Origin of the sequence: Pragia fontium DSM 5563 = ATCC 49100, assembly GCF_900112475.1 — a bacterium.
In the GTDB taxonomy this organism is placed as follows: Bacteria; Pseudomonadota; Gammaproteobacteria; order Enterobacterales; family Enterobacteriaceae; genus Pragia; species Pragia fontium.
Map to the genome: position 1 here is coordinate 1 of NZ_FOLW01000007.1, position 217,616 is coordinate 217,616.

Annotated in this window: 196 protein-coding genes, 5 tRNA genes, 2 rRNA genes, 1 pseudogene, 1 riboswitch and 1 other annotated feature; of the genes and pseudogenes, 73 read left to right on the plus strand and 131 right to left on the minus strand. The window is 44.2% G+C overall.

Features of this window, described 5'->3' with window-relative positions; translation table 11 throughout:
- Positions 1-268: 268 nt before the first annotated feature.
- On the minus strand, positions 269-1,117 hold the full coding sequence (locus tag BMZ28_RS10945) for a nucleotidyltransferase domain-containing protein (RefSeq protein ID WP_074823163.1): 849 nt from the start codon (positions 1,115-1,117) through the stop codon (positions 269-271).
- 215 nt (positions 1,118-1,332) lie between these two features.
- Between BMZ28_RS10945 and rtcR the strand changes: the two genes are divergently transcribed.
- Positions 1,333-2,931, plus strand: coding sequence for an RNA repair transcriptional activator RtcR (gene rtcR / locus BMZ28_RS10950; protein WP_074823166.1), 1,599 nt, complete (start codon positions 1,333-1,335; stop codon positions 2,929-2,931).
- A gap of 78 nt (positions 2,932-3,009) precedes the next feature.
- On the opposite strand, the gene clpB is transcribed toward rtcR, so the two are convergent.
- The 3 genes from clpB to rluD form a co-directional block, all read right to left on the minus strand.
- Positions 3,010-5,583 carry an ATP-dependent chaperone ClpB gene (gene clpB / locus BMZ28_RS10955; protein WP_074823169.1) on the minus strand — a complete coding sequence of 858 codons (2,574 nt, stop codon included), beginning with the start codon at positions 5,581-5,583 and terminating at the stop codon, positions 3,010-3,012.
- Between the two features lie 134 nt (positions 5,584-5,717).
- The gene (yfiH, locus tag BMZ28_RS10960) at positions 5,718-6,449 is read right to left on the minus strand and encodes a purine nucleoside phosphorylase YfiH (protein WP_074823173.1); all 732 of its coding nucleotides are present in this window, start codon (positions 6,447-6,449) and stop codon (positions 5,718-5,720) included.
- The gene (rluD, locus tag BMZ28_RS10965) at positions 6,449-7,426 is read right to left on the minus strand and encodes a 23S rRNA pseudouridine(1911/1915/1917) synthase RluD (RefSeq protein ID WP_047781578.1); all 978 of its coding nucleotides are present in this window, start codon (positions 7,424-7,426) and stop codon (positions 6,449-6,451) included. Before rluD ends, yfiH begins: the two co-directional genes overlap by 1 nt.
- A gap of 133 nt (positions 7,427-7,559) precedes the next feature.
- Here rluD and bamD point away from each other — a divergent pair, with 133 nt between their 5' ends.
- Together bamD and BMZ28_RS10975 are read left to right on the plus strand one after the other, a co-directional pair.
- A complete protein-coding gene (gene bamD, locus BMZ28_RS10970; protein ID WP_047781579.1) occupies positions 7,560-8,291 on the plus strand; it encodes an outer membrane protein assembly factor BamD in 732 nt (243 codons plus the stop codon).
- Between the two features lie 201 nt (positions 8,292-8,492).
- Positions 8,493-9,674 carry a pyridoxal phosphate-dependent aminotransferase gene (locus tag BMZ28_RS10975; protein ID WP_047781580.1) on the plus strand — a complete coding sequence of 394 codons (1,182 nt, stop codon included), beginning with the start codon at positions 8,493-8,495 and terminating at the stop codon, positions 9,672-9,674.
- Positions 9,675-9,760: 86 nt separating this feature from the next.
- Here the strand turns inward: BMZ28_RS10975 and rplS are convergent, their stop codons facing one another.
- The 4 genes from rplS to rpsP are packed head-to-tail and all read right to left on the minus strand — an operon-like array spanning position 9,761 to position 11,772.
- The gene (gene rplS, locus BMZ28_RS10980) at positions 9,761-10,117 is read right to left on the minus strand and encodes a 50S ribosomal protein L19 (RefSeq protein ID WP_047781582.1); all 357 of its coding nucleotides are present in this window, start codon (positions 10,115-10,117) and stop codon (positions 9,761-9,763) included.
- Between the two features lie 56 nt (positions 10,118-10,173).
- Complete coding sequence (gene trmD, locus BMZ28_RS10985; protein WP_074823175.1) at positions 10,174-10,920, minus strand: tRNA (guanosine(37)-N1)-methyltransferase TrmD; 747 nt, start codon at positions 10,918-10,920, stop codon at positions 10,174-10,176.
- 54 nt (positions 10,921-10,974) lie between these two features.
- Complete coding sequence (gene rimM / locus BMZ28_RS10990) at positions 10,975-11,505, minus strand: ribosome maturation factor RimM (RefSeq protein WP_047781584.1); 531 nt, start codon at positions 11,503-11,505, stop codon at positions 10,975-10,977.
- Positions 11,506-11,523: 18 nt separating this feature from the next.
- Entirely contained in the window at positions 11,524-11,772 is a 249-nt protein-coding gene (gene rpsP, locus BMZ28_RS10995; RefSeq protein WP_047781585.1) for a 30S ribosomal protein S16, read from the minus strand.
- 473 nt (positions 11,773-12,245) lie between these two features.
- On the opposite strand from rpsP, the gene BMZ28_RS11005 reads away from it, so the two are divergent.
- Positions 12,246-13,370, plus strand: coding sequence for a M20 family metallopeptidase (locus BMZ28_RS11005; protein ID WP_074823179.1), 1,125 nt, complete (start codon positions 12,246-12,248; stop codon positions 13,368-13,370).
- Positions 13,371-13,552: 182 nt separating this feature from the next.
- On the opposite strand, the gene BMZ28_RS17245 is transcribed toward BMZ28_RS11005, so the two are convergent.
- Positions 13,553-15,355 carry an MFS transporter gene (locus BMZ28_RS17245; protein WP_083399681.1) on the minus strand — a complete coding sequence of 601 codons (1,803 nt, stop codon included), beginning with the start codon at positions 15,353-15,355 and terminating at the stop codon, positions 13,553-13,555.
- A gap of 163 nt (positions 15,356-15,518) precedes the next feature.
- Here BMZ28_RS17245 and BMZ28_RS11020 point away from each other — a divergent pair, with 163 nt between their 5' ends.
- Positions 15,519-15,842, plus strand: coding sequence for a MerR family transcriptional regulator (locus BMZ28_RS11020; protein ID WP_074823182.1), 324 nt, complete (start codon positions 15,519-15,521; stop codon positions 15,840-15,842).
- Positions 15,843-15,962: 120 nt separating this feature from the next.
- Positions 15,963-16,415 (plus strand): acyltransferase, encoded by a 453-nt coding sequence (locus BMZ28_RS11025; protein WP_074823185.1) that lies wholly within the window; start codon positions 15,963-15,965, stop codon positions 16,413-16,415.
- Positions 16,416-16,446: 31 nt separating this feature from the next.
- Here the strand turns inward: BMZ28_RS11025 and murQ are convergent, their stop codons facing one another.
- Both murQ and ffh read right to left on the minus strand, forming a co-directional pair.
- Positions 16,447-17,352 (minus strand): N-acetylmuramic acid 6-phosphate etherase, encoded by a 906-nt coding sequence (gene murQ / locus BMZ28_RS11030; protein WP_074823188.1) that lies wholly within the window; start codon positions 17,350-17,352, stop codon positions 16,447-16,449.
- Between the two features lie 190 nt (positions 17,353-17,542).
- Positions 17,543-18,901 carry a signal recognition particle protein gene (gene ffh / locus BMZ28_RS11035; protein WP_047781590.1) on the minus strand — a complete coding sequence of 453 codons (1,359 nt, stop codon included), beginning with the start codon at positions 18,899-18,901 and terminating at the stop codon, positions 17,543-17,545.
- 172 nt (positions 18,902-19,073) lie between these two features.
- Here ffh and BMZ28_RS11040 point away from each other — a divergent pair, with 172 nt between their 5' ends.
- Together BMZ28_RS11040 and BMZ28_RS11045 are read left to right on the plus strand one after the other, a co-directional pair.
- Positions 19,074-19,865 carry a cytochrome C assembly family protein gene (locus BMZ28_RS11040; protein WP_074823477.1) on the plus strand — a complete coding sequence of 264 codons (792 nt, stop codon included), beginning with the start codon at positions 19,074-19,076 and terminating at the stop codon, positions 19,863-19,865.
- A 72-nt stretch (positions 19,866-19,937) separates the two neighbouring features.
- Positions 19,938-21,233: a CNNM domain-containing protein gene (locus tag BMZ28_RS11045; RefSeq protein WP_074823193.1), complete on the plus strand. Its 1,296-nt coding sequence runs from the start codon at positions 19,938-19,940 to the stop codon at positions 21,231-21,233.
- A gap of 73 nt (positions 21,234-21,306) precedes the next feature.
- Here the strand turns inward: BMZ28_RS11045 and luxS are convergent, their stop codons facing one another.
- The 4 genes from luxS to yqaB form a co-directional block, all read right to left on the minus strand.
- Positions 21,307-21,822, minus strand: coding sequence for an S-ribosylhomocysteine lyase (gene luxS / locus BMZ28_RS11050; RefSeq protein WP_047781592.1), 516 nt, complete (start codon positions 21,820-21,822; stop codon positions 21,307-21,309).
- Between the two features lie 154 nt (positions 21,823-21,976).
- Positions 21,977-23,539 (minus strand): glutamate--cysteine ligase, encoded by a 1,563-nt coding sequence (gene gshA, locus BMZ28_RS11055; RefSeq protein WP_047781593.1) that lies wholly within the window; start codon positions 23,537-23,539, stop codon positions 21,977-21,979.
- Between the two features lie 73 nt (positions 23,540-23,612).
- Positions 23,613-24,041, minus strand: a complete 429-nt coding sequence (locus BMZ28_RS11060; RefSeq protein WP_074823195.1) for a YqaA family protein — start codon at positions 24,039-24,041, stop codon at positions 23,613-23,615.
- Entirely contained in the window at positions 24,038-24,604 is a 567-nt protein-coding gene (yqaB, locus tag BMZ28_RS11065) for a fructose-1-phosphate/6-phosphogluconate phosphatase (RefSeq protein WP_074823197.1), read from the minus strand. The genes BMZ28_RS11060 and yqaB overlap by 4 nt, the downstream gene beginning before the upstream one ends.
- A 383-nt stretch (positions 24,605-24,987) precedes the next feature.
- On the opposite strand from yqaB, the gene pagP reads away from it, so the two are divergent.
- Both pagP and chaA read left to right on the plus strand, forming a co-directional pair.
- A complete protein-coding gene (gene pagP / locus BMZ28_RS11070) occupies positions 24,988-25,542 on the plus strand; it encodes a lipid IV(A) palmitoyltransferase PagP (protein WP_047781596.1) in 555 nt (184 codons plus the stop codon).
- 173 nt (positions 25,543-25,715) lie between these two features.
- The gene (gene chaA / locus BMZ28_RS11075; protein WP_047781597.1) at positions 25,716-26,825 is read left to right on the plus strand and encodes a sodium-potassium/proton antiporter ChaA; all 1,110 of its coding nucleotides are present in this window, start codon (positions 25,716-25,718) and stop codon (positions 26,823-26,825) included.
- Between the two features lie 149 nt (positions 26,826-26,974).
- Here chaA and BMZ28_RS11080 read toward each other — a convergent pair whose 3' ends face one another.
- Together BMZ28_RS11080 and BMZ28_RS11085 are read right to left on the minus strand one after the other, a co-directional pair.
- Entirely contained in the window at positions 26,975-28,204 is a 1,230-nt protein-coding gene (locus BMZ28_RS11080) for an Nramp family divalent metal transporter (RefSeq protein ID WP_047781598.1), read from the minus strand.
- Positions 28,205-28,468: 264 nt separating this feature from the next.
- Complete coding sequence (locus BMZ28_RS11085; RefSeq protein WP_047781599.1) at positions 28,469-28,972, minus strand: ClbS/DfsB family four-helix bundle protein; 504 nt, start codon at positions 28,970-28,972, stop codon at positions 28,469-28,471.
- A 745-nt stretch (positions 28,973-29,717) separates the two neighbouring features.
- Between BMZ28_RS11085 and BMZ28_RS11090 the strand changes: the two genes are divergently transcribed.
- From BMZ28_RS11090 to BMZ28_RS17370, 3 genes are all read left to right on the plus strand, one after another.
- A complete protein-coding gene (locus BMZ28_RS11090; RefSeq protein ID WP_074823202.1) occupies positions 29,718-30,416 on the plus strand; it encodes an MgtC family protein in 699 nt (232 codons plus the stop codon).
- A 236-nt stretch (positions 30,417-30,652) separates the two neighbouring features.
- Complete coding sequence (gene mgtA, locus BMZ28_RS11095) at positions 30,653-33,373, plus strand: magnesium-translocating P-type ATPase (RefSeq protein WP_074823205.1); 2,721 nt, start codon at positions 30,653-30,655, stop codon at positions 33,371-33,373.
- A 92-nt stretch (positions 33,374-33,465) separates the two neighbouring features.
- Complete coding sequence (locus BMZ28_RS17370; RefSeq protein ID WP_126467873.1) at positions 33,466-33,696, plus strand: hypothetical protein; 231 nt, start codon at positions 33,466-33,468, stop codon at positions 33,694-33,696.
- Positions 33,697-33,746: 50 nt separating this feature from the next.
- On the opposite strand, the gene BMZ28_RS11100 is transcribed toward BMZ28_RS17370, so the two are convergent.
- Both BMZ28_RS11100 and gltX read right to left on the minus strand, forming a co-directional pair.
- A tRNA-Ala gene (locus tag BMZ28_RS11100) sits at positions 33,747-33,822 on the minus strand.
- Between the two features lie 208 nt (positions 33,823-34,030).
- Positions 34,031-35,446, minus strand: coding sequence for a glutamate--tRNA ligase (gltX, locus tag BMZ28_RS11105; RefSeq protein ID WP_047782719.1), 1,416 nt, complete (start codon positions 35,444-35,446; stop codon positions 34,031-34,033).
- A 247-nt stretch (positions 35,447-35,693) separates the two neighbouring features.
- Between gltX and BMZ28_RS11110 the strand changes: the two genes are divergently transcribed.
- The 4 genes from BMZ28_RS11110 (at position 35,694) to BMZ28_RS11125 (ending at position 36,158) form a co-directional block, all read left to right on the plus strand.
- Positions 35,694-35,769: transfer RNA gene (locus BMZ28_RS11110), tRNA-Val, on the plus strand.
- A gap of 38 nt (positions 35,770-35,807) precedes the next feature.
- A tRNA-Val gene (locus BMZ28_RS11115) sits at positions 35,808-35,883 on the plus strand.
- Positions 35,884-35,889: 6 nt separating this feature from the next.
- Positions 35,890-35,965, plus strand: a tRNA-Lys gene (locus BMZ28_RS11120).
- 106 nt (positions 35,966-36,071) lie between these two features.
- Positions 36,072-36,158: transfer RNA gene (locus tag BMZ28_RS11125), tRNA-Leu, on the plus strand.
- A 231-nt stretch (positions 36,159-36,389) separates the two neighbouring features.
- Here BMZ28_RS11125 and BMZ28_RS11130 read toward each other — a convergent pair.
- From BMZ28_RS11130 to zipA, 3 genes are all read right to left on the minus strand, one after another.
- Positions 36,390-36,608 carry a DUF3820 family protein gene (locus BMZ28_RS11130; protein ID WP_047781601.1) on the minus strand — a complete coding sequence of 73 codons (219 nt, stop codon included), beginning with the start codon at positions 36,606-36,608 and terminating at the stop codon, positions 36,390-36,392.
- Positions 36,609-36,611: 3 nt separating this feature from the next.
- Positions 36,612-38,633 (minus strand): NAD-dependent DNA ligase LigA, encoded by a 2,022-nt coding sequence (gene ligA, locus BMZ28_RS11135; protein ID WP_074823207.1) that lies wholly within the window; start codon positions 38,631-38,633, stop codon positions 36,612-36,614.
- An 86-nt stretch (positions 38,634-38,719) separates the two neighbouring features.
- Entirely contained in the window at positions 38,720-39,604 is an 885-nt protein-coding gene (zipA, locus tag BMZ28_RS11140) for a cell division protein ZipA (RefSeq protein WP_074823478.1), read from the minus strand.
- A 218-nt stretch (positions 39,605-39,822) separates the two neighbouring features.
- On the opposite strand from zipA, the gene cysZ reads away from it, so the two are divergent.
- Positions 39,823-40,590 (plus strand): sulfate transporter CysZ, encoded by a 768-nt coding sequence (gene cysZ, locus BMZ28_RS11145; RefSeq protein WP_074823210.1) that lies wholly within the window; start codon positions 39,823-39,825, stop codon positions 40,588-40,590.
- A gap of 44 nt (positions 40,591-40,634) precedes the next feature.
- Here the strand turns inward: cysZ and rfbD are convergent, their stop codons facing one another.
- The 14 genes from rfbD to BMZ28_RS11215 are packed head-to-tail and all read right to left on the minus strand — an operon-like array spanning position 40,635 to position 54,378.
- Positions 40,635-41,495: a dTDP-4-dehydrorhamnose reductase gene (gene rfbD / locus BMZ28_RS11150; protein ID WP_074823215.1), complete on the minus strand. Its 861-nt coding sequence runs from the start codon at positions 41,493-41,495 to the stop codon at positions 40,635-40,637.
- A complete protein-coding gene (rfbC, locus tag BMZ28_RS11155) occupies positions 41,495-42,028 on the minus strand; it encodes a dTDP-4-dehydrorhamnose 3,5-epimerase (RefSeq protein ID WP_074823218.1) in 534 nt (177 codons plus the stop codon). The genes rfbD and rfbC overlap by 1 nt, the downstream gene beginning before the upstream one ends.
- A gap of 28 nt (positions 42,029-42,056) precedes the next feature.
- Positions 42,057-43,136 carry a DUF1972 domain-containing protein gene (locus BMZ28_RS11160; protein WP_074823221.1) on the minus strand — a complete coding sequence of 360 codons (1,080 nt, stop codon included), beginning with the start codon at positions 43,134-43,136 and terminating at the stop codon, positions 42,057-42,059.
- A gap of 17 nt (positions 43,137-43,153) precedes the next feature.
- Entirely contained in the window at positions 43,154-44,296 is a 1,143-nt protein-coding gene (locus BMZ28_RS11165; RefSeq protein ID WP_074823224.1) for a glycosyltransferase family 4 protein, read from the minus strand.
- 2 nt (positions 44,297-44,298) lie between these two features.
- The gene (locus tag BMZ28_RS11170) at positions 44,299-45,336 is read right to left on the minus strand and encodes an EpsG family protein (RefSeq protein ID WP_074823227.1); all 1,038 of its coding nucleotides are present in this window, start codon (positions 45,334-45,336) and stop codon (positions 44,299-44,301) included.
- Positions 45,336-45,998, minus strand: coding sequence for an acyltransferase (locus BMZ28_RS11175; protein WP_074823234.1), 663 nt, complete (start codon positions 45,996-45,998; stop codon positions 45,336-45,338). The genes BMZ28_RS11170 and BMZ28_RS11175 overlap by 1 nt, the downstream gene beginning before the upstream one ends.
- Before the next feature lie 5 nt (positions 45,999-46,003).
- Positions 46,004-46,870, minus strand: coding sequence for a glycosyltransferase family 2 protein (locus BMZ28_RS11180; protein WP_074823236.1), 867 nt, complete (start codon positions 46,868-46,870; stop codon positions 46,004-46,006).
- Positions 46,867-48,159, minus strand: a complete 1,293-nt coding sequence (locus tag BMZ28_RS11185) for an MATE family efflux transporter (protein ID WP_074823239.1) — start codon at positions 48,157-48,159, stop codon at positions 46,867-46,869. Before BMZ28_RS11185 ends, BMZ28_RS11180 begins: the two co-directional genes overlap by 4 nt.
- Positions 48,152-49,027, minus strand: coding sequence for an NAD-dependent epimerase/dehydratase family protein (locus BMZ28_RS11190; protein WP_074823242.1), 876 nt, complete (start codon positions 49,025-49,027; stop codon positions 48,152-48,154). Before BMZ28_RS11190 ends, BMZ28_RS11185 begins: the two co-directional genes overlap by 8 nt.
- Before the next feature lie 42 nt (positions 49,028-49,069).
- Positions 49,070-50,383 carry a lipopolysaccharide biosynthesis protein RfbH gene (gene rfbH / locus BMZ28_RS11195; RefSeq protein ID WP_074823247.1) on the minus strand — a complete coding sequence of 438 codons (1,314 nt, stop codon included), beginning with the start codon at positions 50,381-50,383 and terminating at the stop codon, positions 49,070-49,072.
- A 13-nt stretch (positions 50,384-50,396) separates the two neighbouring features.
- Positions 50,397-51,476: a CDP-glucose 4,6-dehydratase gene (gene rfbG, locus BMZ28_RS11200; RefSeq protein WP_074823251.1), complete on the minus strand. Its 1,080-nt coding sequence runs from the start codon at positions 51,474-51,476 to the stop codon at positions 50,397-50,399.
- A gap of 6 nt (positions 51,477-51,482) precedes the next feature.
- Positions 51,483-52,256 carry a glucose-1-phosphate cytidylyltransferase gene (rfbF, locus tag BMZ28_RS11205; protein WP_074823253.1) on the minus strand — a complete coding sequence of 258 codons (774 nt, stop codon included), beginning with the start codon at positions 52,254-52,256 and terminating at the stop codon, positions 51,483-51,485.
- Positions 52,257-52,276: 20 nt separating this feature from the next.
- Positions 52,277-53,260, minus strand: coding sequence for a CDP-6-deoxy-delta-3,4-glucoseen reductase (locus BMZ28_RS11210; RefSeq protein ID WP_074823256.1), 984 nt, complete (start codon positions 53,258-53,260; stop codon positions 52,277-52,279).
- Positions 53,261-53,286: 26 nt separating this feature from the next.
- The gene (locus BMZ28_RS11215) at positions 53,287-54,378 is read right to left on the minus strand and encodes an LPS O-antigen chain length determinant protein WzzB (RefSeq protein ID WP_074823259.1); all 1,092 of its coding nucleotides are present in this window, start codon (positions 54,376-54,378) and stop codon (positions 53,287-53,289) included.
- Positions 54,379-54,961: 583 nt separating this feature from the next.
- Here BMZ28_RS11215 and cysK point away from each other — a divergent pair.
- The 4 genes from cysK to crr all read left to right on the plus strand — a co-directional run bounded on the left by cysK (position 54,962) and on the right by crr (position 59,190).
- On the plus strand, positions 54,962-55,930 hold the full coding sequence (gene cysK, locus BMZ28_RS11220; RefSeq protein ID WP_074823264.1) for a cysteine synthase A: 969 nt from the start codon (positions 54,962-54,964) through the stop codon (positions 55,928-55,930).
- 515 nt (positions 55,931-56,445) lie between these two features.
- On the plus strand, positions 56,446-56,703 hold the full coding sequence (gene ptsH, locus BMZ28_RS11225) for a phosphocarrier protein Hpr (RefSeq protein ID WP_047781613.1): 258 nt from the start codon (positions 56,446-56,448) through the stop codon (positions 56,701-56,703).
- A gap of 45 nt (positions 56,704-56,748) precedes the next feature.
- Entirely contained in the window at positions 56,749-58,476 is a 1,728-nt protein-coding gene (ptsI, locus tag BMZ28_RS11230) for a phosphoenolpyruvate-protein phosphotransferase PtsI (protein WP_074823267.1), read from the plus strand.
- A gap of 204 nt (positions 58,477-58,680) precedes the next feature.
- The gene (gene crr, locus BMZ28_RS11235; RefSeq protein WP_047782723.1) at positions 58,681-59,190 is read left to right on the plus strand and encodes a PTS glucose transporter subunit IIA; all 510 of its coding nucleotides are present in this window, start codon (positions 58,681-58,683) and stop codon (positions 59,188-59,190) included.
- 64 nt (positions 59,191-59,254) lie between these two features.
- On the opposite strand, the gene BMZ28_RS11240 is transcribed toward crr, so the two are convergent.
- Together BMZ28_RS11240 and BMZ28_RS11245 are read right to left on the minus strand one after the other, a co-directional pair.
- Positions 59,255-60,601 (minus strand): ATP-binding protein, encoded by a 1,347-nt coding sequence (locus tag BMZ28_RS11240; RefSeq protein ID WP_047781615.1) that lies wholly within the window; start codon positions 60,599-60,601, stop codon positions 59,255-59,257.
- A gap of 7 nt (positions 60,602-60,608) precedes the next feature.
- Positions 60,609-61,286, minus strand: coding sequence for a response regulator transcription factor (locus tag BMZ28_RS11245; RefSeq protein ID WP_074823270.1), 678 nt, complete (start codon positions 61,284-61,286; stop codon positions 60,609-60,611).
- A 211-nt stretch (positions 61,287-61,497) separates the two neighbouring features.
- On the opposite strand from BMZ28_RS11245, the gene BMZ28_RS11250 reads away from it, so the two are divergent.
- Both BMZ28_RS11250 and BMZ28_RS11255 read left to right on the plus strand, forming a co-directional pair.
- The gene (locus BMZ28_RS11250; RefSeq protein ID WP_047781617.1) at positions 61,498-62,688 is read left to right on the plus strand and encodes an efflux RND transporter periplasmic adaptor subunit; all 1,191 of its coding nucleotides are present in this window, start codon (positions 61,498-61,500) and stop codon (positions 62,686-62,688) included.
- 4 nt (positions 62,689-62,692) lie between these two features.
- A complete protein-coding gene (locus tag BMZ28_RS11255; RefSeq protein ID WP_074823273.1) occupies positions 62,693-64,654 on the plus strand; it encodes a MacB family efflux pump subunit in 1,962 nt (653 codons plus the stop codon).
- A gap of 102 nt (positions 64,655-64,756) precedes the next feature.
- Here BMZ28_RS11255 and cysM read toward each other — a convergent pair whose 3' ends face one another.
- From cysM to BMZ28_RS11295, 8 genes are all read right to left on the minus strand, one after another.
- Entirely contained in the window at positions 64,757-65,641 is an 885-nt protein-coding gene (gene cysM, locus BMZ28_RS11260) for a cysteine synthase CysM (RefSeq protein ID WP_047781619.1), read from the minus strand.
- A 43-nt stretch (positions 65,642-65,684) separates the two neighbouring features.
- Positions 65,685-66,779 (minus strand): sulfate/thiosulfate ABC transporter ATP-binding protein CysA, encoded by a 1,095-nt coding sequence (gene cysA, locus BMZ28_RS11265; RefSeq protein WP_047781620.1) that lies wholly within the window; start codon positions 66,777-66,779, stop codon positions 65,685-65,687.
- The gene (gene cysW, locus BMZ28_RS11270; protein ID WP_074823276.1) at positions 66,769-67,644 is read right to left on the minus strand and encodes a sulfate/thiosulfate ABC transporter permease CysW; all 876 of its coding nucleotides are present in this window, start codon (positions 67,642-67,644) and stop codon (positions 66,769-66,771) included. The genes cysA and cysW overlap by 11 nt, the downstream gene beginning before the upstream one ends.
- Positions 67,644-68,477: a sulfate/thiosulfate ABC transporter permease CysT gene (gene cysT / locus BMZ28_RS11275; protein ID WP_074823480.1), complete on the minus strand. Its 834-nt coding sequence runs from the start codon at positions 68,475-68,477 to the stop codon at positions 67,644-67,646. The genes cysW and cysT overlap by 1 nt, the downstream gene beginning before the upstream one ends.
- Positions 68,478-68,479: 2 nt before the next feature.
- Positions 68,480-69,487: a thiosulfate ABC transporter substrate-binding protein CysP gene (gene cysP / locus BMZ28_RS11280; RefSeq protein ID WP_074823282.1), complete on the minus strand. Its 1,008-nt coding sequence runs from the start codon at positions 69,485-69,487 to the stop codon at positions 68,480-68,482.
- Positions 69,488-69,724: 237 nt separating this feature from the next.
- Entirely contained in the window at positions 69,725-70,636 is a 912-nt protein-coding gene (locus BMZ28_RS11285) for a Dyp-type peroxidase (RefSeq protein ID WP_074823286.1), read from the minus strand.
- 132 nt (positions 70,637-70,768) lie between these two features.
- Entirely contained in the window at positions 70,769-71,347 is a 579-nt protein-coding gene (locus tag BMZ28_RS11290) for an RpoE-regulated lipoprotein (RefSeq protein WP_047781624.1), read from the minus strand.
- A 42-nt stretch (positions 71,348-71,389) separates the two neighbouring features.
- Positions 71,390-71,815, minus strand: coding sequence for a GNAT family acetyltransferase (locus BMZ28_RS11295; protein WP_047781625.1), 426 nt, complete (start codon positions 71,813-71,815; stop codon positions 71,390-71,392).
- 161 nt (positions 71,816-71,976) lie between these two features.
- On the opposite strand from BMZ28_RS11295, the gene BMZ28_RS11300 reads away from it, so the two are divergent.
- On the plus strand, positions 71,977-72,432 hold the full coding sequence (locus tag BMZ28_RS11300) for a YaiI/YqxD family protein (RefSeq protein ID WP_047781626.1): 456 nt from the start codon (positions 71,977-71,979) through the stop codon (positions 72,430-72,432).
- Positions 72,433-72,624: 192 nt separating this feature from the next.
- Here the strand turns inward: BMZ28_RS11300 and napC are convergent, their stop codons facing one another.
- The 7 genes from napC to napF are packed head-to-tail and all read right to left on the minus strand — an operon-like array spanning position 72,625 to position 78,649.
- Positions 72,625-73,224 carry a cytochrome c-type protein NapC gene (gene napC, locus BMZ28_RS11305; RefSeq protein ID WP_047781627.1) on the minus strand — a complete coding sequence of 200 codons (600 nt, stop codon included), beginning with the start codon at positions 73,222-73,224 and terminating at the stop codon, positions 72,625-72,627.
- 13 nt (positions 73,225-73,237) lie between these two features.
- Positions 73,238-73,690 carry a nitrate reductase cytochrome c-type subunit gene (napB, locus tag BMZ28_RS11310; protein ID WP_074823290.1) on the minus strand — a complete coding sequence of 151 codons (453 nt, stop codon included), beginning with the start codon at positions 73,688-73,690 and terminating at the stop codon, positions 73,238-73,240.
- Positions 73,687-74,637, minus strand: a complete 951-nt coding sequence (locus tag BMZ28_RS11315; RefSeq protein WP_074823292.1) for a quinol dehydrogenase ferredoxin subunit NapH — start codon at positions 74,635-74,637, stop codon at positions 73,687-73,689. Before BMZ28_RS11315 ends, napB begins: the two co-directional genes overlap by 4 nt.
- Positions 74,637-75,389, minus strand: a complete 753-nt coding sequence (gene napG / locus BMZ28_RS11320) for a ferredoxin-type protein NapG (RefSeq protein WP_047781630.1) — start codon at positions 75,387-75,389, stop codon at positions 74,637-74,639. Before napG ends, BMZ28_RS11315 begins: the two co-directional genes overlap by 1 nt.
- 20 nt (positions 75,390-75,409) lie before the next feature.
- On the minus strand, positions 75,410-77,893 hold the full coding sequence (gene napA, locus BMZ28_RS11325; RefSeq protein ID WP_074823294.1) for a nitrate reductase catalytic subunit NapA: 2,484 nt from the start codon (positions 77,891-77,893) through the stop codon (positions 75,410-75,412).
- Complete coding sequence (napD, locus tag BMZ28_RS11330; protein WP_074823299.1) at positions 77,890-78,159, minus strand: chaperone NapD; 270 nt, start codon at positions 78,157-78,159, stop codon at positions 77,890-77,892. The genes napA and napD overlap by 4 nt, the downstream gene beginning before the upstream one ends.
- Entirely contained in the window at positions 78,143-78,649 is a 507-nt protein-coding gene (gene napF / locus BMZ28_RS11335; protein ID WP_047781633.1) for a ferredoxin-type protein NapF, read from the minus strand. Before napF ends, napD begins: the two co-directional genes overlap by 17 nt.
- Before the next feature lie 325 nt (positions 78,650-78,974).
- Between napF and narQ the strand changes: the two genes are divergently transcribed.
- On the plus strand, positions 78,975-80,669 hold the full coding sequence (gene narQ, locus BMZ28_RS11340) for a nitrate/nitrite two-component system sensor histidine kinase NarQ (protein WP_047781634.1): 1,695 nt from the start codon (positions 78,975-78,977) through the stop codon (positions 80,667-80,669).
- 77 nt (positions 80,670-80,746) lie between these two features.
- Positions 80,747-81,376: a two-component system response regulator NarL gene (narL, locus tag BMZ28_RS11345; protein ID WP_074823301.1), complete on the plus strand. Its 630-nt coding sequence runs from the start codon at positions 80,747-80,749 to the stop codon at positions 81,374-81,376.
- A 141-nt stretch (positions 81,377-81,517) separates the two neighbouring features.
- Here narL and BMZ28_RS11350 read toward each other — a convergent pair whose 3' ends face one another.
- The 10 genes from BMZ28_RS11350 to BMZ28_RS11395 all read right to left on the minus strand — a co-directional run bounded on the left by BMZ28_RS11350 (position 81,518) and on the right by BMZ28_RS11395 (position 94,871).
- Positions 81,518-82,399 (minus strand): tetratricopeptide repeat protein, encoded by an 882-nt coding sequence (locus BMZ28_RS11350; RefSeq protein ID WP_074823305.1) that lies wholly within the window; start codon positions 82,397-82,399, stop codon positions 81,518-81,520.
- 166 nt (positions 82,400-82,565) lie between these two features.
- Positions 82,566-82,898 (minus strand): hypothetical protein, encoded by a 333-nt coding sequence (locus BMZ28_RS11355; RefSeq protein ID WP_126467887.1) that lies wholly within the window; start codon positions 82,896-82,898, stop codon positions 82,566-82,568.
- A 150-nt stretch (positions 82,899-83,048) separates the two neighbouring features.
- Positions 83,049-83,669, minus strand: coding sequence for a hypothetical protein (locus tag BMZ28_RS11360; protein WP_047781638.1), 621 nt, complete (start codon positions 83,667-83,669; stop codon positions 83,049-83,051).
- A gap of 359 nt (positions 83,670-84,028) precedes the next feature.
- Complete coding sequence (locus BMZ28_RS11365; protein ID WP_074823310.1) at positions 84,029-84,895, minus strand: XAC2610-related protein; 867 nt, start codon at positions 84,893-84,895, stop codon at positions 84,029-84,031.
- 274 nt (positions 84,896-85,169) lie between these two features.
- A complete protein-coding gene (locus BMZ28_RS11370; RefSeq protein ID WP_074823313.1) occupies positions 85,170-86,063 on the minus strand; it encodes a hypothetical protein in 894 nt (297 codons plus the stop codon).
- A gap of 53 nt (positions 86,064-86,116) precedes the next feature.
- Positions 86,117-86,770 (minus strand): hypothetical protein, encoded by a 654-nt coding sequence (locus BMZ28_RS11375; RefSeq protein WP_074823316.1) that lies wholly within the window; start codon positions 86,768-86,770, stop codon positions 86,117-86,119.
- Between the two features lie 20 nt (positions 86,771-86,790).
- The gene (locus BMZ28_RS11380; RefSeq protein ID WP_136655893.1) at positions 86,791-87,135 is read right to left on the minus strand and encodes a hypothetical protein; all 345 of its coding nucleotides are present in this window, start codon (positions 87,133-87,135) and stop codon (positions 86,791-86,793) included.
- 483 nt (positions 87,136-87,618) lie between these two features.
- Positions 87,619-88,569 carry a hypothetical protein gene (locus BMZ28_RS11385; RefSeq protein ID WP_074823322.1) on the minus strand — a complete coding sequence of 317 codons (951 nt, stop codon included), beginning with the start codon at positions 88,567-88,569 and terminating at the stop codon, positions 87,619-87,621.
- 1 nt (position 88,570) lies between these two features.
- Entirely contained in the window at positions 88,571-91,888 is a 3,318-nt protein-coding gene (locus tag BMZ28_RS11390) for a hypothetical protein (RefSeq protein ID WP_074823326.1), read from the minus strand.
- A 31-nt stretch (positions 91,889-91,919) separates the two neighbouring features.
- Positions 91,920-94,871: a type VI secretion system Vgr family protein gene (locus BMZ28_RS11395; protein WP_074823328.1), complete on the minus strand. Its 2,952-nt coding sequence runs from the start codon at positions 94,869-94,871 to the stop codon at positions 91,920-91,922.
- A 406-nt stretch (positions 94,872-95,277) separates the two neighbouring features.
- On the opposite strand from BMZ28_RS11395, the gene BMZ28_RS11400 reads away from it, so the two are divergent.
- Genes BMZ28_RS11400 through BMZ28_RS11415 form a run of 4 tightly spaced genes read left to right on the plus strand, consistent with a single transcriptional unit; the run spans position 95,278 to position 97,650 of the window.
- Positions 95,278-95,643 carry an ArsC family reductase gene (locus tag BMZ28_RS11400; RefSeq protein WP_047781644.1) on the plus strand — a complete coding sequence of 122 codons (366 nt, stop codon included), beginning with the start codon at positions 95,278-95,280 and terminating at the stop codon, positions 95,641-95,643.
- The gene (gene dapE / locus BMZ28_RS11405) at positions 95,643-96,779 is read left to right on the plus strand and encodes a succinyl-diaminopimelate desuccinylase (protein WP_074823330.1); all 1,137 of its coding nucleotides are present in this window, start codon (positions 95,643-95,645) and stop codon (positions 96,777-96,779) included. Before BMZ28_RS11400 ends, dapE begins: the two co-directional genes overlap by 1 nt.
- Positions 96,776-97,453 (plus strand): M15 family metallopeptidase, encoded by a 678-nt coding sequence (locus BMZ28_RS11410; protein ID WP_074823333.1) that lies wholly within the window; start codon positions 96,776-96,778, stop codon positions 97,451-97,453. Before dapE ends, BMZ28_RS11410 begins: the two co-directional genes overlap by 4 nt.
- Entirely contained in the window at positions 97,453-97,650 is a 198-nt protein-coding gene (locus BMZ28_RS11415; RefSeq protein WP_047781647.1) for a YpfN family protein, read from the plus strand. The genes BMZ28_RS11410 and BMZ28_RS11415 overlap by 1 nt, the downstream gene beginning before the upstream one ends.
- Here BMZ28_RS11415 and BMZ28_RS11420 read toward each other — a convergent pair whose 3' ends face one another.
- The 6 genes from BMZ28_RS11420 to dapA all read right to left on the minus strand — a co-directional run bounded on the left by BMZ28_RS11420 (position 97,651) and on the right by dapA (position 104,210).
- A complete protein-coding gene (locus BMZ28_RS11420; protein WP_248296101.1) occupies positions 97,651-99,705 on the minus strand; it encodes a tRNA(Met) cytidine acetyltransferase TmcA in 2,055 nt (684 codons plus the stop codon).
- A gap of 128 nt (positions 99,706-99,833) precedes the next feature.
- The gene (locus BMZ28_RS11425) at positions 99,834-100,286 is read right to left on the minus strand and encodes a DUF441 domain-containing protein (protein WP_047781648.1); all 453 of its coding nucleotides are present in this window, start codon (positions 100,284-100,286) and stop codon (positions 99,834-99,836) included.
- A 95-nt stretch (positions 100,287-100,381) separates the two neighbouring features.
- The gene (gene ypfJ, locus BMZ28_RS11430; protein ID WP_047781649.1) at positions 100,382-101,257 is read right to left on the minus strand and encodes a KPN_02809 family neutral zinc metallopeptidase; all 876 of its coding nucleotides are present in this window, start codon (positions 101,255-101,257) and stop codon (positions 100,382-100,384) included.
- A 219-nt stretch (positions 101,258-101,476) separates the two neighbouring features.
- Positions 101,477-102,190 (minus strand): phosphoribosylaminoimidazolesuccinocarboxamide synthase, encoded by a 714-nt coding sequence (gene purC, locus BMZ28_RS11435; protein WP_074823335.1) that lies wholly within the window; start codon positions 102,188-102,190, stop codon positions 101,477-101,479.
- An 84-nt stretch (positions 102,191-102,274) separates the two neighbouring features.
- Entirely contained in the window at positions 102,275-103,315 is a 1,041-nt protein-coding gene (gene bamC / locus BMZ28_RS11440; protein WP_047781651.1) for an outer membrane protein assembly factor BamC, read from the minus strand.
- Positions 103,316-103,331: 16 nt separating this feature from the next.
- Positions 103,332-104,210: a 4-hydroxy-tetrahydrodipicolinate synthase gene (dapA, locus tag BMZ28_RS11445; protein WP_047781652.1), complete on the minus strand. Its 879-nt coding sequence runs from the start codon at positions 104,208-104,210 to the stop codon at positions 103,332-103,334.
- Between the two features lie 144 nt (positions 104,211-104,354).
- Here dapA and BMZ28_RS11450 point away from each other — a divergent pair, with 144 nt between their 5' ends.
- Both BMZ28_RS11450 and bcp read left to right on the plus strand, forming a co-directional pair.
- On the plus strand, positions 104,355-104,924 hold the full coding sequence (locus BMZ28_RS11450; RefSeq protein ID WP_047781653.1) for a glycine cleavage system transcriptional repressor: 570 nt from the start codon (positions 104,355-104,357) through the stop codon (positions 104,922-104,924).
- Between the two features lie 2 nt (positions 104,925-104,926).
- Positions 104,927-105,397, plus strand: a complete 471-nt coding sequence (gene bcp, locus BMZ28_RS11455) for a thioredoxin-dependent thiol peroxidase (RefSeq protein ID WP_047782730.1) — start codon at positions 104,927-104,929, stop codon at positions 105,395-105,397.
- 62 nt (positions 105,398-105,459) lie between these two features.
- Here bcp and BMZ28_RS11460 read toward each other — a convergent pair whose 3' ends face one another.
- Positions 105,460-106,527 (minus strand): AI-2E family transporter, encoded by a 1,068-nt coding sequence (locus BMZ28_RS11460; RefSeq protein WP_047781654.1) that lies wholly within the window; start codon positions 106,525-106,527, stop codon positions 105,460-105,462.
- A 408-nt stretch (positions 106,528-106,935) separates the two neighbouring features.
- Here BMZ28_RS11460 and bepA point away from each other — a divergent pair, with 408 nt between their 5' ends.
- Together bepA and arsC are read left to right on the plus strand one after the other, a co-directional pair.
- Positions 106,936-108,399 carry a beta-barrel assembly-enhancing protease gene (gene bepA, locus BMZ28_RS11465; protein ID WP_047781655.1) on the plus strand — a complete coding sequence of 488 codons (1,464 nt, stop codon included), beginning with the start codon at positions 106,936-106,938 and terminating at the stop codon, positions 108,397-108,399.
- A gap of 28 nt (positions 108,400-108,427) precedes the next feature.
- Positions 108,428-108,778, plus strand: a complete 351-nt coding sequence (arsC, locus tag BMZ28_RS11470; protein ID WP_074823338.1) for an arsenate reductase (glutaredoxin) — start codon at positions 108,428-108,430, stop codon at positions 108,776-108,778.
- A 280-nt stretch (positions 108,779-109,058) separates the two neighbouring features.
- Here the strand turns inward: arsC and hda are convergent, their stop codons facing one another.
- From hda to upp, 4 genes are all read right to left on the minus strand, one after another.
- A complete protein-coding gene (gene hda, locus BMZ28_RS11475; protein WP_047781657.1) occupies positions 109,059-109,766 on the minus strand; it encodes a DnaA inactivator Hda in 708 nt (235 codons plus the stop codon).
- Positions 109,767-109,856: 90 nt separating this feature from the next.
- Entirely contained in the window at positions 109,857-111,131 is a 1,275-nt protein-coding gene (locus BMZ28_RS11480) for a uracil-xanthine permease family protein (protein ID WP_083399683.1), read from the minus strand.
- A gap of 207 nt (positions 111,132-111,338) precedes the next feature.
- Entirely contained in the window at positions 111,339-112,238 is a 900-nt protein-coding gene (locus BMZ28_RS11485; RefSeq protein WP_074823341.1) for an endonuclease/exonuclease/phosphatase family protein, read from the minus strand.
- Positions 112,239-112,387: 149 nt separating this feature from the next.
- Entirely contained in the window at positions 112,388-113,014 is a 627-nt protein-coding gene (gene upp / locus BMZ28_RS11490; RefSeq protein WP_047781660.1) for a uracil phosphoribosyltransferase, read from the minus strand.
- 430 nt (positions 113,015-113,444) lie between these two features.
- On the opposite strand from upp, the gene purM reads away from it, so the two are divergent.
- From purM to epd, 6 genes are all read left to right on the plus strand, one after another.
- The gene (gene purM / locus BMZ28_RS11495) at positions 113,445-114,482 is read left to right on the plus strand and encodes a phosphoribosylformylglycinamidine cyclo-ligase (protein WP_047781661.1); all 1,038 of its coding nucleotides are present in this window, start codon (positions 113,445-113,447) and stop codon (positions 114,480-114,482) included.
- A complete protein-coding gene (gene purN, locus BMZ28_RS11500; protein ID WP_074823345.1) occupies positions 114,482-115,120 on the plus strand; it encodes a phosphoribosylglycinamide formyltransferase in 639 nt (212 codons plus the stop codon). Before purM ends, purN begins: the two co-directional genes overlap by 1 nt.
- A 159-nt stretch (positions 115,121-115,279) precedes the next feature.
- On the plus strand, positions 115,280-115,813 hold the full coding sequence (gene speG, locus BMZ28_RS11505) for a spermidine N1-acetyltransferase (RefSeq protein ID WP_047781663.1): 534 nt from the start codon (positions 115,280-115,282) through the stop codon (positions 115,811-115,813).
- 218 nt (positions 115,814-116,031) lie between these two features.
- Entirely contained in the window at positions 116,032-116,631 is a 600-nt protein-coding gene (locus tag BMZ28_RS11510; RefSeq protein ID WP_047781664.1) for a TetR/AcrR family transcriptional regulator, read from the plus strand.
- Positions 116,632-116,660: 29 nt separating this feature from the next.
- Positions 116,661-117,560, plus strand: coding sequence for a YxiH-YxzG fusion protein (locus BMZ28_RS11515; RefSeq protein WP_074823348.1), 900 nt, complete (start codon positions 116,661-116,663; stop codon positions 117,558-117,560).
- A gap of 254 nt (positions 117,561-117,814) precedes the next feature.
- On the plus strand, positions 117,815-118,876 hold the full coding sequence (epd, locus tag BMZ28_RS11520) for an erythrose-4-phosphate dehydrogenase (protein ID WP_074823351.1): 1,062 nt from the start codon (positions 117,815-117,817) through the stop codon (positions 118,874-118,876).
- A 59-nt stretch (positions 118,877-118,935) separates the two neighbouring features.
- On the opposite strand, the gene thiD is transcribed toward epd, so the two are convergent.
- Positions 118,936-119,733, minus strand: coding sequence for a bifunctional hydroxymethylpyrimidine kinase/phosphomethylpyrimidine kinase (thiD, locus tag BMZ28_RS11525; protein WP_074823354.1), 798 nt, complete (start codon positions 119,731-119,733; stop codon positions 118,936-118,938).
- Entirely contained in the window at positions 119,730-120,545 is an 816-nt protein-coding gene (gene thiM, locus BMZ28_RS11530; protein WP_074823355.1) for a hydroxyethylthiazole kinase, read from the minus strand. The genes thiD and thiM overlap by 4 nt, the downstream gene beginning before the upstream one ends.
- Positions 120,546-120,579: 34 nt before the next feature.
- A riboswitch (TPP riboswitch) is annotated at positions 120,580-120,688 on the minus strand.
- A gap of 401 nt (positions 120,689-121,089) precedes the next feature.
- On the opposite strand from thiM, the gene raiA reads away from it, so the two are divergent.
- Positions 121,090-121,428 (plus strand): ribosome-associated translation inhibitor RaiA, encoded by a 339-nt coding sequence (gene raiA / locus BMZ28_RS11535; RefSeq protein WP_047781669.1) that lies wholly within the window; start codon positions 121,090-121,092, stop codon positions 121,426-121,428.
- Positions 121,429-121,585: 157 nt separating this feature from the next.
- Positions 121,586-121,722: a sequence feature (Phe leader region), on the plus strand.
- Between the two features lie 31 nt (positions 121,723-121,753).
- Positions 121,754-122,911 (plus strand): bifunctional chorismate mutase/prephenate dehydratase, encoded by a 1,158-nt coding sequence (pheA, locus tag BMZ28_RS11540; protein WP_074823361.1) that lies wholly within the window; start codon positions 121,754-121,756, stop codon positions 122,909-122,911.
- A 327-nt stretch (positions 122,912-123,238) separates the two neighbouring features.
- On the opposite strand, the pseudogene mrcB reads toward pheA, so the two are convergent.
- Positions 123,239-125,566, minus strand: a pseudogene (mrcB, locus tag BMZ28_RS11545) (bifunctional glycosyl transferase/transpeptidase); the annotation flags it as partial.
- A 152-nt stretch (positions 125,567-125,718) separates the two neighbouring features.
- Complete coding sequence (gene hrpB, locus BMZ28_RS11550; protein WP_074823488.1) at positions 125,719-128,154, minus strand: ATP-dependent helicase HrpB; 2,436 nt, start codon at positions 128,152-128,154, stop codon at positions 125,719-125,721.
- A gap of 210 nt (positions 128,155-128,364) precedes the next feature.
- Between hrpB and sfsA the strand changes: the two genes are divergently transcribed.
- From sfsA to BMZ28_RS11580, 6 genes are all read left to right on the plus strand, one after another.
- A complete protein-coding gene (gene sfsA / locus BMZ28_RS11555) occupies positions 128,365-129,069 on the plus strand; it encodes a DNA/RNA nuclease SfsA (protein WP_074823363.1) in 705 nt (234 codons plus the stop codon).
- Positions 129,070-129,269: 200 nt separating this feature from the next.
- Complete coding sequence (dksA, locus tag BMZ28_RS11560) at positions 129,270-129,725, plus strand: RNA polymerase-binding protein DksA (protein WP_047781673.1); 456 nt, start codon at positions 129,270-129,272, stop codon at positions 129,723-129,725.
- Positions 129,726-129,854: 129 nt separating this feature from the next.
- Complete coding sequence (gluQRS, locus tag BMZ28_RS11565) at positions 129,855-130,754, plus strand: tRNA glutamyl-Q(34) synthetase GluQRS (RefSeq protein ID WP_074823366.1); 900 nt, start codon at positions 129,855-129,857, stop codon at positions 130,752-130,754.
- 119 nt (positions 130,755-130,873) lie between these two features.
- On the plus strand, positions 130,874-132,265 hold the full coding sequence (gene pcnB / locus BMZ28_RS11570; protein WP_074823369.1) for a polynucleotide adenylyltransferase PcnB: 1,392 nt from the start codon (positions 130,874-130,876) through the stop codon (positions 132,263-132,265).
- An 89-nt stretch (positions 132,266-132,354) separates the two neighbouring features.
- Positions 132,355-132,843, plus strand: a complete 489-nt coding sequence (gene folK / locus BMZ28_RS11575; protein WP_074823372.1) for a 2-amino-4-hydroxy-6-hydroxymethyldihydropteridine diphosphokinase — start codon at positions 132,355-132,357, stop codon at positions 132,841-132,843.
- A 196-nt stretch (positions 132,844-133,039) separates the two neighbouring features.
- Complete coding sequence (locus BMZ28_RS11580; RefSeq protein WP_047781677.1) at positions 133,040-134,140, plus strand: GGDEF domain-containing protein; 1,101 nt, start codon at positions 133,040-133,042, stop codon at positions 134,138-134,140.
- 8 nt (positions 134,141-134,148) lie between these two features.
- On the opposite strand, the gene BMZ28_RS11585 is transcribed toward BMZ28_RS11580, so the two are convergent.
- The 4 genes from BMZ28_RS11585 to BMZ28_RS11600 all read right to left on the minus strand — a co-directional run bounded on the left by BMZ28_RS11585 (position 134,149) and on the right by BMZ28_RS11600 (position 137,917).
- Positions 134,149-135,450, minus strand: coding sequence for a polysaccharide deacetylase family protein (locus tag BMZ28_RS11585; RefSeq protein ID WP_074823376.1), 1,302 nt, complete (start codon positions 135,448-135,450; stop codon positions 134,149-134,151).
- 117 nt (positions 135,451-135,567) lie between these two features.
- Complete coding sequence (locus tag BMZ28_RS11590) at positions 135,568-136,179, minus strand: DUF1287 domain-containing protein (protein WP_248296104.1); 612 nt, start codon at positions 136,177-136,179, stop codon at positions 135,568-135,570.
- Positions 136,180-136,223: 44 nt separating this feature from the next.
- On the minus strand, positions 136,224-136,994 hold the full coding sequence (locus BMZ28_RS11595) for an ABC transporter permease (RefSeq protein WP_047781679.1): 771 nt from the start codon (positions 136,992-136,994) through the stop codon (positions 136,224-136,226).
- On the minus strand, positions 136,991-137,917 hold the full coding sequence (locus tag BMZ28_RS11600) for an ABC transporter ATP-binding protein (RefSeq protein ID WP_047781680.1): 927 nt from the start codon (positions 137,915-137,917) through the stop codon (positions 136,991-136,993). Before BMZ28_RS11600 ends, BMZ28_RS11595 begins: the two co-directional genes overlap by 4 nt.
- A 313-nt stretch (positions 137,918-138,230) precedes the next feature.
- On the opposite strand from BMZ28_RS11600, the gene can reads away from it, so the two are divergent.
- A complete protein-coding gene (can, locus tag BMZ28_RS11605; RefSeq protein WP_047781681.1) occupies positions 138,231-138,884 on the plus strand; it encodes a carbonate dehydratase in 654 nt (217 codons plus the stop codon).
- A 73-nt stretch (positions 138,885-138,957) separates the two neighbouring features.
- Here the strand turns inward: can and hpt are convergent, their stop codons facing one another.
- Entirely contained in the window at positions 138,958-139,494 is a 537-nt protein-coding gene (gene hpt / locus BMZ28_RS11610) for a hypoxanthine phosphoribosyltransferase (RefSeq protein WP_047781682.1), read from the minus strand.
- A 180-nt stretch (positions 139,495-139,674) separates the two neighbouring features.
- The gene (locus tag BMZ28_RS11615; protein WP_047781683.1) at positions 139,675-140,343 is read right to left on the minus strand and encodes a TetR/AcrR family transcriptional regulator; all 669 of its coding nucleotides are present in this window, start codon (positions 140,341-140,343) and stop codon (positions 139,675-139,677) included.
- 117 nt (positions 140,344-140,460) lie between these two features.
- Here BMZ28_RS11615 and BMZ28_RS11620 point away from each other — a divergent pair, with 117 nt between their 5' ends.
- A complete protein-coding gene (locus BMZ28_RS11620; RefSeq protein WP_074823383.1) occupies positions 140,461-141,672 on the plus strand; it encodes a Tm-1-like ATP-binding domain-containing protein in 1,212 nt (403 codons plus the stop codon).
- Positions 141,673-141,829: 157 nt separating this feature from the next.
- On the plus strand, positions 141,830-142,150 hold the full coding sequence (locus BMZ28_RS11625) for a Dabb family protein (protein WP_047781685.1): 321 nt from the start codon (positions 141,830-141,832) through the stop codon (positions 142,148-142,150).
- 94 nt (positions 142,151-142,244) lie between these two features.
- Here the strand turns inward: BMZ28_RS11625 and BMZ28_RS11630 are convergent, their stop codons facing one another.
- On the minus strand, positions 142,245-142,526 hold the full coding sequence (locus BMZ28_RS11630) for a YdgH/BhsA/McbA family protein (protein ID WP_074823386.1): 282 nt from the start codon (positions 142,524-142,526) through the stop codon (positions 142,245-142,247).
- Between the two features lie 129 nt (positions 142,527-142,655).
- Positions 142,656-142,925 carry a YdgH/BhsA/McbA-like domain containing protein gene (locus BMZ28_RS11635; protein ID WP_047781687.1) on the minus strand — a complete coding sequence of 90 codons (270 nt, stop codon included), beginning with the start codon at positions 142,923-142,925 and terminating at the stop codon, positions 142,656-142,658.
- Between the two features lie 474 nt (positions 142,926-143,399).
- Here BMZ28_RS11635 and BMZ28_RS11640 point away from each other — a divergent pair, with 474 nt between their 5' ends.
- The 4 genes from BMZ28_RS11640 (at position 143,400) to speD (ending at position 146,157) form a co-directional block, all read left to right on the plus strand.
- Entirely contained in the window at positions 143,400-143,723 is a 324-nt protein-coding gene (locus BMZ28_RS11640) for a helix-turn-helix domain-containing protein (protein WP_053007640.1), read from the plus strand.
- Positions 143,724-143,937: 214 nt separating this feature from the next.
- Complete coding sequence (locus BMZ28_RS11645) at positions 143,938-144,288, plus strand: YacC family pilotin-like protein (protein ID WP_047781688.1); 351 nt, start codon at positions 143,938-143,940, stop codon at positions 144,286-144,288.
- A gap of 166 nt (positions 144,289-144,454) precedes the next feature.
- A complete protein-coding gene (gene speE, locus BMZ28_RS11650) occupies positions 144,455-145,312 on the plus strand; it encodes a polyamine aminopropyltransferase (RefSeq protein ID WP_047781689.1) in 858 nt (285 codons plus the stop codon).
- A 44-nt stretch (positions 145,313-145,356) separates the two neighbouring features.
- Positions 145,357-146,157, plus strand: a complete 801-nt coding sequence (gene speD, locus BMZ28_RS11655; RefSeq protein WP_047781690.1) for an adenosylmethionine decarboxylase — start codon at positions 145,357-145,359, stop codon at positions 146,155-146,157.
- Between the two features lie 46 nt (positions 146,158-146,203).
- On the opposite strand, the gene tyrA is transcribed toward speD, so the two are convergent.
- Both tyrA and BMZ28_RS11665 read right to left on the minus strand, forming a co-directional pair.
- Positions 146,204-147,325 carry a bifunctional chorismate mutase/prephenate dehydrogenase gene (gene tyrA, locus BMZ28_RS11660; protein ID WP_074823389.1) on the minus strand — a complete coding sequence of 374 codons (1,122 nt, stop codon included), beginning with the start codon at positions 147,323-147,325 and terminating at the stop codon, positions 146,204-146,206.
- A 113-nt stretch (positions 147,326-147,438) separates the two neighbouring features.
- A complete protein-coding gene (locus BMZ28_RS11665) occupies positions 147,439-148,506 on the minus strand; it encodes a 3-deoxy-7-phosphoheptulonate synthase (protein WP_047782733.1) in 1,068 nt (355 codons plus the stop codon).
- Positions 148,507-148,758: 252 nt separating this feature from the next.
- Between BMZ28_RS11665 and btsR the strand changes: the two genes are divergently transcribed.
- Both btsR and BMZ28_RS11675 read left to right on the plus strand, forming a co-directional pair.
- Positions 148,759-149,475: a two-component system response regulator BtsR gene (gene btsR, locus BMZ28_RS11670; RefSeq protein ID WP_047781692.1), complete on the plus strand. Its 717-nt coding sequence runs from the start codon at positions 148,759-148,761 to the stop codon at positions 149,473-149,475.
- Positions 149,476-149,535: 60 nt separating this feature from the next.
- Positions 149,536-149,895, plus strand: coding sequence for a DUF2799 domain-containing protein (locus BMZ28_RS11675; RefSeq protein ID WP_047781693.1), 360 nt, complete (start codon positions 149,536-149,538; stop codon positions 149,893-149,895).
- A gap of 50 nt (positions 149,896-149,945) precedes the next feature.
- Here BMZ28_RS11675 and pspE read toward each other — a convergent pair whose 3' ends face one another.
- Positions 149,946-150,260, minus strand: coding sequence for a thiosulfate sulfurtransferase PspE (gene pspE / locus BMZ28_RS11680; RefSeq protein WP_047781694.1), 315 nt, complete (start codon positions 150,258-150,260; stop codon positions 149,946-149,948).
- Positions 150,261-150,807: 547 nt separating this feature from the next.
- Here pspE and BMZ28_RS11685 point away from each other — a divergent pair.
- From BMZ28_RS11685 to BMZ28_RS11695, 3 genes are all read left to right on the plus strand, one after another.
- A complete protein-coding gene (locus BMZ28_RS11685; protein WP_074823392.1) occupies positions 150,808-152,034 on the plus strand; it encodes an MFS transporter in 1,227 nt (408 codons plus the stop codon).
- Between the two features lie 242 nt (positions 152,035-152,276).
- Complete coding sequence (locus BMZ28_RS11690) at positions 152,277-152,618, plus strand: hypothetical protein (RefSeq protein ID WP_047781696.1); 342 nt, start codon at positions 152,277-152,279, stop codon at positions 152,616-152,618.
- 900 nt (positions 152,619-153,518) lie between these two features.
- A complete protein-coding gene (locus BMZ28_RS11695; protein ID WP_074823394.1) occupies positions 153,519-154,631 on the plus strand; it encodes a fimbrial protein in 1,113 nt (370 codons plus the stop codon).
- A 130-nt stretch (positions 154,632-154,761) separates the two neighbouring features.
- On the opposite strand, the gene guaA is transcribed toward BMZ28_RS11695, so the two are convergent.
- Entirely contained in the window at positions 154,762-156,339 is a 1,578-nt protein-coding gene (gene guaA / locus BMZ28_RS11700) for a glutamine-hydrolyzing GMP synthase (protein WP_047781697.1), read from the minus strand.
- A gap of 158 nt (positions 156,340-156,497) precedes the next feature.
- Positions 156,498-157,967 carry an IMP dehydrogenase gene (gene guaB / locus BMZ28_RS11705; RefSeq protein ID WP_074823397.1) on the minus strand — a complete coding sequence of 490 codons (1,470 nt, stop codon included), beginning with the start codon at positions 157,965-157,967 and terminating at the stop codon, positions 156,498-156,500.
- Positions 157,968-158,138: 171 nt separating this feature from the next.
- Here guaB and xseA point away from each other — a divergent pair, with 171 nt between their 5' ends.
- Positions 158,139-159,494, plus strand: coding sequence for an exodeoxyribonuclease VII large subunit (gene xseA, locus BMZ28_RS11710; RefSeq protein WP_074823400.1), 1,356 nt, complete (start codon positions 158,139-158,141; stop codon positions 159,492-159,494).
- Between the two features lie 23 nt (positions 159,495-159,517).
- On the opposite strand, the gene BMZ28_RS11715 is transcribed toward xseA, so the two are convergent.
- The 3 genes from BMZ28_RS11715 to BMZ28_RS11725 are packed head-to-tail and all read right to left on the minus strand — an operon-like array spanning position 159,518 to position 161,517.
- Positions 159,518-160,324 carry an aminoglycoside phosphotransferase family protein gene (locus BMZ28_RS11715; RefSeq protein ID WP_083399684.1) on the minus strand — a complete coding sequence of 269 codons (807 nt, stop codon included), beginning with the start codon at positions 160,322-160,324 and terminating at the stop codon, positions 159,518-159,520.
- Complete coding sequence (locus BMZ28_RS11720; RefSeq protein ID WP_047781701.1) at positions 160,321-160,548, minus strand: zinc ribbon domain-containing protein; 228 nt, start codon at positions 160,546-160,548, stop codon at positions 160,321-160,323. Before BMZ28_RS11720 ends, BMZ28_RS11715 begins: the two co-directional genes overlap by 4 nt.
- Positions 160,549-160,560: 12 nt before the next feature.
- Positions 160,561-161,517: an AEC family transporter gene (locus tag BMZ28_RS11725; RefSeq protein WP_074823404.1), complete on the minus strand. Its 957-nt coding sequence runs from the start codon at positions 161,515-161,517 to the stop codon at positions 160,561-160,563.
- Between the two features lie 405 nt (positions 161,518-161,922).
- Between BMZ28_RS11725 and BMZ28_RS11730 the strand changes: the two genes are divergently transcribed.
- Complete coding sequence (locus BMZ28_RS11730) at positions 161,923-163,731, plus strand: monovalent cation:proton antiporter-2 (CPA2) family protein (protein ID WP_074823406.1); 1,809 nt, start codon at positions 161,923-161,925, stop codon at positions 163,729-163,731.
- A 301-nt stretch (positions 163,732-164,032) separates the two neighbouring features.
- Here the strand turns inward: BMZ28_RS11730 and der are convergent, their stop codons facing one another.
- The 11 genes from der to BMZ28_RS11785 all read right to left on the minus strand — a co-directional run bounded on the left by der (position 164,033) and on the right by BMZ28_RS11785 (position 181,625).
- Positions 164,033-165,520, minus strand: a complete 1,488-nt coding sequence (der, locus tag BMZ28_RS11735; protein WP_074823410.1) for a ribosome biogenesis GTPase Der — start codon at positions 165,518-165,520, stop codon at positions 164,033-164,035.
- Positions 165,521-165,672: 152 nt separating this feature from the next.
- Positions 165,673-166,854, minus strand: a complete 1,182-nt coding sequence (bamB, locus tag BMZ28_RS11740) for an outer membrane protein assembly factor BamB (RefSeq protein WP_047781704.1) — start codon at positions 166,852-166,854, stop codon at positions 165,673-165,675.
- A 10-nt stretch (positions 166,855-166,864) separates the two neighbouring features.
- Positions 166,865-167,470 carry a YfgM family protein gene (locus tag BMZ28_RS11745; protein WP_047781705.1) on the minus strand — a complete coding sequence of 202 codons (606 nt, stop codon included), beginning with the start codon at positions 167,468-167,470 and terminating at the stop codon, positions 166,865-166,867.
- A gap of 14 nt (positions 167,471-167,484) precedes the next feature.
- A complete protein-coding gene (hisS, locus tag BMZ28_RS11750) occupies positions 167,485-168,759 on the minus strand; it encodes a histidine--tRNA ligase (RefSeq protein ID WP_047781706.1) in 1,275 nt (424 codons plus the stop codon).
- A gap of 146 nt (positions 168,760-168,905) precedes the next feature.
- Positions 168,906-170,021: a flavodoxin-dependent (E)-4-hydroxy-3-methylbut-2-enyl-diphosphate synthase gene (ispG, locus tag BMZ28_RS11755; RefSeq protein ID WP_047781707.1), complete on the minus strand. Its 1,116-nt coding sequence runs from the start codon at positions 170,019-170,021 to the stop codon at positions 168,906-168,908.
- 46 nt (positions 170,022-170,067) lie between these two features.
- Complete coding sequence (rodZ, locus tag BMZ28_RS11760; protein WP_074823413.1) at positions 170,068-171,018, minus strand: cytoskeleton protein RodZ; 951 nt, start codon at positions 171,016-171,018, stop codon at positions 170,068-170,070.
- Complete coding sequence (pilW, locus tag BMZ28_RS11765) at positions 171,008-171,760, minus strand: type IV pilus biogenesis/stability protein PilW (protein ID WP_248296102.1); 753 nt, start codon at positions 171,758-171,760, stop codon at positions 171,008-171,010. Before pilW ends, rodZ begins: the two co-directional genes overlap by 11 nt.
- A gap of 80 nt (positions 171,761-171,840) precedes the next feature.
- On the minus strand, positions 171,841-173,007 hold the full coding sequence (gene rlmN, locus BMZ28_RS11770; protein ID WP_074823416.1) for a dual-specificity RNA methyltransferase RlmN: 1,167 nt from the start codon (positions 173,005-173,007) through the stop codon (positions 171,841-171,843).
- A 320-nt stretch (positions 173,008-173,327) separates the two neighbouring features.
- A complete protein-coding gene (ndk, locus tag BMZ28_RS11775) occupies positions 173,328-173,759 on the minus strand; it encodes a nucleoside-diphosphate kinase (RefSeq protein ID WP_047782737.1) in 432 nt (143 codons plus the stop codon).
- Between the two features lie 301 nt (positions 173,760-174,060).
- Positions 174,061-176,412 carry a peptidoglycan glycosyltransferase PbpC gene (gene pbpC, locus BMZ28_RS11780; protein WP_074823419.1) on the minus strand — a complete coding sequence of 784 codons (2,352 nt, stop codon included), beginning with the start codon at positions 176,410-176,412 and terminating at the stop codon, positions 174,061-174,063.
- A gap of 260 nt (positions 176,413-176,672) precedes the next feature.
- Entirely contained in the window at positions 176,673-181,625 is a 4,953-nt protein-coding gene (locus BMZ28_RS11785) for an alpha-2-macroglobulin family protein (RefSeq protein ID WP_074823421.1), read from the minus strand.
- A 487-nt stretch (positions 181,626-182,112) separates the two neighbouring features.
- Here BMZ28_RS11785 and BMZ28_RS11790 point away from each other — a divergent pair, with 487 nt between their 5' ends.
- Positions 182,113-182,550 (plus strand): DcrB-related protein, encoded by a 438-nt coding sequence (locus BMZ28_RS11790; RefSeq protein WP_074823426.1) that lies wholly within the window; start codon positions 182,113-182,115, stop codon positions 182,548-182,550.
- 194 nt (positions 182,551-182,744) lie between these two features.
- Here the strand turns inward: BMZ28_RS11790 and pepB are convergent, their stop codons facing one another.
- From pepB to trmJ, 10 genes are all read right to left on the minus strand, one after another.
- A complete protein-coding gene (pepB, locus tag BMZ28_RS11795; protein WP_074823429.1) occupies positions 182,745-184,040 on the minus strand; it encodes an aminopeptidase PepB in 1,296 nt (431 codons plus the stop codon).
- A gap of 103 nt (positions 184,041-184,143) precedes the next feature.
- The gene (iscX, locus tag BMZ28_RS11800) at positions 184,144-184,344 is read right to left on the minus strand and encodes a Fe-S cluster assembly protein IscX (RefSeq protein WP_074823432.1); all 201 of its coding nucleotides are present in this window, start codon (positions 184,342-184,344) and stop codon (positions 184,144-184,146) included.
- Between the two features lie 21 nt (positions 184,345-184,365).
- Positions 184,366-184,701 (minus strand): ISC system 2Fe-2S type ferredoxin, encoded by a 336-nt coding sequence (fdx, locus tag BMZ28_RS11805; RefSeq protein WP_047781715.1) that lies wholly within the window; start codon positions 184,699-184,701, stop codon positions 184,366-184,368.
- A gap of 2 nt (positions 184,702-184,703) precedes the next feature.
- Positions 184,704-186,554 carry a Fe-S protein assembly chaperone HscA gene (gene hscA / locus BMZ28_RS11810; RefSeq protein WP_074823435.1) on the minus strand — a complete coding sequence of 617 codons (1,851 nt, stop codon included), beginning with the start codon at positions 186,552-186,554 and terminating at the stop codon, positions 184,704-184,706.
- Between the two features lie 12 nt (positions 186,555-186,566).
- Complete coding sequence (gene hscB, locus BMZ28_RS11815) at positions 186,567-187,085, minus strand: co-chaperone HscB (protein ID WP_074823437.1); 519 nt, start codon at positions 187,083-187,085, stop codon at positions 186,567-186,569.
- Between the two features lie 126 nt (positions 187,086-187,211).
- Positions 187,212-187,535 (minus strand): iron-sulfur cluster assembly protein IscA, encoded by a 324-nt coding sequence (gene iscA, locus BMZ28_RS11820; RefSeq protein ID WP_047781718.1) that lies wholly within the window; start codon positions 187,533-187,535, stop codon positions 187,212-187,214.
- 25 nt (positions 187,536-187,560) lie between these two features.
- Positions 187,561-187,947, minus strand: a complete 387-nt coding sequence (iscU, locus tag BMZ28_RS11825; RefSeq protein WP_047781719.1) for a Fe-S cluster assembly scaffold IscU — start codon at positions 187,945-187,947, stop codon at positions 187,561-187,563.
- A gap of 54 nt (positions 187,948-188,001) precedes the next feature.
- Positions 188,002-189,216 carry an IscS subfamily cysteine desulfurase gene (locus tag BMZ28_RS11830; protein ID WP_047781720.1) on the minus strand — a complete coding sequence of 405 codons (1,215 nt, stop codon included), beginning with the start codon at positions 189,214-189,216 and terminating at the stop codon, positions 188,002-188,004.
- Positions 189,217-189,263: 47 nt separating this feature from the next.
- On the minus strand, positions 189,264-189,767 hold the full coding sequence (gene iscR / locus BMZ28_RS11835; RefSeq protein ID WP_047781721.1) for a Fe-S cluster assembly transcriptional regulator IscR: 504 nt from the start codon (positions 189,765-189,767) through the stop codon (positions 189,264-189,266).
- A 203-nt stretch (positions 189,768-189,970) separates the two neighbouring features.
- Positions 189,971-190,747 carry a tRNA (cytosine(32)/uridine(32)-2'-O)-methyltransferase TrmJ gene (trmJ, locus tag BMZ28_RS11840; protein ID WP_074823440.1) on the minus strand — a complete coding sequence of 259 codons (777 nt, stop codon included), beginning with the start codon at positions 190,745-190,747 and terminating at the stop codon, positions 189,971-189,973.
- A gap of 169 nt (positions 190,748-190,916) precedes the next feature.
- Here trmJ and suhB point away from each other — a divergent pair, with 169 nt between their 5' ends.
- Positions 190,917-191,720 carry an inositol-1-monophosphatase gene (gene suhB / locus BMZ28_RS11845; RefSeq protein ID WP_074823443.1) on the plus strand — a complete coding sequence of 268 codons (804 nt, stop codon included), beginning with the start codon at positions 190,917-190,919 and terminating at the stop codon, positions 191,718-191,720.
- A gap of 136 nt (positions 191,721-191,856) precedes the next feature.
- Here the strand turns inward: suhB and BMZ28_RS11850 are convergent, their stop codons facing one another.
- From BMZ28_RS11850 to glyA, 5 genes are all read right to left on the minus strand, one after another.
- Positions 191,857-192,615, minus strand: a complete 759-nt coding sequence (locus tag BMZ28_RS11850; protein ID WP_074823445.1) for a glycerophosphodiester phosphodiesterase family protein — start codon at positions 192,613-192,615, stop codon at positions 191,857-191,859.
- Positions 192,616-192,640: 25 nt separating this feature from the next.
- The gene (locus tag BMZ28_RS11855; protein ID WP_248296103.1) at positions 192,641-193,639 is read right to left on the minus strand and encodes a nickel/cobalt transporter; all 999 of its coding nucleotides are present in this window, start codon (positions 193,637-193,639) and stop codon (positions 192,641-192,643) included.
- Positions 193,640-193,650: 11 nt separating this feature from the next.
- A complete protein-coding gene (locus BMZ28_RS11860) occupies positions 193,651-194,286 on the minus strand; it encodes a DUF1007 family protein (RefSeq protein WP_074823452.1) in 636 nt (211 codons plus the stop codon).
- A gap of 20 nt (positions 194,287-194,306) precedes the next feature.
- Positions 194,307-194,681: a rhodanese-like domain-containing protein gene (locus BMZ28_RS11865; RefSeq protein WP_047781727.1), complete on the minus strand. Its 375-nt coding sequence runs from the start codon at positions 194,679-194,681 to the stop codon at positions 194,307-194,309.
- 152 nt (positions 194,682-194,833) lie between these two features.
- Positions 194,834-196,087, minus strand: coding sequence for a serine hydroxymethyltransferase (glyA, locus tag BMZ28_RS11870; protein WP_074823456.1), 1,254 nt, complete (start codon positions 196,085-196,087; stop codon positions 194,834-194,836).
- A 364-nt stretch (positions 196,088-196,451) separates the two neighbouring features.
- Here glyA and BMZ28_RS11875 point away from each other — a divergent pair, with 364 nt between their 5' ends.
- Positions 196,452-196,991 (plus strand): DUF2058 domain-containing protein, encoded by a 540-nt coding sequence (locus BMZ28_RS11875; RefSeq protein ID WP_047781729.1) that lies wholly within the window; start codon positions 196,452-196,454, stop codon positions 196,989-196,991.
- Positions 196,992-197,231: 240 nt separating this feature from the next.
- Here BMZ28_RS11875 and glnB read toward each other — a convergent pair whose 3' ends face one another.
- The 6 genes from glnB to purL form a co-directional block, all read right to left on the minus strand.
- Positions 197,232-197,570, minus strand: a complete 339-nt coding sequence (glnB, locus tag BMZ28_RS11880; RefSeq protein ID WP_047781730.1) for a nitrogen regulatory protein P-II — start codon at positions 197,568-197,570, stop codon at positions 197,232-197,234.
- 12 nt (positions 197,571-197,582) lie between these two features.
- Positions 197,583-199,202, minus strand: a complete 1,620-nt coding sequence (locus tag BMZ28_RS11885) for an NAD+ synthase (RefSeq protein WP_047781731.1) — start codon at positions 199,200-199,202, stop codon at positions 197,583-197,585.
- A 75-nt stretch (positions 199,203-199,277) separates the two neighbouring features.
- On the minus strand, positions 199,278-200,615 hold the full coding sequence (gene glrR, locus BMZ28_RS11890) for a two-component system response regulator GlrR (protein WP_047781732.1): 1,338 nt from the start codon (positions 200,613-200,615) through the stop codon (positions 199,278-199,280).
- A gap of 24 nt (positions 200,616-200,639) precedes the next feature.
- Positions 200,640-201,644, minus strand: a complete 1,005-nt coding sequence (locus BMZ28_RS11895) for a hypothetical protein (protein WP_074823459.1) — start codon at positions 201,642-201,644, stop codon at positions 200,640-200,642.
- Between the two features lie 6 nt (positions 201,645-201,650).
- Positions 201,651-203,099 (minus strand): HAMP domain-containing sensor histidine kinase, encoded by a 1,449-nt coding sequence (locus BMZ28_RS11900; protein ID WP_071845501.1) that lies wholly within the window; start codon positions 203,097-203,099, stop codon positions 201,651-201,653.
- Positions 203,100-204,007: 908 nt separating this feature from the next.
- Positions 204,008-207,898 (minus strand): phosphoribosylformylglycinamidine synthase, encoded by a 3,891-nt coding sequence (purL, locus tag BMZ28_RS11905; RefSeq protein WP_074823460.1) that lies wholly within the window; start codon positions 207,896-207,898, stop codon positions 204,008-204,010.
- 326 nt (positions 207,899-208,224) lie between these two features.
- On the opposite strand from purL, the gene mltF reads away from it, so the two are divergent.
- A complete protein-coding gene (gene mltF / locus BMZ28_RS11910) occupies positions 208,225-209,715 on the plus strand; it encodes a membrane-bound lytic murein transglycosylase MltF (protein WP_074823464.1) in 1,491 nt (496 codons plus the stop codon).
- Between the two features lie 6 nt (positions 209,716-209,721).
- Here mltF and tadA read toward each other — a convergent pair whose 3' ends face one another.
- Together tadA and yfhb are read right to left on the minus strand one after the other, a co-directional pair.
- Positions 209,722-210,222, minus strand: a complete 501-nt coding sequence (gene tadA, locus BMZ28_RS11915; protein ID WP_047782740.1) for a tRNA adenosine(34) deaminase TadA — start codon at positions 210,220-210,222, stop codon at positions 209,722-209,724.
- 56 nt (positions 210,223-210,278) lie between these two features.
- Entirely contained in the window at positions 210,279-210,923 is a 645-nt protein-coding gene (gene yfhb, locus BMZ28_RS11920) for a phosphatidylglycerophosphatase C (RefSeq protein WP_047781735.1), read from the minus strand.
- Here yfhb and BMZ28_RS17690 point away from each other — a divergent pair.
- On the plus strand, positions 210,912-211,205 hold the full coding sequence (locus BMZ28_RS17690; protein ID WP_367889030.1) for a hypothetical protein: 294 nt from the start codon (positions 210,912-210,914) through the stop codon (positions 211,203-211,205). The genes yfhb and BMZ28_RS17690 overlap by 12 nt on opposite strands.
- 94 nt (positions 211,206-211,299) lie before the next feature.
- Positions 211,300-211,560 carry a YfhL family 4Fe-4S dicluster ferredoxin gene (locus BMZ28_RS11930; protein ID WP_047781737.1) on the plus strand — a complete coding sequence of 87 codons (261 nt, stop codon included), beginning with the start codon at positions 211,300-211,302 and terminating at the stop codon, positions 211,558-211,560.
- 78 nt (positions 211,561-211,638) lie between these two features.
- Here BMZ28_RS11930 and BMZ28_RS11935 read toward each other — a convergent pair whose 3' ends face one another.
- Entirely contained in the window at positions 211,639-212,682 is a 1,044-nt protein-coding gene (locus BMZ28_RS11935; RefSeq protein ID WP_047781738.1) for a tRNA/rRNA methyltransferase, read from the minus strand.
- A 180-nt stretch (positions 212,683-212,862) separates the two neighbouring features.
- On the opposite strand from BMZ28_RS11935, the gene trxC reads away from it, so the two are divergent.
- From trxC to BMZ28_RS11955, 4 genes are all read left to right on the plus strand, one after another.
- The gene (gene trxC, locus BMZ28_RS11940; RefSeq protein ID WP_047781739.1) at positions 212,863-213,294 is read left to right on the plus strand and encodes a thioredoxin TrxC; all 432 of its coding nucleotides are present in this window, start codon (positions 212,863-212,865) and stop codon (positions 213,292-213,294) included.
- Positions 213,295-213,416: 122 nt separating this feature from the next.
- A complete protein-coding gene (locus tag BMZ28_RS11945) occupies positions 213,417-214,157 on the plus strand; it encodes a tRNA-uridine aminocarboxypropyltransferase (RefSeq protein ID WP_074823470.1) in 741 nt (246 codons plus the stop codon).
- A gap of 205 nt (positions 214,158-214,362) precedes the next feature.
- Positions 214,363-215,718, plus strand: a complete 1,356-nt coding sequence (gene pssA / locus BMZ28_RS11950) for a CDP-diacylglycerol--serine O-phosphatidyltransferase (protein WP_074823472.1) — start codon at positions 214,363-214,365, stop codon at positions 215,716-215,718.
- Positions 215,719-215,931: 213 nt separating this feature from the next.
- Positions 215,932-216,693 (plus strand): transporter substrate-binding domain-containing protein, encoded by a 762-nt coding sequence (locus tag BMZ28_RS11955; RefSeq protein ID WP_047781742.1) that lies wholly within the window; start codon positions 215,932-215,934, stop codon positions 216,691-216,693.
- Positions 216,694-217,291: 598 nt separating this feature from the next.
- On the opposite strand, the gene rrf is transcribed toward BMZ28_RS11955, so the two are convergent.
- Both rrf and BMZ28_RS11965 read right to left on the minus strand, forming a co-directional pair.
- Positions 217,292-217,407 (minus strand): 5S ribosomal RNA (gene rrf / locus BMZ28_RS11960).
- A gap of 107 nt (positions 217,408-217,514) precedes the next feature.
- Positions 217,515-217,616 (minus strand): 23S ribosomal RNA (locus BMZ28_RS11965); the annotation flags it as partial.

Here is a 217,616-nt window from a genome sequence, read left to right on the forward strand (position 1 = left end):
ATTTATCTGGCAAGTGCTAATTGCAAAAAAATTACTGACTGCTGATTGTTTAAACAAAAACATCTTAAATTGACTATTACGACAACAATTTCAATCAGTGAACGTTCTTTCTACAGAGATCTTTCCATTTTTATCAACTTCATTTTACCCTTATATCTCTGTCATAGACTTTTACTCTATCCTGATAACATGCTCTATCCAGCATTTTCCTATTGGATATATATTCTGCTCGCCATTGATAGCGAGCAGAATATTCACTAAACCTCATTTAAAAAGCTTTGTTATCATGCTCAAACATAACGACTCGATACAAAAGTGTATCCAGCGCACTCGTATCTTGCTTTGACTCCTCAGCACATTCATCAAATGCTTTTAACCCATACCGGTCCAACTCTTGTTCAATAAAATGATGAATACATGCCAGCCGGCTACCATACTGAGATTCTGTATGGCTCCTCTTTATCTCAAGCAGATAATCTATTTCGGACAGTAATGCTTTATCATGAACAATATCCAGCAATAGTGAGAATGGCATAGGCGGAACCGTTGATCGTTCTTCTATCCATTTAACCGCTAATAATGGACGCAATACATAAAGGTATTTTTTCAGCCTGACGCTTTCTCCCTGTAGATAGCCGCGAAAATTCTTTTTGGCCATCGACAGATAGTGATATTTCGCCCTTAATCCAGAAAAGAACTCAACGGCCAGCTCGCGTAAAACCGTCATAAACGCTTCATCCTGCCGATACACAATGGGAGAGTCCAACCATTCCAGTAGTGTTGGGTTAGCCCGTTTTAGTAACCCCAGCGTTTTACGCAATTCCCAACCACTGATATCTAACTCATCATCCAACGGTCTTTCAATCACATCACGACCAGGTTCCACCGTTAAATACCACCCAGGCTTATGAACATAGATAAACCGTACGTCATAATCGCTGTCTGTGGATGCAAATCCCCATCCACGACTTCCTGACTCACAGGCGTAAAGAATTTTAACGTCGAACTTCCGTTCAATTTCCGTCAGTTCTTCCAGTACGCGTTTTTTCATTTCCACAGAAACAGGATGTTCATCAGCCGACAACGATCTTTTTGTTATCAGTAAACCGTTTTCCATATTATCGACTCCTTATATTTTCAATAATTCTCATCTATTCACCGACAAGATATAGCTAATTGCGTGCCAACTTTCTGCAACCTTGAAAAAAACCACGTAATCCATTGTTTTAAAATACCTTAATAAAAATCCGTCAAATCATTTGCTTTATAGCCGCAGAAAGAAAAGTAAGATATCTTATTCTTGCAGATAATATTTATATTCAGGGATAAGGAATGAAGCGAGTAGCAATTGGCGTATTAGGGACGGTACTGGATAAACGTGGCAAACGTGAAAATCGCTGGAATAAGTGGCGCCCAACTATCGGTTTATGTCAGCAAGCAGATTTGCCTCTGGACAGATTAGAACTGCTCCACCAGCCTAGAGATCGTGGTATGGCTGAGCAAGTCGCCGAAGATATTCAACAAACCTCACCACAAACCGAAGTTAAGCTAACGCCAATCACGCTACACAATCCTTGGGATATTGAAGAGGTCTATACCACTCTGTTGGATTTTGCCGAGCACTATCCCTTCGATCCAGACAATGAAGAATATTTGGTGCATATCACCACCGGTACTCACGTTGTCCAGATATGCTGGTTCTTGCTAACGGAGGCGCGCTATCTTCCGGCTAAACTGGTGCAAACAATGCCGGATAGAGAGTCCGGCAGAGGAGAAAATCCGGTCAATCCTGCCGGAGGATATTCCATCATCGATCTGGATTTGAGCCGCTACGATCAGATTTCAACCCGGTTTCAACAAATAAAAGAACAGTCTCTGTCGTACCTGAAGGCGGGAATTGCGACTCGAAATGCCACTTTTAATAAATTAATTGAAGAGATAGAACGCGTAGCCGTTCGTTCTACTGCACCAATTCTGATGATTGGCCCAACGGGAGCAGGTAAATCTTTTCTGGCTCGTCGGATTTATGAACTAAAGCTGGAAAGACACCAAATCAATGGCCGATTTGTTGAAGTTAACTGCGCTACTTTGCGCGGCGATAGCGCTATGTCCACTCTGTTTGGTCATGTTAAGGGCTCATTTACCGGAGCACAAACCGATCGTTCTGGTCTGCTACGAACCGCCGATGGAGGAATGCTATTTCTGGATGAAATAGGCGAATTAGGATTGGATGAGCAAGCGATGCTATTGAAAGCCATTGAAGAGAAAAAATTCTTTCCATTCGGTAGTGACAAAGAAGTACAGAGCCACTTCCAACTTATCGCTGGTACTCATCGGGACTTGCGTAAACAGGTAAGTGAAGGTTTATTTCGTGAAGACCTGTATGCTCGAATCAATTTGTGGACTTATAAATTACCGGGGCTTGCCCAACGTAGTGAAGATATTGAACCCAATCTGGATTATGAATTAGCACGCTTTGCCCGAGAACATGGGGAACAAACCCGTTTTAATACCGAGTCGCGTCGTAAATATCTGACGTTTGCCACCTCAAGCGACGCTCTCTGGTCAGGCAACTTTCGCGAACTAGGTGCATCAATAACTCGCATGGCAACGCTGGCAGAATCAGGAAGAATTACTGACACCGTGGTGTGCGATGAAATAAAACGTCTACAAGATGGCTGGGGATATACCACAAAAGAAATAGCCTTACCTGAGATAGAACAGCCAATAGACTTATTTGATTACTACCAACTAAAAGCAGTCATTGAAGTATGTAAAACTAGCGTTAGCTTATCAGAAGCCGGCAGAAAACTGTTTGCGGTTTCCCGCCAACAGAAACAAAATCCCAACGATGCCGATAGATTAAGAAAATATCTGGCACGTTTTGATTTAAATTGGGAACAGCTAAAGCAAATGATGGCGGAAAAATAGCGCGTTTAGGCCAATTTCTTCGTATAAAAAAGGGCGACATCTGTCGCCCTTTTCGATTGATTATCACTACATTATGAATTACTGCTTAGCCACAATCTTATCATTTTCAACATCCAACTCTACCGGCACGCCAGGTAATAGCTGACCAGATAAAATTTGCTGTGCCAATGGATTTTCGATTTCCTGTTGGATCGCCCGTTTCAATGGACGTGCCCCATACACAGGATCGTAACCCTCTTTTGCCAGTAAATCTAACGCGGCTTCAGACATGGTAATCATATAACCACGATCTTCCAGACGCTGATACAAACGCTGTAGCTGGATGCGTGCAATGGATTTAATCATGCTCTCACCCAACGGATGGAAGACCACCGTTTCATCAATACGGTTGATGAATTCCGGACGGAAGTGATGGCTTACCACGCTCATCACTAACTCTTTCATTTCACCATAATCTAACTCACCAAAACGCTCCTGAATCATATCGGAACCTAAGTTAGAGGTCATAATGACAACCGTATTACGGAAATCAACGGTACGCCCTTGCCCATCAGTCAAGCGGCCATCATCCAACACTTGCAATAGAATGTTAAAGACATCCGGATGCGCCTTCTCTACTTCATCCAGCAAAATAACGGAATATGGCCGACGGCGCACGGCTTCGGTCAAGTATCCACCTTCTTCATAACCGACGTATCCCGGAGGTGCCCCGACTAAACGAGAAACGCTGTGTTTCTCCATAAATTCGGACATATCGATCCGCACCATCGCATCATCACTATCAAACATAAAATTAGCCAATGCCTTAGCTAACTCAGTTTTACCTACCCCTGTCGGCCCAAGGAACAGGAAAGAACCGATTGGTCTATTCGGATCTGATAAACCGGCACGGCTACGGCGAATCGCATTAGATACCGCTTCAACCGCTTCATTCTGGCCAATCACTCGGGCATGGAGTTGTTGCTCCATACGCAACAGTTTGTCACGCTCCCCTTCCAGCATCCGATCAACAGGAATACCTGTCGCCTTCGCCAGAACCTCAGCAATCTCTGCATCCGTCACTTTATTACGCAGCAGCTTCATAGTCTTGCCTTCAGACTGCATCGCTAATGCCAACTGTTTTTCCAGTTCAGGAATTTTACCGTACTGCAATTCAGACATACGCGCTAAATCGCCAACTCGACGAGCCTGTTCCAGAGAGGTTTTCGCCTGTTCCAGTTCAGTCTTAATGGTTTGCGTTCCTGACAATGCCGCTTTTTCAGATTTCCACTCTTCATCTAATTCAGAGTATTCGCGCTCTTTTTGCTCTAACTCTTCGTTCAGCATATCCAGACGTTTCTTACTGGCATCATCAGACTCTTTCATCAGCGCCTGCTGCTCCAGTTTTAACTGAATAATCCGGCGATCCAAACGATCTAATGACTCAGGTTTAGAGTCCATCTGCATACGAATGCTGGATGCAGCTTCATCGATCAAGTCAATGGCTTTATCCGGTAATTGACGATCGGAAACATAACGATGCGACAACGTTGCCGCCGCGACAATGGCCGGGTCAGTAATTTGCACATGGTGGTGCAGTTCATAACGTTCTTTCAGACCACGCAGAATCGCGATGGTATCTTCTACCGTTGGTTCAGCCACATAAACTTTCTGGAAACGACGTTCCAGCGCCGCATCTTTTTCAATGTACTGGCGATATTCATCCAATGTAGTTGCACCAACGCAGTGTAACTCACCGCGTGCCAACGCAGGCTTCAGCATATTCCCGGCATCCATCGCACCGTCGCCTTTACCCGCCCCCACCATGGTGTGCAATTCATCAATAAACAGAATGACGCTGCCTTCCTGTTTAGCTAAATCACTGAGTACACCTTTCAGACGCTCTTCAAACTCTCCGCGATATTTAGCTCCAGCGATCAAAGCCCCCATATCCAGAGAAAGTACCCGTTTATTTTTCAGACCTTCCGGAACTTCACCATTAACAATACGCTGGGCCAAACCTTCGACGATGGCGGTTTTACCTACGCCAGGCTCACCAATTAATACCGGATTATTTTTGGTTCGACGTTGTAATACCTGAATAGTACGACGAATTTCTTCATCACGACCGATAACCGGGTCTAGCTTGCCTTGTTCAGCCCGCTCAGTCAGGTCAATAGTATATTTTTTCAGCGCCTGACGTTGATCTTCCGCATTGGCATCATCCACGCTTTCACCACCTCTTAATTGGTCGACGGCTTTCGTCATCTGATCTTCAGTTGCACCGGCTTTCTTAAGCAGATCGGCTAACTGGCCTCGCTCCTGCAACGCAGCAAGAATAAACAGTTCAGAAGAAATAAACTTATCGCTACGTTTTTGAGCCAGTTTGTCACACAGGTTTAAAATACGGACTAATTCATTAGACGGCTGAACATCACCGCCAGCACCTTCCACCTGTGGAGCACGACTCAATGCATCATTCAGGTCACCGCGCAGGCGATTAACATTAACGCCAGCTGAAGTCAGCAGTGGAGCAATGCTTCCACCTTCCTGAGTTAACAAGGCACTCATTAAGTGAATAGGTTCTATAAATTGATTATCTCGACCCAGCGCCAATGATTGTGCATCAGCCAGAGCGAGCTGAAATTTGCTGGTAAGACGATCCAAACGCATAACACCTCCAGGAATAGGACTAGTATGTTGCTATGCAGTATAGATGAAGGTTGCCATTGCTTTTTTCAAGGCTAAAGTCAATATAAATTATTAAAGCTAGTTCACAGAATTAGGAACTCATTAGCTTTAATAGGCTAGTCAAGCCAAATTAAACTGGCCATTCTGCCGGTTTGTTGCTCTCGGCGATAAGAGAAAAATAACTCCGGTTGGCTTACCGTGCAGTAATCTCCACCATATATATGTTGCACACCTAATGCATTCAAGCGTTGGGTAGCCAACAAATAAATATCAGCTAAATATTTATCGCCCCTGGCTTTAAAGGCCAATTTGGCCTGAGGATCAACACTAATAAAAGCATCCCGAACTTCTGAACCAACTTCAAACTGTTCTGGACCAATAGCTGGCCCCAGCCATGCCATAATGTTTTCTGGTTCAGCGCTAAAATGTCCGACAGTTTGTTCGAGAATACCGGCTTGAAGTCCACGCCATCCGGCATGAGCCGCAGCAACTTCGTTACCCGCAACGGAACAAAACAGTACCGGTAAACAGTCAGCGGTCATAACCGCGCACACCTTACCCGGCGTACTGGTGTAGCTGGCATCAGCCTGCTGAGAGGTGGGCAAAGTCGAATTCAGCGTTAATACATCAATACCATGAACCTGTTCAAGCCATATAATATCGCCGGATACCCCCACCTCTTGAACCAAACGATGGCGATTAGATGCGACCGCATCAGCATCGTCACCAACATGATCCCCTAAATTAAAGGTATTAAAAGGTGCGGCACTAACACCACCATGGCGTGTCGTACTCGCTGACTTGACCCCAACGGGCAAATCCCATTCCGGCGTTATTAATGATGTCATTACCAGTTCATCTCATCTTTAAAGATTTCAGTATCTGCTCGTAGTGCCGCAATTAGCTGTACCATATCATCAGGTAATGGCGCATGCCATTCCATGAGCTCTCCAGATATCGGATGATGTAAGCGCAACATGATGGCATGTAATGCCTGGCGGTCAAAACTGCGTAATGTTTTGATAAATTCTTCAGATGCGCCTTTTGGAGGACGAGGTCGACCACCGTATAACTGATCGCCAACTAATGGGTGGCTAATATGTGCCATATGCACACGAATTTGGTGAGTCCGCCCAGTTTCCAAACGTAAACGTAAACGGGTATGGGCGCGGAAGTGCTCCATAATACGATAATGGGTTACCGCTGGTTTGCCCATCGGATAAACCGACATATGCGTCCGCTTGGTTGGATGACGAGCAATCGCTGCGTCAACGGTTCCCCCACCGGCCATCGTACCAATGGCTACCGCTTCATATTCCCGAGTTATTTCCCTTGCCTGAAGCGCTTCCACTAAACGTGTTTGGGCTGGAACGGTCTTCGCAGCCACCATTAATCCAGTGGTATCTTTATCCAATCGGTGAACAATACCCGCACGTGGCACATCGGCAATCTGTGGATAATGATGTAGCAACGCATTCAATACCGTACCGTCTGGATTACCAGCACCGGGATGCACCACAAAGTCTCTGGGCTTATTAATAACGATAATGTCGTCATCTTCATAAACAATATTTAATGCAATATCTTGAGCTTCCCAGCGTAGTTCTTCTTCGATCAGTGCATCAATTGATATACACTCACCCCCTAGCACCTTTTCTTTAGGTTTGGAGATTATTTGACCGTTTACCGACACGCGCTCCTCTAATATCCATTCTTTTATACGAGAACGTGAATAATCAGGGAACATTTCGGCCAAAGCCTGATCTAATCGTTGACCGAGTTGCGACTCGGCAACCGTTGCTGTGAGTTGTACTTGCTGTGACATAAAATAACTTCTTAAGTTTTAAGTTGGGTTTTAGCGGCAATGCCGTTTAAAATACTATGCTATTGTAACTGGTACTCATCGGAAGCTGAATGGATAGCTTCCCGAACAACACTCTGAGGATAAGCAAAACGTCATGATGCGTATGAAATATTTAGTAGCCTCTGCCATATTAAGCCTGACGTTGGCAGGTTGCTCATCGGACACTATCCCCGATAATCCGCCATCGGAAATGTATGCAACCGCGCAAGAAAAACTTCAAAGCGGTAACTTCCGCGCAGCAATTACCCAACTGGAAGCGCTGGATAACCGATATCCGTTCGGCCCTTATTCGCAACAAGTGCAACTGGATCTCATCTACGCTTACTATAAAGCTGATGATCTACCATTGGCACAGGCAACTATCGATCGTTTCTCTCGTTTAAATCCAACGCATCCTAACATCGATTACGTGATGTATATGCGTGGCATAACCGATATGGCCTTTGATGGTAATACCATACAAAACTTTTTTGGTATTGACCGTTCTGACCGCGATCCACAGCATGCCCGCGTAGCATTCCGCGACTTTACTCAGTTAGTGCAAAACTTTCCACAAAGCGCATATGCCGCAGACGCCCAAAAACGTTTAGTGTTCTTACACAATCGTTTGGCTGACTATGAACTTTCCGTAGCGCAATATTACACTAAGCGCGGCGCTTTTGTTGCAGTAGTTAATCGCGTAGAGCAAATGCTGCGTGATTATCCTGACTCACGAGCAACTCGTAAAGCATTACCGTTAATGGAAAACGCTTATCGTCAGTTACAACTGCCAGCGCAGGCTGATAAGGTCAAAAAGATTATCGAAACCAACGATATTAAAGCATAGTTGCTTTTCCTGTATCACTCACAATCGCTATGCATAAGCATAGCGATTGTTCTCTTCACTTCTGCTCTCCCTTTTCATGTTATCTCTTCTTCACCTCTAATAAATTTAATCTGCCAATATTTACATTATTCATGAAACTCGCTAATTTATTCAATTGAGCCATTTCAATTGAATAAAAATTCATTATAAAGAGAGATACTTATGGATCGGCGGACACTTTTAAAATCATCAGGTTGGCTTTTGGGCGGTCTGACACTTGGTAATCTGGCTTCTGGTGTAGCCAGAGCTAGCCAAAATACTCAAACGGCTAACAGCATTGCCAGCGTTTTACCTATTCCAACCAAGCAACAGCCGTTATTGCTTAACTTCAATGAAAACTCCCTCGGCATGTCGTCTAAAGCACAGCAGGCCATCGTTCATGCATTGCCACAAGCTTTTCGCTATCCGGATGCAGCCAGAGAACAACTTATTGAGAAGATAGCCGAAAGTCATAAGCTAAAAGCGCAAAATATCTCATTAGGTAATGGTTCTTCAGAATCTATTCAGGCTGTAGTTCAGATGGCCATTTATCAGGCTCAGAAAGCCGGCCAGAAAATTCAGGTTATTGTACCGGATCCAACGTTTAACTATGCCGAACTCTACGCCAAAGCACTGGGCGTAGCCGTCATCAAAGTCCCGCTAAACGACAAGCTGGCTTTCGATATTGATGCGATGAAAAAGTGTGCTGACGAATTCCCTGGGGTATCCATCATTTATTTATGCAACCCAAATAACCCAACCGCGACAATTACGCCAGCTGAAAAAATTGAGCCATGGATCAAAGCCGCTTCTGAACGCACGCTTTTCTTGCTGGATGAAGCCTATGCCGAGTTTGTTACCGATTCTCACTTCCGCAGCGGCATTGAACTGATCAAGCAAGAATTTAAAAACGTTGTGGTCACCCGCACTTTCTCCAAAATTTATGCCTTGGCCGGACTGCGCATTGGCTATGCGGTTGCCCATCCCGATATTATTTCTCAAGTCGAAGCATTTGTTTCTTTGGATAATACCAATACTGCAAGTGCAGTAGCTGCATTGGCATCACTGGAAGATAAAACCTTCCTGACCATCAGTCGCACATCGGTTGAGACATCGCGCAAAATTGTGACCAACGCGCTGGATAAGCTGGGATTGGAGTACTTACCTTCACAGGCAAACTTTATATTCCATAAAGTGCCGGGCGAGGTAAAAGTCTATCAAGATAGAATGAAAGAATATCATGTGTTTGTCGGTCGAGAATTCCCTCCAGCAGTAGGCTGGAATCGCCTGACGCTGGGTACGCCGGAAGAGATGACCACTTTCGTTAGCGTACTGAATGAATTCCGTGCCAAAGGCTGGGTGTAATACAACATAAACAATGAAATCCAGCTATAAAAAAAGGGCTTAGCATTGCTAAGCCCTTCGTATAACTAATCGCTTTCGGATGTTGCTTAAGCTTTGCTGCCAAGACGCTCTTTGATACGAGCAGACTTACCGGCACGCTCACGCAGATAGTACAGTTTAGCTTGACGAACGGCACCACGACGCTTAACAGAAATGCTGTCAATGACCGGTGAGTGAGTTTGGAATACACGCTCTACGCCTTCGCCGTTAGAAATCTTACGAACAGTGAATGCTGAGTGCAGACCGCGGTTACGAATCGCGATAACCACGCCCTCGAATGCCTGCAGACGCTTTTTAGTACCTTCAACAACCCATACTTTCACTTCCAGAGTATCACCTGGACGGAATGATGGGACGTCTTTCTTCATCTGTTCTTGTTCAATTTGCTTAATAATGTTGCTCATAATTTCTCTCTTACCCTAGGTAAACTGAAACTGCGGGAACGGTTACCCTTCCCTTATTAGTCTTGCTGCTTATGTTCCTGTTGGAACTGTTTAAGCAACATTGCTTGCTCATCAGTCAGAGCTAGGCTTTTTAGAAGCTCAGGTCTTCTAAGCCAGGTGCGACCCAACGACTGTTTCATGCGCCAAAGACGAATATGCTCATGGTTGCCCGAAAGTAATACTGCCGGTACATCCATGCCATCTAACACCTCAGGGCGAGTATAGTGCGGACAGTCCAACAGACCGTCAGCAAACGAGTCTTCCTCAGCCGACATTTGATGTCCCAATACCCCCGGAATAAAACGAGAGACGGAATCAATCAACGTCATTGCGGGAAGTTCGCCGCCGCTAAGCACATAATCACCGATAGACCATTCTTCATCGACTTCGGTTTGGATTACGCGCTCATCCACGCCTTCATACCGACCACAAATCAGAATCAACTTCTGACTGGTTGCCAGTTCGCAAACCCCTTGTTGGTCTAGTTTGCGTCCCTGTGGCGAGAGATAAATCACCTTCGCCCCTTCGCCTGCCGCTGCTTTTGCTGCGTGTATTGCATCCCGTAAGGGCTGAACCATCATCAACATACCAGGTCCACCGCCATATGGGCGATCGTCTACGGTACGGTGTCGATCGTATGTGAAGTCACGAGGACTCCAACAATTTACACTCAGCAGGCCATTTTTTACTGCTCGGCCGGTTACCCCATGATCAGTAATCGCGCGGAACATTTCGGGGAACAGGCTAATGACACCAATCCACATACTTCACGTTCCATTTGCTACTACCGCCCGACGCTTAATACGCCGAATACGGAGTTAGAAACCAGGATCCCAATCAACCTCAATCGATTGAGCAGCGAGATCTACTTTCTTGATAACTTGTCCATCCAGGAACGGGATTAAACGCTCCTTCGCACCAAAAGCATCTTTCAGGTTAGCCCTAACCACCAGAACATCGTTAGAACCGGTCTCCATCATATCGGTGACTTTACCCAGTTCATAACCTGAAGTGGTTACCACTTTACAACCCATAAGGTCTTTCCAGTAGTAATCCCCTTCTTCCAGGGTCGGCAGTTGTTGTGAATCAACGGCAATTTCGCAATTGGTTAATCCATTGGCAACGTCCCGATCGTCAACGCCTTTCAGCTTGATGATCAGATCCTGATTGTGGCGTTTCCAGCTTTCTAACTCGATAACGCGCCATTCACCAGCCCGCTGGATATACCACGGCTGATAATCGAAAATACTTTCAGACTGCTCGGTGGATGAGAACACTCTGAGCCAACCCCGAATGCCATATGTAGAACCCAGTTTCCCAAGAACTATCGGATTTAGTAGCTTGCTCATAGCAGACACCCAGACAAATTATGCAGCTTTGTTTGCGTCTTTGATCAGCGCAGCAACGCGATCAGAAACGGTTGCACCCAGACCAGTCCAATGATTGATACGGTCCAGATCTAAACGCAGACGCTCAGCCTGACCAGAAGCGATCGGGTTGAAGAAGCCTACGCGTTCGATGAAGCGACCGTCACGTGCATTACGACTGTCGGTCACAACAACTTGATAAAACGGACGCTTTTTTGCGCCGCCACGAGCTAAACGAATTGTTACCATAACATCCTCATTAGTTAATAAAACACGCAGACCCCATCGAGGAACGGGGTCTGGTGCAATATAAAAAGCCCGAAAAGTTTACTCATTTTGGCGCAAAAAGCAACCTAAAGCGCCTGATATTAATGATTCAATCCCAAAAGAGAACCAAAATAAACTTGGCATGGCTAATAACCCAGCTAACTTACCATATAAATTCAATTGATAGCGTCGCTATATTACTTTTTGGCACATTTAGTTTTTTTATTAAATAAAATCTAATAGCCGTTTACCCGACCTGACTCACCGTTTCGTTTAAAAAACAACCGGAATTTTGAAATTCACCCTTTCTATTGTCGACTGCTAACCCGTTCAAGAAACATAACCTGATGTAAAAACGCTATCGAACTCGGGCTCAAAGGGTGGTTAAAAGGATTTTATTTCGCTCTGAAACTAACGTTATACTCGGACTCCATGATAAAAATAAGGTTATCATTATGTCAGCTATCCTTTCTTACCTATCCCAACATCAGAACAGTATCTTGTCCGATCTGGAACAACTGGCCAACGCAGAATCGCCTTCCCATAACAAAAATGCAGTTGATGCCTGCGGTCAGGTGTTACAAAAGCTGTTTATAGCGCATTTAGGCGTTACCGCAGAAACCTTTCCACAAACCCAATATGGCAACCATTTGGCATTTCATATCGGTAACGGCTCGCAAAAGATTCTGATTTTAGGGCACTTCGATACGGTTTGGGATATCGGGCGCTTAACCTTACGTCAGGAAGACGGAAAACTGTTTGGCCCGGGCGTTCTGGATATGAAAGGTGGACTGATTCAAGCTATCTGGGCAGTGAAAGCATTAAAAAAACTAAACCAGCTTGGCGATCGCCAAATTGACTTCTTATGTAATGCCGATGAGGAGTTGGGTAGTCCAAGCTCACGCGCCATCATTGAACAACAGGCTCCAAATTATCAACAGGTTTTGGTGGTAGAGCCGGCAACCGCCGGAAACGGTGCCTTAAAAACTGGTCGCAAGGGTACCGGACGTTTTTATGTTCATATCAAAGGTAAAGCTGCCCACGCGGGCAATAATCCGGAAGACGGTATTAGCGCGATTCAAGAGATGTCTTATCAGATTCAATATCTACATTCTCTCAATGCGCCACATAATGGCACCACGGTTAACGTCGACGTTGCCAGCGGAGGCAGCGTAATTAACGTTGTGGCAGAAGAGGCTAACCTCTGTATCGACGTGCGGGTTACTCGTTTGGATGAAGCAGAAAGAATTCATCATGCTATCTATGGCTCTGTTGCCAAACTTGACGGTATCCAACTGACCGTCACCGGAGGAATGGTTCGTCCACCGATGGAACGTAATCAAGCTTCTGGAGAACTGTTCGCCAAAGCGCAAGAAGCAGCAAAAGCCCTTGGCTTTGATATTAGTGAAGCCTCTGTTGGAGGCGGTAGTGACGGGAACTTTACCGCAGCCTTGGGCATTCCAACGCTGGATGGCTTAGGCAGTACTGGCGCAGGTCCACACGCAGAATATGAACATATTATCATTGACGACTTAGCCAAACGTTCTGCGCTACTGGCAGAGTTAATCGTTAGGTTATGATCCTCGTCATATTTGAAGTCTCAAACTAAGTAAAAACTGCACATAAAAATAGCCTAAGGCTTCTAATATTTTATGTGCAGTTTTTCTATATAACATTTAAATCATAAGCAACGTTAACAGCACAATAAACCCATTAAAAACTTTACCGTTTAATTAAAGCTGCTCAATATTACCTTCCTGTTTTACCATTTTTGCTTTTTTAACCAGCTATCGTGTAACCACTTTTCCGTTTGACGTCCAGCTCTAATGAAATCCCAGTTAATGTCTCGTTCAAATACCATAACGCTACTATCTGGCGCTACAATTACCCAAAAATAGAGGCCGTTATCCCGATTTCTGGATTTCACTTTCATGCCCGTTAAGGTTATTTTCTTGCCATCCGTATCTAACACTACTTCATCGTGAGGCGCTACCCATTGAACATCCATGACAGGAAGCAAGTCTGCGGCATATTCAGCCAAAAAATCTCTGGCGATAGTTTCGGCATTCTCCTTGCTTACTTGCTGCCCCACCGCCAATTGTGGACTCATACGAGCAAAACCTTTAAGGCGCCCTTCTGTATCAAGAACAAAAGAAACCTGAGCATAACCATAGCGAATAGAGTCACTCGTTTGAGGCTGATATCTACTTAAAGTAATCGGTTGTTTATCCATTAACCCATCAATGGTGAACAATATTTGGTAATCCAGCTCAGATAGAGCCAAGCGCTGTTTATAACTGTCAACATTCATCATCATCACTTCAACCTTACTTAATCCATTTGCTTTAACCGGTGAAACTGAATACATAACCAACGAAAACAATGCCAGTAGTGAAACTGATATGCTCTTTTTAGCGGTCATGCCATATATCCAGAGACCTAATCCAGTGAGTGTAAAACTTAAAACAGGCACCATAATCTCTCCTCCATATTGTAAAGAAAGCGAATTTCCCAGGCTTACGCCAAAAAATAAAATGAATGTATATAAAGAAACCGCAAGCCCGCGAACTTCAGGCAGAGAGCGTTGACTTATTAAGCCAATCACTCCGGGAATAGCGGTGCTAATCGCAGCCACAAATATCAAATGAAAAACCACTACGAACCAAATCGGAATCAGGGCAAAAAGATACTGGCCAAATAACGATATTCCCGCAGCTATTAATGCATAAGCTATGGTTCTTTCTGGCCCATACTTTGTGATAAACCTTGTCACCAACAAAGGCATCAACATACAGGGAATTGCCATCAACCTTAGACCCGCTGGATCCAAGTTAATGGTTGCTAAAGAAGTCGCAAAAGCGGGTTCTTGAGTTAAATAAATATAAAAACTAACTAGACTGGCCAATATGAAAAATGATGCCGCATAAGCTTTACGTAACGCATGAGAAAATAGAGTGGGAAGTACTGAAGAGATAATCGTTAAAACGCCCGTATGCTGACTAATCGTATGCCGATCTTTTAGCAATGAAATAGCCAAGAATGACAGCCCATAGCAAATACCAAGTATTAACATTGGCCAAAATAATCCATCAATAATCGTCGCTTCACCAAACCACTGACCGATAATGCCGGATAATAAAAAAGCACTGCTCATCAATGCAATACCACGCAGCTTATTTCTAATCTGAAGATTCTCACTCATCCAAGCTAATGCGACCGGAGGAAAAGCCGCTGCAAAGAAACCCTGAAATGCCCGCATTATGAGCACAGAAAGAAAATGGTCATTCAGAGCAATGGCAAAAGTTAGTGAGGTTAATACTACCATGGTAATCAACATGATTCGTTTGCGCCCAAAACGATCTGAAATGGGGCCCCAAATCAACATGCCAACGGCATAGAACAAAATAAAAGCTGAAGTAAGCAGCCCAATCTGCTGCTCGTTAACCCCCATAATACGACTAAGCAGTAATGTTACGGGCAACAAGAGATATAGCTGAGTGACGATACATAAAGCAGCTATTGGAAAAAAACATAGTGAACATAAGTCACGAGACAACCTTATCATTCCCTTACACTCCCCAAAATGAATTAACACAACAATAATTGTCGTTAAACTACAATTATTGAAGAAATAAAGCAATGATATTGTTTATCTATCTTTCTTTGATGGATAACGACTTTAGCGATAAGATGAAATGAGTCAGGATTCATACAGGTAATAAATAGCCATGAACAACAAAAAATCTGAAGACTTAGAACAGGCTTACTGTGATTTTTTAAGCAATGTGATTGTTGGTATTAGTGAAGTGTCCGAAATGACTGGGGTTCCAACCAGGAAATTAAGATATTGGCAAGAAAAGGGGATTATCCAGTCGGTTGATCCTGAAGCAAGTTCACGTCAATTTGATTTAGCTAATGTAAAAAAAATTCTGTTAATTCAGGAGTTAATTGAAGATGGCTACTCATTAGATGGAGCTGCGGCTAAAGTCGAGAAACGACTACAAAAGATTGGCAACTTACTCAATGTTATCAGCCTGTCTAAAATTATATAATTAAAAACATAGCGGTTTATAAATTATCAGTTATGTGGAAAGCCATTGATACTCTTTTGAATAACCAGAGTAATCCATCAAGTTTATCCTCTGTCTATACAACAGACCGGAGCATAATGAATGAAACTTAAAGAATCCGGCATCACTGATACACAGGTTGGCAAAAACGTCGTTATTTATTCACCCGTTAATATCTACGGATGTACTTTAGGGGACGACGTTTTTATCGGCCCCTTTGTTGAAATTCAAAAAAACTGCGTAGTCGGTCGCCAATCCCGCGTTCAATCACACACCTTCATCTGTGAGAATGTCAACATTGGTGAAAACTGCTTTATTGGCCATAACGTGACTTTCGCTAACGATCTTTTCACTCAGGGAGCGCCTAATCCCGACGCTTCAGACTGGCTACACATTATTATTGAAGATAATGTTTCCATTGGCAGCGGATCTACCATTCTTGCCGAAAAAATATGTAGTGGGACAGTGATTGGTGCCGGTAGTGTGGTAGTTAAATCCATTACTGAAAAAGGCATCTATGCCGGTAATCCAGCCCGATTATTAAGGAAGCTATGACGACTACCAGAAGATTCCCAATAACGTTAACTTAATTGTTGGACGCTATCGCTTCTCTAATAAATCCTTTACTGCTCTGTAAAGCCTGCTTTGCTTGTTCTGCACTCATGCCAGTTAATACCATTACAATGGCAGTTTTACAGTGGCGCTGGCATTGGGAAAGCGCATTTTCTGCCTCTTCTCGACTACATTCAGTAGCCTGCATCACTATATTCTTTTGTCTTTCCACCAGCTTGGCATTCGTCGCTTCTACATCAACCATCAAATTGCCATACACTTTGCCAATTTTAATCATTGAGCCAGTAGTCAGCATATTGAGCACCAGCTTTTGTGCCGTTCCCGCTTTCATCCGGGATGAGCCGGTAATCACTTCGCTACCGACGATAGGCGTAATGGCAATATCGGCCAACTGAGCGATCGGACTTTGTGGATTACAACTCACACTCATAACCTTGGCACCCAGCGATTTAGCATATTCCATCGCCGAAATAACGTAAGGTGTTCTACCACTGGCTGCGATACCCACTAAAACGTCTCGCTCGCTGAAACCAATCATCTTTAAATCCTGAATGCCCAACTCCAGACTATCCTCTGCATTTTCTACCGCTTTAAAAATAGCCTGATGACCACCAGCAATCAGGCCAATGACCTGCTCCGGCGGAGTACCATACGTTGGTGGGCATTCACTGGCGTCTAAAATGCCTAAACGCCCGGATGTTCCAGCACCACAGTAGATTAAACGCCCGCCGTGGATAAAAGCCTGACTGATAACATCAACCGCCTCTGCAATAGCGTTAATTTCTTTCTCTACCGCTAAGGCTACTTTTTTATCTTCATCATTAATAACCCTAAGCATGTCAACCGTAGAGAGCCGATCAATATCTTCACTGGCCTGATTACGGCTTTCAGTTACCATTTTGCTCAAATCAATTTTCATCGGTGTCACTCTGCGCTCAAGGTTATTAATATCTGCTTTTTAATTAAAGCAGATATCACAGCATGTCTAAATAGGGATTATGGAATGTTAGGAAGCAATGACCACGGTACAGTTAAACTAAAGGAAGATGTGACAGGCCAAGAACAGCTATCAACATCTTCCTTATTTAACAGACAACAATAATGGATAATTAACGCATCATACCCGGAGGCATCATACCTTTCATACCGCGCAACATTTTCGCCATGCCGCCCTTTTTCATTTTCTTCATCATACGCTGCATATCGTCAAACTGTTTTAGCAGGCGGTTAACATCTTGCACCTGCATACCAGAGCCCGCAGCAATACGGCGTTTACGTGAACCTTTGATGATTTCTGGGTTAGCACGTTCTTTGAAACTCATGGAGTTGATAATCGCCTCCATACGCACCAGCACCTTATCATCCATCTGTGCCTTGACGTTATCAGGGATCTGCCCAGCACCAGGTAACTTACTCATCATACTGGCCATTCCGCCCATATTACGCATCTGCTTTAACTGGTCGAGGAAGTCGGTCAGGTCAAAGCCATCACCCTTCTTCAGCTTGTTAGCCAGCTTTTCCGCTTGGGCGCGATCGACCTTGCTCTCAATATCTTCAATCAGGGAGAGCATATCTCCCATACCGAGAATACGCGAAGCAATACGATCCGGATGGAAAGGTTCTAACGCTTCAGTCTTTTCACCAATACCTAAGAATTTAATCGGCTTACCGGTAATATGACGAATGGATAATGCAGCACCACCACGAGCATCACCGTCAACTTTGGTTAGTACAACCCCCGTCAATGGTAACGCCTCGTTAAAGGCTTTAGCGGTATTTGCCGCATCCTGACCGGTCATGGCATCAACAACAAACAGGGTCTCCACCGGATTTAATGCGGCATGCACCTGCTTAATCTCGTCCATCATCGCTTCGTCAACGTGCAAACGACCAGCGGTATCGACAATCAGAACGTCATAAAACTTCAGTTTAGCCTGTTGCAATGCACGGTTAACGATATCAACCGGTTTTTCCTGTGCATCTGATGGACAGAAATCAACAGAAATGGCTTCCGCCAGCGTTTCTAATTGCCTAATCGCCGCCGGGCGATAGACGTCAGCAGAAACAACCAAGACTTTTTTCTTCTGTTTTTCTTTTAAGAATTTGGCCAGTTTCGCAACGCTGGTGGTTTTACCCGCCCCTTGTAAACCCGCCATCAAAATAATCGCTGGTGGCTGAGCGGCCAGGTTGAGACTGTTATTCTCTTCCCCCATTGCCGCTACCAACTCATCGCGAACAATTTTGACGAACTCTTGTCCCGGCGTCAGACTTTTATTAACTTCATGCCCTACCGCACTCTCTTTGACACGATTAATAAAGTCACGAACAACCGGTAAAGCAACGTCAGCTTCCAGCAATGCCATGCGCACTTCACGCAAGGTATCTTTAATATTATCTTCAGTCAGTCGCCCACGACCACTGATGTTGCGCAGCGTGCGCGATAGTCTATCGGTTAAGTTTTCAAACATCGTCTTATGCCCAACGTTATGATGATCCGCGATAGCGGTAAAAATTTTAGCGAGTATAACACGAACAATACTCAGGTTAGTTATCGATAGTTAGTGAGAATTGTTGGAGGGAAACGCCACTAACGCTATACTGAGGAAACTTTTTCCATGGTTTATGTCAACATTAATGATTATGCCTGTTTTTGCCATATTATCACTGATAGCGTACCTGACCAGTCTTGGCTTAATTATTCCCAGCCTGCTCAGAAAAAAAGGTCTTCATCGTCACTGGACGTTGATCTCGGCTTTATTCGCGCTTGTTTTTCATGGAATCTCGCTGCAACAGCGTATTTTTGACGTCGACAATGGTCAAAACCTGAGTTTATTGAATATCGCTTCCGGTACCAGTTTGCTGATTAGCGCGATCATGACGTTTGTTGCCTCAAAAGATCGCGGTTGGATTCTGTTACCTATCGTTTACAGTTTCTCAATCATTAATCTTGCGTTATCTAGCTTTAGCCCGTGGGAATTTATTACCCATCTGGAAGACAGCCCTACTCTGCTGATTCATATTGTGTTGGCATTATTCTCCTACGCCACGCTGATTATCGCTGCTCTTTATGCTATTCAGATTGCCTGGATTGATTATCAACTAAAAAATAAAAAATTACGCTTCAGTCCGGATATGCCACCACTGCTATCCATTGAGCGAAAAATGTTCCATATTACTCAGGTTGGTGTCATTCTTTTAACGCTAACGTTGACGACCGGCATATTTTATCTGGATAACCTACTGGACAAAGATAATCTGCATAAAACAACGCTGTCGGTCATGGCCTGGCTAATTTATTTAGTTTTGCTATGGGGCCATCATAGTAAAGGCTGGCGGGGACGCAAAGTCGTTTGGTTCAGCTTGAGTGGGGCATTTTTACTGACGATGGGCTATTTCGGCAGTCGATTAATACAAGCGCTGTTAGCACATTAAGCGACATTTTGTCCCACCTCTTCATATAATGAATATGGATATTAATACATAATTGTTGGAGGATAGACATCGGTGGACGACGTATCAACCGGTACGCTTATTATCATTTTAGTCATTATGGTTCTGATTTCAGCGTATTTCTCTGCATCAGAAACAGGAATGATGACGCTAAACCGTTATCGACTACGCCACCTTGCCAGTAAGGGCAATCGACAGGCGCGTCGGGTAGAAAAGCTGCTTCAGCGTCCCGATCTCTTAATCAGTCTGGTTCTTATTGGTAATAATCTGGTCAATATTCTCGCCTCCTCTCTGGCAACCATTATCGGTATTCGTCTGTATGGTAATGTGGGCGTTGCTATTGCCACCGGTATATTAACCTTCATTATTTTGGTGTTTGCAGAAGTCCTACCGAAAACCATTGCCGCCCTTTATCCTGAACGTGTCGCTTTTCCCAGCAGCGTATTACTCAAGCCACTACAAACCCTGATGGCGCCGTTAGTGTGGCTGCTTAATGGTATAACCCGCATTATTATGCATCTGTTTGGGCTACGTTCTGACATTAAAGGCAGTGATGCCGTCAGCAAAGATGAACTAAGAACTATCGTTAACGCTTCAAACCCGCTGATTTCACATCGTTACCAGAGTATGTTGTTATCCGTTCTGGATCTGGAAATTGTTAACGTTGATGACATTATGGTACCGCGTCAGGAAATTATCGGTATTAACGTCAATGATGAATGGAAAGACATTCTCAAGCAGCTGACGCATTCCCCTCATGGACGTATCGTTTTGTATCGCGACTCACTGGATGACGCTATTGGCATGCTGCGCGTACGAGAAGCGTACCGATTGATGATGGAAAAAAGTGAATTTACCAAAGAAATGATGTTGCGCTCGGCGGATAAAATTTACTTTATTCCAGAGGGTACTCCGCTAAATGTGCAATTAGTTAAATTTCAGCGTAATCGCGAAAAGGTCGGCATCATCGTTGATGAATATGGCGATATCCAGGGGTTACTCAGCGTAGAGGATATTCTGGAAGAGATCGTCGGTGACTTCACCACCTCAATGTCCCCTTCTTTGGCTGAAGAAGTCATTCCGCAAACTGATGGCTCTGTTTATATTGATGGCAGCGCCAGTATCCGCGAGCTCAACAAAGCCTTTGGTTGGCATTTGCCTACTTCAACAGCAAAAACCATCAATGGCTTGCTACTGGAGTACTTTGAAGATATTCCCGAAGTTGGCACGCACGTAGAATTTAAAAATTATTCGGTCGATATTATAGAAGTGAATAACAATATGATTAAGCAAGTATTGGTTCGGCCACTTAATGACGAACCTCCAGCCAAAAAGCTTAAGAGAAGATAACTTATTTACGTTAATCGCTAAAAAACCGCAAAAATGCGGTTTTTTAGCAAGTGCATCGGCCAATAGATAGCGCCTATATATGTAACTCTTTAAGCTTATCCGCTGGCAACGCTAACTCATCGTTCTTGTTAACCCGAATACCACTATCAATAATATGACGAGCGATCTCATGGGCTTCTTTCAAAGAATGCATTTCATAGGTACCACACTGGAATTCATTCAGTTCAGGGATCTTTTTCTGATCCTGCACTTTAAGAATATCCTCCATTGCCGCTTCCCATGCTTTCGCCACTCGACCTTCCTCAGGCGTACCGATCAAGCTCATATAAAACCCGGTACGACATCCCATAGGGGAAATATCAATAATCTCTACGCCGTTACCGTTCAAATGATCGCGCATAAATCCGGCAAACAAATGTTCAAGGGTATGGATGCCCTTCTCCGGCAGAATTTCCATATTCGGGCGACAAAAGCGTAAATCGAACACGGTAATTGTATCATCGTGTGGTGTTTTCATTGTTTTAGCAACCCGGACAGCCGGAGCTGACATACGGGTATGGTCAACGGTAAAACTATCTAACAATGGCATTTTCGTCACCTTTAAAAAAAAATAACTTTTTTTACTCTAACAGGAAACCTTTCAGAAAATAGCGAGTCTTACTAAATACAAGAACACTCGTTATCATCTTCCCTCAAAAGAGATGTTTATAGGCCACTAGATATGTGGCCTTTCTTTTATCCAATTAACGTTGGTTTTGCTCAGCTAAAAACGCATCAAAACTCAGCGTATCCTGTTGTTCCATCTCTTTCTGACGCTGAATAGAAGCAATACGTTCAGCTTCCAGCACCGTTTCAGTTAACACGCTCAGCGGTTCAGACTGCAGCATCTGACGATATTGCTCAGCTAATGCCAGACCAAAACTACCGACACCAACATCTTTAATCGCCTGTAGCATTCTACCGGAGAAGGTTAATTCAGGATTCTCAAAGGCTGAAACCAATTTATTGCAAACATCCTGATACTGAGAGTTTTTATTTGATCCATCTAAAACTTCCGCCACTCGCAATAAATCAACGAACAGTGATTTTCCAACGATTTCCAGCGGTTGACGTGCGGTATCACAGCCCATTCCGATAGTCTGGCCTGGTTTGCGTCCCTCAAGGATCACGCGATCCCAGTTATGGCGCGTACATTGAAGTTCTTCACTGCTCATTTCAGGCGCATCAGCCAAGGTACACCAAATTAAGAACAAATCGAGGAAGCGCGCCTGATCGGCATCGATACCAATAGGAGAGAATGGATTAATATCCAGCGCCCTAACTTCAATATATTCTACGCCACCGCGCAACAGAGCATCAGATGGCGATTCATCTTTACGGGTTACTCGTTTAGGACGAATCGGTGCATAAAACTCATTTTCAATCTGTAAAACGTGACTGTTGAGCTGCTGATAATGGCCATTTTTCTTCTCATCCAGATACTTAAACTGCTCTGCTGGAATAGAAATGGCTTTTTTCAGACCTTCTACATAAGTGGCTAAGTTATTGAAGGTAATACCCAGATTACTTTGAGCCGTATTGGTATACCCTAAATCACTCATTCGCAGTGATGTAGCATAAGGTAAATAGCAGGCACCGCTTTTCAGCTTCTCAAAAGGTAATTTGGTTGCTCGACCTTTGATAAAAGAAGAGCAAATCGCCGGAGAAGCACCAAACAGATAAGGTATCACCCAACCAAAGCGATAATAGTTACGAATCAGACGGAAGTAACCCTGCGAAATTTTATCTTTACCACTTTCAGCATCAGTAATGCCTTCTCGCGCCTGCCAGAATTCCAATGGTAATGAGAAATTGTAGTGAACGCCGGATATGGTTTGCATCAATGCGCCGTAGCGGTTTTTTAACCCCTCACGATATAGCGTTTTAAAACGACCTGCATTAGAAGTACCGTATTGAGCCAACTCGATTTTATCTTCAGAATTGATAAAGCACGGCATACTCAATGGCCACATTAATTCGCTACCCAGTTCACGGCTCACATGACGATGTATATCACGCAAGAAATCCAATGAATGATCCACACTGCGATCGACCGGGGTAATAAATTCTAATAATGCTTCGGCAAAATCGGTGGTTATCCATCGATGCGTTAACGCTGAACCTAAAGATTCAGGATGAGGCGTTGTTGCCAGATGACCATTCGGCGTAATACGCAGCGTTTCTCGCTCGATACCACGTTGAATACCATTTAAAGCTTGAGGATGCGCTTCCAGCCAGGATAGCGCTTTAGATACGTCCGGGATCAATTCGACCTCCCGTAATCAATATTCATACAACCTGCCAAAATAATTGGTTCATACACCGTTACCTTTCTCTTTATTAACTAAAAAAAGAGAGACCTTTCAGGGTTATCAACATCACGGCAATATAGCGTAGCGATTTCCCTATCAACATAAAAAAAGTGACTGACCACCAGGGTAAACGTAGCCACCCCGCTAACAAACATAATAAGTCACCCATAATAGGCAACCAACTTAATAACAGCGCAGGCGCACCAAAACGCTGTAGCCACTTCATGGCTAATGCTAAACGTGGATGATGTTTTGGTATCGGCGCTAAACGCCCAATAACAACATTCGTCAAACCACCCAACGTATTTCCAACTATTGCTACCGCCAGTAATAACAGCGGATCGGTTTCAACCGTCGTCAATAATGCCGCAAAAACGACTTCTGAATTACCCGGCAATAGCGTGGCGCTTAAAAAACTACTGCTGAACAATCCCAGTAGGGGTAAAGTATCACTCACAAATGACGCACATCCACGGCATCCATTCCCGCCGCTTTAGCTGCCTGAAGACCAAACGGCGCATCTTCAAATACCACGCAGGAAGCTGGAGCAACCTGCATAAGTTGAGCACAGCGTAAAAACGTATCCGGGGCCGGTTTATGGTTCTGAACATCATCAGCCCCCACAATCGCGGAAAAATAATCCCTCAATCCAACGTGCTGCAATAATCTTTCAGCAAAACCATGCATACTCCCCGTTCCCACCGCCATTGGCCGTTTATTACGGTAAGATTTTACCACTTCAACAATAGGTAAAGGTTTAACCATGTCCAACACTATCGACTCAACAATCTCAAACTTTTCCTGAGCCAATTTAAAAGGGTCCAAGTCTACCTGATAACTGTCGATCACAAACTCGGCAATCTTCCATGAAGGAGATCCGTTTAAGCCGATGACCGCTTGTAAATCCAATTCCATACCATACTTGGCCAGCACTTCACTCCAGGCTTGACGGTGCCCTTCTTCCGTATCCAATAATGTGCCATCCATGTCAAAAATCAGGCCCTGATAGCGGTCATACATGATAGCCCCCACAACGTTAAGTTAGATAGAGAACAAGCTATTTGGTTACTTTATCGTAAAACTAAATTAATGTCGCTTACTGAGTTAAATCTCGACCTCTCAGTATGAGCACTTAGCATTAACCCATATTTTCATAGGGTTAATGCTTAATCTACCTCATCAGGAAAATCATAATTAATTCAAAAAATATAGTTTTTATAACAATAAGTTGTAACAATGACGCGCTATAAATAGCGTGTTTGTGATGGATATGGCCTGAAGTTTCACTATAATGGCTACAGATTCGAAATATAAACTCACAATGTAAATAGTATTTATGCATCTTTATTTTCATTGGGATAGATGCGATATATGGACATGAAAACTGGAATACAAAAAATAAAATGAAAGGCGTTATTATCACAACTACAGCTCTTTTGCTGACCTTATCATTCAATACCGTCGCTGAAGAGGCGGCAGATGATGGTATTTGGGCAAGCATTAAGAATAACGTTAAAGAAACATGGAATTCCCCAACCAGAGATCTGTACGTTCCTTTAAATACGTGGCACAACCGTGCAACGTACGATAAAGAGAAAACGGACTCCTATAACGAGAGACCGTGGGGAATCGGCTATGGCGTTTCACGTTTTGACAGTGATGGTAACTGGCATTCTATTTACGCGATGGAATTTCAGGACTCCCACAATCAGATAGAACCCATTATTGGCTATGGCTACCAAAAGAACTGGTATCTGGGGAGCAATAATGACTGGCGACTGGGATTAGGCTTTACCGCAGCGGTTACCGCTCGACATGAATATAACTATATTCCAATACCTCTACCGCTGCCCTTATTTTCAATTGAATATAAGAAATTTGCGATACAAAACACGTATATCCCCGGTACCTATAATAACGGCAACGTATTGTTTACCTGGGCTCGCTGGCAGTTCTAGCTAAAATATCCTCAGGCAGGTCACGTTAACCCCCTTTCTTCAGGTAGATTAACGTGACCTGCCTGATTTTTTTCAATCCTGTTACTGAAATTCTATTATTATTAGTCATAGATGGAATATTAATAGCGCTTAACGCTATTGCCTGATGGCTTTATTAGCTATAGAGAGAATTTATGGATCAAGCTCAACCACATCCTTCCTTGAAAACGCGTCACAAAGAATATTCACTTATTCTGACGATGTTCACTATTCCAGTACTGTTATATTTACAGCACAGCACCAGCCTTCTGATTACTGTTTTAATCAATCTTCTGGCACTGGTCACTATTTTAGGCAGTGCATTCAGCGTTGTTCGCCATGCGGATGTTCTGGCTCACCGACTAGGAGAACCTTTCGGTTCATTAATTCTAAGTCTCGCGGTCGTTATTCTCGAAGTCAGCCTGATCTCAGCGCTGATGGTAACCGGTGATACCGGACCTACCCTAATGAGAGATACACTCTACTCCGTCATTATGATTGTGATGGGTGGATTAGTCGGCATATCATTGTTGCTGGGTGGCCGAAAATTTGCCACCCAGCATGTTAATCTGGCAGGCATTAAACAATACCTCACCGCACTATTACCCTTAGCAATTATCATTCTGGTGCTCCCTGCTACTCTGGCTAGCAGTACTTTCACATCAGGCCAGCTAATCGTCATTGCGCTCTTATCTGCTGCTATGTACCTGGTATTTTTGACGATTCAGACCAGAACTCACCAAAATCTCTTTATTTATGAGCATGAAGATGAAGGAGATGGCCCTGATGGCCACCACGGTAAACCATCAATCCATAGCAACGCATGGCATGCGGTCTGGTTAGTCATTCACCTCATTTCAGTCATTGCCATTACTAAGATTAATGCTGGTTCATTAGAGTATTTATTAACCGAGTTGCATGCTCCACCGCAATTTACCGGTTTTCTGATTGCATTATTGATTCTCTCCCCAGAAGGGCTTGGCGCACTGAGAGCGGTAATGGCGAACCAAGTCCAACGAGCAATGAATCTGTTTTTCGGCTCAGTATTAGCCACTATTTCCCTAACCGTTCCAGCTGTTGTAGTTATTTCTCTTATAACCGGTAAAAGTCTGGTATTTGGTCTATCAACACCGAATATCGTTTTGTTAGTGAGTATATTGCTGTTATGCCAAAGCTCATTTGCCACAGGCAGAACCAATGTATTAAACGGCGCTGCTCATTTAGCAATATTTGTTGCTTATCTGTTGGTTTTAATGATGGGATAACGCGTTAAATTGCAAACAAAACGCCACTCAAAAGTGGCGTTTTTACTTCACTCTGATTTTTCTCAGTCTCTAGACATGAATAGCAATGAACCTAAAATAACTCAATGCTCTTATGCTATTTCAGCACCGTTAAGCCCACAAAAATCAATTTATATCAAAAAACTCACAATCAGATATAGATTCAGACTTACTACCAGCACCACAATAATCCGACCAATATTCTGCATAATAAAACTGTTCACCATATCACCCATCAACTGGCGGTTGCCGGTGAAACTCAGCAGTGGAATTAGCGCCAACGCGATGCCAAAGCTTAAAAAAACCTGGCTGACAATCAGAATACGCGTTGCATCCATGCCACACAGAATGACAACAAACGAAGGGAGCATGGTTACACTACGACGTACCCACAACGGAATACGCACGTGGATAAAGCCTTGCATCACTACCTGACCCGCCATCGTCCCCACCACAGTAGAAGAAAGTCCGGCAGCAATTAAACTGAGACCAAAAGTGACAGTAGCAAACTTCCCTAGCAATGGTTCTAACGTAACGTATGCCTGATCTAACTCTGAAATACCAGTTTGGCCATTAAAATGGAACACCGCGGCGGCCATCGCCATCATGGATAAATTCACAAAACCAGCAATGGTCATGGCGATAGCGACATCCCATTTAGTCGCAGAATAGCGTTCCGCACGGCTCCCTTTGGAGTTTTGTGTCAAAGCGGAATGAAGATAAATAACGTGAGGCATAATGGTTGCCCCTAATACGCCCGCAGCCAGAAAAACGGCCTCTTTATTAGGTAAACCAGGCAATAACATCCCGGTGGAAAGTTCAGCAATATCAGGAGAAGAGAAAACCAGTTCAATAATATAAGCGCCAGCAACAAACAGCAAAAATGCGCCAATCACACGCTCCAGCGGCTTATCTCCACGGCTTTGCAGCATTAAAATAAGGAAAGTAATGATACCGGTGATAATGGCACCATTTAATAAACTTATGCCCAATAAGAGCTTAAAGCCAATGGCGGCACCAATAAACTCAGCCAAGTCGGTAGCAATAGCAATCAGTTCGGCCTGAACCCAATAAAACCAAACAACCGGGCGAGGAAAGCGATCGCGAATATGCTCTGCCAAGTTTTTGTTGGTAGCAATCCCCAGCTTGGCGGAAAATAACTGAACCACCATCGCCATAATATTGGCCCAAACCACAACCCAAAGCAGCTGATAACCAAACGCCGAGCCGGCTTGGATATTGGTAGCAAAGTTACCGGGATCAATATAACCAATCGCAGCAATAAAGGCTGGCCCCATCAATGAAAGCTTTATTTTTCTTGATAATTTGCTTGAGCGCACTGCGACACCTGAATCCGACATTATTATCCCTCCCGAATAATCACCACACCTTAATGATAATGATTCTTATTTAAATAACAAGATCATTAAACTGATTGCTAAGATAGGCGCAACTAAACAGCCGGGTAACATGTCACGTCAGGAAATAGAAGAAGACGTTACCTTATCAACGCAAGTTCTAGGGATATTATAATACAGCACGATAAAACCCACATCATCTATATAACAAAAAACCAATGAGCTGTAACAATAAATAATGAAAAAATTAACAATAGCCGGTTTTAATTAGAAACTTTTCTGAAAGCGTTTGAGCTTCTTTAGTGCCCAATCATAATGGCTGGACGTGGCCGAAATGAAGTAGGAACCTAAAGAAGCGCTTCCAGTCCATGGGTAATACTTTTTAGTAAATAACTGCTGATCATTATGGGACATAATCAGCGATTGTAATTCCCGATGAGAGGCATTCAGCTTCAGGCGCGCAGTTTCCAGACTCATCGCCTGATACTTCTGCCAGATGGCCTGATTTAATTCAGGGGTCGTACGCCAGGTATACCCTTCCGCTGGCATAATCGGCTTTTTACCTGCCATCCCTTCCCCATACCAGCGTAACATCATCAAATGCCATTCATACAAATGAACCATAACATCACGAATATTGCGATCCCTATCCTCAAATGGAAACACCATCTCCAGCACACTCTCGGGCAAGGAATCAATTAACACCACAATTTTAAAATAGTTTTCATCACTCAAGCTTAATAACTGTTGTTTATTCGTTGGCCGAGGCATAACGTCTTCTCTCTCAGATAACCGATATCCTCATCATATCTAAAGGTATTACCGTATCGTATTGATTTGGTGCAATGACGCAGCAAATTGACGAAAAAACAAACGAAAATGAGAGGTAGGCAGGGATCCACATCTCATACCACCAAAAGTCCCTTAACATGTTGATAAAACGCTAGTCGCCTCATATTTAGGCTAAATACTTTTTTACCCTCTCCTCCTCTAGAGAAATTCCATAATAGTTTTCACCACTATATAAAAACACCTATAAAAGTGTGTGTTAATTATTACCATACCACTAACTCTACAATTGATTTGAATAAGCTAATCCCGGTTTATCACTTAAATTAAATATTTTAACGCCAGAAGATAATTCAATACTTTACTTCCCAAATTTTCACTGTTATATTTCGGGAAATTTTTCGTGGAGATAAAAAATAATTGGACAGTATTAACTATAGCGACATAATTAAGGCAAGCTGACCAATCTCTTCGATGTTTAGTCGCTTGCCGAAACGGCGGGCGACATCACTTCTCATTTCTGACGTGCTGTATCCCCGAAATAAAAAATATTCCCTGACAGATATCAACTGTTATGGATTTTTTCGGATAATGAATATGTTAACTTACAGCTACGCACTCTTTCCTCCAGGCTCAACTGCACATTGATACTCAGTGTTAACTGAGGATATTTTTCTGTGTGCTAAATAGCACATGATTATTCTTCCTGTATTTATCGGAGGGAATCATGGCATTGACTCCTCTTGTTTTAAATTTACTGTTCGCTATGGGTTTCGGCGCACTTATCGGTGCCGAGCGCCAATGGCGTCAGCGTATGGCTGGTTTACGTACTAACGCATTAGTTGCAACCGGTGCAGCGGTATTTATTCTCAGCGCAGCAACAACATCACCGGATAGCCCTGGTCGGATTGCGGCACAGATTGTTTCCGGCATCGGCTTTCTCGGCGCTGGCGTGATTATGCGTGAAGGGCTGAACATCCGCGGCCTGAATACCGCCGCAACCCTATGGTGTTCCGCTGGCATTGGTGTGTTATGTGGTTTAAGCCAGTATTGGACGGCAGCCGTCGCTACGCTCGTCATTCTTTGCGCCAATATCCTACTGCGCGAAGCTGCTCAGCGTATCAATTTACAGCCGCAGCAACATGCAACCGAGTTGGATGTACGTTATAGAGTTCAAATTACCTGTAGCCCGGCAGATGAAATCATGGTCAGAACCCTGATTTTACAGGCGGTTAACTCTATGAGCATTCGTCTATGCTCGCTTTACAGCGCCGATGTCATTGAGTCCGGCTTATTAAATGTTTGTGCAGAAATATCGGGCACTCCGGCAGAACAAAAAGATATTGAGAATATCGTTTGCCGTGTCAGCTTAGAGAAAAGCGTTAGTGCGGTTCAATGGCAAATTGTTTCTGAACAACCTGCTTAACCATAATTAAAATCCGATCTTATCGTTAATAGTAAATATAAGATCGGATATAACTCGTTGAATAAGGAGTATCTATGTCAGAACCACCGGAGAAACCTCCACCTTAATTTATCTGGGCTATATCCACGTATTTCCCTGATAAAAAAATAACTCATCGCAACGAATTTTCACCTTATTTATTAAGGCGGGATTCCTACGCTTAAAATATAGAAAAGTTGTATATAGAGATACGTGCTATGAAATATATAAACAACAATAATAACCATAAAAAAATGCGCCTTAATGAAAAAAATAAGGCCCCTTTTATTATTGAAAGAGAAGCTAAAAATAATCTGGAAAGAACCCTGTCAAACCTGATGACTAACCGACAAGGGCTGGACGAAGATGAAGTCAAAGACCGTCAGGAACTTCATGGTAAAAATCAGGTCGTTCATGAAAAAGCGCCAGCCGCTATCATTCAACTGATTCAGGCATTTAATAACCCGTTTATTTTTATCCTGCTGATTCTGGCCGCCATCAGTTTCTATACTGACTATTGGATGCCCATGAAACAGGGTGAAGAAACAGAACTGACCGGTGTGACTATCATTGTTGTGATGGTATTACTCAGTGCTCTTCTGCGCTTTTGGCAGGAATTCCGTACTAACAAAGCGGCGGAATCCCTGAAATCGATGGTTCGCACCACCGCGACAGTTTTACGACGCAAACAAGATTTCTCTCAGCCAGAGAAACACGAAATTGATATTCAGCAGCTGGTGCCAGGCGATATCATTTTTCTCTCTGCGGGCGATATGGTGCCTGCTGACGTCAAAATTATTGAATCCAGAGATCTCTATATTAGCCAAGCGGTGTTAACCGGTGAATCATTACCGATTGAAAAGTATGACACCCTTGGTGACGTGATTCTGAAATCCAATGACACCGTTAAGCCTAATACGAATACCGATGATTTACTGGCAATGCAGAATATCTGTCTGATGGGGACTAACGTTACCAGCGGAACAGCGACTGCAGTGGTGGTGGCTACGGGTGCTCAAACCTATTTTGGTTCACTGGCTAAATCTATCGTGGGTAGCCGAACTCAAACCTCTTTTGACCGTGGAGTAAATAGCGTTAGCTGGCTATTAATTCGTTTTATGCTGGTTATGGTACCGATTGTATTGTTAATCAATGGGTTTACCAAAGGTGATTGGGGTGAAGCCGCACTATTTGCGCTAGCCGTTGCCGTTGGCCTAACGCCAGAAATGTTGCCGATGATTGTCAGCGCTAATCTGGCTAAAGGCGCTATCGCCATGTCTCGCCGTAAAGTTGTGGTTAAAAGACTAAACGCAATTCAGAACTTTGGCGCGATGAATATCCTGTGTACGGATAAAACCGGTACCTTGACGCAGGATCGCATTATTCTGGAACAGCATCTTGATGTTAACGGACAGAATAAGAGTGAAATCCTTAATCTGGCATGGTTAAACAGTTTTCATCAGGATGGTATGAAAAACCTGATGGATCGGGCGATTATTCATTTCGCTGAGGGAAAACCGGAAATTGACGCCATGCGGCGCTACAGAAAAGTGGACGAAATCCCTTTTGATTTCGTACGCCGTCGTTTATCTATTGTGGTGCAAGATGAAAAACAGCACCAACTGCTGATTTGCAAAGGCGCGGTTGAAGAAATGCTCTCCGTCTGTAGCCATATAGAAAAGAACGGCGCTATCCTCCCTTTAGATTCGGCTGGCCGTCAGGCCTTACTGGAACAGGCCAATGGTTATAATCTGCAGGGATTTCGCGTACTGATTCTCGCCGTGCGTGAACTTTCCACCGCAGAACATCGTACCCAGTTCAGCGCGAGTGATGAACACGATCTGATCCTCAAAGGATTTCTGACCTTCCTTGATCCACCGAAAGAGAGTGCCGCTAAAGCCATTGCCGCATTACGTGAAAACGGCGTAGTGGTTAAAGTTTTGACTGGTGATAACCCAATAATTACCAGTAAAATTTGCCGAGATGTTGGGCTTGAGCCAGGTATCCCGCTATTGGGTAACGAAGTTGAACTATTCAGCGATGAAGCCTTAGCAACCGAGGCCGAACAACGCACAATATTTGCCAAACTGTCCCCATTACAAAAGTCACGTATTCTGCGAGTCTTACAGTCCAAAGGACACACCGTTGGCTTCCTCGGTGATGGTATTAACGACGCGCCAGCGTTAAGAGATGCAGACGTAGGTATTTCTGTTGATACCGGAACCGACATTGCTAAAGAGTCATCAGATATTATTCTATTAGAAAAAGATCTGATGGTATTGGAGGCCGGCGTTATTAAAGGACGTGAAACTTTCGGTAATATCATTAAATACCTGAGCATGACCGCCAGTTCCAACTTCGGCAATGTATTCTCCGTGTTGGTTGCCAGCGCATTTATTCCATTTTTACCGATGTTAGCGATTCATTTGCTGATTCAAAACCTGATGTATGACATTTCTCAACTGTCATTACCATGGGACAAGATGGACAAAGAGTTCTTACGCCAACCGCGTAAATGGGATGCTAAAAACATCGGCCGCTTTATGATCTGGGTTGGGCCAACGTCATCCATCTTTGATATTACAACCTTTGCTTTGATGTGGTTCGTATTCTCAGCGAATAGCGTAGACCAGCAATCCTTATTCCAGTCAGGCTGGTTTATTGAAGGATTGCTATCACAAACGCTGGTGGTACATATGCTACGCACCCAGAAGATTCCATTTATTCAAAGCCGGGCAGCGCTCCCGGTTATGCTAATGACCGGTTTGGTTATGGCTATTGGTATCTATATCCCCTTCTCTCCACTTGGTCATGTCGTCGGACTGCAACCGCTACCGTGGTCATATTTCCCATGGTTGGTAGGGACATTGTTTAGCTACTGCGTTGTGGCACAAATGATGAAACGCTTCTATATCCGCCGCTTTGGTCGCTGGTTCTGATAGTAACCACTCATATCCCGCCACTGCGCGGGATATAACGCCAGATAAAAGAAAGAACACCGGCGCCATTCCAAATAGGCGGGAGGCAGAAAATGAGAAATATCGATTATTCTTTCATTGAGGCACTGCGCATGCGTTTAACAATATGGTCTGCGCATATTCTGATGCGCTGTACCCTCTATGGTTATCATCTACGATTACTTAGCTCGAAGCAGGCAATCAATAACGTCGCTTACTCGACCCATTTGGTTAGACAGGCGCTGATTCAACTAAAATTAAGAAGAGAAAAGAGAAAGTTAAAGGGCAAGCGAACTTCACAATAGCAAGTTCCCAGACGCAAAAAAGCCGACGATTAAGTCGGCTTTCTTTAATTTGGTGGAGCTAGACGGGATCGAACCGTCGACCTCTTGCATGCCATGCAAGCGCTCTCCCAGCTGAGCTATAACCCCAAAATCACACGATGTATATCTGGTAACAACATCGTTAAGACGGGCGCATAATATGAAATATAGGCGAGGTCTGTCAATCAGTAATTCACATAAATAAACTGAATGCTGAAAAAGAGAACAAACCGGTAGATTTATACGCCACAAAACATAAAAACCGGGCTTTTTACCACCCGGTTTTTATTAAGTACTTCTCAACGAGCTGTCATTATTATTGTTGGGCTTCACGCTCAGCAATAAAAGCTAATGCACGATCGATACGAGTCAAACTACGCGTTTGACCAATTGCGTGTACCGTTGCATCGACTCCTGGAGATTGACCACAGCCAGTCACGGCAACGCGAAGTGGCATACCCACTTTACCCATCCCGACTTCCAGCTCTGTCGCCGTATTCTCAATGGCCTGATGAACGTTTTCCAGCGTCCAATCACTGATAGCACTTAATTTAGTACGAACCAGCTCCAACGGCTCTTTAGCAACCGGACGTAAATGTTTTTTCGCCGCATCTGCATCGAACTCATCGAACTCTTCATAAAAATAACGGCAAGACTGCGCCATCTCTTTTAACGTCTTACAGCGCTCGCCCAGCAGTTTCACAATTTCAACCAGCTGAGGACCATTCTGAGTGTTAAAACCCTGCTCATGAATATGCCACGACAAATGAACAGCAACATACTCTGGCGGTAAATGATTAATATAATGATGGTTCAGCCACTGTAACTTTTCGGTATTAAAAGCACTGGCCGACTTGCTCACCGCATCCAGAGTGAAAAGTTGCTTCATGTCATCAATGCTGAAAATTTCCTGATCGCCATGAGACCAACCCAAGCGAACCAGATAGTTCAATAAAGCTTCAGGTAAATAACCGGCATCGCGATATTGCATAACGCTGGCTGCGCCATTGCGTTTGGATAATTTCTGTCCATCATCCCCGAGAATCATCGAAACGTGAGCATATTCAGGAACCGGCGCGCCCAAAGCTTTCAGGATATTAATCTGACGTGGGGTATTATTGATATGATCTTCACCGCGTATTACATGGGTAATTTCCATATCCCAATCATCAATCACTACGCAGAAGTTATAGGTCGGTGAACCATCAGTACGACGAATAATCAAATCATCCAGTTCCTGATTAGCAATTTCAATCGGGCCACGGATTTGATCGTTAAAAATAACTGAACCGTCTAATGGATTGCGGAAACGCACTACGTGTGGCTCATCAGCACTATGTGAACATTGACTATCGCGGCAATGGCCGTCATAACGCGCTTTTTCACCCCGCGCCATTTGCTCTTCACGTAACGTTTCCAAACGCTCTTTGGAACAATAACATTTATACGCCGTTCCAGCCGTTAGCATTTCATCAATCACAGAGTTATAACGATCAAAACGCTTAGTCTGAAAATATGGACCTTCATCCCAGTCAATATTCAACCAGTTCATACCATCCATAATGGCATCAATCGCTTTCTGGGTTGAACGTTCAAGATCGGTGTCTTCAATACGTAAAACAAACTCACCGCCAAAGTGACGGGCAAAAAGCCAGGAATAAAGCGCTGTACGAGCACCACCTACATGTAGATCGCCCGTTGGACTTGGAGCAAAACGTGTTTTTATTTTCATGGACATTGAGCGTTAGCCTTGTTGCAGGATTTAGTCAGCAAATATCAATTTCATATCTGTCTTTCGCAATTAGTGGCGCACATTCTATCATCCCGGACTGAATCCTCAATGTTCTGAGCGCTATCAAAAGCGATATAATATGAAAAAATCGATGCCGACTGTCTAAATTTACGACGAACAGTACGTTTCATTGAAAAAATCATTGACTCAATTAGTCTGTTCCCTATAATGCACCTCCACACGAGAAGGGTGATTAGCTCAGTTGGTAGAGCACCTCCTTTACACGGAGGGGGTCGGCGGTTCGAGCCCGTCATCACCCACCATTTCTTGTGATGTGCAGTAAAAGTAGAGTATAAAGTTTGGGTGATTAGCTCAGTTGGTAGAGCACCTCCTTTACACGGAGGGGGTCGGCGGTTCGAGCCCGTCATCACCCACCATATATTGGGTCGTTAGCTCAGTCGGTAGAGCAGTTGACTTTTAATCAATTGGTCGCAGGTTCGAATCCTGCACGACCCACCAATTTAAAGCGTAGTTTGAAAGATTAAATTATGCTGGATGAGAACCTAAAGGTTCAAGTCGAATATTAAGAGCGCATAAGGCGCTTTTTTTATAGCAGTATCGTCATGCCCGGGTGGTGGAATCGGTAGACACAAGGGATTTAAAATCCCTCGGCGGCAACGCCGTGCGAGTTCAAGTCTCGCCCCGGGCACCATTTCTAATTATTCTTATCTTCCTCAGTTCCCTTTAATACCAATTCCTGTACTTTCTCTCTATAGACAATTTTCTATTGTTTCTATGACGCCTTGCTCTGACTAAAGCAAAAACACGTTAATGACAAAAAAACACGACAACATCTGTAACGCATACGTCTGAAAGCAGCTAAATGAGCAGCAGCCTCTTCCTTGTACTCATTTTCTCGGGAGTACAGAAAAGAGGCTTCAACTTATCTGGTACCTTTTAGAGGCCTAATCACACTATCCAATCCCTCTATCTTAAGGGCTAAAGTCAACTCCATAAGTTGCCCCAAAGCACCCGCAGGAAATCCCTTTTTCGCAAACCAGAGCAAATACTCATCAGGTAAATCTACCAACATTCGCCCTTTGTATTTACCAAAGGGCATTGGCGTATTGGCAATTTGAATCAAATGTTCTTTTTCTAGCATCCGCTATTCATCCAGCAAACGTATCATTTCAGCTTCATCAATCACCGGAACGCCCAGTTCCTGAGCTTTCGCTAACTTGGAACCCGCCGCTTCGCCAGCAATCACTATATCGGTCTTTTTAGATACGCTGCCGCTCACTTTAGCCCCAAGCGCTATCAATCTGGCTTTAGCATCATCACGGGACATTAGGCTTAACGATCCGGTGAGCACAACAGTTTTACCGGCAAAATGACTATCAATCTCTTCCGCAACGATAACTACTGGTGCCGGCCAGCGAATGGCAATCTCCGGCCCCGTCAGTTCACTAATAATCTTCTGATTATGCTCTTCTCGAAAGAAATTAAACGTGTGTTTAGCCACAACTTCACCGACATCCTGCACCTCTTTCAATGCATCTATATCCGCCGCCTGAAGCGAATCTAAATCACCAAAATGGCTGGCCAGACTGGATGCCGTAGTTTCACCAACTTCACGAATACCTAAACCAAACAGGAAGCGAGCAAATGTGGTATTTTTTGATTTATCTAATGCCGCAATGAGATTCTGTGCCGATTTAGGCCCCATGCGTTCCAAACGCGTCAGAACACCAATAGATAAACGATATAGATCCGCTGGTGTATGGACATATTCTTTATCCACCAGTTGCTCAATAATTTTGTCCCCCATCCCTTCCACATCCATTGCTCGGCGGGAAACAAAATGCTTCAGCGCCTCTTTTCGCTGAGCACCACAAACCAAACCACCAGTGCAGCGAGCAACCGCTTCACCTTCAATTTTCTCAATGTTGGAGCCACAAACCGGACAGTGAGTCGGGAACACGATTTCTTTAGCGTCTATAGGCCGCTCTGAGGCGATAACCCCAACAACCTGAGGGATAACATCCCCTGCCCTGCGAATCACCACAGTATCGCCAATACATAGCCCTAACCGAGCGATTTCATCGGCATTGTGTAAAGTAGCATTACTGACGGTAACACCCGCGACAGTAACCGGCTCCAAACGAGCCACTGGAGTAATGGCACCGGTACGTCCCACTTGGAACTCTACGTCACGAACAACCGTCATTTGCTCCTGAGCCGGAAATTTAAACGCAGTTGCCCAACGGGGAGCCTTCGCTACAAACCCCAATCTTTCCTGAAGAGCCAAATCATCGACTTTAATCACTACGCCATCAATATCAAAACCCAGATTAGCGCGCTGCTCCTGTACCTGCTGATAAAACTCCAGTACCTGCTGACTACTCTTACACAAACGGATGCGATCGCTAACCGGCAATCCCCATTGCTTAAACTGCATCAACCGCTGCCAATGGCTGTTTGGCAGCTCCCCACCTTCAATCAAACCAACACCGTAACAGAAAAAGGTTAACGGTCTTTTAGCAGTAATTCGGGGATCCAACTGACGTAAAGAACCAGCGGCCGCATTACGTGGGTTGGCAAAGATTTTTTCATGATTACGACGAGCGTGTTCGTTCAGCTTTTCAAAACCGGCTTGAGGCATGAATACCTCTCCGCGCACTTCGAGACGCTGTGGAATATTATCGCCATTCAAACGAAGTGGAATTGCCCCGATAGTTCGCACATTGGAGGTAATATTTTCCCCCGTAGTGCCATCACCACGCGTCGCCGCCTGCACTAACTTGCCATTCTCATAAAGCAGGCTGACGGCTAAACCATCCAGCTTTAGCTCACAACAGAATGTAATCTCTTCATCACTCTTCAGGCGGTCGTGCAGACGCTTATCGAATGCCAAATAACTTTGCTCATCAAAGACGTTATCCAGGGACAGCATCGGTACTTCATGGGTGACCTGATCAAATGCAGAAAGAGGAGCAGCCCCTACCCGTTGGGTTGGAGAGTCATCAGTAATCCATTCAGGATGCTCAGCCTCAATATCCCGTAATTCACGCATTAAACGATCGTATTCTGCATCAGGAATCTCCGGCGCATCGAGTACGTGATACAAGTACTCGTGATGACGAAGTTCATTGCAAAGCTGAATTAAGCGTTGTTTAAGAGATTCCATAACTCACCGATAATGATAAAAAACCCCCGACAAGCGGAGGTTTTATTGAATAAATAGGTAATTAAATTACACCTTGGCTAATACAGCTACTTGGCCGTATTTTCGATAACTTCTCTGATTTGAGCCTTATAGGTCTCTAACTTCTGTGGCGTAATCATATGACGCGCTTCATCAAGTACCACACCACCGACATCATCAGCAATACGCTGGGCTGATTGCAGCATCAGTTTAAAGTTCTGATGTGCATCACCGTAGGACGGCACCATCATAAACATTGATACGCCTGGCGTAGAGAAATCAGCCATATGTTCCGGATCAAAGTAACCCGGCTTGACCATATTTGCCAGACTAAATAACACCGGACCGCTACCTGCTGGATCGACATGGCGGTGAAATATTCCCATCGCGCCAAATTTAAATCCTGCATGAAGAATACTTTGCAGTAGCGGCTCACCTGCAATACTGCCGCCGTTAAGCGCTGAAACGTGCAGAACAATCACCAACTCTTTTAACTTATCCGTTACCTGAGCTTTGGTTTCCTGCTGTACATTTTCAGGAACAGGAATAATTTCAGATTCAACTGGGGCAGACTTAACCGGTTCTTCAACTAAAACATCGTCGAAAGACATCTGGACGGGAGAAACCTCCTCCTGATGGTCATTAACTAACGGTTGCTTCTCCATTTCATCATGAACAATCAAAGGATCAACTGTCGGCTCGACTTCCGGCATAGATAAAGGATCGGATGCCTGAGTTTGTGCGGAGATATGACGTACTCGTACCTCACCAACACCTTCGTCAAGTGACTCAAATGATTGTTCAACTTTCTGCGTTATACTCCGTTTCTTCAACGGCTTATCACGAAAAATTGACGAGCGCTCTTTACGACTTGTCCATAAGCCGTGTATTAACAACGCTAAAATGGCTATTGCTCCAACTACTATCAATACTAGACGCAAATTCTGCATCATTGCTATCTCTGCTTTTCTAATACATGCCACCGCGGCAAACATTTACTCTACTAATCTATTTGTCCGCGTATCCAAGTGCAAGCCTAGGCTTGTTTTTATTAATAATAAATACAACTTCTTTACTTTTTTGCTTACTTTTTCATCTTCACAAAGTTCGTAATATATTTATCATAGATTATGATAACCTGATTTGCGCTTATAACTGGAACTTTTAATGCATGACCATACATTCTGACAAACTTAATCAAACATCCAAAAGTGGCTTTCACTATATCACACAAGGGTTTAAGCTGGTTACCCTTCCCGGCATTAAACGTTTTGTTTTGATACCGCTATTAATCAATATTACCTTAATTGGCGGTGCATTCTGGTGGTTATACAACCAATTAGGTGTATGGATCCCCGCTATTATGAGCTATGTACCCAATTGGTTGCAATGGTTAAGCTATCTATTATGGCCAGTGGCTGTTATCACTATTTTACTCATCTTTGGCTACTTCTTTAGTACGTTAGCCAACTGGATAGCCGCACCGTTTAACGGCTTATTGGCCGAAAAACTGGAAGCCAAGCTCTGCGGGAAACCTTCAGCAGATACCGGCATGGTCGATCTGATCAAAGATTTACCCCGAATCATGAAAAGAGAGTGGTTGAAATTAGTTTACTATCTGCCACGTGCTTTATTACTGCTCTTACTCTACTTTATCCCAGGAATAGGCCAGATCGTGTTCCCTGTTTTATGGTTTCTCTTTAGTGCCTGGATGCTTTCAATCCAATACAGTGACTATCCATTCGATAATCATAAGGTCAGCTTTGGAGAGATGAAACGAACATTAGGTCAGGACAAACTCCGCAACCTACAATTCGGTGCCGTCGTTAGCTTATTCACCATGGTGCCGTTTCTGAATTTATTCATCATGCCGGTGGCAGTATGTGGAGCTACGGCGATGTGGGTGGATAGGTATAGGGCTGGATTGATTGGGGAATAATTAGAATTAATATGGCCCATTATATATTGGGCCATATACTAAAATTAAATCAATTTACGACATATATTTGACAGAGCAGCTTGCCAGTCAGATTCAGATATATTGGGATACTGCCTAATTTTTTGGCAATCTAAAACGGAGTAAGTTGGTCGGGCAGCTGGCGTTGGATACTCATCAGTTGTAATTTCTTTAACTTCAGGATTTCCTGCATAGCCGGCATTTCTGGCCTGCTCAAATATAGCCTTAGCAAACTCAAACCAGCTAACCTCTTTATCACCACAATAATGGTAAACTCCACCTTTAACGTCGCCATATTCTATTAATTGAACAATAGTCCTAGCAATATCTCCAGCATACGTCGGACACCCTCGTTGATCCGCAACGATAGATAAGCTTTGGCGATCGGCTCCTAATCTCAGCATCGTTTTTACAAAGTTATTACCATATTCGCTAAACACCCAAGCTGTGCGAATAATAATAGCTGAATGATTTACCTCTAAGACTGATTGTTCACCATTGAGTTTTGTTAAGCCATATACTCCAAGAGGATTCGTTATATCCTCTTCCTTATAAGGTGTAACTGCTCGGCCATCAAAAACATAATCTGTCGAAACATGTATAAGCTTAGCATTTGATATAAGTGCTGCTTCTGCAAGATTTTGTGGACCAATAACGTTCACTAACGTTGCTATGTCGGAGTCTGATTCAGCTTTATCTACAGCAGTATAAGCAGCAGCATTGACAATAATATTGGGTTTAAAAGAATCGATTACATCAAATACAGCCACACGATCGGTTATATCTAAAGATTTTGCATCAGTCTGCAGAATAATCCAATCTTTCGGTACCCGATCTTGAAAACATCGTCCCAATTGCCCATCAGCACCTGTAAGCAATACTCGCATTAAAAAAGATCCTTAAATGTTTTACCTAATTTATCTTTTTCTGACAGTATCGGATTATCAATAGGCCAATCCACAGCAACATTTGGATCGTTCCAAATTAAACAACCTTCACTTGCCGGATTATAATAATCCGTACATTTATACTCAAAATCAGCAAGATCGGATAAGACCACAAAACCATGAGCTAAGCCAGGAGGAATCCAAAACTGAGTCTTATTTTCTTCTGAAAGAATAGCCCCTTCCCATTGACCAAATGTAGGAGAGTCAGGACGAATATCAACCGCGACATCGAACACCTCCCCTCGAACAACGCGAACTAACTTACCCTGAGGATTAGAATGTTGGAAATGGAGACCTCTCAACACCCCCTTCTGAGAACGAGAATAATTATCCTGAACAAATTCAAGATCAATATCTAGCATTTCCTGATAACGTTTTTTTTCGTAAGTCTCAAGAAAGAAACCTCGGGCATCACCGAAAATTTTAGGTTGGATAATTTTTACACCGAGGATTTTTGTGTTTAATACAATCATATTTATACTCTAATAATAGATAATATATTTAATTATTCATTAAAATCTTCACATATTCATTAGATATTACTGACCAAGTGTATTTTTTTTCTGCTATTTTTTTCATTCTATCTCCACAAAAATAACGTTCTGAATCAGAAATATCATTCAATATATTGATTAATTCATCACTCGTTGAAAAATAATAACAATTATTTTCTGTAGTATATCGATTGTAATTACAATCGAAGGCTAATATTAATTTTGAAAAGTGCATTATCTCAACCAGAGAAGGATTTGTACCTCCTGCTGAGTGTCCGTGGACATAGTATTTACACTTACTTCTATATAGAGAAAGAATAGAAACATCATATATTGGATCTAACATAGTTATATTTTTATTATTTCTATACTTTGATAGCAGATTAATACCGTATTCACTATTTTTCCAATTACCTATAAAAACAAGATTCTCTGAAGTTTTACTAAATGCATCAAGCACAATGTGAACATTATTTTCTGGCTCTATACGGCATAAAGATAAAGCAAACTGCTCGTTATAGGGTAAAACATGAGATACATCTATATCATTAATTATATTTGCATGATCACCACCATATGCAATAGTTACAGAATCTTTTTTATATTCCTTAGTAACATAATCTGATATACCTTGATTATCCGAAACTATAACATCAGAAAATTTAACAGCTATACGTTCTGACATTTTTAAAAAAAATTTCGCCCCTTTCCCCCATTTATCTCTACGCCACTCCAATCCATCTATATTTGTTATAATTTTTGCTTTAGAAAACAGTCTAAAAACAGGAAGGGCAATGGCACCAGATACCCCCAAAAGAAGAATAGAATCAGGTTTATATTTTATTGAAGTGAAAAGAGAGATAATGTCATAAAAAATACTAGAAATACCATTAGCATTAATATTAATATAGACAGTTGAAGCATCCTTATATGATGTAAGTTTTTCACTATAGGATTTTGAAGAGCAAAAAACTATATAATCAAGCTCTTTATTATCTATTAAATTATCAACAAGTGTTTCAAATCCGCCATAACATGCAGGAACACCAACAGTGCCTATAACTGCTACTTTACATTTTGATTTCATCGAAGTTATATTTTCCATTATTTTATACAAGTAGCAATAATCTTGACAATCGATTTTGAAAAATTATCTAGCGAAAAATTTCTTTCATAACTCAGTCTTGCAAAAACTGAAACTTTAAGTAGGTCCATATTATCATCTAAAATTTTCGTAATAATATCACCAAATTCATTTATATTACCGGGTTCAATAAGAAAGCCATTAACACCATTCTCTATAATCTCTGCCGCACCACCGTTATTAGTTGTAATAACAGGGATACCAGCTCTTAGTCCTTCTAAAACAGTAGTTGGAAACGGATCAGCCATGATGGATGGAACGAGTAAAACATCACAACAAGTTGATAAATTTTCTGAAATATCCTGAATAAAACCATGAAACACAAAACATTCATTTAAATTATTCTTATTTACTTCATTCTTAAATTCATCAAACAATCCCTTTCTATTTGGAGGACTATCACCAACAATATGAAACTTAACACCTTTAAGTAATGAAGAGGGCAATTTTTTTATTGTATCTAGCAAAAACCAATGCCCTTTTTCTGGCATAACCCTTCCTACCAAATAAAAATTATATACGTTATTTTTATCGAGCCTGGAGAATGTTTCTCTCTGTTTATAACATTCAACATCGGGAATACCATTATATATTAGTAAGACATTCTTACTGTTATCAATACCACTTACATAATTTTTTACTCTATTTGATACACATACAACAACATCTGAAAACTTCTTAGAACAATAAGAAATAAATTTTCCATGAGGTGAGTTATCTAACACTTCATGACAATGAGTTAGCACAGATAAAGAAGATAACTTAGATAAAAATGAAACAGAAAAACATGCAAAGGTATTAACATAAACAAGCTTTATAGACCCCTTATTCTTTCTCAAAAAACTATAAAACTTAAAATTATTAATTACCCACTTTAATACTCCCAATGGAGTAAACATTTTTCGGTGTATAATAGGTAAACAGGGCATTTCTACAAATTTAACTGATGGATTCTTAATTATTGACTGTAAATCCCCTGAAATACGAGGCACAATAATGTCACAATCATATTCCTCAGAATCTAAAGAGTTTATAACATAAGCAAGAATTCTACTTGCACCATAAAGATCATCAACTGGGTGTACAAATATTATTTTTTTCATTTTCAAAACATATAAAATAAATAATCTGGAAGAAAGTTTCTTGGCCCCCAAATAAGGACAGTAATCAGTACTTGAACTGAGGCCAGTGAAACATACAATACTTTATTTTTACTAGGAAAAATATTTTTTAATATAAAAAACAAAACGTAAGGAAATAAGATTTGTGAATATAGGAGAACTCTATCATAAATAATAACATTCCCTTTAAATATAGAAGCAAATATTACCCCCCAAACATAAACAATAAAAATATTTTCTTGTAATTTATTTATTTTTACTTTTGAAAAATAAATAAATAAAAGAGAAATTATGATTGGGATATTTTTTTGATCTAATGATGCTGCACCAATAACTCCTACCCTGACTACTCTAATATACTCGGTTAATGATTGTTTAAGTATTGGTATATATTCTCCCACGACCTCAGCAAGAAAAATATATATGTTATCAGGAATAGGAATCAATGAGATAAAAAGACCAATCAGACAATAATAACGTCTAAATTTTATAAAGGACAGTATAAAAAAAACTAACGTTAAAATTGCAGCCTTGTGGAAAAGAATAGCGACAAACAATAATAATAAAAATAACCGATTCTTTGAATAAAGTAATAAACCTAACAAGGATATAATAATAGCTAACCCTTGCCTATAAATATTAAAATTAAGTTGATAAAAAATGAAATAGCTAGTAAAAAAAATAAATAACAATATATAATTTTCTCTATCACATAACTTTAATAGATAAAGTAGTAAAAAATTAATGATTACAGCATAAACAATAGAAAAAAAGAAAAAATCATTACTAAAGAATGAAATGAAGTCATTTAGGTAATTTAACCCTAACTCATCTAATTTATAATAATTAGAGTCTAAAAAGATATGGTAATACATCACCATATCTTGCCCATAAAAAATATCTCTTGATGCTATCAATAAACACCATAATAATACTATTAAGAATCCCGACAAGACCGTTTTTTGAATACAGTTTAGCCCATAGAGAAATAAAGAAATAAAATATAAACTAATAAAATACATTATTCCCTTACTCGCTTAATTACGGCAGGTACTCCAGCAACAACTGCATATGGAGGAACACTCCTAATAACAACAGCTCCAGCAGCAATAATAGCCCCACGACTTACAGTTACCCCATCTAAAATAGTAACATTAGCCCCAATCCAAACATTATCCTCAATAATAATTCCCTGTTGACTAACTCCCTGATCTTTTATATCGATATTGGCACTGTCAAATAAATGATTTTCAGCTATTAATGTCAATCTTGGCCCTGCCAATACATTATTTCCAATAATAATATTTCCTGCGCAGCCAATATAAGAATAAACACCTATTGCCGAACCATTTCCCATAGAAAAACCTTCACCTTGAGTACCACGATATAGACTTGAAGGCCTTATCATTGTCCCTTGACCAATAGTACAGAAAGAGCCTAAAGTTATTCCATAGTTAGCTATAGTCTGTACTATGCAATCTTGTTCAATTTTAGTTCCATGCCCTACATTTAAATGTTTGGCTCTTCCAATAATACTGACTCTTCTACCAATTAAAACCACCCCAGAGAAATTTGCTCTTCTAACAAATCGAATAAAATACCCTCTGAAAACTTTGATTAAAATCATTATATATATACTAATAGTAACAAATATATCATTATTATCTTCATATCCTATTTTCATATATATTATCTCTTCTTTTTGTTTATAGTCCTACTTAACTTTTCAATTATTGACTCATGAAAAAATATTCGTAAAAAGCATCCAGCTAAAAATCGTCTATTCAACAAATAATAATTAAAAATAATATTAATAATTTTAGTTTTTTTAATTCCTAGAGAATGCAACCTGAAAATCTCATAAGGAACCTCCCATAATCGTACAGATATATATCTTTTCTTCCAGCTAATACCTGAAACTTGATCATCAATATAATTATCTTCTATTAATTTTACTCTATATTTGATATCAGTATAAAGTGCAGCATAAAGAGGAAAAGTAATTCTTTGATTATCAGGACAAGAAAAAGCCACCACTTCTTTAAGTATATTAGTCTTATATATCATAGAAGTAATGAACATCATCGTTGCATCACATTCTTTAAAAATATCAATTAAAGTTTTATCATTATAATTAATAGGGAACGCTCTGGTTTTAACAATATTCCCTTCAGAATCTATACACTTATAATTCAAAAAAAGCCCACCATAATCATTTATATCCATTAATTCCTTTTTAACTAAATCAAATACTTCAGGATGTAAAACATCATCATCACCAACAAACCAAACAAACTTGGTATTTACATCTTCTAACATTCTTAATATATTACCAACCAACCCTAAATTAGTTAAATTCTTCGAAAGTGTAATCTGTTTTCGCTCGCTTAAACTAATTATTTCAGATAAAGATTCATAAGTATTATCATCAGAAGCATTATCTCTTATCATTATTTCTACATCATTATTTGGCACATTCTCTAAAATAGACCTTAATTGATTGCATACTATCTTCTCTCGATTATAGGTAGGAATACAAATAGTTAAATTTTTCATATTTTCAAACGAGTTCTTATAATGAAATTGCGAATAATTACTATCGAAAGCAATAAAAAAATAACGTGAGCTAATGCAATATAAATGAGTAAACCATCTAACCCGATAAACTTAGTATATAAAAGTGTAATAACAGGAATAATAACATTCATTATAATGCTTAACTTGAACAATGCTTCTATACCAAAACAACGCGTAAATGTTGCATAGTTACATATTGCTGTTGTACAAAAAAACATGATACTTAAAAGAATCATGCTATTAGTTTCTAATATTCGATTAAATATAAAAAAGTGTGGAAGAATAAACTTTAACAAAAATAGAAATGTTATACATATCAGAAAAACAACTATAGATACATATTGTAAACATTTAAAACTTCTTAATGCATTATCTATTCCATTAGATGTTATTGCGTTACTAATTTTAGCTCTATTAACTAAAACAATATTTTGAGCAATAACACTAAATGCGTTAAATAACGCAAAAGTCATACCAAAGACCCCAGCGTATACTGGACTTACCAATTTAAAAAATATTAAATTATAACTATTCCAATAAAAATAGCCAGTAGCCCAAACAAGAGCCAATTTTAGCTGAAAACCAGAAGCTTTTTTAAACTCAATAAATCCTATATAAAGGATATCTCTTTTTTTAAAAATATTTATACATGAATTATAAATATATTTTCTTATTGAAATAAACTGTGATAACACAAGCACAGCTTGTGATATCACTAAAGCAATTAGACCATAATTAAAAAACAACAAAGTCCATAATATAGAGGAAGATAGAGCTATCGATATAAATCTTGATTTGTATACATTTCTTACAAGCAATCCACCTTCCATATGAGAATAAAACGGAATAACTAATAGACTTATAGCAATAAAAAACAAATACCATCGCCAACAAATCAAAGTCAAATGATCAAATTCAGGAACATCCTTAAAAATATAAATGCCATAATTATAAGCACATATATAAAAAACCAGAGCAATAAGAAAATACGTTACAATAGAAAATACATGCAATCCTTTAACATTTATATCATTAGAGAAGTCAGAGTATTTCCTTGAATTATTTTGACTTGCGTAAGTCTGAACCAATACAACACTAAAACCCAATTCAAATACTTGTTGTATTGCAGCAATGGAAATAAATGTGAAATATATACCTTGCTCTACGGGAGCTAATCCAGAGGCAATAAATAAGAGTGTTATAGGCCCTGATAATATTTTCCACATTGCACCAGCGTTAGCAAATAAGATGGCTTTAACATCAATCATTTAATTTTATACTTTTATTGATATAGTCAAATAATCCAATTTGTTGTCTCCATTCAGGAACAAGCCCATATGGATATTGTGGAAAAAATATTTCTCTATCCCTATAAGATTTTGCTCCAAAGTCAACATCAAACTCTCTTCCTAGTGACTTATTTACTTCTGATACAATATCTTTTAATGTACATGAACACTTGGAATAAACACCATAACGCTCCACATCATCCATATTAAATTCTAATAATCTTTTTATTGATAACATATACGCATTACATACATCATCAACATGTACAAGATTTAAAACTTGTTCACCTTTAGATAATTCACATTTAATATCACTCTTTGCACAATCTAAAATATAATCTAAAACTTTACCCCTACCATCACTGGTACCATAAGTACCATAAATAAATAATTCTACAATATCAACATTACTATAATATGAATATTGTTTCAAAAATGAATACAATGCATCCTTAGATGATGCATAGTTATCCAAAGGTATATTCGGTGTATTTTTATCGCCTAATTGCCAATAAGATGCTGTAGAAATAAACTTTCTTTTTTTTGCATCTTGTTTAGAGATTTCATCAAGTAATTTAATTGGTAATAATATATTGCTATCTATTAACTGATTAACATCATTTTTATATGAAGTAGCTAAATGAATAGTTATATCAGGTTTAAACTCTTCATATGTAGAAGAAAAAACATTACTCTCGTGATAACTTCTTATATAGTCGATAAATTTAGATTTATAATTCTTATCTCTAACAAAAGCCCCAACAATATATCCTGACTCTTTAAGTTTTTTCGTTAAATTATATCCAATAAAACCAGTTGCACCGGTCAAAATAACTTTTTTTTTCATAAAAAGTTTGGGCGAAAATAATTCGCCCCCTCATTATCAAAATTAAAAATTCAAACCAAAAAACTCTTCAAATTTAGAAATAACATAATCTAAATGGTCATGAGTTAATCCCGGATAAATACCAATCCAGAATGTTTGATTCATAATTCTGTCAGTATTGGTTAATTCGCCAACCACTCTATAATTTACCTTCTCAAAATACGGTTGACGCGTTAAGTTACCCGCAAAAAGGAGACGAGTACCTATTTTTGCCTCGTCTAGAAACTTAACTAACTCTACGCGACTCACTCCACTATCTTCTTTCAGAGTAATAGGAAAACCAAACCAAGACGGCTCCGAATTTTCTGTAGCTTCAGGCAGTTCAAGGAATTGTTCGCAAGATGCCAAACCGGCTTTTAAATATTTAAAGTTAGCTTTACGAGCCTCAACGAACTCCTCAACACGCTCCAATTGAGCTAAACCACATGCAGCCTGCATATCTGTAATCTTGAGATTATAGCCTAAATGAGAATAGGTATATTTATGGTCATAACCAGCAGGTAAAGATCCAAATTGTTGGCTAAAACGTTTACCACAGGTATTATCGCAGCCAGGAGCACAATAGCAGTCACGTCCCCAGTCACGGAACGACTCAATAATCTTTTTCAACTCATGAGACTTTGTGAAAACCGCCCCACCTTCACCCATGGTGATGTGGTGTGCTGGATAGAAGCTAACTGTTGCAATATCACCGAAAGTACCTGCCATTTGGCCATTATATTTAGAGCCTAAGGCATCGCAGCAGTCTTCAATCAACCATAAATTATATTTATCTGCTACACGGCGAACTTCAGATAGATCAAATAAATTGCCTAGAGTATGGGCAATCATAATAGCTTTAGTCTTATCAGTAACCGCTGATTCAATTAAAGCAGCATTAACATTATAGGTAGGAATATCAACGTCAATAAATACCGGTATTAAACCATTTTGAATTGTTGGGTTAACCGTTGTAGGGAAACCTGCTGCAACGGTAATCACTTCATCCCCAACTTTAAGCGCTCTTTCACCCAGTTTGGGTGAAGTTAATGCGGTTAATGCTAGCAAGTTAGCTGAAGAACCAGATGTGGTTGTTAATACATAAGGAACCCCTAAATACTCACCCAATTTTTTTTCAAAAGCATCATTAAAGCGGCCTGTGGTTAACCACCCATCCAATGACGCCTCAACCATCAGCTGTAATTCTTTAGTACCAATAACTTTACCAGATGGAGGGACAACGCTTTTGCCGGCTTCAAATTGCTTTGGTGCCATTGCTGTTTCAGCGTACTGTGCAACCAACTCAGCAATTTGTTGACGTAACATTTCTTGATTCATTTTCTCTCCAATCCTAATTTTTACTTGTATTCATATAATCATTAATTTCACGGATACAATAATCAAACATATCCGCGGTGTTTAGCCATGTTTTGTGCCAGGCCACAATACGAGTTAATGCTTCTTCTAAATCCCAACGTGGGGACCAATTCAAACGCATTTTAGCTTTAGAACAATCCAGCTTTAAATAGTGCGCCTCATGGGGATGATTTTGACCATCCAGTATCCATCGCGCATTTTCACCCCATAAATTAACCATCTGCTCAACAATTTCACCAACTGTAGTAGCATCCGAGTCATTCGGACCAAAATTCCAGCCCTCTGAGTATTCAGCACCATTAGAATAAAGATATTGAGCTAAAAGCAAATAGCCTGATAATGGCTCTAAAACATGCTGCCAAGGGCGTATTGCGTTTGGGTTGCGTACGGTTACTGCTTCTGATTTTTCAAAAGCTTTCAAGATATCAGGAACCAAACGGTCCGCAGCCCAATCACCACCACCAATAACGTTACCAGCCCTAACCGTTGCCAATCCGATACCATGCTGCTGATATTGGGCAGGATTAAAATATGAATCACGGTAAGCTGAGGTAACTAACTCTGCACAACCTTTGCTATTTGAATAAGGATCATACCCTCCCATGGGTTCATTCTCTCGATATCCCCATAGCCACTCTTTATTCTCATAACATTTATCGCTGGTAATATTGACAACAGCCTTGATCCCTTCGATATGTCTAACTACCTCAAGTAAATGTACCGTACCCATTACATTGGTCGAATAAGTATCTACGGGCTCATCATAAGACAAACGGACCAAAGGCTGCGCGGCCATATGAAAAATAATCTCTGGCTTAAATTCGTTTATCGCTTTATGTAGCGCTTTATAATCACGAATGTCTCCTTCAATAGAGATCATATGAGATGCTACACTAGCACACTCAAACAAACTTGGAGTAGTCGGAGCTGGGAGCGAATAACCACAGACAGTAGCTCCCATGTTTTGAAGCCAAAGACTCATCCAACTCCCTTTGAACCCTGTATGCCCGGTAACAAAAACACGTTTACCTTGCCAAAATGTCTGTTCAATCATTGATAATCACTCCCACACTTTCCACGGAGCCTTACCACTATCCCAGAGTTCCTGTAAATGTACTTTATCTCTTAAGGTATCCATTGGTTGCCAAAAACCGGTATGCTCATAAGCCATTAACTCCCCCTTTTCTGCAAGGGTCATTAACGGTTCCTGTTCCCAAATAGATTTATCATCCGAAATTAATTCAATAACCTTTGGTGATAAGACAAAAAAACCGCCATTAATCATGGCTCCATCACCTTTTGGTTTTTCTTGGAAAGAACATACTTGTTTATTTTGTATATCCAATGCGCCAAAACGACCAGGAGGATAAGTTGCAGTTAATGTCGCTAGCTTGCCATGATTACGATGAAATTCAATAGATTGGCTAATATCCATATCTCCAACTCCATCACCATAAGTAAAACAAAAAGCATCTTCATTTTTAAGATATTCAGAAACACGCTTTAAACGCCCACCAGTCATAGAATGTTCTCCAGTATCAACTAAAGTAACATTCCACGGTTCAACGCGTTTATGGTGCACTTTCATCTCATTTTCACGCATACAAAATGTGACATCAGACATATGTAAAAAATAATTTGCGAAATATTCTTTAATGACATAGCCCTTATAGCCACAGCAAATAATGAAGTCATTAATGCCATGGGATGAATACATCTTCATGATATGCCATAAAATAGGCATACCACCAATATCCACCATTGGTTTTGGTTTAACAACGGTTTCTTCACTTAGTCTGGTGCCTAAACCTCCGGCAAGAATTACTGCTTTCACATATTACTCCGTTATCATTATTAATTCGATTGCACAAAGGCATCAGAAAAGAATTGTTTCTCTGGCAAGCCACTCTTCACAAAGTCTTTGCGGGCAGCTTCAATCATAATGGGACTACCACAAGCGTAAACATTAAACGCCGACAAATTTGCAAAATCAGCTAAAACGGCTTGATGTACAAAACCTGTTCGACCATTCCATTCATCATCTATATCAGAAACAACCGGAATATATTCAATATGACTATATTGTTTACTCCAGTCTTCAGCTACATCCGAGTAAAAATATTGCTGGCTAGCCATGCCCCAGTAAATATATATACATCGGGAATCATTTTTACTTAGCAGCTCTTCAACCATCGCTTTTACCGGGGCAAATCCTGTACCACCAGCTAAAAATATAATTGGCCTATCATCATCACGAATAAAAAATGTTCCTAGTGGCCCTTCCGCTCGTAGAAGAGCATTCTCTTTTAATTCATTAAAAATAAAACCACTAAAAATACCATCTTCAACTTTACGAATATGAAGCTCAATAGTTTCACCTTTCATATTTGCAATTGAATAACTTCTTCTCACTCCATTCAAACTAAGATCGATATATTGCCCAGGTAAATAATCAAATTTAATAGTAGGTGGTATACGTAAATGAACAATGGCTATTTCATCACACCGAAACTGTAATGAATGAACTTTACATGGAAAACTTTTTTTTACAATATTACTCAATTGCGGGTAGTATTCAGCCTGAATAACCACATCACTTTTCGGCTTGGCACAACAAGTCAGAATATAGCCATCAGCGACTTCATCTGCGGATAATGTTGAACTATTTACGCTATTAACACTGCCTTGAAGCAAGCGTGCTTTACATGTACCACAGCTGCCATCTTTACAACTGTATTCTATGTTAATATTTTTTTCTAAGGCAGAATCAAGAATAGATAGATCTTCACTTGCATCAAAAATAATACCTGATGGCTGCAGTTCAATTTTAATTGACATATTTAACAATACTCATCTAAATACTATTAATTATTTTCGTTTCTTCGATAATTAATTAAGGTATTATTAGCCAGAACAATAGCAGCTCCAACAATTACACCTAATAAAGCACCTAATACTAATATTATCGCTATCTTTGGCTTATCCTTAATAATTGGCGCCATAGGATTTTTCAAATAACTAAACGCTTGGGCAGTATTCCCATCAACTTTAAATTTATCTAAATTAATATACTGAAACTGGAGATCATAATAATTTTTATCAAATACTAATGGCTGGGCTGAAATACCGTCAGACATCGCACTAAGTGCTTCTTTACCTAATAAAAATAAGTTAGTTCCATCTAATTTGGTTAAACCGCTGATCTGAGGTTTTTGAATACCCGATTTTTCAGCTATCACCAATGCCCTGACGATCTGACTAATCTCTTCCAAACGTTTTTCTTCAGCAATTTTCTTCAAAGCATCCATCTGATTTTTAATATTGTTTTTTCTACCTTCAATTTGAGATGCTAATTGTTCGTATTGCATCTGACTAACATTACTATTGACTTTCTGCATATAACTTTCCAGCAGTAGCTTTGCTTGCAGAGCAGTACTAGCAGGGAAACTGACGGTATAAATATTGCTATCTTTCTCTTTGATAAAGCTGACTTTATCAATAACATCACCAAGTAATTTAGCCGTTTCAGACTCATTCTTATTTTCAGCTAAGGCTTTAAAATAATCGCTCTGACTAATGAACTTACTTAATTCGTTATAGGAACCCGCCTGACTAATAAATTGCTTGAATAGCTTTTCAGAAACATCTTCCGGTGTGGAAGATTTTTCTGTATTGCCTTCAATCAACCGAACACCTTGATAATAATTACTTGTGGCATCAAAACCCGGCACATCCACCACCGCAGTCGCCGTCCACTGCTCTTTTGCAGTAAAGGCATAAATACCCCCTATCAAAGTACCCGCTACCATACAGCCCACGATCCACCACTTTTTCCGCCATAACTGAGCAATCAGCTCAAACAGATCAATCTCATCCTTTTTAGGCGTGGGATACATAGGATAATAACCCGCCAGCATAGGTTGTGGCTGAGATTGAGGTTGTTCTTTATCGCTCATCGACATTTCCAATTAATTGAAATTAAAGAGTATTATTTGAAAGAAAACCGAAGTTTCTATTTTTGAAGTAAGCTACCGCCCTTGGGTTACAGCTCCCAAAGGCACAAATGATATTTGCATAGTTTGCGTAGGTTCACTTTAGGCATAGATTTTAACGTTTTTTCTTATGCCGGCAGACAAAAAATCTGCTTATCCGTTAAGCAACGCGTGTTAAGTACGGTATGTGAACCGATTGATTATACTCACTTAGCCCTCAATCGCAAGTAAAGTGCAACACAAATCGAACCAAAAAATAAAAATAACCATTTGATTTTAATAAAGAATAATTATTATCACGTACGGTTTTGATTCGGATTTTTAGAATTTAATCAGTAAAATCAACAATCTCTCTAAATCAAAACGCAAGCGCATTTACAAGCACCTCTTAGTATAGTGAGTTATCGCTAATCTCAATTAAGATAATAAAAACATATTCCTTAATTACATATCGATATATCTATTCCTTCCTTCACTCCTGTGATTTTGGCGCTATGCTGTACACAGGTTCCCTAAATAATTCATAAATAATATTAAAGGATAGGCCATGACGAAGATTTATGAAGACAATTCTCAAACTATTGGTCATACACCATTAGTTCGCTTAAACCGTATTGGTAATGGCAAAATTTTAGCGAAGGTTGAGTCACGTAATCCCAGCTTTAGTGTAAAATGCCGAATTGGCGCCAATATGATTTGGGATGCTGAAAAACGTGGGGTATTAAAAAAAGGGGTTCAGATAGTTGAACCAACCAGCGGAAACACCGGCATTGCTCTGGCCTTCGTCGCTGCGGCTCGAGGATATAAGTTAACGCTCACTATGCCAGAATCAATGAGTCTGGAACGACGTAAACTGCTAAAAGCGCTGGGTGCTAATTTGGTATTGACCGAAGCGGCCAAAGGCATGAAAGGTGCGATTGCCAAAGCAGAAGAAATTGTGGCTGCTGACCCTCAGCGTAATTTACTGCTTCAGCAATTTAATAATCCAGCTAACCCAGAAATTCATGAAAAAACAACCGGTCCTGAAATTTGGCAAGATACTGACGGTGAAATCGATGTATTTATTGCCGGTGTCGGTACCGGAGGCACCCTAACGGGTGTAAGCCGCTATATCAAAAACACCAAAGGCAAAAAAATTATTTCTGTCGCGGTAGAGCCTACGGATTCTCCGGTTATCAGCCAGGCATTGGCTGGCGAAGAATTAAAACCAGGCCCACATAAAATTCAAGGCATCGGCGCTGGCTTTATTCCTGGTAATCTGGATTTAAGTCTGATTGATAGAGTTGAGAAAATCACCAATGAAGAGGCGATTTCAACCGCTCGCCGTTTAATGGAAGAAGAAGGCATTTTGGCTGGAATTTCTTCTGGCGCCGCCGTTGCCGCCGCGCTGAAACTTATTGAGTTACCTGAGTTTGCGGATAAGAATATCGTCGTGATTCTGCCTTCATCAGGAGAGCGTTATTTGAGTACCCCACTGTTTGCCGATCTATTTACTGAAAAAGAACTGCAACAGTAAGTTAGTCCTCACTTAACTAACTTTGATGAAAGAGATAAAAGCTGCGAAATTCTACGCAGCTTTTTACTTTGCTCTCACTTATCCACCTCTCCCCACTCAACAAAATTTCGATCCTCAGAGTCCATACAAAGATAGGCATCGCTACGAAGATTGAATAAGCACATTTTCACCCAAATTTTGTGTTCTACCTCTCGATTTTCATCAAAAAAATTTGCTTTATTTACCAACTGCTAGTATCAAGCTAATACTTTTTTTGATGCGCGAATTAAATCACTTCATTCCCTCTTTCGCTTCTTGCCAAAAGGGGTCATATATAATAGCGTAAGTGATGTAATCATAGTTCGGAGCGAAGAATGAACGCTGCTGAGCGCACATTCTTACCAATACCGACTGTCCCGCGCATTCCACATTAACATGGCTCTTTTTGCTTCAACGCCAGCGCTATGTTAATAAAATTTAGGCTAAACTTAACGGTTAACGCCAAAAGCATTAATTCAACTAAGTTGAGGATCACTATGTTTCAGCAAGATGTCACAGTAACCGCACCAAATGGCCTTCACACTCGTCCTGCAGCGCAGTTTGTTAAAGAAGCAAAAGCATTTACTTCTGACATTACTGTCACTTCCAACGGTAAGAGCTCCAGTGCAAAAAGCCTGTTCAAACTGCAAACTTTAGGTTTGACTCAAGGAACTGTCGTGACCATTTCTGCCGAAGGTGAAGATGAGCAACAAGCCGTTGAGCATCTGGTCAAATTAATGGCAGAACTTGAATAAGCCTTGTATTGCATTTCAACACCCGTTTTAAATTAAGGTAGGCTTATGATTTCAGGTATCTTAGTATCTCCCGGCATCGCATTTGGTAAGGCTTTGATATTAAAAGACGACCCTATCGTCGTTAATAACAAAAAAATTTCCAGCGATAATATCGAGCAGGAAATTGCCCGTTTCAAAGCTGGTCGCGATAAGTCCAGTGAACAACTCAACGCCATTATGGCTAAAGCGAGTGAGACGTTCGGCGAAGAAAAGGCGGCCATATTTGAAGGCCATATCATGCTGTTGGAGGACGAAGACCTCGAGCAGGAAGTCGAAAGCCGGATTAAAACGAAATTAGAAAGCGCTGATGCTGCCGCTTATGGCGTATTTGAAGCTCAGGCCATCGAGCTCGAAAGCCTTGAAGACGAATATTTAAAAGAGCGCGCTACTGATATCCGTGATATTGGTAAGCGCCTGCTGAAGAATATTCTTGGCTTAAGCATTGTCGATCTCGGCGCTATTCAGGATGAAGTTATCCTGGTGGCAACCGATCTCACCCCTTCAGAAACTGCCCAGTTAAATCTGGATAAAGTCCTTGGTTTTATTACCGATTTAGGCGGACGTACTTCCCATACCTCAATTATGGCACGTTCATTGGAAATCCCTGCCATTGTAGGTACCAATGACGTTACTAAGCAGGTTAATAATGGGGATTATCTGATTCTGGACTGTGTGAATAACAAAGTTTACGTTAATCCACCGACAGAAAAGATTGAACAGTTAAAAGTTGCCCAAGCGCAATATCTTAGCGATAAAAATGAATTAGCTAAGCTGAAAGATTTACCAGCGATTACCTTAGATGGCCATCAGGTTGAAGTGTGCGCTAACATCGGTACCGTACGCGATGTTCCCGGTGCAGAACGCAATGGTGCTGAGGGCGTCGGACTTTACCGTACTGAATTCTTGTTTATGGATCGCGACGCTTTCCCTACTGAAGAAGAGCAGTTTCAGGCCTATAAAGCCGTTGTTGACTCCATGGGTGATCAGGCCGTTATTTTACGCACCATGGATATCGGCGGTGACAAAGATCTGCCTTATATGAACCTGCCAAAAGAAGAAAACCCATTCCTCGGCTGGCGAGCAATTCGTATCTGTTTAGATCGCAAAGAAATTCTTCATGCTCAGCTACGTGCCGTATTGCGCGCATCCGCTTTTGGTAAACTACGCATTATGTTCCCAATGATTATTTCAGTAGAAGAAGTTCGCCTACTGAAAGCTGAGTTGGAAATGTTGAAAGAACAGCTAAGAAAAGAAGATATTGCTTTTGATGAAGCGATTGAAGTGGGTGTTATGGTAGAAACACCTGCCGCAGCCACGATTGCCCATCATCTGGCAAAAGAAGTCGATTTCTTTAGTATTGGGACAAATGACTTAACCCAGTATACTCTAGCAGTAGATCGCGGCAATGAGCTGATTTCTCATCTCTATAATCCGCTATCGCCGTCCGTATTAACCCTGATTAAGCAGGTTATTGATGCCTCGCATAAAGAAGGAAAATGGACTGGTATGTGTGGTGAATTAGCCGGTGATGAGAGAGCAACGCTGTTGCTACTTGGCATGGGTCTGGATGAATTTAGTATGAGTGCAATCTCAATCCCTCGCATCAAGAAAATTATTCGTAACGCGAATTTCTCTGATGTGAAAACGCTGGCAGAAAATGCGTTAGCACAGCCAACGGCGAAGGATGTTTTAGCGATTGTTGACAAATTCATCAAAGAAAAAACGCTCTGCTAAGTCATCTTTATAATAAGAGCCGATCCCGATAACGCTTATTGTTACGGTTCATTTGGGTCTGGATAGTACTCAATAATCTGAGGCTACCAATAGGTAGATAAGGTTTTGAGTACTACTCAGGCCCCAAAAACATGTAGAATAGCGATAACGATGGATTGGTATAAGGCAATGCCGATTAAAAATATTATTGCTGAGGAGAAAACCATGGGTCTGTTCGATAAGCTGAAACAACTTGTTTCTGATGATAAGAAAGACGCTGGCAGCATAGAAATTGTTGCTCCGCTGTCCGGTGAAATAGTCAATATTGAAGATGTTCCAGACGTTGTATTTGCTGAAAAAATTGTGGGTGATGGTATTGCAATCAAACCTACTGGCAACAAAATGGTCGCTCCGGTAGATGGCACAATTGGTAAAATTTTTGAAACTAACCATGCCTTTTCTATCGAATCTGATAGTGGTATTGAACTGTTTGTTCACTTTGGTATTGATACTGTTGAACTGAAAGGCGAAGGCTTTAAGCGTATTGCTGAAGAAGGCCAACACGTGAAGAAAGGCGATTTAGTCATTGAATTTGATCTGGCCTTGCTGGAAGAAAAAGCTAAATCCACTCTGACGCCTGTAGTTATTTCTAATATGGATGAAATTAAAGAGCTGACTAAACTCAGCGGCACCGTTGTTGTGGGAGAAACACCGGTTATCCGTATTAAAAAATAAGATTACCCTCATTCAATAAAAATGGCGCCTTTTGGCGCCATTTTTATGATCTGATTAACCCGCTTTATATCACGGCACTACTTTGCCAAGACGGCAAATGAATACTAATTTCCAAACCGTGCGGGCTAATATTTTTCGCTTCAATGCCACCACCGTGCGCTTTAACCACTTTGCGTGCAATCGCCAGCCCCAGACCATAACCTTTTCCTGCTGAAGCCGATTTCACACGTACAAAAGGGTCAAAAATACTGGATAATTTATCCTCATCAACTCCAGGCCCTTGATCCCTCACCTGAATAACCAAATCATTTTCTGCTTTGGTGAGTTCAACCCATATGGTTTGACCTTTACTGGAGAAGCGTAATGCATTGCGTACAATATTTTCAACCGCTCGGCGCATCAGTTCCGAATTACCTTTCACCGTAGCGTCTTCCTGAATATCGCTTTCCGCCTGTAGGATAATTTTAACCCCAGGAATTTGAGCCTCATAGTTCACATCGCTAACAACCGCTTCTAACAAACCGTACAGGTCAAAGTATTCCTCATCGGATATGCCAGTCGCATCAGTACGCGAAAGTGTTAACAGCTCGCCAATCATCTTATCCAGCCGTACTGATTCATGTTCAATACGCTGCAAAGAATTTTCCACATTCTGCGGATTCTGACGGGCTAAACCAATCGCCAACTGTAGGCGAGCCAATGGTGTACGTAGCTCATGCGAGACATCATGTAACAAGGCTTCTCTGGCACCCACTAACAGTTTCAATCGTTCAACCATGGAGTCAAAATCACGAGCCATATCACTGAGTTCATCCCGACGTTGGCTCATAATCGGATAGAGACGAACTTCAAGATCTCCTTGGGCTACGCGATCAAAACCAGAACGCAACTGGCGCATAGGTTTGGTTAAATGCCATGCTAATATTGCGCTAAATAGAAAGCCACCGATTCCTCCCAAGATTAACAAAGGGTTAGGTAAATTGAAAAAAGGTATTCTGCTGGATCGCTTTGGTCGATACTCTTTGCGCAGCGCTTCTACATCATATTTTAGCAGGTAGTTTTTCCCATCCCCTCCCCTAACGTGTTCCACCTTTACGTCATCCGTTAATGGGATTAATGAAGTACGTTCTGTACGCTCGGTAAGGGGGATTTTCAGATAGATTACTGCGATATGACGCTGATCGTTTACTGGCCATCCATCAGTCATCCGGTTTAATCCATCAATCCCTTCCGCCTCTAAAACCGACACCGCCGCAGTAAACTGCAGCGAAACGATACGGTTAGCAATACGATTCTCGAAGGGTTCTTTTTGACTGGCATAATAATAGAACACCAGCCAAACGGCCTGAGTGATCACAATAAAGGTGATCCAGAAACCAATCAGAATTTTCCAAAAAAGACTTCGGCGCATAATCTTGTTACCTAATGCGATAGCCAATACTGCGCACGGTTTCAATAGACAAGGCATCACCGGCAATCACACTCAGCTTCTGACGAATATTACTAATATGTACATCAACGCTGCGGTCATAAGCTTCTCGAGGACGCCCTAGCCCGGTTTCTGACAATTCATCCTTGGAAACCACCCGATCTTTGCCTTTCATCAATAGCATCAACAGATTGAATTCAGACGCGGTTAATTCAAAGAGTTCACCTTGCCATTCACTTGTACGCTGTAAAGAATCCAATCGTAAATGGCCTAAATGAATAATCGAGTCATCCTGAGGTTCAATATGCTCTTCAAAACGCCTTAACACAGCACGTAAGCGAGCGACCAGCTCTCGTGGATAACACGGTTTTGGTACATAATCATCCGCGCCCATTTCTAGCCCGATGACCCGATCGATATTATCCCCTTTCGCGGTCAACATAATAATCGGTATACGGCTCTTTTTACGCACTTTATTCAATACATCAATACCGCTCATATCCGGCAGCATAATATCCAAGATCATCGCGGCATATTCACCTGACATCGCGCCATCAATACCGGCCTGGCCGGTTAAAACCACGCTTGCTGAGAATCCTTCAGCCTGTAGGTACTCTTGCAGCATATTGCCAAGTTCAACATCATCATCGACCAAAAGAATTCGCATATTGTCTCCCGATTATTATTCGCTTTATATTACCTATTTTTACGCCTTCAATTGCAATATGCAGCCAGTTTTACTGAAACCTTACATTTTCTTGATACGCAGTTTACGCCATTACGAGTAAACTCGTTGTACATGACAACATATTAAAGAATAGACTCATCAACTTACCGTCTCTTTTTCTGCTGTTCTATTTTTAAGGTTACTCAAATTTATGCAACTACCAACATTTAAACTACGATATATACTGTTGTTAGCGGGTATTCTTCTCGTCGGTTGGTTGATAAAAGCATACTTTTTCACTGAAACAGTGAAACCCAATTACATCACTGTTCCTGCAACCAAGGCCAACATAGAACGAACCGTTCTGGCTGATGGTTCCATTAAAGCTCTTAAGCAAGTCAATGTTGGTGCCCAAGTCTCCGGTCAAATTAAAGCGTTGTTCGTTGAGCTGGGAGATAAGGTCAGCAAGGGCCAGGCTCTGGCGGAAATCGATGATTTACCACAAAAGAACGAACTACAAAATGCCGAAGCCGGTTTAAAAAGCGTACTGGCACGTCGTCAGGCTCAGTTGGCTACTCTAAAAAACAATCAGCAATCCTTCGAACGCCAGCGTCAAATTCTGGCTAAGGGCGTCGGCGCACAGGCCGATTATGACAGCGCTAAAGCTCAACTGGATGCGACGAAAGCAGAAATAGAATCACTTGACGCACAGATTGTTCAAGCGCAAATTGCCATGGATACCGCAAAACTGAATCTGGGCTATGCCAAAATCAGTTCTCCCATTGATGGTGTGGTTGTGGCCATCCCTGTAGAGGAAGGGCAGACCGTTAACGCCGTACAAAGCGCCCCCACCATCCTGAAAGTAGCCCAATTAGATACGATGACCATCAAGGCACAAATTTCTGAAGCAGATGTGCCAAAAGTTAAAGTGGGTATGCCGGTCTATTTCACTATCTTGGGTGAGTCTGGTAAGCGCTATAACGCCAAACTACGAGCAATAGAGCCAGCTCCCGACTCCATTAATACCAGCGATAGTTCAACATCCGGTTCATCCAATACCACCACCAACGCTATCTATTATAATGGGCTGTTTGACGTAGAGAATCCTGATGGCAAGCTGCGTATTTCTATGACCGCTCAAGTGTATATTATTCTGGATCAAGCGAAGGATGCCATCGTCATCCCTGCCACTGCGCTAAATCAGGTAGACCATGATGGCAACGCAACGATACAAGTGGTCGATGCGTCAGGAAAAATCTTACAGAAAAAAGTTAAAACCGGCATTAACAACAATGTCGATGTACAGATTATCTCCGGCCTGAATGAAGGTGAAAACGTCATTATTAGCGAAGGTAGCTGGGGAGATTCAGCTCAATCCAAACATATGCAGATTGGGATGTAATCTAATGCCTCAACCATTACTGCAGCTAGATAACATCACCCGACAGTTTCCTGCAGGTGAGCAAACCGTTACCGTTTTAAAAGATATTCATCTAACCATTCACTCCGGCGAAATGGTGGCTATCGTGGGTGCCTCCGGTTCGGGCAAATCAACGTTAATGAATATTCTTGGCTGTCTGGATAAACCCAGTAGCGGAACCTATCGCATCGCTGGCCGAGCAACTAACCAACTGGCACCGGACGATCTCGCCGAACTACGTCGGGAACATTTTGGCTTTATCTTTCAGCGCTATCATTTACTCGGTGATTTAACCGCGGCGAGTAATGTGGAAGTTCCCGCCATCTATGCTGGCACCGAACGTCAAAAACGCAAAGAACGCGCCATTGCCCTACTCACCAGACTTGGGTTGGAAGAGAGAACCAGCTATCGCCCAAGCCAACTATCCGGTGGCCAACAACAGCGGGTCAGTATCGCGCGGGCGTTAATGAACGGTGGTCAGATTATTTTGGCGGATGAACCAACCGGCGCGCTGGATAAGCACAGCGGTCAGGAAGTGCTTAAAATCCTCAAAGACTTGCATCAACAAGGCCATACCGTGGTTATTGTTACCCATGATATGCAAATCGCTGAACATGCTGAACGGATTATTGAAATCAGCGATGGCAGTATTATTGCTGACCGCGTTAATCACCAACAACAGAATGTCACTACAGCCAAACGTGATTCTTCCTCCCATTCGACTAAAACCAACAACGGCTGGCTGGCCCTACGCGATCGTTTTGTCGATGCCTTTAAAATGGCCTTATTGGCCATGTTTTCCCAGCGCCTACGCACGTTTCTCACCATGCTGGGCATTATTATCGGTATTGCCTCCGTGGTTTCGGTGGTCGCCCTTGGCGAAGGTTCACGGCAGAAAATTCTGGCTGATATCAGTTCAATGGGCACCAGCACACTCGAGGTATTTCCCGGCAGTGATTTTGGCGATCAAAAAGCCGGTAGCATTCATACGCTCAGAGCCAGTGATGCCGATGCCCTCAGTCAACAAAGCTATGTGCACAGCGTGACGCCCAGCATATCTACTTCTACCATCTTTCGGGTTAATAACCAGTCTGTTAGCGGTACGGTGAACGGTGTAGGTCAACAGTTTTTCGATGTGCGCGGCTATAAAATGGAATTAGGTATGTCCTTCAACCAGAGCAGTGTCGATTCGCTGGCTCAGGATGTAGTGATTGATGCCAATACCAGAGAGAAACTGTTTGGCAAAAACAGTAATCCACTCGGTCAGGTTATTTTACTGGGTAACCTTCCGGCGCGAATTATTGGCGTAGCCAAAGAGCAGCAAGGTGGTTTCGGTAGCAGCGAAAGCCTGAACGTTTGGCTACCTTACACCACCGTCATGAATCGTATGCTAGGTCAATCTTATCTCAGAAGTATTACCGTGCGGATTAAAGATAATATTGATATGGATGTCGCCGAACAAGGCGTCACTAAGCTGTTAACCCAGCGCCATGGCACGCAAGACTTCTTTATTTTCAATACCGATAATATCCGTCAAACTATTGAAAAAACCACGGCCACCATGACTCTACTCGTTTCGATGATTGCGGTTATTTCTCTTATTGTTGGCGGTATCGGCGTGATGAATATCATGCTGGTATCAGTCACAGAACGGACTCGAGAAATTGGCGTTCGTATGGCGGTTGGAGCGCGATCCAGCGACATCATGCAGCAGTTCTTAATCGAAGCTATATTGGTCTGTCTGCTTGGCGGTACATTGGGTGTTGGACTAGCGCTGGGGATTGGCGCTATTTTTGATAGTTTGGTCAGTAGCTTTTCGATGATTTATTCCATCACCTCGATTGTGGCCGCATTTATCTGCTCGACCTTAATCGGTGTGATATTTGGTTTCTTCCCGGCGCGTCGCGCGGCACAAATGGATCCCATACATGCGTTAGAGCGGGAATAAATCGAGAATGGTCGACCCGACGCCAGTTAGCGCCGGGAACTATTTCAGCCTGATTGCGCTCGGTGATTATGTTTTTCAATCAATGAATCAATCACCATCTCATCAGCCATTAAAAACGCCGGTTGATAAATAGCGATCGCCTCGATCGCAAATCACCGTAACAATTAACGCATTTTTATGCTGTGCAGCGATACGTAATGCCCCGGCAACCGCGCCACCAGAACTCACACCACAGAAGATACCTTCACGGGTTGCCAGCTGTTTCATGGTCTGCTCTGCTTCTGCCTGAGTAATATCCAGTACCTGATCAACTAACTCGGGGCGAAAAATCCCCGGCAGATACCCCGGCGACCAGCGGCGAATACCTGGAATACTGCTTCCTTCCGCTGGCTGTAAGCCAATAACCTGAATGTGCTCATTTTGTGATTTTAGATAGCGACTAACGCCGGTAATCGTCCCGGTAGTGCCCATGCTAGAAACAAAGTGGCTGACCTTTCCGCTCGTCTGCTGCCAAATTTCCGGCCCCGTAGTGGTGAAATGAGCATAAGGATTATCATTGTTATTAAACTGATCCAGAATCGTTCCCTCTCCGGCATCGGCCATTTGCTGAGCTAAATCCCGAGCCCCTTCCATCCCTTGCTCTCGGCTAACCAGCACCAACTCTGCGCCATAAGCGCGCATGGAGGCTTGTCGTTCAAGACTCATGTTTTCCGGCATAATCAGCCGTAAAGCATACCCCTTTAGCGCAGCAATCATTGCCAACGCAATGCCGGTGTTACCGCTAGTTGCCTCTATCAGTCTATCTCCGGGGCGAATCTCACCGCGCAGTTCTGCATTTTGAATCATTGCCAGCGCTGCACGATCTTTTACCGAACCCGCCGGATTATTTCCTTCCAACTTAACCCAAATGTCACTCTGCAAATCTTGCGTTAAACGCTGTAATTTCACTAACGGGGTATTACCGATATAGTCTTCTAAAGTTGACACAATGATTCCCTGACAAATACCAATAGTTATTCAGTTTAGTACCTTAGGCACTTTTAGCATAAGGAAAAGTCTGCTGTAGCAAACGCTCCCCGGCATACAAACGAGCACGCTCACCACCGATAAAATAGTGTTCACCTTTCTTCGGCGGCATACCATGCTCATGGCTAAACGTGACGTTAAGTGGTTCACCTTGCCAACCCACCGGTTGTAACGTTAGTTGCCAATAATGCCCTTTAGGAATGCTATCGGCGACCACAACCGGTAATACGCAATGTTGAGTCACACTAGTGCTGAGCTCCACTTCCCACGGACGCAGATAAAGCTCTACCACTCCCTGATCAAGTGGGGACACTTCTAACGGCCAGTGATGCTGACCAATCAATAAGCGGTTGCCTTTAATCTCACCCTGAATTCGATTGACCTCACCCAGAAACTCCAACACAAAGCGACTCTCAGGCTCACGCATCACTTCATCCGGTGTACCAACCTGTTCAATATGTCCCTGACTCATCACCACTACCCGATCGGCAATTTCCATCGCTTCTTCTTGGTCGTGAGTCACAAACACGCTGGTAAATTTCAGTTCCTGATGTAACTGACGTAACCAACTACGTAATTCTTTACGTACCTGAGCATCCAACGCACCGAAGGGTTCATCCAGCAATAATATTTGGGGATCGACCGCTAACGCTCTGGCTAAGGCGACCCGTTGACGTTGACCACCGGATAGCTGAGATGGAAAACGATTACCAAGGTGTCCAAGCTGCACCATTTCCAGCAAATTATCGACTTTCTGCTTAATCGCGGCTGGCGTTGGACGTCGATGACCCGGTAATACGCTCAATCCAAAAGCGACATTGTCAAACACCGACATATGGCGGAATAAAGCGTAGTGCTGGAAAACAAAGCCAACCTGACGATCGCGAGCGTGAACTCGGCTGACGTCTTTACCATTAAAGCTCAGCTGGCCAGAATTTTGATACTCCAGCCCAGCAATAATTCTTAGCAACGTCGTTTTACCAGAGCCCGATGGGCCTAATAGCGCCAACATCTCGCCAGAATTGATATCCAGAGAGATATCCTGCAATACCTTAGTACGGTCAAAGTATTTATTAATGCCTTTAATCTCAATGCTCATGATTCATCTCCACAATATCGTTTTTCTTCTGACGAGCGATACGCCACTGAAGCGTACTTTTTAAAAACAGCGTCACAATCGCCATTAAGGTCAACAGTCCCGCGGCGGTAAAAGCGGCGGCAGTGTTATAATCCTGATGCAAGAGCTCAACCTGTAACGGCAAAGTATAGGTTTCACCACGTACAGAGCCCGAAACGACGGATACCGCCCCAAATTCACCAATTGCTCGGGCGTTAGTCAGTACCACACCATACAACAGCGCCCAACGAATATTCGGTAGCGTTACCCGATAGAACATCTGCCAACCGGATGCCCCCAACAATACTGCGGCCTCATCCTCCTGACTGCCTTGACTCATCATCACTGGCACCAGCTCACGGACTACAAATGGACAGGTAACAAAAATAGTCACCAGCGCCATCCCCTGCCATGAGAACATCAGTTGAATATTATGGGATTCCAGCCAACCACCTACTACGCCGTTAGAACCGTATAACAGGAGATACAATAAACCAGCGACCACTGGCGACACGGCAAAGGGAATATCAATGAGCGTTAACAGCAGTTGACGACCGCGAAACTGAAAACGTGTCACCAACCATGCCAGAAGCGTACCGAACACCAGATTAATCGGCACGGTAATCAGCGCGATCAACACCGTTAACCACAAAGCATGCAACATATCCGGATCGATTAAGTTATTCCATAGCGCTGCAACACCGGCAGAAAAAGCGGTGATAAAAATCGCTATCATCGGTATCACCAACAGCAGTATAGAAATGGTGACGCCAACGATAATCAGCGCCCACTTTCCCCAGTTGATCTGGCTTATTCCTGAATCTTGAGAATAAGAAAAATCCGTCATCAATGGCCTCCAACACGTTTACCGTAGCGGCTTTGCAATACGTTAGCAAAAAACAGCAGAACCAGAGACGCCGCCAGAATCACTGAAGCAATCGCGCTGGCCGCCGCATAGTTAAACTCCTGCAAACGGATAAAAATCATCAGTGAAGTCACTTCAGTTTTCCAGGCCATGTTGCCAGCAATAAAAATCACTGCGCCAAACTCACCCAGACTGCGAGTAAACGACAAAACGGTACCGGTCATTAATGCTGGTGCCACTTCAGGTAATACCACCCGACGAAAACTCTGCCAGCGGCTGGCGCCTAACGTTTCAGCCGCCTCTTCATATTCCGGCCCCAGTTCTTCCAATACTGGCTGTACCGTTCTAACCACAAAAGGAATACTGGTAAATGCCATGGCTAACGCGATGCCTAACCAAGTAAAAGAAACTTTAATGCCTAATTCCGCTAACCATGTACCGTACCATCCGGTCGTAGAAAACAGACTGGCCAGCGTTAAACCCGCCACCGCCGTCGGCAATGCAAAAGGTAAATCCATCAACCCATCCAACAAGGTGCGCCCCGGGAAGCGATAACGAGTTAGAATCCAAGCCATTAGCATGCCAAATAGGGCATTGAAAATGCTGGCAACCGCCGCCGCCAACAAGGTCACTTTATAAGCGGCCACGACCTGTGGATGAGTCACTACCTGCCAGTACTCCTGCCAGCTCATATTTCCAAGCTGCATTACTAATGCACTTATGGGCAACAGAAGAATTAAGCAGGTAAACAACAGACTACTCCCTAAACTCAGGGAGAATCCGGGTAATACACGCTTAGCAGGTATCGATAGCAACATTAGTTTTTATGTCCCACAGCCAGTAACTGATCCAGAACACCGTCGGTACTAAAATGAACTTTCATTACTTGTTCCCAACTACCGAATTGGTCTTCAATTTTAAACAGCTTCACCTCAGGGAACTGGTTCTTCGCGGTCTTCATCGTTGCTTGGTCATAAACCCGATAGTTATAACGAGTAAAAACCTGCTGAGCTTGTGGGCTATATAAGAAATTCAGATAGGCTTTAGCCTGCTTTTCAGTCCCATTACGCTGCGTGTTCTTGTCTACCCAGGCTACTGGGAATTCCGCCAAAATATCTACCGCCGGCACCACCACATCGTAGTTATCTGCGCCGTACTGTTTCTGAATATTATTCACTTCAGACTCAAAGCTAATCAGCACATCACCTAAACCACGTTCAACGAACGATGTCGTTGCCCCACGGCCACCCACATCGAATACCGCTACGTTTTTCAGAAAACGCGTCATCCATTCACGGGTTTTAGACTCATTTCCACCATCAGCAAGGTTGGTCGCTCCCCAAGCGGCTAAATAGGTATAACGACCATTGCCGGACGTTTTAGGATTGGGAAAGACCAGCTTTACATCATCACGTACCAGATCATCCCAGCCTTTAATATTTTTGGGATTACCTTTACGCACCAGAAAAGCCATCGTGGAGTAGTAAGGAGAACTATTATTTGGTAAACGAGCCTGCCAATCGGCAGGAATCAGATTCCCTTTGTCATGCAGGATCTGCACATCCGTCACCTGATTGTAGGTAACCACATCGGCCTTTAAACCTTGTAAAATAGCTAAAGCCTGTTTTGATGAACCGGCATGAGACTGCTTGATGGTCAAGTCCTCACCGCTTTGCTGCTTCCACTGTTGGACAAACAGCGGATTAATTTCAGCAAACAGTTCACGGGAAATGTCATAAGAACTGTTTAACAGTTCTGCGGCAGAAACCGAACCCGTAGCAACCAACGTTGCCAGAACCCAACCTTTTAGCCATACCTTTTTCATTTCACACTCCCACTTATCGTCGAAACAGCGTGATTAAACAACGCTCTGATAAGTCATAGTGTATGGTTAGATTTCAGTTATATATAACGTTTTCATATACCGTTTAGCACTGATTTAGAGCTAAAAAGCATATGCTGAATTGAAGCGGGATCGGGGAAAGAATTAAGCGGGGTAACCGTCAGTAAAAGATAAAGCGACAGAATATCCATCTCGATATTCTGCCAGAATAACGAAAAATTACAGTGAGAGGAGCTTATCCAGCGACGGTGCAAAATAGTAGCTGCCGGTAACTGGCTTACTGAATCTTAAGAGTTGGTCGGTTTTACCATCGGCTTCACCAAACATACTTAACAGTTGCTGCTCAATATTGTGTAAACGGGCACAGTAAGCGATAAAGAACAGGCCATGATCGCCGCTTGCGGTACCATACGGCAGGCTTTGACGGATAATTTTTAAACCAGCACCGTCTTCTTTCAGGTCTACTCGACCAAGGTGAGAGGTTGGTTGGCGTTTATCCGAGGGTAGCTCCTCATTATCAACTTTGGTGCGGCCCATCGCATTTTCCTGCGCTTTAACCGGCATAGTGTTCCAAACGTCAAGATTATGCACATAGCGCTGAACCATCACATAACTGCCGCCGGCATCTTGACCGGTAGGAATAATTCCCACGCCAGGGCGAGCATCACCCGTCGGGTTTTCTGTTCCATCAACGAAACCACTCAGATCGCGTTCTTCCGTCCAACGGAAACCATGAGTCTCTTCATCAACGCTAATGGCATCACCGAATGCCTTCAACGCAGCCTGAGCCAGAGTAAAGTTAATATCGTGACGCTGGGAAAGAATATGGATCAACATATCGCGCTGTGTCGCCGGTGCCAAGCCATTGCCTAACGGTTTAAACGGCTTTAGCTCTTCAGCACCCTGACCAGCAGACAAGCTTTTCCATAGGTCAGAACCAAATGAAACCACCGCGCCTAATGCTGCTTCCGGGAATTTTTGTTGTAGGTCATTTAACGCGCTAACGAATTGCTTACAACCGTTACGAATCTGTTCTAAATCACGCCCAGCTTTTGCTTCAATAACTTTTGCTTCGATAAATATGCCAAAACGACAGTGTTCCGGCAGAATTCCACTCTGTGCCTGAGCCATTATTCAGTCCTCATATCGGTGAAAAAGCGGCTCTATATTCAGAGCCGCTTCAATAGAAATAATGAGACTATAATAACCAAATTAGAGTGTACTATCATGCGTTAACTCAAATCTGACTAAAGATTTAAGCGATTATTTCGATTGCCAAATCATTTTGCTAATCGTCCAGTGTTGGAGTTTATCATCCGATGGCATGATCGTGACGGGTCCCATCCACTCACCGCTGAAGACATAAGTAATCAGGCGACTTTCTCGAGAACGACAGACTACTTTACCGCTATTATCATCAGATCCGACTTCACAAACACCAAACGCTTTTTCATATAAATCGCTAAACTCGGTTCCTACGTGGATACCGGTACTTGTTTGGATGCTCTTATCCATAACCTCAATACGATTAACCCGATTATTAGCGTTACCATGAAAAACTAACGCGACTTTATCACCGTCCATCGCTTCATAATATGAAACCATTTGGCCGCCGGACATTGACATCCCTTTACGCAGACGATAATCACCATCCAGGGTTTTATTCAAAATACGTTCATCCAGAGGCGTCGTAGCAGAGATACCGCTTAAACCGTTATTGCTCAGTTCCAGACTGCTACCAAACCAATTAGTTGGCGATAACTTAGACCAAGAAAAACTACTAATCGTTGAACATCCACTCAGCAATAAAGGGGCCAACAATAAAACAACTCTTATATTCATCTATCATCCTATCGGGTAAATGGAGCAACGGGGCTACGCAACTTAATATTCCTGATCTTCTATCAGACGCTTACCGATGCAAACCGTATCCTGAATTTCATAACCCAACTTCTCATACATACCGATAACCGCCTCATTATCATCACGTACCAAAAGCTGTAACTTCGGGCAGCCACGAGCAATCAGTTTCTTCTCCAGCCGGCTAATAAGGGCGTTAGCGATCCCTCTACCGCGGTAATCAGGATGTACACCAAGGTAATACGCTGAGCCACGATGACCATCGTATCCGCCCATAATCGTACCAACTACCTCTCCTCCGACCTCGGCAACTAAAAACAGTTCAGGATTGTTATACTGTTTACGTTCAATATCTGTTTCAGGATCGTTCCACGGGCGCAGCAAATCACAACGTTCCCATAACGTTACAACATCTTCAAAGTCATCTTGTTTATAGATACGGATTTCCATCATATTCACCGTTTAACCCTGCAATATTCCACGATTATGGTAAGTTTAGCGTTAAGTGCAATAGATAAGTAAATATTCCCATCAAGATAGGGTAAATTACCCCACAGAATTGGCACTAAAAATCGTATTTATTACTCCGCTATACAAATTAAGGATTGTTCATGCAAATCTGGGTCGATGCAGATGCCTGCCCCAATGTGATTAAAGAGGTTCTATTCCGGGCGGCTGAGCGTACGCATATCACCGTCACATTGGTCGCCAACCAATATATCAAAACGCCACCATCACCCTATATTCGCAGCTTGCAGGTACCTTCCGGCTTTGATGTGGCGGACAACGAAATCGTCAAGCGTACCGAGCCCGGCGATCTGGTGATCACTGCCGACATTCCTCTGGCAGCAGAAGTACTGGAAAAAGGAGGAAACGCCATTAACCCTCGCGGAGAGCGTTACTCACCGGCGACCATTCGCGAACGACTCACCATGCGCGATTTTATGGATACCATGCGATCCAGCGGCATACAAACCGGCGGCCCAAACAGCATGACCCAACGTGACCGCCAACAGTTTGCTAATGAACTGGATAAATGGCTGCTTAGCGCGAAACAAGCCAAATAAAAAAAGCCTGCAATATTCATTGCAGGCTCAGATTGCTGACAAAGTGCTAATATACGTAATCGTCGTGAGAGACGGGCTACGCTCGCTGAAGCTGAGTACTGATGCCCTTCCGGCCAAGCACAACACCTAATATCAGCACTATGCTCTTACGGCCGGAATATCCCCGATGACTGATTTACCTTATCGGCAACATCAGAACCCATTCGGTATATCTGTCATATCAGGCAGCTTATGCGCAATTCCCTTATGACAATCAATACAGGTTTTTCCTTCTTTAATCGCCATACTGTGCATTTTGGTCGCTACCGTTTTCTGCTCGGTAAAGTCCATATAATCAAAGTTGTGGCAATTACGGCACTCTTGCGAATTATTCGCTTCCATACGCGACCACTCATTTTTCGCCATCGCTAAACGGTGAGCGTCAAATTTCTGCGGCGTATCGATAAGTCCCATCGCTTTACCATACAGCTCTTTAGAGGCTTTGATTTTACGCACCATCTTAGGAATAAACTCTTTCGGCACGTGGCAATCAGAACATACCGCACGTACACCAGTACGGTTACTGTAGTGCACCGTATCCATATATTCCTGATAGACGTTATCACGCATCTCATGGCAGCTAATACAGAATTTCTCGCTGTTCATCACTTCCATACCGGTGTTAAAACCACCCCAGAAAACGATGCCAGCAACAAAGCCCATAACCAATAACGTACCAATTGCTAAACGACTAGGCGTACGAAACCAAGTCCATACCCGGCGGATTACTCCTGGTTTTTTCTCTTTACTCATTGTAATCCCCCGATTACTTACCGTATCCCGGCGCTGGTTCAAACGTATTACCAATAATCGGTGCAGCGTCAGCCTGTGGTACGTGACAGGTTTGGCAGAAATAGCGGCGCGGCGCCACATTACTGCTTACGTGTCCATCACTATCAACAAAGTGAGTTGGGCTAATACGCGGTGCACCGGTCGTACGGTAACTCTGTACCCCGTGACATTTCAGACAGGTATTCACCTTTGAAGTCACCTGATAGCCTTCTACGCTATGCGGAATCATCGGCGGTTGATTAACATAATCCAGAGCAATACGAGATTGCTCTTTAGGCATAATGACCGAACCTTCAGGCGTGCCGGACACTTCCGGTGACTGACTCAAATCAACGCCGTTATTTGCAGCAAACGCTACGCTGCCGGAAACTAATGCTATTAGCATAGCCCATAAGGTAACCTGCTTTTTCAAGACGTTACTCTTCATTCCTCTACTCCCGAACGATGGAATCGTGTTTTTATTTGAAATACTTTCTCAGAACAGACATCAATACAGCGACCACAGGAAATACATTCCTTACTCAGCACCAGCGGGCTCTCCTGTTTACCAAACAGTGGACCACGAAGTATCTGAGGCTCTGGACACACATGGATGCAATCCATACAGCGGGTACAATCCTGACGATTTTCAGCGCTCACTCGCAGCACGCTTTTACAGCTAATCGCACCATACAGCGCCCCAATCGGACACAGGTGACCGCACCAGCCATGCTCAACCACCAGCAGATCAAACAGGAATACCGCCACAATCAGCCAGATGCTGGCACCAAAACCAAACACCAGACCGGTGATAATCCCGGCAGACGCCGAATGACCAAACCCACTGATTAAACCGCGGCCAAATGCCGATACCGGATTAACCCACTCCCACAGTAGCGTTCCGCTAACTGCACTACCCAAAATAATAGCAATCATTATTCCGTAGCGAAGTGAAGCAGGAATGGACGCGCTGTTACGAATGCCCAACTTACGCCGTAACCAAGCGGCAAAGTCAGTCACCAAGCTCAATGGGCAGACCCAACCACAAAATACTCGGCTGGCAAACAAAGCATAAAACAGTGCGATAATGACACCGCCTATCAAGGCATACCATTCAGACCAAGCAGCCCATCCTAACTCAACCGGAATCTCCGGTATGTGTCCCCCAGCCAAGCTTTGCAGCACGATTAATGGATCGCTTAACGGAATAACGTCCAGCAACATACTGCCACTGAAGTTACCGCGTAATATCCACATGCCAAGCAAAGGCCCGGTCAGGAACATCATCAGAATAAGTAATTGGCTGATACGGCGTAAAACCAGAAAGCGATGACTGTACCACCAGCCATACTTCACCTGTGCTTCATAGCCTGCTTGCTTAGGTGCATTTGCCATTACTGCCCCCCATCCGGTTTACGGGTTGGTAGCGTTAAGGCTTCAGGAATTAACGAATGCCCGGCCTTATCTTTCTCTACCCATCCTAACCGATAGTGTTGCCCCAGCTTGCCCAACGCCAACGACAGAGGCAGCACTTTAATCGCCGCTTCCTCCAATACACAGGCTTCTTCGCATTTACCACAGCCGGTACAGTAATCACTGTGCACCGTCGGTAAAAACTTGGCGTGCATATCGGTACGCTCATTACGATGCAGTTCCAACGTAATGGCTTTGTTGATTAATGGACAAACACGATGGCAAACATCGCAGCGTAATCCCTGCCAGTTCAGGCAGTTTTCGTGATCCAGTAGTACCGCCAGTCCCATACGAGACCGATCAATATCTGTTAAAGATGAATCGAGGGCGCCACTTGGACAGGCTTTCACGCAAGGAATATCCTCGCACATCTCACAAGGGATCTGACGCGCCACAAAATACGGTGTACCCGACGAAACCGGCGACAATAATGTAGCCAGCTTCAGCGTGTCGTAAGGACAGTCCTGCACACATTGCCCGCAGCGAATACAGGCGCGGTTAAACGCCTCTTCCGGTAGTGCACCAGGAGGACGCAAAGCCACGCCCTCTCGTGCCTGAGACTGTTTTTGTGGTATCCCCAGCAGCAGCGTCAGGCCAGCTAAGCCGCCTGCGCTACGTGCTACATCGCGTAAAAAGCGGCGACGTGCGGGGCCTTTATCCCGTTGATTAGCCATAGTGATACGCCCTACCTACCCTAGGCCTTAACGACTCTGACTGCACATTTCTTGTAGTCAGTCTCTTTTGACAATGGATCGGTTGCATCCAACGTCAATACGTTAACTAACTGTGCAGCATCAAAGAACGCCATATACACCAAACCTTGAGGTACGCGGTTACGACCACGGGTTTCGACAATGGTCACCACTTCACCGCGACGAGACTGGACCTTCACCTTGTCACCACGGCGCATACCGCGCTTTTGGGCATCCTGAGGGTGAATAAACAGTACCGATTCAGGGAATGCACGATGAAGTTCCGGCACGCGACGGGTCATCGAACCGGTATGCCAGTGCTCCAGAACTCGGCCGGTAGATAACCACAGGTCGAACTCTTCATCCGGGCTCTCTGCTGCCGGTTCGTATGGCAGGGCAAAAATAACCGCTTTACCATCTGGCTTACCGTAGAACCGAACGCCTTCGCCAGCCTTAACATACGGGTCATAACCTTCACGATAGCGCCACAGCGTCTCTTTACCATCAACCACTGGCCAACGCAGACCGCGCGCCTTATGATAATCATCAAAGTTTGCCAGGTCATGAGCATGACCGCGACCAAACGCTGCATACTCTTCAAACAGACCTTTTTGTAGGTAGTAACCTAATTCACGGGATTCATCATTAAGCTGACCTTCAGCCAATTCATCCAGTTTGAATTTATTCACCTGACCGTTAGCGAACAGCACTTCGTACAGTGTTTTACCACGGTACTCTGGGTTCTTGTCTAATAGCTCTGCCGGCCACATTTCGTCAGTTTTAAAGTATTTTGAAAACTCAACGATTTGCCACAGGTCAGACTTAGATTCACCCGGAGCTTGCACCTGTTGACGCCAAAACTGACTACGACGCTCGGCGTTACCATAAGCGCCCTCTTTTTCCACCCACATCGCGGTCGGTAAAATCAGGTCGGCAGCCAATGCACTGATGGTTGGATACGGATCGGAAACCACCACGAAGTTGCGTGGATCGCGCCAGCCCGGCATACGGTCTTCATTAATATTTGGACCAGCCTGCATATTGTTGGTACACAGGGTCCAGTAGGCGTTCAACGTACCGTCTTTCAGAGCACGGTCCTGAGCAACGGCGTGTAAACCAAGGGAGCCAAGAATGGTACCTTCCGGCAGTTTCCATTTTTCTTCAGCAATTTTACGGTGGGCTTCATTTGTCACCACCATATCTGCTGGCAGACGGTGGGCAAAGGTACCTACTTCACGTGCGGTACCACAGGCAGATGGTTGACCGGTTAGTGAGAATGGGCCGCAGCCTGGCGTTGAAATTTTACCGGTCAGCAAATGGATGTTGTAGCACAGGTTATTTGCCCACACACCACGAGTGTGCTGGTTAAAGCCCATGGTCCAGTAGGAAACCACTTTCACATTTGGATCGGCATACAGCTTCGCCAGCGCAACCAGTGAATCTGCCGGTACACCGGTCATTTCAACGGTTTTCTCTAGCGTATACTCAGCAACGAAATCTTTATATTCGTCAAACGTCATTGGCGTTGATTTGTCGCTGTTAGGGTTTTTCGCTGCTTTTTCTAGCGGGTGATTTGGACGCAGGCCATAACCGATATCCGTTTCACCACGGCGAATATTAACGTGTTTATCAAGGAAGTCCTGATTAACCCCATTATTCTGAATAATATAGTTAGCGATATAGTTCAGAATCACCAGATCGGTTTGCGGTTTGAAAATAATCGGGTTATCTGCCAATTCAAAGCTACGGTTTTCATAAGTAGACATCACCGCAACTTTGACATTTGGATTAGACAAACGGCGATCGGTAATGCGAGACCAAAGGATCGGGTGCATTTCCGCCATGTTTGAGCCCCATAACACGAAGGCATCCGCATGTTCGATATCGTCATAGCAGCCCATCGGTTCATCCATACCAAAGGTACGCATAAAACCAACAACCGCTGTTGCCATACAGTGACGAGCATTAGGGTCGATATTATTTGAGCGGAAACCGGCTTTAAACAGTTTCGCTGCAGCATAACCTTCCCAAATGGTGAACTGACCGGAAGCAAACATACCGCCACCGTTCGGCCCTTGTTCTTTAAAGGCTTTCTTATACTTTTCACTCATCACAGTGAAAGCTTTATCCCAACTTACCGGGGTAAACTCACCGTCTTTACTGTACTCGCCATTTTTCATGCGCAGTAATGGTTGGGTCAAACGGTCTTTTCCGTACATGATTTTAGGCAGGAAATACCCTTTGATACAGTTTAAACCGCGGTTAACCGGCGCATCTGGGTCACCCTGAGAAGCAACCACTCGGCCATTTTGAGTACCGACCAGAACGCTACATCCGGTACCACAGAAACGGCACGGGGCTTTATCCCACTTAATTGATGAATCCCCTTCAGCTGCAACCGCAACCGTTGGGATAGTCATTCCTGCAGCGACCGCGGCCGCGGTAACTGCATTTGCTTTCATGAAGTCTCGACGACTGAGTTTCATGGCGTATCCTCACCTTGCTCATCTTGCTGGTGATAAACCAGCGACACCGCCAACACACCGGCTATATCTCGTGCTGACTCAATTTGGGCAAACAGCACATCTGAATTGTCTGCCTGCATAACTACAATTAACTTGCCTTCTTTCTCGTTCACTCCGGGAATCTCTGTTCCCGGTAATGCACACAATGCTTCACTTACTGTGGAAATATCCTCAGGCTTAACCTGAACAATCAAACTACAAACGTGCCAGTCACTCTTTTCCGTCATTATCTTTATCACTCTCACGGGTGGTTATTGCTTGAACCGGACAGCTTCGGACACAGCTCCCACAGCCAGTACAACTCTGCTGATCTAACTCCGGTTGGGCAGTTCCTCCCAAACGAAGCCGAAACTTAATTGCGTTGGGTTCACAAACGTCCTGACAACTTCGGCAGGTTACCCCCTGATAAGTTAAGCAAGTTTGATTAATCACCGCGATACGCTGCCAGGGTTGAGTCTCCAGCGGCCTAAACAGCGGCTCAGGACAAACTTCCGCACAACGGCCGCAAAACGTACATTCCGCACGTTGAAAATCAATCTCTGGAAAAGCCCGAGCGTTACTGACGATAATAACCCCGGTTTCACACGCTTCAACACAGGCATGGCAACGGGTACAGCCATCAACAAACCGCTGTTCTTCTATCGACCACGGCGGTCTGATGGCAGAGCTACGACGCCACTGACCACGTAACAGATTCCGTCTCGATAAAATTGACATGCTGGCTAACTCCACTCACTCAGGAGGAACATCTTAAACACTTATCTTTTGTCTCAGGCTAATTATACGACCAATTTGCCTAAAACTTCGGCCAGAGTAAGTTAATCGTTGAGGGGTAGGTATATAATTACCCTTAAGGGGTAAATCGATAGGTTAATTGATCTAGCTCAATTGATTTACGCTATTTTTAGATAAATAGTCTAATCGATCGCTGCTTTATTCGGGTATTTTTTAATGAAACACGGCAAAATAATCATTTCAACCCGTTTGTTAAACACAAAAGTTCAGAGGCACAAATTAATGCAGTTTAGTATTCTGAGGTATTATGCTCTTCGTTAAACGTTCCGTCACCAGCAGCATTGCCCGTATGCTCATTGCTATTGTGATTCTGTCTATTTTATCTACTGGACTGGCATTGGTGACGCTGGCAGCCAGCCGCACGGATGCAGAAGCCATCAATATATCTGGCTCACTGCGCATGCAAAGCTATCGTTTAGCCTACGACTTAACCACCAATTCACCCTATCTGAACTCTCATATTCGCCAATATGATATGTCGCTTAATGCTCCGGCATTAAAAGAGATCGATTCATTCTATTTTCCCCATGATATCCAGCTAAAATATCAAACCCTGTTAGATCGTTGGAAAATACTGGAATATGAGCTCAATCAGGGTAACGGTGATATGTATATCAGCCAATTGGCTGAATATGTAAACCAAATCAATGAATTTGTTCTGGCGATTCAGATTTTTTCCGAGTTAAAGCTAAAAACAGCCGGAACCATCAGTATTGCCAGTTTTCTGCTGACTATTGGATTAGTTTTTTTCGTTATTCACTTTAGTCGACGTAAAATCGTCGCTCCGCTCAATCAAATGGTTGCCGCCAGCCACTATATTCAAACTGGACATTTTGACCATCAGCCCCTTGATACCACTCAGCCCAATGAGCTTGGGGTATTAGCCAACGCCTTTACCTCCATGTCTTCCGATTTGGCCAAACTTTATCAGTCGCTGGCAGAAAAGGTGGAAGAAAAAACCGTTAAGCTCACACAGGCTAACCGCTCGTTAGGCGTATTATATGACTGTCTGCAAGCTCTGAGCGTCAGTCAGGTTGACCGACAGTGCTTTGAGCAAGTGCTGCATATCGTGTGTAATAGTGAAAATCTGGTCATTATTCGTTTGGAAGTTCAGGACAGCGGTGAAGGTCGCTGGGTCTTGGAAGAAGGTAAAGAAGATAACAGCAGGGATTGGCATCATCTGGTCCTCCAGCAAGATGAGCAGATCTTGGGTAAGCTTAGCTGGCAATGTGCCGATGAAGATGCGGTTCATCCACAATTAATCGGTAACGTTGGCAATATTCTGAGCCGCGGTATCTATTTTAATCGGGCACAAAAACGCTACTTACAAGTACTGCTGATGGAAGAGCGAGCAACTATTGCACGTGAATTACACGATTCACTGGCCCAGTCCCTCTCTTTCCTGAGAATTCAACTTACCTTGCTAAAAAGGGTTGTTCCCAGTAATAATGATAGAGCGATGGTAGTTATTGCCGATTTTGATCAGGCTCTATCCAGCGCCTATCGACAGCTGCGAGAACTGTTAGCGACATTTCGGCTAACAATACAAGAGGCAGACCTGCATGAAGCGCTTAATCAATTAATTACGCCTTTACAGGCGCAGACTGAAGTGCCAATTCATATACATTGCGCACTATCATCTCAGGCTCTAAATGCACAGCAACAGGTACACGCGCTACAGATCGTCAGGGAAGCGACGCTTAATGCAATTAAGCACGCTAAGGCAAAAAACATTTATGTAAATTGTGAATCGACTAAGGATGGCTATAACTTAATTACCATTATTGATGATGGCATGGGTATCAAAAGTCTTGATGAACCGGAAGGTCATTATGGACTTAATATTATGAGTGAACGGGCTTGCCGTTTAGGCGGAACCCTGGCGATTAGCCGGCAGGAGGAAGGTGGCACTTGTGTGCGTCTTATCTTCCCTCAGCAATGAAAAGTAAATAAAAACAATAATAATCGAGCTTATTTGAGCCAACATTCTCTAGCAAATTTTAAAGTGGGGTAATATCAGTGCAAGAACTATGTAATATTTTGATCGTGGACGATCATCCATTAATGCGCCGTGGAGTGCGCCAGTTACTTGAGCTGGAACCTTCACTAAATATTGTGGCCGAAGCCAGCAATGGTAATGAAGCGGTAACGTTCGCTTGTCAGTTGCTGCCAGATTTAATTTTACTCGATCTGAATATGAAAGGTCTGTCGGGTCTGGATACGCTGAAAGCACTGCGTAATGAAGGTATTGCCGCCCGAATTATTGTGCTTACCGTGTCGGATTCTCGCAGCGATATCTATGCGCTGTTGGATGCCGGCGCTGACGGTTATCTGTTAAAGGACAGTGAACCAGAACTGCTGCTGGAAAAAATCCTTCAGGCGGCTAATGGTGAAAACGTATTCAGCGATATTATCCTGGAATATCTGGCGACCCGTGATGACCAAAGCGATCCATTTGAATCACTGACCGAACGTGAACTCGATGTATTACAGGAAGTCGCTCGGGGTATGTCGAACAAACAGGTTGCCTCGCACTTACATATCTCCGAAGAAACGGTAAAAGTGCATATCCGTAATATGCTGCGTAAGTTAAATGTACGTTCACGCGTTGCGGCAACGGTGATGTATTTGGAGCGGAAGAGTCAGTAAATTGGATTTACGGTGAAGTGAAGAGATAAATCGAACCGCTTGCGAGAGGGGTTCGATTTATTATGGTCGGGTGTTGTTGGTTAATTAAATGAAGAAGACAATATATAACTAAGATTTGTCAGATTAAAATCATAGCTAATATTAATTCTCACGTAAAAAAACTCTCTTAGGAATGTTTTTATTTAAACCTTTTTCTATCATTTCATTTTTATATTCTTTATATAAAGTACGAGCTTTATCATAATGGTTATAATCCTTCCCTAATTCCCAATATACATCAGCAAGATTCAGCTTAGCCACAACTCTTGATGGATATTGATCAACTATATCTTTAAGTATAATTGCACTTGCAATATTATCTTTTTTAGCTAAAAAGAAAGCCAAGTCATTAAGTAACACCACATTGCTATCATTAATAGTCGTTACATATTCAGCAGCACTGTATATATTAATACTCTTAATTGCATGTTCACTTTTATTTTCTTTTAATAAATCAGATATTTTCTTGAGTTCATTATTAATTTCATTTTTTACATCCGATTTAGATTTATAACTAATAGAATGCTGGTTTTCACCAATTTTTCTGCAACATGATACCCGCTCAATTTCTAATGACGGGGTAAATATTCCTGAGATAGGATCTGACCTCTCTCCAGTAATAACGCTGACCAATAGCCATTGTTTTTTATCCGGTACCCATTTATAAACCTGTGAATAAACTTGCCCTTGACGACTATAATAAGTGCTATCAACTTCAATCTCATCAAATTTATAACTACTATGAACTACAGGAAAATTGTTATCATCTGGAGGTGTTATCTCATAAGTTAGATTCTTATTTATAGATGACATATAAATTGATAGGTGTAATACATTATTGACTCTACTTTGGATAATGCTGTCATTAATGCCATCGCCATCAAAATCGTAAAACTCTTTACTTTGCTCATCGGCATATACAGCAGATAACGTTACCATTAATAAAGCAAATATAATTGAAATTCCATTAAATACATACATCATGTAGTTAAGTCCTAATTCTATATTTAGTATATTTTTCCAGTATAGATTAAATCAAATGGCTGCTCTGTTAAATATCTTTATCACCATTACGGTTTGTGTAACACCTTCAATAATTCATTTTATTCTATAACTAATTACTTATGGCACATACTTCTTAATGCTTTCCTTATTGATTCAGCATCTTTATATGGGCATAAGTTCCTGTCTCATTAACTCCGTCAAAACAATAGTTAAATATATCGACTTGTGGTTCTCTTGGAAAAAAGTCGATATAAACACCCTTTTTACTTTCTATCACCTCAAATCGCAGGGCTCTATAATAATATCTACTTACTTGCTGAATATCAGATTTATATCTAGACAATACGTACATCGACTGCTCTGGAATATTGACTGAAAATACAGAAGTAATTTTCCATTGACCTAAATTCAAAACGAAATTTAATTTGTTATTTTTTAAGTTTAGGCTATATAAGCTAACGCAATCCTGTTTAGCCATATCTTCACATGAGGATGGAATAAATAACATCAGCGCTTTTCCACCAGGTCTTTCCACCATAACCGGGGAATGAGGAATATTGCTACTCTTTGCACTAATATCACTATATACAGATAGCAAGAAAAAAACACAAAAGACTTAAGTTTCATCCTATAGCCCCAGACTTTCTTTAGAAGATAAACACCCCATTGCCTCATCCTTAGTCCGATTACAGGATAAGTATTTTGCAATTTGAGATAGCTCATTCACTTTAACTTTTTTACATGGGAAATAATATTCTTTACCACTATCAGAAGATATAACATTTAAATATAGTGATTCCTTTCCTTTTTCCCACTCATATCCTAATGTATATAAGAATGACTGATTTCTAAAAAGAATAAAAAGATATGATGTAAAAGGCCGAGTATAATATCTATGTTCAAAGGGAATTTTCTTATCTTGATAATCTAAAGATGGATAGATTAGTTCAGGATTATTTTTTCCACCATAAACATAAAAAAGGGATATTGGCTTACTTTCTTTATCTACATTGCCATATAAAGCAACATACTTATTATTTTTTGTTTCGCATAGCAAATAAACCTTATCAAAAGCAGGTAGAGAATCGAAATACTCGCCAAGTTGAGTAGCTTGTCCGTAACAAGACAAAACGAACAACATCAACCCACAGAGATATCGATTACAGCCTGTTTTAAGTATTTTATTATTACGTTCCAATGTTTGAATATATCTTACCGATAGATGACAAGAAATTATTTTAAAGAACATTTTTCGCCTCTGCTTTCAATGGCAAATTTATTATATAAATATTGCTTAATTAAAGATGCATTCTTATATGTGAATATATTCCCTAAATCGGAGTAACCATGTATCCTTTCAAACTTTTATCATTACCAATATAGGTATTGAATGTAATTCCACCATTATTATATACAAAAGCTTTATAATGAATAGAATTTATATTATTCTCAATCCACGAAATAATATTAACAACATTTTTCTTATCATTAATTTATTTTCACCGTAAAATCACACTCTTCATTAATATATTTATTTTATATAAATTTAAACTGCCATTAACTAACAAAAAGCACAACAAAAAATCAGCAAAACCATTTAATATCTATTTATAACTTACTATTTGTAATTTCTAAGAAATCAGCTTCGAAAACCTTTCTATCAATGCCAATGGTTTTAACAACCTTACCATTAATATTAATTATTTCTAACTTCCCCTTTCCTCGTTGATAATCATAACTAGCTTTCTGTAATTTATTATTTTTTAATATGGATACAATATAATTACAACATCCGTCACGAGAAAAACCAGTAACAGCTCTATCAACATATAAAACTGTAGGGTTAACTACATACGAAGATAGAATATCTGACTTTTCATATTTATTACTCTTTTTATTATATAAATAATAAAAATAACTTTCATTGGCAGCCCCTTTGTTATCTGAAATTCTTACATCTGGGTAACCATCAAAATTCACATCTTCTATAACAACTTGAAAATCATCATCTATGATATTTATATTCAAAGTCTGCCTAGTATTATCTAAAAAAACAAAATCAATTGATATAGCATTATTCAGATCATTAGATGTTGAAATATTATAATGACTAACTATCTCATCTATCTTTTTGGAACTTCTCTCTACATTAAACTTATACTTTCTACTCCCAATCCACTCCCCATCAAAACTATGCCCCCCTGAGCTTACTGCATCTATTTTCCCTGTTATTTGCCCATTGTAACTTTCAGATAAATTTAATACTCCATCAGAATAGCTACCCTTCAATGAAATGTTCTTATTATTTTTATTATATATATATGAACCTGTTACAGAACTCCCATCCACTGCTAAAACCATAGTGATATCATAACTCTTAATTTTTCCTTTTAACTCATAACGTTCAATAACATTATATGAGCAAGCAGAAAAAGATATAAATAATGATAAAACCGATAAAAATTTATATTTCATTCAATTACTCCAAACCAAACTCTTTTTTTGCTCTTAATAAAATTTCAGCTCTATGATGAGTGAGTTTTGGAATTCCTCCCTTATAATAAGTAAAATTTTGATTAATCTCCTTTTGCTCAACCTAACTTTCAATAACATTTCCTTTATTAACATTATTATAGTTTAAATGAACCCAACCTGAATTAACCCCAATCACTTTAACAACATCAGCCATTATTAAATAACTTTTTATTTTAGCACTAATCCATCAGTCGTTAGACTTATAGATTGACATCTACAGACTAAAATCGCTTAAATAATTTTTACCAACCCATGCTAATATAGGATTGCTTTCATTAGATACATAAGAAATAAAAACCCACTGATTATCATCAGATAAACTAATAACTTTCACCTTATCACTTTTTAGTAAATACATCTTACTCTTTTTATTTTCTTTTGGTTCAATATAAAGGTAAGTTTTATCTAATACCGTTGCCTCATTAACTAAATCGTTAGTCCAGTCTACAATTGTATTTTTAATTATTTTTTGCTGATCCGAACCCTTTTTAAATTTTGATATTAATAAATAATAAGCACCGATATTAGAGCGATTAGGTGAATCACATAGCGTTAAATTTTTAATATCTTGAGCCGACCAATCACTATCGACACCACTCTTATTTACCGCCATTTTAGAAGACAAAAAATCAAAACTATCATGATATGAAGATACAATTAAGTCTTTATTCCTATCCCAACTATAACCGCAAACTTCCCCATCGCGATCGCTAACCACACAACCAGTATTCATATCAATAATACTACAATATGCTCTATCGACATATTTTTCCCCACCACTTTGTGTTGGATACATACTCCCATAGATACTATTAATAATGATATAATTTCCTGTGGGAGAAATAACGTTATCGTTAGAATAAGTATAATATCGCCCCCCTTGTGATTTAGTGAAGATATGCTTATCAAGAGATATATCTATTTTACGATTACCTTTAGCAAAAAAAATCCGCCCCCAAGCATCTTTATCTATATTCTTACCTGAAAGTGATTCAGAAAAGATAATTTCATTACCATTGGGAGCGACTAATGTTTTATCTGCCAATAATTCACAAGAAAAAGGAAAAAGTATTATTATCCAGAAAAAAATATTTATTTTATTAATCATAAAGATATTAGTCCATACTTTTAAAATATTATAGCCAGAACTATTTTTATAGTCTAATCGTCACCTAAACAGACAAATGGACCATCTCCTTTTTTATTACAAGGTAACCGATCAGCAATCGCATACAGCTCATCAACAATAATTTTCTTACATAAAATACTATGTTCTTTATCTCTATCAATAGATTTAACACCTAAACTTACTGATTTAATATCATTTTCCAATGAATCTTTTAATGTATATTTATATCCTTTATTGTTAAAAGATATAAATAAATATGATGTAAATGGTCGACTATAGTATTGATATTCAAATGCCAAAAAGTTATTATGCAAAGTTGATGACGGATAAATTATCTCAGGTTTATTCTTATAGCCATAGGTATAAAATAACGAAATAGGCTTTTTCTCTGCATTTAAACCTCCATACAATGAGATGTATTTCCCTTTATCTGTTTCACATAAAAAATAAACTTTATCAAAAACAGGTAGAGAATCGAAATACTCGCCAAGTTGAGTAGCTTGTCCGTAACAAGACAAAACGAACAACATCAATCCACAGAGATATCGATTGCAGCCCGCATTACCAGCCAATTCGCGCATAAAGCTTATTAATGAATGATGAGATGACCGAGTAATTAAGTCGACACGCTTTTGGAGATAGCAGGATTTATCAAATCTCATAATATAGAGTCTATCTTTATCCATTTTCTTATGTTTACACCATTCTACCGTTTATAATCAATCAATAACCAACTGGATCTATACTCTATGATAGAGACAAGATCACCAGCAATTAAATACATTTTTGTTTTATTTTTTTCATTCGGATTATGATATAAAAAAGCTTTATCAATATTTATAACAGCTTTCCCCTCCTCACCTTCCGATAAGTTTAAATTAATATTTTTAAATAAACTATTAACTGAAACATTACTAAAATTTAAATTAGCTAGTAGAGCTGAATTTACAGATAAATTCAATGTATTTGCCGCTTCATCTCCATATGTTCTAGGTAAAATTATTGTTTCTGATGCTTCTTTTAAATAAAGATTATTTTTATCTTTTATCAAAGTTACAAGATAAGTGATATTGGGATACGAATATGCAACCTCGAAAGAAGTACCACCAGTGCTAGATATATCATAGAAAACACTATTCGAGCGTACATCATTAATCTTTAAAAATGATGTATTTGATGCAAAAACACGATAGCTATCATTAACCTTATGTAAAAAAGATATGATTGCAAACTCGTTTTTAATTAATTTATTGCTATAAATACAGATTACCCACCTTTATAAGATATAGTTTTAAATGTAACTATATCGTCTGTTATTATACTTTTACACAATAATACTTCTCTATCATTAGCAAAAACTGAAAAAGAAAACAAAAGAATCAAGCATGATAAATACTTTTTCATTATATTAGTTAATCCAACAACATCAAGAGGATATAATTTTAAGCATGATAAACTTTGAATAAATTTATAGCACTACCATAAATTCATTCCTACCTAAGTTTTTTCTGATTAAAGCCATCTTGCTCAATAATTATTGTGTAATCATTCGATAAAATGAAAATGGGTATTTTTTCTTGGTCTTCATATCAATCCAATAACCACTATATTTTCCATCAGATAAAATCCCATTAAAAACCTCTAACAATTCACCATTTTCTTTATAGGCATTTAATATCAACTCGCCATTATTTAGACGACCTGAGAGATTGATATTCTGTTTAAACTTATCATAGTAATAATAACCATAAGTATCACTAGCTTTAAAATCGAGATGAAGTTTCACTCTTATTTTTTTATTTATTTTCCCTATAAAATTACCTGACTTACTTATGTCAGAACAGTTTTCTATACACCCTACGTCCTCAACATCAATATTATTAGAATCTTTTGAATCGAGCGCAATCAATTTTATCAAGTTCGTCTTATTATTATCAGATAAATGTGATATGAAAAAAATCACATCGTTATTTATATAATCATTATTTATTAAATTAAACTTATTTTTTTTCTTACAGTTAGCTAAAAAAATAGAATGAAGTGGTGGCAATGAATTATCAAATGAAGTACCTGATGAATAATCGCAATAATACCCACCCCAGTTTCTTTTCTTTAAATAAACATCAATCTGACTTTCAATGTTAAATACTACTGCATCATCTAAACTATGATCTTTAAATTTAAATCTAATAAAGTTAACACCTCTTCCTGCACCCCAATACTCTTTTAAAAGAAGATATGAATTATCAATTCGATATAAAGACACCCCTTCCATTGTAGTATTTTGTTCTGGTGATAAAAATATTTTATTTCCCGTCACTCTTTCCTTTAAATAAACAGGGTAATCATTTACTTCTGATTCAGCACCTTTTTCTAATATCACCTCACAAGATGAGTTGTACTCTTCATAGCATGATACATACTCGAGATTATCCTCAGAAAAAACTAAAAACGGAAGAAAAAATAATGATATAAAATACTTCACTCTACATTACCTCTTTTATTATTTTTTCAAAAAGCATAGCATAATCTTCAAAGTGATTAGCGCGATCAGGAATTCCATCCCTATATCCATTAATAATTAATCTTGCATTAAAATAATCACTTTTTCCCTCACCTAAATATCGCTCAAGTGTATGATCCTCTCTAAAACTCCCATCACGCATTCCTTTCATCATTATTGAAACAGCGGTGTTTATTTCAAGACAAAGATCAGGATTAGTTACAATATCTATGCCAGTCAACCTCATGAACTTTTTATAATTAATTTTCCATGTTAATTGAACTAAACCTCTCCCTCTATATTTATATCCATCACCTACATTAGTATTGTGATTTAATATTGCTCTTCTACGCTTCTTATCAGTTGCTGTTGAACCAGAACCATATTCTCTCTCTGCTTTTTCATATGAAATAATTTCATTAATTGGTTTAAAATAAACCCCATTAGTGAAATCATATGACTCTATTCTTATCGTAGATAACATATATGAAATAAATTTTTCATTAAAAATATCAAAGTAATTATAATATTGATTCTTCATCTCATTTAGAAGTGTTCTTAATGAGTCCTCTGATTTTTTATTTAATGAGGAAATCTTAATTTTCGTATCTCCATCATAGAATCCAAATATTACAGAATGCATTTCTTTATATTTGGTGATAAATTCTTCTATGTCAAACCAATCTCCTATTCTCCCCATTGCCCCCACCAACCCAACCGGATGAAAATGCCACACCTTCCCATCCTCCGGCAAACCAACCTTACCCGCCACATCCTTATACCAAATCAACGCCTTAATCTTATTGCGCATTACATCCCAATGCTGGCTTTGCTGATCTTGCGGGTCGATAACCTTAAACAGTTCTTCCCACTTACTTAACCCTTCATCCGCGTACCATTCGCTTTCATACTTCACCACCAGTCTGGACATTTGCTCTGCCAGCCACGGTTTTGCCAGCGCTTTTTGATATTCATCTACCGTCAATTGACCGTCTTTAGTTCCCTGGCTATCAATAATCTCATGCAGCTTTTGCAGTAGTTCGCCTCTGTCTGCCTGATCGGCACGGATACGCAAATTTCCAATTCTCTGAGGATCGGCATCAGCAGATGATTCGCCCTCTGCCTGATTAACCTCTTTAGCCGCAGCCTGATCGGCGGGCTTACTCTGTTCTTCAATAAATTCAAAGCCCGGCCAGTGCCACGGGGAACAACGAACGACGGTTCCGCCTTCTTTTACCCATCCCTGAATATCTTCCCCCTGCTCGTTACCAGCAGAAACAGACCACCAAACCGTTTGCCCATCGGTGGCTTTATCCTCTTTCTTTATTTGGGATAACGGTAATAAACGCATAAAAGCAACGGTTGGGCTATCAGTCGCCGCCTCTTTTAACGGGAACGCTTTCCAGGCAGGTAAAGCGGCTTCAGTGCTGCTTCTACGCCCCTCTTCATTCAGTTGGTCTCGAGGTATCCAGCAAGCCTCCGCATCTGACAGTGAGAAACTGACGACACGTTGTTCTCCATCTAATTTCTTAACAAAAAAAACGGAACTTGGCATTTTAGCTTTAGCCGCTTCACTCAATCCTGCCTTTGTTGCAAGCCCGTTTTTCTGTGTCGCATCCAGTGCATATTGCCCACTGTTGTATTTCCCTAAGTCCTTTTTATCCACTTCAATAACATATCCAGCTTTCGCCTTAGCCCAACGTCCATCCTTAGGCGAATCTGCTTCCAGCGCCACATCAGCTCCCGCCGGGATCTCGGTATCAGTCGCGGACGGTTGCGCAAGCTGAGTACCCACATCCACTTTTAACAGCGTTTTCTGGTTATCCGCCAGCTTGTCGGCCAGATTCCTACTTTGCGCCACGAATGCAGGTACATCATCAGCGCTGAACACTTCCAAATGAAGAACCGGCTCGCCGGTATACTGATTTTCACCACTCTTCACTATATTCTGTGTTCCCGGATAACCCACGATCTCACCGGCCTTTATTACAGCAGGTGGCTCCTGAAACTGAATCTCATCCAGTTTTTCCGGTTCGGTTGAGACAATAGACATATTGGAACTGGCAACCCAACCCGGTAAATTACCGTCTGCATCGGCCTGCAGTGGCGGTATCGTCGAATCCGCCGACTCCAGCGCTGTTATCTTACTGCGAATACCGCTGACTTCCCCCAGCTTAACTTTTTTATCCGGCAACAATAACGCCAGTATTTTCGAGCCATTAGCCGCCGTTTCCCGAATATATTGACCTTTAATCGCTTTGGCCGTGGTATCTTCCGGCGCATCTTTTGCCTTTTCACCAACAAACCAATGGTTGGTTTGTCCCTCAACGGCAATCAGCTCAGGAACATACGAATATCCTTCCGTTGTTCCATCCCATTCAGGGTAGGCTTTACCGCTAATAATTTCTTCCACCTTACGGTACTTCTTGTTAGAGGCTAATTCCTCCCCCAAGCGAAGCACGCTTCCTCTGACAACGACACTGAGCACTTTTTTACTATCAATTTTATTCGTCGTACCCGCCGTTGGTCGTATACGAACCCCAAGCAACTTGTCCGTTTTCTTATCCGCTTTGATCTGATACTGCGACGCACCCCAAAACTGTGGCAGCGTGACCCCTTGCTGTGAATGAGCTTTCCACGGCAGCATATGCATATATAAACTATAGAACGTCAGTGCCGGTCTGGGTGGTGGCGGTGCAGTCTGCTCGCTACTGGCGGGTGCAGTCGCCGGTTCTGTCGATGGCGTTTCTGAAGGGGGTTGCGCCGGAGGCGTAGCAGGCCCCCCCGCCGGAGGCCGTGTTTCTCCCTGAGGCGTTGGGGCTGTGTCAGGTGGCGTTGCCGACATATCCGGCGTGGCTGCCGCGTCAGGTGCAGCCTCAGAAGCTGGAACCTCCTTTGCCGCTGGAGGTTCTGGTGGAAGCTCCAAACGATGACGTATTAATGCAAAACCTGAAGAGAGACAAACCGGTGATTCATCCTGACTAACCTTCACATAGCTATCATTAATCCGCGTCGCCACAACCTCACCATCCGCAAGGTTGTATATCGACATCGTCCACTTCAAGCCAGACGACTGGTCAAAATGAATGCCACCATGCCACACACCATGTAAGCTGATGGGATAAAAACCGCTAGATGCCGCCGCTAATCGCTGATAATAAACCTCAGGCTCTTGAATGATCTTACCGGGATCCGCATCCCCTTCCGCGCTCTCTTCCGTTGGCGTACCGTTCACATTCGCTTTGTCCGGACGTTCTTTAAAAATCAGAGACCACTTTTTTAACGGGGTAAGCTCACTCATAACATATCCTTATCAACAAATTCCTGAGGTTCTAAACTGAAAAGTCAAACTTACTGGATGACGGCGGAGCATAGCGATATTCAACAATAGGCATCGGCTGTCCATCTTTATCCAGCTGCGCCGCCCCCATTTTCTGCAAAGCGATCGCTTTAACTGTCACATTGTTCGGGCACCCTAACTCAATACCCCCACCCGATATTTTGATGTAAGCGCCACCACACACTAATATCAGCTCTTGCCGGGCAGACATAGATACCTTGCTATCAACGCTGGTAATCTCCATATCCTGCTTGGCCGCCAGCTGCATGGCATCATTCTGCGCCTGCACTTCGACTTTGCCCTGATTGGCAAACAGCTTCATCCCTGACTGCTGGGCAAATAAACTAATGGCATCACCCGTCGCTATCGTCAACTTTTTGCCCACACCGATATCCATATGACTGCCAGCAGTAAGATAGACATTATGTGCTGCCGCCAGTTGCATATCCTCACCGCTGGCAATACCAATACCGTCCGGTGCGCTGGCCAGTATCACTCTGGCAGTTAAATCCTTTAGCCGCTGCTCTATCAGCGATTTTTGCGCCTCAATTTCGGCTACCAGCGCTTGAGCCTGCTCCGCTGCGTGGCTCAACCCCTGCATTCGGGCATGGGCGGCGGCCAGTTGATCCATCGCCTGCGCCATTTCTCTCACTGCACCCTGTGCCGTTGGCTGTCCATCAGCGCTGATAAACAGTCCTTTATCCGCCCGAATCGCCCCCCACTCATCGGTGCGCAGCTCAAATCCTTCTCCCCGCTGTTTACGCTCGCCATCCACCACATGACCGAGATTAAGCTGGGTTTTACCGTACTCAGTGGCAACTTTGATATGTTCTTTGCCGCGCTCATCATCCATCCGCAGCTTATTATTGGCCGGGGTGCGAATAACGTTGCGTTTATGGTTGGCGGCAGTGACTAAATCTGGGTGGCGTGAGTCGTGCATACCGTGAGCGATATACGGCCGATCAGGATTACCTTCGGTAAAGGCGATGGCGACTTCAGTCCCATCGAGCAGCGGGAAGTGCATGCCATAAGTTTCACCGGCGTACGGCTTAGCCAGACGCATCCACAGGCTTTCTTCCCCTTTACGCCATGACTCGTTCAGGTCAAAGTCCATCTTCACCCGATAACGTCCCTGCACATCCAGATAGCCGTAAGCGTCATTATCCGGGCTGGTCACCCGAGCCGGCAAGGTGCCGCTAATGATTGGCCAAACTAAACGTTCAGGACGATAAGGGCGTAACACATCATAAGGAATACCGGTAAAACTGATAACATAAGCCTGCTGACGGTCACCGGTGCTTTCCACTGAAACAATCAGAATACCGCTGCCCGCTTCATTAATCGGGGAGCCGGTCACGGTTAATATCTGCCCCGGAGCCAGATGAGATAAGGTGGTTTTACCGCGAATAGTGATCTGTTCGGTCATAAAGCGCTGATGGCGCAAGCGAGCATACCAAGCCCCTTGCCCCACCGCATCCGGCTCTGCAGAACTGGAGCCACTACTGTCTTCACCTGAGCCGGCCAAACCATTAAGCAGTTCGCCGCCTTTATCCGCTAGTCCTCCCAGCGAACCGCTAACGTTATCTATCGTACCTTTGGCCTGACCCGCGATATTTTGCGTTACTCCGCTAACGCTGGGCATCTCTGCCAAACCATCGGGTAACATATTGCTGAACTGACCCAGCAGTTCATCTTGCGTATTACCGCGGGTAATGACTTCGCCTTTATCTCGATAGTGCTCACCGTAAAGGTATTGGCGACCGCGGGTAGTGTTATCTTTCTGAGCACCGTTAACCTCAGACTTCATACCGGTCTGGGCATTGCGATAGTTATAATCCTGAGTTAATACGCTTTGCGGCACGGTCTTGTGGGAAATCGACATATCCCACACCGATTCGACACCGTTATCGTTATTGCCCGAGGGCTGACGATAGGCGGTGGTCGGGCCGTCTTGATATTGTTGTTCTGAATCGCCAAACGCCACCACATCGCAACTATGTTTAGCATGGGTTTCAAAACGGAACCAGATACCGCTGTCCGCCAGCAGACGGCGAATAAAGGCTAAGTCGCTCTCCTGCCATTGGGTGATATATTCTTTAATGGGATAGGTATCGCTGAGCTCAAAGCGGAAATCGACGCCGGTCAGTTCATGATTACGCAGTACCGCCTCCACCACTTGAGGTACGGTCTGGTTCTGGTAGATAGCGCTATTCAGGGTATTGTCTAACAGCACCAGTCGTGGAGATAAAGTAATTTCATAGCGGGCTTCATCGGCAGAGGTGGACAGTTGGCTAAAGGCGGTAACCACACCGTACAACACTCGGGGTTCACCTTCACCACCGGTCAGGGAACTGACCATGCCGCCGACAGAAGAGAGCGAGGTCAAACTGGAACCCACTTTACCGGCAATACCGCCAATAGAATTCGCCATATTGCCCAGCTTACCTGCCGCCGAACTGACCTGATTGGCGATACCCAGTCCCTGATTAGCTATCTGACTAACGCTATTAATCGAGAAACCACCCGTTGGCGCATTAAACGCACCACCGATTTTATCGCTGAACATACCGCCAAAGGCGTTAAAGGCTGACATCAGTTGATTACTAAGCTGACCCGCTACACCACCCAGACTGCTAACGCCCCCCGGCGCCAAAGCAAATACTGCTTTTTCGCTCAGCACCTGCTCCATGGTTAATCCGTGCTGGGCGGTAAACTGAATGACATACTGCCACGGTTCACTCAGGTGCTCTCGACCCTGTACGCTTAATACCGACAGAGAGCTCGATAGCCCATCAATGGCCAGTTGGTAACGGTTCATGCCATTATTCAGCTGTGAGAAACCGCTGGAAACCGCATCTGAACGACCATAGCTACCGCTCAGGCCGTAAGCCTGAAGTTGTTCATCCAGCAGGTCTTTACCTTTTTTTATCAGTTGATCCTTCACTCTATGTCCTTATAGATCATTTGCGATCAATGCAAATTAGGGAACTACAGTTCCTAACGAGTATAACGTGAAGAAATGTTGATTGAGCAATTTGTTGTCAAAAATAAGTTTAATATTTTCATATTAGCGAGACAGAGGAAATAATACATCCTGTTATAACTACCAGTTTTTTCTAAAATAATTAGGAAACAAATGAATTAAACTTATTGACCAATGTTACTTAGTGGGTAAACCGCTCTGTAACCTTGGCTTCATATCTTATTCATTCGTTAATTTAAAATTGTTTTCTCCCTACAGCACAAATTAATGATAGATTTACTCTCTATCCTCCCTGCTTTTGTCAGCAGTTTGCTGAATGCACCGATTTGCGGCAGGTTGACCGATTTTATTGACGAGGGAATCTCTTTTGACAACGACGTATAGCCTCTACGGCATTAAAAACTGCGATACCATTAAAAAAGCCCGCCGCTGGCTGGAAGAACATCAAATAACATACCGTTTTCACGATTATCGCGCCGATGGTTTAGATGATGCATTACTACAACGATTAATTGATGGGCTCGGATGGGAAGCGTTATTAAATACCAGAGGCACCACTTGGCGTAAGCTGAGTGATGAACAAAAAGCCGCCGCATCCAATGAAGCTGGTGCTAAAGCGCTAATGCTAGAACAACCGTCAATTATTAAACGTCCGGTTCTGGAGCAAGGCTCAAATATGCTGCTGGGCTTCTCTACCGATACCTATCAGCAGTTTACCGGCGGAGATAAATAATGTTCTGTCCGGTCATTACCTTAGCCCAACAGTTAATCAAGCGCCCGTCCATTAGCCCACATGATGAAGGCTGCCAACAAATCATGATCGACCGGTTAAAAGCCATCGGCTTTACCGTGGAAGAGATCAACGTTGGCGATACCCTGAATTTTTGGGCCTGGCGCGGTGAGCGCAGCGGTGGTCCAACGTTGGCCTTCGCCGGTCATACCGATGTTGTTCCAACCGGTGATGAGAGCCATTGGCATCAACCACCGTTTGAACCCACCATTCAGGATGGTTTTCTGTATGGCCGTGGCGCCGCAGACATGAAAGGTTCGCTGGCCGCCATGCTGGTGGCCGCAGAACGCTTTGTCGCCGCGAATCCACACCATAGTGGACGCTTGGCATTCCTTATCACTTCTGATGAAGAGGCCAGCGCCGTTAACGGTACGGTTAAAGTTGTTGAAATGCTGGTCGCTCGTAAAGAAAAAGTGGACTATTGTTTGGTTGGCGAGCCTTCCAGTACCGAGCGCGTCGGTGATGTGGTGAAAAATGGCCGCCGTGGGTCGATTACCGCTAATCTAACTATTCACGGTACTCAAGGTCATGTTGCCTATCCTCATTTAGCCGATAACCCGGTTCATCGGGCTACCCCATTTATTAATGAGCTGATCGGCACCGAATGGGATCGCGGTAATGAGTTCTTCCCGGCAACCAGCATGCAAATTGCCAACATCCATGCAGGAACCGGCAGTAACAATATTATTCCTGGCGAATTGTTTATTCAGTTCAACTTCCGCTACAGCACTGAGCTTACCCATGAACAAATCATGCATAAAGTACAGGCTATGCTGGAGCGCCATCAGTTGCGTTATACCATTGAGTGGAACCTTTCGGGTAAACCGTTCTTAACACCGCGCGGTAAGCTGGTCGACGCCGTCAGCCATGCCGTGGAGTATTACGCTGCGGCTACGCCACAGCTGTTAACCACTGGTGGCACGTCTGACGGGCGTTTTATTGCCCAGATGGGCACTCAGGTTGTGGAATTAGGCCCGGTTAATGCCACCATTCATAAAGTTAACGAATGCGTTAAAGCCTCTGACTTGCAGTTACTCAGCCGTATGTATCAAAAAATCATGGAGCAGCTGTTGGTATGATCACCACCGCCATGTTAACGGGTCAAAGCGATGCACACCTGACTCCGCTGTCGGGTAATCATCGACTTCAAGCAGAAGCCGTTCAGGCTTTTCTTGCCATGCAAGCTGCGGCAAAAACCGCAGGATTTAACCTGCAACCGGCCAGTACCTTTCGTGACTTTGCCAGACAGCAAACGATCTGGAATGAAAAATTCAACGGATTGCGCCCGGTGATGGATGCCATGAGCCAACCGCTGGATATCACTGATTTTGACGACCAACAGCGCTGCTGCGCGATTTTACGTTGGTCGGCCATGCCCGGGGCAAGCCGGCACCATTGGGGAACCGATCTGGATATTTACGATCCTGACCTGTTACCCATTGGTCAAAAACTCCAGCTCGAACCTTGGGAATATGAAGAAAACGGCTACTTTTATCCGCTAACTCGCTGGTTAACGGCTAATATGAATACATATGGCTTTTATCGTCCTTTTACCGATGACAAAGGCGGTGTTGCTGCGGAACCCTGGCATCTTAGCTATTATCCGCTGGCACAACAGGCTGAACACATGCTGACACCAGAATTACTGTTATCAGTCTGGAAAGATAAAGACATTGCAGGCTACGCGTGGCTCTCCAGCCACCTTGAGCAAATATTTGAACGCTATATTAGCAACATTGACGGAGTATCATGATGCAATGGCTCGCAGACTACTGGTGGGTAATCCTGATTATTCTGGCAGGCATGATTATTAATGGCATCAAAGCCCTGTATAAAGTGAATTACAATCGCTCACTGCAAGATAATTCTAAACTTCCGCCTCACCGAGATAACAATGCGGCCTGGGACAAAGAGGAAGACGAAGAATGGGATCGCAATAAGAAGAAATAGTTACTCGATACGATCGCTTACTGGTATTTGCGCGTTAACCCAGCGCTGCCAGTAAGTGAATTGTTCAGCATTTAGCGTGAACAGCGCCGTTGAAACTTCACTACGCCACAGCTGAACCAAAGCTTTTCGCCCACTCAATCGTAACTGCTTAACCAACACTTCCGGCATGATTTGCTGTTCCAGCAACTGACGCAAACTGCCACATTCTGCCTGCGGGTGCCGTAACAAGCGATAAAGGGAAACCTGACTGGCTTCCAGCGAACGATGGGCAAAAGCAAAACCGGCTAACTCACGCCAATCCTCAAGGGCTAGCGCTGTCGGCACAATATCATTAACGTGGTGCAACTTAACGCAAGAGAGCAATTGATTGAGCAGAAATTGCCGTTTGGCTCTTTTAGCTAATCGAATTGCTCGCTGGCTAAAAGGCACTATCGCCATGGCTGAATAACAACCGCTGCTGGCTTCTTTATGACTGCCCATATGAATCAACTCAAAACCGCACGCCTGCCAAAATAGCCACAGTTGTTCGGTATAGCCAAAACTGACGGACAGATAGTCCAGCCCACGCCCTTTAGCCTGCTCTATCTGTTGCATAATCATTGAGCGGGCAATGCCCTGCCGACGTAATGAACGGCTAACGGCAATGCGGGTAATTCGGCTTGAGCGCATTTGAGGGGCTAAATATTCCGCAGCATGCGCCGCCAAAGATTGTGCCACTAAATTTCCTCGAGGCCGCCGCCGTCCTGCCCATACTTCTCGGCAAAGTTCTGGCGACAATCCTCCTTCATCCACCAGCCAAAGTGCAGCAATGACCGATTGCTTACCGTCCAGAGCAGCGCTAAAAGAGAGCCCAGGCGCATCAAATAGCCGACGTAAGTCTAACGGACTGGTTCGATAATGCGCGCCGGTGAGTAAACCGTAGAACTGTTTAAGTAGAGCTGGATTCTCTGTTAACGACTGCTGAGTCACATTGACGATCTGTTGTAACTGAGTTGGCCGTTCGCTCAGGCTATTCTCAGCATCCATTAACAATAATTGGCTGATGATTCTTTCCAGCGGATCGTTATCCGCCCAACGAATGGGTTGCTGCAAAGTCAGTAAATTAAGATCAGGTAAATCGGCACAAAACTTTAATAAAAACCCTCGACCACTGCCTTCATAACCTTGAACGGTGGTTGTCATTAATACACGAGGAAAAAACGCCATCAGGCACTCAAGCTGCGGTGTGGGTATCGCTGCGGCTTCATCGATAATTAACCAGTCAACCTGAGTTGGTTTTTCCATTTGGCAGCGGGCAAGCAATTCATCGGGCGCAAAAAACGTCACCCGTCCGGTTGCCCAACGCTGTAAAGTATCAGTGGCAGTTTGAGTCGGTGCCGTTAGCCAGCATTGACCGTCTCCTGACCATCGTGCAGCTAACATCCCCGCCAGGGCAGACTTACCCCGGCCACGATCGGCAATCAAAGCATAGTAGCCGGATTCAACCTGCAACAAACTATCCAGTAAAGCTTGCTGCTGTTTAACCGGAGCACCATCCGGTGGAGCCCATACCTCCTGTCTGTCGAGCAGCTTGCCGCTGAATGCCTTACCCTGTTGCCAAAACAGCACGTCATTATCCACCGCTATCTGTTGCTGAAAATGGTGGATAAAATTCGGTGTACTAATAGGGTCGGGCGTTTCACACCAGCGTAGACTATCGTTATCCGCGATCTGAGGCCATCGTTGCCAGTCGGGCAATAACATAACCAACAGGCTACCCGCAGCCAAAGTACCGGACACCGCAGCCAGTGCTTCCGTATTCAGACCTTCTGTCGCATCAAACACCAAATGGCGAAACTCAGCACCCAATAAGGTATTAACCGCACTGAATTTACGCTGTTGATAAGGGTAATCAGATAACACACTGTCAGATACCCAGAGCCAATCGCCGTCATATTGACCGGTCATATGCAGCGCCTGTTGCCGACACCATTCCGGCTGCCCACTCAAAATAAACAGTCGACGAACGCCACACTGCTGCATCTGGTTTAAGTAAGGAGCCAAATCAATATTCATGACATGATTGCCGCATTCTAAGCTTCGGAGTTATTAGAAGGCTGATTATAGGCAGGTTGTTCATCAATACCTATAGCGTAAATGTGATAGTAAAATAGCGATTAAATGAGTTCGCTCTTCATCAATACTCAAGTTTTACCAATAATCAGCGATACCACACCCGCAGCAATAAGCGGCCCAACTGGAATACCGCGGAAGAATGCCACACCGATAATGGTGCCAATTAATAAACCCGCAACGATGGTCGGCTGGCTGGTCATCAACGTTACGCCTCGCCCACCCAGCCAAGCCACCGCAATACCGATAACGATCGCCACCAGAGATTGCCAGTTAACAAATACCTGCATCAGCACCGAAGGAGTCATTTTTCCGCTGGCCAGTGGCGACATAACGGCAACCGTTAGGATGGTGATCCCAACCGTTAAGCCATATTTCTGTACCATAGGGAAAGCGGCTTCCAAAGGCGTCAAACGTAGGATCAATAAGACAAGGATCGCAATCGTAACGGTATTGTTATGACTGAGAATCCCTAACCCTGCCAGAACCAGCAGGACAATAAGCGTAGGATCAATACTGGGCATGTGCGAACATTCTCTTGGTTGGAGGAGCGCCGTTATTTTGATAAGTGCCGGATTGAAGCGTTCCGGCGTTTATCATAACGTAAATGACTGAGGGATTATAACTTATCCACGGAGAAGGTATCACACTGCCGGAAGTCACCGCTGTCAAAACCACGCTTAAACCAAGAATAGCGCTGCTCTGACGTTCCATGGGTAAAGCTGTCTGGGATCACTCGACCAGAATTTTGCTTTTGTAGACGATCGTCACCGATGGCGCGAGCGGCATTCAGTGCTTCTTCCATATCACCCATCTCCAGCACATTTTGCTTATTCATGCTGTAGCCCCACACGCCGGCAAAACAATCCGCCTGTAGCTCTTGTTTTACTGACAGTTGATTGACTTCAGCCTGGCTACGCGCTTTCTGCTGCATGGCCCGTACTTTATCGCCAATTCCCATCAAATTCTGCACGTGATGCCCGACTTCATGGGCAACTACATAAGCTTCAGCAAAGTCACCACCGGCTTTTAATTTGGTTTCCATATCCTGATAAAACGATAAATCAATATAAACGGTTTTATCTAACGGGCAGTAAAAAGGCCCCATCACTGATTGGCCAGTACCACATCCGGTACGGGTTGCACCACGATACAACACCAGCTTGGGATCTTGGTAAACGCTGCCCTCTTTCTTAAAAATAGCTGACCAAGTATCTTCTGTTGAAGCCAATATTACAGAAGTGAACTTCGCCATTTCATTATCTTTAGGGGAAACCGGCTGAGCCTGTTGCGTTACCGGCGCTCCGCCCCCCGTTAGCAAAGGTGTTAAATCTACCCCGTAATAACCCGCAACCAGCACCACCACCAGTAGTACTAATCCGCCTTTTCCTCTGGGTAGACGAAAACCGCCCCCACCCAGCCCGCGAGGAACACCACCGGACTCTTCACGGCGATCCTCAACGTTATTACTTTCCCGACGACCTTGCCAACGCATAATCTTGTCTCTCATCATCAACGGCCCATCATTCAGGCCAGTTTTCGCATTATATAACTTGAGTATATGCAGCAAAACAGAAAACGCTCGTCAGATTACATAGCCATCAGCGATTTGAGCCAATCTAATCATGTTATACAACTGATTCAACATAATAGAAAAAGCCGGATTAACCGGCTTTGTATCAAAGACATTCACTAAACGTAATCGATTGCGTCATCAGTCCAAATTAATACCCAGACGGTGTGCGACCTCTTCATACGCTTCAATCAAACCACCGAGACTTTGGCGAAAACGGTCTTTGTCCATTTTGTTAAGGGTGGTTTTATCCCACAGGCGGCTGCCGTCCGGAGAGAACTCATCCCCCAGAACCACTTCACCTTTAAACAAACCAAACTCAAGTTTAAAGTCCACCAGAATTAATCCCGCCTCATCAAACAGCTTGCTCAGTACCTGATTAGCTTGATAGCTAAGGGCTTTCATGCGCGCTAAATTAGACTCATTCACCCAACCAAACGTTTGGCAGTAGGATTCATTGATCATCGGGTCATGCATGGCATCATTCTTCAGGAATAGATCAAACACTGGCGGATTCAGTTCCAAACCCTCTTTAATCCCTAAGCGACGGACCAGCGAACCGGCAGCCCGATTACGAATAACGCATTCCACCGGTACCATATCTAATTTTTTAACCAGCACTTCGGTATCGGAAAGAAGACGTACCATCTGCGTTGGAATACCGGCTTCTTCCAGCTTGCTCATAATAAAATAGTTAAACTTATTGTTTACCATTCCCTTACGGTCAAATTGTTCAATACGTTCGCCATCAAGGGCTGAGGTGTCATTACGAAATTCCAGAACCAGAAGATCTGCATCCTCAGTGGTATAAACGGTTTTTGCCTTACCACGATAAAGTTCGGCGACCTTTTGCATCGTCAGTTTTCTCCGTCGATTTAAAGTGTGATAGTTTTTGTTGAAGCTGAAATAAAAAAGGGGCGCTAAGCCCCTTTTTACTATTTATTTACTCTCTACTGCGCTCCGGTTAAATGCGGATTGCAGTATGATTACCAAGGCATTGTTTTCATTTTCTTTCAATACCTGGCCTTTTTCAGTACTGAACTGCAGGCTACTGCGGTTATCTAAGTCACCAACCTGTAATTTGTACTCACCGTTTTTCAAATCTGGATTTGGCACATTCAGCGCCGCCCAGTTAGCATTAGACGATTTGAACTTCACCGTGATGAGACCCTGAGGCTTATTACGGTCAGTGATTTCCATCCCCATACTTTCCAGTACCGCTGGTAGGCGATCCCAGACATTGGTATATGGAGCACGTACGATCACCACCGGTAAACCGGTGTCATCTTTGGCTGACTGCAGAACAATACTACCGCTGGCCAAGCCGGCTTTCTTGCTGTCTAAATCATGCTGGGTCTTATCCAGAACGCTGGTAATGCTATTTAGCATGCTAATGCTGTAACGCTGCATGCTAGCCGCATCAGTCACCGCTTTATCACCGGCTTTTAGCTCAATCACTTTTACAGAAAGCTGATTTTGGTAGCCCTGAGACTGTACCGCGATTTGATAACGGGCATCATAGGCAACATTTTCATCGCCACGCTGCCAGTTAATCCAATCAGTAGTCAGCGTTTGGTTAGCGTCTTGACGGTCAGCAATCTTGTAATTTTTCTGACCAAGAGCAGCAATCAATTTTGACCAAAGAGCCTGGTTTTGTGCACTGTTCTCTAATGAAAGCGTTGCTGTATTGCCGCTGAACTGTACCCGTGAACCGGTCATCAGAGCCAAAGGCTGAGATGGCGGACGAATATCCAGCGCCAAACCAAGATTCCCCGTAGATACCGCCCGATTATTCACCGCATACTGCGCGTTCTGAACCGGTAATATCATTCCTGCTGGGGCGCGTAATTCCTTTAACGCTGGGGCTTTCAAATAGTCTTCATTGCCATTAACCTGCTGTTTGTACGCTTGATCGTTAGAACACGCTGCCAACAGTACAACAAGTGAGACACCAACTATTTTCTGTAATGAATGAACCATTAATTTTTCCTAAAATTTATAGCAAACCAGCAGACTTCAATGCCTGCTCAACGACCGGCCGGGCAGTTTCTGCCAGCGGAGTCATTGGCAACCGCATAGTATCATCAGCAATTAAGCCTAAACGATAACATGCCCACTTAACCGGGATAGGGTTTGATTCAACAAACAATTTAAAATGCAAAGGCATTATCCGCTGATTAAGACAACGCGCTTCCGTAAAGTTTCCTTGCGCGGCTAATTCACATAGCTGTGCAATTTCACGCGCCGCAATATTGGCCGTCACCGAGATCACGCCATGACCACCTAACTGCATAAACTCTAACGATGTAACATCATCACCGCTAAGCAGTTTAAAATCATTGCCGACCAGTGCCTGTAATTGGCTTACCCGACTTAAGTTACCGGTTGCCTCTTTCAAGGCCACAATATTAGGCACTTCCGCTAAACGGGCAACCGTCTCGGGTAACATATCACAGCCGGTACGACCCGGTACATTATAAAGGATTTGTGGCAAATCGGTATGCTCGGCAATCGCTTTAAAATGTTGGAATAAACCTTCCTGAGTCGGTTTATTATAATATGGCGTGACCGACAAACAACCGATGACACCCGTCCCATGTAAATCCTGGGTTAATGAAATCGCCTCAGCCGTCGCATTCGCGCCGGTTCCGGCAATAATCGGCATACGACCGTCGGCTAAATCCAGCGTTAACTTCACCACATCAACATGTTCATGATGATTTAATGTAGCCGATTCCCCAGTAGTGCCTACGGAAACTATCGCGGCAGTGCCGCTAGCAACATGATAATCAATCAGTTTTTTCAAACTGGCGCGGTCCACAGAACCCGTTGAGTCCATTGGCGTAACCAGTGCAACCATACTTCCCGTAAACATAAGCGATTCCCCTTAATAGACATAACAAACATGGTACTTTTGACTAATAGCTAAAAGCAAGCAACAACATCACTCTAACTGCTTGTCTAGGTGATTTTTTTATGTTTACCATAGTATCACCATTTTCAGGCAGGAAATTATAACGTGCCACAACAATCTGAATATTACCTTGTCATTACCGCATTGGGTACCGACCGTCCAGGTATTGTTAATACCATTACCCGACATGTGAGTAGCTGCGGCTGTAATATTGAGGATAGCCGTCTGGCACTACTCGGTGAAGAATTTACTTTTATTATGCTGCTTTCCGGTGGTTGGAGTGCCATGATGCTTCTTGAGTCCACCTTGCCACAAAAAGGCGCAGAATTAGAGCTGCTTATTGTGATGAAACGCACAACTCAGCATCCACGGCCTCCCATGCCGGTGACGATGTGGGTAAAAGTAGAAGTAAAAGATTCACCGCATTTAATTGAACGCTTTACCAACTTATTCGACGCAGCCGAAACCAGTATTGCAGAATTAACGTCAAAAACCAGCGTTTGTGACATAACCAAAGAAGCCAAACTATATATTGAGATTACGCTGCATAGTGCCTTAACCGGTACAGATAAAATTGTTGAACAAGATTTCTATCGCCTCTGTACAGAATTGAATGCACAAGGCAGTATTAATATCGTTATTAATCCACAGCATGAACAAAAGGACGGAAACTAGTGATAAACCCATTAAAAGCCGGTGATACCGCCCCTGAATTTACACTCCCGGATCAAGATGGTGAAGATATCAGCCTTAGTGATTTTCAAGGGCAGAGAGTTCTTATCTATTTTTATCCTAAAGCAATGACACCGGGCTGCACCGTGCAGGCCTGTGGACTTCGGGATAATATGGATGACCTGAAGAAATTGGGAGTGGATGTTCTGGGTATCAGTACCGATAAACCCGAAAAGTTATCTCGCTTTGTCGAGAGAGATTTGCTGAATTTTACGCTGCTCTCCGATGAAGAACATAAAGTCTGCGAACTGTTTGGCGTTTGGGGTGAAAAAACCTTTATGGGCAAAACCTATGATGGTATTCACCGCATCAGCTTTTTAGTTGGCACCGATGGAAAAGTTGAAAAAGTCTTTGATGATTTTAAAACCAGTAACCACCACGATATCGTTCTGAACTATCTTAACGGTACAGAGTAGCGGTTAATTTATCCAACAACGGCTATTCCACCAGGGGAAATAGCCGTTGTTTAGTTTATTCTCTAATCCAGATTCTCAGCAATCAAATCATCCGGCCACACATGGATAACCGCCTTGACCAAGGTTGCCAGAGGTATAGCAAAAAAGACGCCCCAAAAACCCCACAGCCCACCAAAAATCACTACCGATAAAATAATCACCAGCGGATGGAGATTCACCGCTTCAGAGAATAAAAACGGCACCAGCAGATTACTGTCCAGCCCTTGAACCACCAGATAGGCAATAATTAACGACCAGAAGTCCGGCCCTACTCCCCATTGAAATAACGCCACCATAAATACCGGTACGGTAACCAATACGGCGCCGATATAGGGAATCAAAACCGAAATGCCCACCAACACGGCCAGCAGCAAGGAGTAGCGCATATCCATAAACCAAAACACCAAATAGGTTGCGACACCCACGATCACTATCTCCAACACTTTGCCACGAATATAGTTGGTAATTTGTTGATTCATTTCCAGCCAAACTTTGCCAGCTAAACCGCGGTTTCGCGGTAAAACACGGCGCACCGCATAAATCATCTGCTTTTTATCTTTCAGCAGGAAAAATACCATCAGCGGAACCAAAATCAGGTAAATCGCCAACGTTAATAGCCCCATGAGTGACGCCATGGAATACTTCACTACCGAATCCGCCAGCCCTACCAATTTGAGACGTAGATTCTCAGCGATCAAATCAATAATTCCGGCATCCATTAATTCCGGATAGCGAGCAGGTAAACCGGCGGCAAAATCATGAAAACGATTCAACATATTCGGTAAATCAGTGAGTAAATTGACGCCCTGCTGCCAGGCTGCGGGCATGACAATCAGGAACGTGACGCACATAACGCCGCCAAACAAAATAATCACACCGCTGGCAGCCAATCCTCTGGATAGCCCCATCTGTTGTAATTTATTGGTAGGCCACTCCAGCAAATAAGCCAACACAATCGCCACCAAAAGCGGTGCAAGAATGCCATTAAAAAAATAGATAATGCCAAAACCGCCCACTAATATAATGAGTAGCGCGACGGCCTGAGGATCGGTGAAACGCCGACGATACCAGCGTACCAACATATCCAGCATAGCAACCTCCAAAAGTAAAAAACGGTTGTGCATCAAGATTCAGCAGTTGATATAAGCCCAGTTAAAGCAATATCAAGTACAACATCAATGGCACAAAATACAACATCTGTTGTCTATAAACTGTAGCGATTACGCCGATCGATGATGGTCTGAATTTATTCAGCTTCAGTTACCTGATGCAAGCGCAACTTAACAATGCTAATTTATCGTTAATCTTGATGATTAGCGGCAGTTAAGATAAAACAGCGGCTATAATAGCAATAAAACAAATGCTTTAACGATAAGATTTAACACCCATCAGCGGCGTTGAGAAAACGGGCTAATGCAGGAATAGGGAAGCCATTCTGGTACCCATAACGTACCGAATGAGTTCAACAGACTAAAATAACTTCTGGAATAAATATCAATATGTCCACCAGTCTACGCAAATCCTTACTCGTTACGCTTTTAGGTAGCACATTACTCTGTGCTCCGGTGGTGACTACTGTCGCAGATACAATCAGCGATCTACCGGATATTGGTACCACGGCTGGCGGCACCTTGACCATTAATCAGGAACTGTTAATGGGGGACTTTTATGTCCGACAGTTACGCTCCGGTGCCCCACTGGTCTACGATCCGCTCTTGACCCATTACATTGGTGATCTGGGACAGAAACTGGTATCAAGAGCCGACTCTGTCCGTACCCCTTTCCACTTTTATCTAATTCAAAATGATGACATTAACGCCTTCGCCTTTTTTGGCGGTAATGTGGTCCTTCACTCATCCTTGTTCCGCGAAACGGATAACGAAAGCCAATTAGCATCGGTTATGGCGCACGAAATTTCCCACGTGACCCAGCGCCACTTGGCGCGAGCCATGGAAGAACAGCAGCGTAACGCACCGTTAACCTGGGTTGGGGCATTAGGTTCAATTCTGTTAACCATGGCGAACCCACAGGCGGGTATGGCGGCACTGAGCACCACGATTGCCGGTACCCAACAAGGCATGATCAGCTTTACGCAATCTAATGAGCAGGAAGCTGACCGCATTGGCATCCGGGTACTACAGCGAGCAGGCTTTGACCCAATGGGCATGCCAGATTTTATGTTAAAACTGGCGGATAAATATCGCTATGCCAGCAAGCCACCAGAAATGCTGCTGACTCACCCCATGCCGGATAGCCGGATGTCCGATACCCGTAGTCGAGCCTCCCAACTAGGTCATAGGGATGTACAATCGTCTCAGGATTATCTGTTCGCTAAATTCCGAGTTCTGGGTATGTACAACAACGCGGATGGATTGAATCAATATATGTTGGATGACTATAAAAAAGGCAATGCTCGCGAACAGCTGGCGGCGAAATATGGTCAGGCGATTCTTTATTACAAAGCCAAACAATATGATTCAGCGAGTAATATCATCCAGCCATTGCTAACACAGCAACCAAACAACGTTTGGTTTATCGATCTGGCAACGGATATTGACCTTGAACAAAACCGTGCTCCACAGGCCATCAGCCGTCTGGAACAAGCCATCAAGAGTCAGCCATCTAATTCAGTGCTACAGCTTAATCTGGCCAATGCTTATGTAGAGTCCAGACAATCGGCAAAAGCCACCGCATTACTAAACCGCTACACCTACGCCAATCCTGACGATCCTAACGGTTGGGATTTACTGGCTAAAGCCAGCGCCGATCAGGGACTGCGCGATGAAGAGTTGGCAGCCAGAGCAGAAAGTATGGCCTTGGCTGGGCGTCTGGATCAGGCAATTAGTATGCTATCAAGTGCCAGTTCATCGGTTCAAACCGGTAGCCTGAAGCAGGCTCGCTACGATGCTCGCATCGATCAGCTACGCCAGTTACAGCAGAGATTTAAACAATTTGAGCGTTAATAAAACGATAAAAATGGGAGAATATATAATGTCTAATACGGTGACTATGTTTCATAATCCACGCTGCAGTACCAGCCGAACGACGCTAGCGTTACTGGAAGAACGCGGAGTACAGCCTAACATCGTACTGTATCTGGATACCCCTCCGGACAGCGCCCAAATTAAAACATTGCTGAAGCAGCTAGGTTTCAGCTCTGCCCGTCAGCTTATCCGCACTAAAGAAGATGTCTATAAAGAGCTGAATTTAGCCGAAGCATCAGAACAACAGTTAATTGACGCGATGGTTAAAAATCCAAAGCTAATAGAACGCCCCATTGTCATTTCAGGTGACCATGCTCGTCTGGGCCGACCACCAGAACAAGTGTTAGACATTCTGTAACTACACGTTTTGGCTGCCGGTCTACCCTTTGACCGGCAGATTTATCTCAATTTCGCTAACGCTGAAATGTCCCCGCCGGTTTACCTAATTAGCCTATCACTACCATCGTATTGCTCTGAAAACATGACACACGCAGTCATCTCTATTCGCTGATTTCAGATACTGATGGGGGATGATAAATATTACTTACGGATTGTGCGAAGAATAAAGAACGAATAATCGGCACAATATCAGCGTCGATAACTGAGGATTAGAAAAGAGTAACAGATAACCTTATCGACTAAAGATCGAGGGCTTCTTTTACAAAAGGAATCGTCAGCTTGCGCTGAGCGGTAATCGAAGCGCTATCCAAATGATCCAACGTTGCAAACAACGTTCTCATATCACGATCTAAGCGTTTCAGTAGAAAACGCCCGACATCTTCCGGAAGCTCAAAACCGCGTAGCTTAGCCCGTAGAATCAGCGCTTGCAGTTTATCATCGTCGGATAACGGATGGAGACGATAAATTTGCCCCCAATCAAGGCGTGATGCCAAATCGGGTAAAGAGAGGTTGAGCTGGCGGGGAGGAGTCTCACCGCTAATCAGCAATCGGGTAAATCCGGTTTCAAGAATACGATTATACAGATTAAAAATCGCCATCTCCCACTCAGCATCGCCGGCAATGCACTCGATATTATCGATGCATACCAGCGCCAGCTGTTCCATGCCATCTAATACTTCTGGCACAAAATAGGTTCGCTTATCTAAAGGCACATAGCCAACGGCGATCCCTTGTTGTGAAAGCTCAGCGCAGGCGGCTCGCAGTAAATGGCTCTTACCACCAGCATCACCCGACCAAAAATAGATATAGGTACTGTGTTCCTGATGCAAGGCCGAATGGATAGCCGCAAGCAACGACGCATTTTCGCCGGGATAAAAACTGGCAAAAGTCTCATCATCAGAGAGATAAAGAGGAAAAGATAGCTGCGTTGATGTATTCAGAAACACCTCAAACCTAAAAGATCGTTCAACCGGATCAGTTTACCACAGAGGGATCCAACGGAGAACCAGCAACGTTCCATGTCGCCGATCATCAGATTAATGCCCTTGCTTATCTGACTCAGCATGAGGCTGAGCCTTCGGCAGAATCAGGTTTAACACAATGGCAATCACACCACACAGGCTAATGCCCTGTAATGAATATTGACCAAAGTTAAACACCATACCGCCAATACCGAATACCAATACAATAGAGACAATGCACAGGTTACGGGCAATCGAAAGATCCACTTTATTCTTCACCAGAATATTGATCCCGACGGCAGCTATCGATCCAAACAATAGCACCATAATTCCGCCCATGACCACCGAAGGAATAGTATTCAGGAAAGCACCAATTTTACCGATAAATGACATAAAAATGGCCCAACAGGCGGCAAAGGTCATAATTAACGGGTTAAAGTTGCGCGTCAGTGTGACAGCACCAATAACTTCAGCATAGGTGATACAGGGTGGTCCACCAAAACAAGCTGCCGCAGACGTCGCAATTCCATCACCGGCGAGAGTGCGATGTAGTCCTGGGTTCTTGGCATAATCTTTACCAGATACCGAGCTAATCGCCATAATATCACCAACGTGTTCAATCGTTGGGGCGATGACCACCGGTAACATAAACAGAATCGCCTGCCAGTGGAACTCAGGTGCCGTAAAGTGAGGAATAGCAAACCACGGCGCATCTAATACCGGCTGGAAATTTACCACGCCCATAAACAGCGCAGTAACATAGCCAACTACGATCCCCGACAGAATGGGAATCAGACGGAAAATCCCTTTAGCCCAAACGGCCACCAACAGCGTTGTTAACAATGACAACATAGAGATAAACAGCGCGGTACGATAATCAGCCAACAGAACTGAGCCACCATCACCGCTCTTACCTAATGCCATATTCACCGCAGCAGGTGCCAACGTCAGACCAATAATGGCAATCATCGGCCCGGTCACCACCGGTGGCAGTAACACTTCAATGATCCGTGAACCACGTAGCTTAATCAGACCGCCGAAGATCATATACATGACACCGGCAGCAAATAACCCACCCATGGTGGCAGGAATACCCCAAGTCTGAACGCCATAGCTAATTGGCACGATAAAGGCAAAAGAAGAGGCTAAAAATACCGGTACTTTGCCTTTAGTACAAAGCTGAAACAGCAAAGTACCCAAGCCAGCGGTAAACAGTGCCACATTGGTATCTAACCCAGTGATCAGCGGTACCAATACTAATGCACCAAATGCCACAAATAGCATTTGTGCACCTACCAATACATTCTGCCAGGCAGGTGGCTGCGCGCCGGTCATTGACGGCTGTTGCATAGCATAAACCTCTAATTTGAAATGATGATATATTTTTCGGTACCGGATAACGGTGCCGAAATACTTTACCTACTACCCTGTCTTCACACTTATCAACAACGGCGGGCTGATCCTACCCTCCGACACTCACGACCTTACTCTAATTAACACGCTTCGGCTAATTAGCGGCCATAAATATGGGCGATCCCGTCGCCCATATTTATATTCTTATTGCTCAGTCATTCTGAGCTCCGCCACGATGGGGAGGTGGTCACTGACCAACGGCCAATTAACCCCAGACCACTCACCATTGGCGTTAGGAATCGTTAAACTATCTAAATGCCAGCGCTGAGCATTACCGGTAAAAATATAGTCTACTTTTATCTCAGCGTTTTCAGCAGGCCAACTACGACCATCTCTATTTTCCGGCTGAATATCATTCCAGTAACGATCAAGCTCTTGCCAGGTTACGCTGCGGGGCACATCGTTCATATCACCAAACAGCAATTTGATACCGCGTATTTCAATGGTACGGTCATTTAACTCTCTGACCTGTTCCAAACGCATGGTTGGATCTTCTTTGGTATCCAAGTGGGCATTTACAACGGTAATCGGTGCGGCAAAGTTGGGAACTTCTACTTTAGCCACAAAAGCAATGCGCTGTTCACGCTGACCGGAAGGTAATGGATAAATCACCTGATCTTTAATCGGGTATTTTGACAGATAAGCTAATCCGTATTGGCCGCCGTCAAAATCAATCGCCCGGCCAAAAACGCCATACATGCCGGTTAATTTCATCAACTCAGCAAGCTGATCGACCTTACCGCTACGCGCCGTGAGCTTATCAACTTCTTGCAGCGCAACAATATCCACGTTCATCGCCTTAATGGCTTTCGCGATGGCCGTCATATCACTGACTTTGCCAGCAGCAATATTAAATGTAGCCACTTTTAAGATCGGTGCTTCTTTCAGGGAAAAGGTTTTATTGGTAATTCCACCCAGCGCACTGGCGACTTCGCGACTGTTGGCATTGCTGTTAGCGTGATTAACTGGCGCCTCACTACTCCAGACAGGAGCGGCGAATGACAAGGAAAAAACTGCGGCTAAAAAATAATTGTAAGCTGACATACGGAACACCTTATTATTTTATTAAGACCCGATAACTCATGCTTATCACGAATAGGCCGCTATTATTATTAAAGGGTTAAGTACGCAGCAAATTCAGAGACTTACATGATTAGTAACATCCTTGTTACTCAAAACATTATGTTAATGCTTTATTTGGTACCAAAGATTTTGTCACCGGCATCACCCAAACCAGGAATGATATAACCTTTATCATTAAGACCCTGATCGATAGAAGCGGTATATAACTCAACGTCTGGATGGGCTTTTTCTAATGCCTCAACGCCTTCTGGCGCAGCAACTAATACCAGAACTTTAATGGACTGGCAGCCTGCCTTTTTCAGTAAGTCGATAGTCGCAATCATTGAGCCGCCAGTTGCCAACATTGGGTCAACTACCAGAGCCATACGCTCTTCAATATTGGAAACTAACTTTTGGAAGTAAGGAACAGGTTGCAGTGTCTCTTCATCACGGTACACACCGACTACGCTAATACGGGCGCTCGGTACGTGCTCAAGCACCCCTTCCATCATGCCTAAACCGGCACGTAAAATAGGTACTACGGTAATTTTCTTGCCTTTAATTTGCTCGATTTCAACGGGGCCGTTCCAACCGTTAATCGTCACTTTTTCCGTTTCTAAGTCTGCGGTGGCTTCATAAGTCAGTAAACTGCCAACTTCTGATGCTAATTCACGAAAACGTTTAGTGCTAATGTCTTCTTCACGCATTAAACCCAATTTATGTTTAACCAACGGATGCTTAACTACAACGATCTTCATCTCTTCTCTCCCCATTTCGCAGATGGTGCACTGTCTTTCTCAAAAAAATCGGCGAATTATACCTGATAATGCGCCTACCGTACCAAAGAAATGCATGATTCAGATCATAATAGGTTATAGATTGCGCTAATAATGTTAACGGCGCGCCATTTCTACCCTTATTATCGGTATTATTCATACCAACATCGGTATTTTCAGGTTAATGGCGTTATTTGGAACAATCTCAACAATAAACCTATAGCGAAAGTTGTGCTGGGGTTTACGCAACGATTCAGCCAGTTAATTCGCGCTTCTACTATCTGACGGCAATAATATAATCATAGAACGCTTTGCCACTATCAATAGAAATAACCATAGGCAAACGTTTGCTTTAACTGTTAGAATTACGCCGTTTCTGGTTAATATCACCTATCTCCATGGGGACTCCGCAGTGACCGATAAAACTTCTTTAAGCTACAAAGACGCCGGTGTAGACATTGATGCTGGTAATGCTTTAGTCGATCGAATCAAAGGTGTAGTAAAACAAACTCGTCGTCCTGAAGTGATGGGCGGACTGGGTGGTTTTGGCGCACTTTGCGCACTGCCGCAAAAATACCGTGAGCCGATTTTGGTATCTGGAACCGACGGCGTAGGAACTAAACTCCGTTTAGCGATGGATTTAAAACGCCACGATACCATCGGTATTGATTTAGTGGCGATGTGCGTAAATGACCTTATCGTCCAAGGGGCAGAACCGCTATTTTTCCTGGATTACTACGCCACCGGTAAGCTGGATGTCGATACCGCAGCGCGCGTCGTTACCGGTATTGGAGAAGGTTGTAAGCAGTCAGGCTGCGCATTAGTCGGTGGTGAAACCGCTGAAATGCCGGGAATGTACCACGGTGATGATTACGATGTGGCAGGCTTTTGCGTTGGGGTAGTAGAAAAATCAGACATTATCGACGGCAGTAAAGTTGCAGAAGGAGATGTGCTGATCGCGCTGGCTTCCAGCGGCCCCCATTCCAATGGCTACTCGCTGGTACGAAAAATTCTGGAAGTCAGTAAAACCGATGCACAAGCCACGCAATTAGCGGGCAAACCGCTGGCCGATCATTTACTGGAACCCACCAAAATCTATGTGAAATCGATCCTCAACCTGTTAGAAAATATCGATGTTCACGCTATTGCTCATATCACTGGCGGCGGCTTCTGGGAGAATATCCCACGCGTGTTACCAGAAGGCACTCAGGCAATGATCGATGAGTCCAGTTGGCAATGGCCAGACGTATTTAACTGGCTACAACAAGCAGGTAACGTCACCCGTCACGAAATGTACCGTACCTTTAACTGTGGCGTCGGCATGATTATTGCCCTACCGGCGGATCGTGCAGCTCAAGCCATTGAACTGTTGCAGTCAACGGGGGAAACCGCGTGGCTAATCGGTACCATTAAAGCCTCCTCTTCAGACGAGCAAGTGGTTATTGGCTAATGAAAAATATTGTGGTGCTGATTTCTGGCAGTGGTTCCAATCTTCAGGCAATCATCGACGCCTGTCGCAACGGTCAGATTAACGGAAACATTAAAGCAGTATTTAGCAATGTACCAGAGGCATATGGTCTGGTACGCGCCCAACAGGCAGGTATTGCAACTGAGCTGGTAGAATCCAAGTATTTTGCCAGCCGCACCGATTACGAACTGGTACTGGCGGATACTATCGATCGTTACACGCCCGATCTGATCGTGCTGGCTGGCTATATGCGTATTCTCAGCCCAACATTCGTTAACCGCTATACCGGCAAGCTGCTGAATATTCATCCTTCCCTGTTACCCAAATATCCCGGTTTGCATACCCATCGTCAGGCATTGGATAACGGTGATAGTGAACACGGTGCAACGATCCACTTTGTTACTGAAGAGCTGGATGGCGGGCCGATTATCTTACAGGCCGCTATCCCTATCACGCCGCAGGATAGCGAAGCTGAAGTGATCAAGAAAGTACAGCAGCAGGAACATCGTATCTATCCGCTGGTGGTGGGTTGGTTTATGCAGGGCAGACTGGCAATGCGTGATGGCAAAGCCTGGATGGATAATCATCCGTTGCCACCGCAAGGTTATATCGAGAACTGATTAACGGTATGGTATGACACAAATACGGATTGTCGCTATCACAATGGTTCGCCAATAAATAAAACTTGCCCAGCACGCCTTAACCTTACTAAGCTATATTCATTACTGCTAACCGGCAGTAATGAATACTATTGCAAACATCAGCCCCAGGAGTTCCTAATGTCGGCCAAAGTCAGCGTTAAGCTGCGCCCACTCGAACGCGAAGATCTTAGATTTGTCCATCAGCTTGATAACAATGCCAGCGTCATGCGCTATTGGTTTGAAGAACCGTATGAAGCCTTTGTTGAACTTACAGATCTCTACGATAAACATATTCACGACCAGAGCGAACGCCGCTTCATTATTGAAGGGGAAGGTAATCGTGTTGGTTTGGTTGAGCTGGTAGAAATTAACCATGTACACCGCCGTGCTGAATTCCAGATCATTATCGATCCAGCCTGGCAAGGTCACGGCTATGCCGGCGCCGCCGCAAGATCGGCGATGGAATATGGTTTTTCTGTCCTTAATTTGTATAAACTCTATCTGATTGTCGATCGGGAAAACGAAAAGGCTATTCATATTTACACCAAGCTGGGCTTTGAAACCGAAGGAATTCTCAAGCATGAGTTTTTCATTAACGGTGAATACCGCGATACCATCCGTATGTGTATTTTCCAGCATCAATATCTGGCTAAATTCAAAGACCATAACTAGTGCATACAGCAGGGAAGCCACTTAAAGCGACCCTGCTTTTACCTCAATTTCATCGAATATCCGCTTTATTGCCCTTACTCTTTGTACTGCTAAGTACATAAAATCATTAAGTTATCATAAGAAATTCAATTTAATGGTTACTTATCAATCAAGTAACAGGAATTGCATGCCTGATATATACCTGTTTTAATGGTGTCAAATCCGCTTGAGGTATCGCTATGCGCCCATCGACAAAATTAAAACAGCAAAAAATCATTGAGGTAGCAACCCAACTGTTTCTTGAGCAAGGATATAACCAAACTAACCTTGATCAGGTCATAGAACAATGCGGTGGTTCTAAACAAACAATTTACAATTACTTTGGCGATAAACGCGGCCTGCTGATGGCGGTGATTGGTCGCTGTATTGAAAACGTTGAAGCTATTTTTAATTTTAACAATGATGAAAATAGCGATCTGGAGCAGCAATTACTCCAGTTTGGCACCAATTATCTTAATACCATCCTGACACCAACGATGGTTAATACCTATCGCATTATGATTACTGAATCCCAACACGATAGCAGTCTGGCAGATTTCTATCTCTCTCACGGCCCACAAAGAATTACCAACTACCTGGCGCAATTTCTGCAATCCCATATGGATAAAGGGAATCTAATCCAAAGCGATTCCACCATGGCCTGCCAGCACTTACTGAATCTACTCAAAGGGGATATTCATCACGACGCCCTATTTGGTATCGCCCTGCCAAACAAGAAAAACATCGAGAACAACGTGCGGTTAGCGGTGAACTGTTTTCTGAATGGGTACGCTCGGTAACATAAAAATCATCAGGAACTTCGATAACCATGCTAAAAATCCCCCTGACGTCCCTAGCCCATCAACCCAGAGGTGAGCGAGTTTCCTGTTCCTGGAACTATGGTCACCAACTCACCGTACTGGAAACCGAAAGTATTCCTGAACGTATCAATGATCAATTTGTGGCTAGTCAGGCAGATAAACGTAGTTGGTTTGTTTCGGTGTATCTCAACGGTGAATTAATCCTTGAGCTACCGCCGATTGAATCCAGAATCAACTTTCACTATGTCCAAATGCTGGATAATGAGCACATTTTGTTAGTTGGCGCGCGCTGCCATTACAACGATGGTCAGCCGGAAAAAAATGCCGCCGTTTACGATAGTCATGGACAATTGGTGCGGAGCTTTACCTTGGGTGATGGAATTGAAGATATCAACGTCACCTCTGATGGTGCCATCTGGGCTAGCTATTTTGATGAAGGTGTTTTTGGCAACTATGGCTGGGCGCAACCGATAGGCCAATATGGGCTGGTTAAATTTGATGCCACAGGGCAAATTCTCTGGCAGGCGGATAAATTTCAAATTTTCGACTGTTACGCCGTCAATGCCGAAAATGAGCACTCATTTTGGTTCTACTACTATTCTGACTTTAAGCTGGTTCACCTGAAAGATGGCGAAGCAACCAGCTACAATGTGCCGATTCAGGGTGCCCATGCTTTTGCCCTGTGCCATCCTTATATCGTGATGGGCGGCGGCTACGGTAATAATGATAAATTTAGCGTATTCAAGCAGCATCCACAGCATCTGAAAAAAACCGATGAGCTAAGATTCACTGACCCACAGGGGAAAAATCTACATCAGTGTATTTATAGTATTCGGGGAAATCAGGTGGTGGCCTATGAACAACACCGTATTTACTTTACTCATCTAGCCCTTGAAAATAAAAAGTAGGACGAAAAAATCGATTAACCATCGAATGGCTTCTGACTAACAGAAGCCCAATTTCGCTTGCTTGAAAAACCGTTCACCACTTCCCCCGCGTTTAATAAAAATGTTATTGCTAATATTTAAGCCAAACGCTAAATATCGGTTATTGTCTTATTCACCATCTACACATATTTTAATATCGTAACCGTGAAACAATCACGGCAAGTAACATCAGATTATTCTAGTATTGGCATAATAACGAACGAGTAAGGAAAATCATGACCATCAGAATAGCAATAAATGGCTTTGGTCGAATTGGCCGCAGCGTGTTACGCGCTTTATACGAATCTCATCGAGATAAGCAAATCCGCGTTGTCGCCATTAATGAACTTGCCGAACCGAAAGCCATGGCTCATCTGCTGCAATATGACTCTACCCACGGACGTTTTTGCCGAAAAATTCGTCAGGAAGGCCAAATGCTGTGGGTTGATGATGACGCTATTCAGCTATTTCATCAGCCAGAAATTGTTAATCTGCCCTGGAAATCCCTGAATGTCGACATCGTGCTGGAGTGCAGCGGTGTATACGGTAGTCGAGCCGACGCAGAAGCGCATATTGCTGCCGGAGCGAAAAAAGTTCTGTTCTCCCATCCGGGCGATCATGATTTGGATGCCACCATTGTTTACGGCGTTAATCATCACACCCTACGTTCTGAACACCGTATGGTGTCTAATGCCTCCTGTACCACTAACTGTATTATCCCGATCATCAAACTACTGGATGATGCCTTTGAAATTCGTTCCGGTACCGTTACCACGATTCACGCGGCCATGAATGACCAACCGGTGATTGATGCTTATCATAAAGATTTACGCCGTACCCGCGCTGCTAATCAGTCGATTATTCCAGTTGATACTAAACTCGCCGCCGGTATTACCCGCTTCTTTCCCAAATTCAACGACCGATTTGAAGCTATCTCGGTGCGGGTGCCGACGATCAACGTCACAGCCATTGATTTAAGCGTTACGCTGGAAGTTCCGGTCAGCGTCAACGATGTTAACCGGTTGCTTGAACAGGCTGCCTATAACGATTTTCGCGGCATTGTCGACTACACCGAGCTACCGCTGGTCTCTACCGATTTTAATCACGATCCGCACAGCGCCATCATCGACGGCACACAGACCCGCGTCAGCGGTCAGCATTTAGTTAAAATGCTGGTCTGGTGTGACAATGAATGGGGATTCGCTAACCGTATGTTAGATACCACGCTGGCGATGGCTGCCAGTGATGAATATCAGAGAGACAATATAGAAAACCAATCTATCGCCGAGCAAATATAGCCCAGCGATCGTCATCAATCCCTGATAAAACTATCAGGGATTTTTATTTATCGGGCTTATCACCACCAGCGATGAAAATGGTGTACCGGACCGATACCGTGACCCACTTCCAATGAATCCGCCATCACCAACGCCTGCTGCAAATAATCCTTCGCAGCCTGCACCGTTTGCGCCCAATCACTATAGCGTGGGCGCAATGCCGCCAGCGCCGCAGACAGTGTACATCCGGTGCCATGGGTATGCTTAGTAGCAATACGCAGGGCAGAAAAACGCTCTACCCGCTCCGGTAAAATTAACCAGTCAGGGCTTTCCGCTTCAGTTAAATGGCCGCCCTTCATCAGTACCGCTGAACATCCCATTGCCAATAGCGCCTGTCCTTGTTCCACCATCTGCTGTTCACTGATTGCTACAGGACAATTCAGCAGGGCCGCAGCTTCAGGTAGATTCGGGGTAATCAACGAAACCATCGGTAATAAACGCGTACGAATGGCCTCCACCGCCTCAGGTGCCAACAGCGGATCGCCGCTTTTTGCCACCATTACCGTATCCAGCACTACATAGGGAATTTGATAGCGTATCAAGGCATCTGCAACAACGTTAACGATATCTGACCCTGCCAACATACCAATTTTTGCGCTATCGATACGTACATCATCCAGTACAGAGCAAAGTTGGGCTGCCACAAACTCGGGTTCAATTCGATAAACCGACTGCACACCGCGGGTATTTTGCGCAACTAACGCGGTTATCACGCTAGTTCCGTAGGCTTCTAATGCAGAGAAAGTTTTTAAATCTGCCTGAATACCTGCACCACCGCTTGGATCGGTGCCAGCAATAGTTAATGCATTTATTCTCATGCTGTTTTCCCCATTAGATGATGCGGTTGCAGGTTATAAAGGCCATCGAGAAAGCGAGGAGAGAAACTTCCTGGCCCGGTAGATTCTGCGGCAACCAAACCGCCGCAGTAAGCCATCACTTGGCAGGCAGTTGCTACTTGCTCAAGGCGCTTTTCCCGCCCTAAAGCAGTGAATGCGGCGACCACTGCGGATAGTGCACAGCCGGTACCGACAACTCGCGTCATTAACGCATCACCAAATGGCAACGCGTAACTGATTTGCCCATCGGTGACATAGTCTATTGCGCCAGTAACGGCGACAATGGCGCCGGTTTCCGCAGCCAATTTTATTGCTGACGGCAAAGCGCTCAATGAATCATCGGTGCTATCAACGCCACGCCCGATGGCTGCGGATCCGGCCAACGCCATGATTTCGGAGGCATTACCACGAATGGCTGCGGGTTTCAGAGTCAGTAAACGACGGCAAAATTCGGTGCGATAGCCCAGTCCGCCGACGGCTACTGGGTCAAGAACCCATGGTACTTCATGGTGATTCGCTGACGTTACGGCACAGAGCATGGCTTCCGCTTGGCTATCGTTAAGGGTACCAACGTTAACCAATAGCGCACCGGCAATCGCACTAAAGTCGGCTACTTCCTGTGGAGCAACGACCATCGCCGGTGAGGCACCAAGCGCGAATAAAACGTTAGCGGTAAAATTCTGAACCACCTGATTCGTCAGGCAGTGAACCAAAGGCGGGTTTTCCTTAAGCTGTGCAAGCCAATGTGCGGCGACAGAGCCAGGGAAATTGATAGGGTTGTGAGATAAATTCATAAAGCTCCCAACCGGCGTTAAAGAAGGCAGTAGCGGTGGGATACTGTGACTTCCCTACGCTGGCATAATCCAGATCAGGTAATACGGGTGATGTCTCAGCCACGGATAGCGTTAATCACTATCGGGCACCCCGAGTCGAAGGTTCAATATTAGACCATTGGACAAAAGGATCAAGTGGATACTTTGCGATAAATTCAACGCAAAAAATAACCAAATAGAAAAGGTAAAAAAAGCGGAAAAACGACGTCAACGCTTGCTGAAAAAATGAAAGTTGAACAAAAAGCGGGCTAACTGGAACTCATTGATAAAAATAAAATACTTTGCTGATCTTTTGTACAGATTTTACCAATTGACACAACCAGTAATATTGCTTGAGCTATACTGATTATACAAGTGCAGAGTCACAAACTATTAGGGCAATCACACTTCTGTCATCTTTGTTTTAAGGTACCCGTAAATGTGACAGACATCACATAATTGTCTGGCAACATCGGTATTCTAAAATCATATTCGACGGCAATTGACTGACAAAGAGGTAGGTTATATGACATTAAATATTACTAGCAAACAAATGGACATTACACCGGCAATCCGTTCACACGTCGAGGACCGTCTTAAAAAGCTAGATAAATGGCAAGCTCAGTTAATTAATCCGCATATTGTGTTATCCAAAGAACCAAAAGGTTTTGTGGCTGACGCCAGCATCACCACGCCAAATGGCCCTCTGGTTGCAAGTGCTAAACATGAAGATATGTATGTCGCTATCAATGAATTACTACTGAAACTTGAACGGCAACTGAATAAAGTACAGCACAAGAGTGAAGCCCGGCGCGCTGAAAGCAGCGTGAAGGATGCCAATTTGCAACAACTGCAAGAAGATTAATCTTTAGTTCCTTTATTCACGCGCCTTCGGGCGCGTTTTTTTATTGCCACAGTTAGCGTATTTCCCGTCCTTTCTCCCTCAAAAAATAATAACGGTTGACAGAATCAAAACCGGGCGGTTAAGTTAGAGGTCATTTTTAACAGGAACCCAATGACTTTATGAGATATATACCGTTTTTCTTCGCTTTCTTTTTTAGCGTCCCCTGATTGGGAGGCAATTCGTCCGTGGCTCAGTAATGAGTAAAGAGAAAGCGAAGACGAACATTAAAGCCTCCCAACGGGGGGCTTTTTTATTGGATTAAATAAAAATAAGGTAAGACAACATCATGAGTGATAATCCATTATTAGGGCTGAGAGAACGCATTAGCGCACTCGATCTCAAACTACTGGAACTGCTGGCAGAACGTCGCGATCTGGCCCTTGACGTCGCCAGAACCAAGCAATCTTCCCACCTACCCATTCGCGATAAAGAGCGTGAGCGGGATCTGTTGAAAAGATTAGTTGAAGAAGGCAAGAAACAGCGTCTGGATGGTCATTACATCACTCGAGTATTCCAACTGATTATCGAAGACTCGGTGTTAACCCAGCAAGCACTGTTACAGCAGCATATTAATCAGGATAAGCTCAGTACCGCCAGAATCGCTTTCCTTGGCCCCAAAGGCTCCTATTCGCATCTTGCTGCCAGACAATATGCCGCCCGTCACTTCGATGGTCTGGTGGAGTGTGGCTGCAATAAATTTGACGATATCTTTAAGCAAGTTGAAATCGGTCAGGCCGACTTCGGTATTCTGCCGATTGAGAACACCAGTTCAGGCTCAATCAATGAAGTTTATGACCTGTTACAGTCCACCAATTTATTCATTGTTGGTGAACTGACTAACCCAATTAATCACTGTTTGCTTGCAGCGGTTGATACTGACCTAAGCCAAATTGAGGTGGTATACAGCCATCCTCAACCCTTCCAACAGTGCAGCCAATATCTGAACGGCTTCCCAAACTGGAAAATTGAGTATTGTGAAAGTACCTCAGCCGCCATGGAAAAAGTGGCCAGCCTGAAGTCACCAAAAGCCGTTGCGCTGGGCAGTGAACCTGGCGGTTCGCTATACCATTTACAGGTACTGGAACATAGCTTGGCCAACCAGAAAGAGAACATTACTCGCTTTATCGTAGTGGCACGTAAGCAGATCGATGTTGCCCCACAAATTCCGGCGAAAACCACCATTATTGTCGCTACCGGTCAACAGTCCGGTGCACTGGTCGAAGCGTTACTGGTGCTGCGTCAGCACAATATCATCATGACCAAGCTGGAGTCGCGGCCAATCAACGGCAACCCTTGGGAAGAGATGTTTTATATCGATATGCAGGTTAATCTTGATTCGATCGAAATGCAGAGTGCGCTGGACGATTTAATCCCGATTACCCGTTCGGTAAAAGTGCTGGGATGTTATCCGAGTGAAACCGTTGTACCGGTGAAGTTGAGTTAATTAACGGGGAAATTACGTCGTTATTGATAATGAAAAGCCGGTTTCTAACGAAACCGGCTTAGGGATATTTTAAATCAACAAATGTAAATGTTCCGGCTGTAAAAACAAGCAAGAATATCACTATCATGAACAGCCGGAAGACCATCAGTACTCAATTATATCGAGCGACAGGCCTACGTTTCCTACGGGCACTTCGTTGGCTTACGCCAAGTCGACCCGAACGGAAACCTCTCCTGTCGTTTAACCATCCCTTTCTCTATCATCAGCCTAAAACCGGCCTCTAATGAAACCGGCTTTTTTATAGCTTCAATCACCCCAACAGAAACCTTAACCGCCAAACATATCCTGAATCCAGCCGGGAACGCTGCTTTCATCTTGTTGTGACTGCGATGGTTGGCTAACCGGCTGCTGTTGTGGAGCTTGACATAGTCCCTGAGGATCGTTGGTCCAGACCGGTAAACTACGCCAGCTTCCTTCACAAACAAAGCTGCCATCGGTATTCACGCCCATCGTGACAATGTGCTCCGGCGGCGTCAGGTTGAGCGCTAGCGGAGTTTGGTTTTCAAGATAGCGACGATACAAGGTCAATGCACCATTAGCACCGGTTAACTTAGCCGGGCCGTTATTATCGCGCCCCACCCAAGCAATAAAGACTTCTTTGCCATCGATACCAACGAACCAGCTATCGCGTAAATCGTTAGTGGTACCGGTTTTAGCCGCCAGATGATACTGACCAAACTTAGCCGATAGTGAACGAGAGGTGCCGGCTGCAACACCTTGCTGCATAGCGTACAGCGTCAAATAAGCCGCCTGAGGTTCAACCACTCGCTGAGCCTGTGGCAAACTTTGGTATAGCACGGTATTGTCTTCGGCAATCACTGAGCGTAATACCGACAATGAAGCCTTTTGCCCACCGCTACCGATTGTCTGATACATCTGTGCCGCTTCCATTGGCGTTAGGCTGGTTGAGCCTAGCAACATCGCCGGTACTTTCTGAATCGAACTTTGTGGTACGCCTAACCGCTGTAACATTTCGCTGACTTTATCCAGCCCCAAGTCCAGTCCCAGATTTACCGTTGGAATATTGAGGGAGTTAGCCAACGCATCAACCAACAGAACTCGCCCACGGAACTGGCGATCGTAGTTTTGCGGCTGCCAAGATTTGCTACCAGGAATATTCACCGACAGAGGTTCATCTTTCAGCCAGGTATTCAGGCGGTAGCGATCCGGTTCACTCAAGGCGGTTAAATAAGTTGGTGGCTTCGCCAAAGAACCGATGGAGCGACGAGCCTGCACTGCACGGTTAAACCCGGCATATTGCGGCTGGGAGCCCCCTACCACAGCGCGAACTTCTCCGCTGAAACGGTCAACAATTACCGTTGCCGCTTCCAGATCTTTCACGTTTCGCGCCGCACGTAAAGCAGGAATACCTTCTTCAATCGCTTTCTCTGCTGCACTCTGCGATACCGGATCCAGTGTGGTGAAAATCTTCACCCCGGACAGATCGTTAACTTTATCCCCTAACTTATCATTCAGCTCTTGATGAACTAACTGCATAAAGGCAGGCTGAGGGGTAATCACGCCACCGCGAGGCTGAACACCCAGCGGGCGAGCGCTCAATACATTATATAATTCGCTATCGATCACATTCTGCTGTTGAGCCAAACGCAATACCAAATTACGTCGTTCCAGAACGATATTCTGATTTTTCCACGGATTATATAACGAGGCGCCCTTCACCATACCGACCAGCATCGCCTGCTGGTCAACGCTGAGTTCATTGATCGGACGACCAAAGAAATAGAGGCTGGCCAGCGGGAAACCGCGAATCTGATCGGCGCCGCTCTGCCCCAGATAGATTTCGTTCATATACAGTTCAAGGATACGTTCTTTACTGTAGCGAGCATCCAGAATGATTGCCATGTAGGCTTCACGCAGCTTACGTGACAGAGAACGCTCATTAGTTAAAAACAGGTTTTTAACTAACTGCTGAGTCAGGGTACTTCCCCCCTGTACCGCTCGCCCAGCGGACAGGTTAGCTACGACCGCTCGCCCAATCGAGAACAAGCTAATACCGTCATGACTGTAAAAATTACGGTCTTCGGTGGCAATCAGCATATCCGCCATGGGATAAGGGAAATTCTTACCGGAAACAAACAGACGCTGCTCACCATTCGGAGCCTGTAGCATAGTGATCAGTTTAGGATCGAGGCGGAAGAAACCGAACTCGCGACCGGTATCAAGATTAAGAATACGTGCTAAACCATTGCTGTTAAATTCAAGACGCGCCCGAATCTGATCTTCTTTTACATCAGGAAACTCAAACGGCCGACGCAACATATCAATGTTATCACCCTGAACCGTATATTCTCCGGGACGAGTAATCTTAGTGACATTGCGGTATTGCATACCGTTCAATAAATCGATCATCTCTTTTTTGCTATAGGACATGCCAGGTTCAAGATTAACCATACGCCCATAGACCGCAGCCGGTAGATTCCAGACTTTCCCATCAATACGATTACGGATTTGCGAATCAAGATAGATGCCATAAAACGCCAGCAAGGCAATAACCACAATCATCAGCTTAATCATTAAGCCAATAAAGCGACGTAACCGACTCGGCTTACGGGATTTTTTTACTTTACGAGGCATAAATCACTCCCGCCATTACTCTTTCCTCTTGATTCCAGTGTGGATTAAAAAAATAGGGATTGAATACATTGATTCAGTCTTAATTGTGGCGCATTGTACCCTAATTAGCCTATTAATAGGCTAGCCGTTTTTTACACTCCGTAACGATCCTTTTATCCATTATAGAAGCGTTTTGTTTTACGGGTAGCAACAGCATTTGCCGGGTCATCGGGCCAAACGTGTTTTGGATAACGCCCCTTCATCTCTTTCTGTACCTCTTTATAAGCGCCCTGCCAAAAAGCAGCCAGATCCTGAGTAATCTGTAATGGCCGGTGCGCCGGTGAAAGTAGTTCAACCACCAGCGAAATTCGGCCATCGGCAATTAGCGGAGTGCTCTTTTCACCGAACATTTCCTGCAATCTGACGGCCAGCACCGGTGGCCGTTCGCTATCGTAACGAATCGGTAAACGAGAACCGGTTGGTACGCAATAGCTGGTCGGCAGTGCACTATCCAGACGTTGGCGCTGTTGCCAGTCCAGCTTACGAGTCAAAGCGTCCGACAGGTTAATCAGCTTTAATCCTTTAATATCACTGACGTTATTCAAAGAAGGTAATAGCCATTGCTCCAATGTATCAAGCAACCCGTCATCGCTCATATCAGGCCATGATTCCTGCGGTAACCATTGCTGAGCCCGCAAAATACGAGTTCTGAGCTGAATAGCTGGTTCATCCCAACCCAATGCGGCAATCCCCTGAGCTCTAACCCAGTTAAGCAATGCCGAGTGCAATTGCTGCTGCGAGGGTTTGGTTAACCGCGTCGCTTTCAACACTAATCGACCAATTTGCTGGCGCTGCCATGCCCGTAACGTGCCTTTTTCTTCATCCCATTCGATGGCGCTTTGTTGCCTCACTAACTGCGGCAGACGAGCGATCAATTGCTCTGGCTCAACTTTTGCCGCCAATAAAATACGCGCATCAGGACTATTCGCCCCCTGCAACAACGATGCACTCACCAGCCAATCCGAACGGCACAACCCGTCGTCGGTATCAAGCTGAGCCCCCATGCCGTTAGCCAGCAAATAACGCCCTTCTTCACCGCGTTTTTGGGCGATTCGATCGGCAAAACCTACCGCCAGTAGAAAAGGCACCTCATTACTATCAACCGAGGCAATTGGCCGATTGATACGTTGAGCCAATTGTTTAGCCCGTTTAGTCCACTGAGCTTGCGGATGACTAAGCCAATAACCGATATCCCTCGCGCCATTACGCGGCGGTTCTTCAATAATTGCGGTTAATAATAGTGCTGTAGCCAGTGCATGCCCGTTCAGCGTTTCAGCATAAGTGATCATCGCCGCCAAGCGGGGTTCACACCCCATTTCAGACATTCGACGGCCAGCACGGGTTAACAGACCTTCACCGTCCAATGCCCCCAACTGTACCAATAGCGTTCGCGCCGCGGTCAGTGCAGCCAAAGGCGGTTGATCCAACCAGCGCACTTGCTGAATATCCCGACATCCCCACTGCAATAATTCGATCAGCAAGGTGGATAAATCAGCCTGCATAATTTCCGGCTCACTCTGCTCGGCGGCTCGCTCAGCCTGCTCTTTCGCCAACAGATGCCAGCAGGAACCTGCCATCAAGCGCCCGGCTCGTCCGGCACGCTGGGTCATTGAGGCTTTGGAAATACGTTGGGTAATCAACCGAGTTAATCCGGTTCGGGCATCAAAACGAGCGACGCGTTCCAGACCGCTATCGACCACCAGACTAATGCCGTCAATGGTCAAACTGGTTTCGGCAATATTAGTAGCCAATACCACTTTACGTCGACCAGCTACCGAAGTCGAAATCGCCTTTTGCTGTTCAGCCAGCGATAACGCCCCGTAGAGTGGACACAGATCGATATCGGACGTTAAGGAGCCAGCAAGAGAGTCATGTACCCGTTTAATTTCGGCCACGCCGGGTAAAAATAGCAGCATAGAACCTGAATGCTGATTAAGGATCTGTCGGACAACCACCGCGACTTTTTCCTCAAAATAACCTAATGCGGGCAACGAGACATAGTATCGCTCGACAGGAAAGCTTCGCCCTTCGGCGCTGATAACTGGCGCCTGAGGCAAAAACTGCTGTAATTTATGATTGTCCAAGGTGGCCGACATGATCAGTAGTTTTAGATCGTCACGTAAACCGCTCTGCACATCGAGTAATAAACTCAATGACAAATCGGCCTGCAGGCTACGCTCATGGAATTCATCCAGAATGACCAGTGAAACCCCGTCCAACATGGGATCTTGTTGAAGCATACGGATCAGTACGCCTTCCGTTACTACTTCCAGACGGGTTGCGGGTCCAGTGAGGCTTTCAGAGCGCATACGATAGCCAATGCGCTCGCCTGCTGATTCATTTAATTGCTGAGCCAAACGCTGTGCCACGCTGCGCGCCGCTAATCGGCGAGGCTCTAGCATGATAATTCTCCCGGCAATCCACGGCTGCTCAAGCAGCTTCAGCGGCAGCCAGGTAGACTTACCGGCTCCCGGCGGTGCCTGCAATAAGACAGTGCTGCTCTGCTTTAAGGCATCAAGCAGGGGCTGAAGAACTTCACTAATCGGCAAAGACACATGTCACTCCACTCTGATAATAAGCCGCGATAATAACGTTTATCTGCCCGTTAGTGTAACAATCCGATAATCTTCCAGCAGGAGAACTTTCATTCATTTACCAAAGCAGACACATCATGAATAATGTAGCCCCCTTAAGTATAGGTTACCCAATTTATCGGTATACCATGACTTTCAGGACTAAGACTGACCACAGGAAGCCTTATGAAATTCCCAACGCCACTACAGTCAGCAATATTGATTAAACGCTATAAGCGTTTTCTTGCCGATGTGACGACCCCACAGGGTGAATTACTGACTCTGCACTGTGCCAATACCGGAGCTATGACCGGCTGTGCCGAACCTGGCGATACCGTCTGGTACTCAACCTCTACCAATCCTAAACGGAAATACGCTCACTCATGGGAGCTAACCCAGACTCAATCCGGTGATTTTATCTGCGTGAATACGCTTCAGGCTAATGCCTTAGTTAAAGAAGCGCTGGCAAATAAAACAATAAAGGAATTAACCATCTATAATACGATACGCAGCGAAGTTCGTTATGGTGAAGAAAACAGCCGTATCGACTTTCTGCTACAGGAGCCTGACCTTGCCGATTGCTATATTGAGGTGAAGTCGGTCACGCTATTACAACAGTCCTGCGGCTATTTCCCTGATGCGGTCACCCTACGCGGTCAGAAGCATCTTAGGGAATTACAAAGCATGGTAGAGCAAGGCCATCGGGCAGTTTTATTGTTTGCAGTACTACATTCTGGTATTAATCATGTTGCAGTGGCACAACATATAGATCCAACGTACGCTAAGCTTTTTGAACAAGTTCAAAAACTCGGTGTCGAAGTCATCTGCTGTAAGGCAGACCTCTCGCCAACAGAGATTGTTTTGCGAGAACCAGTATCTGTCACACGTTAAATTTTTGGACGTAAAGTAATCAGAAAAGGGTGTTTTGGTTAAATAAGCAACGGTTGTACCTACAAGAACATGCTTTTTTGCACAGTATTGTCATACTTAACGTAGGAAAAATTGCTAACTTCATCTTCATCTGTTATTTATAGCGGCCTGATTTTTTCTCTAGTGTAAAACTACAACGCGTATTTTGTAGGAGAAGCAAAATGCAAGAAGGGCAAAAGCGTAAAACATCGTCCTTAAGTATCCTGGCTATCGCAGGCTTAGAGCCTTATAAAGAGAAGCCTGGAGAAGAGTATATGAACGAAGCCCAGCTTACACATTTCAAGCTGATTCTTGAAGCATGGCGGGGCCAACTGAGAGACGAAGTCGATCGTACGGTCAGCCACATGCAAGACGAAGCGGCTAACTTCCCCGACCCTGCTGACCGCGCGACGCAGGAAGAAGAGTTTAGTCTGGAATTACGGAATCGTGACCGTGAACGTAAGCTGATTAAGAAAATTGATAAGACTCTGCAGAAAATCGCAGAAGAGGATTTTGGCTATTGTGAATCCTGCGGCGTCGAAATTGGTATTCGCCGTTTAGAAGCTCGTCCTACTGCCGATCTGTGTATCGACTGTAAGACTCTGGCTGAAATTCGCGAAAAGCAAATGGCAGGCTAATTCGCTCATCACATCTGAAACCCTCATCGGCTTTGTCGGTGAGGATAACTATCTCACCCAGTATTTGGTGGATAGCGTGACAGAAAATGATGTTCATATTAGTCCTCCCCGTATCACTCAGTCTCTTTAATGACTAATCATTATGTGGGGCGTTTCGCCCCTTCTCCTTCTGGAGATTTACATTTTGGTTCCCTGATTGCCGCTTTGGGTAGTTTTTTACAGGCTAGATCAAACCATGGTAATTGGTTGGTGCGCATTGAAGATATTGATCCCCCCAGAGAAGTCGCTGGTGCAGCGGCACGTATCCTGAATACCCTTGAATATTACGGCTTACATTGGGATGGTGAAGTGTTATACCAGTCTCAGCGTAGCGATGCTTACAAGCAGGTATTACACGATCTCTATCAACGAGATCTCTGCTATTACTGCCACTGTAGCCGGACGCAGATTCAACACTCCGGAGGCATTTACGATCGCCACTGTCGCAACTTAAATTTACCCCCGGAAGAAGCCTCTACGCGCCTGCGTTTATTACAGCCGGTATACAGCTTTGAAGATCGTCATTTGGGTAAACTGTGCGCCGATAGCGCTTTTGCCAGCGAAGATTTTATTATTCATCGCAAAGATGGACTATTTGCCTATAATCTTGCAGTGGTCATTGACGACCACTTTCAGGGGATGACTGAAATTGTCCGTGGCGCAGATTTAATCGAGCCAACCGTTAGGCAAATTGCATTTTATCGCCTATTGGGTTGGCATGAGCCGGACTATTTCCATCTTCCTCTGGCCTTGAGTCCGGATGGCAACAAACTATCCAAACAGAATCATGCTCGTCCTTTGCCGCTTGATAATCCTTTACCTATTTTAGCAAAAGCGATTGCATTTTTAGGTCAATCCTTACCTGAAAGTTGGCAGGATGCTTCCCTTGAAGCCTTGTTAACATGGGCGGTTAAGCACTGGGATAGCACGCGGGTACCAAAACAACCCGCATTAACCTTACACTTTCCATTCTCAAATGGTGCGGTGTGAGCTATGATAGGGCGCCATTTTTACAGCAGGCTATATACTAACGTTATCGTTACCTATTTTATCCGTCTGCTAAATGGTATGACTTATCGCAAACAGATACACAATGACCGAGGTGTCCTATTTTTACCCGCGTAGCTAACTTTTGCCGCAAGGTACTCACTCGAGAGTCTGATTCAGACACGCCACAAGAAAACCACGATTGTCAGGATGTGGTGATTATTCCGCGTGCACAGCACACTATTTCACGTCAGGACATTAGCGATAATGCCCTGAAGGTACTTTATCGTCTCAATAAATCCGGCTATGAAGCCTATCTGGTTGGCGGCGGTGTCCGCGATCTACTGTTGAATAAAAAGCCGAAAGACTTCGATATCACCACCAATGCCACGCCGGAGCAAATACGTAAGCTGTTTCGCAACTGCCGTCTGATCGGTAGGCGTTTTCGTCTGGCTCATATTATGTTTGGCCCAGAAATTATTGAAGTCGCCACATTCCGCGGCGGCCACAGCGATAATAACGATAAAGACGCTTCTCAGCAGGCCAATAATGGCATGCTATTACGCGATAACGTTTATGGTTCAATTACCGAAGATGCTAATCGTCGGGACTTTACCATCAATAGCTTATATTACAGCGCCAGCGACTTTACCTTACGCGACTTTACCGGTGGCCTGCAAGATTTACAGCAGGGCGTTATCCGCTTAATCGGCGATCCTGAAGTTCGCTATCGCGAAGACCCGGTTAGAATGCTCCGCGCTGTTCGCTTTGCCGCCAAACTGGATATGAAGATTGAACCTGCCACCGCAGCGCCGATTGTTCATCTGGCGCATCTACTCAACGAAATTCCGCCAGCAAGACTGTTTGAAGAAGCCTTAAAACTGCTACAGTCAGGATATGGCTATGCGACCTATCAACAACTGCGCGAACATCACCTGTTTGAGTCATTGTTCCCGATTATTCACCGGAACTTTACCCCTCAGGGTGACGGCAACATGGAGAAGATCCTCAACCAGGTACTGAAGAATACCGATAACCGTCTGCAAAACGGTAAGCGAGTTAATCCAGCTTTCCTGTTTGCCGCTATGTTATGGTATCCGCTGGTAGAACACGCTCAGAAGCTGGCTCAAGAGAGCGGCTTAGTCTATTACGATGCCTTTGCTCTGGCGATGAATGATATTCTGGACGAACAGTGCCGTACGCTGTCTATCCCTAAACGAATTACCGCATTAGTTCGTGATATCTGGCAGCTGCAGTTACGCCTACCTCGCCGTCAAGGTAAGAAGGCTTATAAGCTGATGGAGCATCCTAAGTTCCGGGCGGCCTTCGATCTGTTACAACTACGGGCTGATATCGAAAAAGGCGAATTACAGAAGCTGAGCCACTGGTGGGATGAGTTCCAACAGGCCGATATGCAGCGTCAAAAATCCATGCTGAACTCGCTGGATGATGAACCGAGCCGCCACCGTAGAACCCGTCGGCCAAGAAAGCATACGCCGAAACCACAGCAATAGTTCTGACTTAAGCCTCCAATCGGAGGCTTAATACATAACAGGCAAAGCCATCGCTGGATACCAGTACGAAGCACAAGGGGAAATACATTATGGCTCAGGTATTTATCGCATTAGGAAGTAATCTGAATCAACCGCTGGCGCAGATCGACGCGGCCTTAGATGCGATTAAACACATTCCCCAAACGCAATTAGTTAACTGTTCTCGTTTCTACCGAACCAAACCTCTGGGCCCGCAAGATCAGCCCAACTATCTGAATGCCGTGGTTGAAATCACGACACAGTTGCAGCCAGAGCAACTGCTGGACGCCACCCAATTGATAGAGTTAAATCAGGGACGCGTCAGAAAGGATGAGCGCTGGGGGCCACGTACTCTGGATTTAGACATTCTGTTGTTTGATAACCAAACGATTAACACACTGCGCCTGACTGTTCCCCACTACGATATGCATAATCGGGCATTTATGCTCTATCCGCTCGCGGATATCGCACCAGATCTGGTATTGCCTAATGGCATAAGCCTGGCGGAAATGCTCCAACGTATACCTGCCGATGGTCTGGAACCTTGGTTTCTGGAATAATATACTCTTCAGATTAAAGCGCGAATATCGCTAGTCCCCCCATCGTCACTAGGCGGATGACGTGATATACACGGTTTTAATTTTATCTATCTGCAGATTAATTAAGGATTATTTTTTACAAAGTTAAGCGCGTTATCTATGCTTAAATAATGAAATAGGGATATTACCATCCATTTAAAGCCTTCGGAGTTGTGCCATGTTTTTTGAAGGTATTATTATTAATATCAGCGTATTAATTGCTGGCTTTTACTTTATCTCCAAACTGTCCAGACTACCTTTAGATTCTCGAATCCCCGTAGGGAAAAAAATACAGATCGGTTTTTTTAATGGTCTACTCTGTTTTTTATTAATGAAATTCTCGATTTCAACCATTGATTACCCTCCGATAGACCTGAGGCATATTCCGCTGCTGATTGCCGCATGCTATGTTGGACCACTTGCTGCATTAATTACAGCAATCATCATTTCTATTTCCTGCATAATTATTAGCTTCACCGAAACCGGCACGATCGTTGCTATTAACTATTGCATTATTGGTCTGGTATTAACCGTTTGTTCATATTACATCCGTCGTTCAATACGCTATCGAGCCATATTATTTAGCATTATTACCCTTAGTTTTATCGTTATCGGCTACGCCTACAGCACTGGTCCAAACTTAGTCAAATTTGGCGAGTTTACCCTATTGATAACCTTATTCACTGCAGTGAGTATGTATCTGGCAATGATGTTGCTTAAAGATTTAAAACGCAAAAAACTAGAGATACTCACCTATCAAGGGCAAGCTCAACACGATTTTTTAACCAGTTTATTAAACAAACGGATGTTTGATCGGGCAATACGACACATTAATCAATATAAAGAAAATACCGTATTGATGCTGATAGATATTGATTACTTTAAAAAAGTTAACGATATATACGGTCATGACGCCGGAGATCTGGTGCTAAAAGAGATTGCTTCTATTCTGAACGCTCACACCGCCTACGGACAGAAGGTGTTTCGCATTGGTGGCGAGGAGTTTTCAGTCATCCTGATTGACTGTCCTGCTCCTCTGGCTAAAAAAATTGGCGAAGATATTTGCCGAGAAGTCGCGAACCATCCCTTTATACTCTCTAATGGCACCCGGATCCGCATTACGATATCCATTGGCATAAGTAGCAGCGGTCAAGACGGTGATAAAAATAGCCTTTCACTTTTCCGCCTCGCCGACCGCGCCTTATATCAGGCAAAGTCAGATGGTAGAAACCGCGTTTTTTACGCATCTGACGAGACTGTTCATCATCAAACAGTGTAATGAAACAGCTACTGTTTAGGCTGTATTGGTTTAACATCAGAACGTGTATTAGCAATACGTTCAGCCATCGCAGTAATTGAGTCTGTTTTTAAAATATAGAGTCGCTTAAGCGCAAATGGGTTATCACCCGGCTTCACTTTTCCTCTGACCGTGGTTACTGCTAAATGGTAGCCTGCCAGCCTCGCCGCCTGAATAGCGTCAGCGTTATAACCACCAAAAGGATAGGAAAGATAAATCACTTTTGGATTAAACTGGGTCAATGCCCGGCGAGAATGCTCAAAATCCAGTTCGATGTTATGTTCCGTACGGCTTAACAACACCGGCAGTTTATCATCGGAATAACGATGCAAAAAATGAGTATGGGACTGAATATCAAATACTTCCTGAATTTGTTTTAACTCACTAATACTCATAAACTGCAGATCATTAGGATCCCACGCCTGAGGGTGGCGCTTAATACGTGAAGAAATAATAAATGCGGTCGCCTGCAGATCATATTTCTTTAATACTGGATAAGCGTAGCGATATACCGACTTCAGCCCATCATCAAACGTCAGTACCAGCGCTTTAGCCGGAATATTAACGCTATTATTCAAATAACCTTCCAACTGATACAGCGAAATCGTTTCATATCCCGCTTCTTTCAAATACGCCATTTGACTATCAAACGCAGTATCCGATGTCGTGGTTGAGGTATGCCGAAAATACTTATTCTCGCTGTCTTTCAAAATATGGTGATAGGTTAGAATTGGAACGCCGTTATCCAGCTCACACTCATCAGCGCGGATGTATTTCGCATCATCACCAATATTAATTTCATACCAAAGTGAATCATCACTTTCTCTTAGCCGCCCTATAATCGGGTAGCGCAGGTTCTCTTCCAACACACCAAACACAGAGCTATTGTCCTTAGGATGATTATAAATAGTGGTTGGACGAACGGTAATTAAGTTCTGATTGATTTTCTGTAAATTAGTGAGCGCTAATCCGAGGATATTTTTTGATTTTCTCATCGGTAACACATCATCTCTGGAAATCAATCCATGCGCATTACCAAAAGTAAACTCGTAATAGTCTGAACTTAATGGGTAGACCATCATTTCTTCATCTTTATTCAGACGACCTACTTTAATAATGTTGTTACCAACCTGAGCTAAAATCTCACTGTCTTCAACAATACGAACCTGAACCGGAATCATCTCTTCATCGTTATATTCATTCTCGGTCTCAGAGTAAGCGTTGCTTGCTACAAACAATACAATCAATAAAGATAAAATAATCTGTGTGATAGAAAAACGTTTAAGGCTCATAAGCGATATATTTCTTATAGAAATAAAAATGATTGGCGGCAATGGGATTGAATATAACACATTGTTTTTATTCACACATAAAGCTAAACATGACTAAAATCCTATTGTCATGCCCGATTATTTCTTGAAGTAACGGTAATGTCCGCTAATCGACCATAGAAATAAAATATCTTCAGCCCGCACACCAGAACCTATATTGTGAACGACTAAAGGCCGCCCTTCTCGGGTATAACGGTCAGTCACAATACCTATATGTGGTAATCCATTATTTAGACGCCAGGAAACAATATCACCGGGTAAATAGTCCGAAGCGTTGCTTGTTACCTGCCGCTCCATTCTATGCCGTTTAAAATAAGTTTCAAGATTTGGCACGCGTCGATGATCAATATTTGTATCCGGCTTTTTCAGGCCCCAGATACGCGGATAAGCCGCAAAGTTAACTTTCATATCCTGATGTACCAAACGCTGTAAATCAGCCCCTTGAGCCCGTAGAGCTCGAATAACAACATCAGAACATACTCCGCGCGCTATCGGCACATCACCATCTGGATACGCTATCGATACATAGGCGGGATCGTAATACAGCGTCTTACCAATCTGCTGCTCAGCGCTAAGAGCCAACACTCGGTTATTGGGTTTTTCAATCAATCGCTCCGAGCGCTGGCCTTCCGCTTTTAAGGATGGATTAAACATCATTAACGGTGCAATCAGTAATATCAGCACCGTTATTATCCTGAAAGCATTCATCCTTGAATCCTTTAATCGTTACAAAATTAACTACGCAGCCCGCGTCCACGGGAAATTAACCACCAACTTAACAGATAAAAAACTGCAGTAAACGCCGTTAATACGCCAAAAGTTAACGCCAGCGAGACATCGGAGATCCCCAGAAAACCGTAACGGAAACCGCTGATCATATAAACGATCGGGTTAATTTTTGAAATAGCCTGCCAAACTGGTGGCAACAGGGTTAACGAGTAAAATACGCCCCCCAGATAAGTCAGTGGTGTTAACACAAAGGTTGGCACAATACTGATGTCATCGAAAGTTTCAGCAAAAATGGCATTAACCAGCCCACCCAAAGAGAACAGCACCGACGTCAACAATAACGTCACGGCAATCACCCACCATGAGTGCACTTCCAGCGAAACGAAGAACAACGAAACCAAAGTTACCAAGACACCAACACAAACTCCCCTTGCCACCCCACCACCGACAAAGCCGAGAATGATAATGTGGGTCGGCACCGGCGCTACCAGCAATTCTTCAATACTATGCTGGTATTTAGCACCAAAGAATGACGACGCCACATTAGAGTAGGAATTGGTAATCACCGACATCATAATCAAACCAGGAACAATGAACTGCATATAGTCCACGCCCTGCATGTCACCAATACGAGATCCAATCAGATTACCGAAGATAATAAAATAAAGCGTCATGGTAATCACTGGCGGTACCAGCGTCTGAACCCAGATACGACCGAAACGGGTGACCTCTTTGACCCAGATACTTTTTAGCGCAACCCAGTACAAATGAATCATTCCGTCTCTTCCTTATAATCATTAACCAAATGAACGAACAGTTCTTCGAGTCGGTTGGCTTTATTACGCATACTCAGAACGGATACACCCTGGGCACTAAGCTGAGCAAATACACTATTTAACCCCTGCTCTCTTTCTACATCGACTTCCAGCGTCGCCGTGTCAATCAGGCGGCTAACGTAGCCATCCAGCTGAGGAATAGGGCTTTTAGGCGCTAAATCAAGAATAAAGGTTTCTGACTTCAGCTTAGACAGCAGTTCGCGCATTGAGGTATTTTCTACCAGCTCACCCTGACGAATAATGCCAATATTACGGCACAGCATCTCTGCTTCTTCTAAATAGTGAGTGGTCAGGATAATGGTAATCCCTTGCTGATTCAGCTCTTTCAGGAATTGCCACATCGAACGACGCAGTTCAATATCTACGCCTGCCGTCGGTTCATCAAGAATCAGCAATTTTGGCTGATGCATTAAAGCTCTGGCGATCATCAAACGGCGTTTCATACCGCCGGAAAGACGCATCGCTTTCTCGTTGCGCTTTTCCCAAAGCTCCAGTCGCTGCAGATAAGTTTTCGCTCGATTAAGCGCTTCCTGACGAGGAACGCCGTAGTAACCGGCCTGCGTCACCACAATCTGCATGACGGTTTCAAATGGATTAAAGTTGAATTCCTGTGGAACCAGACCGAGCTGGCGCTTGGCATTCACCAAATCATTATCAATATCATAGCCAAACACCCGAACCTGGCCGGACGTTTTGTTGACCAAAGAGCTGATAATACCGATGGTTGTGGACTTTCCTGCTCCGTTAGGACCAAGCAGCGCATAAAAATCGCCGGCTTCCACGTTCAGATTTATGCCTCGCAACGCTTTCACACCACCGGCGTAAACCTTACTCAATTGCGATAATTCCAACGCGTATGTCATAAATTAGGGATTACCTTGTGTCAGATACTAAAAAAGACGATGAACTGAAATCTCTCTGACTTATATCGTAGTTCATCCGGTACATCTATACTTAATAGATTACAATTAGCACTATAGAAACATTTTTTTCAGGTATAAAATAAACTGATTATCGTTATCCCTCAACACCATAAAGGGACAACATCAGGTCCGCTTTCGAGCAAACAATCATCCGCAACTAACATCAGACTATAGTTAATCAGTGGTTCGGTTTTGAAAAACATGACCGTTACCTTATATTAACGCCATTGCAAACTGTGAGCTATTAAACTGTATGAAAGAAATTGAACGACTAATGCATAACAATGAGGTCTGGTCAGCCAGTATCAGTAACGATGATCCAGAGTTTTTTGAGCGTCTGGCATTGGCACAAAAACCACGTTTTCTATGGATTGGCTGCTCTGACAGCCGAGTGCCCGCCGAACGCTTAACCGGTCTGGAGCCGGGAGAACTGTTTGTTCATCGTAACGTTGCCAACCTGGTGATTCATACCGATCTTAACTGCCTGTCCGTTGTGCAATATGCCGTCGAAGTGCTGGAAGTAGAACACATTATTATTTGTGGGCACTATGATTGTGGCGGGGTTACCGCAGCAATTAATAATCCAGAACTAGGACTGATTAACAACTGGCTACTGCACATTCGCGACCTCTGGTACAAACACAGCTCATTAATTGGCGAATTTCCACCAGAAAAACGTGCCGATTTGCTCAGTGAAATTAACGTAGTTGAGCAAGTCTATAACCTGGGCCATTCCACTATTGTTCAGTCTGCCTGGAAAAGAGGTCAGAAAGTTCTGGTTCATGGTTGGGTATACGGTATGCAGGATGGAAAATTACGCGATTTGGAAGTCAGCGCTTCCAGCCGTGAATCACTTGAACTGTTATATCGCAAGGCTATTTCCACTCTGCTGGCAACAGATAAATAACCCACACTATCGTTAGTGGCTAAAATGGAACGTGATTAACATGCACGTTCCATTTTAATTATCTCAAGCGATCTTATTCGTCCAGCAATACCACTTTTCCGACATAAGGAAGATGGCGATAGCGTTGTGCATAGTCAATGCCGTAGCCCACAACAAACTCATCTTCAATAGAAAAACCGATATAATCAATCGGTACCTGAATTTCACGTCGGGAAGGTTTATCCAACAGAGTACATAGCGCGACTGAATTCGGCTCTCTCAGTTCCAGAATTTCCCGCACTTTAGTCAGCGTATAGCCGGTATCGATAATGTCTTCGACAATCAAGACATCTTTACCGCGGATATCTTCATCCAAATCTTTCAGAATTTTAACGTCACGGTTGCTACTCATGCTGCTGCCATAGCTGGATGCCGTAATAAAATCGACTTCATGATTAACCGTAATCATACGGCACAAATCGGCCATAAAAATAAAAGAACCACGCAGCAGACCGACCAAAACCAGCTCTCGACCGCTGTCACCATAACGTTCATTAATCTCTGAGGCGAGTTCAGCAATACGCGTTTTTACGTCTTGCTCGGTAAGCATAACTTCAACAATGTGTTTCATAGTGAAAAACCGATCAGGCGCACCGATCGTATTATCCTTTTGGACGGAAGAATAGAAAGCGCATGAGTTTAACACAACTCTGCTATTGGTGCGATGTGTTGCTTCAACAACAAATGGGGTAGGAGAATATCTGTACTAACAATCAAGATGGCCGGTTAGCGTGATTAACCGGCCATAAAATCAATTTTTAATTCCGGCATCTTCTTCAACCTGACGGACAATTGCTTTGCCCATCCATTGAACAACATCCTGAATTTGATCGGAATCCAGATTCCAAATGTCTTTAAACACCAGAAACACTTCGGAACCATAAATCAGAGAAAACGCGTGCTTCATACGTTCTAAATCATCTGAAGCCACTTTGTCTTTCATCGGTTCTGCGGCAAGCTCAACCAAGCGCTTGCGATTACCCCGAACAAATAACGTACTCTGGTCTTTCTCTTTATCCAGCTTCTGTGAGCGCAGGTCGGCCCACTGTTGTAAAGAAACCTGAAGCGCCGCGCGTAATGCCCCTTCATGTTTTTCCAACTGAGGATAAGCAAACTCCAACAGCGCTGAAATACGCTCACCAACGGTATTCTCTTGGGGAGCCCATTCCTGAATTGGCCCTAAACTTTCATCAACAATCGATGAAACCAAAACACTCTGGGTTGGAAAGTAGCGATAGGCCGTTGCACGTGAAACACCAGCTGCATTTGCCAATTCCGTGATCGAAGGAAACCACCCTTGTTCAAGCATATCCATCGCAGTGGAAATTAGCTTGTTAAGTGTACGAGCACGGGCACGCGTTAAAACCGGCTGCTGTTCATTTGAAGCGACTTTTTGTCCGTTCTGTAAGTCATTTCTCATTTTTTATACGATACCCCAGTCTCATTTTGGCTATTATGCATACATGCGTTAAAGTATGTAGCGTTCACTAGTTTTACACCCTCGTCTAAATAATTTCAGAGCCAAGGAAGTGTTACGATGAAAAAGAAATCGATTTATATTGCCACCACTTTTGATACAAAAAGTGAAGAGGCTTTGTACATTCGGGACCTGATTAATGCAACTGACCTTTTGGTCACTACCGTTGATTTATCTACAAAATCTGCAGAAAATGACTTTGACTCCACTATTTCAGCTCAAGAAGTGGCACGCTTTCATCCACTGGGTGAAAAAAGTGTGTTCTGCGGTGACCGCGGAAAATCAATGGTTGCCATGGCTCTAGCGTTCCAACACTTCCTGCTATCACGCGACGATGTTGCAGGTTTAATTGGTCTAGGGGGCTCCGGCGGTACCGCTTTAATTACCCCGGCAATGCAGGCTTTGCCTATTGGCATTCCCAAATTAATGGTTTCTACCATGGCTTCCGGTGACGTGGCTAACTATGTTGGTGCCAGCGATATCGCGATGCTCTATTCCGTTACCGATATTGCCGGATTAAACCGAATTTCTCGTCAAGTATTGGCTAATGCCGCTCATAGCATGGCTGGCGCGGTTAAATACTCAGTTCCTGAAGTCAAAAACGAAAAACCAGCGTTAGGATTAACCATGTTTGGCGTAACGACGCCTTGTATGCAAGCTATTTCGACACATCTGGCAGATAAATTTGACTGTCTAACCTTCCATGCCACCGGAACCGGCGGTATGGCAATGGAAAAACTGGCGGCCAGTCATCTACTCGACGGCATGCTGGACATCACCACCACCGAAATTTGTGATCACCTGTTCGGTGGCGTGTTGGCCTGTGGCCCAGATCGTCTGGATGTCGTAGCAGCCACTAAAATTCCTTATGTTGGCTCCTGCGGTGCACTGGACATGGTCAATTTCGGCAATCCTGAGACCATTCCCACCCACTATAAAGATCGCCTGTTTTATTCCCATAATGCACAGGTCACCCTGATGCGTACTACCAAAGAAGAGAATCAAAAGCTGGGCGAATGGATCGGTCATAAGCTGAACGCTTGTGAAGGTGAAGTGCGCTTTTTAATCCCTGAAGGTGGCGTATCAGCCTTGGATGCCCCAGGGCAGCTATTCTGGTCGCCGGAAAATGATGCCGCATTGTTTGAAGCATTGGAGAAAACGGTTATTCAAACCGAGCGTCGTCGCTTGATCCGCGTCCCTTACAATATTAACGAACCACAGTTTGCAGAAGCCGCCGTGGCCCAATTTAACGAAATTTGGCATAAGAAATAAGGTATTTTTAGAGTGCGAGTTCAATCGGGCGTTTACCAATAGAAATCGCACTGATAGCTCGCCGTCAATTCAGACGTATTGCACATTAATTTTACCAGGCTAAGCACCCGCGACCTGTTTGCGGGTTATAAATATTTAAGATCAAGGAATCGAGATTATGATGAAGCATATTGTGTTACTACAGTTCAAAGAAAGTCATACGCCAGAAGAAATCAAACATGCCTTTGCTCTGCTTGAAGGATTAGGCAAAACCATTCCTCAAATTAAGTCATTTAAATATGGTAAATACGACAGCAATGAAGGCATGAATCACGGTTTCGATTATGGCTTTGAAATTGAGTTTGATAATGCAGCAGACCGGGATATCTACCTATTCCACCCCGATCACGTTGCAGTGGCGGGCCAAGTCATCCCAATGTTAAGACATGGTACTGATTCACTGGTAGCCTTTGACTACGATCCTGCTAAAGGCCTGTAATAGCCGTTTGGCAAACGATAAAAATCCCCTCCGGTATTATCCGGTGGGGATTCAGATAGACTCATATAACTTGTTATATGTAACGTTTTATCTATTACTTTTTATATAGCTGTGCTGAAATCCGCCAATAGGGAGAGGTGTCGTAAGATCTTGCACCAATAATCCGATAATATAGCGCCCCCTGCTTTTCCGCTTTAGTCTCAATAGCCTTTACCGCTTCATCCAGCGTATCGGCCCTTACCGTCTCAGCAATCACTCCCATACTCTGGAGATTCATCTTTTCAACCTGATCGGTATTGATAACTTCGGTAATGGCATAAGCAGTATTGATGCAGAAAGTAAGAAACATGGCATACAGAATCGCGAACGCTTTCATTTTTCTGCCCCTTCAAGGATTCAAATACTGCTTATCATACGCCGGAAAAATCAACGGATAAAAATATTATTCCTCAGTGCTAGTTCTCATCTCCCCTGCGAACCTTATCTCTGGATTTCACTAAAAATATTAACGATAGATTTCTGCTGATACATGCCAGCTATTCGAGTTATCAGGAGATTCTGCAGCAATAACGCGATAGTAAGAGGCATTTTCGCTTTCAGCCTGTTTAGCCAAGGCATTGACTGCATCATCAAGATCGATAGCCTGAACCGATTTTGAAATAGACCCCATACTTTGTAATTGGCTGGCCTGCTGGCTGGTAACCTGAGTTGCTGCATAAGCTGAACCGACGCTAAAGGTTAATAACAGAGCGGCTAGAGTTGTTGAAACTTTCATGATGTTTACCTTCGTTGCTTATTTAAAATATTTGAATATCATAATAAAAATAACTTAAATTACGATAGAAGAATAAATCAATGCATTGATTAAATTGATAAATTAATAAAAATCTAAGTCAATTTAATTCAATCTATGCAAGGATAATAAAACTAAAAATGTGATCCAGATTAGCTTTTAATGCTCATTTTTTTTAACATATGTACAAATAACCAACAAAAAAACCACGCTTTTCAGCCCTGCTGCCCCTCGGTATTCCTTTGACTTTTAATGCTGTTTAATTTGACTCTTTTCCTTGCTTAAAATACTGTACCGTACAGTACTAAATGTGAGAGTGATAATAGAAGATTGGTAATAAATTAGGCTGCAACTGCCATCTGTATATGTTGAGTTATAGCCATCAGATGCTGCTACAAGCTGAAATAATCTTAGCCAATCGACGCCGGTTCTAAAATCAACAAAAGGTAATGAGTTATGCTTCAAACCACCATTATTAAAGAGTTAGTCAATTGGATTGAAGGTCATCTGGAGGAGCCATTAACCGTTAAGCGGGTTGCAACTAAATCAGGTTATTCCCAATGGCATTTACAGCGGTTATTTAAAGACACTACCGGTGATTCTCTGGCTTACTATATTCGTAAAAAACGCTTACAAAATGCCGCTTCAGAGTTAAAACAAAGCAAAAGAACCATCGCTGATATTGCCTACCAATACCAGTTTGATTCTCAACAGAGTTTTACCCGAGCCTTTAAGAAAATGTTCTCTACAACGCCATCAGATTACCGTTATCACAGTTAAAGATAAACGAGGAAAAAATGATCGGTAAAATAGGAAAAGTCATGGTTCATCAGCATCCGAAAAGATGAATCTGACTTTCCCAAGCTGACACATCTAATATCATCAGCCAAAGTAGACTAAAACTCCACCATTGGTAGATAGCCGAACAAAAAAGTTTTCTCAATGCATTACAATATGCTAACGTCATAACATTAATAAAATTAATGTCGATATAATGAATAATAAATCTATTTTTACCCTCCCATTACTACTGCTGTCACTTGTCGGGTTTTCATCAACCTGCCAAGCGCTAACAGAATCGGAAGCTGAAGAATTAGCCGACCTTACCGCGGTATTCTTCTATCTGAAAAGAGAGTGCGGGTACCAAGACCTGCCTATCCCCGAGATCAAACGAGCGTTGATCTATTTTGCACAACAAAACCGTTGGGATTTAAGCAACTACAATCAAATCAATATGGAAGCCCTGGGGCAGTCCAGCTATAACGATTTAAAAAAAATCCCGATTCCTCAAGAGATTAAGTGTAAAGCCCTATCCAAAGATTCATTCGGTATCATGGCCCACTAACGGCCGACAGCGCTTTACTCTTTTGCCCTTACTCCGCCGTGATCCTAAAAACCAGCCGATTAATTATCTGAGAAAACAAATGAATAGCCATTAATCGTGCATAACGACAGTGAGTCCGTTATTATAACGCGCTCACTTTTTTGTCCGATACAAAGGATTCGCGGTAATGTCTGATAAAGAGATCTGGTTTGAAACGCTACATAGCGGCTTTGGGCAGTTTTTTTCCATTAAGAAAACCTTATATCACAATAAAACCGACCATCAGGATCTGATCATTTTTGAAAATGATGTTATGGGTCGCGTTATGGCTCTGGATGGCGTCGTGCAAACGACAGAGCGCGATGAATTTATTTATCATGAAATGATGGCCCATATCCCCATTTTCGCTCACGGTAAAGCCAAGCGAATCCTGATTATTGGCGGTGGTGATGGAGGAATGCTACGCGAAGTCTGTCGTCACCAAGGCGTAGAGCACATCACCATGGTGGAAATCGATGCCAACGTGGTTGAATTCTGCCGTGAATACTTGCCACACCACAGCGCGGGTTCCTATGAAGATCCTCGTTTTAATCTGGTAATTGAAGACGGCGTTAACTTCGTTAACCAAACCGAGCTGAAATTCGACGTGATCATCTCCGACTGTACCGACCCTATCGGCCCGGGAGAAAGCCTGTTTACCTCTGATTTCTATCAGGGATGTGCCCGCTGCCTCAATGAAAATGGCATCTTTGTTGCCCAAAATGGTGTGTGCTTTTTACAACAGGATGAAGCCGTTAATAGTCACCAAAAGCTCGCCAATTACTTTGAAGACGTCAGTTTTTATCAGGCAGCCATTCCAACCTATTACGGTGGAATCATGACTTTTGCTTGGGCAAGCCAGAACCCTCAATTACGTCACCATCAGTTAACAACTATAGAATCCCGATTTACAGCATCAGGCATGCACTGTCGCTATTACAATCCGGCGATACACCTTGGTAGTTTTGCCTTACCGCAATATTTACAAGATGCATTATCCCAATAATAATATCTCTTTCTATCAACCTGAACATAAGGCGGTGACCCAAATTGCATAAGCTAAAACTGCACGGCTTCAATAACTTAACCAAAAGCCTGAGTTTTTGTATTTATGATATCTGTTATGCCAAAACGGCCCATGACAGAGAGCAATACATTGCTTACATCGATGAACAATATAACGCGAATCGGCTAACTGAAATCCTGAGCGAAACCTGTTCAATTATTGGCGCAAATATTCTCAATATTGCCCGTCAGGATTACGATCCTCAGGGTGCCAGCGTCACTATTTTGATTAGCGAAGAACCGATAGATCCCAGCCTGGTAGACCAGTCTGAACATCCCGGTCCGCTGCCTGATTCAGTCGTTGCCCACTTGGATAAAAGCCATATCTGTGTTCATACTTATCCTGAAAGCCATCCCCAAGGCGGGCTCTGTACTTTCCGGGCAGATATCGAAGTGTCGACCTGTGGTGTGATTTCTCCGTTAAAAGCGCTCAATTATCTGATTCATCAGCTTGAGTCCGATATTGTCACTCTGGACTACCGAGTACGCGGTTTTACTCGCGATATCAGTGGCGTAAAACACTATATCGACCATCAAATTAACTCCATCCAGAATTTTATGACGGCAGACATTACGTCGCTTTACCATATGGTGGACGTAAATGTTTATCAGGAGAATATCTTTCATACCAAGATGATGCTGAAAGAGTTCGACCTCGATCATTACCTGTTTAATGCTAAGCCGGAAGATTTGGATAAGAATGAACGCCAATATATCACGCGTTTGTTGCGTAAAGAGATGCAGGAAATTTACTACGGTAGAAACATGCCTGAAGTGACGATCTGACGCTACGCAGCGCCACGCCCGACGGGCGTGGCAACGTTAACATCGTTTATTGTCGACTATCATTAGCCTGACGCAACAGCGTACGACTTTCGTTTAAGAAGTGCGTTGCATAGTCACCAAACCACGCTTTTACCTGATTAAAGTTATCGATAAACTCCGCTTTATCGCCATTCTCCAACCAACCAATAGCATCACCAAAGCAGGCATAATAGCGTTTAATCAATGCCAGGTTATCTTTGGACGACATAATGATATCCGCATACAGCTCAGCATCTTGAGCAAACAGGCGGCCAATCATCGCCAGTTCCAAACGATAAATCGGTGAAGACAGCGCTAACAGCTGTTCAAGCTGCACCTTCTCATGGGAGAGGTTTAGCCCATAGGTAAAGGTAGCAAAGTGACGTAATGCCTGAATAAATGCCATATTTTTATCGTGTTCTACAGCATTGATCGCCTGTAGCTTGGCACCCCACACCTGAAGCTGCTGTAAAAACCACTGATACGCATCTGGCTGACGTCCATCACAATAAGCAATAACCTGCTTAGCCAAACTACCTACATCAGGGCCAAACATCGGGTGCAAACCGAGTACTGGTCCGCTATGGACGTCCAACATCGCCTGCAATGGCGGACTCTTCACCGATGCTAAATCCACCAGAATACACGCCTCTGGTAGCTTAGGCAGTCGCTGAATAACCTGTTCAGTAATATGAATCGGTACGCTGACCATCACCATTCCTGCTCCAGATAGAATGCTTTCAGCATCAGGCCAGTCATTCTGCTCCAGCACGCGAACCTGATAGCCGGAGAGCTTAAGCAATTTACTGAACAGCTGTCCCATTTTGCCCTGACCACCAACAATCACGATCGGCCCCATCTCCGGCTTTAATGTCTTAAAGCCTTTATCGTTTTCACTGGTGTAGGATTCACGCATAATGCGACGCAGCACATCTTCGATTAAATCAGGCGGCACACCAAGTTGCTGCGCTTCTTCACGTCGAGAAGCCAGCATACTGATTTCACGTTCAGGAACATAAATAGGTAAACCATATTGGCTCTTTACCTCTCCGACTTCTGCAACCAGATCCAACCGTTTTGCCAGCAGTTTTAATAACGCTTTATCAACTTCGTCAATCTGATCGCGCAGGGTCGTCAGCTCAGCCACCATTTGTCTTATATCTCCTAAAACAGAACGCTATATGCTCTTATTCTAATAAGCACTTCGTCGCCCAATGGCGACGAAGTTCGATAAGTTAATATATCAATAAATGTTGATAAAAATCACTGACAAACTAGCTCTCGCTGTTTTAACTCCTGATGTACACGACGCAGCAAAGTATCGGTGGTTTCCCAGTTGATACAGGCATCCGTCACGGAAACACCGTAACGCATATCGCTGCGCGGCTGTTCTGATGATTGATTACCTTCATGAATATTACTTTCTAACATCAGACCAATGATGGAGCGATTACCCGCTTTAATCTGTTCCAAACAGGAATAAACCACCTCTGACTGGCGACGGAAGTCTTTATTCGAATTACCGTGGCTACAGTCAATCATCAGTGCAGGGTTCAAGCCCGCCTTTTTCATCTGCTCTTCACAGGCCTGAACATGTTCGGCCTCATAGTTAGGGGTTTTACCACCGCGCAGAATAACATGACCGTTTGGGTTACCCTGCGTTTGTAGCAGACAGACCTGACCGGACTGATTAATCCCCACAAAACGGTGAGGCATTGCAGCCGCTTTCATCGCATTAATGGCTGTACCCAAGCTGCCATCGGTGCCATTTTTAAAACCAACCGGCATAGAAAGACCTGATGCCATTTCACGGTGGGTCTGAGACTCGGTAGTACGTGCACCAATCGCTGACCAGCTAAACAGATCGCCCAAATATTGTGGACTGTTAGGATCCAGCGCCTCGGTGGCTAACGGTAATCCCATTGAAACCAGTTCAAGCAGTAATTTGCGAGCCAAATGCAAACCATGTTCAACATCAAAAGAACCATCCATATGTGGATCGTTAATCAGCCCTTTCCAACCAACGGTAGTTCTTGGCTTCTCAAAATAGACGCGCATAACAATAAATAGTTGGTCTTTAGTTTCATCGGCTAATTTCTTTAATCGGTGAGCATACTCAATCGCCGCATCCGGGTCGTGAACCGAGCAAGGGCCACAAACCACCAACAAGCGCTTGTCACGCCCGTGTAAAATATCCGAAATAGTCTGACGAGAAGCAGAAATACTCCCTTCATCGATAGCGCTGAGTGGATACTTAGCTTTTAGCTCTTCTGGCGTAATCAAAACCTGCTCGTCACTAATATTGACGTTATTTAATTTATCTTTTTGCATGATCATTTTTTATTCCTTAAAACCATCCAACCCAACAAGGTTAAAACACCAGATATTGAAGAGAATATAACACTACCAGCCAAGTGTAAACTTTATAATCCATTAATGTAAACATATTTTTACTATCAATTTTACAGTAGGATAAAAATGAGAAAAAATCGCTAAACAAGCGGAGACAACATTTATCTTAACTGGCTGAAATGCACAGATAGAGACTCTCATGTTAAACTAGCCAAAATCGGTGGAGGAAATATGTTTAGAGCGCTTATTGTTGATGATGAACAACCGGCCAGAGAAGAATTGGCTGAATTACTTGCTGAAGTAGACGACCTCACTGTCGTAGGCGAGTGCAGCAATGCTCTGGAAGCTATTCAGGCGATTCACCGCCTACAGCCGGATGTGGTTTTTTTAGATATTCAAATGCCAAGAATTAGCGGATTAGAGATGACCGCAATGCTCGATCCCGCCACCATGCCGCATATTGTGTTCACGACCGCTTATGATGAATATGCCATCAAAGCTTTCGAGCAAGATGCTTTTGATTACCTGCTGAAACCCATCGATTATCAAAGGCTATCTAAAACCATTGAGCGGTTAAAAAACGCCAAATCTGTAAACAATAGTTTACACATCATGAGTGATATAGCACTAAAACATATTCCTTGTTATGGGCACAATCGTATTTTTTTACTTCGTCTGGAAGAAGTTGAATATCTCAGTTCAGAAATCAGTGGGGTACATGTCGTTGGTATTCACCAAAGCGGCTATACTCAGCTCACATTGAAAATACTGGAAGAAAAAACGCCCTTTGCTCGTTGCCATCGTCAACATCTGGTTAATCTCGATCGAGTCAGCGAAATTCAACTATTGGATAATGGTGCTGCCGAAGTCATTACCCGGGCAGGTAAACATATTCCTGTCAGCCGGCGTTACTTAAAACCGCTAAAAGAACAGTTGGGCATTGTGTAAAATATGACGACCTGCTGCGCTGAATAGTTTTGCAAATAAAGGCTCACCAAAGGCTATAAGATGAAAGACATTATCGCATTGATCCTTACCCTAACCCTGACCGGTTGTTCTTCTGAAGGCACCATGCCTGGCGATCTAGAGACTCATGCCCCGACCTCTAAATGGTTTGATATTGGCTATCAGGAAGCCGCATCGGGCAACGATATAAAAGAGGATACGGTTCTGTCCGAATGGTATGGCGAAGAAGATATCAATCGCCAAGCCTATCTACAAGGCTATGCCAAAGGCCAGACAGTGTTGTGCAAATCAGAAAATATCATTGAACTGGCTAAAGCCGGAAAAGAATATCCTGCGAGTTGCAATAGCGTTTCTAACGCTGAACAGCTTAAGCAGGGCTGGCGGCAACTCGTAGAAAAATAATCGATATTAGTTACCGCAGCTCCCTATTAGGGCCACACCGAAAATCAGTATTATTGACTGATTTTCGGCTGCGCTATCTGGTTAATGCCGCCTTCATTAAGCACGTTGGTATAACCCATCTCTAACAACGCCTGTTGAGCCAATCCCGATTGGCGCCCGGAATTACAATAAAGATGAACCGTATCGTCTTTGTTTTTAACCTGACTAGCCACTTCAGCAGTTAACTGTTTGAGTGGAATATTAATCGCACCCTGAATATGTTCAGATTGATATTGTTCCGGTATACGAACATCAATCCAATACTCTGCGGCTAAAACAGAAGTGCTACACAAGAACACGATCAACAGTAAACCTTGTCTGAACATAAAATATCTCCCTGAAAAACAAACCCAAAACAAAAAAGTAATATAACGTCACCGATAGATTAAATAATATCATGACAAAAAAATGTGATCGGCGGCAGCCTCTATGACTGGCTTATTCCTTTATCGATTTACCCTGCCAATAAGGGAGGTAGGAAATGTTGTCTCTGCGATATAACCTTCTAAATACCAAAAAATTAATTTAATTCTGTATCGTTGATAAAATTTTTTGATAATTAAAAATTATTTTATTGATGAAGCAATATCAAATAAAATTAAAAAATCATTTAAATACATAAAGCTATAGAAAAACCAGCCATATAAGTCAATTATATTTAAAAATAGAGCGCTGACTGTCAAATTAAACTAACCAATAATCAGCAATTGATCCCCATCACACACGATCCGTGCTAAAAACATTACTTTCTCTATATACGCAATACTTTCCTCTCCCTTGAGTTTAGGAGAAATATGAAAAGGTTACATTTAGAACAATAAATATAATTCCATTAATTCCTACCTATTAAAACCTGCTATAAAGGAATGCCTTATGAATAATAATAGTAAAAATACATTGATGCCCTACTGGATTAGAATGGTCATTATATTCTTCCTCGGTTGGGTCGCCATCTACGCGGGAAGAACCGTTCTTAGCCCCATAATGCCGATGATCCAGACTGATTTCGGACTATCAAAAACAGAACTCGGCATGATCAGCAGTTTGTTCTTTCTGGCCTATACTGCACTACAAATTCCAGCGGGTATTCTTGGGGATAAAGTCGGCCGTAAGAAAATTATGGTTCAGGGCTTTGTACTATTTGCCATTTTCATCGCTTCTATCAGTATTTCTCCATCGTTTCTTATTTTTATCGTCTTATGGATGCTGACCGGTGCTTCACAGGGTGCCTATTATGGTCCACAGTATGCCCTGTCATCTGAAGCTATTCCGAAAAAATGGATTACGCTGGGTAGCGCCATTATCGGTAGTGGTATGTCCTTTGGTATCGCCATCGGTTACTACTTATCCAGCACCATGATTCAGACGTTTAATACTTCATGGAAAATGCCGTTTTTGGTGATTGCCGTTCCTATTTTTGCTATCGCCATGCTGATGCTGTTTTTCATTAAAGAAAAAGCACCGGTGACCGAGCCCGTCGTCAATACAGCAAAAGCACAAGAACCCGCAGAAGCCTTCAGCTTCTGGGATCTGTTTAAAAACCGCAACCTGCTGTTAGCCTACATCACCATATTCTGCTCGATCTACGGCTTCTTTGTAATTATTACCTGGCTACCCTACTACCTACAGCAAGAACGCGGTATGGATATCGTTAAAGCCGCTGGTATTGCTTCCATTGTTCCATGGATTTCTGTAATAGGGACGTTAATCTGTAGTTATGCCTCCGATAAGATGGGTAGAAGAAAGCCGGTTGTTCTGTTTATGCTACCGTTATCATTAGTCGCTATTTTTGGCATTGTTTATTCAACCTCAGAAGCTACATTGATTGCCGTTCTGATTCTGTATGGCTTTATCGGTAAAATCAGTCTGAACCCAGTATTGGTCGCACTGGTGGCCGATAATGCGCCAAAAGCCTCACTGAGTACCGCTTTCGGGCTGTATAACTTCTTCGGTATGGCATCGTCAATCGTCGCCCCAATTATGACGGGTTTTCTGGCGGACAAAACCGGCAGCCTAAACACCGGTTTCTATTGCGCTGCGGTCATAACCGTTGTGGGTATTGTTGCTATGTTGTTTGTGACAGAAAAACAAAAACAGTAAGCGCGATGACATGAATAACACAGCCAGTCAGCTAAACCAGCGACTGGCTGTTTTTTTAAGCTCAGCGATTCGAGCAATACTCTTTTCAGCCTCCCCCCTCTTTAATTAACAGCACAACACAAATCCCCAAATCTACAAATGGATAGTTAGACCTCAATAAAATCATCCTCACAAATCAATTGACTGACCGTCAGTCTAGTTAGTACTATCAATGCCAAGATATCAATCATATGGGGAGATTGATGTCACCACTTAAAGCGCTCAGGCATACGCCAAACGGCGGTAAATCAATCACCAACCTAATGGATAGCTCAAAGGTAAACAGAAGGAATAACAAAATGAGAAAATTAAAAGTTGAGAAGTATATTCACGATAAACTTGATGAATCCTTTATGGTTCCTGTGGCATTTATTCAGTTTTTAAATATAGCGGCACCCAATGCCGCGCTCTCTGAGCTCAAACAGGTTGGTTTTGATTTTCAACAAATCATAACGGCAAGTAAGCAAAATGAGCCGTATCAAACGTCGGTCGAAGTGGAAGAGAAAGGGATCATGAAAAGAATTGATATTAGCCTTGTTCAATAATATCTGCTGATAAAATGCAGCATCAAAAATGATGTGGGCAGTTGTTCATTTTTAGATTGCTCAAGATAAGAAGAACAAGGTTGTTATAATCAATCCCTGTTAATTTTACCTACTCCCCACATATATAAGGCCCAGTAATTAATATAGCTGTGCCTTATATATTTATATAGAAATACGTGAAGGGAAACGCTATTCACAATCAATTAGTTAAATTTATCTTTACATTAATATGGCTTAAAATAATATTTACACCACTAAACTCAACGCATGATGAAAAATTAAAATAACAAATAAAATCATATGGATAATCTAAAATTAAAACAATTTTTCAGCTTCTCTACACTATAAATAAAAATAAAGATTATTTGATTTTAAGTAGTTTCCATCATAATGATTTCAATAGAAATTCATACTCAATTACGCCCCAAATGACGACTTCAATATTTCAGCCAACCTTTCATCTCCGATAAGTACCATAATTATTTATTCATCGCTAATTGAATATAGTAGCATTCAGGTTTATGATATTATCAAACATGGAACATCACTGAATACAGACATTATATTTACCTCAACGAAACGCTCTAAACAGCCAGTTTCGGCGGTGATCTTATGCTTGTTTCTTGAAATACCCTACTTGTAAATGGCAATAGCCAATTTAAAAATAATTGAAGCTTAAACATGTTGCTATTTAATTGGTTAGCAAAAGTCATGCTGGTGTCGCTACGAGTTATTGTCTGGTATCAATAACGTTTACCTTGATAACCAACTAAACTGTAAAGTGCTAAATCATATACGAATAGCCTACCGTTTAATCATGTCATGTTGGCGTATTACCTTAATCAAGCACAAAGAAAACCCAGCTAACATAAATAGCTGTTCGACTCATTAGGATAGAGTATGATTTTTTTTAAATTAATAGATAAAGCAATGGATTATATTAATCCCATAACAAAATGGAAAGCAGCATTCTGTCTGCTAATGGCAATGTATACGCCTGTAACACTGTCTGCGACCATCATTCAGAATGGACGAGGATTAGTGGGCATTCTTGATTCAAACATTTCGGCGACGCTAACAGGAACATCAAATTACTGGGCAACTCAGCCATCTAGTTACGTCCTGTTAGCCTTTTTCCAAGATGGGGCCAGCTGTAATCAGTCACTAATGATGGAAATTGACGGCGTTAAAGGAATTAAATTTAATACCGCAGGTACGCTGATGTTAGTTCCTGAAATCACCTATGTTGATAAGCGAACCTGGGGGGGGAACTCCGATACAGTGACCGGTATTTTTACTGGTTACGGTTCATCTACCAGTGATAATTTAGGTGAATATACCTCATGTATATTGCAACCCTACCAATCCTCGCCAAGTTCATCTGTTGATGTCATTATGACTCATAATGTAACCGCAACTGGCCGGATTTTGATTTATGGAACAGGTCAGCAAGTCACGTCCTCAACTGCTGGTTTGAGTTATCCTTTAAAAATGGTTATTCAAAATCCCAGAATTGCACCGGCACAATATGCAAAAAATATTTTAGTCAGTACCGGATCTTGGTCCACTGTCGTTAGCGATTTAGCATGTACCTTAACCACTCCCACATTGATTGATTTCGGTCCGCAACCTGCTAATGCCGCAGCAAACCAATTACTGGCGGCCAAAACCGTTAATTTATCCGTTGGTTGTCAACAATCACAAAATAAAATTGCAGCCACACTCTCATTAATGGCTCGTACAAATCTGGCGTATTACTCTGGTAATGACAATCAGGTCAATCTAAATAACAGCGCGGGGACTGCCGGAGCCTATGTAACAATGGATATCAATGTTAATGGCACATCCAAACCAGTCTCATTTAACCGTCAGTATATTGATATTGGTAGTATTGACAGTACGCAATCCGCAGCTAACTTTAATTATCCAGTAACCTATACACTGTATTCAAAAGGGACAGGCATGACAGGAAAAGTCAGCGGTAGTGCTGAATTGTCGATCGTCATGCGCTGAGTGAATAGCATAGAAAACATACTATTCCGTGTGACTAAACATGCCTATTTTACCAAACAAAAAACCCAGCCATCATAATGATAAAGCTGGGTTTTTTAGTCTTCCTGAGACTTAGTGGAACGCTATAAGCTTATTCCCATTCAATCGTCGCTGGCGGTTTCCCGGAAATATCATAAACCACACGAGAAATACCATTTACTTCATTGATAATGCGGTTAGATACCCGCCCCAAGAAGTCATATGGCAAATGCGCCCAGTGCGCGGTCATAAAGTCGATAGTCTCAACTGCACGCAGTGAAACCACCCAATCATATTTACGACCATCGCCCATCACGCCAACCGAACGCACAGGTAAGAACACGGTAAATGCCTGGCTCACCTTATTGTACAGATCCGCTTTATGCAGCTCTTCAATAAAGATAGCGTCAGCGCGACGCAACAGATCACAGTACTCTTTCTTCACTTCACCCAGAACACGAACGCCCAAGCCTGGGCCCGGGAATGGATGACGGAACAGCATGTCGTGAGGTAGACCCAGTTCTAAACCAATCTTACGAACTTCATCTTTGAACAGCTCTTTCAGCGGTTCTACCAGCCCCATCTTCATCTCTTCCGGTAAGCCACCGACGTTATGGTGAGACTTAATCACGTGAGCTTTACCGGTAGCCGATGCAGCAGACTCAATAACATCAGGATAGATCGTGCCCTGAGCCAGCCATTTTACGTTGGTCTGTTTAGAAGCTTCTTCATCAAAGACTTCAACGAATACTCGACCGATGGTTTTACGTTTAGCTTCTGGCTCGTCAATTCCCGCTAATGCGCTCAAGAAGCGCTGTTCAGCCGGAACATGCACAATATTCAGGCCAAAACGGTCACCAAACATTTCCATGACCTGCTCTGCTTCATTCAGACGCAGCAGGCCGTTATCCACAAATACGCAGGTTAAACGCTTGCCAATGGCACGGTGTAACAGCATCGCGGTAACGGAAGAGTCAACGCCACCAGACAGGCCAAGAATAACTTCATCCTCGCCCACTTGCTGGCGAATACGTTCAACCGCATCATCAATAATTGTCGCAGGAGTCCATAACGCCTCACAGCCACAAATATCCAGCACAAAGCGTTTTAACAGGCTTAAACCCTGATGGGTATGCGTCACTTCAGGATGGAATTGTAAACCGTAAAAGTGCTTCTCTTCGTTCGCCATAATGGCAAACGGGCAGGTATTAGTACTGGCAACGGCTTTAAAGCCGGCTGGAATCGCCGTCACTTTATCACCATGGCTCATCCACACATCAAGCTGTGGTTTACCGTCCGCAGAGAGAGCATCGCAGATATCGCGAACAAATTCGCTGTCATTGATAATATCAACTTTGGCATAACCAAATTCACGTTCGTCAGAACCCTGAACCTGACCACCAAGCTGCATTGCCATCGTCTGCATACCATAGCAAATGCCTAATACAGGAATACCTGCATTAAACACATACTCCGGAGCTCGCGGGCTACCGGCTTCAGTGGTGCTCTCCGGGCTACCGGACAGAATAATGCCTGTTGGATTGAATTCACGAATTTGCGCTTCGCTAACGTCCCACGCCCAAAGTTCACAATAAACGCCGATTTCACGTACGCGGCGGGCAATTAACTGGGTATATTGAGAACCAAAATCCAGAATCAGAATGCGGTGCTGATGAATGTTTTTTGACATGTATCGCTTTCCAAAAACGGTAATGTGAGGCCTGATAGCAGGCCGGACAAGAAGAAATTTCCCGGTATTATAGCCGTGTTGGCAGGGAGAATACGAGAGGTGAATTTTGCTAACTCACCCTCTCGTTTTACTTCATTGGGGTTCAGAATTTATCTGAATCAACCCATACGGTAGTTCGGCGACTCTTTAGTGATCGTCACATCATGTACGTGGCTTTCCTGAATACCGGCACCGGTAATACGCACAAACTCCGCTTTAGTACGCAGTTCATCAATCGTGCCACAGCCAGTCAGGCCCATACAAGAACGCAGTCCGCCCATTTGCTGATGAATAATCGCTTTCAGATAACCTTTGTAAGCTACGCGACCTTCAATACCTTCCGGTACCAGCTTATCAGCAGCATTATCCGTCTGGAAGTAACGATCTGAAGAGCCTTTGGACATCGCACCTAATGAGCCCATACCACGGTATGATTTAAATGAACGCCCTTGATACAGTTCAATCTCACCCGGAGATTCTTCAGTACCGGCTAACATTGAACCCACCATGACACAGGAAGCACCAGCAGCAATCGCTTTCGCAATATCACCGGAGAAGCGGATACCGCCGTCGGCAATAACTGGAATACCTAAGTGGCCAACGGCTTCAACCGCATCGGCAATCGCAGTAATTTGTGGCACACCAACACCGGTTACGATACGTGTGGTACAGATAGAGCCAGGACCAATACCGACTTTCACCGCGTTAACACCGGCCTGCGCCAGAGCCAATGCGCCTGCCGCCGTCGCCACGTTACCGCCAATGATTTGTAGATCAGGATAAGCTGCGCGGGTTTCACGAATACGCTGTAATACCCCTTCAGAATGACCATGGGACGAGTCGATAAGTAAAACGTCTACACCTGCTTCAACTAGCGCAGCTACACGTTCTTCGTTACCAGCACCGGCGCCTACCGCAGCACCGACGCGTAAGCGACCATGCTCATCTTTACACGCGTTAGGCTTACGCTCTGCTTTCTGGAAATCCTTAACCGTAATCATGCCGCGCAGGTGGAATTTGCTGTCAACAACCAACGCTTTCTCCACACGCTTTTCATGCATCTTTTGAAAAACCACATCGCGATCTTTAGCTTCGGTTTCATTGACCGTTACCAAACGCTCTTTTGGCGTCATCAGTCCGCTGACGGGTTGATCAAGGTCAGTTACAAAGCGCACATCACGCCCGGTAATAATACCAACCAGTTCATTATTTTTTGCCACCACCGGATAACCGGCAAATCCGTTAACCAGCGCCATTTCTTTCACTTCACGAACGGTGGTCTCAGGGCTAACGGCAATTGGATCGGTAACAATACCGCTTTCATGTCTTTTCACCCGGCGGACTTCTTCCGCTTGGCGTTCAATAGACATATTTTTATGAATAAATCCGATACCGCCTTCCTGGGCTAAAGCGATAGCCAGATTAGCTTCAGTCACGGTATCCATAGCGGCTGAAAGCATAGGAACATTCAAACGAATTGTTGAGGTCAACATCGTTGATAGTTCAGCAGTGTTAGGTAATACGGTCGAATGGGCAGGGACGAGTAGAACGTCGTCGAATGTTAGGGCTTCTTTAGCAATGCGTAGCATGGGCAATATCTCACCGGGTTAGGGGTTTAGAAACAGATAAAATATTGCCGTGGCATTATACAGAGCTATGTTGCTTGATACCACATTTTTTTCAAAAAATACTTGATTAGCCACGATAGCTATGTAGTATCGATAGATTAAGTCTTTGTTTTAGGGTTTGATCTCCATCACATGTTATTACCCTCTTCACCACCTATTTTTACCGTCAGCCGTTTAAACCAAACGGTCCGTCAGCTATTGGAAATGGAGATGGGGCAAATCTGGCTGTCTGCGGAAATATCCAACTTTTCCCAGCCTTCTTCCGGGCACTGGTATTTTACACTAAAAGACGATCGTGCTCAGGTACGCTGTGCCATGTTCCGCACCGCTAACCGTAAAACCACGTTCCAGCCACAAAACGGCCAACAGGTTTTAGTTCGCGCCTCAATCACCCTGTATGAACCGCGCGGTGACTATCAGCTGATTGCAGAAAGCATGCAGCCTGCCGGAGATGGTCTATTACAGCAAAGGTTTGAACAGCTTAAACAGCGGCTGTCTGATGAAGGCCTGTTTGAACAGAGCCGTAAACGGCCGCTCCCTTCACCGGCAACCTGCATTGGTATTATTACGTCTAAATCCGGTGCCGCGCTGCACGATATTTTGCATATCCTACAGCGACGCGATCCCTCACTACCGGTGATTATCTATCCCACCATGGTTCAGGGTGCCGATGCGACATTACAGATTGCCCGTACCATTGAGTTGGCTAACCAGCGTAATGAATGCGACGTGCTAATCGTCGGTCGAGGCGGCGGTTCGCTGGAAGACTTGTGGTGTTTTAACGAAGAACTCGTGGCACGCGCCATTGCCAACAGTAACATTCCGGTGGTTAGCGCCGTTGGCCATGAAACGGACGTCACCATTGCTGACTTTGTCGCCGACCTGAGGGCACCCACGCCTTCCGCTGCCGCAGAAATGGTGAGCCGTAATCAACTTGAATTAGTTCGACAACTACAATCCCAGCAACAGCGGCTGGAAATGGCGATGGACTACTATTTTTCTCGCTTACGCCAACGCTTGGCTCGTCAGGATAGTCGGTTACAGCAACAGCATCCTCAGCTTAGGCTCTCCCGCCAACAGACGACGCTCTTGAAGTTACAAAATCGTCTGGAAGACGGCATCCAACTGCGGCTACGCCGACATTCGCGCCAAACCGAATTGTTGCAGCAACGTCTGATGCAAACTCAGCCACAAATGCGAGTACAGCGCAGCCAGCAGCAGCTACAGCAATTTAGCTATCAGTTGCAGCAGGTGATGGAAAGGCAACTGAATCAGGCTAAACAGCGTTTCAGCGTTGGCTATTCTCAATTGGAAGCCGTTAGCCCTCTGGCAACCCTCGCGCGCGGCTATAGCGTTACCAGCACCAATGACGGTGCTACGCTGAAAAAAACCAGACAGGTAAAAGTAGGCGATAAATTAAAAACCCGCCTTAGCGATGGCTGGGTGGAAAGCAGCGTTAGCGAAATCAACAAGCTCGGAAAACAGTAGCCAGAGATGTCCCACAGCCCCCGCTATGCTTGAGTCAATTTAGCCTGAGCCAATCGGGCAACCGCTAACGGTATTTTAGGATCTTCACCATCCTCAAGAAACCAACTGGCTGACAAACCACACCAGGCAAGAATCCACATCAGTAAGCGTCTCGGCTCCAGTCTGGCATAACGACTTATCAGCGCCAAGCGCTGGTGGAATTGTTCTGCTGAAGGCTCACAGCCCAACGGGTTGCAAAAGACATTGGCATAATCAAAACCGCGTTCTCCGATTAATCCCTTGGGATCAATCGCCCGCCATCCCAACTCACCAAAATCGAGAATATTCTCATGATGAATATCCCCGTGTAGTACCACTTCCCCTTGCGGAGTTGTCAGCAGTTGATTGGCAACGCTCAGCGCATCAATCAATATTCCACCGTGTTGCTTCGCCGCAGGGGCTAATCCAGCAAACCATTGAGATAATGGCATCAATTCAGGTAACACTGCGGCTTGTGGATAGTGAAGTTCATCGATAACCGCACAAATAATTTGGCAGGCTCGATCATCATCGTCGTTCCGGGACATTTCACTAAGAGAAATCGGGTTCAGTGCCCGAAGCAACAAAATAGCCTGTCGATCATAAGCTAATACCGGAGCGGCCCCCTTACCATTCCACCACGACATCAAACCATTACCCCGAATCTCCTCCGCTGAAACAGCCACTTTCAACATGGCTGGAATAGCACCAAAACGCACCGGCATTAAATAGCTACTCTCCGTGATTCGCGGGACACCATCCGGCTTAAGCCCCCAGCCTTTTAGGTAACGCTCAAACATCACGTCGTTCAAGCTTGCTCCGTATAGCGTAATGAGATGCGCTTTTTAGAGATAAGGCCATGACCGTGCTGGCAGAAATAATCAACGGCACCACAGGCCTGCATTTTTTCTAGTGGCTTATTACAGTCCGGGCAAAGAGCAACTTGTTGGTAGGTCTTATGACATGCTTCACAATGATAAAGATTACCCTGCTGCCAAAGCAGAGCCTGGTGACAATGGGGACAATAAGCTTCCATATGACATCCTCTCTAAATCAGTCCGCTTCCTCTCAGGAACAGCAAACCGAGTGCCGTAGTAAAAAACGATCCTAACGTTGTCATCGCAATAATATTGGCGGCTAGCGTTGCATTACCGCCCATAGCACGGGTCATCACATAACTGGCGGCAGCGGTTGGCGTTGCCGACAATAAAAATATAACCCCTAATGAAACACCCCGAAAGCCAATTAGCCATCCGCCTAAAAACAGCAGCCCGGGGATGACCACAATGCGCGCAATACAGGCTAATACCGCAACGTTAGATGCCCTAAACATAGCGCGAAAATCCAGACTTGCACCGGTACACAACAACGCCAACGGTAAAGCCAGACCTGAAATATACTGCCCGGTATGTACCAACACTTCTGGTAATGAAACTGAAAACAGGGAAAAAGGTAATCCCAATAGAATACCAATAATCAGAGGGTTAGTGATAACGCCGCGCATCACGCTGAGGAAATCAGGTCGACCATTGCTCCCAGTGGATAAACTGCGCGTTAGCGTGACCACCGATAACACATTAAAAAGTATTACCGTTATCACAATATAAAATGAAGCAATAGCCACACCTTCACTACCAAAGGCCATTGAACAATAGGCAACGCCTAAAATCGCCGCATTTCCCCGAAATCCTCCCTGAACAAAAATACCTCGCTCACGTGGGTTTTTTACCAAAAATGGCGCGGCAAACTCCAGCAACAAATATGTCGCAATGGTGCTCAATGCACCATAAAGCATTAACGGGGCGTATTGCTGAAAGCTGCTATGGTTAGTGGCGATACTAAAAAACAGCAGGCAGGGTAAGGCTAGATTGAACACCAGTCGGCTGGCGGCATCGCAGAAATTATCATCGACAAGGCGAAAACCACGCATTAAGATGCCAATAATCAGCATGAGTAAATTAGGTACGGTGACGCTGAAAGCAAAACTCCATGTTTCCCACGACATTATTTACAACTACACCTTTAGACCCCAACCGTTGAATATGAATAGTATGCTGATATATCCGTAAAAGTCACGCAATCACCCGCTATCTGGTGGAATTTGACGTTTTTTTTAGTCATTCTGAATTAAGCATCAAAACGGCAAACCCGCGTGAATAAAACGCTTACCGGCACCTGTTAGCGATCCAATGAATAATTTATAAAGTTTTTCTAAAAATCGCCTGCACGAAACAGCCACATTTGAGTATAATATCCAACACAAAGTCAGTAACCATGCCCGTTATTAACCTGAGGCTGAACACTGTAACTCATCAATTTCCATCATCACGCGATAAGGAACATTACGCCATGGATAGCTATTCCCTGAAAACAGGAACTACCCTTTCAGTAACCAAAGGAAGACCTCCATATGAATGATCTTCTTCTGTTACTTGCCATTATTTTATTTGTTGCTGCTGTCACGGTTACATTATCAAAAAAGATCGGTCTGGGTTCCATTCTCGGCCTACTGATTACCGGCGTTATCATTGGCCCTTACACGCCAGGTAAGATTATTGTTAAAGAACACGTCGATAATATTCTGCACGTTTCCGAATTTGGTATTGTTTTGCTCCTGTTTATCATTGGACTGGAAATGCAGCCAAAACGGTTATGGGCCATGCGCCGCGTGGTATTCGGCTTAGGTTCGCTACAAATTTTGCTTTGCGGTGCCGGAATTGGCGCTTATTTCTATTTACTGGGTAACCCGATCAATGCTGCCGTTATTATCGGCTTAACGTTGGCCCTTTCCTCAACGGCATTTGTTATTCAGATATTACAAGAACACAATGAATTCTCCAGTGAGCACGGCAGGATTGGTTTTGCTATTCTGTTGATGCAGGATTTAGCCATCGTCCCCTTGTTGGCTTTGGTACCACTACTTTCGGATAAAATCGCCGTACTGCCTGATGACTCGCCGATGTGGATGCAGACCATCTCGGTTATCGGCGCCCTGTTAGTGGTTATCGTGTTTGGCCGCTGGGTTGTGCCGTGGATTTTGAATCGGATGGCCAGAAAAGGCTATCGCGAGAGTTTTTCACTGTTTGTGATGTTCGCCGTAGTACTGGCTTCCTATGTAATGGATCACTTCGGTTTATCCATGGCGCTGGGTGCATTTATCATGGGTATGATGCTCTCCACCTCGAAATATGGCTTCCAGATCCATGCCAGCGTAGAGTCAGCTAAAAGCCTGCTGATGAGCATCTTCTTTATCTCGGTTGGTATGTCGATCGATTTCGCCACGCTGGCTCAAACGCCGTTCCTGTTCGTCAGTAATGTTGCGGTGATCCTGCTGGTCAAAATCATTATTCTATTCCTGCTATCTATGTTGTTTGGTACCTCCAAAGAGGCTTCTACCAAAGTGGCCTTCCTGCTATGTCAGGGTGGCGAGTTCGGTTTTGTCCTGTTCGGTGTAGCTAAAGCCTTTGGCGTCATTGATGACACCATGTTTATCATGGGCATCGGCGTTATTTCGGTCAGTATGGCATTTACCCCAAGCCTCTATGCCTTTGGCTGTCGTCTAACCAGAAGAAATGTGCAGGCCGAAATTGATAATGCGCTAACGCCACAAGAGGCCGCTAATAATGCCAAAGTGGTGGTGGCAGGCTACGGAGATACCGGTCATGTATTAGCGCAAATGCTGCTGGATTCATCTATCCCGCATATCGTGATTGATAAAAATCCGGAAGTAGTGAAAAAAGCGCAGAAAGAGAATATTCCAGCCTACTTTGGCGATATTACCGATCCTAAGCTGCTAAACGTCATTGGCGTGGAACAGGCGCAAATGGTGATTGTATCTATCGACCATAACGCCAGCGCGCTAAAAGCAGTATCTACCCTGCGCTCTCTTTATCCAATGCTGAAGATACTGGCTCGGGTACTGGATAGGGATCTCAAAGATAAACTGCTGGAAGCCGGTGCTAACTGGGTTGTGGTTGAAACCCTGGAAAGCAGCCTGCATATCGGTGCGGAAGCCCTGAAAGTTCTTGGCGTAGCGGATGAGGAAGTGTCTGAACTGGTCGATTCTCTACGTAAAGATGAGATGATGACAATAACCGAAGAAACCGACACCGAGTCAGAACTGACGGATGATCCGATTCAAACCGATACGGATTTTGAATTATCGCCGACTGATACTGACAACAACCTCACGCCACATCATCGGCCTGAAGCCAGTTAATCGGTAACATTGAAATTAAGTCAGTAATTAAAAAAGGCGCCATTGGCGCCTTTTAACTAACTGATTCTTTTAAATTAACTTCAATGGACATTCCGGCTGTAAAAACAATGCACGAATATCACTATTGTGCTTAGCCGGCAGACCATTAGTACTCAGCTATAGAGAGCGACAGGCCTACATTTCCTACGGGCACTCCGGCAGCTTTCGCTGCTACGACCCCCACGGAAATCTCTCCTGTCGTTTGACTATTTATATTTCTGTTATCAATCTAGCTAAAAATATTTTTTTACTCTCTTAAACCTTATTTACCACGACTCTTAATATGCTGCATCAAACGACGGCGTTTACGCTGTTGGGTGGCTGTTAGCTTATTACGGCGTCCGGCAAACGGGTTATCACCCTCTTTAAACTGGATACGAATTGGCGTGCCCATCACTTCCAGCGAACGGCGGAAGTAGTTCATCAAATAGCGTTTATAGGAATCCGGCAGATCTTTCACCTGATTACCATGAATCACCACAATTGGTGGGTTATAACCACCGGCGTGAGCATATTTCAGCTTCACACGACGTCCGCCCACTAGAGGTGGCTGATGGTCATCCTGAGCCATTTGCATAATACGCGTAAGTAAGGAGGTACTCACTCGGCGTGTTGCACAGCGATAAGCTTCCTGCACCGATTCAAACAGATTACCCACGCCGCTACCGTGTAGGGCAGAGATAAAATGAACCCGGGCGAAATCAACAAAGCCAAGACGCAGATCCAAGACTTCTTTTACCTGTTCTTTAACTTCTTGTGACAAACCATCCCACTTATTGACCGCAATCACCAACGAACGACCACTATTGATAATAAAGCCCAACAGGGACAGGTCCTGATCGGAAATGCCTTCACGCGCATCAATAACCAGTAAAACAACGTTGGCATCTTCAATCGCCTTCAGGGTTTTAATCACGGAAAACTTCTCAACGGTTTCCGTGACCTTCGCCCGCTTACGCACCCCGGCAGTATCGATAAGTATGTACTCACGCTCATCACGCACCATCGGAATATAGATACTATCGCGAGTAGTACCCGGCATATCGTATACAACGACTCGCTCTTCACCCAGAATCCGGTTGGTCAGCGTTGATTTACCCACGTTTGGTCGACCAACAATTGCCAGTTTGATTGGCAGGTTTTCCAAATAAGAGGAATCTGACTCCTCTTCTTGCCCTTCTTCATCAAACTCTTCATCCCAAACGTCATCACCGATATCGGCAAACTCAGGGTCTTCATCTTCAGCAGGGACGACTTCCTCAACGCTTGGGCCTAATACCTGCTCAATCAGTGAAGTTACGCCTCGGCCATGAGAAGCGGCAATCGGATAAATCTCACCTAAACCCAATGCATAGAAATCGCCTACTGCGCTATCAGGATCCAGACCATCTGTTTTATTGGCGACCAAAAATGTGGCTTTTTCACGCATACGCAGATGCTGAGCAATCCCCTGATCCGCCGGCATTAATCCAGCACGGGCATCAACCATAAACAGAACAACATCCGCCTCTTCTATCGCCAGCAAGGATTGTTCTGCCATATGGGTTTCAACCCCATCCTCGGTGCCATCAATACCACCGGTATCAATAACGATAAACTCATGTCCGGCAGCCTCAGCCTTACCGTATTTACGGTCGCGGGTTAAGCCTGGGAAATCAGCGACCAATGCATCACGAGTACGCGTTAAGCGGTTAAATAGCGTGGACTTACCCACGTTGGGACGCCCGACCAGCGCGATAACAGGGATCATGATTAAAGCCTCTTTCTTTATAACTCTATGATTCTTAGCTAATAACTTTAAATTCGCCATTAGCTTTATATAAGACGAAACGGCCCCTGATGTCAGGAGCCGTTTGCTACGGGCATGATATAAACTGTCTCATGCCGATCGATAAATAATACTCAGCGGCTAAATGAGTAAACGTCACCACCGCGAGCCTGAATCACTAACCGATCGCCGGCAGCAAGTGGCGCGGAGAGGAAACCGTCACTATCAACTTTATTCTGAGCCACAAACTGTCCGTTATTGCTGTCCATCCAGTGTAAGTAACCTTCTGAATCACCAACCACAACATAACCGTTAAACAGCGCAGCAGGAGTAAGTCCACGGTGCAGTAAATCATTCTGCTTCCACAGAATAGTTCCGCCGTTCAAGCTCAGGGCAGCAACACGGTCATCTTGATCGACCAGATAAACCCGATCGCCCTCGATAACAAAATCATTCACTGAACCCATCTCTCTCTGCCACATCAGTTGGCCTGAGCGCAGATCCAGAGCAACAAAGCTACCGTTATAACTCTGAGCATAAACCGCATTGCCGACAATAACCGGAGAACTATCAACATCGGCTAAACGGTCAATTTCCGTTGCACCACTTGGCTGAGAAATACTTTGTTGCCAAATCAGTTGCCCTTGTTCCAACAGTACCGCATTCACTCGGCCATTGTCGCCACCAACCAGTGCTGCGCCATGAGCGACAGCCGGAGAAGACTCACCGCGTAAAGAAAGCAGTGGCATACCCAAGTTAGCCGTCCACTTGATGCTACCATCAGCTTCATTCAGCGCCTGCAACAAACCGTTAGTGGTATGAATTAATACCACGCCATTGCTAACTACCGGACGGGACATCGCTTCCCCACCGACGATCGTTCTCCATGCAACAGCACCATCTTCGCTATTCAGAGAATATACAACCGCATTTTCGCTACCAATAAACAGGTGGCCATTCGCTGCCGTGACCCCGCCGGATAACATCGGAGACTTGGACGAAGAGAAAAAGCCGGTTTTATCGGTCAAATCTGTCTTCCAAATCTGCTTGCCGCTATCGGCATCCATAGCTTTAACCACGCCATCGCGCGCAGCCGCATAAATACGACCGTCTTGCCATGTTGGACGCAAATGAGAATAGTATTCGCCAATACCATTACCGACAGAGGAACTCCACATTTTCTTCGGAGAGAATTGATTTTCCACTTTTGGTAATGGAGACATTTTTACTGCATCATCATCGCCACCAAACAGTGAACAACCACTCAGCATGGTTACAGACAGCAATCCTACGCAAAAAATTCTACGTAACTTCATTCACATCCCCTTACGCGGCCAGATTGTTCAGTTTAATACGCAGCAGTTCTTTCAGTACCGGCGAAGGATTAGATTCTAATGCTTGGCTATACGCCTCACGAGCAGTTTTCTCATCACCTTTTTCGACTAAAACATCACCACGAATTGCCTGAGCCTGTGCAAACCATCCACCTTTTTGTACGGTGCCCAGCGTTTTCAGTGCATCGTCAAACTGCTTATCCTGCAGTTGAATACGCGCTAAACGCAGATTGATGGCTGACAATAAATTATCGTCTTTAGTATGACCTTGTGCCCACAGCAATTGTTGCTTGGCTTTGGCAAAATCACCTTTATCAACCAAATCCTGAACCAGTTTCATGGCGGCAAAAACACCATAGGTGTTATCATTTGCCTGAATAAATGACTCCAGATTGGCAATATTATCACTGTGCAACATCGCCTGATCGAAAGAGATCGAGGCCGTGGTTAAGCTTTGATGCTGATGAGATTGCCAGTAACGCCATCCCAACAGACCACCGATACCCAAAACGACACCAACAACGATCGCTTTTCCGTTTTCACGGAAGAAGTTGCGTACCGCATCTAGCTGTTCATCTTCATTGTTATAGATTTCCACGGTGTCCCTCTTGATTAACCGATCAATGTTGCTAAATATGCTGCGACTTCAGTTTGCGCCAGCGTTTGTTGTTCACCATTACGCAGATCTTTCACTACCACCTGCCCAGCCGCAACTTCATTCTCACCCAATACCAGAGCAACCTGTGCGCCCCACTTATCAGCACGAGCAAACTGCTTCTTGAAGTTACCGCCGCCGTAATTGGTCATCAGACGCAGCTGCGGAGCAGTATCGCGCACAACCTCAGCCAAACTCATGGCGGCCATTTGCGTACCTTCGCCAGATGAAATCAGATAAACGTCTACGGCTTTATCTGCCTTAAAGTCAGGATTCACCGCCTGAACCAGCAGCACTAAGCGCTCCATGCCCATAGCGAAACCGACACCCGGCGTCGCATGACCACCCATCTGTTCAACCAGACCATCGTAGCGACCACCACCACACACTGTACCTTGAGCACCTAGACTGCTGGTTACCCATTCAAATACGGTGCGATTATAGTAATCCAGACCACGAACCAAACGCGGATTGATTTTATAGCCAATCCCAGCGTTATCTAAAAATGCACACAAACCGCTGAAGTGCTGTTTTGACTCTTCATCCAAATAATCGTGCAACGCAGGAGCATCATTCAACAGCGCCTGAACATCAGGATTTTTAGAGTCCAGAACGCGCATAGGATTGGTATACATACGTCTCTGGCAATCTTCATCCAGCTTATCTTTAAACTGTTCCAGATAGGCCGTTAAGGCTTCTTTATAGCGGCTACGCGCTTCCAGTGAACCGATAGAGTTTAGCTCCAGCGTGACATGCTCGGAGATACCCAATTCGCGCCACCAACGGGCGGTAAGCATAATCAGCTCAGCATCAATATCCGGACCCTGTAGACCAAAAACCTCAGCACCTATCTGATGAAACTGACGATAGCGTCCTTTCTGTGGACGCTCATGGCGGAACATTGGCCCAATATACCAAACACGCTGTTCCTGATTATAAAGCAGACCATGCTCAATACCGGCACGTACGCAACTTGCGGTATTTTCAGGCCGCAACGTCAAAGAGTCCCCATTACGATCGTCAAAGGTATACATCTCTTTTTCAACGACATCGGTCACTTCACCAATTGCGCGTTGAAATAAATGGGTTTGCTCTACAATCGGAGTACGGATCTCACCGTAGCCATAGCTCGCAAGAACCTGCTTAAGAATACGCTCGATAGGATGCCAGAGCGCCGTTTCTTCAGGCAGATAGTCGTTCATTCCGCGGATGGCTTGAATTTTCTTGGCCACGTCAGTTTCTCTATATCTTTAAAATTTTGATGATTATAGGAGGTATACCCACTCCACATCAATGCAAACAGGCGGTTATTACACAGTAATACCGCCCTCTAAGTCTATCTTTTTACTGATTACCGCTCATATCGTGTTGAATCTTTTTAATCCTCACGAATGTCTATACGCTTGGATTTATCCAGCACGCTGGCTCTGGCGCGGATTTTCGCTTCCAGTTGGTCGATCATATTATCGTTATCAAAACGTTCTTTCTGACGTTCACCATTTTCATAGTAACCGCTCTTATTATGACCACCGGTGACACCGATATCCGATACCAGCGCTTCGCCAGGACCGTTAACCACACAGCCAATAATTGACACATCCATCGGCGTCAAAATATCTTCCAGACGCTGTTCCAGCGCGTTTACCGTGCCGATAACATCAAACTCTTGACGGGAACAGGTGGGGCAAGCAATAAAATTGATGCCACGAGAACGAATACGCAGCGCCTTTAAGATATCAAAGCCAACCTTCACTTCTTCGATTGGATCGGCAGCCAATGAAATACGCAGCGTATCACCAATACCTTCAGCCAACAGCATACCAAGGCCAATGGCTGATTTAACTGAACCGCTTCGCGCACCACCAGCTTCGGTAATCCCTAAATGCAAAGGCTGCACAATCTGTTTAGCCAGCAGTCGGTATGATTGAACCGCCAAAAAAACATCCGAGGCTTTAACGCTGACTTTGAAGTTGTCGAAATTCATGCGATCCAGAATTTCAACGTGGCGTAATGCGGATTCAACCAACGCTTCAGCCGTTGGTTCACCATATTTTTCCTGAATATCTTTTTCCAGCGACCCGCCGTTAATACCGATGCGAATAGGAATATTTTTATCGCGAGCACAGTCAACTACCGCACGAATGCGGTCTTCACGACCAATATTTCCGGGATTAATACGCAAACAGTCAACGCCGTATTCTGCTACCTGTAGCGCAATACGATAGTCAAAGTGGATATCAGCCACCAAAGGAACGGATACCCGCTGCTTAATAAGTTTAAACGCTTCTGCCGCGTCCATAGTTGGAACAGAAACTCTGACAATATCTACGCCAACACGCTGAAGTGACTCGATTTGTTGAACCGTCGCATCAACATCCGTTGTGCGCGTGTTCGTCATTGACTGCACCGCAATCGGAGCCCCATCACCGATAGGAACATTACCAACATAAATACGTTTTGACTGACGACGAACTATCGGCGTTTCATTATGCATTATAAGCTCTCCACGAAAACAACCACGGCTGTGTGAACATTGTTGATTATTCAGCCGCTAACGTTAGGCGAGCAGTACGATTAGAATTTCTGTATTGACTCAAATCTACTTGTTTGCCTTTGTATATAATATCGATTCCAGCCGGTGCTCCCAGCTTCACGCGATAAGGAGCCTGACCCGTCAGCGATAGTTTTCCACCTTTACGCTGCAAACCGCTGTACAAATTCTTACCGCGGCTATCAATCACTTCAACCCAACAATCGGCGGTGAAGGTCATATAAATATCATTACCATCCTGCACTTGAGGTGCCATGACTCCAGTCGCTGCCTGAGACTCAGCAACCTGCGCCGCTACCGCCTGTTCTAATGTTGGCGTTACGCTTTGATTGGCAGTCTGGTTGGAATTAACCGTAGAAGGCGTAGCCGTCGCGTCTGGTGCCGCGGTAGTACTCGTTTGAGTTTGGCTAGCGCTGTTAGCGGTCGGTGTCGGCACCGGAGCTGGGGTGGTTTCCGGCTGCGTAGTAGGGATTAAAATTTGATTTACTGACCCATTGCTGGACGCAGTGATATCACTCTGCTGTGCCTTGTGACTCTCCCACCACCAGGCCCCGGTCAGTCCAAGCACCACAAAAATAATCAACCAGGTAAATAGCGTGAGCCAACGATCCAGCTTTTTACGCCCCTTACTCAGGGTAAAACCTTTAATGCGGTTTGACTCAACAATATTCTTTTCTACCTGGGCCTTAGGTAGCAATGCAATCAACTCATCTTCCGGGATGTGAACCAGCCTGGCATAAGAACGAATATACCCCCGGATAAACGTAGGGGCGAGATCGAGAGGATTTAACCCCGCTTCCAGCTCCCGAACCGTGGTCACTTTCAAACGTAGTTGCTCAGCCACAACTTGTTGGCTGAGGTTCAACGCATTTCTGGCTTCACTGAGTCGGAGACCGATTTCAGCTAGCGGAGTCTGTTCTTTTGGTGCATCAGTATTCATGAGCTAAGAATAATTGGTATTGTTTTGACTGTGAAAAATCTCGCGCCAGTTGCTTGCCATAACGTTGTACGTCATCCAAGCGGTTATCTGACGCCGCAAATTGAATCTGTATCCATATACTTTCAGCACTGGCGGGCAAAGCCTGCCGATAAACGCTTAACAAAGCTAACGATTCTGCTCGCTTTTTTAGCTGAAAGTATTGTTCTGATACTTTTAATAAACGTTCACCCTTCTTTGAATCCTGTTTTAATGCACGGCTCAGCTTTTTTTGGGCTTCATCAATCTGACCGGCCTGTAATAAACAATAGCCTGATTGTTCCAGACTCGCGACATTACCAGCCAAACCATCTACCCTTTCTGCACGTTCAAAATACTGCTGAGCTGCATCATACTGCCCTAAACCACAGAGAAACGCACCGTAATTATTCAGTACTTCGCCATTATCAGGGGCCAATTGTAGCGCCTGTTGATAACGTAACTCTGCCAGTTCAGTCTCACCTGCGCTCTGCAAGTAGAGCGCCATTCCTAACTGGGGACGATAGTCCTGTGGAGCATACTGCATGGCTCGTTCAATATTTGTTCGAGCCGCGGGTAAATCACCCATTTCCAAATAAGCCATACCTAAAGTTAGTCGACTATGCGCCGCCTGTTGTTTATCTATTCCATTTTTATCTAAATCTTTGGGACTACAGCCCCCTAATAATCCGATAAAAAGCCATGTAGATAACAACATTTTCCGCATTGTAATCACTCTCCCTGTTCTTACAGCCTTAGTATGACTTCAACACTTCAATGACATATATATATGTAAGATATCACATTTTAGACAGTTTTTACCGAAATTGGTTCGCCGTTCATTCGCTTTTTTAACGTACGCTTGGTGCGATCAATCACATCGCCGGCTAATTGACCACAGGCAGCATCAATATCCTCACCACGAGTTTTACGCACAATCACGGTAAAACCGTATTCCATCAATACCTTAGAGAATCTATCTACTCGACTATTGGAGCTGCGACCATAAGGCGCCCCCGGGAACGGGTTCCACGGAATCAGGTTAATTTTCGACGGCGTATCTTTTAAACACTCGGCTAATTGATGCGCATGCTCTGTACCATCATTAATATGATCCAGCATCACGTACTCAACGGTCACCCTGCCCTGATTAGCATTGGATTTATCTAAGTACCGACGAACGGCAGCTAAAAAGGTCTCAATATTATATTTGCGATTGATCGGTACAATATCATCACGAATTTGATCGTTCGGCGCATGCAAAGAAATCGCCAATGCCACATCAATCATTTCACCCAGCTTATCAAGCGCCGGAACCACACCGGAGGTTGATAACGTCACCCGACGTTTAGATAAACCAAAGCCAAAGTCATCCAGCATAATGTCCATCGCTGGCACCACATTCGTCAAATTCAGCAGGGGTTCGCCCATGCCCATCATCACCACATTGGTAATCGGGCGCTGGCCAGCTACTCTGGCCGGACCAATGATTTTAGCCGCACGCCATACTTGACCAATAATTTCAGAAACCCGAAGGTTACGGTTAAATCCCTGTTGAGCCGTTGAACAGAATTTACACTCCAGAGCACACCCAACCTGAGATGACACACAAAGCGTTGCTCTATCTTCCTCTGGGATATATACCGTTTCAACCTGTTGATCGCCGACAGCAATAGCCCACTTAATCGTACCATCAGATGAGCGTTGTTCTGTTACCACTTCTGGGGCGCGAATTTCTGCGATTTGTTGCAGCTTGGCACGTAAGACTTTATTAATATCCGTCATCTGCTCAAAATCGTCATAACCAAACTGATAAATCCATTTCATTATTTGGTCGGCACGAAACGGCTTTTCGCCAATGGAAGCAAAAAACTCGCGCATTGCCTGACGATTAAGATCCAGTAAATTAATTTTTTCTGATGGATTAGTCGCGCTGATGCGCTCTTCAGATGACGTAGAAATAGTTGCGGACATATTAACAAAGGCCTCGTTATTACACTTTATGGCGCTAGAAAATCTAGAGAAATTAAAGAATGTTAAAATTATACCCTGAAAAGATAAACCCAACAGGGCGTTGTGCCGATATATTGTAATGCTTTTAGTTAAAAGTTTCTATGGACATCAGTATAGTAAAAATCAAACCTACGGCCTGACGAAAACGGTTGCACAACCAACGACGGTATTAGCACTGATAACCAATGATTTTTACCGCTGCCCCATCACCAATACCCCATGAATCTTTACATTAAAAAAGGCCAGTAACCTGCATTACTGACCTTTTATTCAGTGCAAAATTAACCAACCCGTGGGCAGATCTCATCATCACTGAAAAAATAAGCAATTTCACGTGCGGCTGAAGCGGCTGAATCCGAACCGTGTACCGCATTGGCCGTCATGCTATCCGCATAGTCTGCACGTAATGTACCAGCCAATGCGTTTGCTGGGTTAGTTGCTCCCATCAAATCACGATAGCGCTGCACCGCATTTTCACTTTCTAAAACTTGCACAACGACTGGCCCTGATGTCATAAAGTCTAACAGACCATCAAAGAAAGGCTTACCATCATGCTCCGCATAGAAACCAGCGGCCTGCTCTCTGCTCAGGTGTAACATTTTTGCTGCAACGATCGTGAATCCCGCATTTTCAAAGCGTGAATAAATAGAGCCAATCACATTTTTCGCTACTGCATTGGGTTTTAGGATTGAAAAAGTACGTTCAGTAGACATATTCACCTCTGAGTGATAAATCACCGTTTTATTGTAGTTAAATTTATTCGCTAAATCATTGTAGGAGTACATAATTCGCGGCTGATTATACGAGCTGATATTGCACTTGCCTATCTCGGAAGTAACATTTTTTTAAAATAAATCCAACCTAATACACACTTTTGAATAAAGCCCGCATTTACACTAAAAATTGTGCTAAAAAATAACCAGTTCGTACAAGATTGATCGCACTATAATATTACTGAAAACAGCGCGGCCCAATCATAAGATCGAGCCGCTAAACAACGTTAACCGTAGATAATTAATCAAGAATAAAGCTAACGCTGCTGACCTGCCCACTCTCATCCAGTACGCTAATCTGATATCGACCAGATGACGTGAGGGTTTTCACCATCGGTTGATCTGCTTCCGTTTCCATCAGCGTTTCACCATTGATAAACCACCAACGCTTACCTCGCCCACCCTGAGTATCTAAACGCAGATCGAGAGATTGAGTTCCCGGCAGTTTTTTAAGAATTGCGCCTTCTTTCAACCCCAATATCAATAATGGCGGGCTGGTATCATAGCCAATTGGTGGGCAGGTTTCGTCCCTTGTCGGCAGCCGGCTCGCCCGGCGTTCAGATAACGGCAGCCAAGTTTCCAGCGCGATCGGCCACAAAGCCAGCCGCTTACTTATCGCACCATGGCAATCCGATGCAACCCGTTTCCCCTGCTCATTAACCCAAAGATTGAGCCAACCACCTATTCCGGTATCCTGCCCGATAGAAGGCAATGTTGGCGGAATGGTGCCGTCTAAAATCCATGCCTGACGACGCTGACGGCAGTTAGGATCGCCGGCGGGTAAACTCTGCCCCTGAGGCCAGCAAATTACCGCTCTACTGACCGTCGGTGGACGTGGATCTTTCGGCCAATTTTGTATGGTCTGACTATTACGATTAATCAATAAGTGATTAATCTGATGCAAAATAGGTACCGCGGTAGCATAGCCGAACTGCCCTGCAACCGGAGTCCCATCCGGACGCCCTACCCAAATACCAATCAAATAACCGCCATTCATACCAATGGTCCACGCATCACGGTAACCGTAGCTGGTACCGGTTTTCCATGCCAACGGAGTAATATCGGAAATTTGATTATCCGGCACCGGACGTGCTTCTCCGGCCAAAGTACGTCGAACAATCCATGCGGCTCCACGGGAAATCAGTTGCCGTTCGATAAGCGGATCTTCTGGCCGATAACGCAATGCCGCCACTTTACCCTGACGAACAAAAGCACTATAACCACTCACCAATTGATCCATCCGCATACCGGTTCCTCCCAAAATCAGCGATAAATTGGGATCGCTGTTGAGAGGAAAACGCAGCACGATACCTGCATTACGCATATTACCGGTAAATCGTTTAGGCCCGTAGGCCTCCAAAACTTGAACCGCCGGTAAATTCAGGGAACGAACCAAAGCATCCGAAGCACTGACCGGCCCACTAAATCCGGTATCAAAATTGCCCGGGCGATAGTCACCAAACTGACGTGGAACATCCTGCAACAGTGATTCCGCATGAATCAGGCCATCATCCAGTGCCATGCCATAGGCAAAAGGCTTCAGCGTTGAGCCCGGAGAACGCCAAGCGGTAATCATATCAACGTGACCAAAACGGCTTTTATCATTGAAATCGGCAGAGCCAATATAGGCTTTTACTGCCATGGTTGAGTGCTCAACCACTAGAATCCCCATTGATGTACTGGGTGGCAACTGACTTTTCCAGCCCATCACCATATCTTCCAGCCGCCGCTGCAACGCGGCATCAATCGTGGTATGAATCACATCAGATGAACTTTCAGCCAATAAACGACGAGCCAACAACGGAGCTAACTGAGGAGCTTGCCGTTCTGCCAGCCATACCGTTTCCTGTTTAATATCGCTAACCCGCTCATGACTCCAGACGCCAAACTCTTCCAGGCGATCCAGTACTTTATCTCTGGCCTCTTGCGCTCGATCAGGATAGCGATCCGGCCGTAAGCGACTTGGTGCCTGAGGCAAAACCGCTAACAAAGCCGCTTCAGCACGGGTTAATTCAGACGGCGGTTTATCCAGATAGGCCCAACTGGCCGCGCCAATCCCCTGAAGCGTTCCACCATAAGGCGCCCGATTAATATAAATCGTCAGAATCTGATCTTTACTGTAATGCCATTCCAATTGCAGGGTTCGAAAAACCTGGCGCATTTTACCGAGCAAGGTTTTGTTATGGGGTTCAATCAGACGGGCAACCTGCATCGACAAGGTACTTCCACCAGAAATGACCCGTTGATTAGTCAGGTTTTGCCATACGGCTCGGCCAATAGAGAGTGGATTAATACCGGGATGCGAGTAAAACCAGCGGTCTTCATAAGTTAGTAATGCTTCAAGATAGTACGGCGAAACCTGATCCAGAGAAACGGAGTAACGCCACACGCCATCAGCATCGGCAAAACGCCACAGCGGTGTACCGTCTTCTGCCACCACCACTTTCGCCATTTGCACATCCGGATCGGGCAAAGGCCAAAGCTTATCCGCCAACCATAAGCCTACCGCTGACACAGCAACCAATGCCACACTGACAACGGCCAACCTGCGCCAAAAACGTAATGTGAACAATCGAGAAAATAAACTACGCAATTCTATTTACTCATTTATCAGAGTGAATCTGAACGATTAAAAAGGGCGATCATATAGTCGCCCTTTTGATTGATAACAATCTAGACATATTCAGGCTTCCCATCGGAAGGCTAGGCCCGACGCTCACCAAGACCAAATACATCATATCCTCTAAAAACCGTCATTCCGGCTTTCGCTGGAATGACAGGATAGATGGAATAAATACATTTAACTGAACGGATTAAGTATAAAGGGGCGATATCTATCGCCCCATTTCAACCTTACTTAACCTCTAACTTCGCCGGCGTTGAACCAATCGCATGCCACTCAGGCTTATACATCGATTCAACCTGCGGTGCCGGTACGCTATAGCTACCCGGCGTGACTGCCCGCACCAAATAAAGCAGAGTCGCCGAACTATTTCTATAGCCGTTCACTTTCACCGCTGCAACATAGCGGTCGTCGCGATATTCCTGATACTGAATCTCTGTGCTCTGCATTTTACTTTGCAGTGACATCAACTCACCGGCGCTATCGCCCAGACTGGCGCTGCTGCTGCCAAGATTTTGGTTTTCCAACTCAAACCCTGCCGGTAACAAATCAACCACCAACGCATCATTGACTGGTTCATCAGCCCAAACGTTAAGATGCACCACCAGCAACTGACCACTCTCAACGTGACTCAGCGACGCAACAGAACCATCCAAATTCAGGTACTGACGCTCAATGTGCAATTTATTGCTCATTGGCGCAGGTTGTTTCAATGGATAACCCATCACATCAATGCGTGGATATACCGTAACGCTACCGGTATTCGCCAACGTGATACCCTTAGCTAACTGGTTAGCATCATAGGTATAAGAAACCGATTTCGTTTCTTCCAGAGATTTACTGTCGGCACCGGACACCTTCACTTCCCACTCCGCTGACTGCCGATTTTGCAGATCGCGGCCGGCCAGATAAACCGAATTACGTTCCTGTGTTGACAGATAACGGGTGGAAGACAGTGCATCAGATAATGCCAGTAAAGCGCTATCCTGCTGTTGAGGTAATAGATGATATTCATGTAATAGCGACAAAATTAACGCGTTATCACGCAAGTTACTGCCGTAATCGCCCAACCAAACCTTACGATTCGCGCCACCCATGGCCACACCTTGCTGAATAGCCTGCTCAGCCTTTGGCATATCCCCCATCAGTTGTAGCGCAATACCGAGCTGCACCAACGGCAATCCGGACATCGCCTCGCTACGGCGGTCATACAGTTGACGCAATGCACCTAATGAAGCCTGCTGCTGGCTCGCCAACACCAATCCGGCATAAGCCTGTACCGCAAACTTAGCACCATTAGTCGCTGCACTATTGTTGGTATAACGCACGTCGATCTGATTGCGATCCTGTAGATAACGCAGCAAACGCTGATTGGCTTTCTTCAGTGCATCTTCCTGTACTGAATACCCCTGCTCACGAGCACGAATCAGGAAGTCAGTAACATAAGCCGTCAGCCAATACTCTTCATAGCCTTCACGCTCCCACAGAGAGAAGCTGCCATTATCTTTCTGCATACCCAACAGACGTTCAATACCAATATTGATATTGTGGCGACGTACTTCATCGGTATCGCTCTTAATACCCAATGCGGACAGTTGAGCCTGATTACTGTACAGCGACGGGAATAAACCACTGGTGGTTTGTTCTAAACAACCATACGGATAAGCAAACAGTTCACGAATATGCTGAGCCACGTTCAATGGCGGCGTGGCCGTCAAGGACATTTGGCCTTCAATTGTTGGCGTGGCCAAACCTTGCATCGCATCAGGTGGTAACACCCAATTTTGCCCAGAACGCAGTGCCAAAGCATAACTATTGGTTTGCGCTGGTGTTGCTGGTCGAACACCCAATGTCCAATGACGCTCAAAAGCGGTTGTCGGTTCACCAGGCAATACCAGACCATTGATCCTAACGGTAATATCCCCCTGACCAAAGCCCTGCTGTGCCTCAATCGGAATACTTAACGTTTGACGCTGGCCTTTAGTCAGCTTCACGCTTTGTTTAGCACTAGCGGTTAGCTTAACCAGCCCTTTGGTCTCAATCGTCACATCCAACGTTTGAGCGCCATCGGTCAGATTGCTTAAATCCAACGCCAAAATACTGCGGTCACCGCCGGCAATAAAGCGCGGCATCGACAGTTCAGCAATCAATGGCGCCGCAACGATGATTTTTCTCTCAGCGCTACCGAACTCCTCATCACTCCAAGCCTGCGCCATTAAACGCAGCTCACCATTGAAGTCAGGGATCGGCATCTGGATTTCACCTTCGCCTTTATCATTGAGCACCACAGGCATGGCCTGCTGTGCCACAATTTTAACCACGGTTACCGGCTTTTTGCCCCCGCGGGAAAGACCATCGTCTTCACCATCACCACCGAAGCTAAGTTTTGCCGTTTTACCTTTACCTTCAATCAATTGACCGTAAATATCCATCTGGTCAACGCTATAGCGCTTACGTCCAAAGAAGGCTTCATAAGGATCTGGCGTCACAAAGTTAGTAATATTCAATACGCCACTATCAACCGCAGACATCAGTACATTAATCGATTTCGGCAGTTCACCATCCTTCACTGAGGCTTTTACCTTAACCGTTAACGTCTGGTTAGGGCGCATACGATCCGGCGCATCCAGCGTTAATGCTATTTTGCGGTTTTCATCAACCAGCGGCAGATGCAATAAACCTACCGCACGTTTTGGCGTCGCCTGTTGGGTTTTATCCCCCGGACGAACCACCAACGCACTCAGATAAAGATCGTGACGGTTCCATTCCTCATTAATTGGCACCTCGAAATTAGCGCCACCAACCGGCACTTCAATTTCTTTCCACCACAGAGGGCCATCACTCGACTCCAGCATCAGGTAGCCTTTACCTGCGGTTGGCGCTTCAACGTGAAGTTTAACTTTATCACCCGGTTTATAAGCCGGTTTATCCAACTTCAGTTTGACCTGATCCGGACGCAGTGCACCGGTACCGTCGGTATTATCTTGCCAGCTATAGCCAGCCCAAAAACGCAGGCTACTAATCATCCCGCTGTGTGGATCTTCTACCTCAAGCCGATAAGAGCCCCACTCAACCAGATAATTGACTTTCGCTACCTGCTCGGCATTGATGTTGATCGTTTCTTGATTGATCACCAGATCTTTCTGATCGTAGCGAGAACTCCAACCGTCGCTGGATGACCATTCCCAATAGTAATCACGGCGTTCACGAATTAAACGCACGTTTAAATCCTTGGCCGCCAGCTTATGGCCTTGCACATCGGCATAGACAATATCAAATCCCGCTAAACTGTCGGCATCGACGGTAAACTGCGGCTTATAGCTATTGGTTTTATAATCGTAGGTTTCTTTTCTACTAAATAGCGGACGGATACCCGGCATAGTATCAGCAGGCCAGATAGCCTGTTCTGCACGACGGGTCACCGGACGACCGCCGGACTCCATCAGGCTAGCCTGGATAATCACCTTCATCGGTGATTTGCTCTCTTTCCAGACGCTTGGCACCGTAATACTGGTTAAGCCTTCTTCGTCTAACTTAAGATCAAATTCATCCAGTGAACGACTCAGGTTAGTCTCCAGAATTGAGCCAAACTCGTAACCCGGCAGTTTAGCTACGGCGTCACGAGCCGGACGCAGGAACATTTGCCCTTGTAGGCGGTTACCGGCAGCCGGTGCACCGTAAAGATAACGTCCGGTAGCATCAAATGTGATTTCCTGAGTTGGTGCAACTGGCACCTCCTCAACGGACTTCAGCTCCAGCGCCATACGCTCAGGCAAGAAGTCTTCCACTTTGAATTTATAGAAGCGAGGTTGTTTATCACCCAAATTAAAACGCAATGACCATTCACCGGTTGGCGCATTATTTGAGATATCGTACTGGAATTGATAGAAACCATTTTTCTTTGGTTGCCAAACAAAGCTGCGCGTTACCTGATTATCCGGCTTCAGCACATCCACTTTAATAGGCTGGTCTGGCAATGCTGCGCCGTCGGAATCGCGCAGCAGGCCGTTAACAATCAGGGTTTCCCCCGGACGGTAGAGATCCCGTGGACCAAAAGCAAAAAACTGGGTGGCATAACCTTCTGGCCCGGCGATATCAAACTCGGACAGGTCGAGGGCAGCTTTACTTAAATCAATCAGGCTGGTTTGACCATCTTTAGTGGCCAACATGATTTTAGCTTTGTCATCTTTAATCAGTTGAGCATGACCGTCAGACGATGTTTTAGCCTGCGTTAATGAGTTACCTTTTTCGTCAAACAGCTCAACTTTTACACCTGAGATGCCTTCACCGCCTTCCAGGGCTTGGGTAAATACATCCAGACGATCGTGATAACGGTGTAAAGAAATACCAATATCACTCAACGTGAACAGCGTAACTGGATTACTATATTGGTAAGTACCGGCTTCCTGCATCATCGCGACGTATACGCCCGGCTGTTGCAGCTCTTTGATACTGTTTAGTGGCAGCAACACCTGCTCACGAGTATTACGCTGTGGATTCAGGTCAAAACGACCGGTATAAGCTAAATCGGTTTTCTTCAAAAACTGCTGAGACTCCCAGTACCCTTTGGCACCGGTACCTTCCCATTCAGCTAAAAAAGAAGAGAGGAATTCAGGTTTAATGCGGAAGAAATTAACGTCAACTTTATTAACGTTAAGGGCGATCACCGGCAATCCGGTAATTACCTTACTCGGTAATAACGAACCGCGGCTGGCAAAACCAATAGAAGGTTCAATATTACGCGTTGTCAGCTTTTGGCTTAACTCTTTATCCAGCTTGGTTCCATTTACACCAAGTAGATTTTTATCAACGTTAAGAATCAGTTTACGCGCAGGCTCCAGATGACGCAGGCGCAGTTCCATCATATTGTCAGAAAGCTCCCATGCCCCATCAACCTTACCGCTACTTTCATCGATTAAATTCAGTAGCGATGAGAAATTTTGGTTGGCCGCAACCGGAATAGAAAACGTCACCACCATCGCGCTGGCTCCGTCCAGTTGTACTTCCGATGCATCCAGAATAGTGAATGCCTTACCAGCATAACGGGCGGCTAATTGTTCATTAGTTTGAGGTGCCTGACCGTTCGAAGCCGGTGCCGCATAAAGTGGTAAAGATGCAAATCCAAGACATGAGGCTAAAAGTAGACCCTTTAACCCCCAAAAATCAGAACTTCCCTGACGCATAAGCGATTCTCTCTGAAATAATTGGAATAAATATTAAGCTATTTTAGCCGCTATACGATTTAAAAACATCCACTAAATACTACACTAAGCCGTTAATAAGAACATTATCAAGGCTTAAAAAACACCCTTTCATCGTAAAAAAAACCTTAGAGTCCGTTTAATTCATATCGGCACGCTCAAAACAGGCCTTTTGATAGCCATAGGCCATATCATAAGCGCCATACGAATATGTCCACCTTTAGACTAAAGCCGAAATAACAACCATTTTTCAAAACAGCTTAAGTAAATAAAAATAATCCATTATTAAAAATAAATAAACCAACAAGCTCGCTTACCCAGGGAATAACTTATTTTAATAAATTTCACTTTCACCCTTTATCACGTCATGTTAAAAAACAAATAAAAATCAATGGCTTTTATAAAAAACAGTTACTCACGGATGTCATTAAAGAAAAATTCATTCACGGAAAAATAAGGGAATAAATACATGGTAGATTATATTATTAATGAAGGTCAGTTTACTTTACCCAATAATATTATAGATAGAACGATCAATAACTTTATATTTCAAGACACCAATAATAATCAATTAAATTTTACTGTGTCACGCGATACGATGCAGATAAACGAAGAACTGAATAGTTTCCTCGATAAACAGATAAAGCTACTGCAAAATGCAATAGCACAATACCAAGTATTAGAGCAGAAAGACGTCACAATAGGCGCTGATATCAAAGCAATAGCCCTTTACAGCACCTGGAAAGATAGTCAGCGCAACCAAAATATTTACCAACGACAAGCGGTATTTGCTGTCAATAATCAACAGCAGCTACTGGTTTTCGGATTAACCTCTCTTCAGCCATTTGATGAAGCTACCGATAAATTATGGCAACAGTGGTTAACAAGCTACCAACCAGCAAGATAAAATAGTACAGAGAAATGAGTGGGTTAAAAAATGGTCTTTTTCAGGGAGAGTCAGGTAAAGTTGCCAGAAATATCCCAGCCGATATTGCAATCTTCGTTTACCACTTCCAGCCCATATGATAAGCAATAATAAAAAATAAAGCGGATAACCCGATCATAGGGTAATCCGCTTAGTTTTAAATATATAACATCGAATTACCGGGAATGATTCAACAATAGATTAGCTACCGCCCGTACTCCTAACCCCGTTGCTCCAGCCGACCATTGCTCAACCGCACCTTTGCGATAGGTTGCTGAACAGTCAATGTGTAACCACCCTTTCTGGTAGTTGTTAACAAAGTGAGACAAGAAAGCTGCCGCAGTGCTGGCACCCGCGGTATATGCCGCACCCGCCATATTATTGAGTTCAGCGAAATTAGAAGGCAATTGACTGCGGTGAAACTCTGCCAACGGTAAACGCCAGAATGGCTCATTTTCATTACCTGCACAGGCCAGCATTTCATCAGCTAATTGATCGTCAAAGCTAAACAGTGCGTGATAGTCATTGCCCAGCGCCATTTTAGCCGCCCCAGTCAATGTTGCGCAGTCGATGATCATTTGTGGGTTTTGCGCTTCAGCATCAATCAAGCCATCCGCTAACACCAACCGCCCTTCTGCATCGGTATTCATCACTTCTACGGTTTTACCGTTGCGATAACGAATAATATCACCTAGCTTAAAGGCATTACCGCTCACCAGGTTATCGGCACAGCATAAGAACAGTTTTACCCGCTGTTTTAAACCACGGCTAATCGCTAATGCCAGCGCACCGGCGATGGTTGCCGCGCCGCCCATATCGGACTTCATAGAGTCCATAAATGCACTTTGCTTCATACTGTAACCACCGGAGTCAAAGGTAATACCTTTGCCGACCAGACTGGCGAATACTGGCGCATCAGGATTGCCGGTTGGGTTATAGTCCAGCGTCAACAATGCCGGTTCACGCTCCGAGCCACGACCAACGGTATAAAGCCCCATATAGCCCTGCTCACGCAGTGTTTCACCTTTTATGATGCGATAGCTAACCGTGTCGCACGACAAGCTACAGAATAGATCCACCGTACGCTTAACCAATTGCTCTGGCCCCAGCTCTTCCGCTGGCATATTAATGGTGTCACGAACCCAGTCGATAATCTGTAAGCGGCGTTCTAACTCCTGTTGGTCGGCCTGTTCCAGTGCGGCCCACTCAACCTTCCGCTCACCTTTAGGTCCGCGAAACCCTTGCCAGAAACTCCAACTGCGTTCTAAATCCCAACCTTCACCAGCCAACTTAACATTTTTAATCCCCTGACCATCGATCTTGCGGCCAGCGCGCTGAATAGCACCCAGTTTGCCGTTACCGGTCAGGTGAATCGTCATGCCATCATTGGCAGTACTCAACAAGGCTTTCTCACCCCAAACCGCATCGGCAGGTTCATGGGACAGATATACTCGCATAAATTGATTAGTCATGATTATTGCTCCCGCTATTTTTATATTTATACCCCAACTCACTCAATTTTCAGGTATAAAACAATAAAGCAGGGCCGCCCAACGGCGGCCCTGCTAAACAACATTATTCGGCTTCATCCAGCCAGACTAACAGAATGGCTTCCAGAATTTTCTCATTAGAGCCATTCGGATCGTCATCAAACTCTTCAAGTTCGCAAACCCAACGATGTAAGTCGGTAAAACGCACGGTTTTAGGATCCAGATCGGGAAATTGATCGTACAAGGCTTCACCAATTTCACGGCTGTCTTTCCAGGTTAAACTCATACAATGCCCCTGTTATTTGAATTAATGCTCGCGCGCATGGTTAACCGTATAGCGAGGTAGTTCAACCACCAGATCTTCATCGGTCACTTTAGCCTGACAGCTTAAACGACTTTCCGGCTCCAGCCCCCAGGCTTTATCCAGCATGTCATCTTCTAATTCACTGCTTTCTTCGAGGGAATCAAAACCTTCGCGCACAACGCAATGGCAGGTGGTGCAAGCACAGGACATTTCACAGGCGTGCTCCACTTCAATACCGTTACGTAATGCGACATCCAGTATGGTTTCACCTTCTTTTGCTTCAACAACCGCACCATCCGGACACAAATCCTGGTGGGGCAGGAAAACTATCTTAGGCATGCTTAAACCTCATCTACAGAATGACCCGCCAAAGCGCTGCGTATAGAGGAATCCATACGGCGGGCGGCAAAATCTTGCGTGGCAGAATCGACATTTTTAATCGCAGCTTCAATGGCCGAAGCATCGTTGCCTTGCGCGGACGTTTCCAGTTGACTGACGACACGATTAATCTCTGCCAGTTCAGCTCCACTTAATAAATCGCTGTCGCTGCTTAACGCAGCCTTCAGGCTCTCCAATACGCGTGCGGCTTCAACCTTCTGCTCAGCCAACATACGAGCGCTGATATCCTGTTGCGCATTCGCCATGGAGTCTTTAATCATGGTGGCAATTTCATCATCACTCAGGCCATAAGACGGTTTCACCTGTATGGATGCCTGTACGTTGGTGGATTTTTCCATCGCCGTGACGCTGAGTAAGCCATCTGCATCCACCTGATAGGTAATGCGAATATGTGCGCCACCAGCTGGCATCGGCGGCAGACCGCGTAAAGTAAAACGAGCCAAAGAGCGGCAATCATCCACCAGCTCACGCTCGCCCTGCAATACGTGCACCATCATGGCGGTCTGACCATCTTTAAAAGTGGTAAATTCTTGTGCTCTGGCTACCGGTATGGTGGTGTTTCGCGGAATAATTTTTTCCACTAACCCGCCCATAGTTTCAATCCCCAGCGAAAGCGGAATAACATCAAGCAGCAGAAGATCTGAATCGGGCTTATTGCCCACCAGCACATCAGCTTGAATAGCGGCACCAATGGCCACAACGCGGTCAGGGTCAATACTGGTTAACGGCGTACGGCCAAAAAACTCACCGACCATAGTACGCACTAGCGGGACACGAGTCGATCCCCCAACCATGACCACTTCCAGCACTTCATCTGCCGTAACACCGGCATCTTTCAGGGCGCGACGACAGGCAAGCAGCGTCTTTTTCACCAGAGAAGCAATCAAACTGTCGAACTGTTCACGGCTGACCGTTCCCTGCCAGCCATCAACGCTCACCTGGGTGCTATCGCTCATACTGAGGGCAATTTTCGCGGCAATCGCGGCATCAAGCAGCTTGCGCTGTAATTGATGGTCGTGATGAGCACCGAATCCGGCCTGCTCACGTAACCAGTCGGCCAACAGATGGTCGAAATCATCACCACCAAGCGCTGAATCACCGCCGGTAGCCAGAACTTCAAACACACCGCGGCTCAAACGTAAAATAGAAATATCAAAGGTACCGCCGCCCAGATCATAAACGGCAATAATGCCTTCCTGACCTGAATCCAAACCGTAGGCAATCGCGGCGGCTGTCGGTTCGTTCAGCAGACGTAATACATGCAAACCGGCAAGGCGAGCGGCATCTTTTGTTCCCTGACGCTGGGCATCATCAAAATAGGCGGGAACGGTAATCACCACCCCTTCCAAGTCACCACTCAGGGTCTCCTGAGCTCGCTTAGCCAGAGCAGAAAGAATTTCGGCTGAAACCTGAACCGGATTCACCACGCCAACGCGGGTCGTGATGGTCGGTAAACCATTCTCGCTAGGGCTGAGCTGATAAGGCAAATTAGGGTAACGCTGAATGATGTCGTCTAAAGAGCGCCCCATCATCCGTTTGACCGAACTCAAGGTATTTGCAGGATCAACGGCGGCCTGAGCTCGCGCGTTCCAACCCACATCGATACCATCTGTCTGATAGTGAACCACGGAAGGAAGTAAATGGCGCCCCTGTTCATCAGGTAACGTTTCGGCCTGTCCACTGCGAACTGTTGCGACCAAAGAGTTAGTGGTTCCCAGATCGATACCCGCAGCCAGCCGACGCTGATGCGGTGCCGCAGTCATCCCCGGTTCACTAATTTGTAATAAAGCCATGTTCAGTTTCCGTCAAGCGTCGAGCAGCTTTTCTTCCAGCTGTTCGATCTGCTGTTGAAGCTTATCCAGAAAGCGCAGTTTACGGACTGTATCAGCCGCTGTCTGCCAGTTCTGGCTATCTAATTGTTGAATTAACTGCTCACTGCGCTGCCGGGTCATTTTTTCTACTCGTTGGCTAAAGGCAGACAGTACAGATTCCGCGTCAGGCTTGCGCTCGATAGCGTCCAACTCCTCACGCAGTTCCAGCTGTTCCATCAAAAAAGCAGTATCGCGCATGGTTTGTTGTTCATTACGCACATCGATGTCATGCAACGACAGCAGGTATTCTGCACGACGCAGAGGATCTTTCAATGTTTGATATGCGTCGTTAATCGTTGCTGCCTGCTGTACTGATTTAAGGCGCTCGCTTTCCGCGGCGGTGGCATAACGATCCGGATGGTACTGACGCTGTAATTCCTGATAACGGGAGGAGAGTGTTGAGGTATCCACATTAAAGTGGACTGGCAGGTTAAATAGTGTGAAATAGTCCATGACGTGCTCTGGTGATAATCGTTAGGCGAAAGCTCCCTTACCAACATCATAAGCAAGGGAGCGTTTATGCAAAGTCAAAGTTTCGAATGCTGTATCTAAATGATAAAAATCAGGCTACGAAAGCGACTAGACGTTAAAACTTTCGCCACAACCACATTCACTGGAAACATTCGGGTTATTAAACTTAAACCCTTCGTTCAGACCTTCTTTAACAAAATCCAGTTCGGTGCCGTCTAAATAAACCAGACTTTTGGCATCAACGATAACCTTTACGCCTTTGTCTTCAAACACGGTATCTTCATCGTGCAGGTCGTCGACAAACTCAAGAACGTACGCCATTCCAGAGCATCCTGACGTTCTTACTCCCAGACGCAGGCCTAAACCTTTACCCCGGTTGGTTAAAAAAGTCTGAACACGCTTCGCAGCACTATCGCTCATGGTAATCGCCATAACCAAACCTCAATCGTTTTATTTCTTATTTGCCGCTATGTTTACTTTTGTAATCCGCAATAGCAGCTTTAATCGCATCTTCGGCCAGAATAGAGCAGTGAATCTTAACCGGCGGTAGCGCCAGTTCTTCTGCAATTTCAGTATTTTTAATCGCTTCAGCCTGATCTAAAGACTTACCTTTAACCCACTCGGTCACCAGTGAACTGGATGCAATAGCCGAGCCGCAACCGTAAGTTTTAAAACGGGCGTCTTCAATAATACCTTGATCGTTGACTTTTATCTGCAACTTCATCACATCGCCACACGCTGGTGCACCCACCATACCGCTGCCAATGCTTGGGTCTTCATTATCAAACGACCCGACATTACGAGGATTCTCATAATGTTCAATAACTTTTTCGCTGTAAGCCATGATATTACTCCTGCTTGTCACTGCGCCATCAAATATGGCGCAATATCAAATCAATTAATGATGAGACCACTCAATGGTGCTGATATCCACACCCTGCTTATACATATCCCACAGAGGAGATAATTCACGCAGTCGACCAATCGATTTACGAACCAAATCGATGGTGTAGTCAATTTCCTCTTCGGTAGTAAAACGACCCAGAGAGAAACGAATCGAGCTATGCGCCAATTCATCACTCATGCCCAGAGCACGTAATACATAAGAAGGTTCAAGACTTGCAGAAGTACAGGCTGAACCTGAAGAAACAGCCAAGTCTTTCAGTGCCATCATTAAAGATTCACCTTCAACATAGTTAAAACTAATGTTGAGAATGCTGGCAACGCCCTGCTCCAGACAGCCATTCAGATGAACTTCTTCGATATCTTTTAGACCATTCCACAGGCGATCCCGCAATGCCCGAATACGAGTCATTTCAGAATTCATCTCTTCTTTGGCAATACGATAGGCTTCACCCATACCGGCGATTTGGTGCACTGGCAAAGTGCCTGAACGCATACCGCGCTCATGACCACCACCGTGCATTTGAGCTTCAATTCTGATACGAGGTTTACGGCGAACGTACAGTGCACCGATACCTTTCGGTCCATAAATTTTATGGCCGGAGAAAGACATTAAATCCACTTTAAGCTGCGACAAATCAATCGGCAGTTTACCAACGCTTTGAGTGGCATCGACGTGGAAAATAATACCGCGGCTACGGCACATTTCACCAATGGTAGCAATATCCTGTACCACGCCAATTTCGTTATTCACATGCATGATAGAAACCACACAGGTATCATCACGCATGGCGGCTTCAAGCTCGCCTAAATCAATAATGCCGTTAGATTGCGGTGACAGATAAGTGACTTCGTAGCCTTCGCGCTCTAACTGACGACAGGTATCCAGCACCGCTTTATGCTCGGTCTTGCTGGTAATAATGTGCTTGCCTTTCTTTTGGTAAAAGTTAGCGGCACCTTTAATCGCCAAGTTATCCGCTTCTGTTGCGCCAGAAGTAAAGACGATCTCACGTGGATCGGCACCGACTAATTCAGCAATCTGGTTACGGGCAATATCAACCGCTTCTTCCGCCTGCCACCCAAAACGGTGCGAACGAGAGGCCGGGTTACCGAAAATGCCATCGGAGGTTAAATACTGCATCATTTTCTCAGCCACACGCGGATCGACCGGTGTTGTTGCTGAATAGTCCAGATAGATAGGTAATTTCATGCTTTGCTCCGTACACCACTTCTAAAAAATGCAATCATCACTGCGGATTACGCGCGCAGATTGATCTTTTTTGCCTCATCGAACATGCGATGAGTATTGGTAACCGTACCTTGAGTCTCGTTATTTTGACGGTCGGCTACTTCGAGTATGTCTTGATTTTTCACCAGCTCAGCCAGCGTGATTTCATTGAGAAAACTGCTGATTCTTTCGCTAAGATCGTGCCATAAAGTGTGAGTCAAACAACGGGTTCCGCCTTGGCATCCACCACTCCCCATACAACGGGTCGCATCGACTGATTCATCGACAGCACTGATCACTGAACCCACCGCAATATCACCGGCATCCTTACCCAACAGATATCCGCCGCCGGGGCCACGAACGCTGCTGACTAAACCATTCTTGCGCAAACGGGAAAATAGTTGCTCAAGATAAGACAAAGAAATCCCCTGACGTTCTGAAATATCAGCTAAGGGAACCGGTCCTTCTTGTGAATGCAAAGCCACGTCCAACATGGCGGTTACCGCATAACGACCTTTAGATGTCAGTCTCATTGTTAATGCCTATCTATTTACTGAAGATGCAGATAGTTTGGCATTCCCAACTATTTCAGTCAACTATTTAGTTGAGTAATTTAGTCAAGTATTATTCTGCTCGCTAAAACGACGGAAAAACGACGATTAGCCTAATACCATCAACGCTGAGGCGCGACTATTGTCGCGCGAATTGTAACAATTGAAAAGGCGTTAATAGAGGATTATTTATCCCTATTTCTTATATCGGGATTTTCTATAGCGCTTAAAATGCCCCGCAGAATATTTAATTCCTGACTTTCCGGGCGAGCGCGGTTAATTAAGCGGCGTAGCTTATTCATAACCTGCCCTGGATGAGCTGCGCGGATAAAGCCAATATTGAGCAATACCGTTTGCAGATGCTGATAAAAACGCTCCAGATCTTCCGCTAACGGATAAGCCTGCTCCGGCTCAGCAAGCTCCGGCACAGGTTGACTTTCTACCTGTCGGTCGAGCCACGCCACGCGGATTTCATAAGCCAGAATTTGTACCGCCATTGCCAGATTTAATGAACTGTAATCCGGATTAGCAGGAATCGCGACGTGATAGTGACACTTTTGCAGTTCATCATTGGTCAGGCCAACTCGCTCACGGCCAAATACTAATGCAACCGGCGCCTGCTGTGCTTCTTGCGTCATTTTCACGCCACACTCACGCGGCTCCAGCATCGGCCACTGTAGAGTACGGGAACGGGCGCTGGTACCAATCACCAGACGACATCCAACCAAAGCCTCATCGAGGGTATCAACAATAGAGGCATGACCAATAATGTCGCTGGCACCTGCTGCCAATGCGATCGCCTGCGAGTCTGGTTTCACCAGCGGATTGACCAAATACAAATTGGTCAGCCCCATGGTTTTCATGGCTCTGGCCGTCGATCCCATATTGCCGGTATGCGATGTTTCAACCAACACAATACGGACGTTATCTAACCCAACTTTCTCGGATATAAGCTCTGACATAGGAACAAAATTCTGTGTGCTAAAAATTGTAGGTCAGAATGGTAACACAGCCAAAGAGAGAGTGTCGCAAAGGTTTATTATTTCTTCGTAGCTATCACAACCGATTATCTGGTATACTGCGCCCCGCTTTATATTTCTCTCGTTCTTTAACATTTAGTGGAAGATACTCATGCATCCTATGCTGAACATCGCCGTACGCGCTGCGCGTAAGGCTGGCAATCTGATCGCCAAGTTTTATGAAACACCTGACGCCGTTGAAGCAAGCCAAAAAGGCGATAACGATTTTGTGACTAACGTCGATCGTGAAGCTGAACATTTAATTATTGATGTGATCCGCAAGGCATATCCTCAACACACCATCATCAGCGAAGAACGCGGTGAAGTTGTCGGGGAAGACCAAGATGTACAATGGGTTATCGATCCACTAGATGGCACCACCAACTTCCTAAAACGTTTTCCTCACTTCAGTGTCTCTATTGCTGTACGCATCAAAGGCCGTACTGAAGTTGCTGTGGTTTACGATCCAATGCGCAATGAACTGTTTACCGCGACCCGTGGTCAAGGTGCACAGTTAAATGGCTATCGCTTGCGCGGCACCAATGCCAAAGATCTGTCAGGCACCATTCTGGCTACAGGTTTCCCATTCAAGCTTAAGCAACACTCGACGACCTATATCAATCTGGTCGGTAAACTGTTTACCCAGTGCGCCGATTTCCGTCGTACCGGTTCTGCCGCATTGGATTTAGCCTATGTTGCAGCTGGCCGCGTTGATGGCTTCTTTGAGATTGGCCTGAAGCCGTGGGATTTTGCTGCCGGTGAACTACTGGTGCGTGAATCAGGTGGTATCGTTACCGATTTCGTCGGTGGTCATAACTCATACGTTTCCGGCAACATTGTTGCAGGTAACCCACGAGTAGTGAAAGCGCTGCTGTCAACGATTCGTGATGACTTAAGTGATGCGTTAAAACGTTAATCTTAATACTATCGGGTAATATAATTGATATATTACCCGATAGAAATCAAGCTGCTGGCAATATCCTTCCCCGTTAGACACGTTTTTTAGCCGCTCTCCGTGCGTAATTTTTCCTCTGAAATATCAACCAGACAAATTATTTTGCCCCACCTTTACCAACCATCCGCCGCCCTTTGGGAAAACTCTGAGCCACATCAGTAAAGATCCCATCAACGCCCCAGTTAAATAGCTGGTTGGCCCGATCTTTGGCATTCACCGTCCAAACGTTAACTTTATAGCCGTGCGCTTTAAACATCTGCACCTGTTCACGGGTTAAGCCCTGATTCTGCGGGTGGATAAATTCAGCACCTACCCACTGCATAATCACATGCCAGTCATCGTTTAAGGTATGGGTTTCAAACAGACAGGCTACCCGTGCTTGTGGCCGAATCTTTTTAAACTCCGCTAATAACATCGGGTTAAAGCTGGAAATAATATATTCAACCTGACTATCTAACCCTTCCAGAGCCTTATCCAAACCAGATAGAAGGTCGCGGGCTGCATCGGCGTTTGAATCGCAGGACTTAATCTCAATATTGGCGTTCAAACGATATTGATTCATCAGATCAATCAGTTGGTCCAACGTAGGAATTCGCTCACCAATAAATTCATCGCTGAACCAACTACCGGCATCGATGGAATCCAACGCTTGTCGCTTAAGTTCAAACAATGAACCCGAGCGATCGGTACAACGATCCAAGGTTGAATCATGAGAAACCACGATGGTGCCGTCATGCAGGATATCAATATCACACTCAAACCAGTGAACCTGATGATCGACGCATAATTTAAAGGCCGATAGCGTATTTTCCGGTGCTAAGGATGACATGCCCCGATGGGCATAAAGAGTTTTCATCGAGTATTCCTAAGGTTACAGCAGATTACCCCGCCATAAAGCGTAATCCGCCAGAAGCGGCCGGTGTCGCAGCATAGTAGAGAATCAGACCAAATAGAATCAACAGCGCGCCCCCCACTAACGAAAGGGAAGATAATCCTACTCTACTCCAAATAGGATAATTAGCCGCTGAAATCAGCTTTTCTGCCAGTCGTCTGGCAGAGAGCACAAACAGAGCCAACAGCGATATTGTGGTCGCAGTTCCCAATGCCATCACCATCGCAGCAACCATACCCCAGCTATAGATATCGATGACTTTAGAAAACAATAACACCAGTATTGCTCCAGAACAGGGACGTATACCGATAGAAACAATAATCGCCAGATTGGTTTTCCAACTACCGGAAGCGGAAAGTTCACTGTCCGTCGGTAAATGCCGATGACCACAGCCACAGCTGTCGCTATGAACATGATCGGCTGGCAACGGCATTAACGACTTAATCTGTATTGTGGGCCTTTTCCGACTGGTTTTGACTATCGTCAGCAGTTTTCTAACTGCTCGATAACATAAGATGATGCCGACCAGCACAATCAGCAGATAGCTTCCCTTCTCCATCCAAAAGCTACTCTGGTGTATTGAACGAGTCGAAAGCTGAAACACGGATAACACTGAACTGACCAACAAAATAGCCACCAGCCCTTGTACCAACGATGCCGCCAGCGTCAGCATCAGGCTAGCTCTCACCTTCAGAGGATGCGTTGCCAAATAAGCCGCAATAATCACTTTTCCGTGTCCCGGACCGGCAGAATGCAACACGCCATAAATAAAGCTGAATAACATCAACATACCGCCACTTTCCAACGGATGTTGTTTGACCTGCTGTAATAAATTAACCAGTTGCTGATGCAACTCTTTTTGCCAAACGGAGCTTTGCAGCAGGAAGTCAGGCCATTTGACATAAACCACTGCGGCAATCAGTAGTAAAACCACAACGCTGAGATAGAAAGGCCAAAAATAGCGCCACCCGCGTTTTTCCGACTGCATAAATGACCCCATTACTGGCATGTTAACGTTATAGTTTGCGCAAACTTGCTGCCTAACATCATATCCTCACCCGGTGAGTTGTTCTTATCTAACGAACGCGCATAGTCCAGCAGAGATGAGCTGGGTTTAGGGGTATTTAACTTGATGCTGCATATTTCAGCCACATTGGTTGGCAAATGAATTGATTTCTCGGAAGGGTAACGCATATCGACATAGTAACTTTGTTCATAGGTTGAAATGACAACCGCGTTTTTTGCCAGCGGAATGGGCTTAGCCATCGGTAATACAAAGGTAAGCACCGCTTTATTACCGTGCCGATGCAGAGAATAATTGTTAGTCTTTTCAGCAAATTCAACCAACCTACCGTTGGCGCGAACTTCAGTGAAATAGAGCTGATTACGCGTGTTCTCTATCAGTTCGTCCGCCATACTTTGCCAAACATTGGGATTGTCCTTTGCCATCGAAGCATCCAGCAGTAATTCAGCCGAGGTTAGCTCATCCATTTCCCAGATCATTTTAATGCCTGTCAGCGACTTATTTTCAATCACCAGACTGGCATCCAGATCGATAAAACTATGCGGATGTGCCCCGGCCAATGGACTTATCAGGCACATAACAATCAATATTGTTCGGCAGATTAACGTCATGATAATTCGGTTGCTAGAAATTATTTTTTAACTAATGGAAAATTAGCTTCGTTCCAGGAACGGTATCCACCATCCATGGAAAGCACAGCGGTATAACCCATTTTCTGAATGCTTTCCGCCGCCAACGCTGAGCGATAGCCACCACCACAGTATAATACCATCGGCGTTTTTTTATCCGGGACATGGGTTTCAATATCTCTTTCCAGAACACCCCGACCTATGTGCTTCGCCTCTGGCAGGTGATCTTTGGCAAACTCACTCTCTTCACGCACATCAATGACTAATGGAATGGAACCATTATCCATCATCTCTTTAACCTGTTGGATACTGACTTCATGAACATTCTTGCGGGCTGCTTCACACAGTTGTTCGAAGCCTGGATTATGTTTCTTCACACTATCCTCCTATTTGGATGTATCTGAATGGTGAATCGCCTCAACATAATTAAACGAAGGGAAATTCGCAACCTAAAGCATATAGGCCATACCATAATATGCAATAAACCACCGTACCAGACGGTGGTTTATTGTTAACAACAACTGAAAAACTACGCGTAAACCGGATAGCGCTTACAAATATCCAGTACTTTCGCTTTCACACCAGCGATCGTCGCTTCATCGTTGATGTTATCCAGCACATCACAAATCCAGCCTGCCAGTTCGCGAACTTCGGCTTCTTTAAAGCCACGGCGGGTAACTGCTGGAGTACCAATACGTACGCCGGAAGTAACAAACGGGCTTCTCGGGTCGTTTGGTACGCTGTTTTTGTTCACGGTAATGTTCGCACGACCCAGTGCAGCATCCGCATCTTTACCGGTAATATCTTTATCAACCAGATCCAATAGCATCAGGTGGTTGTCAGTGCCGCCGGAAACGATCTTATAACCGCGAGATTTAAAGACTTCTACCATGGCTTTAGCATTCTTAGCAACCTGCTGCTGGTAGGATTTAAACTCAGGCTCCATCGCCTCTTTTAACGCTACGGCTTTTGCTGCAATCACGTGCATTAACGGACCGCCCTGACCACCAGGGAATACCGCTGAGTTCAGCTTCTTATACAGCTCTTCATCACCACCGCTTGCCAAAATCAAACCACCGCGAGGGCCAGCCAGAGTTTTATGAGTGGTTGTCGTCACGACGTGAGCATGAGGAACCGGGTTAGGATAAACGCCAGCAGCGATTAAACCAGCAACGTGGGCCATATCAACAAAGAAATACGCACCGATACGATCGGCAATCTCACGCATTTTAGCCCAGTCAACGATGCCAGAATAGGCGGAGAAACCACCGATAATCATTTTTGGTTTATGGGTTTCAGCCTGACGGGCTAAATCTTCATAATCAATTTGGCCGCTTTCATCAATACCGTAAGGCACGATGTTGTATAACTTACCGGAGAAGTTTACTGGAGAGCCATGAGTCAAGTGACCACCGTGAGCCAGATTCATTCCCAGTACAGTATCGCCCGGATTTAATAACGCCATATAAACGGCAGAGTTGGCCTGAGAACCTGAATGAGGTTGTACGTTGGCATAATCGGCGCCAAACAACGCTTTAGCACGGTCAATGGCTAGCTGCTCAACAATATCGACATACTCACAGCCGCCATAATAACGCTTACCCGGATACCCTTCTGCATACTTATTAGTTAATTGGGTACCTTGAGCCTGCATTACACGTGGACTGGTATAGTTCTCTGATGCAATCAACTCAATATGCTCTTCCTGACGAACATCTTCTTTTTGTATGGCCTGCCACAGTTCGGCATCATAATCGGCAATGTTCATGTCTCGCTTTAACATCTGCATCTCCTGAAATAAGCTAATCAACTGGTATAAGGTGAAACTCAATACAACGTGACCTCAGTGTAATATGTTTTCATCTTGTTAAATAGACCCAAATAAAGGTTTTTACGCAAACGTTTGCTATTTGTTATAAAAAGATGAAATAGGCATTTTACCTTTATAACACCGCCAGAAATTCTGGCGGTGTTATAAAAATATCCGTTGATAACTTGATGCTACTATTTGTGTCCGGTCAATAAATGCCGCATGACTTAGGTAGCTCCTAAACTCAAACCACACCGTGATAAGTCCTGCAATCTGGTACAGCCTCAAAAATTACAGGTATAATCCCACAAATTATTCAACTGGTTTAGAAACGAAGATGACAAAACTCACCTTACAAGAGCAGATGCTAAAAGCTGGATTAGTAACCAACAAAAAAATGGCCAAAGTGCAAAGAACGGCTAAAAAATCACGAGTTCAAGCCCGTGAGGCAAGAGAAGCTGTGGAAGAAAATAAAAAAGCACAGCTTGAGCGTGATAAACAGCTAAGCGAACAACAAAAACAAGAGGCTTTATCTAAAGAATATAAAGCTCAGGTGAAACAGCTGATTGAAATGAACAGAATCGACATTTCAAAAGGCGATATTGGTTTTAACTTCACAGATAATAATGTAATTAAAAAAATAACTGTGGATAAGATTACTCAAGCTCAGCTGATTAGTGGTCGTCTCGCCATTGCACGTTTAGTTATTGATAATAGTAGCGAGAGTACATACGCCATTATCCCCGCGAGCGTAGCGGATAAAATTGCGCAGCGAGATGCGAACAGTATTGTATTAAATAGTGCGCTTAGTCAGGAAGAACAGGATGAAGAAGATCCGTATGCCGATTTTCAAGTGCCTGATGATTTGATGTGGTAATGGTGATTATGTATAGAAAGCCCCTTGGGGGCTTTTTGTCCGTATCCCTGTAAAACGTACTATCCCCTTTTAGAGTTCATCCAACATACAGATGTTTGCTGATTTGAGCCTGGAGTACCGAGCGCTGAAAGAGGCCATCGAAAAAGCGTTAAAACCAGAGATAAAGAAAGCGTAGAAGAAAAGGTAAATATCATCTATTCCGGAGGTATGCCAATACCCCCGGAATATCAACAAAAGAACCTAAATCGCCCCTTCGTCTTGCTCACCGGTACGAATACGCACTACTCTTGCCACATCAAAGACAAAAATCTTACCGTCACCGATCTTGCCGGTTTGGGCGGTATTCATGATCGTTTCTACGCAGGTATCCACAATATCATCCGCTACCACGATCTCGATTTTCACCTTTGGCAGGAAGTCGACCATATACTCTGCACCGCGATACAGTTCGGTATGGCCTTTCTGACGGCCAAAACCTTTGACTTCAGTCACCGTCATGCCGGTAATACCGACTTCGGCTAACGCTTCACGGACATCATCCAGTTTAAACGGCTTAATGATCGCATCAATTTTTTTCATAAACGTTAACCCTTACCAATTTTTACGGCCAAAGCCAGATGTGATCGGATAGCGCCGATCCTTACCAAAGTTCCGAGCAGTGATCCGCGGACCTACCGGAGACTGCCGACGCTTATATTCGTTAATATCAACCAAGCGGATAACCTTACGAACAATCGCTTCATCAAAACCTTCAGCCACCAGTTGCTCAACAGACATATCATGCTCAACATAACCGTCAAGGATCTTATCCAAAACCGGATATGGCGGCAGGCTGTCTTCATCTTTCTGATCCGGTGCCAGCTCAGCTGAAGGTGGGCGGTCAATCACTCGCTGAGGAATAACGTACGAACGAGTATTACGATATGACGACAGTTTAAACACGAGCGTTTTTGGTACATCTTTTAAAACATCAAACCCACCCGCCATATCACCATAGAGCGTCGAATACCCTACGGCAATTTCACTTTTGTTACCGGTGGTTAATACCAGACTGCCGCGTTTATTCGATAGCCCCATCAGAATCACACCGCGACAGCGCGCCTGTAGATTCTCTTCAGTGGTATCTCGTTTGGTATTAGTAAACATCGGCGCTAGCTGCGCCATAAAGGCATCAAAAATAGGTTCAATAGAGACTACGTCAAACTCAACGCCTAATATCTCCGCTTCTTCCCGCGCATCTTCGATACTGATTTCCGCGGTGTAGCGGAATGGCATCATCACCGCCTGAACTTTATCTTTGCCTAAAGCATCAACCGCAATAGCTAACGTCAGTGCTGAATCAATACCGCCAGAGAGCCCAAGAATAGCGCCTTTAAAACCATTTTTGCTGACATAATCTCGTACAGCTAACACTAAAGCATCATAGATTAAGGAAAGATCTGAACGTTGCTCTGGCAACGCCATCGCTTCGATTTTATCGTCGGTAAACTTAACCTGCTGCGTTTGCTCACTAAAAGCAGCCAGCTTATGCGTCATGTTGCCCGTTGCATCGAATACTTTGGAACAACCATCAAAGATCAACTCATCCTGCCCACCAATCTGATTGAGATACACCAGAGGTAAATGGGTACGATGGCAATGTTCTGATAACAGTTGATTACGAATATAAGGCTTTTCACGGTTATACGGTGAGGCATTAATCGACAGAATCATATCGACGTTAGCCGCTTTCAACGCATCAACCGGGCCATTAAACCACAGGTCTTCACAAATCAGTAAACCCAGGCGATAGCCTTTGAACTCAACAAAGCAGCTTTTATCGTCGGCAGTAAAATAACGTTTTTCATCAAATACACCGTAATTTGGTAGCTGTTGTTTGAAGTAACGCGTGACCAAACTGCCCTGCCAAAACATCGATAATGCATTGTATATATGACCGTTTTCCCGCCATGGGTGACCAACAATGATAGCAACATCAGTAGAGGCAGCCTGCAATCGGGCTAACTGTTGATCGCAGCGCTGATAGAGATCATCACGGTAAAGTAAATCTTCCGGTGGATATCCGGTCAATGCCAATTCAGAAAACATCACCAAATCAGCGCCAGCCTGCTGCTGCTCGCTGACGGTCTGTAACATGCGGTTAGTGTTACCTTCAATATCACCAACCAACCAATTTAACTGCGCTAATGCGATAGAGAGAGCTCTGCTCATATCAATTCACTGTTCGCTATCAGGTTAAGTAGGCGGCAGTATAAATGACTGTCGCCTGAATTAAAAAAGAAAACCTTACTCTTTAAAATCATTCGCATCTAATTCATGACGCGATAATAGCTTATAGAATTCGGTTCTGTTTCTACCGGCCATACGGGCTGCGTGAGTCACGTTTCCTTTGGTCATCTGTAACAGTTTGCGTAAGTAAACCAACTCAAACTGATTACGCGCTTCGGCAAACGTTGGCAGTGCCGTATTTTCCCCTTCCAGCGCCTGCTGTACCAAAGCTTCGTTGATAACCGGCGTGCTGGTTAACGCCACACACTGTTCAATCACGTTAACCAACTGCCGAACATTACCTGGCCAGCTAGCGGTCATTAAACGTTTCATGGCATCGGTTGAAAAACTACGGACAAACGGCTTATGGCGTTTAGCAGACTCACGTAATAAATAATCGGCTAATAAAGGGATATCCTCAGCACGCTCATTTAACGCCGGTATTTTGAGGGTTACCACGTTTAAACGGTAGTAAAGGTCTTCGCGAAACTCCCCTTTAGCCATCGCTTTGGGTAAATCACGGTGCGTAGCAGAAATAATGCGGACATCGATATCCAAATCGCGATTGCTGCCCAGAGGACGAACTTTACGCTCTTGTAATACACGCAACAGTTTTACCTGTAAAGGCAGCGGCATATCACCGATTTCATCCAGAAACAGCGTGCCCCCGGTGGCCGCCTGAAACAAACCATCCCGGCTACTGACTGCGCCGGTAAAAGCGCCTTTAGCATGACCGAATAACTCTGATTCCAGCAATTGCTCCGGTAATGCACCGCAGTTAATGGCAATAAAAGGCTTATTCGCTCGAGGGCTGGCGCTATGTATGGCTTTCGCCAGAACTTCTTTACCGGTACCGCTCAAACCATTAATTAACACGCTAACGTCGGACTGTGCCACCATTTTTGCTTGTTCAAGCAAACGCAGCATAATAGGACTGCGCGTCACAATATCTTCCCGCCAACTTTCATCTCCGGCAGGAATTTTCATCGCCAGCGCCTCATCAATCGCTTTGTATAACGCATCGCGATCGACAGGTTTAGTCAAAAAGCTAAATACCCCTTGCTGAGTTGCCGCGACGGCATCCGGGATAGAACCATGAGCAGTGAGGATAATGACCGGCATACCTGGCTGATGCTTTTGAATTTCATTAAACAGCGCCATACCGTCCATTTCGTCCATGCGCAAATCGCTAATCACCAGATCGATTTGCCCACGCCCCAAACGACGCAATGCTTCCTGACCACTTTCGGCGGTTGTGACATTGAAGCCTTCGCTGGTTAAACGCATGCCCAGCAGCTTTAATAAGCTGGGGTCGTCATCAACCAGCAATAGGTTGGCAGGCTTACGCTGTGTCATATCCCCAAAACTCCTTATAACGGCTTATTTCTGTGCCGGTTGTGCATCAGGTTTGGTTGCTGCCGATCCGGCAGAAGGTACAACCGGCTTAGAATTCTCATCATTAACTTGTGGCTTAGATGGTTGGCTTTTCTCAGCTCCAGAAACCTCAGATGCAACGGGTTTCTTGGTGGCAACGGATGCCGCTGGTTTTTCCGACTCTGCTGGCTTAATCTGCTCAACGGGCTTTTCTTTCTTGGCCTCGGGCACCACTTTTTGTTCAGAACTAACCTGCGCAGGTTTTATTTCACCGCCACTCTCAGCAACGCTATTATGGGAAGCGCCATCCCCAGGTGAGACTTTACGCGAGGAAAGCTGACGCTCAATATCGGTCAAATTCTCCAGCTTACGCGTCGTCTCATTCAGCTGATGCTTAGTTTCCTGTAGCTGATTATGCATCGCTTCAATTTGTGTATCGCTACTCTCTTTAAGACGCTGATGGCGAGCCCGCTCATCAAAGAGGTTTAGCTCAAGCGTTTGTTCATCATTCCATAACAGAATTAGCGGATAAACATTGGCCGGATACATCGCTCGATAATTTTTCAACTGTTCCAGCGCATTGCGACGTTCTGAATGGGCAGCATCAAGCCGCGACAACAGAATGGCTCGCTTCAACACCCCATCCCATTTAGTAATTTCATAACTATAAGACTGAATACGCGCTTGAGATAGGGTCAACGAGCGGGTACAGTCAATCAAACGTAACCAATACAGTGAATTACTATTGGTTTCATCGTCCTGCCCCTTCCAAATATTGCCGTCACAGCTTACTCGAGAGTAATCACTCACTTTATTGATGGGTGCTTCATAGACCATCGTACCTGACGCGCTGTCACCGACTCCCTGATGACCACAACCCGCTAGCATTACCGGCGTAGCCAATGCGGCTAACAGTAACGTTTTCCGTAATATCCCTGCAGACTTTATCACCGTCACTAGATCTGGCAACTCAATGATAGTTTTATCTTTTTTAGTAAACCTTGTAGGCATTATGCATTATTTCTCAGCAATTAACGGTAATTCAATACGAAAACACACATCCGCATAGTCAACATCGACCAACAGCAACTCACCATCCATTTGGCGCAAACAATCACGAGCAATACTTAGCCCTAAACCACTACCTTTGACCGCACCTTTTCTCTGGCGGCTCCCTTGATAAAATGGTTCAAAAAGCATTGCCTGCTCTTGAGGAAGTATTTTCTCCCCGGTATTGGCGACCTCAATTTGAATGGACTGTCCGACTTGACGGCTAATAATCCAAATGGTACCGGATTCCTCGCCATAGTGCACTGCATTGGAGTAGAGATTATCAAGAACCCGCATTAATAGTACAGACTCCGCCCAACAGTGAGTTTGTGCTAACTGACATTCTGTACGCATATATTTGGCACGAGCCGGTAAACTATGCGCAGAAATCACTGCGGAAGCCATAACCTGTAAGTCAATAAACTCTTTCTCTGTGCGGTTATCCGGTTGGTTACGGTTATAGTCCAACAGTTGTTCAATCAACTGTTGTAAGTGCCTGCTACTCTTATCCAGTATCGATACCACTTCTTTCTGATCCTCGGTTAACGGCCCAACCACCTGATCGAGTAACAGTTCGGTTCCTTCACGCATACTGGCTAATGGCGTCTTAAGCTCATGGGAAATATGACGCAAAAACTCATGACGTTGAGACTCCAACCACGATAGTCGTTCACTCAGCCAAACAATACGCTGCGCCAGCGACTGTATTTCACGCGGTCCGTTAAAAGATAAAATATGACTTAACGACTTCCCCTCTCCCAGCCGATTAATCATGCGTTCAACCCGTTTCACCGGCCCGATAATCATGCGGGTAAACAGGAAAACCAGAAAGACGCTGAGCAGGAAAAGTAACAGAGCCTGTTGGCCGAAGAAGTAACCTTTATCAGCAATCGCCTGTTGAAGTTTTTCACCCCGAGAATAAATAATCGCTCGCGTTGCCTGAACCATTTCAGTATTAGAACGGGAAAAGTTCACTAACAGCCCGGATGAGGTATCATCCGGCCCGCTATTTTTACAATGAATTTCAGACAGTTCAGCAAGCTGTTTTTGCAGCGTTTTATAATAATTTTGATTTGGTAAAATAGCGGCGTGAACATCAAGCATTTCAGAATATTGCTGGCGCTGATTCAAATACAAAGATTCCAGCGTCTTATCGCCCAGCACGCAATATTGCCGATAACTACGCTCCATGCTCACCGCGAGGTTAGTCATCGCTTCGCTACGCCGAGCGTCTTTCAGGGTGGTGTTATTGATATCTGCCGCTTGTGCACTGAGTAAGTCCAGACTTTTATAGGCCTGATAGGCCAAAATCAGCAATGGTAAAAGCACCAGCAGGAAAGCCAGCAACACAAGTTGACGAAGAGAATGGGGAAAATGACTAAACTTTTTCAACGCGATACTCTCATGGTAAATCAATCGTTAACGATGCTAACTGACCTTGATTGAAGAAAATAGCGTTTTTACTGATTTGACCAAAGATTTTCTTATCATCATCGGTATGAACGGTTAGCTATTGGGTTCTTTATCCCAAATTGGACTGCGTATTTTCTCTAGCCCAAAAAAAAGCACTTAACCAATCATTGGTAAGTGCTTAACGAATATCGTTTATTTGTTACGTTTATTCCCAAAGGATGCATAACATCCTTTGGGAGGAATACGTGGATGTCCTGAATGTTCATCTTCTGGGTGATGAAGGATAACCTGTCATCGGTAGACTTGATGAATAACATCCTTATGTGTCTGAAATTGATGAAGCTCTGTTCATCACGGCTAGACACAGGCTGGTACCTCACTCAACGTGTCGTCTGAAGTTTGATAAGCTGCCGTAGCAGTTAATATCTGTTTGGTAGACGATAGGTACCATGGCTTTGGCATCATTCTGAGGCTTATGTAGTTCCACTTTAGGGCTCTGACATAAAAAGTTGAATGAGCGACGATATACATAATGCACGTTGCATGCCAAGTTTTCAAAATAAGTATTAATACATTGATAAACATTGGGTTTTATTTAATTTAACTTTAATCCATTCAGGTAATCTACTGATTGAATAGCCCGAGCATGATAAAACCATCGAGTTTTGTCTCTAAAAGCAGACACTCTTTAACAACTCTTATTTTTATCTTAATAATCAATTGATTAAATGTCTCCAATTTGCGACACCAAAATAAGCTGATTGTCTGCATTTGCCAACAGGTCTATGCCGTCATCTTGGAAAAAGCCGGAATGACGGACTAAATAAATCATTGCACATAGAGTAAAAAAGCTTAACCAACATGGCGACTTACGCCGCCATTGAACACGCTAAAGCCACACAAAATAACAACTACGCCAACTGTTTACGTGCATTGCGGAATAAACGCATCCACGGGCCGTCTTCTCCCCACTCTTCTGGGTGCCAGGAGTTATTAACCGTACGGAAAACTCGCTCCGGATGAGGCATCATGATGGTAATTCGTCCATCCAGATTGGTAACGGCAGTTATACCCTCAGGCGAACCGTTTGGATTAGCCGGATACTGTTCGGTGATATGCCCAAAATTATCCACATAACGCATCGACACTAAACCTGACTGCACCAGCGAATTCAAATGCTGAGGATCGCGAACTTCAACTCGGCCTTCACCATGAGAAACTGCAATTGGCAAACGTGACCCTTCCATCCCTTGCAAAAGCAATGATGGGCTACGAGTGACTTCTACCAAGCTAAAGCGCGCTTCAAAACGATCCGACAGGTTACGTACAAAACGCGGCCAATACGTAGCACCCGGGATCAGCTCACTCAGGTTAGACATCATCTGACAGCCGTTGCACACACCTAATGCCAATGTGTCCTGACGGTTAAAAAAGGACTCAAACTGATCGCGTACCCGCTGATTAAACAGAATCGATTTGGCCCACCCCTCACCTGCACCCAATACGTCCCCATAGGAGAAACCACCACAGGCAACCAGAGTATGGAAGCTATCCAGTCCGATATTGCCGGCCAGTAAATCACTCATATGCACATCGATAGCATCAAAACCGGCACGATGAAATGCTGCGGCCATCTCAACATGGGAGTTCACCCCTTGCTCACGTAACACCGCCACTCTTGGACGCTGCTGACCAATGATATAAGGTGCGGCAATATCTTCCTGAGGGTTAAACGTCAGCTTAACGTTCAGTCCGGGATCGTCTGGATTTTGTTTAGCCTGATGCTCAGCATCAGCGCATTCAGGGTTATCACGCAGTCGCTGCATCTGCCATGTGGTTTCAGCCCACCAGACTCTCAACGTTTGACGACTTTGTTGATAAACCGGCTGTCCATTGTAACGAATGTCAATCTGATCCCCGGTGACTGCCTGACCAATATGATGAACACAATCAGATAAACCGAACTCCGCCAGACAAGCTTCAACTTGCGGCAGTTTATTCTGAGCAACCTGAATAACCGCTCCCAGTTCTTCATTAAACAGCACTGATAGCATATCCTGATCCAGTGATTTTAGATCCAGCGCCAATCCGCAGTGGCCAGTAAACGCCATTTCAGCCAGCGTCACCAATAACCCACCGTCAGAGCGGTCGTGATAGGCAAAAATCGCGCGGTTTGCCACTAATGATTGCATGGCATTGAAGAAAGCAGCCAGTTTGTCAGCACTGTGAACATCGGCGGGTTTATCCCCTAACTGACGATAAACCTGAGCCAATGCCGTCGCACCCAAGCCATTACGTCCTTCACCGAGATCGATAAGTAACAGCACGTTATCGCCTTTATCGGTACGTAGCTGAGGCGTTACCGTATTGCGAACGTCTTCAACACGCGCAAAAGCAGTAATCACCAGCGATAATGGCGATGTCATCTCTACCGTTTCATTGCCTTGTTGCCAACGGGTTTTCATCGACATTGAATCTTTACCCACCGGAATGGTAATACCCAACGCCGGACAAAGTTCTTCACCCACCGCTTTGACTGCTTCATACAAACCGGCATCTTCCCCCGGATGGCCTGCTGCCGACATCCAGTTAGCGGATAGTTTAATCCGCTTCAATTCACCGATCTGAGTAGCGGCAATATTGGTTAGCGCTTCGCCAACCGCCAATCTGGCTGAAGCGGCGAAGTTAAGCAATGCCACCGGTGAGCGTTCACCTAACGACATGGCTTCACCATAATAGCTATCATAACTAGCAGTGGTCACCGCGCAGTCGGCCACAGGAATCTGCCATGGACCAATCATCTGATCCCGCGCAACCATACCGGTTACCGTACGATCGCCAATAGTGATTAAAAATGTTTTTTCCGCGACGGCCGGTAAATGAAACACTCTCTTTACCGCTTCTGGCAAAGAGATATCGGTACGAACCAGAGGTTGTCCCTGAGTATTGAGGGTTTTAACATCCCGAACCATTTTCGGCGTTTTACCCAGCAAAACATCCAGCGGTAAATCAATCGGAGTATTATCAAAGTGGCGGTCATGCATCGTTAGCTGCTGTTCTTCCGTCGCTTCACCAATTACGGCATAAGGCGCTCGTTCACGGCGACAAATACGGTCAAATAACGGTAGCTGCTCGGGAGAAACCGCTAACACGTAACGTTCCTGAGATTCATTACACCAAACTTCTAATGGGCTCATACCCGGTTCATCATTCAATATATCGCGCAGTTCAAACTTACCACCGCGCCCACCGTCGCTGACCAATTCCGGCATAGCATTGGATAGCCCACCAGCACCAACGTCATGAATAAACAAAATCGGGTTTTTATCGCCAAGCTGCCAACAGCGATCGATAACTTCCTGACAGCGACGCTCCATTTCCGGGTTATCACGCTGTACTGAAGCAAAATCCAAATCCGCATCAGACTGACCAGACGCCATAGATGATGCAGCGCCGCCGCCAAGGCCAATATTCATGGCCGGCCCACCCAGCACAATCAGTTTGGCTCCCGGAGTAATTTCGCCTTTCTGCACATGATCCGCACGGATATTACCGATACCGCCAGCCAGCATGATAGGTTTATGGTATCCGCGAAGCTCCTGACCATTATGACTGGTCACCTGCTCTTCATAGGTACGGAAATAACCCAGTAGCGCAGGGCGACCAAATTCATTATTAAACGCAGCGCCACCCAGTGGCCCTTCCGTCATAATATCTAATGCCGTCACAATGCGTTCTGGTTTGCCAAAATCCTGTTCCCACGGTTGTTCAAAACCGGGAATGCGCAGATTCGATACCGAGAAGCCAACCAAACCCGCTTTGGGCTTCGCCCCGCGACCAGTTGCACCTTCATCACGGATTTCACCACCTGAACCGGTAGCCGCTCCCGGCCATGGCGATATGGCTGTCGGGTGGTTGTGAGTCTCAACTTTCATCAAAATATGGACGGCTTCCTGATGATAGTCATATACACCAGAATCTGGTTGAGAGAAGAACCGTCCCACCTCTGAACCTTCCATCACCGCAGCGTTATCTTTATAGGCAGACAATACGTAATCAGGCGTCTGCTCATAAGTATTTTTAATCATTTTGAACAATGACTTTGGCTGGCTCTTTCCATCGATAATCCAGTCGGCATTGAAAATTTTGTGGCGACAATGCTCTGAGTTCGCCTGAGCAAACATATACAGTTCAACATCCGTGGGATTACGTTTCAGACGGGTGAAAGCATCCACCAGATAATCAATTTCATCCGATGCCAATGCCAGGCCTAATTTTTCATTCGCCGTTTCTAATGCCTGACGGCCTTCGGTCAATAAATCAATCACCACCAATGGTGTCGGTTGATGCTGAGAAAATAACGCTTTTGCCTGCAACAGCTCGGTAAACACAGACTCCATCATCCGATCGTGCAATAAATCAGCCAATGTATGCCATTGAGTATCTGACAGTGATTCAGACTGAATATAGTAGGCGATACCCCGCTCTAAGCGGTGAACCTGAGTTAAACCACAGTTGTGGGCAATATCCGTCGCCTTGGATGCCCAAGGAGAAATCGTTCCTGGTCGCGGAGTAACCAACAGCAGTCGCCCCTGCGGCTCATGTTCTACCAACAACGGACCATACTTTAGCAACCTTTTTAACTTCGCAAGCTCATCCGTAGATAGTGGGGAGGTTAAATTAGCGAAATGAATATATTCAGCATAGATAGCGCTAACCGGTAACTGAAGATCCTGACAGAGTGACAATAACTTGGTAATACGAAAAGCTGATAAAGCGGGAGAACCACGCAAAATTTCCATAGTCTAATTTCTCTGGTCGAAGGCTAAACGGAAAAAACTGCCCCCATTATAGAGAATCAAACACGATGACGAAACCGTTTGCGTAGCTATTATTTATCCAGTGGCTGACTCACCAACAAAACATAGTATTTGCTATGTTGCGTGCAGTTTAGCAAAATGCCTACTGATGAATTGGGTACATCCTGCTTTTTAAACCAAGATAAATTAAGAATTTCATTCAATAACAAATAGCTGAACGAAACAATTCAGACTTGAGCGATTTCAACACCCATAAATGCTTAGCTCTCTTCGTATTCAGCAAAAATTTCATTTTTAGAGAACGCTATTTGAAGCCATTAAAGATTAACTATCTATTTATTGGTGCTGTAACCCTGATGCTTGCTGTGGCTTTATGGCCTGCCTTGCACTGGCGTAACGACGACAGCACCCAGTTACAAAAAATAAAAGAGCGTGGTGTGCTAAATATCGGCACGCTTAACGTTGCGCCTTATTACTACAAAAGCAGTAATGGCGTAGGTGGCCTCGACTATGAGCTGGCCAAGATGTTTGCTGACTATCTGGGCGTTAAGCTTAATATAGAAACTAAACACAGCATCACTAATCTGTTTACCGAACTGGAAAACGGTAACGCCGATATGCTGGCTGCCGGACTGATTTTTAACCCGGAACGGATGAAAGAGCTTAATGTTGGCCCAGCCTATTACTCCGTTTCACAACAGTTAGTCTATCGCCAGAATACCCCCCGACCTCAGTCATTAGATAATATTAAAGGCGGTCTGACCGTGGTATCAGGTTCGGCCAGCATCTCAACGTTACATCAGTTGAAAAAGAGCAAATACCCACAGCTTACCTGGCGCGCCACTTCATCTTATTCTTCCGTAGAATTATTAAAACAGGTCGCCGAAGGAACGCTCGATTACACCATTGCTGATTCAGTCACCATTGCCATCATTCAACGCTTCTCACCTAATTTAGCGGTGGCGTTTGACGTGACCGAAGAAGAGCCGGTTATGTGGTATATGCGCAAAACTGATGATAATAGTCTCAATGCAGCCATGCTGGATTTTTTCAATCAGATTACTGAAGATGGCTCGTTATCAAAACTGGAAGAGAAATATCTTGGACACGTAGGAGAGTTTGACTATGTCGATACCAAGACTTTCCTGAGCGCGATTGATAATGTTTTGCCAACGCTTAAGCCTCTATTTGAGAAATATGCGAAAGAGATCGATTGGCGTTTAGCCGCAGCTATTGCCTATCAGGAATCACACTGGAACCCAACGGCTACCTCACCAACCGGGGTGCGGGGCATTATGATGTTAACCAGAAACACGGCAGACTCCTTAGGCGTCACCGATCGTCTCGATCCTGAACAGAGCATCCGCGGTGGTATTGCTTATCTGGAGCAGCTGATGGAGAAAATTCCGGCCACCATTCCAGAAGAGGAAAAAATCTGGTTTGCGCTGATCGCTTATAATATGGGCTTTGCCCATATGCTAGATGCCAGAAGCCTGACATCCAAGCAAGGTGGCGATCCGGATAGTTGGGCTGACGTTAAAAAGCGGCTGGCCATGCTCACTCAAAAACAATATTACTCTCAAACGCGTTACGGTTATGCGCGCGGCTATCAGGCCTATCAGTTTGTGGAGAATATTCGCCGTTATCAAATCAGTTTGATGGGCTATCTTGAAGAAAAAGAGAATCAAACGGCTAAGGCGCTGTTAGCCGCCGCTAAAGAAGCCGAAATGGGGTCGTCTTATCCAACGGTAAACCCCAAGCTCATTCAGCAAAAACATCCACGCCAGCCAGAAAAATAACCTCTATTAACGTAGAATTTGGTTCAGCTTCTTTTGCATTTTTATCTGTTCGCGACGACGTTTAAAAAAATCACTCAAATACGTTGAGCAAACATCCGCCATAATACCCGATGTCACTTCCACATGATGATTCATCCCCGGATGCCCCAAAATATCCAGTAATGAGCCCGCAGCGCCTGTCTTTAAATCGCTGGCACCATATACCAGCCGTTGGATACGGCTATGCACCATGGCACCGGCACACATAACACAAGGCTCCAGCGTCACATATAGCGTGGTGTTCAACAAACGGTAATTCTGTAATACCTGTCCGCCCTGTTGTAGAGCCATAATCTCTGCGTGCGCCGTTGGATCGTGCCGAACGATGGGTCTATTCCATCCCTCGCCAATCACTTCATTATCCAATACCAATACCGCACCAACCGGAATTTCACCTTCTTGGTCTGCTCGTTCAGCAAGTTTCAGCGCATAGCGCATCCAGTCTTCATCACTGTAATGCGAAGTCATCATCAATCACTCTATTTTCTATATCAATCAAAAATAATTATTCGGAAATGGAAAGGCTAATCCAGCTGTTTCAGATTACCCTGACTATCCACACGCCAACGGTGCTGACATAAAGCTAAAACCGGATCGTCCTGCACACTATCGCTATAACCACTGTATAATGTTAATGGTTTACCTAAACGCTGTTCAAGCTGAACCACCTTCTCTTTACCTAAACAGCGCATGGTAATCATCCAGCCACCATAGCGATAAACCATCTGACTACCCACTAAATTCACTTTGGACAAGAAAAACGAATCGCCATACACCTCTTCAACCAAATGCTGAGGAGAGCCCGTCAATAACCAGACGCTGGTATTATCATCACTCAAATATTCAGCTAACCGCTCTTGTACCGCAGGAAATGGCACCACCCGTTGTTTAAAATCCTGAACAAACTGCTGTTCCAAATACTTTAATTGTTGTTCATGATGGCCCGCAGTTATCGCCCATATTGCCAAACTTACCGGCCAACGACAGTTGCGCCCACCAATCCATAATCCTAAATAAATCACCGGCAAGAGTGGAATTAAAATCACCAGATTGATCGGCAAACGGCGGATTAAATAGCGAACAAAGCTACCAAACAAATCCTGCTGATGTAACGTACCATCCAGATCAAAAAATACGATACGCTGCTGTGAATGATGATGAGTTGGCAAGCTGGCTCCCGATACTTCATTAATAGAAAGTTATACCATTTCAACGGCGTTAATTATGAGCTGAGTATATCGCTTCTCTGGTTATTTATCTTTGATAAAAGTTACCCACTTAGCAACCCGAATACGTCTGCCTGCACACATTATTACGGGTGCGCTAAGAATGCTTTTACGCGATGCCAAACCGCCGAGAAAGAGATGCGCTATTCGTTCGGTAAAGACAGTGCTCAATACAAAGATCGCTGGTGTCAGAAGCGCTCGACTGGACGAATCATCACGTTATAGTCGCCTCCTCTTGCTTATTAAGCGTATAATCATCGCAGAACAACCCAGTGTTTAACTAAACCTGGATAGCTAGAATTTTAGGTAACTGATTAAAATGGCGTTATTGATCACCAAGAAATGTATCAATTGTGATATGTGCGAACCAGAGTGTCCCAATCAGGCGATCTCTATGGGCTCCGAGATTTATGAGATCGATCCCGATCTTTGTACAGAATGCATTGGTCACTATGATGAACCCACCTGTATGAAAGTTTGCCCGATTGATAACACCATTATTCACGATCCAGCCCACCCGGAAAGCAATGAAGCCCTGTGGGATAAATTCGTATTATTGCACCATTCAGATAAGCTCTAACGATTAACGGGCATAATCTATACAGGCAAAAAGGGACGCTTAAGCGTCCCTTTCTTTATACGATTCAACCAAAAAACTTTATTTAGCAGAATTCTGACGCCACCATTCCGCCAGTAAAATTCCCGTAGCAACGGAAACGTTCAGGCTTTCTACATTGCCAGTACCATCGATAGAAATACTCATATCGCTCTGCTTCATCGCAACATCAGATAAACCATCGCGTTCTTCACCCAGTACCAATACCGTCTTAGCTGGCAGAACCGCCTGAGACAGCGACGTTCCTTTATGACTGGATGTCGTAATGATGGTATAACCCGCACGACGGAAAGCGTCCAACGCCTCAGGGAAATCATCAATACCAATTGCCGTCAGGTGTTCAGCTCCACCTTCTGCAGTACGAATTGCGGCACCTGACTCCAGCATGCCAGGATCGCGCAGTAGCACGCCTTTAACGCCAAAGTGAGCACATGAACGCATCATGCCGCCTAAGTTATGCGGATTACCGACATTTTCCAGTGCTAACACACAGTCTGTTTTCGACGCTTTGGCCAAATAATCCGCCACGGTTAAGCCAGTACGTTTCTTGATTAGAAAGCAGACACCACCGTGATGTTCAGTACCGGAAACCTTGATTAGCTCTTCTTCTTCAACCACATGGTAGGCTTTGCGATTAGCAGCCATCCAGCGCAGAGCCTCTTTGAACCGAGGGGTAACTGACTGAATAAAATAGGCGCGAACAATCGCCTCCGGACGGCTCTGAAACAGTGCCTGACACGCGTTCTCACCATAAACTTTGGTTTCTTGTTCGCGCTGCCGGCGAAGCTGAGCTGGGTCGATCTGACTTTTGCCAGAAATACCGCCATGATCAAAAGGCTCTGGCTCACTGGCATCCTGAAGTCTGGCTTGCCATGGAGAACGCGGTGGTTTTTCATTGGCGCTGCGAACTGGGCGGCGTGGACGATCGTTGTCTCCCCAACGTGCATTTTTATCACCGCGGCTATCGCCTTTATTACCGGCACGGTTTTTGTCAGAGCGTTTATTGCTCTTTTCATCTTTATTGTCGTCACTGCGGACGTACATTACTTTAACTTTACCGTTCTTACCGCTAAAAGAGTCACTCATACTATATCTCCACTTCCACCATCGCATCCGGCGCGCAGATTAACTGATGTTCTGCCGGTAAGCCACTAATGATCGGCTAAAAGCCTAAATCTATTATAACCATCGACAAAATCACATTGTGATGGTTAACAATTTGTACATAATTAATAAAATCATTGAACAATTTTACCGAGGTTCAGCATGAATACCCTTTGCCCTTCCTGTCTGGCTACCAACCGCATTCCTGACGACCGTCTACAGGACGATGCTAAATGTGGTCGCTGTGGACATGCGCTTTTTGATGGCGAAGTCATCAACGCAAACAAAGCTTCACTCGATTCATTATTAAAAGACGACCTTCCCGTTGTCATCGATTTCTGGGCACCTTGGTGTGGCCCATGCCGTAGTTTTGCCCCGATCTTTGAAGATGTTGCTCAAGAAAGGGAAAGAGAACTTCGCTTTGTTAAAATCGATACCGAAGCAGAACAAGAGCTCAGCGCCCGTTACGGTATCCGTAGTATACCTACCATTATGGTATTCAAGAAAGGACAACGTATCGATATGTTGAATGGCGCATTACCTAAAGAGCCTTTTAACCAATGGTTAGATGAAGTTTTAGCCAAAAACAGCTAATTCAAACGTATCAATTTGCTGATAAAACAATATCTGAAGGGGCCATGGATACGTTATTATGCGCCCCTTATTCATTTTGTGTTTTACCCCGTATACAGCAAATAATTTTCAGGTAACTGCCAATGATCCCGGATTCCACCTTGCCACTCGTTACTAACAATGCAGTTCTGCGTTTACGGCAACAGAGACTTGCGCAGTCAACCCGCCCTTTTCGGGCTAGAGGGTGTCGAGTTATCCGCTGCGAACGCTGTCTGTTACCACAGGTTCATTGCCTATGTCATACCTTCTCCGGTATGAGCGCTGAATGCAGTTTTTGCCTGTTAATGTATGACACGGAACCACTCAAACCGAGCAATACCGGTAGACTTATCGCCGATATATTACCGGATACCCATGCTTTCCTTTGGTCACGTACTCACGTAGATCCTCAATTACTGGCGCTGTTATCCAATCCGGATTATCAGCCTTATGTCATCTTTCCAGCCTCTTATGCCACTCCCGATCGTGTAAGAACTCAGGTTGAAAAGCAGAATAATAAGCGTCCGTTATTTATTATTCTCGATGGTACCTGGACCGAAGCCAGAAAGATGTTTCGCAAAAGTGCCTATTTAGATAACTTGCCCGTGCTCTCTATCGCCAACGATGAAGAATCTGATTACGGTCTACGAGAAGCCAGCAACAAAGAGCAGCTTTGTACCGTTGAAGTTGCAGTTAAAATTCTTCAGCAGGTAGGTGAGTCAAACGTTTCACAAAGCCTTCTCCATTACTTTTCTGATTTCAAACAGCGCTATCTGGCCGGCAAAGCAAACCGGAGTCTTGAAGACTATATTGCCTTTTCGACCAAAAACGATTCAGCTGACTGATTATTGAGCATTTTTAATGGTGATAAATATCAATAAGATGAAATGAGCACGAGTGAAATTCTGTTATGTTAACGACAGTTTTGTCATATTCACGCGGTTTTTTGGTCACATTCACGGGAAGTGATGGTAGTATTACACGATCCGACTATTACAATTTTGCTCGTTATGGTTTTACCATAACCCAACAAGAGAAGAATGCACTGTGATGTTGTCATCATTTAAACGTAAGAAATCTCAACAACACCTTGCACAATTGCCTAAAATATCCCAACAAATTGATGATATTAAAGTATTGTCAAGTCCTGGAGATTACCGCGCTGCTTTACTGGACTTAATCAGTCGTGCAGAGCAACGTATCTATCTGATCGCCCTTTATCTGGAACGTGATGATGCAGGCGCTGATATCCTATCTGCGATCTATCAGGCTAAAATGCGTCGACCGGAGTTAGAGGTTGCGATACTAGTAGACTGGCATCGTGCTCAACGAGGAAGAATCGGGGCAGTTGCTGAAAGTACCAATGCTGATTGGTACTGCAAAATGGCTGAGCAGCATCCAGGAATCAACGTTCCGGTATATGGTATTCCGGTTAACACCCGTGAAGCATTGGGCGTCCTGCATTTAAAAGGCAGTATTATCGATAATACCGTTGCCTATACCGGTGCCAGCGTTAATGATGTGTATCTGCATCAACACGACAAATATCGTTATGACCGCTATCAGTTTATAACAAATCCGGCCTTAGCACAGAGCATGGTTAACTATGTTAAGCAGCATTTGCTAACCGCTGAAGCGGTGCATAATCTGGACTGCCATAATCGTCCGCGCAGCCCAGAAATTAAAAATGATATAAAGAAGTTCAGACAAAGCCTGCGTGTGCAGGGATATCAATTTGAAAATAGCGCAACCAACGAGCAGCTATCAGTCACACCGCTGGTTGGCTTAGGACGCCATAGTCCCCTGAATAAAACGATCGATCGCCTGATGAATAGTACCGAGCACAAACTGACGCTTTGTACGCCTTATTTCAACTTACCCGCTCCACTCGTAAAAAATATTATTTCTTTGCTACGTCAGGGTAAGCAAGTTGAAATCATCGTCGGTGATAAAACCGCAAATGACTTCTATATTCCAGAAGATCAGCCGTTTAAGATTATTGGTGCTCTTCCTTATCTTTATGAAATTAACCTGCGTCGCTTTGTCACTCGACTACAGCGTTACGTTGATCAAGAGCTGCTAACCGTTCGGTTATGGAAAGATGAAGATAATACTTATCATCTTAAAGGTATCTGGGTTGATGATGAATGGCAGCTAATTACCGGTAACAACCTTAATCCACGCGCATGGCATCTCGATCTGGAAAATGCCATCCTGATTCACGATCCTTTAGGTGAGCTGAAAGAAGCGCGCTTGCGTGAACTGGAATGTATCCGCACCCATACCTTTGTGGTTAATCATTACCAACAGTTACAGAGCATTCAGTTTTATCCGGTAAAGATTCGCAAGTTAATCCGCAGATTAAGGCGAATCCGAATTGATAAGCTTATCAGCCGAATTCTCTAATCTCTCGCTCAGACAAAAAAGCGCCTATTAAGGCGCTTTTTTGTTATTCCCTGCATATACATCGATTTCATATTATATCGATAGCTTGTCAAAAATCAGAATATCCATCTATTCAAGAAAAGTACCTGAAAATGCACTTCACACGCTTTTAGTGGAATTCTGTTGATAATTAATGTTAATTATCTCCGACATCAAAACCAAAAGGATATAAAAATGAAGTTAAAAACCCTATTCGGTGCAGTATTAATTCTTAGTTGCATGCAGGTTCAGGCTCGTAATATGGAAGCCATTCAGCAATCAGGAACGCTTAAAGTGGGTGTTCCAGGTGACTATGCTCCACTCGCTTACCGAAACGCTTCTGGTGCGCTTGAGGGATATGATATCGATATGGCTAATGCACTAGGTAAACATTTAAATCTAAAGGTAGATTTTGTCATTACCAGTTGGCCTAGCCTATCTAACGACTTAGCGGCCGATAAATTTGACGTTGCGATGGGTGGCGTTACTGCTACTGCAAAACGTGAAGCTGAATTTGGTCTGACAAAGCCCATTGTTGCCAATGGAAAAATTGCGTTGGCCAGTTGCGCTGTTGCTAAAGAATTACCAGACTTAGAAAAGATCGATCAACCTAAAGTAAAAGTCGTGGTTAATCCAGGAGGCACAAATCAAAGCTTCGTCGATAGCCATATCAAACAGGCTCAGGTGATTCGCGTTAAAGATAACTTTGATAACCTACAAGCCCTAAGAGATAAGACTGCAGATATCATGGTTACTGACCTGATTGAAGGGGATTACTATCAGAATAAAGAACCAAATGTACTTTGCATGGCAACAGAAAAACCTTTCGCTGGAACTGAGAGTTATAAAGTCTATATGATGAAAAAAGACAACGCCCAGCTCTTGGAAAGTATCAATACTTGGTTACAGGGTGAGACAAAATCTCAGTTAGCCAAGAAGTGGAAAATTCGCGAATAATCTATACTCCATCAAAGCCCTAATTTGAATTAGGGCTTATTGTTTAAGTGCTGAAAAAACGAATATAAAAAGTATTCTAAAAACTTATTCCCAAACGATTTTCCCTACTTTCTGATAATCATACTGACCCACAAATACATCATTCGAATGCTAGATAGGCTTGGTAGGCTATTCTTTCTCCCCCCTTCATCCTAGTGAAAACTGGGGCCAGTCCTTTAAGCCATGTATTAACCCGCTAGCTAAAACCGAGATCCCGGTTTCCACCGGGATGACGAGATTAATGACCAGAGAATAGAATTTGGAGCAATATCAATCATTCGAATGTAAATCTGAGGGAGAGACGGGCGTGGGGGCGTGGGGGTCGTAGCAGCTTTAGCTGCCGGAGTGCCCGTAGCGCGGCTAGGCCCGAAGCTCGCCCAGACTCAATACCTGCGCCCTCCTCGCTTGGGTTTTAGCTTAATAGCAGCTCTCGGCCTGAGGGCGAGATCCCAGCTTTCGCTGGGATGACGATACTCCTTACTCCTTACGAGCCAAGAAGTTCAACCACCCCAAAACGCAAAAACCCCCAGCTTTCGCTGAGGGTTATCACTTATTTGGAGCCTGGCAGTTCCCTACTCTCGCATGGGGAGACCCCACACTACCATCGGCGCTACGGCGTTTCACTGCTGAGTTCGGCATGGGGTCAGGTGGGACCACCGCGCTATCGCCGCCAGGCATATTCTGTATTGTAAACCGTCATGTCCGTCTCTCAACACACACAACCATTCACTTCAATCCGTTCACAAGCTGAAAATTCTCAATCAAAACACCTTCGGTGTTGTAAGGTTAAGTCTCACGGTTCATTAGTACCGGTTAGCTCAACGTATCGCTACGCTTACACACCCGGCCTATCAACGTCATGGTCTTTAACGTTCCTTTAGTGG

Coding starts and splice junctions, on each gene's coding strand:
- BMZ28_RS10945 (WP_074823163.1), bottom strand. CDS start 1,117: ATGGAAAACGGTTTACTGATAACAAAAAGATCGTTGTCGGCTGATGAA.
- rtcR (WP_074823166.1), top strand. CDS start 1,333: ATGAAGCGAGTAGCAATTGGCGTATTAGGGACGGTACTGGATAAACGT.
- clpB (WP_074823169.1), bottom strand. CDS start 5,583: ATGCGTTTGGATCGTCTTACCAGCAAATTTCAGCTCGCTCTGGCTGAT.
- yfiH (WP_074823173.1), bottom strand. CDS start 6,449: ATGACATCATTAATAACGCCGGAATGGGATTTGCCCGTTGGGGTCAAG.
- rluD (WP_047781578.1), bottom strand. CDS start 7,426: ATGTCACAGCAAGTACAACTCACAGCAACGGTTGCCGAGTCGCAACTC.
- bamD (WP_047781579.1), top strand. CDS start 7,560: ATGATGCGTATGAAATATTTAGTAGCCTCTGCCATATTAAGCCTGACG.
- BMZ28_RS10975 (WP_047781580.1), top strand. CDS start 8,493: ATGGATCGGCGGACACTTTTAAAATCATCAGGTTGGCTTTTGGGCGGT.
- rplS (WP_047781582.1), bottom strand. CDS start 10,117: ATGAGCAACATTATTAAGCAAATTGAACAAGAACAGATGAAGAAAGAC.
- trmD (WP_074823175.1), bottom strand. CDS start 10,920: ATGTGGATTGGTGTCATTAGCCTGTTCCCCGAAATGTTCCGCGCGATT.
- rimM (WP_047781584.1), bottom strand. CDS start 11,505: ATGAGCAAGCTACTAAATCCGATAGTTCTTGGGAAACTGGGTTCTACA.
- rpsP (WP_047781585.1), bottom strand. CDS start 11,772: ATGGTAACAATTCGTTTAGCTCGTGGCGGCGCAAAAAAGCGTCCGTTT.
- BMZ28_RS11005 (WP_074823179.1), top strand. CDS start 12,246: ATGTCAGCTATCCTTTCTTACCTATCCCAACATCAGAACAGTATCTTG.
- BMZ28_RS17245 (WP_083399681.1), bottom strand. CDS start 15,355: ATGATAAGGTTGTCTCGTGACTTATGTTCACTATGTTTTTTTCCAATA.
- BMZ28_RS11020 (WP_074823182.1), top strand. CDS start 15,519: ATGAACAACAAAAAATCTGAAGACTTAGAACAGGCTTACTGTGATTTT.
- BMZ28_RS11025 (WP_074823185.1), top strand. CDS start 15,963: ATGAAACTTAAAGAATCCGGCATCACTGATACACAGGTTGGCAAAAAC.
- murQ (WP_074823188.1), bottom strand. CDS start 17,352: ATGAAAATTGATTTGAGCAAAATGGTAACTGAAAGCCGTAATCAGGCC.
- ffh (WP_047781590.1), bottom strand. CDS start 18,901: ATGTTTGAAAACTTAACCGATAGACTATCGCGCACGCTGCGCAACATC.
- BMZ28_RS11040 (WP_074823477.1), top strand. CDS start 19,074: ATGCCTGTTTTTGCCATATTATCACTGATAGCGTACCTGACCAGTCTT.
- luxS (WP_047781592.1), bottom strand. CDS start 21,822: ATGCCATTGTTAGATAGTTTTACCGTTGACCATACCCGTATGTCAGCT.
- yqaB (WP_074823197.1), bottom strand. CDS start 24,604: ATGTATGACCGCTATCAGGGCCTGATTTTTGACATGGATGGCACATTA.
- pagP (WP_047781596.1), top strand. CDS start 24,988: ATGAAAGGCGTTATTATCACAACTACAGCTCTTTTGCTGACCTTATCA.
- chaA (WP_047781597.1), top strand. CDS start 25,716: ATGGATCAAGCTCAACCACATCCTTCCTTGAAAACGCGTCACAAAGAA.
- BMZ28_RS11080 (WP_047781598.1), bottom strand. CDS start 28,204: ATGTCGGATTCAGGTGTCGCAGTGCGCTCAAGCAAATTATCAAGAAAA.
- BMZ28_RS11085 (WP_047781599.1), bottom strand. CDS start 28,972: ATGCCTCGGCCAACGAATAAACAACAGTTATTAAGCTTGAGTGATGAA.
- BMZ28_RS11090 (WP_074823202.1), top strand. CDS start 29,718: ATGGCATTGACTCCTCTTGTTTTAAATTTACTGTTCGCTATGGGTTTC.
- mgtA (WP_074823205.1), top strand. CDS start 30,653: ATGAAATATATAAACAACAATAATAACCATAAAAAAATGCGCCTTAAT.
- BMZ28_RS17370 (WP_126467873.1), top strand. CDS start 33,466: ATGAGAAATATCGATTATTCTTTCATTGAGGCACTGCGCATGCGTTTA.
- gltX (WP_047782719.1), bottom strand. CDS start 35,446: ATGAAAATAAAAACACGTTTTGCTCCAAGTCCAACGGGCGATCTACAT.
- BMZ28_RS11130 (WP_047781601.1), bottom strand. CDS start 36,608: ATGCTAGAAAAAGAACATTTGATTCAAATTGCCAATACGCCAATGCCC.
- ligA (WP_074823207.1), bottom strand. CDS start 38,633: ATGGAATCTCTTAAACAACGCTTAATTCAGCTTTGCAATGAACTTCGT.
- zipA (WP_074823478.1), bottom strand. CDS start 39,604: ATGATGCAGAATTTGCGTCTAGTATTGATAGTAGTTGGAGCAATAGCC.
- cysZ (WP_074823210.1), top strand. CDS start 39,823: ATGACCATACATTCTGACAAACTTAATCAAACATCCAAAAGTGGCTTT.
- rfbD (WP_074823215.1), bottom strand. CDS start 41,495: ATGCGAGTATTGCTTACAGGTGCTGATGGGCAATTGGGACGATGTTTT.
- rfbC (WP_074823218.1), bottom strand. CDS start 42,028: ATGATTGTATTAAACACAAAAATCCTCGGTGTAAAAATTATCCAACCT.
- BMZ28_RS11160 (WP_074823221.1), bottom strand. CDS start 43,136: ATGAAATCAAAATGTAAAGTAGCAGTTATAGGCACTGTTGGTGTTCCT.
- BMZ28_RS11165 (WP_074823224.1), bottom strand. CDS start 44,296: ATGAAAAAAATAATATTTGTACACCCAGTTGATGATCTTTATGGTGCA.
- BMZ28_RS11170 (WP_074823227.1), bottom strand. CDS start 45,336: ATGTATTTTATTAGTTTATATTTTATTTCTTTATTTCTCTATGGGCTA.
- BMZ28_RS11175 (WP_074823234.1), bottom strand. CDS start 45,998: ATGAAAATAGGATATGAAGATAATAATGATATATTTGTTACTATTAGT.
- BMZ28_RS11180 (WP_074823236.1), bottom strand. CDS start 46,870: ATGAAAAATTTAACTATTTGTATTCCTACCTATAATCGAGAGAAGATA.
- BMZ28_RS11185 (WP_074823239.1), bottom strand. CDS start 48,159: ATGATTGATGTTAAAGCCATCTTATTTGCTAACGCTGGTGCAATGTGG.
- BMZ28_RS11190 (WP_074823242.1), bottom strand. CDS start 49,027: ATGAAAAAAAAAGTTATTTTGACCGGTGCAACTGGTTTTATTGGATAT.
- rfbH (WP_074823247.1), bottom strand. CDS start 50,383: ATGAATCAAGAAATGTTACGTCAACAAATTGCTGAGTTGGTTGCACAG.
- rfbG (WP_074823251.1), bottom strand. CDS start 51,476: ATGATTGAACAGACATTTTGGCAAGGTAAACGTGTTTTTGTTACCGGG.
- BMZ28_RS11210 (WP_074823256.1), bottom strand. CDS start 53,260: ATGTCAATTAAAATTGAACTGCAGCCATCAGGTATTATTTTTGATGCA.
- BMZ28_RS11215 (WP_074823259.1), bottom strand. CDS start 54,378: ATGAGCGATAAAGAACAACCTCAATCTCAGCCACAACCTATGCTGGCG.
- cysK (WP_074823264.1), top strand. CDS start 54,962: ATGACGAAGATTTATGAAGACAATTCTCAAACTATTGGTCATACACCA.
- ptsH (WP_047781613.1), top strand. CDS start 56,446: ATGTTTCAGCAAGATGTCACAGTAACCGCACCAAATGGCCTTCACACT.
- ptsI (WP_074823267.1), top strand. CDS start 56,749: ATGATTTCAGGTATCTTAGTATCTCCCGGCATCGCATTTGGTAAGGCT.
- crr (WP_047782723.1), top strand. CDS start 58,681: ATGGGTCTGTTCGATAAGCTGAAACAACTTGTTTCTGATGATAAGAAA.
- BMZ28_RS11240 (WP_047781615.1), bottom strand. CDS start 60,601: ATGCGCCGAAGTCTTTTTTGGAAAATTCTGATTGGTTTCTGGATCACC.
- BMZ28_RS11245 (WP_074823270.1), bottom strand. CDS start 61,286: ATGCGAATTCTTTTGGTCGATGATGATGTTGAACTTGGCAATATGCTG.
- BMZ28_RS11250 (WP_047781617.1), top strand. CDS start 61,498: ATGCAACTACCAACATTTAAACTACGATATATACTGTTGTTAGCGGGT.
- BMZ28_RS11255 (WP_074823273.1), top strand. CDS start 62,693: ATGCCTCAACCATTACTGCAGCTAGATAACATCACCCGACAGTTTCCT.
- cysA (WP_047781620.1), bottom strand. CDS start 66,779: ATGAGCATTGAGATTAAAGGCATTAATAAATACTTTGACCGTACTAAG.
- cysW (WP_074823276.1), bottom strand. CDS start 67,644: ATGACGGATTTTTCTTATTCTCAAGATTCAGGAATAAGCCAGATCAAC.
- cysP (WP_074823282.1), bottom strand. CDS start 69,487: ATGAAAAAGGTATGGCTAAAAGGTTGGGTTCTGGCAACGTTGGTTGCT.
- BMZ28_RS11285 (WP_074823286.1), bottom strand. CDS start 70,636: ATGGCTCAGGCACAGAGTGGAATTCTGCCGGAACACTGTCGTTTTGGC.
- BMZ28_RS11290 (WP_047781624.1), bottom strand. CDS start 71,347: ATGAATATAAGAGTTGTTTTATTGTTGGCCCCTTTATTGCTGAGTGGA.
- BMZ28_RS11295 (WP_047781625.1), bottom strand. CDS start 71,815: ATGGAAATCCGTATCTATAAACAAGATGACTTTGAAGATGTTGTAACG.
- BMZ28_RS11300 (WP_047781626.1), top strand. CDS start 71,977: ATGCAAATCTGGGTCGATGCAGATGCCTGCCCCAATGTGATTAAAGAG.
- napC (WP_047781627.1), bottom strand. CDS start 73,224: ATGAGTAAAGAGAAAAAACCAGGAGTAATCCGCCGGGTATGGACTTGG.
- napB (WP_074823290.1), bottom strand. CDS start 73,690: ATGAAGAGTAACGTCTTGAAAAAGCAGGTTACCTTATGGGCTATGCTA.
- BMZ28_RS11315 (WP_074823292.1), bottom strand. CDS start 74,637: ATGGCAAATGCACCTAAGCAAGCAGGCTATGAAGCACAGGTGAAGTAT.
- napG (WP_047781630.1), bottom strand. CDS start 75,389: ATGGCTAATCAACGGGATAAAGGCCCCGCACGTCGCCGCTTTTTACGC.
- napA (WP_074823294.1), bottom strand. CDS start 77,893: ATGAAACTCAGTCGTCGAGACTTCATGAAAGCAAATGCAGTTACCGCG.
- napD (WP_074823299.1), bottom strand. CDS start 78,159: ATGACGGAAAAGAGTGACTGGCACGTTTGTAGTTTGATTGTTCAGGTT.
- napF (WP_047781633.1), bottom strand. CDS start 78,649: ATGTCAATTTTATCGAGACGGAATCTGTTACGTGGTCAGTGGCGTCGT.
- narQ (WP_047781634.1), top strand. CDS start 78,975: ATGCTCTTCGTTAAACGTTCCGTCACCAGCAGCATTGCCCGTATGCTC.
- BMZ28_RS11350 (WP_074823305.1), bottom strand. CDS start 82,399: ATGATGTATGTATTTAATGGAATTTCAATTATATTTGCTTTATTAATG.
- BMZ28_RS11355 (WP_126467887.1), bottom strand. CDS start 82,898: ATGGCTAAACAGGATTGCGTTAGCTTATATAGCCTAAACTTAAAAAAT.
- BMZ28_RS11360 (WP_047781638.1), bottom strand. CDS start 83,669: ATGTTCTTTAAAATAATTTCTTGTCATCTATCGGTAAGATATATTCAA.
- BMZ28_RS11365 (WP_074823310.1), bottom strand. CDS start 84,895: ATGAAATATAAATTTTTATCGGTTTTATCATTATTTATATCTTTTTCT.
- BMZ28_RS11370 (WP_074823313.1), bottom strand. CDS start 86,063: ATGATTAATAAAATAAATATTTTTTTCTGGATAATAATACTTTTTCCT.
- BMZ28_RS11375 (WP_074823316.1), bottom strand. CDS start 86,770: ATGGATAAAGATAGACTCTATATTATGAGATTTGATAAATCCTGCTAT.
- BMZ28_RS11390 (WP_074823326.1), bottom strand. CDS start 91,888: ATGAGTGAGCTTACCCCGTTAAAAAAGTGGTCTCTGATTTTTAAAGAA.
- dapE (WP_074823330.1), top strand. CDS start 95,643: ATGTTCTGTCCGGTCATTACCTTAGCCCAACAGTTAATCAAGCGCCCG.
- BMZ28_RS11410 (WP_074823333.1), top strand. CDS start 96,776: ATGATCACCACCGCCATGTTAACGGGTCAAAGCGATGCACACCTGACT.
- BMZ28_RS11415 (WP_047781647.1), top strand. CDS start 97,453: ATGCAATGGCTCGCAGACTACTGGTGGGTAATCCTGATTATTCTGGCA.
- BMZ28_RS11420 (WP_248296101.1), bottom strand. CDS start 99,705: ATGAATATTGATTTGGCTCCTTACTTAAACCAGATGCAGCAGTGTGGC.
- BMZ28_RS11425 (WP_047781648.1), bottom strand. CDS start 100,286: ATGCCCAGTATTGATCCTACGCTTATTGTCCTGCTGGTTCTGGCAGGG.
- ypfJ (WP_047781649.1), bottom strand. CDS start 101,257: ATGCGTTGGCAAGGTCGTCGGGAAAGTAATAACGTTGAGGATCGCCGT.
- purC (WP_074823335.1), bottom strand. CDS start 102,190: ATGCAAAAGGTCGCCGAACTTTATCGTGGTAAGGCAAAAACCGTTTAT.
- bamC (WP_047781651.1), bottom strand. CDS start 103,315: ATGGTTCATTCATTACAGAAAATAGTTGGTGTCTCACTTGTTGTACTG.
- dapA (WP_047781652.1), bottom strand. CDS start 104,210: ATGTTTACGGGAAGTATGGTTGCACTGGTTACGCCAATGGACTCAACG.
- BMZ28_RS11460 (WP_047781654.1), bottom strand. CDS start 106,527: ATGCTGGATATGTTGGTACGCTGGTATCGTCGGCGTTTCACCGATCCT.
- bepA (WP_047781655.1), top strand. CDS start 106,936: ATGTCCACCAGTCTACGCAAATCCTTACTCGTTACGCTTTTAGGTAGC.
- arsC (WP_074823338.1), top strand. CDS start 108,428: ATGTCTAATACGGTGACTATGTTTCATAATCCACGCTGCAGTACCAGC.
- BMZ28_RS11480 (WP_083399683.1), bottom strand. CDS start 111,131: ATGCAACAGCCGTCAATGACCGGCGCGCAGCCACCTGCCTGGCAGAAT.
- BMZ28_RS11485 (WP_074823341.1), bottom strand. CDS start 112,238: ATGTCAGCTTACAATTATTTTTTAGCCGCAGTTTTTTCCTTGTCATTC.
- upp (WP_047781660.1), bottom strand. CDS start 113,014: ATGAAGATCGTTGTAGTTAAGCATCCGTTGGTTAAACATAAATTGGGT.
- purN (WP_074823345.1), top strand. CDS start 114,482: ATGAAAAATATTGTGGTGCTGATTTCTGGCAGTGGTTCCAATCTTCAG.
- speG (WP_047781663.1), top strand. CDS start 115,280: ATGTCGGCCAAAGTCAGCGTTAAGCTGCGCCCACTCGAACGCGAAGAT.
- BMZ28_RS11510 (WP_047781664.1), top strand. CDS start 116,032: ATGCGCCCATCGACAAAATTAAAACAGCAAAAAATCATTGAGGTAGCA.
- BMZ28_RS11515 (WP_074823348.1), top strand. CDS start 116,661: ATGCTAAAAATCCCCCTGACGTCCCTAGCCCATCAACCCAGAGGTGAG.
- epd (WP_074823351.1), top strand. CDS start 117,815: ATGACCATCAGAATAGCAATAAATGGCTTTGGTCGAATTGGCCGCAGC.
- thiD (WP_074823354.1), bottom strand. CDS start 119,733: ATGAGAATAAATGCATTAACTATTGCTGGCACCGATCCAAGCGGTGGT.
- thiM (WP_074823355.1), bottom strand. CDS start 120,545: ATGAATTTATCTCACAACCCTATCAATTTCCCTGGCTCTGTCGCCGCA.
- raiA (WP_047781669.1), top strand. CDS start 121,090: ATGACATTAAATATTACTAGCAAACAAATGGACATTACACCGGCAATC.
- pheA (WP_074823361.1), top strand. CDS start 121,754: ATGAGTGATAATCCATTATTAGGGCTGAGAGAACGCATTAGCGCACTC.
- sfsA (WP_074823363.1), top strand. CDS start 128,365: ATGAAATTCCCAACGCCACTACAGTCAGCAATATTGATTAAACGCTAT.
- dksA (WP_047781673.1), top strand. CDS start 129,270: ATGCAAGAAGGGCAAAAGCGTAAAACATCGTCCTTAAGTATCCTGGCT.
- gluQRS (WP_074823366.1), top strand. CDS start 129,855: ATGACTAATCATTATGTGGGGCGTTTCGCCCCTTCTCCTTCTGGAGAT.
- folK (WP_074823372.1), top strand. CDS start 132,355: ATGGCTCAGGTATTTATCGCATTAGGAAGTAATCTGAATCAACCGCTG.
- BMZ28_RS11580 (WP_047781677.1), top strand. CDS start 133,040: ATGTTTTTTGAAGGTATTATTATTAATATCAGCGTATTAATTGCTGGC.
- BMZ28_RS11585 (WP_074823376.1), bottom strand. CDS start 135,450: ATGAGCCTTAAACGTTTTTCTATCACACAGATTATTTTATCTTTATTG.
- BMZ28_RS11595 (WP_047781679.1), bottom strand. CDS start 136,994: ATGATTCATTTGTACTGGGTTGCGCTAAAAAGTATCTGGGTCAAAGAG.
- BMZ28_RS11600 (WP_047781680.1), bottom strand. CDS start 137,917: ATGACATACGCGTTGGAATTATCGCAATTGAGTAAGGTTTACGCCGGT.
- can (WP_047781681.1), top strand. CDS start 138,231: ATGAAAGAAATTGAACGACTAATGCATAACAATGAGGTCTGGTCAGCC.
- hpt (WP_047781682.1), bottom strand. CDS start 139,494: ATGAAACACATTGTTGAAGTTATGCTTACCGAGCAAGACGTAAAAACG.
- BMZ28_RS11615 (WP_047781683.1), bottom strand. CDS start 140,343: ATGAGAAATGACTTACAGAACGGACAAAAAGTCGCTTCAAATGAACAG.
- BMZ28_RS11620 (WP_074823383.1), top strand. CDS start 140,461: ATGAAAAAGAAATCGATTTATATTGCCACCACTTTTGATACAAAAAGT.
- BMZ28_RS11625 (WP_047781685.1), top strand. CDS start 141,830: ATGATGAAGCATATTGTGTTACTACAGTTCAAAGAAAGTCATACGCCA.
- BMZ28_RS11630 (WP_074823386.1), bottom strand. CDS start 142,526: ATGAAAGCGTTCGCGATTCTGTATGCCATGTTTCTTACTTTCTGCATC.
- BMZ28_RS11635 (WP_047781687.1), bottom strand. CDS start 142,925: ATGAAAGTTTCAACAACTCTAGCCGCTCTGTTATTAACCTTTAGCGTC.
- BMZ28_RS11640 (WP_053007640.1), top strand. CDS start 143,400: ATGCTTCAAACCACCATTATTAAAGAGTTAGTCAATTGGATTGAAGGT.
- BMZ28_RS11645 (WP_047781688.1), top strand. CDS start 143,938: ATGAATAATAAATCTATTTTTACCCTCCCATTACTACTGCTGTCACTT.
- speE (WP_047781689.1), top strand. CDS start 144,455: ATGTCTGATAAAGAGATCTGGTTTGAAACGCTACATAGCGGCTTTGGG.
- tyrA (WP_074823389.1), bottom strand. CDS start 147,325: ATGGTGGCTGAGCTGACGACCCTGCGCGATCAGATTGACGAAGTTGAT.
- BMZ28_RS11665 (WP_047782733.1), bottom strand. CDS start 148,506: ATGCAAAAAGATAAATTAAATAACGTCAATATTAGTGACGAGCAGGTT.
- btsR (WP_047781692.1), top strand. CDS start 148,759: ATGTTTAGAGCGCTTATTGTTGATGATGAACAACCGGCCAGAGAAGAA.
- BMZ28_RS11675 (WP_047781693.1), top strand. CDS start 149,536: ATGAAAGACATTATCGCATTGATCCTTACCCTAACCCTGACCGGTTGT.
- pspE (WP_047781694.1), bottom strand. CDS start 150,260: ATGTTCAGACAAGGTTTACTGTTGATCGTGTTCTTGTGTAGCACTTCT.
- BMZ28_RS11685 (WP_074823392.1), top strand. CDS start 150,808: ATGAATAATAATAGTAAAAATACATTGATGCCCTACTGGATTAGAATG.
- BMZ28_RS11690 (WP_047781696.1), top strand. CDS start 152,277: ATGTCACCACTTAAAGCGCTCAGGCATACGCCAAACGGCGGTAAATCA.
- BMZ28_RS11695 (WP_074823394.1), top strand. CDS start 153,519: ATGATTTTTTTTAAATTAATAGATAAAGCAATGGATTATATTAATCCC.
- guaA (WP_047781697.1), bottom strand. CDS start 156,339: ATGTCAAAAAACATTCATCAGCACCGCATTCTGATTCTGGATTTTGGT.
- guaB (WP_074823397.1), bottom strand. CDS start 157,967: ATGCTACGCATTGCTAAAGAAGCCCTAACATTCGACGACGTTCTACTC.
- xseA (WP_074823400.1), top strand. CDS start 158,139: ATGTTATTACCCTCTTCACCACCTATTTTTACCGTCAGCCGTTTAAAC.
- BMZ28_RS11720 (WP_047781701.1), bottom strand. CDS start 160,548: ATGGAAGCTTATTGTCCCCATTGTCACCAGGCTCTGCTTTGGCAGCAG.
- BMZ28_RS11725 (WP_074823404.1), bottom strand. CDS start 161,517: ATGTCGTGGGAAACATGGAGTTTTGCTTTCAGCGTCACCGTACCTAAT.
- BMZ28_RS11730 (WP_074823406.1), top strand. CDS start 161,923: ATGAATGATCTTCTTCTGTTACTTGCCATTATTTTATTTGTTGCTGCT.
- der (WP_074823410.1), bottom strand. CDS start 165,520: ATGATCCCTGTTATCGCGCTGGTCGGGCGTCCCAACGTGGGTAAGTCC.
- bamB (WP_047781704.1), bottom strand. CDS start 166,854: ATGAAGTTACGTAGAATTTTTTGCGTAGGATTGCTGTCTGTAACCATG.
- ispG (WP_047781707.1), bottom strand. CDS start 170,021: ATGCATAATGAAACGCCGATAGTTCGTCGTCAGTCAAAACGTATTTAT.
- rodZ (WP_074823413.1), bottom strand. CDS start 171,018: ATGAATACTGATGCACCAAAAGAACAGACTCCGCTAGCTGAAATCGGT.
- pilW (WP_248296102.1), bottom strand. CDS start 171,760: ATGCGGAAAATGTTGTTATCTACATGGCTTTTTATCGGATTATTAGGG.
- rlmN (WP_074823416.1), bottom strand. CDS start 173,007: ATGTCCGCAACTATTTCTACGTCATCTGAAGAGCGCATCAGCGCGACT.
- ndk (WP_047782737.1), bottom strand. CDS start 173,759: ATGTCTACTGAACGTACTTTTTCAATCCTAAAACCCAATGCAGTAGCG.
- BMZ28_RS11785 (WP_074823421.1), bottom strand. CDS start 181,625: ATGCGTCAGGGAAGTTCTGATTTTTGGGGGTTAAAGGGTCTACTTTTA.
- BMZ28_RS11790 (WP_074823426.1), top strand. CDS start 182,113: ATGGTAGATTATATTATTAATGAAGGTCAGTTTACTTTACCCAATAAT.
- pepB (WP_074823429.1), bottom strand. CDS start 184,040: ATGACTAATCAATTTATGCGAGTATATCTGTCCCATGAACCTGCCGAT.
- iscX (WP_074823432.1), bottom strand. CDS start 184,344: ATGAGTTTAACCTGGAAAGACAGCCGTGAAATTGGTGAAGCCTTGTAC.
- fdx (WP_047781715.1), bottom strand. CDS start 184,701: ATGCCTAAGATAGTTTTCCTGCCCCACCAGGATTTGTGTCCGGATGGT.
- hscA (WP_074823435.1), bottom strand. CDS start 186,554: ATGGCTTTATTACAAATTAGTGAACCGGGGATGACTGCGGCACCGCAT.
- hscB (WP_074823437.1), bottom strand. CDS start 187,085: ATGGACTATTTCACACTATTTAACCTGCCAGTCCACTTTAATGTGGAT.
- iscA (WP_047781718.1), bottom strand. CDS start 187,535: ATGGCGATTACCATGAGCGATAGTGCTGCGAAGCGTGTTCAGACTTTT.
- iscU (WP_047781719.1), bottom strand. CDS start 187,947: ATGGCTTACAGCGAAAAAGTTATTGAACATTATGAGAATCCTCGTAAT.
- BMZ28_RS11830 (WP_047781720.1), bottom strand. CDS start 189,216: ATGAAATTACCTATCTATCTGGACTATTCAGCAACAACACCGGTCGAT.
- iscR (WP_047781721.1), bottom strand. CDS start 189,767: ATGAGACTGACATCTAAAGGTCGTTATGCGGTAACCGCCATGTTGGAC.
- trmJ (WP_074823440.1), bottom strand. CDS start 190,747: ATGTCAGAGCTTATATCCGAGAAAGTTGGGTTAGATAACGTCCGTATT.
- suhB (WP_074823443.1), top strand. CDS start 190,917: ATGCATCCTATGCTGAACATCGCCGTACGCGCTGCGCGTAAGGCTGGC.
- BMZ28_RS11850 (WP_074823445.1), bottom strand. CDS start 192,615: ATGAAAACTCTTTATGCCCATCGGGGCATGTCATCCTTAGCACCGGAA.
- BMZ28_RS11855 (WP_248296103.1), bottom strand. CDS start 193,639: ATGCAGTCGGAAAAACGCGGGTGGCGCTATTTTTGGCCTTTCTATCTC.
- BMZ28_RS11860 (WP_074823452.1), bottom strand. CDS start 194,286: ATGACGTTAATCTGCCGAACAATATTGATTGTTATGTGCCTGATAAGT.
- glyA (WP_074823456.1), bottom strand. CDS start 196,087: ATGTTAAAGCGAGACATGAACATTGCCGATTATGATGCCGAACTGTGG.
- BMZ28_RS11875 (WP_047781729.1), top strand. CDS start 196,452: ATGACAAAACTCACCTTACAAGAGCAGATGCTAAAAGCTGGATTAGTA.
- glnB (WP_047781730.1), bottom strand. CDS start 197,570: ATGAAAAAAATTGATGCGATCATTAAGCCGTTTAAACTGGATGATGTC.
- BMZ28_RS11885 (WP_047781731.1), bottom strand. CDS start 199,202: ATGAGCAGAGCTCTCTCTATCGCATTAGCGCAGTTAAATTGGTTGGTT.
- glrR (WP_047781732.1), bottom strand. CDS start 200,615: ATGACACAGCGTAAGCCTGCCAACCTATTGCTGGTTGATGACGACCCC.
- BMZ28_RS11895 (WP_074823459.1), bottom strand. CDS start 201,644: ATGCCTACAAGGTTTACTAAAAAAGATAAAACTATCATTGAGTTGCCA.
- purL (WP_074823460.1), bottom strand. CDS start 207,898: ATGGAAATTTTGCGTGGTTCTCCCGCTTTATCAGCTTTTCGTATTACC.
- tadA (WP_047782740.1), bottom strand. CDS start 210,222: ATGACTTCGCATTACAGTGATGAAGACTGGATGCGCTATGCGCTGAAA.
- BMZ28_RS17690 (WP_367889030.1), top strand. CDS start 210,912: ATGAGTTGGCAAGCTGGCTCCCGATACTTCATTAATAGAAAGTTATAC.
- BMZ28_RS11930 (WP_047781737.1), top strand. CDS start 211,300: ATGGCGTTATTGATCACCAAGAAATGTATCAATTGTGATATGTGCGAA.
- BMZ28_RS11935 (WP_047781738.1), bottom strand. CDS start 212,682: ATGAGTGACTCTTTTAGCGGTAAGAACGGTAAAGTTAAAGTAATGTAC.
- trxC (WP_047781739.1), top strand. CDS start 212,863: ATGAATACCCTTTGCCCTTCCTGTCTGGCTACCAACCGCATTCCTGAC.
- BMZ28_RS11945 (WP_074823470.1), top strand. CDS start 213,417: ATGATCCCGGATTCCACCTTGCCACTCGTTACTAACAATGCAGTTCTG.
- pssA (WP_074823472.1), top strand. CDS start 214,363: ATGTTGTCATCATTTAAACGTAAGAAATCTCAACAACACCTTGCACAA.
- BMZ28_RS11955 (WP_047781742.1), top strand. CDS start 215,932: ATGAAGTTAAAAACCCTATTCGGTGCAGTATTAATTCTTAGTTGCATG.